Origin of the sequence: Trinickia caryophylli, assembly GCF_034424545.1 — a bacterium.
Classification (GTDB): domain Bacteria; phylum Pseudomonadota; class Gammaproteobacteria; order Burkholderiales; family Burkholderiaceae; genus Trinickia; species Trinickia caryophylli.
The window spans coordinates 1431081-1661766 of record NZ_CP139970.1; the positions used below are offsets into that span (position 1 = coordinate 1431081).

Sequence of the window (230686 nt, forward strand, 5' to 3'; positions counted from 1 at the left end):
GCCTCTGAACGGCGGTATCGCTCTGCTCGTGTTCCTCTACCTCGCCTTCGGCCTCGGCAACGGCTCGACCTTCCAGCTCGTGCCGCATCGCTGGAAAGGCAAGACGGGCCTGCTCTCCGGCGTCGTGGGCGCCGCCGGCGGCATCGGCGGGTTCTACCTGCCGGTCGTGATGGGCATCGCGAAGGAAAGCACGGGCAGCTATCAGATGGGTTTCGCCACGTTCGGCGCGCTTGCCGCGTGCGCCTGCGCCGCGCTCTTCGCGCTGCGCTCGCAGTGGCTCGTCTGGGCCGCGCCCGGCGCGCTCGCGCCGACATCGGCCCCCAACGCCTCGGCCATCGGCCGCACGGCACCCGCCGGCGACTGAACGCCCGCCGTCCCCCGCTCGGCGGGGGCGCGCTCGAGCGAATGAAAGGCATGCGCTGCGGCGCATGCTTTTTTTTGTTCGGCGCGCGGCGGTTCACGGCATGCTTTTCGCGCCGCGCGGCCGCCCCGCGCACCGGTGGTAAAATTCGCGATTCCCTTGCCGCTTACTACCGGGCCATCCCTCGCCCGAACGTCCCATCATGTCCGATACCCGCGCCGACACGCTTTTCGCTCTCACCGCCCTTTCCCCCCTCGACGGCCGCTACGCCGCCAAGACTGAAGCCCTGCGCGACTGGCTTTCCGAAGCCGCGTTCATGCGCCATCGCGTGACCGTGGAAGTGCATTGGCTCATTGCGCTGTCACACGCCGGCTTCACGGAAATTCCGCGCTTTTCGGGAGAATCCGAACGCTTCCTGCTTCAACTCGTCGAGCGTTTTTCGACGCACGACGCGGCCCGCATCAAGGAAATCGAGCGCGTCACCAATCACGACGTGAAAGCCGTCGAATATTGGCTCAAGGAATCGGTCAAGGGGCAGCCCGAGCTCGAGCGCGCAAGCGAGTTCATCCACTTCGCCTGCACCTCGGAAGACATCAACAACACATCGCACGGCCTCATGCTGGCCGGCGCGCGCGAACACGTGATCGTGCCAGCGCTGCGCTCGGTGCATAGCCGCCTCGTTGCGCTCGCGCGGGCGCAAGCCGAGCAACCGATGCTCTCGCGCACGCATGGCCAGCCGGCAAGCCCGACGACGCTCGGCAAGGAGATCGCCAACGTCGCCGCACGCCTCGCGCGCGCCATCGAGCGTATCGAAGCGGTGCCGATCCTGGCGAAGATGAACGGGGCGGTCGGCAACTACAACGCGCACCTGTCGGCTTACCCCGAGTTCGATTGGGAGGCGTTCTCGCGCGACGTCGTCGAAAAGCGTCTGAAGCTCACGTTCAACCCGTACACGATCCAGATCGAGCCGCACGACTACATGGCCGAGCTCTTCGATGCCGTGTCCCGCGCCAACACGATCCTGCTCGATCTCGACCGCGACGTCTGGGGCTACATCTCGCTCGGCTACTTCAAGCAGAAGACGAGAGCCGGCGAGATCGGTTCGTCGACGATGCCGCACAAGGTCAACCCGATCGACTTCGAAAATTCGGAAGGCAACCTCGGCCTCGCAAACGCCACGCTGCGCCACCTTGCCGACAAACTGCCCGTCTCGCGCTGGCAGCGCGACCTCACCGATTCGACGGTACTGCGCAACATGGGTGTGGCACTCGGCTATTCGCTGCTCGCCTACGATGCCCTGATTCGTGGCATCGACAAACTCGAGGTGAATCCGCAGCGTCTCGCCGAAGACCTCGACGCATGCTGGGAAGTGCTGGCCGAGCCCGTGCAGACGGTCATGCGCCGCTACGGCATCGAGAACCCGTACGAGCAGTTGAAGGAGCTCACGCGCGGCAAGGGCATCACGCGTGAAGCGATCCAGCAGTTCATTTCGCAGTTGGCCATTCCCGAAGATGCCAAGGCACGCCTGCTCGCGATGACCCCCGCCTCCTATACGGGCAAAGCCATCGAACTCGCCAAGCGGATCGCCTGAAGCGGAACGCGGGCGGCACCCGAGCGCGGCCGCGCGGTGCCGCGCACGGCCTGCCGCCGATCTATGCCGCCGATTCTCAAATAATAAAAACTACGGTGGCAATCCCGTTATTCCCGCCGGCGGTACGCTCGCTTCGACTTGTATCGAAGCCCCCCTGCTGCTAGGTTTTGCGGTGTAGTGCCTGCACCGCTTCCTGGAGCACCACATGTTGGATCCGCCACGCTCCGCGTACGGGGAACGCCTCAGACGCGCCCGCTCGCTCGATCGGCTGCAGTTGCCCGATCGGCCGAGAGTGGCCGAGCGGGCGCGCTCCGCCGATGCGCCGCCGCCCTCGGCATCGCGAATGATCGACCTGACCTATTCGCCCTACATTTGGCCGCCGGCAAACCGCGAACAGCCGTCATACGACTATCGAACCGCGACTGGTCTGTCGTTTCAACCGCCGCGAGATGCGATGACGCAGGCGCTGTCGCTGATGAGGGACATAGGTGCCCACGCCCCTGAAGCGCACGCGCTGCTCCAGGAAGGCAAGCAATTGTGGCTGCGGCGCGACTTGGCAGACAGATCCGCTCTCGTCGATTACTACAAGAAACTGTGGAGTGCCGAATACGGATTGGCCGGGAAAGACAGCGACCCCGACGAATACGAGAATGATCCCCGCGACCAATCGCTCGCCAGGCAGTTCATCCATGACTACGTCAGGTTCAAGAGTTCGTACCCGACCGCGGGCCGATCGAGCGCGCCGCACTGGTTGAAGCTCAACGACAACATTTATGGACGGAAATTCGAATCCGATGTCGCAAGGCAGCTCGTTCAAAGGCCGCTGCCCGACATGCTCATTGCCGCCAGGATGATGGGTCAGGCGTTCGTCAGAGAACTCGATGCCAAGCTGTATGCCGACCCCTTCCTGAAAAAAAGAAACCTCTTTCTGGCCATCTTGCAGTACCGGCTGAGCGAGGACCGACGCCCTTGGTTCGGCCGGACTCAATACATCACGGCGCTCATGAAGGCGCCGTCGATCGATTTGTTGAAGAAGGCGCTCATGGACGTCAACAACGGCTTCGACATGATCGGCGTTCCCTACCTCATCGTCAAAGCCGGCAATTCGCTGCAGACGATCGATCTCGCGCCGGAGTACCTCGAAATGTCGACCCTCACTTACGCCCGGAACATCCTTGGTCTGCGATCGACCCTGGGCGAGCGGGACGCCATGAAAAGGCCAACGAGTTCGTACGGAATCGGCTTGCCCCCGCACCCGCGATACGAGAGCGCGGGGCCGCTCGCCGAGGCCCCGGTGAACTGGACGATCGTGAAGCCGTTCCTCTCGCAACTGCGTCCGTTCGCCAAACGAGCCCTCGCCGCCGGCTACCCCGTTGTCTGCGGCTTGTCGGGCAGTACATACATCTTGACGTTCCTCATGCATTATCTGCGCCACCAGGAGCCCGATTTCAACGGGGGCGCCGGCATGCTCGCCGTACTCGCGTTTCTGAGTTTCGATGGCGGACACGCTTTCAACGAAGCGATGCCGGTCTATCACGCCTCGACCCGCCTGCCCAAAGGACCCCTTAAGCACGACGAATCCACGTGGTCGGCCTGGCGTGCAGTAGCGGGCAACTATTCGTTCCACTACAAGCAGTTAAGCGCGCTGCCGTCGTCGGAGGCAAGCCAAAAAGCGATCGATGCGGTGCTCGAACGCGCGTTGGACAGCACGCTCGATTACTTCAAGCAGCACGACGTCATGCAAAGGGCAAACAGGGAAGCGGCAGCGATCGCCCGGGCGGGCGGCAAGCAATTGCCGCCGGCGCATACCCTCGCCTTCGAATCCGACGACGACTTTTGACGTCGTCAGCCCGTTGCCCCCATTGACGCGAACCGGGGCCGGGCCGGCCGATATCCGGCGCGAGCCCGCCCGGCACCAGGGGCGCGGCGACAGCGCCTGTCGCCTCAACACCCGTTGTTCAATGCGCGACGGCCCGGGCGATGACTTCGTCGACGATCGCCTGGGGGGTCATGTCGATGCTGACGGTGACGGCCTCGTCGTCTCCGGGTTCTTCGAGCGTGTCGAGCTGACTGCGCAGCAGCGACGGGTCGAAAAAGTGGCCCGTGCGGTGCCCCAGCCGCTCTTGCAGACGCTCGTACGTTCCTTTCAGATAAACGAACCGCACGTTGCCGTCGGGCGTGCCCCCCCCTCGCAGCACATCCCGATATACGCGCTTGAGCGACGAGCAGCCAAATACGGCCGTCTCGCCCGTGTGCTCCTTTTCCTCAATCGCTTCGCGGATGGCCGCGAGCCACGGCCAGCGATCGTCGTCGGTCAGCGCGATGCCATGCGCCATCTTCTCCTTGTTGGCGGCGCTGTGAAACTGGTCGCCATCGAGAAAACCGCAGCCGAGACGCTCCGCGAGCAACTCGCCGATCCGCGTCTTTCCGGCTCCCGACACACCCATCACGATCAAAATCATGTTTCCTCCGGCCCCATGCATGTGGCCCGTCAAACGATCGCACCGAGTGCGAAGGTCAGCGCCAGGCCCAGCAGCGAGATGATCGTTTCGCAGAGCGACCAGGTCTTGAACGTCTGCCCGACCGTCATCCCGAAATACTCTTTGATCAGCCAGAAGCCACCATCGTTCACGTGCGAGAAGATCAGCGAACCGGAGCCCGTGGCGAGCACGAGCAGCTCCGGCTGCGCATGGACGCCGCCCGCGGCGGCGACCGGCGCGACGATACCGCATGCGGTCGTCATGGCAACCGTGGCCGAGCCCGTTGCCAGGCGAATCAGTGCGGCGACGAACCACCCGAAAAGCAGCGGCGAGAGCTGCGCCTGCGAGGCCACCGCGACGATCTGCTGCGAGATGCCGCTGTCGCGCAGTACACCGCCGAAGCCTCCGCCCGCGCCGACTATCAGCGTAATGCCCGCGATCGGAGCGAGACAGTCGCCGCAGAATTTCTGAATCTGCTCGCGCGTGAAGCCGCGCTTCGCGCCGAACGTCCAAAAACTCACCAGTAACGCTATGAGCAGCGCCACATCGGCATTGCCGACGAAACGCAGCAGGTCGTTCGGTACCGTCTTCGGAGCGAAAAAGAGATCCGCCCAACTGCCGACGAGCATCAGCAGCACGGGCAACAAGATCGTGAACAGCGTAATGCCGAAGCTCGGCAATTCGCGCCGCCCAGCCGCTTGGCTGCCTTGCGCACCCTCCGTCCGGTCGGTTTCGACGAACTGAGCGGCAAGCGGGTTCACCTCCGGCAGCCTGATATGGCGATGCACGAGCAGCGCAAAGAGCGGGCCGGCCACCATCGCCGTGGGCACACCGACGATGAGCCCGTACGCCACTGTCTTGCCGATGTCGGCACCGTAGGCCTGCACGGCGAGCAGCGCGGCGGGGTGCGGCGGAATGAGGCCATGCACGACCGACAGGCCCGCCACCATCGGCAAGCCGATCAGCAATAGCGACTTGCCCGTGCGCCGCGCCACGTTGAAGGCGATCGGGATCAACAGCACGAAGCCCACTTCGAAGAACACCGGCAAACCCACGATGACGGCGACGAACATCATCGCCCAGTGAATATTCTTCTCGCCGAACCATCGGATCAACGTCGTGGCGATGCGCTCCGCGCCGCCAGACTCCGCCATCATCTTGCCGAGCATCGTGCCGAGGCCCACCACCACGGCGATGTGGCCGAGCGTATTGCCGTTGCCGGTCTCGAACGATTTCACGATCTTGTCCATCGGCATGCCGGCCGCGATACCCAGTGCCAGCGAGACGATGATCAGCACCAGAAACGGATACATCTTATAGCGCGTGATCAGAAGGATGAGAACTGCGATTGCGATCACCGCATAGACCAGCAAGAGGCTGCCGTGGACCGATCCCATTGAAACCCTCCTTGTCTTTTGTCGTGCAACGAAGGCGAAGATGCGGCGGGCGGTGCGGCGCCCGGCCGTCGCTGCATTGTAGGCGGTGACTGGGAGCGGCGATAGAACCGGTTCCAAAGGAAAAACCCTCATCGGCAACGAGTCGCTGCCGATGAGGGTTGGGCGGAGAAAAGCCGCGGCGCGCCGAAGCCGCGAACAACTGGCGGCCCGGCAGCGTTTCGCGAGCGTCTCAGTGCTGGTGTGCCGCGAGTTCCGAGGCGGCTCGGGCGAGCCGCGTGACTTCGTCCCAGTTGCCGGCGGCGAGCGCCGCCTTCGGCGTAAGCCAGGAGCCGCCCACGCACACGACGTTGGGCAGCGCGAGGAACGTAGGCGCGGATTCGGGGGTGATTCCGCCGGTCGGGCAAAACTTGAGCGTCGGGAATGGGCCGTGGAAAGCCTGCAGCATCCCCACCCCGCCCGCCTGCTGCGCGGGGAAGAACTTGACGATCTCGTAGCCAAGCTCCAACGCGACGAGAATATCGGTGGGCGTCATGACGCCGGGCAACAACGGCAAACCCGCATCCTGCGCAGCCTGATGCATATCCTTCGTGAGGCCGGGGGAGACGCCGAATTGCGCGCCGGCCTTCTTCGCGAGCGCACAGTGCTCGGGCTTCGTGATCGTACCCACGCCCACGACGATGTCGGGCGAGAGCTGGCTGGCGCGTTCGATGGCCTGCAGCCCCGCGGGCGTGCGCAGCGTGATTTCGAGGACCTTCACGCCGCCTGCCAGCAACGCACGCGATACCTGCTCGCCCTGCTCGGCTGTCTCGAATGCCAGTACCGGGATGACCGGGCCGAGGCGGACGATGTCTTCGATCTTCTTCATCTTCACACTCCTTATTGCTGATTCGCGTGAACGGGCTGTTCGGACGGCTCGCCGACGAGTGGGCCGAACACCGAGGCACCCAGTTCGGCGGGCAGTGCGGCCGCCCGGAACACGCCGAACAATTCGCGGCCGAAGCCGACTTCGTTTTGCGCTTGGTGCTTCGGCGCTTCGACGGGGCGAGCCGCCCATTGAGCCTCGTCGACTTCAACGTCGAGCAGGCCGCGCTCGGCGTCGATGACGATCATGTCGCCCGTGCGAACCTTCCCGAGCGGGCCGGCAAGCAACGCTTCAGGCGACACATGAATGACGGCGGGGACTTTGCCCGATGCGCCCGACATGCGCCCATCGGTAACGAGCGCCACATGGAACCCCTGGTCCTGCAGCACCCCCAAAAGCGGCGTCAGCCGGTGCAGTTCCGGCATGCCGTTGGCGCGCGCCCCCTGAAAGCGCACGACGGCGACGAAATCGCGCTTGAGTTCGCCGTTGTCGAATGCTTCCTGCACGGCTTCCTGCGAATCGAATACGATCGCACCCGCCCGCACCGCACGATGCTCGGGTGCCACCGCCGAAATCTTGATGACGCCGCGGCCAAGCTTGCCTTGCATCAGCCGCAGGCCGCCATCGGGCTGGAACGGCTCGCCGATCGGCCGCAGCACTTTCGTGTCCGCGCTCGCTACCGGGCCGTCGACCCAGGCGAGTGCGCCATCGATGAGCCGCGGCTCCTGCGTGTAATGGGCAAGCCCCTTGCCGGCAACGGTCGTGACGTCCTCGTGCAGCAAGCCGCCCTCGAGCAGGTTGCGCACCAGGAATGCCATGCCACCGGCCGCATGGTAATGGTTCACGTCCGCCTTGCCGTTCGGGTAGATCTTGGCAAGCAGCGGTACGACGGCCGAAAGCGCGTCGAAGTCATTCCAGTCGATAAGAATACCGGCCGCGCGAGCGATCGCGACGAGGTGCAGCGTGTGGTTGGTGGAGCCGCCCGTCGCCAGCAGCGCGACGATTCCGTTGACGATCGCCTTTTCGTCGATCACATGGCCGATTGGCGTGTAGTTCCCGCGCTCGACCGTCAAATCGAGCACCCGGCGCGCCGCGGCGGCCGTCAGCGCGTCGCGCAGCGGCGTATGGGGGTGCACGAACGCCGACCCGGGCAGATGCAGCCCCATCACTTCCATCAGCAGTTGGTTGCTGTTCGCCGTGCCGTAAAACGTGCAGGTGCCGTGCCCGTGATACGCGGCCGATTCGGCTTCGAGCAGCGCCTCGCGCCCGACCTGGCCAGTGGCGAACTGCTGGCGAATCTTGGCTTTGTCATCGTTCGAAAGGCCGCTCGTCATCGGCCCCGCCGGCACGAAGATCGTCGGCAGATGACCGAACTGCAGTGCGCCGATCAAGAGGCCCGGCACGATCTTGTCGCAGATGCCAAGGCAAAGCGCCGCGTCGAACATGTTGTGCGTGAGCGCCACGGCCGTGGCCATCGCGATCACCTCGCGCGAAAAGAGCGACAGCTCCATGCCCGGATTGCCCTGCGTGATGCCATCGCACATCGCAGGCACGCCACCCGCGAACTGCGCGACGCCCCCGTTCTCGCGCGCGGCGCGCTTGATGATGTCGGGGAAATCCTTGTAGGGCGCATGTGCCGAAAGCATCTCGTTGTATGACGAGACGATCCCGATATTCGGCACGCGCTGGGCCTTGATGGCAAGTTTGTCATTGCCCTCGAGACCGGCGAAGCCATGGGCAAGGTTCGCGCACGAAAGCGCGCCCCGGGCCGGGAACCGTCCTTGCGCAGCATCGATGCGCGCGAGGTAGGCCGCGCGCGTCGGCCCGCTGCGCTCGACGATGCGCTTCGTCACTTCGATCAGCGTGGAATGCGGCGACACCATGGGGAAATGCTCCTTAGCGGAAGATGGCGCATCGCGGCGCCATGCATGTGGGGTAATCCGGCGAATCGCAAAGACGTTGCCGACATGAAAGCGGCGGTCGCGGGAATTTTAGTAGAAATACTACAAGCCCACAATGTGCAGTGCGGCAAAGATCCCGCCGCAAAGCCATTATGCTTTAGGGGCGCAATCGTCCTGCGCAGGCACCGCCATGTAGATTTTCTACACACAAAGCGCGATACTAGGTCCCGACGCCGACAACCGCCGCGCCGACGCGGCTTTTCGCCATGCTTGCCCGAATCGAAGCCATGCGCATGCATTTGCGCCCCTCCGAACGCAAACTCGCCGACTACGTGCTCGACACGCCGCGAGAGGTTCTGGACCTCGCGATGACCGAGTTGGCCGAGCGCGTGGGCGTAAGTCAACCGACGATCGCGCGCTTTTGCCATGCCCTCGGCTGCGGCGGCTTTCGCGAGTTCAAGATACGCCTTGCGCAAAGTATCGCGCAAAGCGTGCCCGCCGTTTACCGCGACGTGCGCCCCGATGAGCCGGCCCCGGGTATCGTATCGAAGGTGTTCGACCGCACGATCGGCGCGCTGATCGAGGTGCGCAACAGCCTGTCGGCGGCAAGCGTCGCCAAAGCGGTCGAGTTGCTCGCGAAAGCCTCGCGCATCGAGTTCTACGGTGCCGGCGGCTCCGGCATTGCTGCGGCCGACATCCAACACAAGTTCTTTCGGCTCGGCATTCCGAGCGTCGCGTACGCCGATCCCCACACGTACACGATGTCCGCGGCGCTGCTGGGCGCCGGTGACATCGTGGTGGCGATTTCGAATACGGGCCGCACGCGGGACATCGTCGAGGCGGCGAAATCGGCCCTCGGCTGCGGCGCAAAAGTGATCGCGATCACGCACAGCCACTCGCCGCTCGCGCGGATCGCGTCGGTGAGCCTGTCGGCGAACGTCGCCGAGGAGACCGATATTTTTTCGCCGATGACCTCGCGCATGTCGCATCTGGCGATCGGAGACATCCTGGCGGTGGGCGTGGCGCTCACGCGCGATCACGCGCGCGTGGAGCAGCTCGGGCGCGCGAAAGCCGCGCTTGCGCGCCGGCGCATCGAGTCGGAAGATTGACGCCCGGTTAAACCGCGGGAGCCGCGGGAGCCGCGGTCATGGCGATCGAAGCGCGCGAGCCGCTTGATTCGGGCCAGCCGCAGGGGCGGGCCCTCGAAGCCTGAAAGAGCCTCAAAACGGCTTGATGACGACGAGGGCGACAGCCGCCAGCATGCCGAGAACCGGCAGTTCGTTGAAGAAGCGATACCAACGATGCGAGCGGCGATTCTGCCCGCGCTCGAACGTGGCGAGCAACCGCCCGCAGTAGACGTGGTAAGCAACGAGCAACACGACCACGCCGAGCTTCGCATGCATCCACCCTTGCCCGTGGCCGATGCCGACGACGAGCCACAGCCACAGGCCGCAGACAAGCGCCGGCACGGCGATGAAAGTCATGAAGCGAAAGAGCTTGCGAGCCATGACGAGCAGCCGCCGCTGCGCGGCCGGCTCCGTCTCCATGGCGAGGTTCACGAAGATGCGCGGCAGATAGAACAGGCCCGCGAACCACGAGGCGATGAGGACGATATGAAAGGTCTTGATCCAGAGCATCGGTTCTTGTTCGTTCGGTTCATGCCTGCAAGGCGGTCCTGCGCCGGCGCAAGCGATGGATGATGGCGGCGCCGAGACGTGCGGCCAGCACGTCCAGCCGGCACTCCGCTTGCGTTACTGCCGCACTTCGCCGTGCCCGAGCACGACGTACTTGAGCGACGTCAGCCCCTCGAGGCCGACGGGCCCGCGTGCATGCAACTTGTCGTTGGAAATACCGATTTCCGCGCCGAGCCCATATTCGAAGCCGTCGGCGAAGCGCGTCGACGCGTTGACCATGACGCTCGCCGAATCGACCTCGCGCAAAAAGCGCATCGCGCGGTCGTGGTCCTCGGTGAGAATTGCGTCCGTGTGTGCCGACCCGTAGGTGTTGATGTGATCGATGGCGGCATCGATACCGTCGACAGTCTTGATGGCCAGCACCGGGGCCAGATACTCCGTGCGCCAGTCCTCCTCCGTCGCATCGACGAGCGCGAGCGCGGCCGCATCGGCGCCGCAGGCACCCTCGAGCACGGCACGAGCGGCGGCGTCGACGCGCAGCTCGACCCCCTTCTCGCGATAGAGCTTGGCGAGCGGCGGCAACACCGCGCGGGCGATACCGCGCGCGACGAGCAGCGTCTCCATCGTGTTGCATGTGCCGTAACGATGCGTCTTCGCGTTGTCGCACACCGCAAGCGCCCGGGCGACGTCCGCGCGATCGTCCACATAGACGTGGCAGATGCCGTCGAGATGCTTGATCATCGGCACGCGCGCTTCTTCGATGAGACGGGCGATGAGGCTCTTGCCGCCGCGCGGCACGATCACGTCCACGAACTCGGTCATCGTGATCAGTTTGCCGACGGCCGCGCGATCGGCCGTCTCGACCACCTGCACGGCCTCACGCGGCAGCCCTGCTGCGGCGAGCCCCTCGGCGATCAGCGCAGCCAGCGCGGTGTTCGATGCGAGCGCCTCGGAGCCGCCGCGCAGGATGGTCGCGTTGCCGGACTTCAGGCAGAGCGCCGCCGCGTCGATCGTCACGTTGGGGCGGGACTCGTAGATGATGCCGATCACGCCCAACGGCACTCGCATACGCCCGACCTGGATTCCGCTCGGACGGTACTTGAGACCATCGATTTCCCCGATCGGATCGGGCAGCGCCGCAACCTGCCGCAACCCTTCGATCATCGTCGCAATGGCCTTGTCGGATAACGTCAACCGATCGACGAAGGCGGCGTCGAGCCCTTTTTCACGGGCGCGTGCGACGTCGCCGGCATTGGCTTCCTTGAGCGACGCGGCGTCCCGCTCGATCGCCCGGGCAATCGCATGAAGCGCGTCATTCTTCGCCGCGCTGGACGCGCGCGCCATGGCGCGCGAGGCCTGCCGCGCGCGGCGGCCGATACCGATCATGTACTCGTCGATGTTCATGGTGACTCTCGTCGGCCCCACGCGCCAGGCTTGCGGGGCTTCAAATCGGATGCGGAAGATCCGAGGGGATACGAATAAAGAAAGCGTTGTGCCGATTGTAAAGGCAACGGCCCCGACCCGGCGCACGCGCGCCCGGGCAGGCGAGCGTACTCGAGCTCGCCTAAGCCGGGACAGGTCGCCTGGCCCCCGCACGCTTGCCGGGCTCGGCCACGAGCGCCGCAAGCTCGAAAAGGCCGGCCCACGGGTCGGGCGGCAGCGCGCCGCGCCGCTTTCCTGGGGGCACGCCGGCCGTCAAGCCTTTCACCTGTCGATCGAGCCCGGCCGCGAGCGCGAGCCCCTCTTCGAGCACCGGCTCGGTAAGCCGTGCAAGAGCCGGCCCGACGAGCCGCTCGCGCGGCCCCCAGACGCGGTTTTCGCGCAACAGCATGGCGAGCGGCTTGCCGGCCGCGGTGCCCCGCTTGATTCGCAACAGCGTGCGCAGTTCTTCGGTCAGCGCCCATAGCACGAGCACGGCCGCCTCGCCTTCGCCCTTCAAACCTTCGAGCATGCGCGCGAGCCGCCCGACGTCGCCTGCGAGCATCGCCTCGTTGAGCTTGAAGACGTCATAGCGGGCCACGTTCAAAACGGCGTCGTGCACCTGCTCGAACGTGAGGGCACCTTGCGGATAAAGCAGCCCGAGCTTCTGGATTTCCTGATGCGCCGCAAGCAGATTGCCCTCGACACGCTCGACGATGAACTGCAGCGAGCGCCGGCCCTCTTCGCCGGCAGTGACGCGCTGGCCCTGCTGAGCGAGGCGTTGCGCCACCCAGTTCGCCAATTGCGCACGCTCCACGGCGTCGATACGCAGCGCAGCGCCGGCCTCGGCCAGCGCCGCGAACCATGCAGCCTTTTGCATAGCCGCATCGAGGCGCGGCAGCGTGACGAGCAGCAGGACATCGGGATTGCCGGCCGACGCGAGCATCTTCAAGGCCTCGGCACCTTCCTTGCCGGGTTTGCCCGACGGAATGCGCAGCTCGATCAGTTGCCGATCGCCGAACAGCGACATCGACTGGCTCGCGCCGACGAGCGCGCTCCAGTCGAAGCTGCGCTCGACCGTGAAGACCGAGCGCTCGGTGAATCCGGCCCCGCGCGCCGCCACGCGAATGCGGTCGCAGGCCTCCTGTACGAGCAGATGCTCGTCTCCGAAGACGACGTAAAGGGCGGCTAGCCCTTTCGCCAGATGCGGTTCGAGTGCGTCGAGTCGCAGTTGCATGCGGATCGGTCGGTAAGCGAAAGCGGGCCGATCAAAGCGGCGGCGGCGGCAGCGGCGCGCGCGGTGCGACGGCCGGGGCTTGCTCGCCCGGTGCCGGGTGCAGCGAGCGCACGGCGCCGAGCCGGCGCACGAGCTGATCGACGGCGTCGTTCTGCATATCGGCATAAAGCAGATCGGCTTCCTGCTGTTTCGCGAGCGTGTACTTGCTGCTGTACGTCATCGCGCGGTTCAACGCGATGACGCTCGGCGGAATCAGCACGGCGCCGTCTGCGCCGACGAGCGAATAGGTGAGCGCGTAGTTGAGCTGATACTCCTCGGCCACGCCGAGCGAATTCAACGTGAGCGTGGACTGCCCGCGCGATTCGCGCAGCGTGAGAATGGCATCGGCGTTCGGCTGCGTGGTGACGACCACGGTGTCGCTGCCGCCTTGCACCATCCTCGTGAGACGCGCCGCGACGGGCGCCGTCGCGCCGGCGATCGCGAGGCGCTTGAAGACGTAGTCCTGCTGCCCGCGCAGCTGAAAGCCGCACGCGGCGAGCATCATGGTCCCGGCGACGAGCGCAAGAAACGATCGGCGAATCACATTGGCTCCTGATTGACCTGCTGCGGGCAGCATGGGCTGCCGTCAGACGACGACATTGACGAGGCGGCCAGGCACGACGATAACCTTCTTCGCCGGCTTGCCCTCGCTGAATCGCGCGAACATCTCATGCGCGAGCGCCGCGCTTTCGATGGCTTCGCGCGGCGCATCCTTCGCGATCGTCAGCGCCCCACGAACCTTGCCGTTGACCTGCAGCACGAGTTCGATCTCGGCCTGCTCGAGCGCGCGTTCGTCGACCTTCGGCCATGGCGCGTCGAGCAGCGTACCGAACTCGTCCACATAGCCGAGCACCTGCCATAGCGCATGCGTTGCGTGGGGCACGACCGGATACAGCACACGCAGCAGGATACCGTAGCATTCGCGCGCCACCGGCGCCTGCGCGCCCTTGGCACTCTCGAGCGCATTGAGCATCTTCATCGCGGCGGAGACGACCGTGTTGTACTGCAGCCGCTGATAGTCGAAATCCGCCTGCTTGAGCACGCCGTGGATCTCGCGGCGCAGGCTCTTGTCCGCTTCGGCGAGCGCTGCGGCGTCGAATGTGCCGCGCTGCGCGAGCGTGGCACGATGCGCATGCCCGAACGCCCACAGGCGGCGCAGGAAGCGGCTCGCGCCTTCCACGCCCGAGCCCGACCATTCGAGCTGCTGCTCCGGCGGCGCGGCAAACATCGTGAAAAGGCGTGCCGTGTCCGCGCCGTATTGATCGATGAGCAGCTGCGGGTCGACGCCGTTGTTCTTCGACTTCGACATTTTCTCGACGCCGCCGAGCACGACCGGCTGCCCATCGGCATTGAGCGTGGCGCCCACGGGGCGGCCCTTGTCGTCGTGCGCGACGGTCACGTCGGCGGGGTTGTACCAGGTCTTCTTGCCGCTTGCATCCTCGCGATAGAACGTCTCGTTGAGCACCATGCCTTGCGTGAGCAGATTCTTGGCCGGCTCGCCGAACTTCACGAGGCCCATGTCGCGCATCACCTTCGTCCAGAAGCGCGAGTAGAGCAGGTGCAGGATCGCGTGCTCGATGCCGCCGATGTACTGGTCCATCGGCATCCAGTAGTCGGTGCGTTCATCGACCATCGTCGATGCGTCAGGGCACGTGTAGCGCGAGAAATACCACGACGAATCGACGAACGTGTCCATCGTATCGGTCTCGCGCCGAGCCGCCGCACCGCACTTCGGGCACGTGCAATCGACGAAGGCCGCCGATTTGGCGAGCGGATTGCCCGTACCGTCCGGCACGAGATCCTCGGGCAGCACGACCGGCAGATCCTGCTCGGGCACGGGCACGTCGCCGCAAGCCGCGCAGTGGATGATCGGAATCGGAGTGCCCCAGTAGCGCTGGCGCGAAATACCCCAGTCGCGCAGGCGCCACGTGACCTGCTTGTCGCCGAGGCCGAGCGCCTTCAGATCGGCCGCGATGGCATCGACGGCGGCTTCGTGCGACAGCCCGTCGTACTTGCCGCTCGCGATGCAGCCGCTGCCCTCCTTTTCGCCATACCAGGGCTGCCACGCATCGGTCGAGAAATCGCAGCCGGCCTTTGCAATGACCTGCTTGATCGGCAAGCCGTACTTCTTCGCGAAAGCGAAATCGCGCTCGTCGTGCGCCGGCACGCCCATCACCGCGCCTTCGCCGTAGCTCATCAGCACGTAGTTGCCGACCCACACCTCCACGCGCTCCTGCGTGAGTGGGTGCGTGACGAAAAATCCCGTGGGCATGCCCTTCTTTTCCATCGTTGCGATGTCGGCCTCGGCCACGCCGCCGTGCCGGCACTCGTCGATGAACGCCTGCAGCGGCGCATTGCCCTCGGCGAGACGCGCGGCGAGCGGATGCTCGGCCGCGATCGCGACGAACGTCACGCCCATGACGGTATCCACGCGCGTCGTGAAAACGCGCAGCAGCTTCTGCTCGCCATCGAGCATGTAGGGGAACCCGAAGTTCACGCCGAAGCTCTTGCCGATCCAGTTCTGCTGCATGACCTTGACGCGCTCGGGCCAGCCGAGGCCGTCGAGATCGGTGAGCAGTTCGTCGGCATACTGCGTGATGCGCATGTAGTACATCGGGATCTCGCGCTTTTCGACGGGCGCGCCCGACCGCCAGCCACGGCCGTCGATCACTTGCTCGTTGGCGAGCACGGTCTGATCGATCGGATCCCAGTTCACCGTGCCGGTCTTCTTGTAGACGATGCCCTTCTCGAGCATCTTGAGGAAGAGCCACTGGTTCCACTTGTAGTACTCGGGGCTGCACGTGGCGACCTCGCGCGACCAGTCGATCGCGAGCCCCATCGACTGCATTTGCCCCTTCATGTACGCGATGTTGTCGTACGTCCACTTGGCCGGCGGCACGCCGTTGGCCATCGCCGCGTTCTCGGCGGGCATGCCGAAGGCGTCCCAGCCCATCGGCATCAGCACGTTGTAGCCGTTCATCCGCAAGTAGCGGTACATCACGTCGTTGATCGTGTAGTTGCGCACGTGGCCCATGTGCAGCTTGCCCGACGGATACGGCAGCATCGAAACGCAATAGAACTTCGGCTTGGCCGGATCTTCGACGCTCCGGTAAGCATTGGACGCGCGCCAATCTGCCTGGGCAGTGGCTTCGATGTCGGCGGGTAAGTATTTTTCTTGCATGGCGTGGTTGGGGCTTGCTGTATTCGGCCCGGGCGGCGCCGGCGAAACCGGCTCGTCGCCCGTGACGAGCGGCTCTCCCTCGCGGGCGGGGAAAAGATCGATTATACCGTCGCGCGCGCCGCCTTTACGGCTTTGCGGCTGCCGCCGATGACGGCGCGGCGCCGCTGCCCGGCAGGTCCGTGACGAAGCCGATGCGCTCGAGCCCCGCCTGCTGGGCCGCGCCCATCACCTGCGCAATGATGTCGTAGCGCGTCGCGCGCGACGCGCGCAGATGGATCTCGGGCGGCTCGGGCGATTTGCCGGCCGCGGCGAGCGCCGCGCGCACGGCCTCGAGCGTCGACGGCTGGCCGTTCCAGTACACCCGGCCGGCATCGTCGATCGAGAGCGTGATCGTCTGCGGGGTCTGGCGCGCGGGCGCGGACGATACCTTCGGCAAGTCGAGCCGGATCGCGTGCGTGAAGAGCGGCGCCGTAATGATGAAGATGACGAGCAGTACCAGCATGACATCGATGAGCGGCGTCATGTTGATGTCCGCCATCGGTGCGCCCTTGTCCTTGCCGTCGAATCCGCCAAATGCCATGTCGCGCCTCCCGTCGGACCGTCCGCCTCAAGCCTCGAGCCGCTCGTCGCGCGTGCGCCGCTCGTCCTTTCCGGGCGGGCAGACGCAGGCGTGCAAATCGCGTGCGAAGCCGTCGAGTTCTTCCGAGATCTGCCGCTGCAAACGCCCAAGGATGTTGTAGGCCAGCACGGCGGGGATAGCGACGACGAGGCCGAAGGCCGTCATGATCAGCGCCTCGCCCACGGGTCCGGCCACGTTTTCGATCATCGCCTGACCGCTCGCGGCAATGCTGCCCAGAGCGTGATAGATGCCCCACACGGTGCCGAGCAGGCCGATGAACGGCGACGTGCTGCCGATGGACGCAAGCAGCACGTGACCGAACTCGAGCCGGCGCTGCGAGGCGATGAGCGCTTGACGCAACGCACGCACGACGCGCTCGCTGCGCTCCACGCGCGCGAGCAGCGCATTGGGCGCCTGCGGATGCGCCTCGCCCGCGGCGAGCGCGGCTTCGGCAAGCGGCGCGAATACGTGCTCGCGGTCGATACGGCGCATCGCCATCACGCCATCGGAGAGCGTCGTGGCCTGCCAGAACGCCGACATTGCGCGCGGCCCCTGGCGCTTGGCCCGCACGAGCATCCAGGCCTTGGCGAGCAGAAAGCACCAACTGGCCACCGACATCGCCAGGAGAATGTATGCGACTCCGTGCGTGACGGCGTCCCCCGTTTGCAGGTAATGGAGCATGCCCGTGTTGGCCATCGATTCGCACTCCTCAAACGTCCGACGCTTGGGCGCCGGTTCAGCGCATGGCGCCGGCTACTTCAGCCCCAGCACGTCGCGCATGTCGAAAAGACCCGCGCCGCGGCCGGCCAGAAAGCGTGCCGCACGCAGCGCCCCTTGCGCATACGAAACGCGGCTCGCCGACTTGTGCGTGATCTCGATGCGCTCGCCGGTACCCGCGAAGAGCACCGTGTGATCGCCGACGATGTCGCCGCCGCGGATGGCGGAGAACCCGATCGTCGACGGATCGCGCTCGCCGGTCACGCCGTGGCGCCCATACACCGCGCAATCCTCGAGCTTGCGGCCGAGCGCGCCCGCCACGGCCTCGCCCATCATCAGCGCCGTGCCCGACGGCGCATCGACCTTATGGCGGTGATGAGCTTCGATGATCTCGATATCGTAGCCTTGTGCAAAATGGCTTGCCGCAAACTCGAGCAGCTTGAGCGTCACGTTCACGCCCACGCTCATATTCGCCGCGAACACGATGCCGAGCGTCTCGCTCGCCTTTACGAGCACCTGCTTTTGCGCCTCTTCGAAGCCGGTCGTGCCGATCACGAGCTTCACGTCGTGACGCAGCGCGGCCTCGATGTGAGCGATCGTGCCCTCGGGGCGCGTGAAATCGATCAGGCAGTCGGATGCGGCGAGCACGGCGTCGATGTCGTCGCTGAGCGCGACGCCCGTGGCCTTGCCGAGAAACGCGCCCGCGTCGTCGCCAAGCGCCGGGCTGCCCGCGCGATCGAGCGCACCTGCGAGTGTGGCGTCGGGGTCGTTCAGGACCGCTTCGATCAGCATCCGGCCCATGCGGCCCGATGCGCCTGCAACGGCGATTTTCATCGGAACAATGTCCTTATTTCATGACGATAGGTTCGCGCAGCGAACTACGCCCGGGAAAACAAAACAGCAACGCATAAAAGAAAAGCGGGCTTTCGCGCTACGCTCGGCCCGCTCGTGCGAAGGACGCCGGCGCTTTTCAGCCCCTGCTCGCCTCTTTCGCCGGCACTGACGTCAAGGGCTGGTTGCGCTGCATCGAACCATCGCTGCTTTGCGGCGAAGTCGGCCCCACGGGCTGGCTTTGATCCTGCTGCGCGGGCTGCGGCTGACGGCGCCACTGCAACTGCGGCACGGCTCCGGCCGGCGTGCCCGTGGCCGACGGAGCGCCCGAGCGCGCCGAGGAGGTCGATGGCGCCGTCGCGGGCGTCTGGTTCACGGCCCGGTTCGCGGCCTGCGCGGCTTGTGCGTTCGCATCGGCACCCTGCTCGGCAGGCTCGGGCGCAGGCGCGGACGCGGCGGCCGGTGCGCTCGCCGCGGCGACGCTTTGCTTGACCTTCGCTTTCTTGCCGCGCTTGTCGCCATCGATATCGGCGAGCAGCTCGAGCTCCGACGGCAGGTCGTCCCCGCCCTCCCAGCTCGCTACGCGATCGCCTTCGAAGTGGACGATGAAGTCACGCTGTTGCACGACGTCCGTGAAGCCGCGCTTGAAATAGAACAGATAGTCCCAACGATCGGCATGGAACATGTCCGCCAGCAGCGGCGTGCCCAACGCGCTCTTCACATCGGCGCGGGTCATGCCCACCTGCATTTTCGCGGCAGCCTCCTTGGAGACGAAATTGCCTTGCACGACGGTGATCCGATACGGCGTGATGCTCCGCGCGATACGCTGCGTGACGCTGTCGTAAGTCGAACATCCGCCGAGGAGCGTGACCGCCATGGTGGCGATCGCGACGCACTGCGCACCGCTCCCCCGACACTTCAAAAGAAAATTTGGACTCATTTCACCCACCGTGCGGGCCCCTTTTTGCATGCGACGAGACCGCGCGAGTTTCACCGAAGATGACCGGAACCGCAAAAACCCATTACTATTGGAGCCCTGCATTGTACTCTAGGGATGCCCGGCCATGACCAATCCGACAGATCTCAAAAATATCGGGCTCAAGGCGACCCTACCGCGCCTCAAGATTCTCGAAATCTTCCAACGCAGCCCGGTACGCCATCTGACCGCCGAAGACGTTTATCGCAATCTGCTGACCGATCAGCTCGACATCGGCCTGGCCACGGTTTACCGCGTGCTGACGCAATTCGAGCAAGCCGGCCTGCTGTCGCGCAGCAACTTCGAATCGGGCAAAGCTGTCTTCGAGCTCAACGAAGGCACGCACCACGACCACCTCGTGTGTATCGACTGCGGCCGCGTCGAGGAGTTCTTCGATCCCGAGATCGAAAAGCGGCAACAGACGATCGCGCAGGAGCGCGGCTTCAAGCTGCAAGAGCATGCGCTCGCGCTCTACGGTGCATGCACGAAGGAAAACTGCCCCCACCGCAAGCATTGAGACCGGCCTCGATCCGGCAGACTAAAAAGTCCTTTCCGCGTCTTTCCCTTAGCGTCTCGATCGCTTTACGCCACGCGCCCCATTGGCGCGCCCGGCACCATGAGATCGACAAGATGGGTTCGTGCATCTTCGCCACCGGCACGTCGGGATGCCGGACGGCGTATGGACGCAGCGGCAGGTCTTTCGACCGTCCGAGCGCCGTTTCCCGACGTCCGCATGGAGCTTGAGGAGTCTGCCGCGTTCCTCGGCACCCCGGGGGGCGTGGAGGATAGGCGACGATCGAAGCGATTTTCCTGCCGGAGCCCAATCGCGGCGGCGAAAAACCGAAGTTACCGAAGTCGCGAGTCGGGCTGCGCCGCTGACCGGCACGCAAGCGCCGCGCGCGGGTGGTCGCGCGGAGTCCGGGCACCCGTTGCGGGCGCCCGGAGCACTTTCTTACTTTGCCGTGGCGAGTGCAACCGCCGTATCGAGCATGCGGTTCGAGAAGCCCCACTCGTTGTCGTACCAGCTCGAGACCTTCACGAGGCGGCCCGCCACTTTCGTCAGCGTTGCGTCGAACGTCGACGATGCGGGGTTGTGGTTGAAGTCGACCGACACGAGCGGTGCCTCGTTGTAGCCGAGGATGCCCTTCAGTTCACCTTCCGACGCAGCCTTCATGATCGCGTTGATCTCTTCGACCGTGGTGTCGCGCTTGGCGATGAACGACAGGTCGACGATCGAGACGTTGATCGTCGGGACGCGAATGGCGTACCCGTCGAGCTTGCCGGCCAGCTCGGGCAGCACGAGGCCGATCGCGGCGGCCGCACCCGTCTTCGTCGGGATCTGGCTGTGCGTCGCCGAACGCGCGCGGCGCAGGTCTTCGTGATAAACGTCGGTCAGGACCTGGTCGTTCGTGTAGGCGTGCACCGTCGTCATGAGCCCCGTCTCGAGGCCGATCTTGTCGTTGAGCGGCTTGACGAGCGGAGCTAGGCAGTTCGTCGTGCACGAGGCGTTCGAGACGACCGTGTGCTCCGCCTTCAGGGCCTGGTGGTTCACGCCGTAGACGACCGTCGCGTCGACGTCCTTGCCGCCGGGCGCCGAGATCAGGACCTTCCGGGCACCGCCCTGAAGGTGCGCGCTCGCCTTGGCCTTCGACGTGAAAAAGCCCGTGCACTCCATGACCACGTCCACGCCCAGGTCGCCCCACGGCAGCTCGGCCGGGTTGCGGTTGGCCAGCACGCGGATCTTGTCGCCGTTCACGACGAGGTAGTCGCCGTCCACTGCGACTTCGGCATTGAACCGCCCGTGCGCCGTGTCGTACTGCGTCAGGTGCGCGTTCGTCTTCGCATCGCCGAGATCGTTGATCGCGACGATTTCGAGGTCGTGCTTCTTCCCACTCTCGTAGAACGCCCGCAGCGTGTTGCGGCCGATACGGCCATAGCCGTTGATTGCAACGCGAATCGTCATGCTGTTTCTCCTGATCCTCTGAAAAAAGTCCTGCGATTCCAAAAGCCCGCCGACGCAGCTGGGCGAGACCACGCCGCCGGGGGGCCGTCGGGCCTCGCGCACGAAGCGCGTGGCCCTGGGTCTGTTACGCGTCGAGCGCCGCCTTCGCCGCCGCGACGACATGCTCGACAGTGAAGCCGAAGTGCTTGAACAGCACGCCAGCCGGGGCCGATTCGCCATACGTGTCGATACCGACCACGCCGCCCTCGAGCCCCACGTACTTGCGCCAGTAATCGGTCACGCCTGCCTCGATCGCCACGCGGCGCACGCCGTGCGGAAGCACGCGCTCGCGATACTGCGCGTCCTGGCGGTCGAACACGGTAGTCGCGGGCATGGACACGACACGCGCCCCGATGCCCTCGCGCGCGAGCGGCTCCACTGCCTTGAGCGCCAGTTCCACTTCGGAGCCGGTCGCGATAAGGATGATCTTGCGCGCAACGATTTCGTCGTTCCAGTCACGCAGCACGTAGCCGCCCTTGGCCACGTCCTGGATCTGCATGTCGGTACGCTCCGAGAACGGCAGGTTCTGCCGGCTGAACACGAGGCACGACGGGCCACGATGCTCGACGGCCTGGGTCCAGGCAACAGCCGTTTCCACCGTGTCGGCCGGGCGCCACACCTGCAGATTCGGAATCAGCCGCAGGCTCGCCAGGTGCTCCACCGACTGGTGCGTCGGGCCGTCTTCGCCAAGACCGATCGAGTCGTGCGTGAACACGAAGATCGACGGCGCCTTCATCAGCGCGGCCACGCGCAACGCGTTGCGGCTGTAGTCGGAGAACGTCAGGAACGTGCCGCCGAACGCCTTGTGGCCGCCATGCAGCGCGATGCCGTTGATGATGGCGCTCATGCCGAATTCGCGCACACCGTAATTGATGTGGTTGCCCCAGTCGATGCCGTTTTCGCCGGCGCGCACGGGCTTGCTCGCCTTCCAGTTCGTCAGGTTGGATCCGGTCAGGTCAGCCGAGCCGCCAAGCAGTTCGGGCAGCACGGCCGCGAGCCCTTCGATGGCCTGTTGCGAGGCCTTGCGCGTGGCAATCGTCTCGGCGCGCTCGTTCGCGCCGGCGACGATCGCCTGCGCCTTCGCCGCCCAGTCGGCCGGCAGTTTGCCTGCCATGCGGCGCTCGAACTCGGCGGCCTCGGCCGGGTACTTCGCGCGATACTGCGCAAATGCGTCGCTCCACAGCGCTTCGCTGCGTGCACCGAGTTCCTTTGCGTCCCACGCCGCGTAGACTTCCTGCGGAATGACGAACGGCTCCCACTTCCAGCCGAGCGCTTCGCGCGTCGCGGCGATTTCCTGGGCGCCCAGCGCCGCGCCGTGCACGTCGTGCGTGCCCGCCTTCGTCGGCGCCCCCTTGCCGATCACCGTCTTGCAGCAGATCAGCGTCGGCTTGCCCGCACGCTTGGCCGCGGCAATCGCGGCGTCCACGGCATCGACGTCGTGCCCCGCCACGTCGCGAATCACGTTCCAGCCGTATGCTTCGAAACGCTTCGGCGTGTCATCGTGGAACCAGTGCTCGACGTGCCCGTCGATGGAAATGCCGTTGTCGTCGTAAAGCGCAATCAGCTTGCCGAGCTTGAGCGTGCCCGCGAGCGAGCAGACCTCGTGCGAGATGCCTTCCATCAGGCAGCCGTCGCCGAGGAAAACGTAGGTGTAATGATCGACGATCGCCGCATCGGCCTTGTTGAATTCCGCCGCGAGCAGCGCCTCGGCCAGCGCCATGCCGACGGCATTGGCAAGCCCTTGGCCGAGCGGGCCCGTCGTCGTCTCGACACCGGGCGTGATGCCGTATTCCGGATGCCCCGGCGTTTTCGAGTGCAGCTGACGGAAGTTCTTGAGCTCGGCCATCGGCAGGTCGTAGCCCGTCAGGTGCAGCAGCGCGTAAAGCAGCATCGAGCCGTGGCCGTTCGAGAGCACGAAGCGGTCGCGGTCGGCCCAGTGCGGGTTGGCCGGGTTGTGCTTCAGATGGCGCGACCAAAGGGCGACGGCGATCTCGGCCATGCCCATCGGCATGCCGGGATGGCCGGAATTCGCTTGTTGCACGGCGTCCATCGCGAGCGCGCGGATCGCGTTCGCCATCAGGGCGGTGGGAGCGGAAGACGAGGTCGTCATGTCGTGTCCGGAGAACGAGTCGAGAAAGCGGGGCCGCCGCGCGGTGGACCGTCGCGGCTGCCGGTGCCGCCGCGCTTCGCGGCGCCGCGGCAAGGCAGCAAAATAGAGCGAACGGACGAGGCTGCAAAGCTCGTCATTCTAACAGATGCCACCCCCTTGCCAGCCGTGCCGCTCGCTCGCGAGGCGCGCCGCGACGGGGCTCCGGCACCTATAATCGGATCGTGTGCCGCCCCGGCCCACTGCCCGGCGCGCCAACGTTTTTCCCGCGACCGCGACTTGCCGCCGCGGTACCGCAGCTCGCCGTTCGCTGCCCGTTGCCCGTTGCCGCTCCTTTGCTGCCCGCGACCGCCCTCATGTCCGCAATCGTCCTCAATCGTCCTCAATCTCCCCGATCGCTCCTGACCGTCCAGTGAACGCCCGCGCCCACGCTCCGCTTCTCTTCCGTCCGACCGCGGATGCCGTCTACGGTTTTCCCCATGCCCGTCGCATTGCCAGCGTCGTTTCGCCGCATCAGCGTATCGACGTGTGGGAAACAGGTCGGCTCGGCACGCTGTTTACGCTCGACGGCCGCCCGATGACTTCCACCGGCGACGAGTTCATCTATCACGAATGTATGGTCCATCCGGCGGCACTCGTACATCCCGAGCCGAAAAAAGCGCTCGTACTCGGCGGCGGAGACGGCGGCGCGGCGCGGCAACTGCTGAAGCATCCCAGTATCGAGCGCATCGTCGTCGCCGAACTCGACGAGGCGGTGGTGCAGATGGCCCGCCGCCACTTGAACGCGGTGCATCGCGGCGCGCTCGACGATCGACGCGTCGAACTCGTCATCGGGAACGCGGCGCGCTTCGTCGAGGCGACACGCGAGCAGTTCGACCTCGTCGTGTTCGATCTCACCCCGCCCGATTCGCCGGCCGCCGAGCTCTACACGGAGCACTTCTACGCCCGGCTCAAGGCGGTCATGACGCCACGCGCGGCGCTCTCGATGCATCTGGGCTCGGCCCAGTTCCATCTGCAACGGGCCGTAGCGTTGCTGCACGGGCTGCGGGCCAACTTCGCGATCGTTCACGCCATGTCGGCCTGCGTGCCGCTTTACGGCTCGTTGTGGCTGATGGCAATTGCGAGCGACACACTCGACGCCGCGGCGCTCTTCAAGAACGACATCGAAGGCCGTCTCGCGGCGCGCCGTATCGCCGAGCTGCAGTACTATGGCGCGGGGCTGCACCCCGCACTGTTCGCACTGCCGCAAGCCCTCGGCGATGCGCTCGCCGGCCGCCGCACGGCTTGACGCAGCGGTACGCGCCGTTCGCCACTCCATACTTTGAACGAAGTCGTCCCATGCCCCGCTTTTTTGTCGACATGCCCTTGCTCGTGGGCGACGTCCTCACACTGCCTGATGAAGTCGCGCGCCACGTCCAGGTGCTGCGCCTGGCTCCAGGCGATTCGCTCGTGCTCTTCAACGGCCGCGGTGGTCAGCACGCGGCGCGCCTCGTCGAGATCGGCCGACGCCACGCGCTCGCGGAGGTCGGCGAATTCTCGCCGATCGATGCCGAGCCGCCGTACGAGATTGCGCTCGCCCAGGGCATTGCCGGCGGCGACAAAATGGACTGGCTGATCGAAAAGTCCGTCGAGCTCGGCGCCGCGCGCGTCGTCCCACTTTCGGCTGCCCGCAGCGTCGTGCGGCTCGCGGCCGAGCGCGCGCAGCGCCGGCAAAGTCACTGGCAGGCGCTCGTGCGCGCCGCCTGCGAGCAATGCGGGCGTAATCGCATTCCCGAAGTGGAGGCGCCGCAGGAGTTCGGCCGCTGGCTCGACACGTTGTCCGCCGAAGCGTCCGAAGGCGAACTCCGGCTCATGCTCTCACCGCGCGGGGCACGTTCGCTGCACAGCCTGCCCGAATCGCCGCCCACCGGCCGCGTGACCCTGCTCGTGGGGCCCGAGGGCGGACTCGCACCGGAAGAGGAAGCGGCGGCGGGCCAACGCGGATTCGTCGCGCTAGCGCTCGGACCACGCGTGCTGCGCACGGAAACGGCTGGCATGGCCGTGCTCGCGGCGCTGGCCGCGCGCTGGGGGGGCTGGTAGACGCCGCGGCAACCCACGGCGGAGGGAGCCGGCGCGCCCGCCGCCGACGTCATGGGGAAAGCAACAAAGACAAAGCCCGCTCACCGGCGGGCTCTGACGGAACCAATGCAACAGCACCCACGGTGCCGTGCGCGCCTGAGAACCCTCAGGCAAACGAGTAAAACACGCGGAACGCGACCTTGCGCTCGGCCCAGAATTCGGCGGCTTCGCGGAACACGTCGAGCAGCGTCTCGCGCCCTTCCTTGTCGAACTTCTGAGCGATCGGCAGGCCCTCGAGCACGATGACAAAGCCGGGCTGAGCACCCGCCTTGTGCACGAGATCGGTCAGGCAATCGTAAAGCGCGTCATAGTTCTTGCCGAAGTGCTTCGGGAACAGAAATGAAGTGGCGATGGTTTCGAGAACTTCTTGCTTCGAAGCCGCGCATGCGCAGTACGCATAGAGAAAATGCTGGCCAAGCCGGCTTGCCTCGTCGGCGAGATCCTGCACGCGGAACGCCCGGATCGACTGCACGATATTCGGCCGCACCGTCGCGAATAGGCTCATAGGCTCCTCGTTCGATGAATGCCCGGGCTGCCCTTCGCACCGCAGGCTCTGACCGTTCTCGGCCGCCCGCATCTGCATGACGCGCTGAAAAAGATTGCCGTCGCCGGCCGCGAACAGATCCGGTGCGACCGAAGCGTCGTGCGCGTAGATGTTGTCGCTCATGCCGCTCATCCCGATGTCATTCAACAATACGTTTAAAACTGTTGTAGTGGTCACCCGTGTAATAGCAGTTGTCGGCGCGCTGCGGCGGACCGCCGCAGACGATGCGCCGGGCGCCGCGGTTTCTCGCACGCTGCGTGGGGACCGTGTACTCGTGGTAATAGCCTCGTTCGCGGGGCGGCAACCGCTTCTCGAAGTTGCCGAACACCGTGCCGTCTTTCGCATACGGATAAGGCCCGCCGGACGCGATCAAGTTCAATGTGTCCCGCGCTTCGCGAGGCAACCGGGAACGTGCGACCGTGCCCGGAGCCTGCGCCCCGAAGACCGGGGCGCCCGGCTCGCGCGCCGATGCAACGCCCGCCTGCTGCGCCGCGAACGGCAGCGCAAGAGGCCCGACGTTGCCGAAAAAGACCGTGAACGCGAGCGCGCCGGCCTTCCACCAGCGAGCCCGCGCCTGCGCCGTGCCCCTGGTCGCGCCCTGTTGCGCGCTCATCGTCTGACCCGTTTTCCCTTCGTTTCGATTCTTGACGTGTGACAGCCACGAAAGGTGAAAGGTTATCTCTAACGAGGCGCAGAAGCAATCTTTGTCTGGAAAATGAAAGGTTTGCGTAAAAGGGCCATATCACTCCCGGTCCGTCCGTCGGCCACTTTTTACGTTCGCCCCATTAAAGAGATAAGACAAATTTAGCCTGATCAGGATAAGATCGCAAATGACGTAACCCGGTGGCGGCGAGTTTTGCCTCCTCGCCGTATGGGCTGTACCGGGGACGTTGTTTCACGCTTTTGGGCGGTATTTCTCTCTGTTTTTTCGCCCTCGGCGTGCCCATTGCGGGCACGCCGTTTTTTTTTGCAGCGTCAGATCAACGCGCGGCGCTGACGTCCGCCACGAGCAATGCCGTCATGTTGACGATCCGGCGCACCGTTGCCGAAGCCGTCAGCACGTGAACGGGCTTGGCGGCGCCGAGCAGGATCGGCCCGATCGCCACGTTGTTGCCGGCCGCTGTCTTGAGCAGGTTGTAGGCGATGTTGGCCGCGTCGATATTGGGCAACACGAGCAGGTTGGCATCGCCCTCGAGCGTGGACTCGGGCAGTACCTCGCGGCGCAGGTTCGCGTCGAGCGCCACGTCGCCGTGCATCTCGCCATCCACCTGCAGATCGGGCGCCCGTACCTGCAGAATCGCGAGCGTGTCGCGCATCTTCTGCGCCGACGGCGCGTTGCTCGTGCCGAAGTTCGAATGGGAGACGAGTGCGACCTTCGGCTCGATGCCGAAGCGGCGCACCTCTTCGGCCGCCATGATCGCGATCTCGGCCAGTTGCTCCGGGGTCGGATCGACGTTCACGTGCGTGTCGACGAGAAAGATCTGCCGGCCCGGCAGAACGAGCGCATTCATCGCCGCATAAACGCTGCACCCTTGCCGCTTGCCGATCACCTGGTCGATGAAGTGCAGGTGGCGATGCGTCGTGCTGATCGTGCCGCAGATCATGCCGTCCGCCTCTCCCTTCGCGAGCAGCATCGAGCCGATGAGCGTCGTGCGCCGGCGCATCTCGAGCTTTGCCATCTGATGGCTGATGCCCTTGCGCGCCATCATGTGCGCGTAGGTCTGCCAGAAGTCGCGGTAACGCTCGTCGTGCTCGGTATTGACGACGGTAAAGTCCACCCCGGGCGTGAGCCGCAGGCCGTAGCGCTCGATCCGGCTTTCGATCACCGACGGGCGCCCGATCAGCACGGGAGTGGCAATTTTCTCGTCGACGACGATCTGCACGGCGCGCAGCACGCGCTCCTCCTCGCCCTCCGCGAACACCACGCGCTTTCTCTCGGCCGGCAGCGAACGCGCCTGCTGAAAGATCGGTTTCATCGTCGTGCCGCTGTGATAGACGAATTGCTGCAGATGCTGCTTGTACGCCTCCATATCCTCGATGGGGCGCGTGGCGACACCGCTGTCCATCGCGGCCTGGGCAACGGCCGGCGCGATCTTGACGATGAGGCGTGGATCGAACGGCTTCGGAATCAGGTACTCGGGGCCGAACGAAAGATCCTGAATGCCGTAAGCCGTTGCCACGACATCGCTTTGCTCCTGGCGGGCCAGCCCGGCAATCGCGTTGACCGCCGCGATTTCCATCTCGCGCGTGACGGTCGTCGCACCCGCATCGAGCGCGCCCCGGAAGATGAACGGAAAGCAGAGGACGTTGTTGACCTGATTCGGATAGTCGGTGCGGCCCGTGGCCAGCACCGCGTCGGGGCGCACTTCGAGTGCGACTTCCGGCAGTATTTCGGGCGTCGGATTCGCCAGCGCGAGAATCAGCGGCCGTGTTCCCATCGTCTTCACCATCTCGGGCTTGAGCACGCCCCCGGCCGACAGCCCGAGGAAGATGTCGGCGCCCTCGATCACCTCGGCCAGCGTGCGCGCGTTCGTCTCGCGTGCGAAGCGCTCCTTGTCCGGATCCATCAGCTCGGTGCGTCCCTGATACACGACGCCAGCCAGATCGGTCACGAAGATGTTTTCGAGTTGCAGGCCGAGATCGACGAGCAAATCGAGGCAGGCAAGCGCTGCGGCGCCGGCACCCGATGCGACGAGCTTCACCTTCGAGATGTCCTTGCCGACGACCTTCAAACCGTTGGTGACCGCGGCCGCCACGACGATGGCGGTACCGTGCTGGTCGTCGTGGAACACCGGAATCTTCATGCGCTTGCGGCACTCGCGCTCCACGATGAAGCAGTCGGGTGCCTTGATGTCTTCCAGGTTGATCCCGCCGAAGGTCGGCTCGAGCGCTGCGATCACGTCCACGAGTTTGTGCGGGTCGTTCTCGTTGAGCTCGATGTCGAAAACGTCGATACCGGCGAACTTCTTGAAGAGCACGGCCTTGCCTTCCATGACCGGCTTGGAGGCCAGCGGGCCGATGTTGCCGAGGCCGAGCACGGCCGTGCCGTTCGTCACGACGCCGACGAGATTGCTGCGCGCGGTGAAGCGGGCCGCGTTGAGCGGATTTTCGACGATCTCCTCACAGGCGAACGCCACGCCCGGCGAATACGCCAGCGCGAGGTCGCGCTGGTTGATCATTTGCTTCGTAGGAGCGACCGCGATCTTCCCGGGGGTGGGGAACTCGTGATAGTCGAGCGCGGCTTCGCGTAGTTTCGTCTTGGCGGGATTGGTAGACATGAGGGAAAAGTCCGGGCTTCGGTGCAGATTAGAATAGGAATTCGAACGCATTGTAGCGCCAAACCCCAGGGCGACCTTGAGCGCACCGGGGCCGACCCCGGCGCCCGTCGTCCCGAAAACTGCCCGAGAAGCCACCGCCCCGGCGTCTTTTCGCGCCCTTTTGCCGCTTGATCGATGCCGATTTCAGAGTTTTCCCTCATCGAACGCTTCTTCGGAAGCCGCGCCCGCCGCGCGCTCTCGTCCTCGGTGCTCGGCATCGGCGACGATTGCGCGCTGATCGCACCCACGAGCGGCCAGTTGCTGGCGATTTCGACCGATATGCTCGTGGCGGGCCGCCATTTCCTGCCCGACGTCGACCCATGCGCGCTCGGCCACAAGGCGCTTGCCGTCAACCTGTCCGATCTGGCTGCGATGGGTGCCGCCCCGCGCGCGTTCACACTCGCCATGGCGCTCGAAACACCCGACGAAACATGGCTCGCGGCCTTCGCCGACGGGCTTTTCGCCCTCGCCGAGCGCTTCGGCTGCGAACTCGTCGGCGGCGATACGACGCGCGGGCCGCTGAACCTCTGCCTCACGGTGTTCGGCGACGTGCCGGCAGCCGACGCCCTGCGCCGCGACGCGGCGCGCCCCGGCGACGACATCTGGGTATCCGGCACGCTCGGCGACGCCCGCGCCGGGCTCGCGCTCGCGCGCGGCGAATGGTCTTCCGGTGCGCTCGACGAAGCCGATGCGCGGCAGTTGCTCGACGCGCTCGAGCGCCCCGAGCCTCGCGTCGCCCTGGGTCTTGCGCTGCGCGGGGTCGCGCATGCGGCGCTCGACATCTCCGACGGTCTGGCAGGCGACCTGGCTCACATTCTCGAGCGCTCGGGCGTGGCGGCCCGCGTCGACGTCGACGCCGTGCCACGCTCGCGCGCATTGGCGAAGTTCGCTCCCGAAACCCAGTTGCACTGCGCGCTGGCGGGCGGAGACGACTACGAGTTGTGCTTCACGGCGCCGGCCTCGGCGCGCGCCGCGGTGGCGGCAGCCGGAGCGGCCTCCGGCATCGCGGTCACCCGCATCGGTACAATAGTCGCTTTAGGCAACGTTTCGGACGAGCCCGCTATTGCATGGCACGACGCCTCGCAAGCGCCGCTCTCGCTGAAGCTGCACGGTTTCGATCACTTCGATGCAAACTGACCTCCCCGAGCCGCCGCTTGGCGATGGCGCGGCTGACCGCCCGTCGGCCGCCAAACCGCGGCGCGCGAATGCGCGCTTCATGCTCTCGCATCCACTGCACTGGATTTCGCTCGGCTTCGGCAGCGGACTCTCCCCGATCGTGCCCGGTACCATCGGCACGCTCTTTGCCTGGGTATCGTTCGCCGCGCTGGCCGGCCACCTGACCGTAGCCGAATGGGGCACCCTCATCGTTGCCGGCTTCGTGGCGGGCATCCCGATCACCGATTTCACCGCGAGGAAGCTCGGCATCGACGATCCGTCTCCGATCGTCTGGGACGAGATCGTCGCGTTCTGGCTCGTGCTGCTCTTCGTGACGCCCGTGACATTCGTCGGGCAGCTTTGGGCTTTCGTGGTATTCCGCTTCTTCGACATGGTCAAACCGCCACCAATCCGATATTTCGATCGGCGGTTTTCGGGCGGTTTCGGCATCATGATCGACGATATCGTCGCGGCGTTTCTGACGCTGCTCGTCATCGCGCTCTGGCGCATGACGATCTGACCCACTCACGCCTGCCGGATGACCGCATATGCCCACCGATTCAGTCGTTCACCAACTGGCCGTGCGCGCAGGCAATAAGCTGCGCGAAACCCGTCTGATGCTCACCACCGCGGAGTCGTGCACAGGCGGCATGGTCGCCACCGCGATCACCGACATCTCCGGCAGCAGCGGCTGGTTCGAGCGCGGCTTCGTCACCTATTCGAATCAGGCCAAGACCGAGATGATCGGCGTTCCCGCCGAACTCATCGACAAGCACGGTGCCGTGAGCGAGCCCGTTGCGCGCGCAATGGCCGAAGGCGCGCTGCGCAACAGCCGCGCGCAAGTCTCGCTCGCGATCACAGGCGTGGCCGGACCCGGCGGAGGAACCGAAACGAAGCCGGTGGGGATGGTGTCGTTCGCCTGGAGCAACCGGCTCCATACGTCGGTGGAAACGCTCGTCTTCAAGGGCGACCGCGAGCAGATCCGCGTGCAGGCGGCCGCGCATGCGCTGCGCGGCCTGCTTGCATTGCTCGAGGAAAACGAGCGCTGAGCCCCCTTGGGGCGCTCGAATCGCGGCGCCGTCCGGCCCGCCGCGATCCTCGGCTCAGCGGCCAATTCAGCGATAAAGATTGATCTTGTCGCGCGTTTGCCGGGCGGCAAGGGCGGCGGCCTCGGCGAAATCTTCGCCGAGGCCGGCGTAGAGGATTGCGCGCGACGAGTTGATCATCATGCCCGTGCCGTTTGCCGTGCGGCCGGCTTTCACCGTCGCCTCGACATCCCCGCCCTGCGCGCCGATGCCCGGTATCAGGAGCGGCATGTCGCCGACGATGCCGCGCACCACCTCGATTTCCTTCGGAAACGTCGCGCCGACGACGAGCGCGAGTTCACCGCTCGCGTTCCACTTCCGTGCGGCCAGCTCCGCGACGACCTGATAGAGCGGCCGGCCGCCCGTATCGAGGAACTGCAGGTCCGAGCCGCCCGCGTTCGACGTGCGGCACAGCACGATCACGCCCTTGCCCTCGTGCGCGAGATACGGCTCGATCGAATCGAAACCCATGTACGGATTGACGGTTACCGCGTCGGCGCGATAGCGCTCGAACGCTTCGCGCGCATACTGCTCGGCCGTACTGCCGATATCGCCCCGCTTCGCGTCGAGAATCACGGGCAGCCCCGGGTGTTTCTCGTGGATGTGCGCAATCAGCGCCTCGAGCTGATCTTCCGCGCGGTGCGCGGCGAAATAGGCGATCTGCGGCTTGAACGCGCTCGCGAAAGGCGCCGTCGCATCGACGATCGCGCTGCAAAAAGCGAAGATCGCATCGCTGCGGCCCTCGAACGCGGCCGGAAAGCGCGACGGCTCGGGATCGAGCCCCACGCACAGCAGAGAATCGGTGCGCCGCCAGGCTTCGTTGAGTGTGCGGACGAAAGAGGAAGTGGAAGACATGACTGACGCTCGAGCAAGCCGGTAATCGAAAGAGGCGCCTATTCTACCCGGCCGCCCGGCCGCGCCGTCCGCTCGCGGCCCCGCGCGGACGCGTTGCCGAAAAAACTACGGCGCCCGGACACTCACACGCCGACGCGCGAAACCGTGAAGCGAAATTCGCGTGTGAGCCCCTCCCCCGGCGCCAGCACCGTCATGCCGTGCGCGTCGGCGCCGCCCGGCAGATTCACGGCGTTGATCGGATGATCGACAGGCTCGAAGCAGAAGAAGTCCTCGCCCGGTGGCGTGTAGAGCACGTAGTAGTCGGCATTCGCCGCGATCGTGAGCGAGAGCCGCTTCTCCGGCCAAACGACGGCCGCATGGCCGCTCCAGCCCGTGAACGCATGATTCACGAGCGCACCCGGCAGCGGGTAGGCCACGCCGAACTGCCAGGCCGGCGGCACGGGCACGTGTCTCACCGGCAGCCAGTCGTCTCCCGACAGCCAGAGTCCACCCGCCGCCGCCGACAGATGTGTCTCGCCATGGCGCGGCAGGAATGGATGCAGGCCGAGGCCGAACGGCAGCGCCTCCCGGCCGGCGTTTTCGGCGGACAGCGTGACGACGAGCGTCGCGCCGTCGAGCTCATAAGCGAGCGTCGCACGATAAGCGTACGGCTTGCCGCGACTGCGATCGAGCGCGAGGGTCGCGTTCGCCGGCCCGCTTTCGACGAGTTCCCATGGCTGCAGCCAGCCGTCGCCGTGGATGGGCAGCGGCTCGGCATCGCGATTGCGCGGCACCGAGACGTGTCGCCCGCCGAACCTGAACGACGCGCCGCCGATCCGGTTGGAGTACGGCACGAGCGGATAGCAGGCGAGTGCGTTCGGATCGGTATCGCCCTCGATCGACACGGCTCGCCGGAAAATCGGCGTGGTGACATCGCCGTTGCCGCGCCAGTCGAAGCGGGTGACGGCGCCGCCGAGCGAGGGAGCGATGTCGAGCCTCAGCTTCGAGTTCGACAACGACAGCGTCGCGCTTTGCGGTGCGCCGCCGAGGCCACGCGCCAGCACGGCGGTGCTCGGGCCGGGGCGCACCGGTTGAGTCAGTGCGGCCAGCTTGGCGCGGCGCGCCGCCGAGGGCGTGGTGGCCCGTGCGGCAGGGGCGTCGGAGTTCGCTGCGGTCATGGTCTGCTCCTCGAGAGGCTACCGGTCGGACGGCTAAAGACGATCGATCACGCTTGCCGCCTTTGTCTGTCGATGCGGGGAGTCGGTTCCTCAGCCGAGTACCGCCCCTCCGCTTTTACGTATCAGGCGCTTACGCCCAGAAACACCGGCTCGGGCAAGCCGCGGCGCGCGCTCGTGGCCGCGAACACGCCGCCCGTGCCGCGCTCGGCGGCGAGCGTGGCCGCATCGAGGCCAACACGCGCCGTCGTCACGAACACGGTGCCAAGGCGCGGCCCGCCGAATGCGACACAGCTCGGTTGCCGCGCCGGTACCGCGATGCGCTCCGTCTCGCGACCGCCGGCGTCATAGCGCACGACGCAGCCGGCGCCCCAGTGCGCGTTCCAGAGCCCGCCCTGCGCGTCGACGGCCGAGCCATCGGGCTCCCCGAGCGCGCCGTCGAGCCGCGCGAAAAGCCGTTGCTCGCCCGTGCGCCCATCGGCGCCATACTCGCAGGCGTGAATCTCGCGCGTGGGCGAATCGCAGAAATACATCGTCCGCCCGTCGGGGCTGAACGCCACGCTGTTCGAAATCGCGGGCGCCGGCAAGGGCAGCCTTTCCACAGACAAATCGTGGTTGAGCCGGTAGAACCCGCCGATCGGCTGCGGGCTGGCAGCCTCGTCCTTCGTGCCGAACACAAAGCGTCCCTCGCGATCGCAGCGCCCATCGTTCAGGCGCGTGTCGAGCCCGGGCTCGATCGCGGCGATCGTCGACACATCGCGCGTGACCAGATCGAAGAACGCGAGCCGGCTTGCGAGGCCGATGAGCAGCACGTGCGGATCCGCGGTCAACGCGAACGTGGCAAGCCGCTCGGGCATGCGCCATGACTGGCGCTCGCCCGTGGCCGGATCATGACGCCAGAGTCGGGCGCCCTCGATGTCGGTCCAGTAAAGCCGGCTCGAGCGCGCGCACCAGAGCACGCCCTCTCCGAGCGCGCATTTCGTGTCGATGGCAAGAGCGGCGCGAGCCGCAGGCCGATGCGCGTCATCCGTCATGCCCAGCCTCCGTCGACGATGAAGTCCTGCGCCGTGATCATGCGGCTGTCATCGGCCGCGAGAAAAAGCGCCATGCGGGCAAGGTCTTCGGGCAACAGTTCGCCGTCGAGACACTGGCCGGCCTTCAGTGCGCGCAGGCCCGCTTCGTCGAGCCACAGCTGCCGCTGCTTCTCGGTCATCACCCAGCCCGGCACGAGCGTGTTCACGCGAATGCCGAACGGGCCCAAATCGCGCGCGAGCCCGCGCGTCAAGCCGGCAATCGCCGCCTTGGCCGTCACGTACACGGGGTAGCCGCCGTTTTTGAGCATCCAACTGATCGAACCCAGATTGATGATCGAACCGCCGCCAGCGAGTTTCATGTCATCGACGACAGCCTGCGCCGCGAAAAACTGGTGGCGAAGATTGACGGCGATGCCCGCATCGAACGATTCGGGCGTGACCTCGGCAATCGCGTGACGCTTGTCGTTCGCCGCGTTGTTGACGAGCACGGCGATCGGGCCGAAGGCGCTTCGCGCATCGGCGATCGCGCTTCGCAACGCATCGACGTCGGTGATGTCGCAGGCAAGAAAAAGCGGCTTGGCGCGCGCGTCGCCGAGCGCATCGGCCAGAGATTCTCCCGCGCTCGCGTCGATGTCGCAAAACGCCACGCGCGCGCCTTGCGCGGCGAAGTGGGCGACGAACGCGGCGCCTATGCCCGTCGCGCCCCCGGTAATGAAGACCGTGCGGTCGACAAGGCTCGGGTAGCGCGCGAAGGGTCCCTCTTCCGGGTGATCGGGAAGCGCCATCTTGATTGATCTCCGTCGGTATCGAAGGCCGCGTCAGTCGCGCGAGCCGCGGTTCTTCAACTGGTCGAGCAGCACGGCTGCGAGCAGAATGGCACCGCGCACGAGATATTGATAGAACGCATCGATATTGAGCAGGTTCATGACGTTCTCGACCGTACCCATGATGAGCACGCCGATCACGACGCCGGAAATCGTCGCCCGGCCGCCCAGCAGCGAGACGCCGCCGAGCACGCACGCCGAGATCACGTTGAGCTCGAAGCCCTGCGCGGCATTCGGCTGGCCCGACGTGATGCGCGACGCGAGAATCACACCGGCGAGCGCCGTCACGGCGCCTTGCACGAGGAAGATGATGACGCGCGTACGTTCGACGTTGATGCCGGCGAGACGCGAGGCTTCGGGGTTGCCGCCGATCGCGAGCGTGTTGCGGCCATACACCGTCTGATTGAGCAACACGCCGAAGACGATGAAACAAACGAGCGTGACCCAGATGGGCAGCGACACGCCCGCGAGCGTGAAGCCGCCGAGGGCAATGAACGTATCCGACGACACGCCCACCGCCTGACCATGCGAGACGATGAAGCCGAGGCCGCGCACGATCTCCATCGTGGCAAGCGTCGTGATCAGTGCGTTGATGCGCAGATAGGCGATGACGGCACCATTGACGAAGCCGATCACGGCACCGGCCGCCACCGCGGCAAGAATCGCGAGGAACGTGTTGTCGGTGGCATTGAGCACCATCGCGCAAAGCACACCGGCAAACGCGACGGTCGAGCCGATCGAGAGATCGAAGTCGCGCGAGGCCAGACAGAACATCATCGTGCACGCGACCATGCCGATCTGCGAGATCGACAGTGCGAGGCCCAGCATGTTGTCGATCGAGAAGAAGTGATCGACCGTCAGCGACGTCGTGATGAACATCACGGCGAAGATGAGAATGAGGCTGTACTCGGTGATCTGCTGCCACCACTTCTGCCGATCGTTCGGCTGCGGAATCAGAGCTTCGGCCGCATGCTTGGCTGCCGAGCTCGCGAGGTTTTCTCTTGCTTGCATTTCGTCACTCCTTCGCCCGTTCGCAACGGGTTTCACGTTCTGCCGTGCCGGAAGCGGCGTGGTGCCGGCCGGCTCGCCCGCACGCGGGCGCTTCCCCTGTTCATGCCGCTTGCGCGGCGTCCTCCGACGGCGCTCCCGCGCCCTGCGGCAGCGCGAGGTTCAAGAGCGCGGCCTCGGTCGCTTCCGCGCGGAGCAGTTCGCCCGAGACGCGGCCTTCGCGCATCGCGACGATGCGATCGGACACGCCCAGTACTTCCGGCAATTCGGAAGACACCATGACCACCGCGCAGCCGCGTTCCGCCAGCTCGTAGATCACGTTGTAGATCTCGTGCTTGGCGCCGACGTCGATGCCGCGCGTCGGCTCGTCGAGGATCACGACCTTCAGATCGGGTTCCGCGAGCCAGCGCGAAAGAATCGCCTTTTGCTGATTGCCGCCCGAGAGCAGCCGGATCTTCTGACGCCGGTTGGGCGTCTTGATCTTGAGGAGCTTGATGAAGCGCTCCGCCGTCTCCGCTTCTTTCGCGCGGTCGAGAAAAAGCCCGGCGCGCAGATCGTGGCGGCGGCAGCTGATATTGATGTTTTCGGCCACCGAGGCCATCGCGACGATGCCTTCTTCCTTGCGGTCTTCAGGGCACAGCACGATGCCGTTGCGAATCGCATGCTGAGGGCTTTTGACGTCGACCGGCCGGCCGTCGAGTTCGATGCGCCCGCCGCGCCGCTTTTCGGCACCGTAGACGAGCCGCATCAGCTCGCTTCGGCCCGCGCCGACGAGACCGAAAAAGCCGACGATTTCACCGGCCCGCACGTTGAAGCTCGCGGGTGCCGAGAGTCCATGGCCCTCGACGTCGGTCACGGTGAGCCGAACGTCGCCGAGCGCGCGCGGCCGATAGTCGTAGATGTCCGTGATCTCGCGGCCCACCATCTCGGCGACGAGCGTCTCGCGCTTGACCTCGCTCATCGCGCTGTGCGACGCGACCTTGCGGCCGTCCCGGAAAATCGTGCACGAATCGCAAAGCGCATAGATCTCGTCCATGCGGTGCGAAATATAGATGAGCGCCCGGCCTTCGGCCTTCAGGTCGCGCACGAGCTTGAAAAGCACCTCGGTCTCGCGGTGCGAGAGCGAGCTCGTCGGCTCGTCGAGCGCGATGACGCGCGCATTGCGCAAAAGCGCCTTGCAGATCTCGACCATCTGACGCTGCGCGATCGAGAGCCGGCCCAGCCGTGCGTTCGGGTCCAGATCGACGCCCATCGCGGCGAGCCGCTCGCGCACGAAGCGCTGGGCGCCGCGCTTGTCGACGAAACCGAGCGCGTTCGGCAGGCGGCCGAGCAGCAGGTTTTCCGTGACCGTGAGGTCGGGCACGTATTGCAGTTCCTGATGGATCACGGCGACGCCGGCCGCAATCGACGCCGCGGCGCTCGAAAAACGTACCTCGTTGCCGTCGATCATGAGGCGCCCGGAATCGGGTTGATACTCGCCGCCGAGCACTTTCAAAAGCGTCGACTTGCCGGCGCCGTTCTCGCCCATGAGGCCGTGCACCTCGCCCGCGTTCACCTCGAAGGAGACGCCGTCGAGCGCACGCACGCCCGGAAAGACCTTGCCGATGTTGTCAAAACGCAGCGTTGCTGACATATCGCTTCACCTTGCACTGAATGAATCGTCTCGCCGGCCGAGGTCGGAGCCGGAGCGACCGCACGCGCGACCGCACCCCGCCCTTGGCCGGCGAGCACCGCCATGCTTACTTGGCGGCGAGGCCCATCTGCTCGCGGACCTGGCCGACGTTCTCACGCGTGGCAAGCATGCCCTGCGTCAGCGTGAGCTTGGGCGGCTCCTTGCCGGTGGTGATCCACGTGTACATCAGCTCCGACGTTTCCTCGCCATGACGCTTCGGGCTGATGATGACCGTGCCGTAGAAACCCGTCGGGTTCGGCTTCTTGAACTCGCTCAGCGCCGAGTCCGAACCGCCGATGCCGATGCCGATCATGTTGTCGGCCTTGAAGCCGCGACCTTCGGCTGCGCGCACGGCGCCGAGCACGGCCTCGTCGTTCAGGCCGTACGCCACCCAGTGCTTGAACTGCGGGTTCTTCGTGAGCGCGATGTTGGCCGCGTTGAACGCGTTTTCCGTGTCGGTCTTCGCCTGCGGCGCCGAAATGATGTTCGCCTTCGGGAAGCCCGCCTTCAGAAGCACGTCGGTCGCGCCTTGCACGCGATCGTGCGCGGTGGGCAGTTGCTCGTACGTGATCGCGATCGCACCCACTTCCTTCATGTCCCAGCCGCGCTTCTTGATCTCGTCGGTAATGCCCTTGCCGACTTGCTGGCCGATGTTGTAAGCCGAAATACCCATGTGCGGCACGGAGTCGATGGGCTTGCCCGAGCCGTCGACGAGACGGTCGTCCACCGTCATCATCTTCAGGTTGTGCGCCTTTGCCTTCGCGACGATGCCGGGCCCGAGCTTGACGTCAGGCGTGCAGATGATGAAACCCTGCGCCTTTTGCGCGGCGAGGTTGTCGATCGCGCTCATGACCTTCTCCCCGGACGGCGCGCCGATCTTCACGAGCGTGAAACCCTTGGCCTTCGCAGCCATCTCCGCAAATTTCCATTCGTCCTGGAACCACGGTTCCTCGGGCTGCTTGACGAGAAAGCCGATCTTCACCGGGTCGGCCGCTTGAGCCATCGGTGCACCGGCGAGCATCGAGCCTGTGGCGACGGCTGCCAGCGTGAGGAACAGTCTGCGCTTCATTTGCTTGTCTCCTGTCTAATGAAGGTGTGGGCCGCATTGTTGGCATCGGATGGCTCACGCGGCCGGTGCGTCATCCGAGTGACGGCCTTTTTAGGCCTGGAAGCCGGCGCGCCTGCCGAGCCGGCTTCTTCGTTCTTCTGTGCTGCTGCGTAGTCTTCCTGCCGCTGCGTCATGCCATCACGGCTGCGTTCTCCGCGGCATCAATCGTGATAAAGCGCCGAGCGGCCTCCGTCTATCGTGATACAGCTCGCGTTGATGAACGGTGCCTCGTCCGATGCGAGGAACACCGCCGTCATCGCCACCTCGTCCGGCTGCCCGATGCGCTTCATCGGCTGCAGCTCCAGCGTCGCGCGCCGCGCCGCTTCGGCGTCGGGCTGCGCGCCCCACCAGTCCCGTGTGAGCTGCGTCTCGATGTAGCCGGGCGCGATCGCGTTGACGCGGATCTGCTTGCCCGCGTATTCGATGCCGAGCGCACGCGTGAGGCCGAGCACGCCATGCTTGGCCACCGGGTAGGGAAAACAGCCCGGAATGATCTTGAACGCGTGCGTCGACGCGATGTTGACGATGCTGCCGCGGCCGCGCTCGACCATGCCCGGCAAAACGGCGCGGCAGCCATTCCATACGCCGTCGAGATCGACCGCGAAGCAGCGCCGCCAATCGGCGTCGGTCATCGTCAACGGATCGCAAAACACGTTGATGCCAGCGTTGTTCACGAGCACGTCGAGCGGGCCAAAGCTGCGCTCGGTGCTCGCAACCGCCTCGCGCACCGAGGCCGCATCGGTCACATCGGTGCGCACCGCGGCCACACGAGCACCGGGCGTGGCCGCCTCGATCGCACGGCAGGTGGCCTGCGCCGTCTCGACATCGAGCTCCGCCAGCGCCACGGCAGCCCCCTCGCGCGCGAAGGCCTGCGCGATCGCGGCACCGATCCCCCGGCCCGCGCCCGTCACGAGCGTCACCTTGCCCGCGAGCCGGCTCATTACCGCGCTTCCTCGCGCGCCGCGCGCAGGCCGTCGACGAAGGCACGCGCGGCGCTTGCCGTCGCCGCGGCGCTCTGGCCTGGGCGGTAAAGGGCCGAGCCAAGGCCGAAGCCGTCCGCGCCGGCCGCGAGAAACGGGCCCATGTTGTCGGGTGCGACGCCGCCCACGGGCACGATCGGTATCCGCTTGGCGACCACGGCGCGCCAGGCCTTCACCACGTGCGCGCCCAGTTGCTCGGCCGGGAACATCTTGAGCGCATCGGCACCGTCGGCAAGCGCGGCGAACGCCTCGGTCGGCGTCGCGACGCCAGGTGTGCAAGCGAGCCCTTTCGCCTTGGCGGCACGAATGACGGCACCATCGGCGTGCGGCATGACGATCAGTTCGCCACCCGCGGCCGCCACGGCTTCGACGAGATCCGCGCGCAGGACGGTGCCGGCGCCGACGACGGCATCGGCGGGCAGCGCGGCGCGCAGCGCGGCGATGCTCTCGAACGGCTGCGGCGAGTTGAGCGGTACTTCGAGCAGGCGGAAGCCCGCCTCGTAGAGTGCCCGGCCATGCTCGGCGGCTTCGGGCGGCGTGATGCCACGCAGGATCGCGATCAGCGGGCAAGCCGAGAAAGCGGCGGCGAAGCGCGCATGCGGCCGGTACGGCGCGGGGAGATCGAGATCGGTCAACAAATCGTTCGTAGCCATGGCAGCGAAATCCATTGATGTGTCGTTTGCGTCGGTGCCGCGATCAGGCGCCCGGCCCGGCATCGCGCATCGCCGCGGGCGCGGCAACGAGCCCGGCCGCATTGGCGATGCGCCATAAGCCGCGCTCGGCAGCCGCCTCCACGATGCTCGCGCCCGCACAGCCGAACTCCGTCAACGCGAGCCGATACCGCTCGCAAAGCGACGGCTCGCCGATCAGCTTGAGCGTCTCGTGCTCGAGCGATGCGCCACGGGCCGCCAGCACGGCCTTCAATCCGCACAACTCGTGGCCGATGAGCAGGCCGGACAAATAGTCCGGCTGCTCGTCCGCCTGCAACTGCGCCGTGAGTCCGAGCGTGCGCGTGCTGAAAATCGTTGCGAGCAGCCCCGCGTGGTCGGCGTTCTGAGCGACGGTCACCCCACGCAGAAACGCCGCCTTGTCGGGCGCGGCGGGCTGAGTCATGGTGCGCCCGAGAATCGTGTGATCGCGCAGCGCCGCAAAGAGCTCGCCCGTCATGAACGTATGGAACGCCTCGATGCGCTCGCCCCGCACCACGGCCCATTTGGCGTGCGTGCCGGGCAGTCCGACGAGCACCGCGGCCCCGCCGAGCGCGCCGTCACCGGCCAGCGCGCCGACGATCTGCGTTTCCTCGCCGCGCATCACGTTGGGCAGATCGCCGCGTTCGATCACGCCGGGCACGATGTTCAGCTCGACGCCGCGCGCCGTCTTCACCCGGACGATGCCGGCAACGAGCTCGTCGGCCGTGGCGGGCGTATCCACGTACGGCGCCTCGCACCAGCCTTGCGCGCTGCCGACCATGCCCGCGGCGATCGCGGGCAACTCCGGAGTGCGGTCGAGCCACTCTCCGCAAGCCGCCTCGAACGCGGCATCGAATCCGCCGGGCCGAGGCAGATTCATGATGCCGGCCGCCGACGCCCGCGTGGCGATCACCTTGCCGGTGGCATCGAAGAGATAAGCGCGCAACGACGTCGTGCCCCAGTCGAGCCCGATCAGCACGGGCTCGGCAAACTGCAGTGCTTCGCTCATCGTTTGATCCGCCGTGCGCTCTGGGATCCACGCCAGCCGAGTTCCTCGGAAATACCGCGCGCCTCGCGCTGCACGAGCGGAACGAGTTCGTCCATGCGCTCGAGCGGCATGTAGGGAATCGTGCTCGCGACCGAGATCGCCGCGACGATCGCGCCGGACGCGTCGCGCACCGGTGCGGCCACGCAGCGAATCGTCAGTTCGTTCTCTTCGAGGTCGAACGAGAATCCGCCAGCGGCATAGCGCACCATGCGATGGAGAAAGACTGCCTTGTCCGGCCGCTTTTCGAACGCTGCCGTACCCTCGGCGGCGCGCCACGACGCGTCGAAGAACGCTTCCCACTCTTCAGGCTTCATGTCGAGCATCAATGCCTTGCCGATGCCGGTGCGCACCATGGCCATCCGGTGGCCGACACGCGAGCGCATTTCGAGGCCGCGCTGGCTCGAGATCTTGTCGATATAAAGAACATCGTCGCCATCGCGCACACCAAGGTGAACGGTATCGTGCGTGGCTTCGGCAAGGCGCTCCAGGTGCGCGCGCGCCACGGCCGTGAGCGGCATCTGTTCGAGCGCGATGGTGCCGAGTTCGATCAGCTTCGGGCCGAGCAGATAGCCCGCCGACGTCTGCCGCAGGTAGCGCGCCTGGACGAGACTGCTCACGAGCCGGTGCGTCGTGCTGCGCGGCGTGCCGAGCACGGCGGCGAATGCCCGCATGTCGTGGGCGCCGGATGCGGCCGCCTCGAGAATCGCCAATCCGCGCAGCAGCGTCTGGGTGCCGGCCACCTGCGAGGCAAGGTCGAGCGGCGTGCCCGAGACGTTGATGTCGTCGGCGCTTGCGGCGTTCGACAACGCGGCGGCGAGCGTCGCATCGAGCGCCGCGTCGGGTGACTGAGTACTGTCGGAAGCTGGATCGGGGGCAGCCATGAGCGTCTCCTTTGTATGCGAGGCTCGTTGGCTTCGCACAGATGGTGGCGGCTACTGCAACGCCGTCTATCGTTTCGCTCGGATTGTAGGCGCTGATTTTGAAGCGTTCAACATATGAGTGGCATGTCCATATATTGAGACAAAATATGCCCAGAGCGGGCGGCGGTGCCGGCAGCGGGGGCACCTCGGCGCATGGCGAGAAGCGGTCGTGTATCTTGCCCGGGGGCTCGACCATTCGAGCCTCGCATCAGAAAAAATCGGGATGGCGCGTTTCCGCCTGCAAGGATGGATCGTCGTCCTGCCCGGTCGGCGGCGCGGCGGGCGTCCGCCCGAGCGCATGTCCTCCACTTTCCCGAATTCCCCGTTCGAGGTGTTGCCGGAGCCAATGATGAAACCTGTCGTAAACATCGCCGATATCGAGCTTTCGCCCCGCCCCGCGGCCTACGCGCCCCCCGAGTCGATGAACGAGCGCTATGGCGGCGTGCGCATGGGCATGATCGGCCGCGCCATCGGCGCCCGAAAGCTCGGCTGCAACGTCACGGCCGTGCCCCCTGGCCGCCGCGCGTTCCCATTCCACAATCACCGTGTGAACGAAGAAATGTTCTTCGTGCTGGAGGGCACCGGCGAGGTGCGCATCGGCAGCGAGACCCACCCGATCCGCGCGGGCGATATCGTCGCGTGCCCGCCGGGCGGGCCCGAAACCGCACATCAGATCGTCAATACGGGCGAATCGGAGCTGAAGTATCTGGCGGTCAGCACGATGGTGACGCCCGAAATCGCCGAGTATCCCGATTCGGGCAAGTTCGGAGTGCTGGCCGAGTTCGCGGGGGAAGGGGGCGCGCCGCCGACGTTCTTCCGCTTCGTGTCGCGCGCGGATGCCGGGCTCGGCTACTGGGAAGACAACTGAGCCGCGGGGCAGTCGAAACAAGCGGCAAGCGGGGCTGTGGGCGGCACACGCTCGCGCTGCTTTATGTGGCGCCTTATGTGATGCTGTATGTGACGCCTCGTGTGACCCCTCATGCGAGGTCTCAGCGCGGCACTTCCGCCGCGCCCATGCGACGCGCGATGACGCTGGCGCGTTGCGCGAGGTAGCCGGACGAGCGATGCTCGTCGAAATACTTGGGCCGCGGCAGCATGACGGCGAGCCGCGCCGCCTGCCAGGCCGAAAGCTGACTGGCCGATGTGCGGTAGTAATAGCGGGCAGCGGCCTGCGCGCCATACACGCCGTTGCCCCATTCGACCGAGTTCAGATAGATCTCGAAAATGCGCTGCTTGTCCATCGCCATCTCGATCATCCACGTGATGATGAGTTCCTGCCCCTTGCGCAGGTAACTTTTCTGGCGCGACAGGAAGAGATTGCGCGCGAGTTGCTGCGTGATCGTCGAGCCGCCGGCGACGATCTTGCCACGTGCCTTGTTGCGCTCCCAGGCCTGGAGGATGGCGTCGGTTTCGTAGCCGTTGTTGTTGACGAAGTTGGCATCTTCGGACGCGATGATCGCGCGCTTCAGGTTGCGCGAGATCCGGTCGTACGGCACCCATTCGTGCTGGATCGAGAGATCGGGCCGATCCTGCGCGAGCCGCCAGGCATCGGAGCGCATGAATGCGGTCGAGCCCGGATCGACCACGGTCCAAACCGCAATCTGCGCGAGGTAATACGCCTGCGTGGCGATCCATGCGACCACGCCGACCGAGACTGCATAGAGGAACCAGCGGGCCGCGCCGTGCCCACCGCGCCCGCCCCTTTTCGTCATGATCGGGTCAGGATACGGCGCAACTCGGCCAGCACCGGCGCGCTGGCCGGACGTACCGCACGCCAGACGAAGAACGATTCGGCCGCCTGTTCGACCAGCATGCCAAGCCCGTCGGCCGCGCGCGCGCCGAGCGATTCGGCATGCCGCATGAACACGGTCGGCTCCGCCCCGTACATCATGTCATAGGCCAGGGTGTGTGCGCCGAACGCGCGCGAATCGCATTCCGGCAGTGCCGCATCGAGGCTGCCCGCGGTGGCATTGACGACGATGTCGTACGCGCGCGGCTCGACGACGTTCGGCCCGCCCCCCGTCAGCGCACAGCCGGCCCGCTGCGCGGCGCCGGCGAACTGCGCGACGAGTTCGTCCGCCTTCGATGCCGTGCGGTTGACGATGGCGAGCGCTGCCGGGCTGCGCTCGAGCATCGGCAAGACGACGCCGCGCGCCGCGCCGCCCGCGCCGAGCACGAGAATGCGCGCCCCGGCGAGCGGCACACCGAGGTTCGATTCGATGTCGCGCACGAGCCCCACACCATCGGTGTTCTCGCCGTAGATCGAATCGCCGTCGAAACGCAGCGTATTGACGGCGCCCGCGGCGGCCGCTCGCGCCGAATGCTTGTCGGCCAACGCATGCGCCTCGAGTTTGAACGGCACCGTGACGTTGAGTCCGCGCCCGCCGGCGGCGATGAACGCGCGCACCGTCTCCTCGAAACGTCCGAGCGGCCCGAGCAGGTGCCGATATTCGACCGGCTCGCCGGTCTGCTCGGCGAACCTCGCGTGGATGAACGGCGACTTGCTGTGCGCGACGGGGTTGCCGATGACGGCATAAAGCTCGCGCCCCGGAGCCGGCGGCACGATGGTACCGAGCTGATCCATGGCGCCGCCCGTCATTGATGCGAATGGGCGGCGCGGCTCGCCGCGTCGGACGCCCGGGAAGCCTCGGACGAACCGTCTTGTGGCGCCGCGCCGTCGGCGTCCGCGGCCTCTTGCGCGTCGGAGCCGCCGTCCCCTTCGCCCCCTTCGCCCCCTTCGCCCCCTTCGTCCCCTTCGCCCCCTTCCGAGCCCGCCTCGGCCCGCGCCTCCTCTTCGCTTTCGGCCGAGGCATCGCCGGCGTCGACGAGCGCGTCGTCCTCGTCCTCCTCGCCGCCCTCGCCCGCAAGCGCGCCCGCGAGCCCCGGGGCATCGAACACGCGCACCGGGCGCACCGACGCCTCGATCGTCAATTCGTCGATCGCGAGCACTTCGAGCAGCACCCGCGTGCCGCGGGCGTGAACGCCCAGCCCGAGCACGTGCAGCAGCAGCGGCACGTCCTCGAGGCGGACGAGATCGCCCTTGATGACGGCGGCGACCACCTCTTTGCGGTTTTCCTGCGTGATCCAGCGCAGGCACCAGAAATACTCCATGCGCCGCTGGTGATCGGCGTAAGCCGCGTAGGTATCGTCGAAGCCCTGAACGACGGCGTAGAGATCCGCATCCTTCGGCTTGAACGGCGCGACGAGCTTCGCCGCCACGCCGTGCTGCACGCATGCGAGCAATTGCCACTGGTTCACGAGGTCGACGTAGCGCCGCAGCGGCGAGGTGCTCCACGCGTATTGGGCCACACCGAGCCCTTCGTGCGGTGCGGCCGTCGTCTGCATCCGCGTGCGCTTCGGGCCCGCGGCCGCGAAGGTGCGCTGCGTCCGGTAGATGCCCGGCACGCCATGGTCGTGCAGCAGCGCTCCCCAGGTGGAGTTGGCAAGAATCGCGAGCTCGGCGACGATCAGATCGAGCGGCGAGCCTCGCCGGCGCGGCGTGATCGTGACGTGCTCGCCGTCCACGTAGAAGTTGTAGTCGGTGTTGCCCGGCACCTCGCGCCGCAGCCCGTAGCCCGCGCGCGCCGTCTGGCGTTTTTCGAACAGCGCCTGCGCGAACGGCCACAGCACGGCAATCTCGTCCTTGTGCGGATATTCGCCGCTGCCTTGCGCGAGCGCCTCCTCCGTCACCCACTCGTCGAGCGTGTTGTGCCGCAGGTTGCTCTTGACGAAGACGAGTTCGGCGCGCGTTTCGGTCGCGACGATTTCCTGCGTGTCGCGATTGACGATGACGTAGAGCGAAAGCGCCGGACGCAGGCCGCCCTCCTTCAGCGTGAAGGCATCGACGACCTCGTCGGGCAGCATCGTGATCTTGTCGCCCGGCATGTACACGGTCGACAGCCGCCCGCGCGCGATCGCATCGATCGCGTCGCCGCGCTCGATGCCGAGCGCCGGCGCCGCGATGTGCACACCGATGCGAACACGCGAGTCAGCCAGCAGTTCGACCGAAAACGCGTCGTCGATTTCGGTCGTCGTGATGTCGTCGATCGAGAAAGCCTCGGCGTGAGCGGTCGGCAGATCGTCGGGCACCGGGTGCGGCGTCACGCTCGGAAAGCCCGTACCGTGCGGGAAATACTCCGACAGGAAGCGGGCCTCGTGCAGCGCGCGCGCCGAGGCAATTCCTCCGCATTCGAGCATGAGGCGGGCGGCGGAGATACCGCGCGCCGCGGCGGCGGCTTCGAGCGCCTTGTATTCGATAGCGTTCTTGTCGGGCTTCGTCAGCAGCGCGATCGCTTTGCCCTTGAACGCGTCGGGCAGGCGCCCCGCCTTGAGCTCCTCTTCGTATCCCGCCTGCACGAGCGCCTGCTGGCGCTTGCGTTCGAGCGCGGCGAGCGCCATTTTCAGTTGCTCTTCGGGCGCGCGCTGATACATGCCGCGCCCCTTGCGCCTGAAGTAGACGGGCGCGCCTTGCATGCGCAGGATCAGCGCGGCCCGCTCGACCGGCCCCGCCGATGCGCCGAAGTATTCGCCGGCGAGCGCGGCGAACGGAAATTCGTCCGCCGGCGCGCATTCCCACAGAAAATCGAGATCGATCTGCTCCGCTGCCTGATCGGCTTGCTCGAGCAACTCGGCCGCCGACGGCGCAGCGAACTCGATCAGCACATCCTTCGCCCGCACCTTCGCGCGCCGGCCGCCCGGCAGTTCCACTTGCAGCGCCTCGCCCTGGCGCGACAGCACGCTGCCCACCTTCAGGCCGCCCGATTCCTCAAAAAAAACGTTCACTCGCTGTTCTCGCTCAACCTGTTGCGGCAGCATGCCGGTATCTCGCGCAATCGGCGCGCCTGCTGCCGGTGTTCATTCGTATCCGGAATTCGCGCTTTACGCGCGCCCGCGCGGCTTGACTGCATCAACGCCGCAAAAGGCCAGTACTTCGTCGACGTGTTCGGCGAAATCGCTGATCGCATGGTCACCGCCTTCGATCAACGTCGTTGCCGCGCCCGGGTAGTGCTCGAGCATTTCACGGTAGTCCAGCACTTCATCGCCCGTCGCGGCGATCAGATAATAGCGTTGCGGCCGCGTGACCGACTCCACGCCGAGCATTCTCAGCTCTTCGAGATGCCGGGGCGTGACGACGATGCTGCCCCCGCCGTGCCAGAGCGGTTGCTCGCCCAGATAAGCCGAGAGATCGCGCTGCGGCAGAACGGCCGGATTGAGCAGCACGGCGCGCCAGCCGTGCCGCTCGGCCAGGCAGGTCGCGTAGTAGCCGCCGAGCGAGCTGCCGATCACCGTGACGTCGGCGGCGCCTTGCACCGCCTGCTCCGCGAGCGCAATCGCCTCGAGCGGCGACACCGGCAGCGCCGGGCAGCGCCACAGATCTGCGCAGCCGAGTTCGGCGAGCCGGGCGGCCAGCACGCGCGCCTTGAACGAATTCGGCGACGATCGGAAACCGTGCAGATAAAGAATCACGCGGCGCCCCGCTCGTGCGCGGCCGGGCGCACCCCGAGCGCATCGAGCAGCTTCTGGTGTACACCGCCGAACCCGCCGTTGCTCATGACGAGCACGTGGTCGCCGGGACGCGCAGCGGCCGCGACGGCCGCGACGAGCGCGCCGAGATCGTCGAATGCGCGCGCCTTCGAACCGAGCGGCGCCAGCGCTTCACCGAGATCCCAGCCAAGCGCATCGCGCCCGCTCGGCGCGCCATAGCCGAATACGAGGTCCGCATCGGCGAGGCTGCCCGGCAGTTGCGCCTTCATGACGCCGAGCTTCATCGTGTTCGAACGCGGCTCGAGCACCGCAAGAATGCGCGCCTGCCCTCCGATGCGCGTGCGCAAACCTGCGATCGTCGTCTCGATCGCGGTGGGATGATGCGCGAAGTCGTCATACACCGTGACGCCATCCACGCTGCCGCGCACCTCCATGCGTCGCTTCACATTGCGAAACGCGGCGAGCGAGCGTGCCCCCTGTGCGGGCGGCACGCCGACGTGGCGCGCCGCCGCGATGGCGGCCAGCGCATTCAGGCGGTTGTGCTCGCCCTGCACCTGCCAGTCGACCACGCCCGCGCGCTCGCCCTGCCAGTAGACGGCAAAGCGCTCGTCCGCGGTTTCGCCGTCGGAAGCGGGCAACGCGCGCCACCCGCCCTCGACGCCGAACCGCTCGACCTCGCTCCAGACACCGCGCGCGAGGACGCGCTCGAGCGCCGGCTCCCGCCCGTTCACCACGAGCCGGCCCACGCGCGGCACTGTGCGCACGAGATGATGGAACTGCGTCTCGATAGCGGCGAGATCGGCAAAGATATCGGCGTGGTCGTACTCGAGGTTGTTCAGAATCGCCGTGCGCGGACGGTAGTGCACGAACTTCGAACGCTTGTCGAAAAACGCCGTGTCGTACTCGTCGGCCTCGATCACGAAAAAGCTCGAATCGGTGAGCCTCGCCGACACGCCGAAATTGAGCGGCACGCCGCCGATCAGGAAGCCCGGGTTCAGGCCCGCGTCTTCGAGCAGCCAGGCCAGCATCGAACTCGTCGTCGTCTTGCCGTGAGTGCCGGCCACGGCAAGCACCCATTTCCCGGCCAGTACGTGCTCGCCGAGCCACTGCGGCCCCGAGACATAGGGCAGCCCGCTATCGAGGATGGCCTCCATGAGCGGATTGCCGCGCGTCACCACATTGCCGACGACGAAAAGGTCGGGTTTCAGTTCGAGCTGTTCGGCGCCGTACCCTTCCACGAGCGAAATGCCCTGCGCCTGAAGCTGGGTGCTCATCGGCGGATAGACGCCCGCGTCGCAGCCCGTTACCGTGTGCCCCGCCGCGCGCGCGAGCACCGCAAGACCGCCCATGAACGTGCCGCAGATGCCGAGGATATGGATGTGCATATGAATACCGTGCCGTGCGGCCGCGGCGCGCGCGGTGGGTACGGGCGAAACCGCCGGCCCGTCCACGCCCGGGGGCGCCATCTCTAAAAGGCGGTTATTGTACCCGACGTACCCGACGCATTTAGCCGCACGGCCGCTCGCGGGGGCCCGCGCGACGATCGAGTATGATTGCCGCATGACTCGCAGATCTCATGTCGACCCGCAGCGGGTGCGGGAGGAAATCGCGATGGCCGCGGCGCGGCTGATCGCGGAGGAAGGGCTCGACTACTCGAGCGCGAAGCGCAAGGCGGCGCGCCAGGTCGTCGGGCAGGCACGCGTGGCAGGCGAATGGCTGCCCGACAACGACGAAATCGAGGAGGAGATCCGCGAATACCAATCGCTTTTCCAGGCAGAGAGCCAGCCGGTCGTGCTGCGCCGCCTGCGCGAAATCGCGCTCGACTGGATGAAGCGGCTCGCGGCCTTCAATCCTTACTTGACGGGTGCGGTACTCAACGGCACGGCGGGCGAGCATTCCGACATTTACCTGCAGGTATTTTGCGACAACCCGAAAGAAGTCGCGATCCATCTGTTGAACGCGAACGTGCAATATGAAGTGTCCGAGACGCGGCACTTCGCGGGGCGCGGCACGGTCGAGACGCTGAGCTTCCTCGCCCGTGAGAGCCGGGACGACGCGCCGATCGGCATGCACATCGCCCTTTACGACGCCGACGACCTGCGTGGCGCCGTACGGGCCGACGCCCGGGGCCGCACTCAGCGGGCTGGCACGGAGGCGGTCGAAGCGCTGCTCGCCGAAGGCTGCGAAGGCTGCGATGCGCCGCCCACCCCCAACGACTGACCGATGCCCATGAGCAGAACGAGACTTCTTGCCGCCGGACTCACCGTTGCCGTTCTCGCCGTGGCCGGCATCGGGCTTACGCACTGGCAGGCGAACCGCGGCGAAGCGCCGGCGGGAGCCCCGTCGCGCGCGGGCGCGCCTGAACTTGGCGCGGCCCAGCCCGGTGCAGTCGGCCAGTTGATGAATACACCGCTCACCGGCACCGACGGCAAGCCGTATCAGCTCGCCACTTATCGCGGCCAGGTGCTCGTGGTCAACTTCTGGGCGTCCTGGTGCGCACCCTGCGTGCGCGAGATGCCGACTCTCGCGGGCCTCGCGCACCGATATGCGGGCAAGGGCGTGCGGTTCATCGGCATCGGTGTCGATTCGGAGAAAAACGTGCAGGCCTTCCTGCAAAAAACGCCCGTGGACTATCCGATTTTCGTCAGCGGATTCGGCGGGGCGGATCTCGCCCGAAGTTTCGGCAACACCGTCGGCGCGTTACCGTTTACGGTCGTAATTGACGCGAACGGCGCCGTACGGTCGACAAAACTAGGGGAAGTGGTGCCGAAGGAGCTTGAGCGCACCCTTGATGCAATTTAGTGTAAGCAGACGAATTGCGGATACCTTACCGGCCGTTACGAGTCATTAGGGAGCAAGTTAGAGGAAGTTAGGAAAAATCCTCCTCCAAACCCGGTACGCACGGCCGCGCCGGCGCGGCAGTTTTTCACGCACTGCTGGACAACTTTCTTTAATCGGCGCTAAAGTGCGCGCAATTCTGCGGAAAGACAAGCGACCATGACACGACTGCTGGTACTGCACGGCCCCAACCTGAATCTGCTCGGCACGCGCGAGCCGGGGGTGTACGGCAGCGTCACGCTCGAGCAGATCGACAAGGCACTCGTCGAGCGCGCGCAGCAGGCCGGCGTCGAACTCGCCACGTTCCAGAGCAACCACGAAGGCGCGCTCGTCGACCGCATTCATGCGGCGCGGGCCGAGAACGTCGAATTCGTGATCATCAACCCGGCGGCCTACACCCATACGAGCGTTGCGATCCGCGATGCACTGAAGGGGGTCGACCTGCCGTTCGTCGAAATTCATCTGTCGAACGTGCATCGCCGGGAGCCGTTCCGGCACCACTCCTACTTTTCCGATGTAGCCGAAGGCGTCATCTGCGGCTTCGGTTGGAAAGGCTATCTCTACGCGCTCGACTTCGCACTCGAAAGGCTCGCTTCCGAGCCGCGCGGCTGATTCAAGAAAACCAATTCGGCGCCGGTGGCATGCGAAACCGGTGCCTCACGCAACAAGAAGGGGATTCCCTATGGATCTACGTAAGCTGAAAACTTTGATCGACCTCGTCTCCGAATCGGGCATCTCCGAGCTGGAAGTCACCGAAGGCGAAGGCAAAGTCCGCATCGTCAAGAATGCGCCGCCGGTTTACGTCCAGCCCTCCACCTCGTATGCACCGCAGCTGAGCGCCGCGCCCCCCGTTGCCGCCGCGCCCGCTGACGTCGCGACCGCCGCCGCACCGGCCGCTGCCGCCGCTCCGCAGGGCCATGTCGTCACCTCGCCGATGGTCGGCACGTTCTATCGCGCACCGTCGCCGGGCGCCGAGCCGTTCGCGCAGGTCGGCGACGCCGTCAAGGAAGGCCAGACGCTTTGCATCATCGAAGCAATGAAGCTGCTCAACGAAATCGAAAGCGACAAGGCCGGCGTCATCAAGGAAATCCTCGTCGAGAACGGTCAGGCCGTCGAGTACGGTCAGCCGCTTTTCGTCATCGGCTGACGCGCCGGCGCGCAGCGCGACTGCGCGCAACGTCCGGGCTGCCTCCCCGTGCGCCTCGACCGCCCCCGGCCCCTTTCTCGCGTGGGTTGCGCACGGCAACCCACTGAAGAGTCGAATCATCGCCATGTTTGAAAAGATCCTCATTGCCAACCGCGGCGAAATCGCCCTGCGCATTCAGCGCGCGTGCCGCGAGTTGGGCATCAAGACCGTCGTCGTTTATTCCGAAGCGGACAAGGAAGCGAAGTACGTCAAACTTGCCGACGAAGCCGTCTGCATTGGCGCCGCCCCCTCGCCGCAAAGCTACCTCAACATGGTTGCGCTCATCAGCGCGGCCGAGGTGACCGATGCCGAAGCAATCCACCCCGGCTACGGCTTTCTCTCGGAGAACGCCGATTTCGCCGAACGCGTCGAACAGTCGGGCTTTACGTTCATCGGCCCGCGCCCCGAGACGATTCGCCTGATGGGCGACAAGGTCACGGCGAAGCAAACCATGATCAAAACCGGCGTACCCTGCGTACCCGGCTCCGAGGGGGCCTTGCCGGAAGACCCGAAGGAAGTCATCAAGATCGCGCGGTCGATCGGCTACCCCGTCATCATCAAGGCGGCCGGCGGCGGCGGCGGACGCGGCATGCGGGTGGTCCACACCGAGGCGGCACTCGTGAACGCCGTCAACATGACGCGTGAAGAAGCGGGCCGCGCATTCGGCAACCCGCAGGTGTACATGGAAAAGTTCCTGGAGAATCCGCGCCACATCGAAATCCAGGTGCTAGCAGATTCGTTCAAGAACGCCGTGTGGCTCGGCGAGCGCGACTGCTCGATGCAGCGTCGCCATCAGAAGGTGATCGAAGAGGCGCCGGCGCCGAACATCCCACGCCGCCTCATCGATCGCATCGGCGACCGATGCGCCGACGCCTGCAAGAAAATGGGTTACCTCGGCGCGGGCACTTTCGAGTTCCTGTTCGAGAACGGCGAGTTCTACTTCATCGAGATGAACACGCGCGTGCAGGTGGAGCACCCGGTGACAGAACTCATCACGGGCGTCGACATCGTCCAGGAGCAGATCCGCATCGCCGCCGGCGAAAAGCTCAGCGTACGTCAGCGTGACGTCGTTTTTCGCGGGCATGCAATCGAGTGCCGGATCAACGCCGAGGACCCATTCAAGTTCACGCCGTCGCCGGGGCGCATCACCTCCTGGCACATGCCGGGCGGCCCCGGCATCCGCGTCGATTCGCACGCGTACAATGGCTATTTCGTTCCGCCGAACTACGATTCGATGATCGGCAAGCTGATCGCCTACGGTGCGACGCGCGAGCAGGCAATCCGCCGCATGCGCATCGCGCTCTCGGAAATGGTAGTGGAAGGAATCCAGACGAACGTGCCGCTGCACCGCGAGCTCATGCTCGATCGCAACTTTGTCGAAGGCGGCACGAGTATTCATTACCTCGAGCACCGACTTGCCGAAAAGCAGCAAGCGGCGCCGGAAGAAGCGTAACGCAATGAGCTACAGGGAACTGATCGTCGAACTCGACCGCGGGCACGCCGAAGCGCTTTCGGATGCGCTCATCGAATTGGGCGCGCTTTCGGTTTCGGTCGAAGACGCCGATGCCGACACCCCCGACGAGCAGCCCCTGTTCGGCGAGCCGGGCCTCACGCCGGAACGCACGGCGTGGCAACGTTCACGCGTGATCGCGCTGATCGCGCCCGAACACGATCCGGCCGTACTGGCAGCCGCCGCGGCCAATACGCTCGGCTTGCCCGTCGTACCCGCTTTCTCGCTGCGGGAGGTCGAGGAGCAGGACTGGGTGAGGCTCACGCAATCGCAGTTCGAGCCGATCGCGATCGGCGAGCGCATCTGGGTCGTGCCGTCGTGGCACGATGCCCCCGACCCGGGCGCGCTCGTGCTGGAACTCGATCCGGGCCTCGCGTTCGGCACCGGCAGCCATCCCACCACGCGTCTTTGCATGGAATGGCTCGAGCAATCGGTGCAGGCGGGGCAGTCGGTACTCGACTACGGCTGCGGCTCGGGCATCCTCGCGATATTGGCCCGCAAATGCGGTGCCCAGCCGGTTTTCGGGATCGATATCGATCCGCAGGCCGTCGAATCCGCGCGAGAGAACAGCGCGCGCAATCGCGTCGATGTGACCTACGGCTTGCCCGATGCCTGCCCGAGCGACGAATTCGATATCGTCGTCGCGAACATACTGTCGAACCCGCTGAAGCTGATGGCGTCGATGCTCTCGTCGAAAGTGAAGGCCGGCGGGCGCCTCGCGCTCTCGGGTGTACTCGCGAGGCAGGCGGACGAAGTCGCCGCGGCCTATGCGCCATGGATCGAGCTCGGCGTATGGCGCGAACTCGACGGCTGGGTTTGCCTCGCCGGCACCAAAGGCACCAAAGAGACAAAAGAGACGACAGGGACCAAACCGGGCGTGCCGGGGAGCGCGTAAGGAAAGTCTTTAGAATAGCGTATCGATCCACGCATCGGCCCTGCCGGCCGGCCCCGATCCCATGGTTCTTGCCACCCGCTGTCCCCATTGCGAAACGGTCTTCCGCCTACAGGACGCACAGCTTGCGCGCTCGCGCTCACGCGTGCGCTGCGGCAACTGCCACGAGGTGTTCGACGCGTCGCAGAATCTGCTCGATCCAGGCGCGGCCCACCCGGTTGACGAAGAGCAGCCGCACAAGCAGCCGGCCTGGCATGCGCCGGAGCCGGTCGGCGCCGAGCCGCCAGCGCCCCCTGCGTTCGAGGCGCCGCCGGCTGCCGCCCAAGCGTTCGGTTCGCCCACCCCGGACGAGCAGCCTGCGGCCGCGCGCGAGCGCGAGATGCCGGCGTTCGCAAGGCCACCCGTCGACGATCTTCGCGAGCCCACGCTGTCAGCGCCGATCGCCCCCGAAGCCGGGCCGGCGCCCACGCGGGCGGCCGAGCACCCTGGCTCCGTCGACGTCGAGCGAAATGCGCCCGCTCCCCACATTGCACCCGGCACCCATGCAGGCGGCGGCGAACCCGCCGCCACGCCGCTTCACGAAGAACCGACGCTCGCACCGGAACTCGCGCCGGCTTCCGTATCTCGCCCGGACCCCGAGCCGAGGTTTCGCGAACGGCCGGAGGAACCTGCCCCCTTCAGCGCGCAGCCAGCGACGTTCGACGCCTCGGCCACGGCGCCTGCCGACGACCGCGTGCACTTCGCCGTCACGCGCGAGCGGCGCGCGCGCACGCCGCGTCACGCTATCTGGCGTTTCCTCGGTGTACTCGCGACCCTCGTTCTCCTGATACTGCTCGCCGCTCAGCTTGCCTGGTGGCAGCGCGAAGCCGTGATGGTCTACTGGCCCGACTCGCAGCCGATTTTTGCGAAGGCCTGCTCCCAGCTCGGATGCCGGCTATCCGTCCCGCGCGACATCGAGGGGCTTCAGGTCGAGGCATCGGATCTGCGCCAGATCGACGGGCCGCACCGGCTCGAATTGCGCGTGCCGTTACGCAACCGCTACAACGTTGCGCTCGCCTACCCGGCCATCGAGCTCACGCTCTTCGACGCGCGCAACGAAGTGGCGATCAGGCGGGTGCTCTGGCCGCAGGACTACGTATCGCCGGGTACGCCGATCGCCGCCGGCCTGCCGCCGCGCACGACGCAGACGATGATCGTGCACCTCGATAGCGGCAATGCGGTGGCAACCAATTTTCGCGTGCAGATTTTTTACCCTTAGCCGGTCTGGCTAGTAATATGCGGGCGGACGCCGCGACGGCGCACCCGCTCGCGCTCTTCGCATCCCGCGACAACCCCGAGACGAATTTCCGGAGCACAACATGAGTCAAGTAACGCTGGGTGGCAACCCGATCGACGTCGGCGGCACGTTCGTGTCCGCAGGAGAGAAGGCACCTGAGTTCTCGCTCGTCGGCAAGGATCTGAAGCCGGTAACGCTCGCCGATTTCGCCGGCAAGCGCAAGGTACTGAACATCGTGCCGAGCCTCGACACGCCGACTTGCGCCACGTCGACGCGCAAATTCAACGAAGCGGCAGCCAAGCTGGCGAACACTGCTGTGATCGTGATCTCGGGTGATCTGCCCTTCGCCGCCTCGCGCTTTTGCACGACGGAAGGCATCGAAAACGTGGTGACGGCGTCGACATTCCGCGGCCGCGATTTCGCCAAGGCTTACGGCGTCGATATCACGAGCGGGCCGCTCACGGGCCTCACCGCGCGTGCTGTCGTCGTGCTTGATGAAAACGACAAGGTGCTGCACGCGGAGCGCGTGAGCGAAATCAAGAACGAGCCGAACTACGACGCGGCGCTCAACGCTTTGAAGTAAACAGCTCGCACATTGCCCCAAGCGCCGCGCCTCTCGCGCGGCGCTTTCGCATGGTGCGACCATACCCGATTGATTCGACCACGAGGAACATCCGCCTTGGCTACGTTGATTTGCGGCTCGCTCGCCTACGACAACATCATGACCTTCCAAGGGCGATTTCGCGACCACATCCTGCCCGAGCAGGTTCACATTCTGAACGTGAGCTTCCTCGTGCCGACGATGCGCCGCGAGTTCGGCGGTTGCGCCGGAAACATCGCCTACTCGCTGAACCTGTTGGGCGGCGACGCGCGCATCATGGCAACGCTCGGCGCAATCGACGCGCAGCCGTATCTCGAGCGCTTCGACAGCCTGGGCCTCAGCAAGGACCATGTACTCGTCGTGCAGGATTCATACACGGCACAGGCGATGATCACAACCGATCTCGACAACAACCAGATCGCCGCATTTCACCCTGGCGCAATGATGCAATCGCACTTGAACCGGGCCGACGAGGCGCCTGGAATTGCGCTCGCGATCGTCGCACCCGATGGCTACGAAGGCATGGTGCAGCATACGGAAAAACTGGCCGCCCGCGGCGTGCCGTTCATTTTCGACCCAGGCCAGGGGCTGCCGCTTTTCAGCGGCGAAGCGCTGCGCCGCGCGATTGAACTCGCCACGTACGTGACAGTCAATGACTACGAGGCGAAGCTCGTGAGCAACAAGACCGGCTGGTCGCTCGAAGACATCGCGAGCCGTGTCAAGGCGCTCATCGTCACCTACGGCGAGAACGGCGCGCAAATCCACCATTCGGGTACGTGCGAGGCCATCCCGGCAGTCACCCCCGAGCGCATCGTGGACCCGACCGGCTGCGGCGATGCCTTCCGCGGTGGCCTGCTCTACGGCATAGAGAACGGCATGGATTGGGCCACATCGGGCCGGCTGGCCAGTCTCATGGGCGCCCTCAAGATCGAGCAGGCGGGCCCGCAAACCTATGCACCGTCGCACGATAGAATCGAAGAGCGGTTCGAGCAGGTGTTCGGTTATCGCCTGCGGTAATTCCTATTGGAGCAAGACAATGAAAATATCGGCTCGTGTGGCAATGGCCACCATGGTCGTCGGTGCACTGGCGATGACGGGGTGCGCGTATAACAGCAGTTCCGCCGACGTCTATACGGCGAACCAGGCTCAACGCGAGCAGACGGTTCGCATGGGCACGGTCGAAAGCGTGCGCGCGGTGACGATCAGCTCAAACGACGGGCAGCCGAGCGGGCTCGGCGCGGTCGGCGGCGGTGCGCTCGGCGCCGTGGCCGGCAGCGCGATCGGCGGTGGCAAAGGCTCGATTCTGACGGCTATCGCGGGCGGCATCGCCGGCGCCGTGGCCGGCAATGCCGTCGAAAACGGGGTGGCGAAGCGCTCGGGCGTGGAAATCACGGTGCGGCTCGACAACGGCGATCTGCGCGCGATCACGCAATCGGCCACCGGCGAAGTGTTCCGCGCCGGCGAGCGCGTGCGGCTTCTGTCGAGCGGTGGCGTAACACGCGTCACGCACTGAGTGCTCGAGCGCTCGAGCGCTGCCGTCGGCCGGCGACGCAGGCCGCCGAGCGAGCGACAGCGTGCCGTTGCCGTCACGGCAGGCAGGCAGTTGAGCGCACCAAACGAAAAAACCCGCCACCGGTGACTTGGTGACGGGTTTTTAATTGCAGGGAGCGGCACGAACGCCGCCCCTCGCAAGCGGCCTCGATTACGGACGCGGGCCGGTCGGGAACGGCCAGGCGGCAGCCGGGTTGAGTGCCGTCTTCACTGCCGGCGCCGCGGGCGCCGCCGCGGGAGCTGCAGGGGCAGCAGGCGCGGCAGGAGCCGCCTTCTTGGCAGCGGCCTTCTTCGCCGAAGCCTTCTTGGCAGGCGCAGCCTTCTTCGCAGGGGCAGCCTTCTTTGCAGCCGTCTTCTTGGCAGCAGCCTTCTTCGCAGGGGCAGCCTTCTTCGCAGGCGCGGCCTTCTTCGCGGCGGGCTTCTTCGCTGCAGCCTTCTTCGCCGGCGCAGCCTTCTTGGCGACAGCCTTCTTCGCTACGGCCTTCTTCGCGACAGCCTTCTTGGCCGGTGCAGCCTTCTTGGCGACGGTCTTCTTCGCAGCGACCTTCTTGGCCGGTGCGGCCTTCTTCGCGACGGTCTTCTTCGCTGCAACCTTCTTGGCTACAACTTTCTTCGCCGCGACCTTCTTGGCCGGTGCGGCCTTCTTCGCCGGAGCTGCCTTCTTCGCTGCAACCTTCTTCACGGCGACTTTCTTCGCGGCGGCCTTCTTGGCGGGAGCAGCAGCTTTCTTTGCAGCAGGTTTCTTCTTGGCGATTGCCATTGTTTTCTCCTTCAGGTTTTGAAAGTCAGTTTGAACTACACCCTTCTTCAAAACCCGCTTCCCGCTGCGCGCCGGTCAGGGCGCGCGCTGCGAAGCGGGCTATTCATCGGCGTACGCGAGTACGACGCGCTTACGCTAATGAATACGGCAAGGCGTGCGGTGCCACGCGGCACAGCACGCCAAATCGAGTCGGCGCGCGGGCACATCGGGCCCGCGCCGGCCGCCAATCGCTTGAGTCGAGCCGGTGGCGCACACGCCTCCGGCTTTTTCGGGGGGTAGTTCGCCCATCCCACTGAAGGGTTCGCAAAGTGCCTGTCATGTTTATGGGCGGACTTGCCGCCGGGCACGACTTGCATCAGGCGTTCTTGCTCCTAACCATATCCGCCGCGGTTCGCCCGCGGCTACCCCAACAATCCATCTCGCTCGGCGAGCGCCGCGGTTACTCCCACGACAACGCTCCGCCCGTCTGATATTCAATGACCCGCGTCTCGAAGAAGTTACGTTCCTTCTTCAGGTCGATCATCTCGCTCATCCACGGGAACGGGTTCTCCTCGTTCGGAAACAGCGGATCAAGACCGATCTGCTGACAACGCCGGTTGCAGATGAAGCGCAGGTAGCTCTTGAACATCGATGCGTTCAACCCCAGCACCCCCCGCGGCATCGTGTCTTCGGCGTAGCGATACTCCAGATCGACGGCATGACGGAAGAGTTCGCGGATCTCGTCGCGGAATGCCGGGGTCCACAGATGCGGGTTCTCGAGCTTGATCTGGTTGATCAGATCGATGCCGAAGTTACAGTGCATCGACTCGTCGCGCAGGATGTACTGATACTGTTCCGCGGCACCCGTCATCTTGTTCTGCCGGCCGAGCGCCAGGATCTGCGTGAACCCCACATAGAAGAACAGCCCTTCCATGATGCAGGCGAACACGATCAGCGACTTCAGCAACTTCTGGTCAGCATCGAGCGTGCCCGTCGTGAACGCGGGGTCGGTCAGCGTGTGAATGAACGGAAGCAGGAACTCGTCCTTGTCGCGGATCGACTGGACCTCGTGGTAGGCGTTGAAGATCTCGCCCTCGTCGAGCCCGAGCGACTCGACGATGTACTGGTAAGCGTGCGTGTGGATCGCTTCCTCGAACGCCTGGCGCAGCAGGAACTGGCGGCATTCGGGGGCGGTGATGTGCCGGTAGGTGCCGAGCACGATATTGTTCGCGGCCAGCGAGTCGGCGGTCACGAAGAAGCCAAGGTTACGCTTGACGATGCGTCGCTCGTCTTCGGTCAGCCCGTTCGGGTCCTTCCACAGCGCGATGTCGCGGGACATGTTGATTTCCTGCGGCATCCAGTGATTCGCACAGCCGGCCAGGTACTTCTCCCAGGCCCACTTGTACTTGAACGGCACGAGCTGGTTGACGTCGGTCTTGCCGTTGATGATGCGCTTGTCGGCGACGTTCACTCGCGCGTCCGACTGAGCGGCCGTTGCGGCGGGCTCCGTCGCATAGGGGGCGACCGCGAAGTCGCCCGCGAAGATGTCTTGCACCAACGGAGCTTGCGTCGCGCCAGGCGCCGCAGTCTTCGTTCCGACAGCCGAGCCAGCGGGGTTACGCAACACATTCGATTGCGAACCGCTCGAGGGCGTTACGGCAGTCGTCTCGTCGTCCCAGTTGAGCATAAATTCTCACCATCAATTTAGTTCGGTTTGTACCATCTTTTCACGAGCGATAAAAGGGTTCGCTCATGAAAATTCCTCTTTTCGATTCACGCTGCGACCTGCATACAACACTTTGATCGCTGCATCGTTCGATCGATGACGCTCGCGCGAGTCGACATCCTTGGTTCGCATCGTCGACGAGTGTGGCTCAGCGCCCCTTCGAGCACTCGCGGCGCGTTGCCACAGCATCGTCCGCATACTCGATCGAGGCATCGTCGATTCGACCGAGCATGTTCGCGCTTCGCTCTTGTCTTTCTTGCGCTCGCGCTCGTCGCGGTGCCTTCGTCGGACTGCGCTGCCTTCATCGGGCTGCGCTGCTTTCACCGGACTGCGCTGCCTTCATCGGACTGCGCTGCTTTCACCGGACTGCGCTGCGCGGTGCGCGCAGCGCTTCCTGCCTCGACGACCCGCCTTACTGACAGGCCTCGCATTCCTCGAAGCCCGGATCGCCGGGGCGCAGCATGCACGCGGGACCGTCCGGCTCCACCTCGGCTGCCGCAGCGTTGAAGCCGCCGCCGCTCGCCGCACCGCCGCCGGCACCGAGCGCGCCGCCCGACGCACCGAACCCGCCGGCCGCGCCGCCAGCGCCACCCTCGTTCGACGGCACCGCATTGAGCGCGCCGTGCGCAACGGTCGATTTCTCGACGTGCGTGGCGGCCATCGTGCGCAGGTAGTAGGTCGTCTTCAAGCCACGCAGCCACGCCAGCTTGTACACCTCGTCGAGCTTCTTGCCCGACGCACCCGCCATATAGATATTGAGCGACTGCGCCTGGTCGATCCACTTCTGGCGGCGCGAGGCGGCCTCGACGAGCCACTTGGGATCCACTTCGAAAGCGGTCGCATAGATCGCGCGGAGGTCGGCCGGCACCCGATCGATGCGCGAAAGCGAGCCGTCGAAGTACTTCAGGTCCGCAACCATAACCTCGTCCCAGAGCCCACGCGCCTTCAGGTCGCGCACGAGGTAGTCGTTGACGACCGTGAACTCGCCCGACAGGTTCGACTTCACATACAGGTTCTGATAGGTCGGCTCGATACAGGCCGACACGCCGATGATGTTCGAAATCGTCGCAGTCGGCGCGATGGCGATGCAGTTCGAGTTGCGCATCCCGTGGGTGGCGATGCGCGCACGCAGCGTCGCCCAGTCCATCGACTCGCTCGAGTCGACCTCGACGTACCCGCCGCGCGCCTCGGCCAGCAGCTTCAGCGTGTCTTGCGGGAGGATGCCGCGGTCCCAGAGCGAGCCACGGTAGGTCGAGTAACGGCCCCGCTCCTCGGCCAGCTCGGTCGATGCGTAATAGGCGTAGTAGCAAACCGCTTCCATCGACCGGTCGGCGAACTCGACGGCCGACTCGGACGCGTACGGCGTGCGAAGCAGGTGCAGGCAGTCCTGGAAGCCCATGATGCCCATGCCCACCGGGCGGTGCTTCAGGTTCGAGTTACGAGCCTTCGACACCGCGTAGTAGTTGATGTCGATGACGTTGTCGAGCATGCGCATCGCCACGCTGATCGTGCGCTTGAGCTTGTCGTGGTCGAGCGCGTAGCTGCCGTCGGCCTGCTGGACCATGTGCGCGACGAGGTTCACCGAGCCGAGGTTGCACACGGCGATTTCGGTGTCGCTCGTGTTCAGCGTGATTTCGGTGCACAGGTTCGACGAATGGACCACGCCCACGTGCTGCTGCGGCGAGCGGATGTTGCAGGGGTCCTTGAACGTGATCCAGGGGTGACCCGTCTCGAACAGCATGCCCAGCATCTTGCGCCAGAGCTGCTGCGCCGGAATCTTCTTGAAGAGCTTGATCTCGCCGCGGGCGGCCTTGTCCTCGTAAGCCGTGTAGGCGGCCTCGAACTCGCCGCCGAACTTGTCGTGCAGGTCCGGGCAGGTGGACGGCGAGAAGAGCGTCCAGTCGCTCCCCTCCATCACGCGCTTCATGAAGAGATCGGGAATCCAGTTCGCCGTATTCATGTCGTGCGTGCGGCGGCGGTCGTCACCGGTGTTCTTGCGCAGCTCGAGGAATTCCTCGATATCGAGGTGCCAGCTTTCCAGATAAGCGCAGACGGCGCCCTTGCGCTTGCCGCCCTGATTCACCGCGACGGCCGTATCGTTGACCACTTTCAGGAACGGCACGACGCCCTGCGACTTGCCGTTGGTGCCCTTGATATGCGAGCCCAGCGCGCGCACCCGGGTCCAGTCGTTGCCGAGGCCGCCGGCGAACTTCGAAAGCAGCGCGTTATCCTTGAGCGCCTCGTAGATGCCGTCCAGATCGTCCGCCACCGTCGTCAGGTAGCACGACGAAAGCTGCGAGCGGCGCGTGCCCGAGTTGAAGAGCGTCGGCGTCGAGCTCATGAAGTCGAACGTCGAAAGCACGTTGTAGAACTCGATCGCCCGCGCTTCCCGATCGATCTCGTTGAGCGACAGCCCCATCGCCACACGCATGAAGAATGCCTGAGGCATTTCGATGCGATTGCCCTCGACGTGCAGGAAGTAGCGGTCATAGAGCGTTTGCAGGCCCAGGTACCCGAATTGCAGGTCGCGGTTCGCGTCGAGCGCGGCGCCCAGGCGCTTCAGGTCGAACTGCAGCAGCTTCTCGTCGAGCAGCTCGGCTTCCACGCCGCGCTTCACGAATTGGGGAAAGTACTCGGCATAGCGTTCGCTCATCTCGCGCTGGGTCACCTCCTCGCCGAGGATCTCGCGACGAATCGTATGCAGCAGAATGCGCGCGGTGACCTGGCTGTATGCCGGGTCCTTTTCGATCATGGTGCGCGCCGCGAGAATCGCCGAGTCGTAGACCTGGCTCATCGGCACGCCGTCATACAGATTCTTGACCGTCTCGGCGACGATCGGCTGCGCGCTGACTGCATCGCCCAGATGCTCGCAGGCCGACTCGATCACGCCCGTGAGGGCGCTCATGTCGAGCGGGCGGGCGATGCCGTTATCGACGACGTTCAGGCCCGAGGTGCCGGCGGCCTGCTCCGGGGCATGCGCGCGTTCCTGCGTGCGCTTCTCGCGATAAAGCACGTAGGCGCGGGCGACGTTGTGCTCGCCGCCGCGCATCAGCGCAAGTTCGACTTGATCCTGGATGTCCTCGATATGGAACGTGCCGCCGTTCGGGCGGCTGCGCAGCAATGCGCGCACGACGCTTTGCGTGAGCTGCTCGACGAGCTCGCGCACGCGCGCCGACGCGGCGCCCTGGCCGCCGTTCACGGCGAGGAACGCCTTCGTCATGGCGATTGCGATTTTGGACGGCTCGAACGACACGACACTGCCATTGCGGCGGATCACCTTGTAGTCGGCGAATGTGGCCTGCGGCGCGAGCGCCTGCGCATAGGCTGCCTCGTGGGCCACGGCGCGAGCGCCCTGTGCCCCCTCCTGCTGGCTCGTCATGTTGTCGGTCGTTTGCATGTGCAAAGCTCCTGATCTTCGATGTGCGGACATACCGCGGATTGGAACAACCGCCGCGCCACCCCTAGCGCGAGCGATGAGGTGCGGGAAGAAGAAAGAGACGCAAATTGGCTGCCAGGTCGCACGGCATCGGATCATGTTTTGTGATCTTCATGACGATGGCCGGCCTCGGCGTCCCCTCCCCCCCAAGAACGAAGGCGCCGGATCGTTCGTCCGGCGCCTTCGCCCGCTATTTTTTGCGACGCCTTTGCGGTTGCGACGCTTTGTCCCGACACAAAGCACAACCTAGCGCCTCGACACAAGATCTAGTGCGATCTCACACCGACAACACCAAGTATAGTAGACGAAAACGTCATCTCAAACAGGTTTATTTGGCACCAGGCGCTTGACTTTTACTTAATCGAGACGAGACAAGGAGTTAGCGCAAACGCAAACAGCGCACGGGCTCGCGGGCCGCGGCGCGAGCGCATCCTTGCTCGCTTACGGGCGCCTGTAGGGGAAATACCGATGAGCGAGCGCGGTGTCGCGCGCAAGACGGGACCAGTCGAAAGCGGGGCCCGGATCGGTCTTGCGGCCCGGGGCGATATCGGCGTGCCCCGCGAGCGCATCGATCGGATAGCGGGCGACGAGCGCGGTGACGAGCGCGGCAAGGGTCGCATACTGCGCTGCTTCGAAAGGAAGATCGTCGGTCCCTTCCAGTTCGATGCCGATCGAGAAGTCGTTGCAGCGCTCCCGCCCGAAGAAGTTCGATGCGCCGGCGTGCCACGCACGCGCGTCGCACGACACGAACTGCTCGAGCGCGCCATCGCGCCGGACGAGGAAATGCGACGACACGCGCAGGCCGCGCAGGTGCGCGTCGAAGTACGGGTGGGCGGAACAGTCGAGACGATTCTGAAAAAGCGCGGCGATGGCCTCGCTGCCGAACTCGCCGGGCGGCAGGCTGATGTTGTGGATGACGACGAGCGTCGGCACGGTGCCCTCGGGACGCGCCTCGAAATTCGGCGATGCGATCGCGCGCGCGCCGGCGACCCAGCCGTCGGTGCCGACGACGAAAGGCTCAGCAGCGTCCATCGCCCCTCACCGCGAACCGGCCGCGCGCGCCGCATGGCGCGAAGCGTGTTCCGCGCAGCAGAAATACTGCCCGCCGGCAAAGACCGACTCGCTCTTCGGCGCGTGTACCCCGCACGCGGCGCAGCGTACCACCGGCTCGGCCAAGGAGCCCGGCTTCGCGCGGCTCCCGGCGGAGGACGAACGCGCGGTGCGCCGCGCGCCCTGCGCTTCGGACGCGCGGACGGCCTTGACGAGCCAGCGGCCGGCAAAGAAGAGAAGGACCAGCAGGAAAAGTTGTCGCATCGGTCAGACCACGGGGCGGTGCAGCAGCACCTCGAAGACGAATCGGCTGCCGACATAGGCGAGCAGCAAGGCGGCGAACGACACCAGCACCCAGCGCAGCGCCGCACGCCCACGCCAGCCCGACACGCGGCGCGCAGTGAGCAGCGCACCGAACATCAGCCACGAGAGCAGCGCGAAGACCGTCTTGTGATCGAGCGTGAGCGCGCGGTCGACCAATTGCTCGCTGAAAAGAATGCCGGACAAGAGCGTGAGCGTCAGCAATACGAAGCCCGCGCCGATCAGGCGGAAGAGCAGCGTCTCGAGCGTCAGCAGCGGCGGCAGCGTATCGAGCCAGCTCACGAGCCAACCACTCGCCGCCGGCCGCGCGAGCGAACCGCGCAGCGCGTGCAGGCGCCGCTCGGCGAAGAGCATCATCACCGCATGCAGCGCGGCGATCGCAAAGAGGCCATAGGCGATGTTCGCGATGACGAAATGCAGCTTGAAGAGCGGCGCCGCCGCATAGGGCAGCACGCGCACGCCGCCGAAAACGAGCGGCATCAGCGAGGCCAGGCAGGCGAGCGGCAGCACGAGCAGCCGCAGGCCGTCCAGCGGAAAGAAAAGGCTCTCGATCCAGTAGATGCCAGCGCCGAGCCAGAACATCGCCGAGAGCGCGAACGCGAAGCCGAAGACCATCGAGTCGCTCGGAAAGATCGTGGTATGCAGCAGCACGCCATGAGCGACGAGCGCGGCGAAGAGCAGTACGCGGCCCGGGGTGCCCATGCCCGAGGCGACGCCAGGCGGTGGCTCGCCGCCGAGGGGCGGCACGCTCGAAAGCAGCGCGGGCGCTCCCACCGCCCCGACGCGATAGGCGCGCCAGCCCGCCACGGCAAGGCCGCCGTACAGGAGTGCGGTGAGGGCATACAGTACAATGTCCATGTTCACAAGTTTACACTAGGCGACTGCGTGCGCACGGGCTCGTCCGCGCGCGCTTCGCCACTGCCTACCTTTCCCATGCTCGACACTCTCACTCAACGGATGGCGCGCGTCGTCAAGACGCTGCGCGGCGAAGCCCGCCTGACCGAGGCGAACACGCAGGAGATGCTGCGGGAAGTGCGCCTCGCCCTGCTCGAAGCCGACGTCGCTTTGCCCGTCGTGCGCGATTTCGTCGCAAAGGTCAAGGAAAAGGCGCTGGGCGAGGAAGTCGTCGGCAGCCTCTCGCCGGGCCAGGCGCTCGTCGGGGTCGTGCAGCGCGAGCTGACCGCCGTGATCGGCGGCGACTACGAAGGGCGAGCCGCCGAGCTCGATCTCGCCGTCACGCCGCCCGCCATCATTCTGATGGCCGGCCTGCAAGGCGCCGGCAAAACGACGACGGTCGGCAAGCTCGCCAAGCTGCTGCGCGAGAAGTACAAGAAGAAGGTGCTGACCGTCTCCTGCGACGTCTACCGGCCGGCGGCCATCGCTCAGTTGAAGACTGTGACGGAGCAGGTCGGCGCCGATTTCTTTCCGTCGGAGCCCGACCAGAAGCCCGTCGATATCGCGCTCGCCGCGCTCGACTGGGCCAAGCGCCATTTCCACGATGTGCTCATCGTCGACACCGCGGGTCGGCTCGGCATCGATGAAGCAATGATGCAGGAAATCTCGGCACTGCATGCCACGCTCAAGCCGGCCGAAACGCTCTTCGTCGTGGACGCCATGCTGGGTCAGGACGCCGTCAACACGGCGAAGGCGTTCAATGACGCCCTGCCACTCACGGGCGTCGTCCTCACGAAGCTCGACGGCGATTCGCGTGGGGGCGCGGCGCTTTCGGTGCGTCACGTCACGGGCAAGCCGATCAAATTCGTGGGGGTGGCCGAGAAGCTCGACGGGCTCGAAATTTTCTATCCGGATCGCATGGCGAACCGGATTCTCGGCATGGGCGACATCGTGGCGCTCGTCGAGGAGGCGCAGCGCAACGTCGACGTCAAGGCCGCCCAAAAGCTCGCCGACAAGGTCAAGAAGGGCGGCGATTTCGACCTCAACGATTTCCGCGCGCAGCTTTCGCAGATGAAGAAGATGGGCGGGCTCTCGACGCTGATGGACAAGCTGCCGGCGCAGTTTCAGCAGGCAGCGCAAGGCGCGGACATGAGCCAGGCAGAAAAGCAGATGCGCCGCATGGAGGGCATCATCAATTCGATGACGCCGCTCGAGCGCGCGAAACCGGAGCTCATCAAGGCCACCCGCAAGCGCCGGATCGCAGCCGGCGCCGGCGTGCAAGTGCAGGAGGTCAACCGCATGCTCAATCAGTACGAACAGATGCGCACGATGATGAAAAAGCTCAAGGGCGGCAATATGCAAAAGCTCATGCGCGGCATGAAGGGGATGATGCCGGGTTTGCGCTGATGCACGGGGGCGGCACGACGCGTGCGGCATGAGCCGCCGCACTCCTCCACACTATGTATACAGTTATCGCCGGACCGACGCCATGAACCGCGAAGAAGCCCTCCACATCTTTCAACACTCGGAAGAAATCGTCTCAGCCAGCGAGGTCGATGCTTCCATCACGCGCATGGCGCAGGAAATCCGCGCCGACATCAGCGACGCCTTTCCGCTCATCCTCTCGGTGATGGGCGGCGCGGCCGTGTTTACGGGACTGCTGCTGCCGCGCCTCGATTTCCCGCTCGAATTCGACTACATCCATCTCACGCGCTACCGCAATACGACCAAGGGCAGCGCCGAAATGCAGTGGCGCGTCGCGCCGGCCGAATCGGTAAAGGACCGCATCGTGCTCGTGCTCGACGACATCCTCGATGAAGGGGAGACGATGGCCGCGATCCGCAATCGAATCCTGGCGATGGGTGCCAAACGCTTCATGAGCGCCGTACTGTGCGAAAAGACTCTCGCGAAGACGAAGCCGCTCTATCCCGACTTCTGCGGTTTCAAGGTGCCCGACCGGTACGTATTCGGCTGCGGCATGGATGCCAAGGGCTACTGGCGCAACCTGCCGACGATCCGCGCGCTGACTGACGGCGCGTGAAATAGCTGGGCGCGGGACGCGGCCGGGCGCGCGCCCGCTCTTGTCTCAGAGCTGCTTCGCGAACACGCGGATGCCGGCCAGGATCATTTCGATCGAAATGGCCACGAGCACGAGCCCCATCAAGCGCTCGAGCGCAGTGACCGTCCGCTCGCCGAGCCAGCGCTGAATGCGCTCGGCCAGCACGAGCACCACCGCGCAGACGATCATCGTGACGGTGAGCGCCCCGATCCATTCCAACGTGCGATTCGGCGCCTGAGACGCGAGCAGCAATACCGTCGCCAGCGCGGAGGGGCCGGCCAGCGCCGGGATCGCGAGCGGCACGATCAGCGGCTCGCCGTGCGGGTCGGCACCGAGCGGGCCGTCCGGATGAGGAAAAATCATCCGCAGCGCGATCAGGAACAGCACGATGCCGCCGCCGATGCGCAGCGACAGGTCCGTGAGATTCATCATCCGCAAAAAGCGATCGCCCGTCAGCATGAAGACGAGCAAGATCGCGAAGGCGATGGCGACTTCCCGCAAAATGACGACGACCCGCCGATCCGGGCGGACACCGCGCAGGCTATTCACGAAAAGCGGAATGTTGCCGAGCGGGTCGGTGATCAGGATCAGCAGAACCGTCGCCGAAAGGAAGTCGTACTGCACGGACGCTCCCCGCTCAGCCGGCAAGTGCCTGGTCTGACGCCTGGCCGCCCGCGAGCGCCGCGCGCACGCGCGCGGTGGCGAACGCGGCGGCCTCGCCGACGGGAATCAGCGTCGCCTCGCTGTCGCGGCGCCCCTGGTACTCGATCTTCCCATCCTTGAGCCCTCGATCGCCGATCACGAGCCGGTGCGGCACGCCGATCAGCTCCCAGTCGGCGAACATGACGCCGGGCCGCTCGCCGCGGTCGTCGAGAATGACGTCGACGCCGGCTGCCGTGAGCTCGGCATAGAGCCTGTCGGCCGCTTCACGCACGGCCTCGCTGCGATCGTACCCCATCGGACAGAGCACGACCTCGAACGGCGCGATCGCCTCGGGCCAGATGATGCCGCGCTCGTCGTTGTTCTGCTCGATCGCGGCGCCGAGAATGCGCGTGATACCGATGCCGTAGCAGCCCATCACCATCGCCTGCGGCTTGCCGGTTTCATCGAGAAAGGTAGCGCCCATCACCTCGGAATACTTGGTACCGAGCTGAAACACGTGACCCACCTCGATGCCGCGGCAGATTTCAAGCGCGCCGCGGCCGTCCGGCGAGGGATCGCCCGCGCGCACGTTACGGATGTCGGCGACCTCGGGCTCCGGCAGATCGCGCCCCCAGTTCACGCCCGTCGTGTGATAGTCGGCCTCGTTCGAACCGACGACGAAGTCGCTCATATTTGCTACGGTGCGATCGGCAATGACCTTGACCGGCTTTTTCGTGGCGACCGGGCCCAGATAGCCGGGCGGCGTGCCGAACCAGGCGACGATCTCGTCCTCGGTGGCAAACCGGAAATCGGCCAGGCCGGGCAGCTTGCGCGTCTTGACCTCGTTGAGGTCGTGATCGCCGCGCAGCATCAGCAGCCAGATCGTGGGCTCGGCGCCCTCGTTGTCGGTGGCGAGCACGATCGACTTGATAGTCCGTTCGAGCGCAATGCCAAGATGCTCGGCCACGGCTTCGCACTTGGCCTTGCCGGGAGTGGCCGTCTTCGTCATGACCTCTTGCGGCGCGGCGCGTTCGGTAACGAGCGGCAACGCCTCGGCAGCCTCCACGTTCGCCGCGAAATCCGAGTCCGGGCAATAGGCGATGTCGTCCTCGCCCGTGGCGGCGATCACATGGAACTCCTGCGAACGATTGCCGCCGATCGCACCGCTGTCGGCCGTTACCGCTCGGAATTCGAGCCCGATGCGCGTGAAGATCCGCACGTAGGCGTCGAACATCTTGCGATATGACTCTTCGAGGCCCGCCTGATCCTTGTCGAACGAGTAGGCGTCTTTCATCGTGAACTCGCGCCCGCGCATAACGCCGAAGCGCGGCCGGATTTCGTCGCGGAACTTGTTCTGGATCTGATAGAAGTTCACCGGCAGTTGCCGGTAGCTCTTGATCTGGTTGCGCGCGATGTCGGTCACGACCTCCTCGTGGGTCGGGCCGAGCACGAAGTCGGTTTCCTTGCGATCCTTGAAGCGCAGCAGCTCAGGGCCGTATTGCTCCCAGCGCCCCGATTCCTGCCAGAGCTCGGCCGGCTGCACCGACGGCATCAGGAGCTCGAGCGCACCGGCGCGGTTCATCTCCTCGCGCACGATCGCCTCGACTTTGCGGATCGAGCGCAGACCGATCGGCAGGTAGTTGTAGATGCCGCCGGCCACGCGCCGGATCATGCCGGCGCGCACCATCAGTTTGTGGCTGACGACTTCCGCGTCGGCCGGAGCTTCCTTCAAAGTGCCGATAAAAAAACGGGACGCTTTCATTCAGGTTTTCCAAAAGCGGCGGCCCACGGCGGGCTGCCCAAATAGGGAACGAGTGAAATCGGGTATCGGCTTGCGAGCCGCCATGCGAAGCGCCGGCTCGACCCCGCTCGCCGCCGGCATTGCTTCGACGAAACGGCTCGCGCGTGCAAGGGTGTGCCTTGCCGAGCGCGAACCGCCGTGGTGCATGCCCATGCGGAAGACTCGTTATCTGTTTATAATCAAAGCAATTTTAAAGGATTCGAAGGTGGTTGTATGCTGGATCGCGAAGGCTTTCGCCCGAACGTCGGCATCATCCTCTTGAACGCGCACAACGAGGTGTTTTGGGGCAAGCGTCTACGTGAACATTCCTGGCAGTTTCCGCAAGGGGGCATCAAGTATGGTGAGACCCCCCTGCAAGCAATGTATCGGGAGTTACACGAGGAAACCGGCTTGCGTCCGGAGCACGTCAAGATCATCGGTCGCACGCGCGACTGGTTGCGTTATGAGGTGCCGGACAAGTTCATCAAGCGCGAAGTACGTGGGCACTATCGCGGCCAGAAGCAGATTTGGTTCTTGCTGCGCATGGTCGGTCGCGATTGCGACATCTGCTTGCGCGCAACCGACCATCCGGAGTTCGATGCGTGGCGCTGGAACGAGTACTGGGTGCCGCTCGATGCCGTTATCGAGTTCAAGCGGGATGTCTATCAGTTGGCTCTGACCGAGCTGTCGCGCTTTTTGCGGCGGCCCGCGCCGCGCAATGACAAGCCGCGCGGCAACGGTGGCCCGCGGTATCCGCGCGCGGCGGGGCAGGCCAAAACGCCGGCCGCGATGCCCGTGGCCGGCGTCGCCAGCGTCGTGCTCATCGAAACGAGCGCCACGCCTGCCGACGCACCGTGCAACGGCTCCGCTTCCGGTACCGTGCTGATCCTGCCCGAATAGCGCACAAATCGGGATCAAGTCGGGTCAAGTCCGCGCGGTAGCCCCGAACGGGCGCTATTATTCGGTTCTGCGAATATTGCGCCCGTTTTTCGAGGAACCCATATTGAAAGTCATCGCTCTCGCGCTTGCCTGTCTGACAGGCGGCGCAGTCCTGGCTGGCTGCTCCCATAGCCCGACCACGCCCAAGACCTCGAACCAGGACAACAGCACGTTCACTTACCTGCTCGACCGCCAGGGCAAATGGACCGAAAACAAGGTCGAGGCGCTGCCGCCATTGCCGAATCAGGCCGACCTGCTGTCGTTCGACGTTTCGCAGAACACGCCGCTGAAGTTCGCCGTCGACGCAAAGTCGATCGACATCGGCTCGGACGGCGTGGTGCGCTACACCGTGGTGGCCACGAGTCCTTCGGGCGCCCGCAACGTCAACTACGAAGGGATCCGGTGCGACACGTACGAGTGGCGGCAATATGCCGCCCTCAACGCGGACCACGACGGCTGGGATACGACGGCCGCCACCCGGTGGCACCGGATCGAAAACGGAGCGCTGAATGCCTACCAGGCCGCGCTTTATCAGGACTACTTCTGCGCCAACAAGATGCCGGCCGCTCCGTCGGCCAAGGTGATCGTCAACAACATCCGCTACGGCCGCACGGCCGCCTCGCTGATTCACTGACGGGCCGGGCGCGCCGGCAAACCGGCGCGCCTCGGTCAAACGACTACCAGGTTGTCGCGGTGAATGAGTTCGGGCTCGAGCATGTAGCCGAGAATTGCCTCGATTTCCGAACTCGCCCGGCGGTGAATCAGCTTCGTCTCCGCGCTGCTGTAGTTCGTAATGCCGCGCGCGACCTCTCGGCCAGCCGCATTCAGACATGCAATGACTTCGCCACGTGCGAATGCGCCATGCACGTCCACCACCCCGATCGGCAGCAGGCTCTTGCCGCCCGCGGTCAGTTTTTCGACCGCGCCATCGTCGATGACGACGTGACCGCGAACCTGCAGATGGTCCGCCATCCACTGCTTGCGCGCCGCCACGCGGGCCGTTCTCGCCACGAGCTGAGTGCCGATGAACTCGCCGCCGGCCAGCCGGATCAGAACCTCGGGCTCGCGGCCGCTGGCAATGACGGTGTTCGCTCCGCTCCCGGCAGCACGCTTGGCCGCAAGTATTTTCGTCAGCATGCCGCCCCTGCCGATGCTCGAGCCGGCGCCACCTGCCATGGCTTCGAGTTCGGGGGCCCCGGCATCGGCTTCGCGCACGAGTTCCGCGCTCGGATTCTTGCGCGGATCAGCGGTGAAGAGGCCTGTCTGATCGGTCAGGATGACGAGCGCATCGCCCTCGATCAGGTTGGCGACGAGCGCACCGAGCGTATCGTTGTCGCCGAATTTGATTTCGTCGGTGACTACGGTGTCGTTCTCGTTGATGATCGGCACGACACCGAGCCGCAGCAGCGTGAGCAGCGTCGAGCGCGCATTGAGGTAGCGCTCGCGGTCAGCGAGGTCGGCGTGCGTCAGAAGGATCTGCGCGGTGCGGATACCATGCTCGCCGAAACGGCTTTCATAGACTTGCGCGAGCCCCATCTGGCCAACGGCCGCGGCAGCTTGCAGCTCATCGATCTCGCGCGGCCGCCTGGTCCAGCCGAGCCGCTGCATGCCCTCCGCGATCGCCCCCGAGCTCACGAGCACGACCTCCTTGCCTCGCGCGCGCAATTCGGCGATCTGCGCCGCCCAACGACCGATCGCGGCCTCATCGAGCCCGCGCCCATCGTTCGTGACGAGACTCGACCCCACTTTCACTACCAGGCGTTTCGAATCGGCGATGACAGAGCGCATCGTACGAAAGTCTCCATTCGGTGAGGCATGCACTGCGTCACGGTGACACAGGCGGCAGACCCGTTCGACGGCTTCCGGCGAACGGACAAAAGGCATTGCCCGTCAGGGCTGCGACCCGGTAGGGCCGGTGGGCCGCCCCGGCTCCTGGGCATCGCGAAAACGCACGTCTGCCGCAAGATCCTCGGCTTGCTCGGCGCGATGCGCGTCCGAATGCGCAGCCAGATAGTCGTAGATGGCATAACACAGGCCTTCGCAGCCCAATCCCGTCAGCGCCGAGATTTCGAAAACGGGCCCCTTCCACGCAAAGCGCTCGAGAAAATCGGCCACACGCGCCTCGCGCTCGCCTTCCGGCACCATGTCGAGTTTGTTGAGCACGAGCCAGCGCGGTTTGTTGAAGAGCGCCTCGTCGTACTTGCGCAGTTCGTTCACGATGGCCTTCGCCTCGGCGACCGGATCGACGCTTTCGTCGAAAGGCGCAAGATCGACGAGATGCAGGAGCAAGCCCGTGCGCTGCAAGTGCCGCAGGAACTGGTGCCCAAGGCCCGCGCCCTCCGCTGCCCCCTCGATGAGCCCGGGGATATCGGCGATGACGAAGCTCTTGCTCGGGCCGACGCGCACGACACCGAGATTCGGCGCAAGCGTGGTGAAGGGGTAGTCGGCGATCTTCGGCTTCGCATTCGACACCGACGAGATGAACGTCGACTTGCCCGCGTTCGGCATGCCAAGCAGCCCGACATCGGCGAGCACCTTCAACTCGAGGCGCAGGTTGCGCCGTTCGCCCGGCTTGCCATCGGTTTTTTGCCGCGGCGCGCGGTTCGTGCTCGACTTGAAATGCAGGTTCCCAAGGCCGCCCGCCCCGCCTTTCGCAACGAGCACCGTCTGCTCGTGCTCGGTCAGATCGGCGATGAGTTCGCCGGTGTCGAGATCGGCGATGACCGTACCAACGGGCATGCGCAGCACGATGTCGTCGCCGCCTTTGCCATAGCAATCGGAGCCGCGGCCGTTTTCGCCGTTGCGCGCCTGGTGCTTCTTGGCATAGCGGTAGTCGATGAGCGTGTTGATGTTCCGATCGGCAACGGCATAGACGCTGCCGCCGCGGCCGCCGTCCCCGCCGTCGGGGCCGCCGAACGGGACGAATTTCTCACGGCGCATCGACGCGCTTCCGTCGCCGCCGTCGCCGGCGATCACCTCGATCCGCGCTTCGTCAATGAACTTCATTTATTGCTCCGTCCCGTGTTTCCGTTATTGTGCCGCGCGGGCCCGCGATGACCAAGCGGCCGAACGGCCAGGGGCCGCGCGCCCTTGCGCCGCCGACACCCATAAGCAAAAAGGCCCCGCTGACTTCGCGGGGCCTTTCTCGGTTTATCGCACCCGTGTCTGATCGACTCAGGCCGCGGCCGGGACGACGTTGACAGTATGCTTCTTGTCTACGCCTTTCGTCGTGAACTTGACGTGGCCGTCGACCAGCGCGAAGAGCGTGTGGTCCTTGCCCATGCCGACGTTGTCGCCGGCGTGCATGCGCGTGCCGCGCTGACGTACGATGATGCCGCCCGCGTTGATTGCCTGGCCGCCGTACACCTTCACGCCGAGACGTTTCGACTCGGAGTCGCGGCCGTTGCGAGAAGAGCCGCCTGCTTTTTTGTGTGCCATCTGATTGCTCCTTGACCGTTGCGCCTACTTACGCGGTGATAGCGTCGATGCGCAGTTCGGTGTAGTTCTGGCGGTGGCCAGCGTGCTTCTGGTAGTGCTTCCGGCGACGCATCTTGAAGATGGTCACTTTACGGTGCCGACCGTGGGAGACGACGGTAGCCTTGACGGAAGCCCCACTGACCAGCGGCGTACCGAACTTAATCGATTCGCCTTCGCCCACTGCGAGAACCTGGTCGAGCGTGATTTCAGCGTCAATGTCTGCCGGTATCTGTTCTACTTTCAATTTTTCGCCGACGGCAACCTTATACTGCTTGCCACCGGTTTTTATGACCGCGTACATTGAGAACCTCACTCTGTGTTCGCCACATCTTTCGTGGCCTTTCCACGCACCGCGCGTGAAAACGCGTGATTATACATAGAGTTAGCTCCTCCGTCAAAACCCTTCCCATGCCCGGTTCCGGCGCGCCGCAGGCCGCGCCGCACGGGCTGCCGCGTCCCGGTGGTACCGGTCCGCGCTCGCGGCAGCCCTCGGAGCGGCCGATAACCCTTTATAATCCGCGGCACTACCCATTTTTCTCATCATGTCGTCCACCGCCACCTCTTCCCCCAGCGCCGCCAGCCTGCTTGCCCCGATCGCCGAAGACATGGAGCAGGTCAATCGCGTCATCCGGCAACGTTTGGCCTCGGAGGTGATGCTGATCAACCAGATCTCCGAGTACATCATCGGCGCGGGCGGCAAGCGGCTGCGCCCGGCGCTGCTGCTGCTCGTCGCGCGCGCGCTCGGCGATACCACCGGCTATCGGCACGAACTGGCGGCCGTCGTCGAATTCATTCACACGGCTACGCTGCTGCACGACGACGTCGTCGACGAATCGGACCTGCGGCGCGGACGCAAGACGGCCAACGCGCTCTTCGGCAACGCGGCGAGTGTGCTCGTGGGCGATTTTCTCTATTCGCGCTCGTTCCAGATGATGGTCGGCGTCGGCCGGATGCGCGTCATGGAGATCCTGGCCGAGGCGACCAACATCATCTCCGAAGGGGAAGTGCTTCAACTGCTGAACATGCACGACGCCGACGTGGACGAGGGCCGCTACATGCAGGTGATCCGCTACAAGACGGCGAAGCTTTTCGAGGCGGCGGCACAGCTCGGTGCCGTGCTCTCGGGCGCCGACGAGCAGACGGAGGCCGCGGCGGCCGAATTCGGGCGGCGCATCGGTACCGCGTTTCAGATCATGGACGACTGGCTCGACTATACGGGCACGGCCGAATCGATGGGCAAGAACGCAGGCGACGATCTGCGCGAAGGCAAGCCGACGCTGCCGCTCATCTATCTGATCGAGCGCGGCACGCAGGAGCAGTCCGCGCTCGCGCGCCAGGCGATCGAGCAAGGCGGCACGGATCGCTTCAACACGATCTTCGAGGCGATCACGACGTCGGGCGCGCTCGACCACACGCTCGAGTGCGCGAAGCGCGAGGCTCGCGCAGCCGCAGCAGCAATTTCTTCGTTCCCGGATTCCATTTACAAAGAAAGCCTGCTAGAATTATGTTTTTACTCGACGGCTAGACAGTCTTGAAACAGACTTTCTGACCGCCGCAGTCCAAATCGGGGTGTAGCTTAGCCTGGTAGAGCGCTACGTTCGGGACGTAGAGGCCGGAGGTTCGAATCCTCTCACCCCGACCAGAATTTCCTTGTATTCCAAGGCAGAAACCGTCCACATCCTGGGCGGTTTTTTGTTTTTGGGCACGGATGCGCCACTGGGCGATCATGCGCGCGCGGCCCACGCCTCCTCCGTCTGCTAGGCCATGCCGCCGACTGGGCATGCCGGACCCTCTGCTATATTCTCTCCATCCCTCTTTCCGCCTGACTGCACAACGCGTGGAACAAATTCCTTTATGGGCGCAAATCGGCGCCGTCTTCCTGCTTCTCTTCGTCTCCGGTTTCTTCTCGATATCGGAAACGGCCATGATGGCGCTCAATCGCCATCGCCTTAAATATCTCGTCAGCAAAGGCGCGTTCGGCGCCAAATCCACGCAGGGCCTGCTCGCACGCACCGATGAATTGCTGGGCGTCGTCCTCATCGGCAACAACCTGCTCAACACGATCATCCCCGTCCTCACGACGTCCATCGCACTGCGCACGTTCGGCAGCAACAATCTCGTGCTGTCGATCGCCACCGGCATCGTTGCCTTTCTCATCATCGTCTTCGCCGAGATCACGCCCAAGATCGTCGGCGCCACCTATCCCGAAAAGATCGCGCTGCCCGCAAGTCTCGTCCTCGCTCCGCTCATGCGCGTGCTCAAGCCGGTGATCTGGTTCGTGAATCTCTTCTCGAACACGATCCTGCTCGTGCTGCACATCAACACCAAAGGCAGCCGGGAGCAGCGCCTGTCCACCGAGGAGCTGCGCACGATCGTCCTCGAGTCCGGCAGCTTCATGCCGACCAAGCACCGCAGCATCCTGCTCAATCTGTTCGATCTCGAAAACATTTCGGTGGACGACGTGATGATCCCGCGGCGGCGCATCGAATCGCTGGACTTCGATGCGCCGTTCGACGACATCCTGCACCAGCTCGAAACCTGCTATCACAACAAGTTGATCGTCTATCAAGGCGATATCGACCAGGTGCTCGGCGTGCTTCACGTGCGCAAGACGCTGGCGGCTCTGCACAACCAGGAACTCGAGCGCGAAACATTGCGCGAGCTCCTGGCGGAGCCCTATTTCGTACCGTCCGGCACCCCCGTCTTCCAACAGTTGCAGTTCTTCCAGGAAACGCGCCATCGCACGGCCCTGGTCGTGAACGAATACGGTGAAGTACAGGGGCTCGTCACGCCCGAGGACATTCTCGAGGAGCTCATCGGGGAGTTCACCACGTCGATTCCGCGCAGCGCCGCCTCGCGGCGCGGATGGAATGAGGAAGGCGACTGCATCGTCGCCGGCAGTATGCCGTTGCGCGAACTCAATCGCTGGCTGCAGTTGAGCTTGCCGACCGATGGTCCCAAGACGCTCAATGGCCTCATCCTCGAAACGCTCGAGGAGATTCCCGAAGGCGACGTGTGCGTGCGCATTGGCGATGTCCAACTCGAGGTGTTGCAAAGCGACGATCAAACGATCCGCACCGTCAAGGTCTTCAGGCCGAAGGCCAAGACAGTCGCAAAATCGCTTCGCGATTAGGGCCACTCGCGGCAATCGCAGACTTGCGCTGGCCAATCGGCCGACTATGCGGCACCGGCCGGGCGCGCGACCATTGGAACATCGCGTTTCCAGGACGGCGCAGTGCCGGCTTCGATGTCCCGCTCTCTTTCCTCTCCGATCGCCACGTTGCCTCCGGCAGATCCGGACGACGTCCCGGCCGTGCGCCTGCTTGCCGATACGCTCGCGCGCGCATCCGCCCTGCGCGCGTCCGATATTCACGTCGAGCCTGGCGAAGGCAACTGGCGCATCCGGTTGCGCATCGACGGCGTGCTTCACGAAACCGCGCATCCGCCGGCCCACCTTCGGGACGGCTTCGTGACCCGCGTGAAAGTCCTGGCCCGGCTCGACATCGCGGAGCGCCGGGTGCCACAGGACGGGCGGCTGCGCCTCGCCGTCGGACCGGGCAGCGTGGAAGACTATCGCGTGAGCTCGCTGCCCACGCTGCATGGTGAAAAGCTCGTCTTGCGGCGGCTCGATGCCATGCCCGCCGACCTCTCGCTCGCGGGACTCGGCTTCGATCCACCTCAACGTCTGCTCGTCGAGGCAGCGATCGCCGCGCCGCACGGCCTCGTCATCGTCACGGGGCCTACCGGCAGCGGCAAGACGCTCTCGCTCTACAGCTTCCTGCAGGCGCTGAACGCCCATTCACGCAACTTGTGCACCGTCGAGGACCCGGCGGAAATCCAGTTGCCCGGCATCAATCAGGTCAACGTCCGCGAGAAAGCCGGCCTCACCTTCGCTGTGGCGCTCCGGGCGCTGCTGCGTCAGGACCCCGACGTCATCATGGTCGGCGAAATCCGCGACGGCGAGACAGCCGACGTGGCGCTCAAGGCGGCCCAGACCGGACACCTCGTGCTTTCGACGCTGCACACGAACGACGCCCCCGGCGCGATCGCACGTTTGATCGACATCGGCGTGGCGCCCTACAACCTCGCCGCGGCGCTGCGCCTCGTCACCGCCCAGAGGCTCGTGAGGCGCCTTTGTCCGCATTGCCGCGCGCGCGGCGCCTATTGCAGCACGCCCCTGCGCGCGGCCGGCTTCGCCGACCATGAACTCGACGGCTGGATGCCGTTCGTCGCGGCGGGCTGCGCGGCCTGTCATGAAATCGGCTACCGCGGGCGTATCGGTCTGCACCAGGTGATGCCCGTGTCCGCAAGAATGCGCGAGTTGATCGCCAAGCGCGCGAACACCGAAGCCATCGGACGGCAGGCCCGAGCGGAAGGCATGCAAACGCTGCGCCAAGCGGCGCTGGCGCGCGTGCGCGACGGGTCGACGACGCTCGAAGAAGCGCTCGGCGCAACGGAGCCGACATGAACCCGACACACTTCGTCTACCCATCGCGCGGGACGGACTGCGTGTGTGCCGGGCAACGGCGCTTCATCTGGCGCGGCGTCGAACTCGATGGCCGGCGCCGCCGCGGCCGGCTCGTCGCCCACAACGCGGCGACGGCCCGCGCAAGACTCAAGCGCGAGGGCGTCGTCGTGCTCGCGATGCGCGACGGCGGCCCGGTAAAAGCGCCGCGAACGAAGGCCAGACAAATTACCGCATTCACTCGTCAGTTGGCCGGCCTGCTGCGCGCAGGCCTGCCGCTCGCGCAGGCGCTCGAAGCGATCGCGCAAATACCATCCAAGTCTGCCGTGCCGCAGATCGCGGATGCATTGGCGCGCGCGCTCGCCGCCGGCGAGCGCTTCGCCGAAGCCCTCACACGCTTTCCGGCCCAGTTCGACGCACCATACCGGCACATGGTGGCCGTAGGCGAAGCGTCCGGGGCACTGGCGGGCGTGCTTGCCCGCGTCGCGCACGAACGCGAAGCCGCCGCCGCATTACGGGCAAAGCTGCGCGCCGCGCTGATCTACCCCGCCGCCGTCCTGCTTTTCGCGTTGGCGATCACGAGCGCCCTGCTCGTCTGGGTGGTGCCGACTTTCCGGCAAGTGTTCGAGAGCTTCGGCGGCGTGCTGCCTGGGCCCACGCGCGCCGTCCTCGCGGTTTCCGGACTTGTGACCGATCTCGGTGCGCCGGTCGCGGCATCGCTCGGTGCCTCATATCTGGTGGCGGCCCGCGCCGTTCGCGGCCATTGCGCGGCTCGCCATGCGCTGGCTCGCATGCTGCTCGCCACTCCGGTCATCGGCGGGCTCCTTTCGGTGCTCGCGGCTGTGCGATGGAGCCGCGCCCTCGGCACGCTGCTCAGTGCCGGCGTACCGCTCGCCGACGCGCTTGCCTCGCTGCGCGACGTTACAGGCAACGCCGTTTTCGATGCGGCCAGTGCCAACATCGGGTCACGCCTTGGTCAGGGCGAGCGGCTCGCTGCCGCGATGCGCGCCACGTGCCGCTTTCCCGCCGCCTTCGTCGCCCCGATCGCGCTCGCCGAAGAGGCAGGCACGCTCGATTCGACCCTGCTCGACGTGGCTGCGCTCGCCGAGCAAGAGTTGAACGAGGCCGTCGCCATGCTGGCGAGCCTGGCAGAGCCGCTCGTCGTGATCGTGTTGGGCGCGCTTGTCGGCGCGCTCGTCGTCGCGCTTTACCTGCCGGTCATCGAACTCGGCAACGTGGTGTAGCATCCAGGCCATCGCACTCCGTCCACCAACGCCCTTTTCCGTGTACGCCCTCGTTCTCAGCGATCCGCTCTCGCGCGGCGCGACCACCTTCGGTTCCGCCTTCTCGGGCTTGCCCGCCGCCTGGCAGTATCTCTTTGCGCTCGCATTGGGTTTGGCGATCGGCAGCTTTCTCAATGTAGTCATCCACCGGCTGCCGATCATGCTCGATCGGGCATGGCGTGCCGAGATCAGCGAGGTCACCGGCGAGCCGCCCGCGGACGATGAACTGCCTGAGCGCTACAACCTCAGCGTTCCGCGCAGCGCGTGCCCACACTGCGGACACGTGCTGCGAATCCGGGAAAACATCCCCGTGCTCAGCTACCTTTGGCTACGGGGCCGGTGCTCGGCCTGCCATGCCCGCATCTGCGTACGCTATCCGCTCGTCGAACTCGCCGGCGGCGCGCTGGCGGCCCTCGCATTGGCCACGTTCGGCCCGACAGGCACCGCGCTCGCCGCATTCGGCCTTTGCGCCGCGCTACTCGCGATGAGCGCCATCGATATCGATACACGCCTGCTGCCCGACTCGCTGACTCTCCCGCTGCTGTGGGCCGGGCTTATCGTCAACTTCGGCGACACCTTCGCGAGCCTGCGCGCGGCCGTCGCGGGCGCGATCGCGGGCTACGTATTCCTCTGGAGCGTGTACTGGCTGTTCCGGTTCGTGCGGGGCATCGAGGGGATGGGCTATGGCGACTTCAAGCTGCTCGCCGCGCTCGGCGCATGGCTCGGCTGGGGAGCCTTGCCGCAGATCGTTCTCGTCTCTGCGGTCTCCGGGGCGCTGGTAGGGCTGCTTGCAATGTGGTCCGGCAAGATGCGGTTCGAAGAGCCGTTGCCGTTCGGCCCTTTCCTTGCGCTGGGTGGGGCAGTCACGCTGTTCGCGGGCACACCGCTCTTCAATCTGTTCGGAGGCTGAGTCATGTTCGTCGTCGGCCTGACGGGCGGCATCGGCAGCGGTAAGAGCTTTGTCGCCGATCGGTTCGCCGCGTACGGTATCGCCATCGTCGATACCGACGTCATCGCCCACCGCATCACAGCCCCGCAAGGCGCCGCCATGCCGCTCATCGTGCGCGAATTCGGCGCCCGATATGTCGCGCCGGACGGCTCGCTCGACCGCGCAGCCATGCGTGCACGCGTCTTCACCGACGATGCCGCGCGTGCTCGCCTCGAAGCGATCACGCACCCGATCATCCGGGCCGAAGCGGACCGCGAGACACGCGAGGCGCGCAGCCCCTACGTCATCGTCGTCGTGCCGCTGCTCGTGGAGTCGGGCAGTTGGCGCACGCGCGTGGACCGCGTACTCGTGGTCGACTGCGCCGTCGAGACTCAGATCGCGCGGGTCATGCAACGCAACGGGTTCTCGCGCGAGCAGGTGCTGGCCATCGTCGCCCGCCAGGCCACACGCGAGGCCCGCCTCGCCGCAGCCGACGACGTCGTGGACAACGACCGCTCGCCGGCGGAAAGCCTCGACAGCCGCGTCCGCGAATTGCACGCGCTGTATCTGCGCCTGGCTGCAACGCACGACACAGAGGCTGGCCGTTCGTAAGGCACGAGTCGCCAAGAGCCAACCGACGCACAACAGCATGGGCCGTCATGGGCCATAGCATGGGCAAAGATTCCCGGACGTGACAAAAAAGCCGTAAATAGTGCTCAATTCCGTGATTGCGAGGGGGCATTTGCAGCATTAGAATGTCCTGCAGTCGCAGTCCATTCACCCACGACGCCAGAGGCGAGCGCGCTTGATTCTTTACGAGTATCCGTTCAACGAGCGAATTCGCACGCTGCTGCGTCTCGAAGACCTGTTCGAGCGCTTCACGTTCTTCCTGAATCAGGACGACGCGAGGGAACACCACGTCGCCCTCACGACCTTGTTCGAAATTGCCGAAGTCACGGGCCGGGCGGATCTGAAGTCCGACCTCATGAAGGAACTCGAGCGCCAGCGGCAAACGCTCGCGCCCTTTCGCGGCAACCCGGGTATCGAACAGAATGCGCTGGAGGTGGTGCTCGGCGAGATCGAGCAGACGCTCAACGGGCTATCGCAGATGCAAGGCAAGACAGGCCAGCATCTCGTCGACAACGAGTGGCTTTCGAGTATTCGCAGCCGCGCCATCATCCCCGGCGGCACCTGCAAATTCGATCTGCCCTCGTATTACGCCTGGCAACAGATCCATCCCGACCAGCGCCGGCAGGATATCGCCAAATGGATCACGCCGCTGCTGCCGCTGCGCGACGCAGCTGCGATCGTGCTGCGGCTTGCCCGCGAATCGGGACAGGCCTCCAAGGTCATGGCGATGCAAGGCAGCTACCAGCAGATGCTCTCGGGGCGCACCTATCAGTTGATGCAGGTACGCGTATCATCGGAGCTGCGGGTCATCCCCGAAGCCAGCGCCAACAAGTACATGCTGTGGGTGCGCTTCACGGTGCAAGATGGCGACATGCGCCCGCGCCCCGTCGACGTGGACGTACCGTTTCAACTGACGCTCTGCAGTCTTTAGCGTCGCTTGTCCATCCGCCGGCTATCCGCTTTGCCCGTCGTTTCGTCGCGCTGGCTGTCTCCGGGCAGCCATGCATTGACCACCATTGCTCGCTCGACTCATGATTACCGTCGTCAAATGTCCAACCTGCGGCAAGGACGTCCGCTGGACGCCGGAAAACCGCTTTCGCCCGTTTTGCTCCGAACGCTGCAAGCAGATCGACCTCGGTGCGTGGGCCAACGAGAAGTACAAGATCGGCGGGAGTGACGAAACTCCGCCGGATGACGAACCACCGGAGAGCGGCCGCTCGAATTGACGTCTGGCGCGTGGCCACGGCGGCGCTGACGCCGACGCGCACGATCCGTCAGTCGGCAGCCAGGAGTTCGAGCACTGGAATCGCGGCAGGCAGCAGCGGCGAGACCTCCACCGGCAAGCGCTGCCAGCTGAACGCCTGGCCTTCACGGCCATGCGGCTCGCCGTTCCAGAGCGTCACCTTGCAAAAGTAAAGCCGCACGTAGGCATGCGGATAGTCATGCTCGAGCGTATGCCAGAGATGGCAGGCGAGCACGTCGATCCCGAGCTCCTCGTGCAGCTCGCGCGCGAGCGCGGCCTCGACCGATTCTCCCGGCTCGAGCTTACCGCCCGGGAACTCCCAGTATCCTTCGTACGGCTTGCCTGGGGGCCGTTGAGCCAGCAAGTACCGGCCGTCCGGCTGAACCAGCACGCCGACGGCAACTTCGGTCACGGGTCTTGCCGGCTTGGCACCGGCAGGCGCGGCGGGCAATGCGTCTCTGTTCGTCATCGCTGCGCCTTCTTGCCCGACCAGTCGCGAGCGAACTGCCAAGCCACCCGCCCCGATCGCGATCCTCGTTCCAGCGCCCAGACGAGTGCGTCGCCGCGCGCTGCGGCGATTTCGGCGTCGTCGCAGCCGAAGTGCCGCAGCCAGTGCCCGACGATCGTCAGGTAATCGTCCTGCTTGAAGGGGTAAAAACTGACCCAGAGGCCGAACCGTTCGGACAACGAAATTTTCTCTTCGACGACCTCACCCGGGTGGATCTCCCCGTCCGCGGTGTGCTTGTAGGTCTCGTTGTCGCTCATATACTCGGGCAGCAGATGGCGGCGGTTCGACGTGGCATAGATGAGCACATTGTCGGACTGCGCCGAGATCGACCCGTCGAGCGCGACCTTGAGCGCTTTGTAGCCTGACTCACCGTCCTCGAACGACAGGTCGTCGCAAAAAACGATGAAGCGCTCCGGCCGGCCCGCGATGAGATCGGTAATGTCGCCGAGGTCGTGCAAATCGTCCTTGTCGACTTCGATCAGGCGCAACCCCTGGGACGCGTAGGCATTCAGGCACGCCTTGATCAGCGACGACTTGCCGGTTCCGCGTGCACCCGTCAGCAACACGTTGTTCGCCGGCTGCGCGTTCACGAATTGACGCGTGTTCTGTTCGATCAGCGCCTTTTGTCGATCGATGTTCTGGAGATCGGCGAGCGAGATCGATGAAACGGCCGTGACCGGCTGGAGGTAGCCGCGCCCCTGGCGCCTGCGCCAGCGAAACGCCACCGAGGCGGACCAGTCCACCTCGGGCGCCGCGGGCGGCAGCATCGCCTCGAGTCGGCCAAGCAGTGTTTCGGCGCGGGTAAGGAATTGTTCGAGCTTGTCCATGACGCAATGAATGAAGCCGGTCCGGTCTGGCGCCCCCCGGTCGCGAGCGGGGCACGGCCGGACGGCGTTACGAGCGGTAATCGGCGTTGATGCTCACGTAGTCGTGCGACAGATCGCAGGTCCAGATCGTCGCCTCTGCGTCGCCGCGGCCCAGCACGACGCGAATGGCGATCTCGCTTTGCTTCATGACGCGCTGGCCGTCCTCCTCCCGATAATCGGGATGACGGCCGCCCGCCTTCGCGACGTGAACGTCGTCGAGGTAGAGGTCGATCTTGGCCACGTCGAGGTCGGTCACGCCGGCATAGCCGATTGCGGCCAGAATGCGCCCGAGGTTCGGATCCGACGCGTAGAACGCCGTCTTCACGAGCGGGGAATGGCCGATCGCATAGGCGATCTGACGGCATTCGGACACGCTGGTGCCGCCCTCGACGCGCACGGTCATGAACTTCGTCGCCCCCTCGCCGTCGCGCACGATCAGTTGCGCGAGGGTCTGCGCGACTTCCGTCACGGCGTCGCGAAGTGCGCGATAAGCCGGCGTATCGGTGGACACGATGGGCGCGAGCCCCGCCTTGCCGGTCGCCACGAGGATGAACGAATCGTTCGTCGAGGTATCGCCGTCGATCGTGATGCAGTTGAACGAACGATCGGCCACCTCCTTCACGAGCGTGTCGAGCACCGGCTGCGCCACGGCGGCGTCGAACGCGAGAAAGCCGAGCATCGTTGCCATGTTCGGCTTGATCATGCCCGCCCCTTTGCTGATGCCCGTGAGCGTGATGGCGTGGCCGTCGATGACGATCTGCCTCGAAGCGGCCTTCGGGAGCGTATCGGTCGTCATGATCGCCTGCGCCGCCTCGTACCAGTGCGCTGCGCCGAGGTTGGCAAGTGCCGCCGGCAGCCCGGCGACGAGACGCTCGACCGGCAGGGGCTCGAGGATGACGCCCGTCGAAAACGGCAGCACCTGCTCCGGCGCGACGCCGGCAAGCCGCGCCAATTCGGCACAAGTCTGGCGGGCATGCAAAAGGCCGGGCTCGCCTGTTCCGGCGTTGGCGTTGCCGGTATTGACGACGAGTGCGCGGACACCCTTGCCGAGTGCGAGGTGCTCACGACAGATCGTGACGGGTGCGGCGCAAAAACGGTTGGACGTGAACACACCGGCCACGCTCGCGCCCGCCTCGATCGACATCACGAGGACGTCCTTGCGGTTCGGCTTGCGAATGTTGGCTTCGGCCCAGCCGAGCGTCACGCCGGCGACGGGATGCAGTTGCGCGGGGTCGATCGCGGGAAAATTGACAGCCATCGTCTGAAGACCTTTCGTAAAACGTGAAAGATTGAGCTTGGCGGCGGGCCTGCCCGCTCATGAGCGCGCCGCCCCGAAGGTCACGGCGCTCGCACGGTGTCCGCCGGCAGCGCGTACCGCGGCAAAGGATACGTCATGTCCGGCACGAGTGTCGCGAGCCAAACAAAACGGCGCGCATCAAGCGCGCCGCGTTCTCTGTCAAGCAAGCCTGCCGTGGCATTGCTTGTACTTCTTACCGCTGCCGCACGGGCAGGGATCGTTGCGGCCGACCTTCGGCACGCCGCCAGCAGCCTGCCCAGTTGCGACGGGTGTATGCGCGCCGTGGCTCATCGCCTGATCGACCATTTCGGCGGCGGCTGCATCGGCTGCGGCTTCGGCGAACTCGGCGTGACGGAATTCGACGTTCTCGAGATGGCCGCCTTGCTCTTCATACTGCTCGGCGGCCTCCTCGAGTTGTTCCGGCGACTGGATCCGCACGTTCATCACGGCTCGCGTCACGTCGGTCTTGATCACATTCAGCAGCGCCTCGAAAAGCTCGAATGCCTCGCGCTTGTATTCCTGCTTCGGGTTCTTTTGCGCATAGCCGCGCAGGTGGATGCCCTGGCGCAGGTGATCCAGCGCGGCAAGGTGCTCGCGCCAGCAGCGATCGAGCGTCTGCAACATGACCGAGCGTTCGAACGAACTGAACGCCTCGCGCCCGACGAGCGCCACCTTCGCTTCGTAGGATTCGTCGGCCGCGCCCAGTACCGCATCGAGAATATCGTCGGCATCGAGCGACTGCGACTCGTTGATCATCTCCTGAATGGCGAGATCGAGCTGCCAGTCGCCGCGCAGCGCCTCCTCGAGTTCGGGCGCCTGCCACTGCTCCTCGATGCTGCCGGCGGGCACGAACTGGTGCACGACGTCCGTAATGACGGCATGCCGCATCGCCGTGATGGTCTCGGTGATGTCGTGCGCCTCGAGCAGTTCGTTGCGCTGCTGGTAAATGACCTTGCGCTGATCGTTGGCGACGTCGTCGTACTCGAGCAGCTGCTTGCGGATATCGAAGTTGCGCGCCTCGACCTTGCGCTGCGCGGATTCGATCGAGCGCGTGACGATGCCGGCCTCGATGGCCTCGCCCTCGGGCATGCGCAGGCGTTCCATGATCGCACGCACGCGGTCGCCCGCGAAGATGCGCAGGAGCGGATCTTCGAGAGAGAGGTAAAACCGCGAGGAGCCCGGGTCGCCCTGCCGGCCTGCCCGGCCGCGAAGCTGGTTGTCGATACGGCGCGATTCGTGACGCTCGGTTCCGATGATGTGCAGGCCGCCGGCCGCCTTCACCTGATCGTGCAGTGTCTGCCACTCGTCGTGCAGTGCCTGGATGCGCCGGGCCTTCTCCTCCGCCGGCACCGATTCGTCGACCTCGATCAGCGCGGCCTGCTTTTCCGCATTGCCGCCGAGCACGATGTCGGTACCGCGGCCCGCCATGTTCGTCGCGATCGTGATGCGCTTCGGACGGCCCGCTTCGGCGACGATCGCCGCTTCGCGCTCGTGCTGCTTCGCGTTGAGCACCTCGTGCGGCAGCCCCGCCTTCGTCAGCAGGTTGGCGAGCAGTTCGGAGTTTTCGATCGACGTGGTGCCGACCAGAACGGGCTGCCCGCGCTCGTAGCACTCGCGGATGTCGCGAATGACGGCATCGTAGCGCTCGCGCGCGGTCTTGTAGATCTGATCCTGCCGGTCGATCCGCTTCGGCGGCCGGTTCGTCGGGATGACAACCGTCTCGAGCCCGTAGATTTCGTTGAACTCGTACGCTTCGGTATCGGCCGTCCCCGTCATGCCGGAGAGCTTCGCGTACATCCGGAAGTAGTTCTGGAACGTGATCGAAGCGAGCGTCTGGTTTTCGCTTTGGATCTTGACGTGCTCCTTGGCCTCGACCGCCTGATGCAGGCCATCGGACCAGCGGCGGCCCGGCATGAGGCGCCCCGTGAATTCGTCGACGATGATGACCTCGCCGTTTTGCACCACGTAGTGCTGATCGCGGTAAAACAGCGTATGCGCGCGCAGTGCGGCATAGACGTGGTGCATCAGCGTGATGTTCTGCGGCGCGTAGAGGCTCTCGCCCTCGCCGATGAGCCCCCACTCGGCGAGCATGCGCTCGGCCTTCTCGTGGCCCGACTCGGTCAGGAACACCTGCCGCGCTTTTTCGTCGAGCGTGTAGTCGCCCGGCTTTTCGACGCCCGTGCCGTCAGCGCGCTCTTCGCCGATCTGCCGCTCGAGCAGCGGCGGCAACGCGTTCATGCGAACGTACAAATCGGTATGGTCCTCGGCCTGGCCCGAGATGATGAGCGGGGTGCGGGCTTCGTCGATCAGGATCGAGTCGACTTCGTCGACGACGGCGAAATTCAGCGAGCGCTGAACACGCGCGTCGGTCTCGTAGACCATGTTGTCGCGCAGGTAATCGAAGCCGAATTCGTTGTTGGTGCCGTAGGTGATATCGGACGCGTAGGCTGCCTGCTTCGACTCGTGGTCCATCTGCGACAGGTTCACGCCAACGGAAAGCCCGAGGAAGTTGTACAGCTTGCCCATCCACTCGGCATCGCGCTGGGCGAGGTAGTCGTTGACGGTCACGACGTGCACGCCTCGCCCCGAAAGGGCATTCAGATAGGCCGCGAGCGTCGCCACGAGCGTTTTGCCTTCGCCCGTGCGCATTTCGGCGATCTTGCCGTAATGCAGCACCATGCCGCCGATCATCTGCACGTCGAAGTGGCGCATCTTCAGCACACGGCGGCTCGCCTCGCGGCAGACCGCGAACGCCTCGGGCAACAGCTTGTCGAGCGACTCGCCGCTCGCCACGCGCTGGCGAAACTCCTCTGTTTTGGCCCGCAGCTGGTCGTCGGTCAATTGCTCGATTTGCGGCTCGAGCGAATTGATCACCGCGACGGTCTTTTGATACTGCTTGATCAGACGCTGGTTGCGGCTGCCAAAGATCTTCTGGAGAAAACCGTTGCTCATCGGGTCGGTTGTGCGTCGCGGCTTCGTCGGGCTCGCGCGCGGCTGCGCGGGCGTGCCGAATCGGGGGGCCTCGGCGGCTTATTCCATGAGTGAATTCGAATCGCGCATTTTAGCACGCGAGCCTTAATGTACCGTGTCGGCGGCGAGGTCGAGGGCTCCCGCGCAACCGGGCCGCGATACAATGACAAATGAGTCCGCGCACGCCGCGCCGGAGCCGTCCGCCGAACCCATGAGCCGCTTCTCGCCTTTCTCGAAACCCTCTGCCCGTCGCCCTCAGGCTGTCGCCGAGGTATTGGGCCGCACGGATGCGTTTGCCGCCCTGCGCGCGGGCGTCGAGCAGATTGCCGCGCTGGAGCGGGATTTGTCCACGCTGTTGCCCGATTATCTCGCGGCGAGCGTCGAACCGGGGTTCGTCAAGGACGGCACGCTCACGCTCTTCGCCGCGCACAGCGCACTGGCGGCGCGCCTGCGGCACCTGGAGCCGCGCCTGCTCGCCGATCTTCAGCAGCGCGGCTGGAACGTTCGAGCGCTGGCCGTGAAAGTGCGCCCGCGTGAGGCCGCCGAGGCGCCCGCCGAGAAGCAGGCCCGCATGACGCCTGCCGGCGCGCAAGCACTGCACTCGCTGAGCGAGACACTGGCGCCATCGCCGTTGCAGGCGGCGCTCGCGCGCATGGCTGCGCGCCACCTGCCTAGCGGCGCGAGCGGCACAAGCGGTGAAAGGGGAACAAAAAAATAAGCGGCCCGAAGGCCGCTTATTTTTTGCAGCTACGCGGGCTGCGTTCCTTGGGCGCGAGGAGGCTCAGGCGAATGCCGTCTGCGCATCGTAGCCGAAGCCGCGCGGCGCACGCTGCGCATCGTCGAACGTCACGATCTCGTAGGCATCCTCGTGGGCGAGCAATTCGCGCAGCAACGCGTTGTTCAAGCCATGACCCGACTTGTAGGCCGTGTACGAGGCGAGCAGCGGATGGCCCACCACGTACAGATCGCCAATCGCATCGAGCATCTTGTGCTTGACGAACTCGTCGTCGTACCGAAGCCCGTCGTTGTTGAGAATCCGATACTCGTCGAGCACGATCGCGTTGTCCATGCTGCCGCCGCGCGCGAGGCCGAGCTCGCGCATCATTTCGACTTCGTGCGCGAACCCGAACGTCCGTGCACGGGCGATTTCCCGCACATACGACGTCGTCGCAAAATCGACCTCCAGAGCCTGCCCAGTCTTGTCGACGGCGGGATGCTGGAAATCGATCGTGAACTTGAGCTTGAAACCGAAATACGGATCGAGCCGTGCGGCCTTGTCGCCGTCGCGCACCTCGACCGGCTTGGTGACCTGGATAAACTTCTTCGCCGCGTTTTGCTCCAGGATCCCCGCCGACTGCATCAAGAAGACGAACGATGCCGCGCTGCCGTCCATGATCGGGATTTCCTCGGCCGTGACGTCGACGTACAGATTGTCGATGCCCAGACCCGCGCACGCCGACATCAGATGCTCGACCGTCGAGACCCGCGCGCCATCCTTTTGCAAGACCGAAGCCAGGCGCGTGTCGCCAATCGACATGGCTGACGCCGGGATATCGACAGGCGTGGGCAGGTCGATACGCGAGAACACGATACCGGTGTTCTCGGCGGCGGGGCGAAGCGTCAACTCGACTTTGCGCCCCGAGTGCAGGCCAATGCCGATGGTCTTGACGATCGACTTGATGGTGCGTTGCTTCAACATGGTCGTCGGCCGATTGGTTTAGCCAATCGACATTTCAAAATTCATAGGTCGGATTATAACTCATCCGGCTGCGGCTGTCGTTGCAGCCAGCGTTGCAGTCTGTTTCCCGACGTTACTCGGGATTAGACGAGCAAGGCCGGCGCCTGGAATGGAGGCATTTCCAGACGCCGGCCTGTCGCCGACCGTTACGGACCGTCACAAACGCGACGCGGGGGGCGTTGCCGCGGCGCAACACACTCGTGTCGCCCGGCCCCGCGGCGGGGGCTGGCCGCCTGCGGTCCTTCGTCGGCTGAAGACGGCTTGCCCGCCCGAGGTCCGGCGCCTTGACCACGCCGTTGCTCGGGTGTCTTTCGCACAGCGCACGGCGACCCACCGCCGCGCAACGCGCCGTCCTTCTCCTGCTTTGGCTGCTCGAGCCGCGACGAGCTCGCGATGGCCCGCGCACCTTGCCCGCGATGCGCCGGTATCGCCCGGCAAGCGAACGTTCAGCGCATTGCGCCGAACGTCGAACTCACCGGCCTGCCCGCTGCCATGCCCGCTTGTCGCAGATCGACTCGCACACCCGCGTGCGTCGCTGAGCGCCGCCGCGTCTCGCGGCGGTTGCCCGCATGGGTGCCGATAGCCGATCGACCCGTCTGGCCAGCGCGCCGCGCGCGCCTATGCCGGCCGGGCGCGCGAGCGAACGCAGCCGCCTTGCGCCATTGCCGTTCCACATGAGAAGCCCTTCCCGCACTCGGGCGCGCGACGCTCGTGGCGTCGCACGCCTTCAGTCCGCCTGCTTGCGCAGGAACGCCGGAATGTCGTACGTGTCGACGCCCTTTTCTTGCAGCGCCTGCACGTGCGAAGCCGCCGTTTCGCGAGAGTTGCGCCATACCGCCGGCTTGTCGAACGCGCCGTAATCGGCCGCCGATTGCGGCGTTGCATAGGCTTGCGCCGTGCTCACCGGCTGATTGTCGGTGCCCGTACGCAAAAGCGTCATCGGCGCCGATTGCTGCTTCTTCGCCGCGCCCGCGGTACGGCCAAGCCCCGTTGCGACAACGGTCACGCGCAGCGCATCGCCCATCGCGTCGTCGTACACGGCGCCGAAAATCACCGTCGCATCTTCCGCGGCATAGCTCTTGATCGTGTTCATCACCTCGCGCGTCTCGGACAACCGCAGCGAACGGCTCGACGTGATGTTCACGAGCACACCGCGCGCGCCCGAGAGATCGACACCTTCGAGCAGCGGGCTCGCGACGGCCTGCTCGGCTGCCAGCCGCGCGCGGTCGACGCCGGCCACCGTGGCCGTGCCCATCATCGCCTTGCCCTGCTCGCCCATCACGGTCTTCACGTCTTCGAAGTCGACGTTCACGAGGCCGTCCACGTTGATGATCTCGGCAATGCCGGCCACCGCGTTGTTGAGCACATCGTCCGCGCACTGGAAGCACTTGTCCATCTCGGCGTCATCGCCCATCACCTCGAACAGCTTGTCGTTCAGAACGACGATCAGCGAGTCGACGTGATCCTCCAGTTGCTGCGAGCCAGCTTCCGCCACACGCATACGCTTGCCGCCCTCGAACTCGAAAGGCTTGCTCACGACGCCGACGGTCAGAATGCCCATCTCCTTCGCGATTTGCGCCACCACGGGAGCGGCACCGGTACCCGTACCGCCGCCCATGCCGGCCGTGATGAAGACCATGTGCGCGCCGCGCAGCGCATCGGAAATCCGCTCGCGTGCCTCTTCGGCCGCGGCACGCCCCATCTCGGGCTTGGCACCGGCGCCCAGACCCGTGTTGCCGAGCTGAATCACGTTCGACGCGCGCGAGCGCGAGAGCGCCTGTGCGTCGGTGTTCATGACGACGAAATCGACGCCTTGCACCCCTTTGTTGATCATGTGCTGCACGGCGTTGCCGCCGGCACCGCCAACACCCACCACCTTGATGATGGTGCCGTTGGTTTCTGTTTCCAACATCTGGAATTCCATATTGCCTCCGTCAAGAAAAATCCTGCTCTTCCGCCGTTATTCGGCAAGGAGTCGGGCAACTCCCTGTCGCGCGCAAGCCGCCGGCACCCGCGCGAATTCGAACGTTCAAAAATTGCCCAGAAACCAGTCCTTCATGCGGGAAAACACCTGCCCCATCGAGCCCGACTGCACGGCGACCTTGCGGCCGCGCATGCGCTGCGACGAGCCTTCGACGAGCAGGCCCATCGCCGTCGAGTAGCGCGGGTTGCGCACCACGTCGGCAAGACCGCCCGCATACTCCGGCACGCCAATGCGCACCGGTTTCAAGAAGATGTCCTCGCCGAGCTCGACCATGCCCGGCATCATCGAGGCGCCGCCTGTAAGAACGACGCCCGAGCTCAGCAGTTCCTCGTAGCCCGACTCGCGCACGACCTGGTGCACGAGCGAGAACAGTTCCTCCACGCGCGGCTCGACCACGGCGGCGAGCGCCTGGCGCGACAGCGTGCGCGGGCCGCGCTCGCCGAGGCCGGGCACCTCGATCATCTCGTCGGGGTCGGCTAGCGCCTGCTTCGCAATGCCATAGCTGACCTTGATGTCCTCCGCGTCCGGGGTCGGCGTGCGCAGCGCCATTGCGATGTCGCTCGTGATCTGATCGCCCGCGATCGGAATAACGGCCGTGTGGCGGATCGCGCCCTCGCTGAAGATGGCGATGTCGGTCGTGCCGCCGCCGATGTCGACGAGCACGACGCCGAGCTCCTTCTCGTCCTCGGTCAGCACGGCCAGCGACGACGCGAGCGGCTGGAGGATCAGATCGTTGACCTCGAGCCCGCAGCGGCGCACGCACTTCACGATGTTCTGCGCAGCGGACACCGCCCCCGTCACGATGTGCACCTTCACCTCGAGCCGGATTCCGCTCATGCCGATGGGCTCGCGTACGTCCTCCTGCCCGTCGATGATGAATTCCTGCGTGAGGATGTGCAGCACCTGCTGATCCGTCGGAATGTTGATGGCCTTCGCCGTCTCGATCACGCGCGCGACGTCGGCCTGCGTCACTTCCTTGTCCTTGATCGCCACCATCCCGCTCGAATTGAAGCTGCGAATGTGACTGCCGGCGATGCCCGTGAACACGTTAGTGATCTTGCAATCGGCCATCAGTTCCGCTTCTTCGAGCGCGCGCTGAATCGACTGCACCGTGGCCTCGATGTTCACCACGACGCCTTTCTTGAGCCCCTTCGATTCGCTCTGCCCGAGGCCGATGACTTCATAGTGGCCCTCGCCCCTCAGCTCGGCCACGACCGCCACGACCTTGGCCGTGCCGATGTCGAGGGCAACCAGCAGATCCTTGTAGTCTTTACTCATAGCGTGCTCATGCGTGTGATGTCTTTTTTCGCGTCATGCGTCATCGTCATTTCCTGACCTTGCCCTTCGCGTTGCCGTCGTCGAGGAACCGCATCCCCGCCGCACGAATCGCAAAGCCGTTCGGATAACGCAGATCGGCATACTCGATCTCGTTCCCCCAGCGTGCCGTCACCGCCTTCCATGCCGCCGCCAACCGGTGCGAGCGTTCGCCAAGCGTCGACGGATTGCGTTCACGACCGTATTCGATCTGCGTACCGTTCGACAGTTTCACCTTCCATGCGTAGCGCGGCGAAAGCGACACTTCGTCGGGCGCGGCACCGAGCGGCGCGAGCCACTTCTTGAAATCCGCGTAGCGCGCGACGACTTCCTGCGCCGTTCCCGGCGGCCCATCGAAGGCCGGCAGGTCTTCTTCGAGCTCGCCCTGGTTCGCCGTGAAAAGCTCGCCATCCACGCTCACGAGCTGATCGCTGCCCCACGTGCCAAGCGGTTTGTACTCCTCGAGCGTGACGGCCAACGCGTTCGGCCATACGCGGCGCACGCTCGCGCGACGCACCCACGGCATCTGCTCGAACGCCTGCCGCGCGGCATCGAGATCGACCGTAAAGAAGTTGCCCTTCAGATGGCCCACGACGCTCGCCCGCACCGTCGGGCGGTTGATATGCTCGGTGTCGCCGTCGATGCGAATCGCTGCGAGCGCGAACGACGGACGTTGCGCGAGCCAGATCCCCCCCGCCGCGACGAGCGCGGCGAGGGCCAGTGCGACGAGCGCGCTGGCGGCGAGATTGAGCTGGCGAACGTTGTTCCACATGGTGTCGTATCAGTCCTCGAGCGTGAGCGCCAGCACGGAGACGACGAGGTCGCGGTAGCTGATGCCGACGGCGCGCGCCGCCTTGGGCGGCAGCGAGTGATCCGTCATGCCCGGCGCCGTGTTGACTTCGAGGAAGTACGGGTTGCCCGCCGCATCGAGCATGAAATCGGCGCGGCCCCAGTCAGTGCAGCCGAGCACGTCGAACGCGCGGCGCGACAGGGCCTTCAGTTGCGCCTCCTTTTCGGCGGGCAGTCCGCAGGGAATCAGATACTGCGTGTCTTCCGCGACGTACTTGGCGTGATAGTCGTAAAACTCGCCGGCCGGCACGATACGGATGATCGGCAAATCGAGCGCACCCGCGATGCAGCTCGTGTACTCGCCGCCACCGTCGATGCTCTGTTCGACCACGACGATCTTGTCGAATTTGGCCGCTTCCTCGAGCGCACCTGGCAGCGCGTCAGCCGCCTTGACCTTCGTGACCGCGACGCTCGAGCCTTCGCTCGCCGGCTTCACGAAGAGCGGCAGCCCGAGCTTCGCCACGATCTGCTGCGCGCGCGCCGCGTAGTCGTCGCCGCGCATGACGGTCTCGAACGGCGGCGTCGGCACGCCGGTCTGCTGCCAGATCAGCTTCGTACGGAACTTGTCGAGACCGAGCGCCGAGCCCAGCACGCCGCTGCCCGTGTAACGGATGCCGTAGAAGTCGAGTGCGCCCTGGATCTGGCCGTTCTCGCCGTAGCCGCCGTGCAGCGCGATGAATGCGCGCGCGAACCCCTCGTCCCTCAGCGCCGAGAGCGGGCGCTCGGCCGGATCGAACGGATGGGCGTCGATGCCCGCGTCGCGCAGGCCCTGCAACACGAGCCGCCCCGAATTGAGCGACACCTCACGCTCCGCCGACACACCGCCGAGGAGCACCGCCACCTTGCCGAATCGTTTCGGATCGATACTGCTCATATTCATACCTTCTCGCCTTCTTGTGCGAGCCGCCCCGGCACTGTGCCGATCGATCCCGCACCCATCGTGATCACCACATCGCCGTCGCGCACGAGCGCCGCGAGCGCGCCGGGCACCTCGTCGATCGAATCGACGAACACCGGCTCGACCTTGCCCGCAACGCGGATCGCACGCGCGAGCGCGCGACCGTCCGCTGCGACGATCGGCGCCTCGCCTGCCGCATAGACGTCGGTCAGCACGAGCGCGTCCACGCTCGAGAGCACGTTGACGAAGTCCTCGAAGCAATCGCGCGTGCGCGTGTAGCGGTGAGGCTGAAACGCCAACACGAGCCGTTTGTCGGGGAAGGCACCGCGCGCCGCGGCGATCGTCGCCGCCATTTCGACCGGATGGTGGCCGTAGTCGTCGACGAGCTGATAACTGCCGCCCGCCTGAGCCGGCAGTTCGCCGTAGCGCTGAAACCGGCGGCCAACGCCCGTGAACTCCGCCAGGGCGCGCTGGATGTCGGCGTCGGCAACCTCGAGCTCGGTGGCGATCGCGATCGCCGCCAGCGCGTTTTGCACGTTATGCGTGCCGGGCATGTTGAGCACGATGTCGAGTGGCGGCGCATTCTCGCGCATGGCCGTGAAGAGCATCTTGCCGTCGCGTGCGAACACGTTGACGGCGCGCACCTGCGCGTCGGCAGCAAAACCGTAGCGGATCACCGGCTTCGAAACGAACGGCAGGATTTCGCGCACGTTCGGATCGTCGACGCACAGCACGGCGATGCCGTAAAACGGCAAGCGGTGCGTGAACTCGATGAACGCCTGCTTGAGCCGTGCGAAATCATGGCCGTAGGTGTCCATGTGATCGGCGTCGATGTTGGTCACGACCTCGATCACGGGCAGCAGGTTGAGGAACGAGGCGTCGGACTCGTCGGCCTCGGCGACGATGAAATCCCCCGTGCCGAGCCGGGCGTTCGCACCCGCGCTCGTGAGGCGCCCGCCGATTACGAAGGTCGGATCTAGCCCGCCCGCGGCGAGCACGCTCGCAACGAGGCTCGTGGTGGTCGTCTTGCCATGCGTGCCGGCAATCGCGATACCTTGCTTGAGGCGCATCAGCTCGGCGAGCATCACGGCGCGCGGCACGATCGGCACGCGCAGCCGGCGCGCAGCAAGCACTTCGGGGTTGTCGCTGCGCACGGCGCTGGAAACGACCACGGCATCGGCGCCCGCGATGTTGTCCGCATCGTGGCCGATCGCGATCCGGGCGCCGAGCGCGGCGAGCCGTTCCGTGCTCGCGCTGCGGGCGAGATCCGAGCCACTGACGACATAGCCGAGATTGACGAGCACCTCCGCGATTCCGCTCATGCCGGCACCGCCGATGCCGACGAAGTGAATGTGTTTGACGATATGTTTCATTGCTTTCCTTCCTGGCGCGTAAGCGCCACGGCCGCGCACACCTGCGCGACCCGATCGGTGGCCTCCGGCTTCGCGAGGGCGCGGGCGCGCCCCGCGATCTCCTCGAGCGTTTCGCGCGTTTGCGCGCGCAGCCAGTCGGCCAGTACTTCGGGCGACAAATCGCGCTGCTGCACCAGTACCGCGGCGCCCTGCTCGGACAGAAACCGGGCGTTGGTGGTCTGGTGGTCGTCCACCGCGTAGGGAAACGGTACGAAGAGCGCCGCCACGCCCACGGCCGCGATCTCGGCAACCGTCATGGCGCCCGAGCGGCACACGACGAGATCGGCGTCGGCATAGGCCGCCGCCATGTCGTCGATGAACGGGACGAGTTCGAGCCCGTCGCCCGGCTCGAAACCCGCCGCCGCGTAATTCGCACGCAGCGCTTCGATGTGCTTGGCGCCAGCCTGATGCACGACGTGCGGACGCGCCTCGGGCGCAAGCAACGCGAGCGCACGCGGCACGACTTCGTTGAGCGCGGCGGCGCCCAGGCTGCCGCCGACCACGAGCATGCGAAGGGGTCCCTTGCGGCCCTCGTAGCGCGCCTTCGGCTCGGCCGATTGCGTGAGCGCATCGCGCAGTGGATTGCCCGTCCATTCGGCATTCGGCAAGGCACCGGGAAAGGCGACGAGCACGCGCTTCGCCAGCCTCGCGAGGACTTTGTTGGCCAGGCCGGCGACCGAATTCTGCTCATGCAGCACGAGCGGGCAGCGCGCGAGCGCCGTCATCAGCCCCGCCGGGAATGTGATGTAGCCGCCCATGCCGAGCACGACGTCGGGCCGCACGCGCGAAAGCGCGCGGCGGCTCTCGAGGCACGCGCGCAGCAGGTTGAGCGGCAGCAGAAACTTGGTTTTGAGTCCCTTGCCGCGCAGGCCACCGAAGCGAACGTATTCCATCGGAATGCCTTGCTTCGGCACGAGCGTCGCTTCCATGCCGGCGGGATTGCCGAGCCAGACCACGCGCCACCCCCACGCGCGCATGCGGTGCGCGACCGCAAGCCCGGGAAAGACGTGCCCTCCCGTGCCCCCGGCCATGACCATCAGCGTGCGCTGCGGCGTGGCGCTCATACCTTGCCCCCCCGCATGAGCACCCGGTTCTCGTAATCGACGCGCATGAGCACGGCGATGGCGAGGCAGTTGAGCACGATGCCCGATCCGCCATAGCTCACGAGCGGCAGCGTGAGGCCCTTCGTCGGCAAGATGCCGAGGTTCACGCCGATGTTGATGAACGTCTGGACCCCGAACCAGAGGCCGACGCCTTTAGCGACGAGCCCCGCGAACGTGCGGTCTAGCGCAAGCGCCTGACGGCCGATGTCGAATGCGCGGCGCACGATCCAGTAAAAGAGCAGGAGGACGACGAGCACGCCGATGAAGCCGAGCTCTTCTCCGATCACGGCGAGGATGAAGTCGGTGTGCGCCTCGGGCAGATAGTTGAGCTTCTCTACGCTGCCGCCGAGGCCGACGCCGAACCACTCGCCGCGGCCGAATGCGATGAGCGAATGCGTGAGCTGATAAGCCTTGCCCTGAGCGTAGCGGTCGTCCCACGGATCGAGATAGGCGAAGATCCGCTCGCGCCGCCAGGGCGATGCCCAGACGAGCAGTGCGAACGTGCCGACGGCCGTGGCGACGAGGCCGCCGAAGAGCTTGCCGTTCACGCCGCCGAGAAAGAGAACGCCCATCGCGATGGCCGCGATGACCATGAACGCGCCCATGTCGGGCTCGAGCAGCAGCAGCGCGCCGACCACGCCCACCGCCAGCGCCATCGGCAAAAAGCCTTTGGCGAAGCTGTGCATGTAGTCCTGCTTGCGCACCGTGTAGTTCGCCGCATAGATCGTGACGGCCAGCTTCATGATTTCGGACGGCTGCATGTTCATCAGCCCGAGCGGCAGCCATCGCCTGGCGCCGTTCACGCCTTTGCCCACGTGCGGAATCAGCACGATCACGAGCGCGACGAGCGCAAGCAGGAAGAACTTCGGCGCGTACTTGTCCCAGACCGAGATCGGGATGCGAAACGCCACGATTGCCGCGATCGATGCCACGGCAATCGATATGGCGTGCCGCAGAAGGAACGCGTAGTCGTGGTAGGCGGCGTACTTCGGCGAATCGGGCATCGCGATCGACGCGGAGTACACCATTACGACACCCAGGCCCAGAAGCGCGATCACGGCCCAGAGCAGCGACTCGTCGTAGTCGAGCATGCGCGAACGCGTCGGGCGCATGCTGTTGACCGCGCTCGCGAGCCCGCCGACGCTCGCGGCGGGTCCCGTAGCCGTGCGGCTGCGTCCGGCGGCGTTGCGCTCGGTGAAGAACCGTTGACCGAACCGATCGGACCAGCTCATAGCATCGTCCCTCGTTGTGCCGCGATTTCTTCGACCGCGCTGCGAAACACGTCGGCGCGATGCGCGTAGTTCTTGAACATGTCGAAGCTCGCACACGCCGGCGACAGCAGCACCGCCTCGCCGGGCTCGGCCAGTTCGGCGGCAGCGTGCACGGCCGCTTCGAGGGTCGCGTGATCGGCCAGCGCAACGCCGGTTTCGGCCAGCGCGGCGCGAATCGCCGGCGCGTCGCGGCCGATCAGCATCACGGCTCGGCACCAGCGTGCGACGGGCCGCGCGAGCGGGGAAAAGTCCTGCCCCTTGCCGTCGCCGCCCAGAATCACCACGGCGCGCTGGGCGAGTCCGTCGAGCGCCGCCACCGTCGCGCCGACGTTCGTCCCCTTGCTGTCGTCGACATAGTCGACGCCGTCGATCGACGCGATCAGTTCTACCCGATGCGGTTCGCCGCGGTACTCGCGCAAGCCGTGCAGAAGCGGCGCCGCGGCCAGGCCGACCGCGCGCGCGAGCGCGAAGGCCGCGAGCGCGTTGGCAGCGTTGTGCAGCCCACGGATACGCAACGCATCGGCCGGCATCAGGCGCTTCATCGTCAATTCGACAGCCGCGGCCGCCTCCTGCTTGCGGCGGCGCGAGCTCGCCGTCTCGTCGGCCGGCTCGCGCTGCGCCGCCTCGACGAGCCAGTTGATACCGTTTTCTCGCTGCAGCCCGAAATCGCCCGCCCGCTGCGGCTCGTTCAACCCAAAGGTGACGACGCGCACGTCGCTTTCGCCGCCAGGAGCGAAAGCCATCGTCTGGGCATCGTCGCGGTTGAGCACCCGCACCGTGTGCGGCCCGAAGATCCGCCCTTTGGCCGCGGCATAGGCTTCGAAGGTGCCGTGCCAGTCGAGGTGATCCTGCGTCACGTTGAGCACAGCCGCCGCGTCGGGGGCGAACGTGTGCGCCGTTTCGAGTTGGAAGCTCGAGAGTTCGAGCACCCAGACGTCCGGAAGCTCGGTGCGATCGATCGCCTCGGCGAGCGTGTCGAGCATCGTCGGGCCGATGTTGCCGGCCACGGCCACCGACTTGCCCGCGCGACGGCAGAGCAGCCCCGTGAGGCTCGTCGTGGTCGTCTTGCCGTTCGTGCCGGTAATGGCGATGAGCTTGGGCGCATAGCCGCTTTCGCCCAAATGCCGAAGCGCCCGCGCGAAGAGCTCGAGTTCGCCCCACACGGGGATCCCCTGTTCGCGCGCCGCATCCACGAGCGGCGCGAGTTCCGGCGAAAGCGGCGAGAGCCCGGGGCTCACGACAACGAGCTCGACGCCGCGCTCGACGAGCGCAGGCGAGAACGGTCCGCCGACGAACTCGGCGTCGATGCGCTCGGCCTCGAGCATGGGCAGATTCGGAGGCGCCACGCGCGTATCGGCCACGCGCAGCCGGCACCCGTGGCGTGCGCACCAACGCGCCATCGCGAGGCCCGATTCACCGAGCCCCAGCACGAGCACCATCGGCGGCTGCCGATCCCGAAACGTCTCGCCGAACATCGTTTGCTTACCTTTTCCTTAACGCAGTTTGAGAGTCGAAAGGCCGAAGAGGCACAACATCAGCGTAATGATCCAGAAACGCACGACGACTTGCGTCTCCTTCCAGCCAGACAGCTCGAAGTGGTGATGCAGCGGCGCCATTTTGAAAATGCGCCGGCCCTCCCCGTAGCGCCGCTTCGTATACTTGAACCAGACGACTTGCAGCATCACGGACAACGTCTCGGCCACGAAAATCCCGCCCATGATGAAAAGCACGATCTCCTGCCGCACGATGACGGCGATCGTCCCGAGCGCGCCGCCGAGCGCGAGCGCGCCGACGTCGCCCATGAAGACCTGGGCCGGGTGCGTGTTGTACCAGAGGAAGGCCAGCCCGGCGCCGCCCATCGCGGAGCAGAAGATCATCAGTTCGCCCGCGCCGGGAATGTGCGGAAACAGCAGGTATTTGGAGTAGACGGAACTGCCCATGACATAAGCGAACACGCCGAGCGAGCCGCCCACGAGCACGACGGGCATGATGACGAGCCCGTCCAGGCCGTCGGTCAGGTTCACGGCGTTGCTTGCACCGACGATCACGAAGTAGGTCAACGCAATGAAGCCCCAGACGCCGAGCGGATACGTGATCGACTTCAGAAACGGCAGCATGAGGTCGGCGCGCGCGGGCAAACCCATTGACAGGCCGCTTCGCACCCAGGCCATGAAAAGGTCGAAGACGCGGACGTTGTTGGCCTCCGACACGCTGAAGGCCAGGTAGACAGCCGCGAAGAGGCCGATCACCGACTGCCAGAAGTACTTTTCGCGCGACGACATTCCGCGCGGGTCCTTGTAGACCACCTTGCGGTAGTCGTCGACCCAGCCGATCACTCCGTAACCGAACGTGACGAGCATCACGATCCAGATGAAGCGATTCGTGAGGTCGGCCCAGAGCAGTGTCGAAACGGCGATACCGATGAGGATCAGCACGCCGCCCATCGTCGGCGTACCCGACTTCACGAGGTGCGTTTGCGGACCGTCGGTGCGCACCGCCTGCCCGACCTTGAGCGCCGTGAGCTTACGGATCACCCAAGGGCCGCAAACGAGCCCGATCGACAGCGCGGTGATGCTCGCCATCACCGCACGGAATGTCAAATAACTGAATACGCGCAAAAAGCTTGCGTCGTTCTGCAGCCATTGCGCCAGTACCAGGAGCATGCCTGTCCTTCTCTTTCAATGCGCGCCGGGCGCTGTGCCCGACGCTTGAGGTTGCGGTTGAGTCAGCGCGTCGACCACGCGCTCCATGCGCATGAAGCGCGAGCCCTTCACGAGCAGCGTCGCCGCGCTGCCAAAGCCGGCTTGCAGCAGTTGTGCGACGAGTGCCTGGGCGTCGGCGAAATGATGGGCGCCCGTATCGAGCCCCTGCTGCGCGCCAGCGCCGGCACGCGCGGCATCCGCGCGGAACGCCACGCAGGCGTCGCGCGCGGCATCGCCGATCGCGTAGAGCGCATCGATGCCGCGTTCGCGCGCGTAGGCACCGATCTCGCGATGAAAGTCCGCCCCGTGATCGCCCACCTCGCCCATGTCTCCGATGACGAGCACGCGCGGCTGCGGCATGGCCGCCAGCACATCGATGGCGGCGCGCATCGAATCCGGATTGGCGTTGTAGGTGTCGTCGATGACGGTGGCGCCGGCAAGGGGGCCCGCCACAGCCCGCTTCGCCTGCAGCCGCCCCTTGACCGGCACGAACGCCTCGAGTCCGCGGCGAATGGCCTCGAGCGGCACATTCGCGCCGAGCGCGGCAGCGGTCGCAGCAAGCGCGTTGCGGGCGTTATGCTCGCCGAGCACCGCGAGCGCCGCTTCGAACGAACCCTCCGGCGTACTCACGCGCAAACGGTTGCCCGAGAATTCGCCGGTGACCGCGGCGCGCGATGTGGCACTGGCGCTCGGAGCAACCAGCGCGAAATCGAGGATGCGGTTGCCCGTCGCGGCCACGCGCCAGATACCGGCATACGGATCGTCCGACGGAAACACGGCGATACCGTGCGGCCCGAGCGCATGAATCACGCTGGCATGCTCGAGCGCGACGGCCTCGACTGTCTCCATGAATTCCTGGTGTTCGCGCTGCGCGTTGTTGACGACTGCGATCGTCGGCTCGGCCAGCCGGGCGAGCACGGCCGTCTCGCCGGGATGGTTCATGCCGAGTTCCACGACGGCGAGCCGATGCGCCGCGTTCAGACGCAGCAACGTAAGCGGCAAGCCGACGTCGTTGTTGAAATTGCCGGCGGTGGCGAGCCGCGCGTCCTCGCCGCAAGCGGCAGCGAAGATCGAAGCGATCATTTCCTTCACCGTCGTTTTGCCGTTGCTGCCAGTGACCGCCACGAGCGGCAACGAGAAGCGGCGGCGCCATCCCTGCGCGAGCGCGCCGATCCCGGCGCGCGTATCGGCACAGACGATGGCGGGCACGGCGAGCGGCGACGCGAGCCGTGAAACGAGCACACCAGCCACGCCGCGCGCGGCGACGTCGGTTAAAAAGTCGTGTGCGTCGAACCGCTCGCCCCTCAGGGCGACGAAGAGATCGCCCGGTCCCGCCGTCCGGCTATCGGTGCTGATACGCTCGAACGCGATCTCGCCATCGCCGTGCACGACGGCACCGGCTATCAGCGAAGCGGCTTGCGCAAGCGAGAGCATCGTCATTCGCCGCCCCCGCGCTGGTGAGTAGCCCGCGACGCCAGCGCAAGGCGTGCATGGTCCTGGTCGGAGAAAACGCGCTTCTTGCCCATGATTTCCTGTGTCGCTTCGTGCCCCTTGCCGGCAAGCACGACTACGTCCTCGCGCGACGCCCCGCGCACTGTCTGCAAGATCGCGTTTGCGCGGTCTTCGATGGCGCGCGCCCGAGCGGGCTGCGTCATGCCGGCGAAGATCTGGTCGATGATCGATTGGGGGTTTTCGCTGCGCGGATTGTCGCTCGTCACGACGACGAGATCCGCAAGCCGCTCGGCGATGGCACCCATGAGCGGGCGCTTCGTGGCGTCGCGGTCGCCGCCGCAGCCGAACATGCATACGAGCTTGCCGTGGCGGGCCTCCGCAATGGGACGCAGCGCATCGAGCGTCTTTTCCAGTGCATCGGGCGTGTGGGCGTAATCGACCACGACGAGCGGCTCGTCGCTGGCCAGCCGGCCTCCCAGCCGCTGCATGCGCCCGTTGACGGGCTCGAGCCGGGCGAGTTGCGTCAACACCGAGGCGAGCGGGACGTCGGCGGCCAGCAGCGCGCCGGCCACCGCAAGCAAATTGCTGACGTTGAAGGTGCCGAGCGTGCCGACTTCGACCTCGGCGTTGCCCCAATCCGAGAGCAGATGAAACGCCGTGCCCGTTGCGGTCGCACGCACGTCGTCCGCGACTAGCCGTGCTTGGGCGCCCGACGCATCGCCGCGGGCGCCAATGCCATAAGCGATCGTACGCACGTCGCCGCGCGTGCTTGCAATGAAGCGCCGGCCGGCGGCATCGTCCTGGTTGATCACGGCCGCGCGCAACATCGGCCACGCGAAAAGCCGCGCCTTGGCAGCTTCGTACGCTTCGAACGTGCGGTGATAGTCGAGATGGTCCTGCGTCAGATTCGTGAACACGGCGATGTCGAAAGCCGTTCCGTTCACGCGCCCCTGATGCAGTGCATGCGAGGACACCTCCATCGCCACGGCCTTCGCTCCGCCCGCCGCCAGTTGCGCAAGGCTGCGCTGCAGTTGCGGCGCATCGGGCGTCGTGAACCCGGTGTGCACGAGATGCCCAGGCATGCCGCTGCCGAGCGTACCGATCACGGCGCAGGGCTGTCCGAGCGCCGTCAATGCGGTTGCGATCCACTGCGAGCACGACGTCTTGCCGTTCGTACCCGTCACGCCGATCGCGAGCATCGCTTCGCTCGGCGCGCCGTACCATTGGCTCGCAATACCGCCGGCCAGTTCGTTCAACGCGGGCACCGCGTGCATGCGCGCGGCGTCGACTGCCCCCGTGAAGCCTTCCGGCTGGTAGAGCGCGACGGCGGCACCGTCCAGGAACGCGCGATCGATGTGCGGCCGGTTATCCGCGCCATCCACGGCGTAGGCCAGGAACACGTCGCCGGATGCGAGCGTGCGCGTGTCGGCGTGCAGATGCGCGCCAGCCGCGACATGCGCGCGCAGCCAGCTCAGCGCCTCGGCGATCGCGAGATCTTGGCCCGCGCTCATCGCACGACTCCTGCCTGATTGCGCGCATCGGCCGAAATGGCTACTGCCCGGCCAGGGGCCTTTGCCGTATCGTCGGAAACGACGAGCTGCTTCACCGGCATGTCGGGCGGCACATTAAGCGTGCGCAGCGTGTCGCCGACGATCGAGGAAAAGACCGGGCCGGAAACGTATCCGCCGAAGTGAGAGCCGGCGGTCGGTTCGTCGATCGACACCGCAACGACGATGCGCGGGTTTGGCATCGGCGCCATGCCGACGAACGACGCGCGATACTTCGAATGGTCGTAGCCGCGCCCGAAGTGCTTGTAGGCGGTACCGCTCTTGCCGCCGACGCGGTAACCGGGCACGGCTGCCTCGGGAGACGTGCCCTGCGAGGTGACGACGGACTCGAGCATCGAGCGTACTTCACGCGCCGTGGTGGGCGAGAAGATCTGCGTGCCCGTGATCGGCTGCGACGCGTCGGTCCTGAAAATGGAGACGGGCATGAGCAGACCGTCGTGCGCGATGGCGGTGTAGGCGCGAGCAAGTTGAAAGAGCGAAGCGGAAAGCCCGTAACCATACGACATCGTGGCCTGCTCGATGCGGCGCCAACTTTTCCAGGGGCGCAGACGACCCGCGACCGCGCCCGGAAAACCAACCTTCGGCGCTTGCCCGAGACCGATGCTCGTATACATGTTCCACATTTCCTCGGGCTTGAGCGTCATGGCAATCTTGGTCGCGCCGATGTTGCTCGACTTCTGAATGACGCCGCTGACGGTCAGCACGCCGAAACCGCTGTCGTCGGTGATCGCAGCGCCATCGAGCGTGAAGCGGCCATTACCCGTATCGACAAGCGTATTCGGCGTCACGCGATGCAGATCGAGCGCGAGCGCCACCGTGAAAGGCTTCATGATCGAACCCGGCTCGAAGACGTCGGTGAGCACGCGGTTGCGCAACTGCTCGCCCGTGAGCCGCGAGCGGTCGTTCGGGTTGTAGGTCGGATAGTTGACGAGCGCGAGCACGTCGCCCGTGCGCACGTCGATAACCACGGCCGCGCCCGCCTTGGCCTTCGATTTCTCGACGGCCGCTTTCAGATCGGCGTACGCGATGTACTGGATCTTGCTGTCGATGGAAAGGTCGACGTCCTTGCCGTTGCGCGGCGGCACCTGCTGGTCCACGTCTTCGACGATATGGCCAAGGCGGTCCTTGATTACGTGACGGATGCCGGGCGTACCCGAGAGCAGTTTCTGATCGGCGAGCTCGACGCCCTCCTGCCCCTCGTCCTCGACGTTCGTGAAACCGACGAGGTGGGCCGTGATTTCGCCTTCCGGGTAAAAACGTTTGTACTCTTCGCGCTGATAGACGCCGGGCACGCCGAGTGCCATGACCTTCTCGGCGATGTCGAGCGGCACCTGCCGCTTGAGGTAGACGAACGATTTGTCGCCGGACAGCTTCGTGCGCACTTCTTTCTTCGACAGGCCCAACAATGTGCCAAGCGCCGCGAGCTTGTTCTGGTCGACATCCTCCGGCACCGATTCGGGAATGGCCCAGATCGCGCGCACGGGCAGGCTCGTGGCGAGCACGAGCCCGTTGCGATCGAGAATCTTGCCGCGCGTGGCATCGAGCTCGAGCGTGCGCCGGTAGCGGCTGTCGCCTTGCTTCTGATAGAAGCCGTTGCCCGGCCCCTGAATCCAGAACGCACGCGAGACGAGCGCGACGAACGCGAGAAAGAGCAAAAAGACGACGAGCTTCGAACGCCACATCGGCAGGCGCACGCTGAGCACGGGGCTCGCCGAGAACGTGACGCTCTTGCGCTTCACTCCTGGCTTCATCGCGCGCCTCCACGATTGCCCGACGCGGCGCGCGGCTTCGCCACACGCGGCGCGCTCGCGGCCACCGGCGCCGCCGTGGGAATGGCGACTTCCCTCGCCTCGGCCGCCCCCGGCGCGAGCGTCAGATACTGCGTGCCGCCGGTTACGATCGGCCGCATCTTCAAGGCGTCGGTGGCGAGTTGCTCGATACGGGAAGTCTTCGACAGCGCGCTTTGCTCATACTGGAGCTGCGCGTAATCCTGCTGCAGTTGGCGGTCTTCGGCTTGCGCCCGCTCGAGCTGTACGAAAAGCCGGCGCTGCTGATTCGTCGCATTGACGACGGACAACGCGCAACCGAGAACGAGGATCAGCAAAAAGATGTTGAGGCGGCTCATGGCGCGATGCGCTCCGCGACGCGCATGACCGCCGAACGGGCGCGCGGATTGGCCTCTATTTCGGCAGCGCTCGCGAATACACGGCCAATGATTTTTAGCGGCGGGCTGGGCAGGTCGACTGCGCGAATCGGCAGGCGGCGATCAACCGCAGGCGCACTCGCGTGCGCCTGCATGAATCGCTTGACGATCCGATCCTCGAGCGAATGAAAGCTGATGACCACCAGCCGCCCCCCTTGCTCCAACAACGACAATGCAGCCTCTAAAACGACTTGCAGGTCCGCAAGCTCTTGATTGACGTGAATCCGTATAGCCTGAAAGGTGCGGGTTGCCGGGTCCTTACCCTTCTCACGTGTCTTGACGGCGTTAGCCACGATTTGGGCAAGCTCGCCCGTGCTGTCGAGAGGCCCGAGACGGTCGGACTCTGCCCGGCGAGCAACAATCGCCTTTGCAATCTGAACAGCAAACCGTTCTTCCCCATAATCCCGAATGACCTCCGTCAGTTCCTGCTGCGTTGCCCGCGCCAGCCATTCGGCCGCCGATTCGCCGCGCGTCGTGTCCATTCTCATGTCGAGCGGACCGTCCGCGCGGAAACTGAAACCCCGCTCGGGATCGTCCAACTGCGGGGACGACACACCCAGATCCAGCAACACACCCGAGAGCTTCGCAATGCCACGCGAAGCCATCGCCGGCGCGAGCGCGGCAAAACTATCGTGGACGACCTCGAACCGCGCATCGCCAAGGGCTCGAGCCGTCTCGATCGCTCGCGGATCCTTGTCGAAGGCGATCAGGCGGCCGGCCGGCCCGAGTTTCGCCAACACCGCGCGGCTGTGCCCGCCGCGGCCGAACGTGCCGTCCACATACAGGCCGTCCGCACGCGTCACGAGCGCATTCACCGCTTCTTCGAGCAACACCGTCCGGTGTTGCAGTTCGTTTCCCATCGCAGCGCCTTATCCTTGAACCGCGATCAGAACGTGAAATTCTTCAAGGCTTCCGGCATGCCTTGAGCCATTGCCGCCTGCTCCTTGGCCGCATAGGTCTGCGCATCCCAGACCTCGAAATGGCTTCCCATGCCCAGCAGCATCACTTCCTTTTCCAAACCTGCGGCCATCCGCAGCTCCGGCGAGACGAGAATGCGGCCCGCGCTGTCGAGGTCGATGTCCGACGCATTGCCGAGGAAAATGCGGCGCCACCAGTGCGCATCCATCGGCAACGCAGCGATCTTGGCGCGAAAGACTTCCCACTCCGGGCGAGGAAACAGCAAAAGGCATCCGTCCGGGTGCTTCGTCAGCGTCACCCGTCCTTGTGCCTCGCCTTGCAGCGCTTCGCGATAGCGAGCGGGCACCGACATCCGGCCCTTCGCATCGAGCGTCAGCGCCGACGCCCCTTGGAACACGTCCTCTTCCCCTCGGGGCGCCCCGCCCCACAAGCTCACACTCGAAATCGAGCCGAAATGGTCCGATCAATCCACAAAAAAACACTTTTTCACACTGTCTCCCACTTTAGTGTAAGGCTGTGGACCGGTCAAGGGCGCCGATCGCTTTTTTATTCGATAGAACAAGGACTTACGTGCCGTTCCTCACGCACACCTTAAAACAGAAAAACGTTATAAAAGAATGGGCTACTGCATGTTGTGAAGGTGATACCTGAGAATCTCGCGACAAGCGAAGGGCAGAAGGGGACTGGACGTTGGCCAAAAGGCAGGGGCCGTGCGGATGCGGAGGAGGTCGAGAGCGGCGGCGCGTGCAAGCGCCGCACGGAGACGTCAGATGTAATAGGCAGTGCGCGTCATCACTTTCGACGCCGCGCGCATAAGCGCGCGAATGGGAAACGGCAATTCCGCACCGCCGGCGTCGGTTGCGGCCTTTGCATGCGCCATCTCGTCGACCCGCATCTGTTCGACGATCGCGCGCGACTGCGCGTCGGCCGGCGGCAGAGATTGAAGGTGGCCATCGAGATGCCGCTCCACCTGCCGTTCGGTTTCCGCCATGAAGCCAAGGCTCGCCTTGTCGCCGAAGCGGCCGGCAGCAAGACCAATCGCGATCGAACCCGCGTACCAGAGCGGGTTCAGCAGGCTCGGACGCGAATCGAGGTCCTTGAGCCGTTGTGCCGTCCATGCGAGGTGGTCCTCCTCCTCGCGCGCGGCCTGCTCGAAAGCGGCTTTCACCGAGGGAGAGCGGCTGGCGAGCTTTTGAGCCTGATAGAGTGCCTGAGCACAGATCTCGCCGACGTGATTCACGCGCATCAGGCCTGCCGCATGCGTGCGCTCCGCAGGCGTCATTTCGTCTGTGGCAGCGGTGTCTTGCGCCGATGCGCCCGGAATCGGCCGGCTCATGCGGCTCACTCCGGCAATCGAACGCAATCCTCGGTCAAATTCGGTGACCAGTTCGTCAATCGTCATCCCGTTCTCCAATGCGCGGCCGGCGCGACGGCGGATGCGGCGGAAGCAGCGCGCGTGCGCAGGCTCCCGGCAATTCGCCGCACCGCTCACCGTCCACGGCTAACCGCCCATTTTAGACGATCCAGTCCGCCTTCGACGATGCGAAATGGAATGCCCCCGGCGACGGGCGCCGCCGGGGCGGTACGCTCAGACGTTGCGCTCGACCGCCACCGGCGTGGCGGGCGAACTCGCAGGGGACGCGACGCGAGTCTCGCGCAGTTCGCGACGCAGGATCTTGCCGACGTTGGTCTTCGGCAATTCCGTTCGAAACTCGATGAGCTTGGGCCGCTTGTAGCCCGTGAGCTGCAGCTTGCAAAACGCCTGGATGTCGGCTTCGGTCAACGAGGGATCGCGCTTGACGATGACGAGCTTCACCGCCTCGCCCGAATGCTCATCGGGCACGCCGACTGCGGCAACCTCGAACACACCCGGATGCTTCGCGACCACATCCTCGATTTCGTTCGGATAAACATTGAAGCCCGACACGAGAATCATGTCCTTCTTGCGATCGATGATCTTGAAGAAACCGCGCTCGTCCATCACGCCGATGTCACCCGACTTGAAGAAGCCGTCCGCCGTCATGACCTTGGCCGTTTCGTCGGGGCGATTCCAGTAGCCGGCCATCACTTGCGGGCCACGAATGCAGATCTCGCCGGGCTGGCCCGTCGGTACGGGGTTGCCGTCGTCGTCGCGGATCGACACTTCCGTGGACGGCAACGGAATGCCGATCGTGCCGTTGTATTCGGTGGCGGTAACCGGATTGCAGACGGCGGACGGTGACGTTTCGGACAAGCCATACCCCTCGACGATCGGCACGTGCGTGCGGTCGAACCAGCGCTTTGCCACCGCTTCTTGCACGGCCATGCCACCGGCGTTCGCGACCAGCAGTTTCGAGAAATCGAGCTTGCCGAAGTCGGGATGGTTGAGCATTGCGTTATAAAGCGTGTTGACCGCCGGAAACGTATTGATCGCGTAGCCGTGCAACTGCTTGATCATCCCGGCGATATCGCGCGGGTTCGGAATCAGCACGCCGAGGCCGCCAGTGCGGATCGTCAGCATGCAGCAAACCGTCAGCGCATAGATGTGATAGAGCGGAAGCGCGATCACGTTGACGATCTGATCGACGTCCGAGCGCTTCGTGTGCGCCGGTTCATGCCATGCGGCCGATTGCAGCACGTTGGCCACGATATTGCCGTGCGTGAGCGTGGCGCCCTTCGCCACCCCTGTCGTACCGCCCGTGTATTGCAGGAAGGCGATGTCCGCGGCAGTCAGCCGCGCCGGCTCGAACGTCCGCTGCGCGCCGGCGGCCAAGGCATCGTTGAACTTGACGTGCCCGGGCAGCGTCCACGCCGGCACCATCTTCTTCACGCGCCTGACGACGAAGTTGACGATGGGCCCCTTCAGCCCCATGAGGTCGCCCATGGATGCCACGACGATGTGTTCGATCGCCGTGTTTCGCACCACGGCCTGCAAGGTCGCGGCGAAGTTCTCCAGCAAGACGATCGCTTGCGCACCGCTGTCCTTGAGTTGATGCTCGAGTTCGCGCGGCGTGTAAAGCGGGTTGACGTTCACCACCACGTAGCCGGCTCGCAGGATCGCGGCCATCGCAACCGGATATTGCAGGATATTCGGCATCATGATCGCGACGCGGGCGCCGCGAGCAAGTCCTTTCGATTGCAGCCACGCACCGAACTTGCGCGATAGCGCATCGAGCTCGCCGTAGGTGATCGCCTTGCCCATGCAGACGAATGCACGTTTATCGCGGTATTCGCGAAAGCTGTCATCCAGCAACTCGCTCACCGACGCATAACGCGCCGGATCGATCTCAGCTGGAACGCCTGGCGGATACGACTTGAGCCAGATTTTGTCCATACGGCGCCTCCCCCAAATATTTTTCGAATGGTCGTGCGAAAAATGCATGCTAGCCGGTCGCTCCATTTCGAACAACCGAATTAGAGATCGAGTTCCAACTCCGGCACGCGCCCGCCTCCACGGCTTACGCGCGCTCGACCTCCACAAGGCAATCGTAGAAGGTTGCGGAGCCCCCAAGGTCCGTCAGTGCCTGACTCGTCAGTTCATTGGCATTCCGGCCGTCCGGCGCCAGCTTTTTCCACCAGATCGACAGCCCGACGACGACGCCCGAGCGTGCCCGGTCAGTCACGCGTGCGCGCGCCTGCATCGCGCCCCTGCCGTTGTATACACGCACGATATCGCCATCGTCGATGCCGCGCGGTGCCGCATCGCACGGATGAATATCCAGATGTGGCTCGACTTCCGACGCGCGAAGGCTATCGATGTTGACGAACGTTGAGTTGAGGAAATGACGCGCCGGTGGCGAAATCATTGCCAGTGGATAGCGCGCGGCGAGCTCGGGGGCGCCGTCATGAGATTCGTGGGGAGGCAGGTAGTCGGGCAACGGGTCGAGCCCTTCTTTTTCCAGCAGCGCGCTCGAAAACTCGCACTTGCCGCTCGGTGTATGGAAGCCACCTTCGGCGAACGGCGCATCGGCCACGTCGAGCTTGATCCAGCCTTGCTCTTCGAGCATTTGCCAGTTCGCGCCTCGCAGCGACGGATCGTCCCAGCGCAAGGCCGCACGGGCAATCGTTTCGTCGCTTTCATAGATGGCCGGCTCGGCGATGCCCATTTTTCGCGCAATGCTCCGGAATATTTCGGTATTGGGCTTGGCCTCGCCCACTGGCTCGATGGCCGGACGGTTCAGCATCACGTAGGTGTGGCCATACGACTTATGGATGTCGAGGTGCTCGAGCTGCGTGGTGGCCGGCAGCAGCAGGTCTGCATAATCGGCCGTATCGGTGCGGAAGTGCTCGAGCACGATGGTGAACAGATCCTCGCGCGCGAACCCGGCGGCCACCCGCGCCGAGTCGGGTGCGACCGCGACCGGGTTCGAGTTGTAGACGATCAACGCTTCGATCTTCGGACCGAACGTTTCGTCGCCGGGGTGCAGCAACGCATCGCCGATTGCATTCATATTGACCGCACGCGGCAGCGATGTCGGCCATCCAGGCATCAGGTCGGGGCGCTCGAGCGCGGCCTGGTCGACCGGTGCCCAATGCGACGACGAAAGCAGTAATCCCCCCGCTCGGTCGCGCCAGGCGCCCGTCAGCGAGGGCAGACACGCAATGGCCCGCGTGGCGTTGCCGCCGCCGCGCACGCGTTGCGCGCCATAGTTGAGCCGAATAGCCGCTTTGCGCGTACGGCCGTAAAGACGCGCGAGCTCGACGATTTCGCTCTCGTCGATACCGCAGATCGCTGCCGCCCGAGACGGCGGGTACGCCAGCGCGCGCGCCTTGAGGGCTTCGAAACCCAGCGTGTGCGCATCGATGTAGGCCCGGTCGAGCAGATCCTCGGTAATCAGGACATGCATCATGCCGAGCGCCAACGCTGCGTCGGTACCCGGGCGCAGCGCGATGTGCTGATGACACTTTTCCGCCGTCAGCGAGCGATAGGGATCGATTGCGACAAGCCGGGCGCCCCGGCGCTTCGCCTCTTGCGCACGGGTCCAGAAATGCAGGCTGGAGGCAATTGGATTCGCGCCCCAAATCAGGATCAGCTCGCTTTCCTCGAAGAACTGGACATGCATGCCGAGGCTGCCGCCATAGGTATGGCGCAGGCCGGCCGCGCCGGCTGCGGAGCAGATCGTCCGCTCGAGGCGGGATGCCCCGAGCTTGTGAAAGAACCTTTGTGCCACGCTTTCGCTCTGCACGAGCCCCATTGTGCCGGCGTAGCTATAGGGAACGAGCGCTTGCGGCTCCCGGTGGACGACCTCGCCGAGCCGCTCCGCCGCGATCGATATCGCCTCGTCCCAGCTGATTGGCGCGAATCGACCCTCGCCTTTTCGCCCGACGCGCTTCATCGGCACGGTCAGGCGGTCGGGGTGATGGACCCGCTCGGGGTAGCGAGTGACTTTCGTGCAGAGCACGCCCTGCGTGGGAGGATGGTCGGGGTCCCCCGCGACCTTGACTGCTTTACCGTTCTCTACCGTCACGCGCATCGCACACGTATCGGGGCAGTCGTGTGGGCAGACGGCACGGGCAAACTCAGTAGGAGCATTCATCGTTGACGTTCAAAGCGGAAGCGATCGGAACTCAGCCGATTTTATTACGTCTTGCGCCGCAGCCCGCACCGGAATCGGTGAGATGGCCGTTGGGCGTAGAATGAGTTGATCGATTCGCACTCCATTGATCCCGTCTACTAGCCGAACGCATCATGAAACTCATTCCGGAAGTACTGGCCGCACGAGACGAAATTCAATCGCTCCGACGAACGATTCATGCCCACCCCGAACTGCGCTATGAGGAAGTCCGCACTGCCGAACTCGTTGCCCGGCAGTTGGAGCAATGGGGCATCGAAGTCCATCGCGGGCTCGGTAAAACGGGCGTCGTCGGTGTTCTGAAGCGAGGCAGCAGTCCGCGCATGATCGGCCTGCGGGCAGATATGGACGCATTGCCGATTCAGGAACTCAACAGCTTCGAGCATCGCTCGCAAAACGAGGGCCGCATGCATGCATGCGGGCACGACGGACATACGGCGATGCTGCTCGGCGCCGCACAATATCTGGCGAGAGATGGTGAATTCGACGGCACGATCGTCTTCATTTTCCAACCCGCCGAGGAGGGCGGCGCCGGAGCACGAGCGATGATGGACGACGGCCTCTTTACCCGGTTCCCCGTCGATGCGGTATTTGGGATTCACAACTGGCCGGGCCTGCCGGAGGGCACGTTCGGGGTGACCGAAGGGCCGATCATGGCCTCGAGCAACGAATTTCGTATCGATATTCGAGGTGTCGGCGCGCATGCCGCGATGCCACATAACGGCCGCGACCCGGTTTTTGCGACGGTACAGATCGCCAACGCACTTCAAAGCATCATCACTCGCAGCAAAAAACCGCTGGATACGGCGGTGCTGTCGATCACTCAGATCCATGCGGGAGACGCAGTCAATGTGATCCCTGACGACGCTTGGCTCGCGGGAACGGTGAGGACCTTCACGACCGAGACACTCGATCTCATCGAATCGAAGATGGAACAAATCGCAGTCGCCACGGCGTCTGCATACGAATGCACCGCCGTCGTCACGTTCCATCGCAACTACCCGCCGACGGTCAACAGCCGCGAGGAAACGCGATTTGCCGCCGAAGTCATGCGCGAGCTGGTGGGCGCCGAAAACGTGGACGCTTCCGTTGAGCCGACCATGGGCGCCGAAGACTTTTCGTTCATGCTGCAGGCGAAACCCGGCTGCTACGCATTTCTCGGCAACGGGAGCGGCGGCCATCGCGACGCGGGCCACGGCGCGGGTCCTTGCATGCTGCACAACGCGAGCTACGACTTCAACGACGCGCTACTGCCGATCGGGTCGAGTTACTGGGTGCAGCTCGCGCAGCGGTTTCTGAAAGGGGGTTGAGGCAGGCAGCGTAGCGCGCTCGAAGGGGAGCGCGCGGCGCAAAGCAAAAACCCCCGCGAGCTTGGAGCTGGCGGGGGTTTTCAGAAGAAGGGAGCCTGACGATTACCTACTTTCACACGGGCAATCCGCACTATCATCGGCGTGGAGTCGTTTCACGGTCCTGTTCGGGATGGGAAGGGGTGGTACCAACTCGCTATGGTCATCAGGCATGACTTGTTGCTGCGCAGCGGTGTGGGCTGCGAAGCCAATCTGGGAAGAAGTATGGCGTAATGTGGTAGTGCTTGTACGGCACTGAATCGCGAGTCAACCTGAGCGCGCCTGTCACACACTGAACGCGGTGCGGGGCACGCGCGATCAGAGCGAAGACGCTCCGGTTATAGGATCAAGCCTTACGGGCAATTAGTATCGGTTAGCTGAGTGCATTACTGCACGTACACACCCGACCTATCAACGTCCTGGTCTTGAACGACCCTTCAAGGGGATCGAGTCCCCAGGGAAGTCTCATCTTGAGGCGAGTTTCCCGCTTAGATGCTTTCAGCGGTTATCTCTTCCGAACATAGCTACCCGGCGATGCCACTGGCGTGACAACCGGTACACCAGAGGTTCGTCCACTCCGGTCCTCTCGTACTAGGAGCAGCCCCCCTCAAACTTCCAACGCCCACGGCAGATAGGGACCAAACTGTCTCACGACGTTTTAAACCCAGCTCACGTACCTCTTTAAATGGCGAACAGCCATACCCTTGGGACCGGCTACAGCCCCAGGATGAGATGAGCCGACATCGAGGTGCCAAACACCGCCGTCGATATGAACTCTTGGGCGGTATCAGCCTGTTATCCCCAGAGTACCTTTTATCCGTTGAGCGATGGCCCTTCCATACAGAACCACCGGATCACTATGACCTGCTTTCGCACCTGCTCGACTTGTCGGTCTCGCAGTTAAGCACGCTTATGCCATTGCACTATCAGCACGATTTCCGACCGTACCTAGCGTACCTTCGTACTCCTCCGTTACACTTTGGGAGGAGACCGCCCCAGTCAAACTGCCTACCATGCACTGTCCCCGACCCGGATCACGGGCCAAGGTTAGAACCTCAAACAAACCAGGGTGGTATTTCAAGGACGGCTCCACCGAAACTAGCGTTCCGGTTTCATAGCCTCCCACCTATCCTACACAGATCGGTTCAAAGTCCAATGCAAAGCTACAGTAAAGGTTCATGGGGTCTTTCCGTCTAGCCGCGGGGAGATTGCATCATCACAAACACTTCAACTTCGCTGAGTCTCGGGAGGAGACAGTGTGGCCATCGTTACGCCATTCGTGCAGGTCGGAACTTACCCGACAAGGAATTTCGCTACCTTAGGACCGTTATAGTTACGGCCGCCGTTTACCGGGACTTCAATCAAGAGCTTGCACCCCATCATTTAATCTTCCGGCACCGGGCAGGCGTCACACCCTATACGTCCACTTTCGTGTTTGCAGAGTGCTGTGTTTTTATTAAACAGTCGCAGCCACCAGTTTATTGCAACCCCTTCACCCTCCTGGCGCGAGCCAGTCAAGCTACAAGGGCGTACCTTATCCCGAAGTTACGGTACCAATTTGCCGAGTTCCTTCTCCCGAGTTCTCTCAAGCGCCTTAGAATACTCATCTCGCCCACCTGTGTCGGTTTGCGGTACGGTCATCGTGAGACTGAAGCTTAGAGGCTTTTCTTGGGACCCCTTCCGATTGCTTCGCGGCTTATAGCCACTCGCGCCACACCCTTGAATTACGCGCCCGGATTTGCCTAAGCGCCTTCTCCAATGCAGCGACCGGGACTTCCAACACCCGGACAACCTTCCGCGATCCGTCCCCCCATCGCATCTCACGACGGTGCAGGAATATTGACCTGCTTCCCATCAGCTACGCATTTCTGCCTCGCCTTAGGGGCCGACTCACCCTACGCCGATGAACGTTGCGTAGGAAACCTTGGGCTTACGGCGAGGGGGCCTTTCACCCCCTTTATCGCTACTCATGTCAGCATTCGCACTTCCGATACCTCCAGCATCCTTTACAAGACACCTTCGCAGGCTTACGGAACGCTCTCCTACCACACGTACTTACGTACGCATCCGCAGCTTCGGTATATGGCTTAGCCCCGTTACATCTTCCGCGCAGGACGACTCGATCAGTGAGCTATTACGCTTTCTTTAAAGGGTGGCTGCTTCTAAGCCAACCTCCTGACTGTTTTAGCCTTCCCACTTCGTTTCCCACTTAGCCATATTTGGGGACCTTAGCTGGCGGTCTGGGTTGTTTCCCTCTTGACACCGGACGTTAGCACCCGATGTCTGTCTCCCGTGATTACACTCTTCGGTATTCGGAGTTTGCTATGGCGAAGTAATCCGCAATGGACCCTTCAACCATGACAGTGCTCTACCCCCGAAGGTGACACACGAGGCACTACCTAAATAGTTTTCGGAGAGAACCAGCTATTTCCAAGTTTGTTTAGCCTTTCACCCCTATCCACAGCTCATCCCCTAACTTTTCAACGTTAGTGGGTTCGGTCCTCCAGTACGTGTTACCGCACCTTCAACCTGGCCATGGATAGATCACTTGGTTTCGGGTCTACGCCCAGCAACTGAACGCCCTATTCGGACTCGCTTTCGCTACGCCTGCCCTAATCGGTTAAGCTTGCTACTGAACGTAAGTCGCTGACCCATTATACAAAAGGTACGCCGTCACCTCTTACGAGGCTCCGACTGTTTGTATGCATGCGGTTTCAGGATCTATTTCACTCCCCTCCCGGGGTTCTTTTCGCCTTTCCCTCACGGTACTGGTTCACTATCGGTCGATCACGAGTATTTAGCCTTGGAGGATGGTCCCCCCATCTTCAGACAGGATTTCACGTGTCCCGCCCTACTTGTCGTACACCTAGTTCTTCCTCGCTGTTTTCGCCTACAGGGCTATCACCTGCTATGGCCGCACTTTCCAGAGCGTTCGGCTAACAACAAAGATAAAGAGTACAAGGCTCATCCCATTTCGCTCGCCACTACTTTGGGAATCTCGGTTGATTTCTGTTCCTGCGGTTACTTAGATGTTTCAGTTCACCGCGTTCGCTTCGCATGGCCTATGTATTCAGCCATGGATGACCCATACGGGCCGGGTTTCCCCATTCGGACATCTCCGGATCAAAGCTTGTTTGCCAGCTCCCCGGAGCTTTTCGCAGGCTACCGCGTCCTTCATCGCCTGTGATCGCCAAGGCATCCACCACATGCACTTGTTCGCTTGACCCTATAACGAGAGCGTCTCTCTTCGAGCCGCTTGCGCTACAGGTTGAGTTCTCGCGCTTGTGCCGTATTCCAAGGGCATCTTTCGATTCCCTTTTCATACTTCGATACAATCACTACCCATTGATATCTTCCACGTCCATCTCATCAGACGCTTCCAATATCCATTACTACTTCTTCCAGATTGTTAAAGATCGACAGCCGACTTGTTCAGTCGCTCTGACTGGCTCTATCGCCAATGACAAAGGCTCGAGCGGATGCGCTCACGCACTTGTCATTGGGGACCCCCCTTCGGCGATCGCACCCACGTACGCGCTAAAGCGCCAACGTGGGCGGGGATGGTGGAGGCAGACGGGATCGAACCGACGACCCCCTGCTTGCAAAGCAGGTGCTCTCCCAGCTGAGCTATGCCCCCAGGCACAACCAATTTGACACTCAGATAACTCCGTCGCTTATCACCACCGCTTAACTCCCTTCGGGAGTGAGATGCTCGTAAGTGCTAAAGCACTAACGATCATCGCAATTGGTGGGTCTGGTTGGATTCGAACCAACGACCCCCGCCTTATCAAGACGGTGCTCTAACCGACTGAGCTACAGACCCCTGAGTCTGTCAATCTTCACAGCCGATAAGCGTGAGTACTTAATCTTGAGCGCGCAAGCTCTGGAAAGGAGGTGATCCAGCCGCACCTTCCGATACGGCTACCTTGTTACGACTTCACCCCAGTCATGAATCCTACCGTGGTGACCGTCCTCCTTGCGGTTAGACTAGCCACTTCTGGTAAAACCCACTCCCATGGTGTGACGGGCGGTGTGTACAAGACCCGGGAACGTATTCACCGCGGCATGCTGATCCGCGATTACTAGCGATTCCAGCTTCATGCACTCGAGTTGCAGAGTGCAATCCGGACTACGATCGGTTTTCTGGGATTGGCTCCCCCTCGCGGGTTGGCGACCCTCTGTTCCGACCATTGTATGACGTGTGAAGCCCTACCCATAAGGGCCATGAGGACTTGACGTCATCCCCACCTTCCTCCGGTTTGTCACCGGCAGTCTCCTTAGAGTGCTCTTGCGTAGCAACTAAGGACAAGGGTTGCGCTCGTTGCGGGACTTAACCCAACATCTCACGACACGAGCTGACGACAGCCATGCAGCACCTGTGCGACGGTTCTCTTTCGAGCACTCCCACCTCTCAGCGGGATTCCGTCCATGTCAAGGGTAGGTAAGGTTTTTCGCGTTGCATCGAATTAATCCACATCATCCACCGCTTGTGCGGGTCCCCGTCAATTCCTTTGAGTTTTAATCTTGCGACCGTACTCCCCAGGCGGTCAACTTCACGCGTTAGCTTCGTTACTAAGGAAATGAATCCCCAACAACTAGTTGACATCGTTTAGGGCGTGGACTACCAGGGTATCTAATCCTGTTTGCTCCCCACGCTTTCGTGCATGAGCGTCAGTATTGGCCCAGGGGGCTGCCTTCGCCATCGGTATTCCTCCACATCTCTACGCATTTCACTGCTACACGTGGAATTCTACCCCCCTCTGCCATACTCTAGCCCGCCAGTCACCAATGCAGTTCCCAGGTTAAGCCCGGGGATTTCACATCGGTCTTAGCGAACCGCCTGCGCACGCTTTACGCCCAGTAATTCCGATTAACGCTCGCACCCTACGTATTACCGCGGCTGCTGGCACGTAGTTAGCCGGTGCTTATTCTTCCGGTACCGTCATCCCCGCCCGGTATTATCAGGCAGGATTTCTTTCCGGACAAAAGTGCTTTACAACCCGAAGGCCTTCTTCGCACACGCGGCATTGCTGGATCAGGGTTGCCCCCATTGTCCAAAATTCCCCACTGCTGCCTCCCGTAGGAGTCTGGGCCGTGTCTCAGTCCCAGTGTGGCTGGTCGTCCTCTCAGACCAGCTACGGATCGTCGCCTTGGTAGGCCTTTACCCCACCAACTAGCTAATCCGCCATCGGCCGCCCCTTGAGCGCGAGGCCCGAAGGTCCCCCGCTTTCCTCTCCCGAGCGTATGCGGTATTAATCCGGCTTTCGCCGGGCTATCCCCCACTCCAGGACACGTTCCGATGTATTACTCACCCGTTCGCCACTCGCCACCAGGGTTGCCCCCGTGCTGCCGTTCGACTTGCATGTGTAAAGCATGCCGCCAGCGTTCAATCTGAGCCAGGATCAAACTCTTCAGTTCAATACCTGTTACTGTTTTCGACTCTCTCGAGTCGGTCGCTCACTCAACGTACTGACAGGATTCATCCATCTCTCGACGGACAAACCTTACTCTCAATACAGCGTGAGACTTGATACTTTCGCTTCATCGAACCCCGAAGGATTCGACTGCGCTCGCCATCAAGTACCCACACTTATCGGCTGTGAATTGTTAAAGATCACGTCGCTCAACACCGCAGTACCTACCTTCCGTACCGCCCGTCTTGCGTTGCTGCATCAGCAGCAGAGAAACGAGATTATGCAGAGCGTTTCGCTTTTCGTCAACAGGTTTTTTGCATCGCTGCTTGCTTCACCCATCGACTCGGCCGTTGCGTTGCGCCCTTCCACTTACCGCGCACAAACCTCGCACAACGCCTCGCCACTCCATCGCTACAACCCTTCGCTTCCCCCGCGCCGCCGCTTTCGGTAGCGCGGAAAGGGCGTGATTCTAGGCGCCTTCCTCGAAGAGCGCAAGAGGGTATCGAACGATGCGGTTACCGGTGCTTGAACACCGGTTTGCGCTTCTCGACGAACGCCGCCATCCCTTCCTTCTGATCCTCAGTGGCGAAGAGCGAATGGAAAAGCCGCCGCTCGAAATGCACGCCCTCGGCGAGGGTAGTCTCGTAGGCGCGGTTGACCGATTCCTTCACCATCATCACCGCAGGCAAGGGAAATTCGGCGATCGTCGTCGCAGCAGCAATCGCCTCGTCGAGCAACGACGCAGCGGGCACGATGCGCGACACCAGCCCCGCGCGCTCGGCTTCCTCCGCATCCATGAAGCGCGCCGTCAGACACATATCCATCGCTTTCGCCTTCGACACCGCACGAGGCAGGCGCTGCGTACCGCCCGCGCCCGGCATCACGCCGAGCTTGATCTCAGGCTGACCGAACTTCGCCGTGTCGGCCGCGAGGATGATGTCGCACATCATTGCGAGCTCGCAGCCGCCGCCGAGCGCAAAGCCCGACACTGCGGCGATGATGGGCTTGCGGATCGAGCGTACCGTTTCCCAATTGCGCGTGATGTAGTCGCCCTTGTACACGTCCATGAACGAATACTTGGCCATCATCGAAATATCGGCCCCCGCCGCAAACGCTTTCTCGCTGCCCGCCAAGACAATCGCACCAATGGATTCGTCGGCATCGAACGCCCTGAGCGCCGCCCCGAGTTCGTCCATCAGCGCGTCATTGAGCGCATTCAGCGCCTTCGGCCGGTTCAACGTAACAAGGCCCACCCGCCCTCGCGTCTCGACCAAAATGTTTTCGTACTCCATCTGCATGCACCTCCTATGGTTTCTATGTAGGAACCGGGAAAACGCCTCAAAGCCCGCCGGGAACGATGGTAACATTCACCAACCAACCGGTCGGTCAATAAATGGTCGGCTCTCTCCCCTAACGCAAGGCCTTCTCCGTCTCCGCCATGACACATCCCCTATTTGCCAAGCACGAAGACACGCTCAGGAACGCCCTCGCAGCCATCGAGACACGCGGCTATTGGAGCCCGTTCGCCGAAATGCCCAGCCCCAAAGTGTACGGGGAAAGCAGCAACGCCGAGGGGGAGGCCGCCTTCAAAGCCCACCTCCATCAAACGTTCGAACTCGACCAGCCGGGCTCGGGCCAGACAGTCGGCGCGGAAAGGTCTCCATACGGCTTTGCGTTGGACGTCCGCTACTCCAAGGCCGATCCGGATTCGCTCATAGCCGCGGCGCGGACCGCCGAAGACAGCTGGCGCCGCGCGGGACGAGAAGCATGGGTCGGCGTGAGCCTGGAGATACTGTCGCGTCTCAATCGCGCCAGCTTCGAGATCGCCTACAGCGTCATGCACACGACCGGGCAAGCCTTCATGATGGCTTTCCAGGCGGGTGGCCCACATGCCCAAGACCGCGCGCTCGAAGCCATCGCCTACGCGTGGGCCGAGTTGCGCCGTGTACCGCCCGATGCGCATTGGGAAAAGCCACAGGGCAAAAATCCGCCGCTCGCCATGAGCAAGCGCTACATGATCGCCCCGCGCGGCATCGGACTCGTACTCGGATGCTGCACATTTCCCACCTGGAACGGCTACCCAGGCCTCTTCGCCGACCTTGCCACAGGCAACGCCGTCATCGTGAAGCCGCATCCGGGTGCCATTCTGCCGCTCGCCATCACCGTCCGTATTGCGCGCGAGGTGCTGCGCGAGGCGGGTTTCGATCCTAACGTCGTCACGCTGCTCGCCACCGAGGGCGACGACGGGCCGCTCGTCCGGCAACTCGCCGTTCGCTCCGAAATCAAACTCATCGACTTCACAGGCAGCACCGCAAACGGCAACTGGCTCGAACAGCATGCGCATCAGGCACAGGTCTACACAGAAAAGGCCGGCGTCAATCAGATCGTCATCGATTCCGCCGACGATCTGAAGGCCGTCGTCCGCAACATCGCCTTCTCGCTCGCGCTCTACTCGGGGCAGATGTGCACCGCTCCCCAGAACATCTACGTGCCGCGCGCGGGCATACGAACCGCCGAAGGGCACATTGCATTCGACGACGTTGCAGCCGCCATTGCGGGCGCGGTGCAAAAACTCGTCGCCGATCCCGCTCGCGCCGTGGAAATACTCGGCGCCATCCAGAACGACGGCGTCGTGCGACGCATCGGCGAAGCACGCACGCTCGGCCGCGTGCTGCTCGAAAGCACGCCGCTCGAGCACCCCGCTTTCAGCGAAGCCCGCGTGCGCACGCCGCTCATCGTCGGACTCGACGCGCGCAGCGACGCCGCGAAGTTCACCACCGAATGGTTCGGGCCGATCGCGTTCGTCGTTGCCACCGATTCCACGCAACACTCCCTCGAGCTCGCCGGCTCGATCGCCGAGCAGCACGGCGCATTGACGCTTTCGGTTTACAGCACGGACGAAGCGACGATCGAAGCTGCGCACGAGGCCGCGATTCGGGGCGGCGTTGCGCTGTCGATCAACCTGACCGGCGGCGTTTTCGTCAATCAGTCGGCCGCCTTCTCGGATTTCCATGCTACCGGCGCGAATCCCGCAGCAAACGCCGCGCTGACCGATCCTGCGTTCGTGGCAAACCGCTTTCGCATCGTTCAGAGCCGTATGCATGTTGCGCCGCTCGGTGAAGCGGCACAACCTGGCCAAACGGCATAGGCCGAATGACCGAATGGCGGCGCAAACGCCGCCCCCCTACGATGTCTCCATCCCCCGTCCGCGTGGCGGCCTTCGAGCAGGAACACCGATGAACGATGCTTTTGTCTGCGACGCCATTCGTACGCCTTTCGGCCGCTATGGCGGTGCACTGAAGGACGTGCGGGCCGACGACCTCGCCGCCGTGCCCATCAAGGCACTTGTAAAGCGCAATCCAGGCGTCGACTGGGAGGCACTCGACGACATCATCTACGGCTGCGCGAATCAAGCCGGCGAAGACAACCGCAACGTCGCGCGCATGGCCGCGCTGCTGGCCGGCCTGCCGATCACAGCCGCGGGCGTGACCATCAATCGCTTGTGCGGCTCGGGGATGGATGCAATCGGCAGTGCTGCACGCGCGTTGAAAGCAGGCGAAGCGCAACTGATGATCGCCGGTGGAGCGGAAAGCATGACGCGCGCTCCGTTCGTCCTGGCCAAAGCAGCAAGCGCCTTCTCGCGTCAAACCGAAATCCACGATACGACCATCGGCTGGCGCTTCGTGAATGCGAGGCTGAAGGCGCAATATGGCATCGACTCCATGCCCGAGACAGCGGAGAACGTCGCGGCCCGCTTCGACGTCAGCCGAGCGGATCAGGATGCCTTTGCGTTGCGCAGCCAGCAAAAAGCCATTCGGGCGCAGCGCGATGGATTATTCGACGGCGAGATAGTCAGCGTCGCCATCGCACAAAAGAAGAGCGAGCCCATTGACGTCTCGCAAGACGAGCATCCCCGCGAGACGTCGCTCGATGCACTCGCGAAGCTGAAAGGGATAGTGCGCCCCGACGGCACCGTTACGGCCGGCAATGCATCAGGTGTCAACGACGGCGCATGCGCGCTGTTGCTCGCCAACGCAGCAGCCGCGGACCGCTTCGACCTGAGGCCACGCGCACGTATCCTCGGCATGGCGACCGCCGGCGTCGAGCCATCGATCATGGGCATCGGGCCCGCGCCCGCCACCGAGAAACTGCTTGCGCGCCTCGGGCTGCCACTCGCACGGTTCGATGTAATCGAGCTCAACGAAGCCTTCGCATCGCAAAGCCTGGCGGTACTGCGACTGCTCGGAATCGCCGATGACGATCCGCGCGTCAATCCGAATGGCGGAGCCATTGCACTCGGTCACCCGCTCGGCGCCTCCGGCGCCCGTCTCGTCACGACGGCGCTCGGCCAACTCGAGCGGACCGGCGGCAAACTCGCGCTGTGCACGATGTGCATAGGTGTCGGCCAAGGTATCGCGCTCGCTCTGGAGCGCGTTTGAGTTGCGTCGGTGGATTGATCGCCGCGCATTCAAAAGTCAAACGGTAACAATCAAGGAGACGATCGATGCAATACGACGCAATCCACGTCGCGCACGACCCTTCCTCGCACGTGTTTACGATCACGCTTGATCGTCCGGACAAGCTCAACAGCTTCAGTCGGGCCATGCACGCGCAATTGCTCTCGGCGCTCGACGAAGCCGAGGGCGCGGGCGCCCGGGCGTTGGTACTGACCGGAGCCGGCCGCGGGTTTTGTGCTGGACAGGACCTCGCCGACCTCAACCTCGAGCCGGATGCCCTCACCGATCTTGGCGCGCATCTGGAAGAGACTTTCAATCCGCTGATTCGGCGGCTTCAAGCGTTGCCGCTGCCTGTCATTGCCGCCGTCAACGGCATTGCAGCGGGCGCGGGCGCCAATTTGGCACTCGCCTGCGATATCGCCATTGCGGCGCGCTCAAGCAGTTTCGTGCAATCGTTCGTGAAGATTGGCCTCGTGCCCGACTCGGGAGGAACCGCATTCCTGCCGCAGCGCATCGGCATGGCTCGCGCGCTCGGGCTGGCGCTAACGGGAGACAAGCTGACCGCCGAAGATGCCCATCGCTGGGGACTCATCTGGCAGGTCGTGGACGACGAGCAACTGCCGGTAGCAAGTGCGAAACTGGCCGCCTCGCTGGCCCAACAGCCCACTCGCGCAATAGCCGCCATCAAGCGGGCCATGCGCGCAAGCTCGACACAATCGCTCGATCGGCAACTCGATCTCGAACGCGACTTGCAGCGCGAGCTCGGCCGGTCGCGCGACTATGTGGAAGGCGTCACCGCGTTCATCGAAAAACGCGCACCACACTTCGAAGGAAAATAAAATGGCGGCTTGCGATCATCACCCGCACTCGGACAGCGCTGCATCCGATCCGGATGCGCTGGCCCGCGCCGTGGCCGACGCCATGTTCCGCGTCGACGCCTGCAGCCGCGCACTCGGCTTCGAATTGCTGGAAGTCAAAGCCGGCTACGCCCGATTGCGCGCCACCGTACGCCCCGACTTTCTGAACGGCCACGATATCTGCCATGGCGGGATGATTTTCACGCTGGCGGATTCCGCCTTCGCCTTCGCCTGCAACTCCCACAACGTCAACACGGTCGCGTCCGGCTGCTCTATCGAGTTCCTCCGGCCGGCGCACAAGGGAGACGTGTTGACGGCCGAGGCTTCGGAGCAGACATTGATGGGGCGGACCGGCATCTACGATATTCGTGTGACGAACGATGCTGGCGAAACAGTGGCGATGTTCCGCGGGAAGTCGTCTCATATCAAAGGCAGCGTGATTCCACAGTCCTGACGGCTCGCGCCTTCGCCCGCCTCTGCTAATAGAAAACCAGACGCAGCCGCCATGGCCAGCGGCCGCGCGCCTCTTGCTTCGTATCGCTGCATCAGGCCAACCAAGGAGACAATCGATGGACACCGCGCTTGCCCTCGAACCGATCGAGACTGCCAGCCGCGACGAGCTCGCCGCCATGCAACTCGAACGGCTGAAATGGTCGCTCCGGCACGCCTACGAGAACTCGCCAGTCTACCGGCGCAAGTTCGATCGAGCCGGCGTGCATCCTGACGACTTGCGCACGCTTTCCGACTTGTCTCGCTTTCCGTTCACGACGAAAGCCGACCTGCGGGACAACTACCCCTTCGGGATGTTCGCCGTGCCCCAGGAGCGGATCGCGCGCATTCACGCCTCGTCCGGTACGACCGGCAAGCCCACCGTCGTCGGCTATACCGCGCGCGACATAGACACGTGGGCGAATCTCGTGGCCCGATCAATTCGCGCGGCGGGCGCCCAGCGAGGCGACAAGGTGCACGTGAGCTACGGCTACGGGCTATTCACAGGCGGTCTGGGCGCACACTATGGAGCAGAGCGGGCCGGCTTGACCGTTATTCCATTCGGCGGCGGGCAAACCGAAAAGCAAGTTCAGTTGATCCAGGATTTCCGCCCCGACATCATCATGGTGACCCCCAGCTACATGCTCGCGATCGCCGATGAGTTCGAGCGCCAGGGACTGGATCCGGCGCAATCTTCGTTGCGGATCGGCATTTTCGGCGCCGAGCCCTGGACCAACGACATGCGGCTCGTCATCGAAGAGCGCATGGATATCGACGCGGTCGACATCTATGGCCTGTCGGAGGTCATTGGGCCCGGCGTTGCATCCGAATGCGCCGAAACGAAAGACGGCCCGACAATCTGGGAAGATCATTTCTATCCCGAAATCATCGACCCTGAAACCGGCACCGTTTTGCCCGACGGCGAATTCGGCGAACTCGTCTTCACGTCGCTCACGAAAGAGGCCCTGCCGATCGTGCGCTACCGTACGCGCGATCTGACACGCCTGCTGCCCGGCACGGCACGCACGATGCGGCGGATGGACAAAATCACTGGCCGCTCGGACGACATGATGATCGTGCGCGGCGTGAACGTGTTCCCCACGCAAATCGAGGAGCTGTTGTTACGTCAGCGGGCGCTCGCCCCCCATTATCAGATCGTGCTGACGAAGGAGGGCCCGCTCGACGTCATGACGCTCAATGTGGAGCCCTCGTCCGAAGCCAGCACCGACGCCCGCGCGCTCGAAGCCGCGCGAACCGCGCTCGCGCATGACATCAAGGCACTGGTCGGGGTAAGCGCCGTTGTCCGGGTGCTGCCGGTCAACGGTATCGAACGCTCAGTCGGCAAAGCCAGGCGTGTCGTAGACAAGCGCCGGTTAGACCGCTGACGCCTCCGAGACCAGCGACTCCGAGACCAGCGACTCCGAGGCCGGCGACTCCGAGACCAGCGACTCCGAGACCAGCGACTCCGAGACCAGCGACTCCGAGGCCGGCAACTCGGAGGCCGGACTCGAAGGCCGGACTCGAAGGCCGGCAACTCGAAGGCTGATAACCGTGCACCCGCGAGTGCACGGCGGGCGGCTCGGGACGGATGGCTTCATGGCCGGCGGCTCGAAAACCATGCAGCGGGTTCGCACGCGGAAGCTGCGCCCGCCTCAGGCTCCGCGCATGCGCGAGTTCGGCAAAGCCCACCCCGATAGCCGCCGCCCCGGCAAGACTGCTCTCAAGAATTCGGCAGGAGCAGCCACATGCGGCCCGTCTGCTTCATTTTGCCGGCCAGGTCGCCCGCATCGTCGCCCAGCCCCCAGAAGTAGTCAGCTCGCACGCCACCTTTGATCGCCGTACCCGTGTCCTGCGCGAAGACGAGACGGTTCAGAGGCGCGTTCGTCATCGGCCGCGTTGTCTGCAGAAACACCGGCGTGCCGAGCGGAATCGAGGCGGGATCGACGGCAATCGAACGCTGCGGCGTCAGCGGCACGCCCAGCGCGCCGATCGGCCCCTTCTCCGAGCCTGCCCACGCGCTGCCCGCCGCCGGCATCTCGCGGAAAAAGACGAAGCGCGGATTCGTGTCGAGCAACGCATCGACGCGCCCTGGATTGGCGCGCGCCCAGGCTTTGATGCCCTGCATCGTTGCCTGCGCGGGGGTGAGTTCGCCATGATCGAGCAACCACCGGCCGATCGATTTGTACGGCTGATTGTTGCTGCCGCCGTAGCCTACGCGCATGACGCTCCCGTCATCGAGCACGATGCGGCCCGAGCCCTGCACCTGCAAAAAGAAGCCCTCGATCGGGTCGTCCACCCAGACGAGTTCGTTACCCGCCAGCACGCCGGCGCGCTCGAGCTGCGCGCGCGCCGGCAGTGCCGTGCCCGCGCGATACCCGGCCGGCCAGCGGTACAAGGGGTACTGATAGGCGCCGTGCCGGGTACGCGACCCATGCAGAAGCGGCTCGTAGTAGCCCGTGACGAGGCCGTCGAGCGTGCCGTCGCCGTTGGCGAATTGAAACGGTGTGAAATACGCTTCGAAAAACGACCGCGTGCCAGCAACGTCGAGATCGTCGAGCTGGGCGGCCGCGGCGCACGCGCGCTGCCAGTTGCGCTCGCGCGCAAGGCGCGAGCAGTTCTCGCGCAGCGCGGCGGCCGCGCCGATCAGCGAATCATCTTCCCAGCCCGGCACCTGCTGCCACGCAACAGGTGTGAGCCGCCCCGGCACGACCGCACCCGCGACGGCAGCGGCTTCGACTGGCCCGGAAACGGGAGGACGCACGGCAGGACGCCCGCCGCAAGCAGCGAGCACGGTCGCCAACACAAGGGCCGCGAGGCGGCCGATCGTCCCCAGATCAATGCGCATACGTTTGCTCTTTCTTCGATGACACTTCGTGCCCGCCGCAGCGGGCCATTCCGATCTCGCGCGCCATACCCGCGGCGGTCAATGCAACGTGCGCGGCATTTGCAGCGTGAACTCGGGCACAGGCGCCTCGAAGCGCTCGCCGTCCTCCGCCACGCAGAAATACTCACCCCGCATCGTACCGACGGGCGTGGCGATAACGGCCCAGCTCGTGTACTCGAACTGCTCGCCGGGCTGCAGCAGCGGTTGATGCCCCACCACGCCGAGCCCCTTCACTTCCTGGACCGAGGCTTCGCTGTCGGTAATCACCCAATGACGCGCGATCAATTGCGCCGGCACCTGGCCGGTGTTGCGAATCGTCAGCGTGTAAGCGAATGCGTACTGCCGCCGGTCGGGATCGGACTGCTCCGGCAGGTAGCGCGTTTTCGCGGACACGCTGAATTGATACTGGCTCATCGTGACTCTGCTTTTCGCTATTTGACAAGAATCCGAAAGGCGGCCGCAACGCCGGTCTCACGCCCGGAGCCTTTCGGATTGGCATTCTGCGGGATGGCGCCCTCGCCCGCAACCGCGCGTTTGCCCGCCCGGCCACAGTCGGGGCGCTGTAAAATACCGGCTGCTTTCCCGCTGCCGCCCGCCGACACTCGAGGATTTACGCGCCATGACGCAATTTCGTATCGCCCCCAGCATCCTCTCGGCCGATTTCGCCCGGCTCGGTGAAGAAGTCCGCAACGTCGTCGCCGCCGGCGCCGATTGGATCCATTTTGACGTAATGGACAACCATTACGTTCCGAACCTCACGATCGGGCCGCTCGTATGCGAAGCCATTCGCCCGCACGTGCAAGTGCCGATCGACGTCCATCTGATGGTGCGTCCCGTCGATCGCATCGTGCCCGACTTCGCGAAGGCCGGCGCCAATCTGATCAGTTTTCACCCCGAGGCGTCGGAGCACATCGATCGCACGTTGTCGCTGATCCGCGATCACGGCTGCAAGGCGGGCCTCGTCTTCAATCCCGCCACGCCGCTCAATTATCTCGACCATGTGATGGACCGCGTCGACCTCGTGCTCATCATGTCCGTGAACCCGGGTTTCGGCGGCCAATCGTTCATTCCCGAGGCCCTCAATAAGCTCCGGGCCGCGCGTGCGCGCATCGACGCCTATCGCGAAAAGACGGGCCGCGAAATTCACCTCGAAGTCGATGGCGGCGTGAAGACCGACAACATCGCGGAGATCGCGCGCGCAGGTGCCGATACGTTCGTGGCCGGCTCGGCCATCTTCGGCAAGCCGGACTATGCCGACGTGATCGGCGAAATGCGCCGTCGGCTCGCCGCCGCAGGGGAGGCCTGAGATGAACGGAGCAGCCCTGCCCGATAATGACGAGACGCCACGCTTTGCTGCGCTGCGCCTGAAGGCCGCCATCGTCGATCTCGACGGCACGATGGTCGATACGGCCGACGACTTCACCGCCTGCATCAACGGCATGCTGACCGAAACCGGCGCGGCTCCGCCCGTCACGCGAGACGAGGTCGTCGGCTATGTCGGCAAGGGTTCCGAGCACCTGATTCGGAGCGTGCTGGCCGCCCGCTTTTCCGCCGACGAAACCGAGGCGCGATTCGAGGCCGCACTCGCCTGCTATCAGGCGCATTACGCGAAGATCAACGGAAGCCACACGCGGCTTTACCCGGACGTCGAGCACGGCCTGGCCGCGCTTCGCGACGCCGGCCTGACGCTCGCCTGCGTGACGAACAAGCCGCGGCGCTTCGCCGTCGCGCTGCTCGAGCAGTATGGGCTCGCGCGCTACTTCTCGGCGATCTTCGGCGGCGACAGTCTGCCGCGCAAGAAACCGGACCCCGAGCCGATGCTCGCGGCCTGCGCGGCGCTTGGCGTGGCGCCGGGCGAGGCCGTGGCGATCGGCGACTCGGAAAACGACGCCCTTGCGGGCCGCGCGGCCGGCATGGCGACGCTCACGGTGCCCTACGGCTACAACCATGGCAACGCTATACAAACAATAAATTCGGATGGTATAGTCGCCACGTTGCTGGCTGCGGCACGGGTCATTGCGAACCATCACGCGAGCCTCGAAGCAACACCTCAATCGCCGACAATTTAGTCTTCACCTCATGTTTCTGAGCAAAAAACGGAGTCTGAGCAGCATCGACCGGGGAGCCTGGCCCTGGCGCCGCTCGACGCACTGACCTCTCTCGAGGCCTGCTGGACCTGACGGCCAGCACCGTTTTTTGCTTGTCGCGCACCTGCGCTACCTTCGCCGCCGCCCCTGGATCGCCCCGGACATGTCCGGCCGAAGCGACTTTCGAGTCGCCGCTCGGGCACGCGGCCCAACGGTTTGCCGCGCGCTCCGCATCCCCTTTGCGCGATGTCCGAGCGCCGGTCATATGAACAGGATCGGAACATGACCGAACTCGAATTCAAATCCCTCGCGAACGAGGGCTATAACCGTATCCCGCTGATCGCCGAGGCGCTCGCCGACCTCGAAACGCCGCTTTCGCTCTATTTGAAGCTCGCCCAGGCCGAGCGCAATGGGACGAACTCGTTCCTGCTCGAATCGGTGGTCGGCGGTGAGCGGTTCGGCCGCTACTCGTTCATCGGCCTGCCCGCACGCACGCTCGTGCGCACGCGCAACGGCGTGACCGAAGTGGTACGCGACGGCCAAGTGGTCGAGCAGCACGAAGGCGATCCGCTCGAGTTCGTGGCCGCGTTCCAGGCGCGCTTCAAAGTGGCCCGAACAAGCGGATTGCCGCGCTTTTGCGGCGGGCTGGCGGGCTACTTCGGCTACGACGCCGTCCGCTATATCGAGAAGAAGCTGGCGCATACCGCGCCGCCCGACGATCTGGGTCTGCCAGACATCCAATTGCTGCTCACCGAGGAACTTGCCGTCATCGACAATCTGACCGGCAAGCTCTATTTGATCGTCTATGCCGATCCGGCCGTGCCGGAAGCGTATGCCCGCGGCAAGCAGCGCCTGCGCGAGCTGCGTCAGCGGCTGCGCGCGACCGTCGAGCCGCCCGTCACGTCCTCGAGCGTACGCACGGAGATCTATCGCGAATTCGCGCGCGACGATTACCTCGCCGCGGTGCGCCGCGCGAAGGAGTACATCGCCGCCGGCGAACTCATGCAGGTGCAGGTGGGGCAGCGCCTTACGAAGCCGTATCGCGACAATCCGCTCTCGCTTTACCGCGCGCTGCGGTCGCTGAACCCGTCGCCCTATATGTACTTCTATAACTTCGGCGATTTCCAGGTCGTGGGCGCCTCGCCCGAGATCCTCGTGCGTCAGGAAAAACGCGGCGGCGATGCGATCGTCACGATCCGTCCGCTTGCCGGCACCCGCCCGCGCGGCAACACGCCCGAGCGCGACGCCGAACTTGCCACCGAATTGCTCAACGACCCGAAGGAAATCGCCGAGCACGTGATGCTGATCGATCTGGCCCGCAACGACGTCGGCCGCATCGCGCAAACAGGTTCGGTCGCCGTGACCGACAAGATGGTCATCGAAAAGTACTCGCACGTGCAGCACATCGTGAGTTCGGTCGAAGGCAAGCTCAAGCCCGGCATGACGAATTTCGACGTCCTGCGCGCCACCTTCCCCGCCGGCACGCTCTCGGGCGCGCCGAAGGTGCGTGCGATGGAGCTCATCGACGAGCTCGAGCCCGTCAAGCGCGGCCTATACGGCGGCGCGGTCGGCTATCTTTCTTTCACCGGCGAGATGGATCTTGCCATTACGATCCGTACCGGCATCATCCGTAATGGCAATCTCTACGTTCAGGCGGCGGCGGGCGTCGTCGCCGATTCCGTTCCCGAATCGGAATGGCAGGAAACGGAGAACAAGGCGCGCGCCGTGCTGCGCGCCGCCGAGCAGGTGCAAGACGGCCTCGACAGCGACTTCTGACCGGGAGAAAGACCATGTTGCTGATGATCGACAATTACGACTCGTTCACCTACAACCTCGTCCAGTACTTCGGCGAGCTGGGCGAGGACGTGCGTACCTACCGTAACGACGAGATCTCGCTCGACGAGATCGCGGCGCTCAACCCCGATAGCATTTGCCTCTCGCCGGGCCCGAGCAACCCGCAGCATGCAGGCATCACGCTCGACGTCCTGCGCCAGTTTTCGGGCAAGAAGCCGATTCTCGGCGTCTGCCTGGGGCATCAGGCAATCGGCGAGGCGTTCGGCGGTCGGGTCGTGCGCGCGAAAACGATCATGCACGGCAAGGTGAGCCAGATCGAAACCGACTGCAAAGGCGTCTTCGCCGACCTACCCAAGCACTTCACGGTGACGCGCTACCATTCGCTCGCGATCGAACGCGACACGCTGCCCGAATGCCTGGAAATCTCGGCCTGGACCGAGGACGGCGAAATCATGGGTGTGCGGCACAAGGAGCTGCTCGTCGAGGGCGTGCAGTTCCACCCCGAGTCGATTCTCTCGGAGCATGGGCACGCGTTGCTCGAGAACTTCCTCAAGATGGCGAAGATGCACCAAGGCGCTCCCGCCTGAGGCTTATGGTCAACCGTCGGCGGCGCTACTGGCGCGCCGCATAAAGGGCAAGGTCATGACGATCACTCCCCAGGCAGCGCTGCAGCGCACGATCGAACATCGAGAAATCTTTCACGACGAGATGCTGCATCTGATGCGGCTGATTATGCGCGGAGAGCTGTCCCCGGTCATGTCGGCGGCCATCATCACGGGGCTGCGCGTGAAGAAGGAGACGATCGGCGAGATCGCCGCCGCGGCCACCGTCATGCGCGAGTTCGCCAACCGCGTCCACGTGCCAGACAACGCCAACTTCGTCGACATCGTCGGCACTGGCGGCGACGGCTCGAATACGTTCAACATCTCCACGGCCACGATGTTCGTTACGGCCGCGGCCGGTGCGAAAGTCGCCAAGCACGGCGGCCGCGGCGTATCGAGCAAATCGGGGAGTGCCGACGTCCTCGAGGCGCTCGGCGTGAACATCGATCTGCAGCCGGATCAGGTTGCCGCCTCTATCGCGGAAACGGGCGTGGGCTTCATGTTCGCGCCGAACCACCACCCGGCCATGAAGAACATCGCGCCTGTGCGGCGCGAACTCGGCGTGCGCACGATCTTCAACATTCTCGGGCCCCTCACGAATCCGGCCGGCGCACCGAATCAGTTGATGGGCGTCTTCCACCCGGACCTCGTCGGGATCCAGGTGCGCGTCATGCAAAGGCTCGGCGCCAATCATGTGCTCGTCGTCTACGGCAAGGACGGCATGGACGAGGTCGCGCTCGGCGCGGCCACGCTCGTCGGAGAATTGCGCAACGGCGAAATCCACGAGTACGAGATCCATCCCGAAGACTTCGGCATGCAGATGGTGTCGAACCGCACGTTGCGCGTGAACGACGCCGAGGAGTCGAAACAGCTGTTGCTCGAAGCGCTCGAGAATCGGCCGGGCGTCGCCCGTGAAATCGTCGTGCTGAACGCCGGCACGGCACTTTATGCCGCCAATGTTGCCGAATCGATTGCCGACGGTATCCAGATAGCTCGCGAGGCCGTCGCCACGGGCCGCGCCCGCGAGAAGGTGGAAGAACTCGCGCGCTTCACGCAGCAGTTCAAGCGCTGACGTCGCGTTGCGTCGGCATTGGACCCGCAAGACAACAAGAGATCAAGAAACTATGAGCGATATCCTCAGACGCATCATCGAGGTCAAGCGCGAAGAAGTCCGCGCCGCGCAGCTGAGCGCACCGCTGGAAGAGCTGCGCCTCGAAGCTTCGGCGCGCGAGCTGCGCGATTTCATCGGCGCCTTGCGCGCCAGGCACGCGGCCGGCAAGCCCGCCGTCATCGCCGAAGTAAAGAAGGCCAGCCCCTCCAAGGGCGTCCTGCGCGAGCACTTCGTGCCGGCCGATATCGCGCGCTCCTACGAGCGCGGCGGCGCCGCCTGCCTTTCGGTACTCACCGACGTCCAGTTCTTCCAGGGCAGCGCCGCCTATCTCGAGGAGGCGCGGGCCGCCTGTTCGCTGCCGGTGCTGCGCAAGGACTTCATCGTCGATCCTTATCAGATCGTCGAAGCACGCGCGATGGGCGCCGACGCGATCCTGCTGATCGCGGCCGCGCTTTCCACGCCGGAGATGCGCGATCTCGAAGCGCTCGCCCATTCCCTGGATATGGCCGTGCTCGTCGAAGTTCACGATGCCGCCGAGCTCGAAGAGGCGCTTACGCTGCGAACGCCGCTCATCGGCATCAACAACCGCAATCTGCGCACATTCGAGACCTCGATCGAAACGACGCTCGGCATGCTCGAACAGGTGCCGGCCGATCGCATCGTCGTGACGGAGTCGGGCATTCTTTCGCGCACCGATGTCGAGCGTATGCGTGAGCGGTCGGTCCACACGTTCCTCGTTGGCGAAGCGTTCATGCGCGCCGACGACCCGGGCGCCGAACTCGCCCGCATGTTCTTCTGAGCCGTCATGGGCATCGAACGCGAAATCAAGCTCGCACTGCCGCCCGGGCAGGCCGACGCGGCCGCGCAGTACTTCTGCTCGTGCACGGGCACGCAAGGGCGCGACGTGCCGCTCGACAACGTCTACTTCGATACGCCGTCGCTCGCGCTCACACACGCCAAGATGGCGCTGCGTCTGCGCAAAACGCCCGACGGCTGGCTGCAAACGCTGAAAGCCGCCGGTACCGCGACGGGGGGACTGCACAGCCGTCATGAGTGGGAAACCCCCGTGACCGGTCCGGCGCTCGAACTCGATGTGCTCGCGGCTGCCTGCGACGACGAAGCAGCGTGCGCGACACTGCGCGGCGTGGCGTCCGAGCTGACCGCGCTTTTTCGAACGACGTTCGTGCGACGCCTCTGGCGCGTAAGCGCGGGGGACGCGACGATCGAAGCGGCGATCGATCGCGGCGAAGTCACCGCCGAAGTCAACGGCGAGACCCGGCGCTCGCCCATCAGCGAGGTCGAGCTCGAACTCGTGGACGGCAGCGAATCCGCGCTCGGCGCACTCGCAGCCGATCTGAGCGCGAACGTGCCGGGGCTCGCACCCGATGACGTCAACAAAGCCCAGCGCGGCTATGCGCTGCGAATGGGCTGATACCCGATGGCACGTTCACGAGAATCGGCGTCCGCCCAGGCTCAACCGTCACTCTTCGACGCACCTTGCGGCGAGCAAACCGGCGAAACCAGCAAAACCAGCCAGAGCGGGTTTCGCGCGCCGCTCGAAGCGCAGTTCGACGCATTGCCGCCGGCATGGCGCGAGCACCTTCGCCCATTTCTGCAAAGCGATGCCTACGCTCCGCTGTGTCGATTCGTCGATGCGCAATACGCCGCCGGCAAGACTGTTTATCCAGCCGACGTCTTCAGGGCGCTGCGCCTGACGAGCCCCGACGACGTCAAAGTCGTCATCGTCGGCCAGGACCCCTATCACGGCGACGACAAAGGCCACCCGCAAGCACACGGTCTCGCCTTCTCGGTGCCGGCGGCCGTGCGGCCACCGCCGTCGCTGCGCAACATCTTCAAGGAGATCGCGGCCAGCTTCGGCTACGACATTCCGCGCCACGGCTGCCTCGATGCCTGGGCGAAACAGGGCGTGCTGCTGCTCAACACGGTGTTGACGGTCGAGCAAGGCAAGGCCGCGAGCCATGCCAAGCGCGGCTGGGAACAATGCACCGATACGCTTATTCGCGAACTCGCGCATCGGCACGAGGGCCTCGTCTTCATGCTCTGGGGCGCGCATGCGCAAGCTAAGCGCGCCCTGCTCGACGCGAGGCCGCATTGCGTGCTCGAGGCGCCTCACCCGTCGCCGCTCTCCGCGCATCGCGGCTTTCTGGGCTGCCGGCATTTCGCGCTTGCCAACGAGTATCTCGTCCAGCACGGGCGCGAACCCATCGACTGGCGGCTGCCCGATACGGCCGCTTAGGCCCGCTTAGGCCCGCTTAGGCCCGCTTCGGCAGGCACGCACAAACGCCAAGCCCCGCCTCAGCAGACGGCCGGGGCAAACCGCGCAAGCCACCTGCATCCACTCTGCGTGGCAAAGTCCTACCCTCGAGACGTGAGCAAGAAGAGCCTGCCGCGCGACGACAAAAAAGGGGCGCAGGATGCCCCTTTTTTTTCATCCGGCACGGTAGCCGGCACCAGGATCAGGCCGCGGCGGCAATGGCCTCGCGTGCGGTTGCGAAACCCGCGCTGGCAGCTTCCGGCCCCATGTTCAAGCCTTCGGCGTAGATGAAGTTGACGTCGGTGATGCCGATGAAGCCGAGGAACGTCTGCAGATACGGGGACTGGCTGTCGGCCGGCGTGCCCGCATACTTGCCGCCGCGTGCCGAAACGACATACACCTTCTTGCCCTTGACGAGACCTTCCGGACCGTTCGCCGTATAGCGGAACGTCACGCCCGCACGGGCGATCCAGTCGAAGTACGCCTTCAACTGCGAAGACACACCGAAGTTGTACATCGGCGCGCCGATGACGATGATGTCCGCAGCCTGCAACTCGGCGACCAGCGCATCGCTACGCGCCGCGATCGCCGCCTGCTCGGGCGTGCGCTGCTCGGCCGGAGTAAAGAATGCGCCGAGCACGCTGTCGTCGAGGTGAGGCAGCGCATCGGCCAACAGGTCGCGCACGACGACTTTCGCGCCGGGATTCGCGTTTTGCAGCTTGGCCGTCAGTTCGCTCGCAAGCAGCGTCGAGTTCGCGCCTTGCGAACGTGCTGCCGAGTTCAGTTGCAGGATCGTGGTCATAGCAGGCTCCGGGTATTCTGTGGTGAGCGCATTGGTTGCGCGAGTGGAGCCATTGTCTGGCCTTCGATTTATCTCACAAAGTAGCCTGGCGGCGAAGCATCGTTGCAGTAGTGGAACAATCGCCACCACGGTACGCCGGGCGCGGCCCCGCCGCCCCTGGCCCGTGGCATCGGGCGAGCCGCTTGCTCCAGCACTGAGGCGATACCGTCGATACTTGCGGCCGGCCCCTCCAGGTGTGCAGCTCAGCCTTGCAACCAGCGCTCGCGGGCCTGACGGACGGTACGGCCCGCCTTGTCCGCCACCGCCAGTTTGTAGCGCGTGACCTCCGGGCCATCGAGCTTCAGGCGCGCGACGCGCAGTTCGTCGCGGCGAAACGCATGCACGTCCACGGTCTCGCCCGGCAAATAACGGCCAAGCACGGCCTCGAGATTCGAACCAGTCACGCGCAGCCCGCCGATCGCAACGAGGATGTCCCCGGCCGACAGCCCGGCCTTTTGCGCCGCGCTGCCGTCGTGAACCGCCGACAGCGTGCAATCGGCACCGCCGCGCACGCGCACGCCGAGCGACGGCTTGCCCGGCCGGCCAGCCCCGCCGTTGGCCGGATCGGGCGCGAGCGTCACGCCGAGCGGGGCCAGGAGCGTCTCCAGCGGCAAATCGCGTGTGCCGTGGACGGCATCGTCGAAGAGCGCGCCGAGGTCCACGCCCGTCGCCTCGGCAATGAGCGCCTTCACCTCATCCTCGCCAACGCCGCGTGCCGCGCCCCCGCGGCGATAGAAGTCGCGCCCGTAGCGCTGCCAAAGCAGGCGCATGACATCGTCGAGCGACTTGCGGTGGTTCGTCTGCGCGCGGATGGCCAGATCGAAGGCGAGCGCGACGAGCGAGCCTTTTTGGTAGTAGCTGACGATCGCGTTCGGCGCATTCTCGTCCTGGCGGTAGTACTTGATCCAGGAGTCGAACGAGCTTTCGGCCACGCTTTGCTTGAGCCGGCCGCTGCCGCGCAGAACGCTGCCCACCGTCTTGCCGAGCAGGCCAAAGTAATCGCTCTGCCCGATCGCACCGCTGCGCACGAGCATCAGGTCGTCGTAATAGGAAGTGAAGCCTTCGAACAGCCAGAGCAGCGAAGTGTAATTCTCGCGCGAGAGGTCGTACGGCACGAACGCGGCCGGCTTGATGCGCTTGACGTTCCACGTATGGAAATATTCGTGGCTGCACAGGCCCAGGAAGGTTCGATAACCCTCCGTCGTCTCGTCACGGCCGAGCACCGGCAGGTCGGTTCGATTGCAGATGAGCGCCGTCGATGCCCGGTGCTCGAGGCCGCCATAGCCATCGCTCACGGCGAGCGTCATGAAGACGTAGCGATCCACCGGCGCCTTTTTCGTCCTCGGCTCGAAAAGCGCGATTTGCGCTTCGCAGATCCGGCGCAGATCGGCCACGAGCCGATCCAGGTCGATGCGTACGGTGCGCCCGGCGATGACGAGGTCGTGCGGCACGCCATGCGCCTTGAACGTCGCCAGCGCGAACTCCCCGAGCGTGACCGGGTGGTCGACGAGTTCGTCGTAGTTGGACGCTTCGTATTCCCCAAAGCCGTAGCGCTTCGTGCCGCGCGCCTCGGCGAGCGCCGTGGCCACGCGCCAGCCGCGATAGGCCGGGCCGGCCGGCTTGCGGATATCGACGATGCAAGGCGCTTCTTCACGACCGGCCACGGCGAGAAAAACGCTCGTGCCGTTGAAAAAGCCGGTCGTATCGTCGAGATGCGCCGCGCGCACCGACAAATCCCACGCGTACACCTCATAACGCAGCGTCAGCGGCCCGCCGCGCTTGAGGGGCGCGGCCCGCCACGTCTGCTTGTCGATTTTCTCGATCCGCACACGGCGCCCCGCTTCGTTGAACGCCACGAGCGTCACGATGTTGCGCGCGAACTCGCGCACCATGTAGCTGCCCGGAATCCACGTAGGCAGCATGAACCGCTGGCCTTCCGGGTCCGGATCGACGACGGTCAGGGTGACTTCGAACAGGTGGGCTGCGGGGTGCTTCGGAACGATGGCGTAGCGGATCGGGTTCATCGGCGGCAAGGTCGATCGGAACAGGAGAAAAGCGGAGCCGGCGGCACGGCTTGCGCGAGCGCATGTCGCGCGGTACAGCGGGCGCCGCGGCGTTCGTGCATCAGCGCGTCTTGTCGAGCGCCTTGGCGAGGGCGTCGGCGGAGACAGCGCCGGGCAGGCGCCGGCCGTCAGCGAGGATGATGGTCGGCGTGCCCGTCACGTTCATGCTCCGGCCGAGCGCCAGGTTCTTGTCGATGGCGCTCGTGTCGCAGGTGCCTGCGCCCGATGGCGCCCGGTGGTCGAGCATCCAGGCTTCCCAGGTCTTCGCGCGATCGTCGGCGCACCAGATCGCCTTGGCCTTGCGCGTCGAATCGTCTGAAAGAACGGGGTAGAGGAACGTGTAGACAGTGACGTTGTCGACGGACTTCAGCGACGTTTCGAGTTGCTTGCAGTACGGGCAGTTCGGGTCCGAGAAGATGGCGATCTTGCGACTGCCGTTGCCTTTGACGACCTTCACGGCATTGCCGAGCGGCAGGCTTGCGAAGTCGACCTTGTTGAGTTCGGCGAGGCGCGCCTCGCTCAGGTTCGTGCGCGATTTCGTGTCGATCAGATCGCCGGCGATGACGTGGTCTCCACTTGCATCGCTGTAGACCATTTGGGTACCGAGATTCACCTCGTAAAGCCCTGCGACGGGCGACTTCGAAATGCTCTTGATCGGCAGATCGGGCAGGCGCGACTGAAGCGTCGCCTTCAGCTTGTCGGTGACGGGATCGGCATGCGCGGAGCCGGCGAGCGCCATGACGGCGGCGAGTGCCGCTACAGCGGCGTGACGCGGAAAAGTGAACATGGTCTGGAAATCCTTCCGTTCGTATCTGCCGCGTGGCGAGCCGGGCCGCGCGGCGTATGGAATCCGATGCTCAGCCAAGCGCCGCCGAAACCAGCAGGCGCTTCACGAGCGGCTGCGCGCCCACGAGCGACATGCCCGCGTTGCGGACCGTGCGCGCGAGCGAGCCGGGCAGGGAAAAGAGACGCTGGAGGCCGTCGGTGGCCAACGTGAGCGCGCCGATGTCTTCGCGGCGCGAGCGCTCGTAGCGGCGCAGCAGCACCGGGTCGCCCAGGTCGCGGAACGGCTCCTTGGCGGCCAGCACCTCGACGAGCGACGCGACGTCGCGCAAGCCGAGATTCATACCCTGCCCCGCGAGCGGGTGGATCAGGTGGGCCGCATCGCCGACGAGCGCCACCCGCGGTGCGATGAGCCGCTCGACGCGTTGCAGCGCGAGCGGAAAGCCGTGCGCGGGGCCAACGCACTCGAGCGCGCCGAGCCGCCCGTGTGTGGCGCGCTCGACGGCCGCCTCCAGTTGCGCCGGCTCGAGTGCGAGGAGTTCGCGCGCGTGGTCCGTTTGGGCGGACCATACGAGCGAGACATGGCCGCGCGGCAAGGGCAGCAGCGCGACGATCTCGCGCTCGGTGAACCACTGGTAAGCCGTTTCGCCGTGAGGCTGCGCCGCCTTGAAATTGGCGACCACGCCGGTCTGGCGATAGTCGCGCCGCTCGACTTCGCCGCCCGTTTGCGCGCGCACCCACGAGTGGGCGCCATCGGCGCCGACGATCAAGTCGGCCTCGATCACCTGCCCGCTGGCCAGCGCGAGCGTGGCGACGTCGGGTTTCACATCGAGGCCGCGTGCGCGGCTGTCGAACCATGCCACCTGCGGCTGGAAGCGCAAGGCCGCATCGAGCGCGTGCTCGATCAGCGAGGATTCGACGATCCAGGCAAGTTGCGGCACGGCGGCTTGAAAGGCCGAGAAATGCAGTTCGGCCAGGGCGTCGCCATAAACGCGCATGTCGTACACAGGCGCGAGCCGGTCGTGGTCGAGCGCCTGCCAGATGCGCAGGCGTTCGAGCAGAGACTGGGAACTGGCAGAAAGCGCATAGATGCGCGCATCGAAAGGTACGTCCGCGGGACGCGGCGCGGCCGGCTGCGCAATCAGCGCGACGCGCAGGCCTTGCTGGGCGAGCGCGAGTGCGGCACTTTTGCCGATGAGCCCGCCGCCGACGACGGCGACGTGAAACGTCTGATGAAGGGCGGTCATCAGGGCATTATAGCCGCGGCGGGTGGCGGCTTGACGCGGGCTGGGCGTCGCGGGCAGGTCCGGCGTGCGGGGTGACGCACGCAGCGCAGCGGGCTGAACGGTCTTTACTTCGACTTATAGATCGCCTCCTCGACCGTGCCGCGCCGGCCCCGGCGACGACCACTTCACACCGGCGTCGCGGGGCCGCCCGCCTACCCGAACACCTCGTGGCCACGCCATCTTCGCCAAAGCCGCCCTTCGGACGCGTTACAATTACGACCTTTCGAGCAGCACGAGCGTGCCCCGAACGCTGGCGGTCGGCCTTGCACCCTTATTGTCTCGTCCCCGAATTTCGTCCCGCGGCTGTGCCGTCCGACTCACCATCGAACGCGGCGCCCCGCCAGTCAACAGTAAACCGTTGATCTAAAAAGGTTTCCAATGAGCCTCAAATGCGGCATCGTCGGCTTGCCCAACGTCGGCAAGTCCACCCTCTTCAATGCGCTCACGAAGGCGGGCATCGCCGCCGAGAACTATCCGTTCTGCACGATCGAGCCGAACGTCGGCGTGGTCGAGGTGCCCGATCCGCGCCTCGCCGCGCTTTCCGAGATCGTGAAGCCCGAGCGCGTCGTGCCGGCCGTGGTCGAGTTCGTCGACATTGCCGGCCTCGTCGCCGGCGCAAGCAAGGGCGAAGGCCTGGGCAACCAGTTCCTCGCCAACATCCGCGAAACCGACGCGATCACGCACGTGGTGCGCTGCTTCGAGGACGAAAACGTCATCCACGTCGCGGGCAAGGTCGATCCGATCTCCGATATCGAAGTGATCAACACGGAACTCGCGCTCGCCGATCTCGGCACCGTCGAAAAGGCGCTCGCCCGCTATTCGAAGGCGGCCAAATCGGGCAACGACAAGGAAGCCGTGAAGCTCGCGGCCGTGCTCGAAAAAGCACGCGTGCAGCTCGACGCGGCCAAGGCGATTCGCGGACTCGATCTCACGGAAGAAGAAGAGGCGCTGCTCAAGCCGTTCTGCCTGATCACGGCCAAGCCGACGATGTACGTCGCCAACGTGAAGGACGACGGCTTCGAAAACAATCCGCACCTCGACGCCGTTCGCAAATACGCCGAAGCGGAAAAGGCACCGGTCGTTGCGGTGTGTGCCGCCATCGAAGCCGAAATCGCCGACCTTTCCGAGGAAGACAAAACCGTCTTCCTCGCCGACATGGGCATGGAAGAGCCGGGCCTGGACCGCGTGATCCGCGCGGGCTTCAAGCTGCTCGGTCTGCAGACCTACTTCACGGCAGGCGTGAAGGAGGTCCGCGCCTGGACGATCCATGTCGGCGATACCGCGCCGAAAGCGGCCGGCGTCATCCACACCGATTTCGAGCGCGGCTTCATTCGCGCACAGACGATCTCGTTCGACGACTTCATCGCCTTCAAGGGCGAGCAAGGCGCGAAGGAAGCAGGCAAGATGCGCGCCGAAGGCAAGGAATACGTCGTTCACGACGGGGACGTCATGAACTTCCTGTTCAACGTCTGAACCCGCGTAAGCCGACAGCAAAACCCGTTGTGAAAAATGGAGGCGCGTCGTATGGAGGCGCGTCGTTGCCACGAGTCCAACGACGCGGATGATAAGCGCGCAGGCGAGAAACAGCCCCATTTCATATCGTTCCTTGACGCTGGGAGAAAAAGTTGCCCAAGCCCAAGCTTCCTCGGTTGACCATCAACCGATTTGGCCCAATCACCAAAGCTGACGTCGCATTTGGCGACCTGTCGATAATCGTCGGCCCTCAGGCAACGGGGAAAAGCCTCTTCCTGCAGACCCTGAAGCTACTCGTCGACCGCGATCAAATTCATGACATGTTCATGCGTCACAACATGTCGTTCAGCGGCCGGGAGGAAGCTTTTTTGGATGCCTACTTCGGCGGGGGCATCGCCAACGGGTGGGGGCGACGGTCCTCAATGAGCTTTAACGGAGCATCCAAAACGCTCGCTGAGCTGGCACGGCCCAGCCGAGGCAAAAAGCGGTACGAGCGCTTGTTCTACATCCCGGCTCAGCGCGTCATGAGCCTACCCAGCGGGGTATCTCAAAATTTTGGGACGTTTAATTTTGGCGATCCGTACGCGCTACGTGCGTTCAGCGACGCGGTTCACGATCTCATTCAAAACGAATTTGCAGCCAAAGGTGAGCTTTTCCCCGCGCCTAATCGATTGAATGCGATCTTACGTCAGCCGATCAGCGAACAGCTGTTTGGACGGACGAGCCTGATCGTCGATGAAAGCGAATTCACCAAGCGACTCGCCTTGCGCGTCCCGCGTCAAAAGAAGCCCCTCAGTTTCCTCTCTTGGTCTGCGGGACAACGCGAATTTACGCCCATGCTAATGGGCCTCTACTGGCTCTGCACTGTAACGCAAAAGCGCAAGTCAGGGTCAAACGCTAGAGAAACGATCGATTGGGTAGTTATCGAAGAGCCTGAGATGGGACTTCACCCCAATGGCATCCAAGCCGTATTGTTGCTGATGCTCGAATTGTTGAGGCGAGGCTATCGAGTCGTAGTTTCCACTCACTCGCCTGTCGTATTGGAGATGGTATGGGCGCTGCAAGAGTTCAAGAAGCTGCGCGCGGATGAAATCCACGTAAGAAAGCTGTTCGACTTGCCTGCCGCACCGTACGCGAAGGAGCTTGCCGTCACCGCGCTGAACAAAGACTACCGAGTCTACTTTTTCGACCGAAATGGTCACTCGCACGATATTTCACGGCTCGACCCTGCCGCGGAGCAAATTGACGAATCGGAATGGGGCGAGCTCGTAGGCTTTACGTCCAAAGTAAACGCGGAAATTGCACACGCCGTTAACGAGACGAGTATCAAGAAGCCGCGCGGCAGGCGGCACTGCGAGCAGGCTCGCGCCCTCTTTTGAAACATGCGGGGTACACACCCGTTTAAATGGTGCATTCTGCTCCCCGGACTGACCGCAGCCTCTGCCAGTATCGCCGGCGCCCGCTTTGCGCGCCGGCCCGCTAACGTGTCAGACTAGCGCTTTCCCGTTCAATCGTTTCCCAGTCACATGGCCCAATACGTCTTCACCATGAACCGGGTCGGCAAGATCGTGCCGCCCAAGCGCCAGATTCTCAAAGACATCTCGCTATCGTTCTTTCCTGGCGCGAAGATCGGTGTGCTCGGCCTGAACGGCTCGGGCAAATCCACGCTCATCCGCATCATGGCGGGCGTCGATCGCGACATCGAGGGCGAAGCGACCCCGATGCCGAACCTCAACATCGGCTACCTCCCGCAAGAGCCCCAGCTCGATCCCGAAAAGACGGTGCGCGAAGCCGTGGAAGAAGGGCTCGGCGATGTTTTCGGCGCACAAAAGAAGCTCGACGAGATCTACGCCGCCTATGCGGAGCCGGACGCGGACTTCGACGCGCTTGCGGCCGAGCAGGCCAAATACGAAGCGATTCTCGCGGCCAGCGACGGCGGCAGTCCCGAGCAGCAGCTCGAGGTCGCGGCCGACGCGCTGCGCCTGCCCCCGTGGGATGCCAAGGTCGCGAACCTGTCCGGCGGCGAGAAGCGCCGCGTCGCACTCTGCAAGCTGCTGCTCGAAAAACCCGACATGCTGCTGCTCGACGAGCCGACGAACCACCTCGACGCCGAATCGGTCGAGTGGCTCGAGCAGTTCCTCACGCGCTTTCCGGGCACCGTCGTCGCCGTGACGCACGATCGCTACTTCCTCGACAACGCCGCCGAATGGATTCTCGAACTCGATCGCGGCCATGGCATTCCCTGGAAGGGCAATTACAGCAGTTGGCTCGACCAGAAGGAAACGCGCCTCGAGCAGGAAGAAGCCTCAGAATCGGCGCGTCAAAAAGCGATCAAGAAAGAACTCGAATGGGTTCGGCAGAACCCGAAAGGCCGTCAGGCGAAGTCGAAAGCCCGTATCGCACGCTTCGAAGAACTTTCGAGCCAGGATTATCAGAAGCGCAACGAGACGCAGGAGATTTTCATCCCCGTCGGCGAGCGTCTCGGCAACGAAGTCATCGAGTTCAAGAACGTCAGCAAAGCCTACGGCGATCGTCTGCTCATCGATAATTTGAGCTTCAAGGTACCGGCCGGCGCGATCGTCGGCATCATTGGCCCGAACGGCGCCGGCAAGTCCACGCTCTTTCGCATGCTGACGGGCCGCGAGCAGCCCGATTCGGGTGAGATCGTGCGCGGGCCGACGGTCAAGCTGGCCTATGTCGACCAGAGCCGCGACGCGCTCGACGGCTCGAAGACGGTGTTCGAGGAGATCTCGGGCGGCGCCGATGTCCTCACGGTCGGCAAGTACGAAACGCCGTCGCGGGCCTACATCGGCCGCTTCAACTTCAAGGGCGCCGATCAGCAGAAGATCGTCGGCAACCTCTCGGGCGGCGAGCGCGGCCGGCTGCACCTCGCGAAGACGCTCATCGCGGGCGGCAACGTCCTGCTGCTCGACGAACCGTCGAACGACCTCGACGTGGAAACGCTGCGCGCGCTCGAAGATGCGCTGCTCGAATTCGCAGGTTCGGTCATGGTGATCTCGCACGACCGCTGGTTCCTCGACCGTATCGCCACGCACATCCTCGCCTTCGAGGGCGATTCGCAAGTAGTCTTCTTCGACGGTAATTATCAGGAGTACGAAGCCGACAAGCGCAAGCGCCTCGGCGAAGAAGCGGCCAAGCCCAAACGCATCCGCTACAAGCCGATCACGCGCTGAGCCGCGAGCGGCAACCGCCGCGCTCCGTTTCGAACGAACCCCGCCGCCGGCGGGGTTTTTCGTTGGCGAGCCGCGTTCGTCGCGCGGCCGCGGCAGCGGATCACGCCCCGACGGCGAGCCCCAATTCGCGCAGTCGTGCCGCCGTGGACGCGGCGCTCGTGTGATGCACGCCGTGCCAGCCGAGCGCCGTGGCCGCATGGGCGTTCTTGATGTTGTCGTCGATGAAGACGATCTCGTTGGCCGCCACGCCCGGTACATGCTGCTCGATACGCGCGAACATTTCCGCGTAAATGGCGGGGTCCGGCTTGACGAGCTTGACCCGCCCCGAAACCACGACGTCGCGGAAACGACGCAGCACGTCGAAGCGCTCCCACGCATAGGGGAACGTCTCGGCCGACCAGTTGGTGAGCCCGAAGAGCGGCACGCCGGCCGCTTCGAGTCGATCGACGAGCGCGACACCCTCCTCGATCGCCCCGCCGATCATTTCATGCCAGCGAGCATAGAACGCGCGAATCAGCGGTTCGTGCTCGGGAAAGCGCGCAACGAGCTCGGCAGTCCCGTGCTCGATCGTCTGCCCGCCGTCTTGCTGCACGACCCAATCCATCGAGCAGACCTCGGTGAGAAACCGCTGACGCGCCGATTCGTCGGGTATCAGCTTGCGGTACAGGTAATGCGGGTTCCAATCGATCAACACCCCGCCAAAATCGAATACGACGATTTTTGCAGCCATCTTCGCTCTCATCTCCGCTCTATTCACCGCGCCCCGCCCGCGCTTTGCCACTTCTTCGCGGTTGCACGCTCAGATAGCGCGCGTGCGCGTTTCGAGCCACGCCCTGGCATCGCCCGATACATGCGGCCCCACGCGCGCGAGCACGGTTTCATGATACGCGTTGAGCCACGCGCGCTCGTCGTCGCGCAGCAACTCGAGCGCGATGCAGCGCGTATCGATCGGACACAGCGTCAGCGTCTCGAACTCGAGGAACGCCCCGAACTCGGTCTCGCCCGCCGCGCGACTCAGCACGAGGTTCTCGATGCGCACGCCCCATTGGCCCGGACGATAAAGACCGGGCTCGACCGAGGTGATCATCCCCTCTTCCATCGCCGTATAGGGCTCGGCCGGCGCGTAATGCGAAATGACCTGCGGCCCCTCGTGTACGTTCAGGAAATAGCCGACGCCGTGGCCCGTGCCGTGCCCGTAATCCCCGCCCGCCTCCCAAATCGGCGCGCGGGCGATTGCATCGAGCATCGGCGAGCGAATGCCGCGCGGAAAACGCGCGCGAGAGAGCGCGATCGTGCCTTTGAGCACGACCGTGAAATCGCGCTTTTGCGCATCCGACACCGAGCCCACCGGTACGACGCGCGTGATGTCGGTCGTGCCGCCCCAATACTGTCCGCCCGAATCGATCAGCAGCAAACCGTCGCCCGCAATGCGCGCATGCGCGGATTCGGTCGCGCGATAGTGCGGCATCGCGCCGTTCGCATTGAAGCCCGCAATCGTGGCGAAGCTCGGCGAAACGAAGCCCTCGCGCCGCGCCCGTGCCTGCGTGAGACGCTCGTCGATCGTGAGCTCGGTGATCGTCTCGCGGCCGAGTGCCGACTCGAACCAGGCAAAGAATTCGGCCAGCGCGGCCCCGTCCGCCTCCATCGTCGCGCGCACGTAGGCCGCTTCGGCCGCCGTCTTGCGCGACTTTGCAAACGTGGAGGGATTGACCGCCTCCACCACCTTGACCGCTTCCGGCACGGCCTGCCGCGAGCCGAACGAGATCCGGCGCGGATCGACGAGCAACGTCGCGCCGGCCGGCAGCGCGGCAAGCGCTTCGCCCGCCCGCGCATATGGCGCGAGCGCGATGCCGTCGCGCCCGAGCGCGGCGGCGAGCTCGGCCGGCACCTTGCCTTCGGCCACGAAGAGCGTGGCGGATTCGAGCCCGATCAGCAGGTGGCCGACGAATACCGGGTTGAAGCTCACATCGGCGCCGCGCAGATTCGTGAGCCAGGCCAGATCGTCGAGGGTCGAGACGAAGTGCCATTGCGCGCCTTTTTCGCGCATTGCAGCCCGAATGGCGGCCAACTTCTCCGCCCGGCTCAGGCATGCATAGGGCATGGCGTGTTCGTAGACGGGCGCGGCAGGCAAACCGGGCCGGTCGGGCCAGACGGCCCCCACGAGGTCGAGATCCGTGCGCAGCGCAATATCGCTCGCCGTCAGGGCGGCGGCCAGCGCACGCGCCGCGGCAAGCCCGAGCACGGCACCGTCGGCCCCGACGGTCGCGCCGGCCGGCAGGTTCTGCGCCAGCCAGTCGACATGCGGCTGCGATTGCTGCCCGCTCGTCATCTTCATGAGCGCGACACCGCTGCCGGCCAGCTCTGCACCGGCCTGAACCCAGTAGCGGCTGTCGGTCCAGACGCCAGCGAAGTCGGCCGTCACGACGAGCGTACCCGCCGAGCCGGTGAAGCCCGAAAGCCATTGCCTCGCCTGCCAGCGTGCCGGCAGGTATTCCGAGAGATGAGGATCCGAAGACGGAATGACGTAGGCGGCGAGGCCCTCGCGCGCCATGGCGGCGCGCAGCCGGGCAAGACGTGCGCCAACGGCCTCGTCGAGCGCGGCGGGATCGGAATGTCGGTCGTTCATCGAGTCACCTGGATATTATCGACGGCGAGCAAGGCTCACCGTCACAGCGACGGCGACGAGCGCCACGGCCGCACATACGGGCCACTCGAGCACGTCGCCATCATAGAAGAGCCCCGTCACGCTGCCCGCCATTCTTGCGGCGCCGGCCGCAACGATCCCGACGGGCACCACGAGGAACCAGCGCGCCCGGCTCGCGCGATAAAACGGGTGAAATCGCCAGCCGGCCAAGCCGATCGCCGCGCCGAGGACGACGATGCCTGCCCATCCCATCAGCCGCCCGCCGGCGGCAGCCGCTTCGACAGCGCAAGGGCATCCACGGAAAGCAGGCCGTTCGATTGCATGTTTGATCTCGGTCGAGGTTGGATGGAGGCAAGGGCGAGATGGCCGCCCCGCCGGCTTGGCTCGCCGGCGGCCGCGCACCGCGTCGCAACCCGTGCCAAATGCATGGAACCGTTATAATAACCGGCTGAAATACCCGTGCCGTCCTGTCGACCGGAACGGCTATACAAGTCCCCCGCATATGCAACTGCTTACGATCGGAATCAATCACCACACGGCGCCCGTCGCGTTGCGCGAGCGTGTGGCGTTTCCGCTCGAGCAGGTGAAGCCGGCGCTCGATGCCTTCAAGGCGCTCTGGTCCGGCCGCAGTTCGGTTTCGGCGCCCGAGGCGGCCATTCTCTCGACCTGCAACCGGACCGAGCTCTACTGCGCCACGGAAGACCGGGCCGCGCGCGACGCGGCCATCGCCTGGATGTCGACGTACCACGGGATGGAGGCTTCGGATCTGGCGCCCCATGTCTATGCGCTGCCGCAATCGGAAGCCGTGCGCCACGCCTTTCGCGTCGCGTCGGGCCTCGATTCGATGGTGCTCGGCGAAACGCAAATCCTCGGACAAATGAAAAATGCCGTGCGAACCGCCTCGGAGGCAGGCGCGCTCGGCACCTATCTGAACCAGCTTTTCCAGCGTACGTTCTCCGTCGCCAAGGAAGTGCGCGGCACGACGGCGGTGGGCGCGCAATCCGTCTCGATGGCCGCCGCCGCCGTCCGGCTGGCGCAGCGCATCTTCGACAAAGTCTCGAACCAGCGCGTGCTCTTCATCGGCGCGGGCGAAATGATCGAGCTGTGCGCAACCCACTTCGCGGCGCAGGAACCGCGCGAGCTCGTGGTGGCGAACCGCACGGCCGAGCGCGGCGCCCGGCTCGCGGAGCGCTTCGGCGGCCACTCGATGCCGCTCGCGGAACTGCCCACGCGCATGCACGAGTTCGACATCATCGTGTCGTGCACGGCTTCGACGCTGCCGATCATCGGGCTTGGCGCCGTCGAGCGTGCGGTCAAGGCGCGCCGGCATCGGCCGATCTTCATGGTCGATCTGGCCGTGCCGCGCGACATCGAGCCGGAAGTGGCCGAGTTGCGGGACGTGTTTCTCTATACGGTCGACGATCTCGGCGCGATCGTGCGCGAAGGGAATGCCTCGCGCCAGGCCGCCGTGGCACAGGCCGAGGCCATCATCGAGACGCGCGTGCAGAATTTCATGCAATGGCTCGATGCGCGCAGCGTCGTTCCCGTGATTCGCCACATGCACATGCAAGCCGATGCGCTGCGCCGCGCGGAGCTGGACCGCGCGCTGAAGATGCTCGCGCGCGGCGACGATCCGGCCGCCGTGCTCGAAGCCATGTCGCAGTCGCTCACCAACAAGCTGGTCCACGGCCCCACGCACGCCCTGAACCGCGCGAACAGCGAAGACCGCTCGACGCTCGTCGACCTGCTCGGCGGCGTCTATCGGCACGCCAAGCCGGCCGCCCCGTCCGAATCCTCCGAATCCTCCGATCCCTCCGATCATTAGCGCCGCCCCAGCGCGGCGAAACGCCGCATGCCGCTGCGAAGGCGGCTTCGTCAGACCTCTGTTTCCATCTTCTTCCGGGAGCCTCGCTCCGCACCATGAAAACGAGCATGCAACAAAAGCTCGACCAGCTGACGACACGGCTGGCCGAACTCAACGACCTGCTGAGCCGAGGCGACGTCACGGCCAACATCGATCAATACCGCAAGCTCACGCGCGAACACGCCGAAATCGGCCCCGTGGTCGAGCACTACGCGCAATGGCGCCAGGCGCGCTCCGATGCCGCGACGGCGCAGGAACTGCTGTCGGATCCCTCGATGCGCGAATTCGCGGATGAGGAAGTGCGTGCCTCGCGTGATCGGATGACCCGGCTCGAATCGGAACTGCGGATGATGCTGCTGCCCAAGGACCCGAACGACGAACGCAACATCTTCCTCGAAATCCGCGCCGGCACCGGCGGCGACGAATCGGCGCTCTTCGCGGGCGACCTGCTGCGTATGTATTTGCGTTACGCCGAACGGCAACGGTGGCAAGTCGAGATGATTTCGGAGAGCGCCTCCGATCTCGGGGGCTACAAGGAAGTCATCGTGCGCATCGCGGGCCAGGGCGCCTACTCCAAGCTCAAGTTCGAATCGGGCGGGCATCGCGTGCAGCGCGTGCCGGCCACCGAGACGCAGGGCCGTATCCACACCTCCGCCTGCACCGTGGCCGTCATGCCCGAAGCCGATGAAATCGGCGAAGTCGAGATCAATCCGGCGGATCTGCGGATCGACACGTTTCGGGCCTCGGGCGCCGGCGGGCAGCACATCAACAAGACCGACTCGGCCGTGCGCGTCACGCACCTGCCCACGGGCATAGTCGTCGAATGCCAGGACGACCGTTCGCAGCACAAGAACAAGGATCGCGCCCTGAAGGTGCTCGCGGCGCGCATCAAGGACAAGCAGTATCACGAGCAGCACGCCAAAGAGGCGGCCACGCGCAAGAGCCTCATCGGCTCGGGCGACCGGTCCGAGCGGATCCGGACCTACAATTTCCCGCAGGGGCGACTGACCGACCACCGGATCAATCTCACGCTCTACAAGCTCGAAACGATCATGGACGGCGAGCTCGACGAGCTCATCGCCGCGCTCGTGAGCGAGCATCAGGCCGAGCAGCTTGCCTCGCTCGGCGATGCGGACTGAGCGGAGCGCCGCACCGGGCGCACATAGCGGAAACCCATCCGAATCATGAGCCGTGAATCCTCACCACAGCGCCCGGGCACAGCGGGCGCGGGCGGCGCACCGGCCTGCACGTGCGCGACGTTGTTGCGCGCCTCGCCGCTGCCCGCGCTCGAAACGCGCATCCTGCTCGCCCATGCGCTCGGCTGGCGGCGCACCGAACTGATCACCCGTGCCGACGAGCCGCTCGACCCCGGCGCCCTCGCCCGCTATCGCGCGCTCGAGGCGCGCCGCGCCGCAGGCGTGCCGATCGCGCAGATCGTGGGTACGCGCGAATTCTTCGGGCTCGCGTTCGAAGTCGATGCAAACGTGCTGATTCCGCGGCCCGAGACGGAGCTGCTCGTCGAAACGGCACTGGCGGCGCTCGAAGGGCGCGCAGGGCCCCAGGTACTCGATCTCGGAACCGGCAGCGGCGCCATTGCGGTCGCCATCGCCGCGGCACGCCCCGATGCGCGCGTGACAGCGGCGGACCGCTCCCCGGAAGCGCTCGCGGTGGCCGCGCGCAATGCGCAGCGGCTGCTCGATCCGGCCCGGCCCGGCGGCCCCGTGCGGTTCCTGCAAAGCGACTGGTACACGGCGCTCGACCCCGCCTCGCGCTTCGATCTCATCGTCAGCAATCCGCCCTATATTGCGTCGGGGGATCCGCATCTCGACACGGGCGACCTGCGCTTCGAGCCGCGCGGCGCCCTGACGGACGAAGCGGACGGTCTGTCGGCAATCCGCACGATCCTAGGTCAGGCGCGCGCCTTTGTCGCGCCCGGCGGCAGCGTCTGGATCGAGCACGGCTACGATCAGGCCGAGGCTGTCCGCGCCCTCTTCAGGGCGCAGGGCTTCGCGGGCGTGCACTCGCTCGCCGATCTTGCCGGCATCGAACGGGCAACGGGCGGCGCGGCGTAAAAACGCCGTCGACACGCGGCGGACAACCCCTCCCGCGCCAGGGCGGCGAGCGCCGTCTGGCCGGGAAATCCGCTATTATTTCGCTCTGTCTTCCCCACATTCCGTGCCTGTCACGGATTCAAGGCCAGTCATGGATACTCAACAACGCATCAAGCAAATCGTCGACGAAAACACCATCGTCCTGTTCATGAAGGGCAACGCGCAGTTTCCGATGTGCGGCTTCTCGGGGCGCGCCATCCAGATTCTGAACGCATGCGGCGTCAAGGAATTCAAGACCGTCAACGTCCTCGAAGACGACGAAATCCGCCAGGGCATCAAGGAATTCTCCAACTGGCCGACGATCCCGCAGCTTTACGTGAAAGGCGAATTCATCGGCGGCTCGGACATCATGATGGAGATGTACCAGTCGGGCGAGCTGCAACCCATCGTCACGGCAGCTGCCTGACGCCGCCTCGGCCCACACGCCGCACCAGCTCATGCAAGACCCACCCGCGCGGCCGCGCCGGCTCGTGGTCGCGATCACCGGAGCAACCGGTGCGATCTACGGCGTGCGGCTGCTGGAGACGCTCAGGCGCGTCGGCGGCGTGCAAACGCATCTGCTGATTTCGAGCGCTGGCTGGCTCAATGTCCAGCACGAGCTGCAACTGACGAAAGACGAGATTCACCCGCTCGCCGATGTGGTGCACTCGGTTCGTGACGTCGGCGCGAGCATCGCCTCGGGCTCGTTCGTGACCGACGGCATGATCGTCGCGCCGTGTTCGATGAAAACGCTTGCGAGCATTGCGCACGGTTTTGCCGACAATCTCATCGCGCGCGCGGCCGACGTCACGCTCAAGGAACGGCGCCGCCTCGTGCTGCTCGTGCGCGAAACGCCGTTCAACCTCGCGCATCTGCGCAACATGACGGCCGTCACAGAGATGGGCGGCATCGTCTTCCCACCGCTGCCGGCGTTCTACCATCGCCCCGCCTCGATCGACGAACTCGTCGACGACACCGTAGCCCGCGTGCTCGATCTTTTTTCGCTCGGTCCCGCGCTGGCGCCGTCGTGGCCCGGGTTGCGCGGCCCGGACGCCTGACCCCCCTCACCCACCGCCCGGGCGCATACTCGCGGCAAACGTAAAAAAACCCGCCCCGGATTGCAGAGAATCCGCCCGGGCGGGCTTTGGGTCGCTGCGGGCCAGCGTGCTTGCCAGCTGGCCCGAAGGGAATGGAAACGGTGAAGCGCTGGCTTAGACGCCGACTCCCTCGAGGATGTCGTGTTCGGGCTCGCGCTCGTCGAGGTAACGCGTGCGATAGCCGGTGTTGACACCCCAGTAGTAGAAGATCAGCGAAACGGCGGCCACGATGCCCATGTCCCAGCCGTACGGCAGAACGCCCATGCCCCCGAACTGCTTGCTGCCGATCAGCGACAGCACGGCCATCGTCGGCAGATAGGCAACGAGCCACCATGCCGCCTTCAGGTCGCGGCCCCAGCCGCTCCAGCCCGATTTGCCCTGAAAGTAGAAGTAGACGGGCAGCGCGACGACCATCAGCAGGATGATCTCGCCCGTGAGCGGCCACTTCGCCCAATAAAGCACCATCGATGCGCAGACGAACGCGAACGGCGCGATCACCCCCATCAACGGCAGGCGCAGCGGGCGCTCGATGTCGGTCGCCGCGCGGCGCAGCGCCATGAGGCTGATCGGGCCGGTCAGATACGAGATGACGGTCGCGACCGAGATCACGGCAGCCAGCGAGCCCCATCCGCGGAAGAAGAAAAGGAAGACGAACGACACAAGCAGGTTGAACCACATCGCGTTACGCGGCACGCCATAGAACGGGTGCACGTTGCCGAACATCTTCGGCATCGTGTTGTTGCGCTCCATCGCGTAGATCATGCGCGTCGTGGTGGCCATATAGGTCGTACCGGTTCCGCTCGGGCTCACGAACGCATCGACGTAGAGCATGATCGCAAGCCAGTTCAGATTCAGCGCAATGGCCAGCTCGGCGAACGGTGAGGCGAAATCGAAGTGGCTCCAGCCGCGCGCGACATCGGCGGGGTTCACCGCGCCGATATAGGCGATTTGCAGGAGCACGTAGATCACGAGCGCCACCAGGATCGAGCCGATCACGGCGAAAGGCACGCTGCGCGCGGGATTGCGCGCTTCACCGGCAAGGTTCACCGGGCTTTGGAAGCCGTTGAAGCTGAATACGATGCCGCTCGTGGCGACGGCCGTGAACACCGCCGACCAGCCATAAGGCGCGAACTCGCCCGTCTTGCCGAGGTTCTCGGAATGAAAGCCGGAGAACAAGCCGATGATCGTCAGTGCCGGAATCAGGAACTTGAAGACAGTAATCGCCGTATTGGCGCGCGCGAAGACCTTCACGCCCCAGTAATTGAGCATGAAGTAGATGATCACGAGCACAGCCGATAGACCGACGCCCGTTGGTGTCAATGAGTCTCCCACGTAAAGCGCGTGCGCCCAGGCATAGGGCCAGGTGCTCATGTACTGGATCGATGCTTCGGCCTCGATCGGGATCACCGATACGATGGCGATCCAGTTCGCCCACGCGCTGATGAAGCCCACGAGCGCGCCGTGCGAATAGCGGGCATAGCGCACCATGCCGCCCGACTCCGGGAACATGGCGCCGAGCTCGGCGTAGGTGAGTGCGATGGCGAGAATGACGACAGCACCGATGATCCAGGCGCAGATTGCCGCAGGGCCCGCGATTTTGGCTGCTTTCCATGCGCCGAAGAGCCAGCCCGACCCAATGATGGAGCCAAGCCCGGTCAACATCAGCGCAAATGGCCCGATGTTCCGTTGAATAGAACTTTTCACAACCTCTCCTTAGGGATTTGGAACCGCGCGAGGGCACTTGCCAACCTCTTATGGGGGCTCGCAACCGGCGCCGCGCCGCGGCATAAACCACCGCAACCGGGCGCAACCCTGCCACGCGGCGCGTAGTTTACCGGTTGCGCCCCATGACGGGGCACAAATCCGTTCTGGCACTCTCAAAAATCCGCTAATTCCGTAGGACGAGGCGAAAGGGTTGAAAGCAATGCGCAGACCTGAATGGGGGATATCCCTGCTGCAACGCGGAATTTGTTGACCCCGCAGCGTTTTAGCCGTATAAGGAGCAGGCAGGATTTCAAGCGGCGAGTGTCAATTGGTCTTTTCGTGGTTCGCCCCTCAGGTACACCGGTTGGTCCCATTACCCTTCCTTGATTTTCCGCACCCCTGGCTTCGGCCTCGTTTCACTTTCTTTAGGAACACGTAATATGGAAACCGGTACCGTCAAGTGGTTCAACGACGCGAAGGGCTTTGGCTTCATCACGCCCGACGGCGGCGGCGAGGATCTCTTCGCCCACTTCTCGGAAGTCAAAGTAGACGGCTTCAAGACCCTTCAGGAAAACCAGAAGGTGTCGTTCGAAGTGCGCACCGGCCCGAAGGGCAAGCAAGCGGCTAACATCAAGCCGATCTGAGCCGTGCCGGTTACGACCGGACCTCAGTAGAAAACCCCGCCTCGCGCGGGGTTTTTCATTTTCTGGCGCGGCGCGGCCCAAGGGCCGGTACGGCTCGCATGGCCCCTCTCAGGCGAACACCCGCTGCGCGTGAATGCCGAGGCCCGTGGCCACGCTCGCGAGCCGATCGCCGAACACCGCTCGCGCCGTGGGAAACGCACCCGCCAATTCGCGCGTGAGAAACGCCAGCCCCGTCGAACCGCCGGTGAAGTAGAGCGCGTCGAGTTCGCGCGGGGCGACGCCGGCGAGCCGCAGCGTCTCTCGCGCGGCATCGACGATCTGTCGTGTCTCTTCCTGCCCGGCCTCGATCAGTTGTGCATCGTCGAAGGGCAGCCGCAAGTCGGTTTCGACATCGTTCAGGTCGATGGATGTCTGCCCGCCCGCCGCCACGCCGATCTTCGCTTCTTCGGCCAGCGCCGCCAGCGCATGGCCGAGCCGCTGCTCGACCACGCGCATGAGACGATCGTGATGGCGCAGATCCTGGTAAAGATGGCGCATGAGTTTCAGTTCGCCCAGCCGCTTGCCCGTGTAGACGGTATTGATCAGGTGCCAGGTGGACAGATCGAAATAGATGCGGCTCGGTACCTCGCGGCCTTCGGGGTCGAGCGTTTTGAAGCCGAGCTCGCGCATGATCGTCGCGAGTTCGACACGACGGTCGAAGTCGGTGCCCGCCACATGCACGCCGTGATGCGCGAGCACGTCGTCCTTGCGTTCGATGCGCGTCATGCGCTCCGGCCCCACGCGCACGAGCGAAAAGTCGGACGTGCCGCCGCCAATATCGGCCACGAGCACGAGCGCCTCGGCCGCCAGCCGCGACTCGTAGTCGAATGCGGCCGCGATCGGTTCGTACTGGAAATGCAGCTCGCGCAACCCCGCCTGTCGGGCGGCGGCCTCCAATTGCTGCTGCGCGAGACGATCGGCCTGCGGGTCGTCGTCGACGAAGAACACGGGCCGGCCGAGCACCGCGCGCTCGATCGGCGCCTTCGCGCAAGCCTCGGCCCTCGCCTTCAGGTAGGCAACGAAGGTCGATACCACGTCGGTGTACTTGACGGCGCTGCCATCGCCGAGCTCGGTCATGCCCTCGGCAAGCGGGGAGCCGAGAATACTCTTGAGCGAACGCATGAGTCGGCCGTCGAAGCCGTCGATGTAGGCCGCCAGCGCCGCACGCCCGTACTCGAGCGTATTTTCGTCCGTATTGAAAAAAATGGCGGTCGGCAGTGTCGAATGCTCGCCCTCCACCGGAGCCAGCCGCACCGCGTCGCCCTGCGGCAATGCGACCGCCGAATTCGACGTGCCGAAGTCTATCGCGCAATAGGTCAATGCTTTCATGGCAAACGCTCAACGCGCACGGATCGAGGACGGGCTTTTTATCACGAACGCATGCCGGGCGGCAACCGCCAATGTGGCGAACCGGGAACGCGGCTTGCTCGCGCGGCAAGGTCAGCCCTGCCTGCCGCGGCGGCGCGGCTTGCCTCAGGAGAAACCGCCCGTGATACCGACTGCCGCCCCGCCCGTCTCCGCGACACGGCCCGCCGTGCTCGAAACCGACCTGCCGTCGCGGCTCGACCGCCTGCCGTGGGGGCGCTTCCATACGCTGATCGTGGTCGCTCTCGGCGTGACCTGGCTTCTCGACGGGCTCGAGGTCACGCTCGCCGGCGCCGTCGCCGGTGCTTTACGAGCAAGCCCCGTGCTGCACTTCTCGAATGCCGACATCGGGCTCGCGAGCAGTGCCTATATCGCGGGCGCGGTGCTCGGTGCGCTCGGCTTCGGCTGGCTGACCGACCGCCTGGGCCGGCGCCGGCTCTTCTTTCTCACGCTGAGCCTCTATCTCGCCGCCACCGCCGCCACGGCGTTCTCGTGGAATCTCGCGAGCTTCGCCCTCTTTCGCTTTCTGACGGGCGCCGGCATCGGCGGCGAGTACGCGGCCATCAATTCGACGATTCAGGAGTTCACGCCCGCGCGCGTGCGCGGATGGACAGACCTCGGCATCAACGGTACGTTCTGGGTCGGCGCGGCGCTCGGCGCCGGCGGCTCGCTCGTGCTGCTCGACCCGCGCCTTTTTCCCGGTGATCTGGGCTGGCGCGCCTGCTTCTTCATCGGTGCCGCACTTGCATTCGTGATCGTATTCATGCGCATGTGGATACCCGAAAGCCCGCGCTGGCTGCTTACGCACGATCGCGCGCACACGGCCCGCGCGATCGTCGAGGCGATCGAAGCACGCTTTCGCCGCGAAGGCCGCTCGCCGACCGCCGAACCAGTGCGAACGCTGCGGCTCGCTCGGCGCGAGCACACGCCCCTGCGCGAAGTTTTCCACGCGCTCTTCGTGCTGCATCGGCGGCGCTCGCTCGTCGGCCTCGCTCTGATGACCGCGCAAGCGTTTTTCTACAATGCGATCTTCTTCACCTACGCGCTCGTGCTGACCGAGTTCTACGGCGTACCCGGCAACCACGTGGGCTGGTATCTGCTGCCGTTTGCGGCCGGCAACTTTCTGGGCCCGATCGTGCTCGGGCATGCGTTCGATGCGATCGGCCGACGCGTCATGATCGCCTTCACCTACGCCATATCGGGGGTGCTGCTCGCGGGCAGCGGCTACCTGTTCGAGCAGGGCTGGCTCAGCGTCAGCGCGCAGACAGCCGCGTGGATGGTGATTTTCTTCTTCGCTTCGGCAGCGGCGAGTTCGGCCTATCTGACGGTGAGCGAGTCGTTTCCGCTCGAAGTGCGCGCGCTCGCGATCGCCGTGTTCTATGCGTTCGGCACCGCCGCGGGCGGTATCGCCGGGCCGGCGCTCTTCGGCCGGCTCATCGACACGCACTCGCGCAGCGCCGTCTTCGACGGCTATCTCGTTGGCGCGGCGCTGATGCTGATTGCAGCCGCGGTTGCGGCGATCTGGGGCGTCGACGCGGAGCGGCGCCCGCTCGAGCACGTCGCCGCCCCCCTCTCCGCGCTGGCCGACGACGATTGAGGGCTACTCGCGGCGCTCCCCGCGCGCTGACGCCGCGCGACCGATGCCGTCCCGGTGCCGCGGGGTCCGCCGCCGTCCGTGCGTTGCCTCAGGCCGCAGGACTCAGCGCGCGCACGTCGCGCCGGCGCCCGATGCGCAGCACGACGAGCGCCGCGACGAGGCACAGCCCGCCCGAAATCGTCGAAGCCACCGTATAGCTGCCGAGATCGGCGCGCAGCAAGCCGGCGCCGAATGCCGCAAACGCCGCGCCGAGTTGATGGCCAGCCACGATCCAGCCGAAGACGACCGGTGCCGCGTCCTTGCCGAACGCATCGGTGGTGAGGCGCACGGTGGGAGGCACCGTGGCGATCCAGTCGAGCCCGTAGAACATCGCGAAAAGCGGCAGGCCGAAGACCTGGATGCCGAACGCGTGCGGCAGATAGATCAACGACAATCCCCGCATCCCGTAGTACCAGAACAGCAGCACGCGGCTGCTGAAGCGATCGGACAGCCAACCCGAAAGCGTCGTGCCGATCAGATCGAAGATGCCCATCACGGCCAGCAGCGACGCCCCTTGCACCTCGCTCATTCCGTAATCGCCGCACATGGCGATCAGATGCGTGCCGATATAGCCGTTCGTGCTGGCCCCGCAGACGAAGAAGCTGAAAAAAAGCAGCCAGAAATCGCGCGACCGGCTTGCCCGGGCGAGCGTGCCGAATGCGATCGCAAGCGGGTTTTGCATGGCGCCCGCCGGTGCCGGCGGGGTGTCGGGCGCTTCGCCGTAGGGGCGCAGCGATACGTCGGCCGGACGCTCCGGCACGAAAAGCGCCACGAGCGGCAACACGACCGCTGCCGCGGCCGCCACGATCAGCACGACCGGACGCCAGCCATAGTGCTGCGCCACCGACGCGAGCATCGGCAGAAAAACGAGCTGGCCCGTAGCCGAACTCGCGGTCAGCACGCCCATCACAAGCCCGCGGCGCTTGACGAACCACCGGTTCACGACGGTCGCGCCGAGCGTGAGCGCGGCCACGCCCGTCGCGCCGCCCACCATCACGCCCCAGATCAACACCATCTGCCACGGCGCCGTCATCGTCGACGAAAGCGCCACCCCGGCCGCCATCGTCACCAGCGCCGTCAGCACGGTCGGGCGGATCCCGAAGCGCTGCATCGCGGCTGCCGCAAACGGCCCCGTGAGTCCATAGAGCGCGATGTTCACCGAGATCGCCAGCGAGATGGTGGCGCGGCTCCAGCCGAATTCATGCTCGAGCGGCAGCATCATCACGCTCGGCGTCGCGCGCGTGCCCGCGGACGCGAGCAATACGAGAAAAACGATGGCCGCCACGAGCCATCCATAGTGAAACCGCGTACGCACTGCTTTCGCTGCCCAGTTCATCAGGACTCCTCTTCGAGCGCCGCATCTGGCAGCCAGACGCGGGATGGGACGATCGTGGCGTCGGCCATGTTACCGACCTGTCACAAATGGAGTTGCCATCCTAGTGACCGATCGGTAACATGTCAAGCGACATACCGCAGTGGGGTCGCTCGTCGCGACCGGCCTGCGTCACAGTACGAACCGAAAGATGGAACGCAAAGCAATGATGGGACGGACCACGCCGGGCACGGATAACGCGGCTTCGCGAGCGCGCCAGCACACCGCGGGTCCGCAAGCGCAGCAGGCACTGCTGCGCGCGGCGGACGAGCTTTTCTACCGCGAAGGCGTGCGCGCCGTGGGCGTGGACGCGGTCGTGGAGCGAGCGGGCGTGAACAAGATGAGTCTGTACCGGCAGTTTTCGTCGAAGGACGAGCTGGTGGTTGCCTATCTCGAACGCGCGAGCGAGCGCTTTTTCGAGCGCTTCGAAACCAGTCTCGCCAAACACCCGGGAGACCCGGTCCGCCAGATTGCCCAGTATTTCGAAGATCTGAGCGCGCGCGCGTCGGTCGAGGGATATCGAGGCTGCCCGTTCGTCAACGTATCGGCCGAATTCCCCGATGCGCAGCATCCGGCCCGGCAGTGTGTGGCGCGCAACAAGGCCGAGCTGATGTCGCGCCTCATCGCGCTTGCCAATGCCGCAGGCGCCGACGATCCGCTTTATCTCGCCAATGCGTTCGCGCTGATGATCGAAGGGATCTATGCGGCGAGCCAGACGTATGGGGCCGGCTGTGGGCCCATCAAGTCCGCGCCGCGCCTCGCCGCGCAACTGCTCGCGGCCTCGTGCCCGGGCAGCGGCGGCAGCCCGCTTGGCGCGACGCCCGGCGGCGCGGCACACCGCTGATACGGCAAACCCTCGTCACTGCGCGCTCGAAGCAGCAGCCCACTGACGGCGTAGTTCCGGAAACAGTGCGCGCCGCTGACGAAGTAGCGGGCAAACGGGCAAACCGCCAGGGTCGTCGAACCCCCGCGCGCGTAAAATGCGGCGTCCGCCTCACACCCGATTGTTCAACGCCATGCCGAGCAGCTCCGATCCGAACGATGTCGTCATTGCCGCCACGCGCCATTGGCTCGAGCGCGCCGTCATCGGACTCAACCTTTGTCCGTTCGCGAAAGCCGTGCACGTCAAGGGCCAGATCCGGTATGCCGTCAGCGCCGCGTGCGATCTCGAAGGCGTACTGACCGACCTCGAAAGCGAGCTGCGCCGGCTCGACGAGGCCGACCCACAGCACATCGACACGACGCTGCTGATCCTGCCGCATGCGTTGCACGACTTCCTGGCCTTCAACGATTGCACGTTTTTCGCCGAGCGACTCGTCGTGCAGCTCGGGCTGCAGGGAACGCTGCAGGTAGCAAGCTTTCACCCGCAATATCGGTTCGAAGGCAGCGAGCCGGACGACATCGAGAACTACACGAACCGTGCGCCGTACCCGGTCCTTCACCTGCTGCGCGAGGCAAGCCTGACACGCGCCGTGGACGCGTTCCCCGATGCGGCCGACATCTACGAGCGCAACATGGAGACGCTGCGCCGCCTCGGCCACGACGGCTGGCGCAGATGGATGAGCGAAGACTGACGAACGCCGCGCTTACGCAGGCGTGAAGAAGCGCTCGCGCAGCTCGGCGAGCCCCAGCGTGTCGAGCACTTCGGCGAGCCGCTCGGCTGGTTTGCGGCGCGGGAGGTTCTTGTATTGCGCGATGATGAGCTCGTTCTTCATGGAGTGCTCCCACCCGACGAGCTCGGTCACGCTCACCTGATAGCCATGCGCTTCGAGCTGCAGGCAACGCATGACGTTCGTGATCTGCGAGCCGAACTCGCGCGTATGCAGCGGATGGCGCCAGATTTCGGCCAGCGCGTTCGCGAGCGATTTTCCCTTGTTGCGCCTCAGCACACCGGCCACTTCGGCCTGGCAGCAAGGCACGAGCACGATGTGCCGGGCGTGTTTGGCGAGCGCGAAGCGAATCGCGTCATCGGTGGCCGTATCGCAGGCATGCAGCGCCGTAACGATGTCCACCGATGGCGGCAGACTCGGCGAGTCGATCGATTCAGCCACGGACAAGTTCAGGAACGACATTCGCTCGAAACCGAGCCGCGCGGCGAGCGCCGTCGATTTGGCAACGAGTTCGGCGCGCGTTTCGATCCCGTAGATATGCGACTGGTCGCCCGGCGGCAAGCTTTTGAAGAAAAGATCGTACAGAATGAACCCAAGATACGACTTGCCCGCGCCATGATCGACGAGAGAGATCGAGCCCTGTTGGCGATGCACGTCCTCGAGCAGCGGCTCGATGAATTGATAAAGGTGATAGACCTGCTTGAGCTTGCGTCGACTATCCTGATTGAGCTTGCCGTCGCGAGTCAGGATATGCAGCTCCTTGAGCAGCTCGATCGATTGCTCGGGGCGAATGTCGTAGTTTTTTGCGGACATCTGGAAGACGCTCTGGGAGCCAAGTCGCGGCCAGCGTGCGACAGCCTACAGAACAACAAGGACAATCGCGTCAGTTTACCGAAAACGACGGGCTTCGGCCGCAAGTACCCTTCGCAGGAACGTTTCGTGCTCCTACGCGTCCTACCGCGAATCGGCGCGATCGCTCCCACGGGGCGTGGCACGCGGCGCATCGCACACCGCGCCCGCCTCGCAAGCCGGGGGCGCAGTATGACACCCCGTGACGGGGCGGGCGGCATGAAGGCCCGCGGGGAATCGACGAATCCGGCGTAACCGCGTTACGTGACCGACGTAACGCGGGGCGCACCGGAGCGGATTGACGGGATCGTCGCATGCGACGGACCGCCTTGAAGAAAGGAGGACGGCATGGCTACGGTACCCAACGGAGATGCGGAGCAAAAGTTCCAGGCGATGCTCGCTTCGCTGCTGGCCTCGCCGACCGGCTGGTCGGAAAAGCAGCAGCTCGAACTCGAAATGGCACGCGACATCTCGGTCGAGATGTTGCGGCTCGCCGAGGCGATGCGCGATTCGCAGGACGCGAGCCTCGAAACACTGCTCACGCTGCTCAAGTACGCAAAAGTGGTGGACTTCATCCTGACGACACTGGCCTCCCGGCGAGACATCCGCCCTCAGACGCTGCGCGTCATCTTCAAGCTCGCGGGCCTGAAAGTCGATGAAGCCTACCCGGGCTGATGCGTCCGTCTCGGCCGTCGTTCACCGGGACCGCCACCGCCTGCCTCATTTCGGGCGTCAAGCGGAGCCTGATCCCCCACGCACGCCGAGCCGCCACAGCGAGGTGAGCTCGGCCGAGCGCGCCCGATAAAGCGGATCGCCCGCATCGGTCGCCTTCGGATGCTGCGGCCGGATATCGTCGCGCCCCAACACTTCAAGTCCCGCCTCCGAGATCATCGCCAGGAGCGCTTCGCGCGTACGCAGACCCAGGTGCTCCGCGAAATCCGACAAGATCAGCCAGCCCTCCCCGCCGGGTTCGAGATGCTCCGCGAGCCCCGCGAGGAACCCGCGCAGCATGCGGCTGTCGGGATCGTACACTGCCCGCTCCACCGGCGAGCTCGGCCGCGCGGGCAGCCACGGCGGATTGCAGACGATGAGCGGCGCGCGCCCCGCTGGGAAGAGATCCGCGCTCACCACCTCGATGCGCGACCCGTAGCCGAGGCGCGTGACGTTGTCGCGCGCGCATGCAAGCGCGCGCTCGTCGCTGTCGGTCGCCACGATGCGCGCCACGCCACGGCGGGCCAGCACGGCCGCGAGCACGCCCGTACCCGTGCCAATATCGAATGCGAGCGACGTCGAAGGCAGCGGCGCACGCGCAACGAGTTCGACGTACTCTCCGCGCACGGGTGAAAACACCCCGTAGTAAGGATGAATCGCGGCCCCGCCGAGGGCGGCGATCGGCACGCCCTTCTTGCGCCATTCGTGCGCGCCGATCAGCCCCTGCAGTTCCCTCAGCGATACGACGGATGGCCCGTCGCTCGGCCCATACGCCTCGAGGCACGCCTCGCGCACATCGGGCGCGCGGCGTAATGCGATCGAATAGTCGGCCTCGAGCGGAATCAGCAGCATCCCGAGCGTGCGCGCGCGCTGCGACTGCGCCTGCCGGTGCAGGTTGAATGCGTCCACCGGTGTTTGCGCCTGCTTGCGCGGCTTGCGGCCGATACGGCGCACCATCGCCTGCAGCAACTGGCGCGCATTTTGAAAATCGCCGCGCCACAGCAGCGCCACGCCTTCGCAGGCTTGGCCGTAGGCGATATCGGCCGGCGTACGATCGTCGGCAATCGCGACTCGCCGGGGGGGCGGCACACCCGCTTCCGAGCGCCAGCGGGCGGTGTGCGGTGTGCCGGATTCGGTCCAGGCGATTTCAGGAGGATTCGGTTCGTTGGTCACGTCTTCCCATCGGGCAACAGCCCGGCAAATCCAGTTTCAAAGATCATTTCGAGATTCTGTTCGCTGCACGAGCGCCTTGCGCGAGACGACACAATACGCCGCTTTCGGCCTGGGGCAACGCATTCCCGCTGATCAGATCGCTCGAAATAGTCGTTCGACTGAAATTTTGAGAAAAGCAGGAGCACCCTCGGAAGTTGCTGCGTAATGCCGGACAGCGCACTCGGAATGCCAGGTGCGCCACGCTGGCAACGGCCGTTGCGGGCGCCAATCGTAACGTCCCGAACCGAGACATACCATACCAAGGAGCATCTTGAAAATGGATTGCTATCCCTGCGTACTGCCCATCTCCGCGCCGCCCGAAATAGGCGAATACTGGCCCGGGCAAGGCGGCATTTATGCCGGCATCATGCCCGATTGGAGCGGTGGCACGAGCCCCCAGCACTTGATCTTCTCTGTCCATGAGGGTACCGATCTGCAATGGGGCGGCTACCTTGCATCGGAACCGCACGCACGCAGCCCCTACGATGGCGCCTTGAATACGAACGCGCTCGTGCGCTCCACGTACGCTCACCCGGCCGCCACGTGGGCAGACAAATACCAGAAAGACGGACACGCCGATTTCCATCTGCCGTCGCGGCGCGAGCTGGACGTCGGTTACGCCACCATCGAGGAGCAATTTTCGGCGAGCCATTGGTACTGGTCCAGCACCGAGGAGTCGGCCACGGCGGCGCAGGGGCGCAACGCGACCCAGACCGGTCTCGATTCGCTCTTCAAGACCTTCCCAGGCCGCGTACGCGCGGTCCGCACCGTTCCGGCCGGCGCAACGGACCATTGACGCATGCATCCGGCACGCGGCACTGCGTCCTAAGTCGTGTGCCGTTCGTGCCGTAGCCCTCTCCGCACAGGTTCAATGATGCGTCTTTCGCCCGTAGCCGGGTGAAGGGCTTTCTGAACCTGCAACGAGGAAGGAGCATCCGATGACCGTAACCGAAGCGCCGCAAGGCGCGACTTTGCAACCGCCGGCAATCGGCGCGTACTGGCCCGGCCAGGGCGGCTACTACGTCGGCGTGATTCCCGATTACGCCGGCTCGCAGCCGAAACACCTGATCATCTCGGAAGACGAGGCAGTCGATGTCGCCTGGGGCGGGTTCGGCGCAAACGAACCGAACGCGCGCAGCGTGCACGACGGCGCCGCCAACACGCGTGCGCTCATGGAATCGACGCGCCCGCACCCTGCTGCGAAGTGGGCCGACGACTACGAAAAGGATGGTCACACCGACTTCTATCTGCCTTCGCGCGCGGAACTGGAAGCGGCCTGCACGACTATGCCCGAGCGGTTCGAGCCGAACGATCTGTACTGGTCCAGCACCGAGCGCTCGTACGACATGGCCTACACACAAGTCTTCGGCGAGTTCGACCTCGACCGGCTTTTCAAGCACATGCCGGCGAGAGTTCGCGCGGTGCGCACGATCCCGTACTGATCATGCGTTGAGCTGCCGGCCCACGGCGCGCGGTCTGGCCGGCGGCTCAGGCAGCAGTTCGCCATTCAGCAGCAGTTGCGTCATGTCCTCGGCATCGAGCGGCCGGCTGTACAGATAACCCTGCGCATCGACACAGCCGATCGACAGCAGGAACTCGCGCTGGGCCGCCGTCTCCACGCCCTCGGCAATGACGGCGAGCCCGAGCGCTTTCGCGAGCGTGACGACGGCCGACGCTATCGCGCCCGTATCGCCCCGTCCGATCCCATGAACGAACGCACGGTCGATCTTGATGCGATCGACGGGCAACGCGCGCAGTTGCCCCAGGCTCGAATATCCCATGCCGAAATCGTCGATGGCCACGCGGATGCCGGCACGCCGGCATTCGTGCAGGCGGCGCACAGCAGTCTCCGGCTGACGCATCAACGCCGTCTCGGTCACTTCGAGCTCGACGAGCGTCGGGTCGAGGCCGGTTTCCCGCAGCACCTGCTCGAAGGTCTCGACAATATCGGCGCGCTGCAGTTGCAGGGGCGACACGTTGACCGACAGGCGGATCGGCTTGAGCCCCATCTGCTGCCACCGCATCGCCTGCCTGCACGCCTGCTCCAGCACCCAGCGGCCAAGCGGCGAGATGAGGCCGGACGCCTCCGCGGCGGCAATGAAGTCGGGCGGGCGCACGTCGCCGTACGCTTCGTCGCTCCATCGCACGAGCGCTTCCACGCCGCAGATCTCGCCCGTGCGCATATCGACCTGCGGCTGGTAGTGCAGGTGCAGCAGGCCGCCTTCGATCGCCTTGCGCAGGCGGGCCGACAGCTTGAGCCGCGCATCGGCGGCCGAGCGCATGGTGGCGCGATAGAACTCCCAGCAGTTTCGGCCCCGGTTCTTCGCGGCGTACATCGCGATGTCCGCCGCACGTATCAGTGCCGCGGCATCGCGGCCATCGCTCGGAAACACGCTGATGCCGATACTGCCGCCGATCATCAGCTCGTGCGCGCCTACCTTGATCGGGTCCGCCAGCGCCTCGAGCACCGCATCGGGCAGATCGACGCGCGTGTCGCCCACCGTACCTCGCGCCACGATGAGGAATTCGTCGCCGCCATAACGGGCGACGATGTCGCCGGGCCGCGTACACGCCGCCAGCCGCCCCGCCACCGCAACGAGCAAATCGTCGCCGACGTTGTGCCCGAGCGCATCGTTGATCGTCTTGAAGCCGTCCAGATCGATGAACAGCACCGCGATGCGGTCATGCGCCGCGTCGGCGGCAGCGATCATCGCATGCATCGCCGCACCCGCCGTGGCGCGATTCGACAGCTCGGTGAGGCTGTCGCGCTCGCTCAGATGGCGCAGCTTGCGTGTGCGCTCGATGAGCTTCGCCGAGACGTCGTGCGTCGTCTTGGCCAGCACGAGCGGGTAGATGATCGCGACGGGCAGCCAAGCCAGCGAAATCAGGGAATCGGTCTCGAACGAGGGCACGACGCCGACCGCCGCGACGCCGCCGACGGCACCGAGCACGCTCGAGGCGAGCCCCTGAAGGAAAAGCCGCCAGCCGCCCACGGCCATCGCGTCGAGCGCGAACATGAGCAAAATGACGACCGTGCCGATCGGCGAGAAGCGGATCGCGGCCACCAGCCAGCCGCCGCACGCCGAATCGATGAGCAGGTTCAGCCGCTCGCGCCGGACTGGCTCGGCCGCGCGGCGCGCCAGCAAATAGGCGAGATGGGGCCAGACGAAACAAACGAGCAGCACAGATGCGACGAGCCACGCAGGCGCGTGCTGCGAATACAGAAGCATCAGGATCGGCCATGCTCCCATCGCATAGCCCAGCCAACGAATCAGGTAGATGCGGCGCACGAAACCCGCGCCCCGGCCCTTCTCGCCCGCTTCGGACGTTCGCACAGCGCCCCCAATATCGTTCTCGTATCACGAGATAGTCGACGCATCCGGCACGCAGGTGCATTGCCGCGCACGGATCGTCCGGCCCGCTGCCGGATTATCGTCGTGCGCACGGGGAATGTTTAGGGTTGCGAATCTTCCGCTCGGCAAGCGCACGTCGACCGTCTACGCGTAGCAAGCCGCATACCCGAGCGGGCCGCCGAATGCACGAACGCGAGCGGTGCCGGACCGGGTTTGCACGGTGCGGCACGGCGCGCCACCGCCTGCCCATCACTGAGCCGACTGAGCCTCCCACCCGAGGCCGAGGCTCTTGTGCAGGAGCACGAAGTCCTTCAACAACTCGGCCCGGCCCGCCACGACGTCCTGTTGCGCGGAGAACTGCGTGCGCTGCGTGTCGAGCAGATCGATCAGCGTCGATACGCCCGCCCGGTATCGCTGCTGCTCGAGCGTCGAGGCGCGGTCCGCCGAGCGTTCGACCGCCTCCAGCCGCACGAGGTGCTCGCGCTGATGGCCATACTGCGAAAGCGCCGAATTCGCATCTTGCAGCGCGGCGAGCACGGTATGAGCATAGCGTGCCCGGGCTTCGTCGCGCGACGCCTCGGCGCCGCGCACGTTGGCCGCCGTGCGCCCGAAATCGAGCACGTTCCACTGCAAATAGGGCACGCCAAGCCACGAGAAGTTGGTCTTGCGGAACAAATGCGCGGGCTGCGCGGCCGTGAAGCCGAGATCGCCGAAGAGCGTCAGCTTCGGAAAGTAGTCCGCCACATGCTCGCCGATCTGCGCATTGCTCGACGCAAGCCGGCGCTCGGCCGCGCGAATGTCGGGGCGCCGGCGCAGCATCGCGGCCGGATCGCCCACAGCCACCGTGGCCGGTACCGCCGGCAGCGGCTTCGGCGCGGACAGCTCGCCATCGAGCGCGCCCGGCGCACGCCCCGTCAAGACGGCCAGGCGGTCGAGTGCATCCGCAATCCCGGCTTCGAGGGGCACGATCGTCGCGCGCGTCGTCTCGACTTGCCCGCGCAGGCGCTCGACGTCGACATCGGCCGCCGTTCCATGCGCGCGCCGGTCTTCGGTGAGTTCGAGCATGCGTTGCTGCAATGCCGCGGTATCGGTGGCGAGCCCGAGCCGCGCCTGCCGGTCGCGCAGATCGACGTAGGCTTGCGCGACCTCGGCGGCCAGCGACACCTGCGTATCGGCCAGATCGGCATCGACCGCGTCGGCGTCAGCCGATGCCGCCTCGATTGCCCGGCGCGTACCGCCGAAGAGATCGAGCTCCCAGGAAGCATCGAGCGACGCCGCGTAAAGCTGGATCGGGCCGCCGCCGCTCGAGCCGGAGCGCGAGCCCGTCAGCGCCGAGAGATTCGGCTCGCGCGTGCGCAGCGCGGCAACGGTGGCCGACGACTTCGGCAGGAGGTCCGCTTCGCTGCGGTTCAACTGCGCACGAGCCTGTCGCAGCCGGGCCTTTGCGGCATCCACATCGGGGTTGTGCGCAAACGCGGCTTCGATCAACGTATCGAGCTCGGCATCGCCAAGCGCGCGCCACCACGTGCTCGCGGCCGGCGTGTGGGAAACGCCCGAGGCCGGCGTGCGGACGAAAGCAGATGCATTCCCGGCATCGCTCGCGACCGACGGCGCGCCGCGGTAGTCCGGGCCGACCGTACAGCCGGGCAGCGACGCGAGGAGCGCCAGCGCGATCGCGACGGAAACGCCGGCAGCACGGGAAGGGGCCGGCGGTGAGGTGAAGCAAACGTAGCGGCGGATGGACATCGTCATGAAGGATGAGGCGTACGGGGCATCAGTGCGCCGAGGACGACGGCGCGCCACCCGGCTGTTGTTTGGGCGTTCGCAACAGCAACGCGAGCGGGATGCAGGCGCCAAGCGCGATCGCGAGCAGGTAATAGGTTTCGGAGTAGGTCATCACGGTGGCTTGCGCGCTGATCTGCTGGGCGATCTGCCCAAGCGCCTGCACTTTGGCGAACGCCAGATCGCCCGTGCGCGCGAACCATGCGGCCGCATTCCCGGCGATGCGCTCCTGGCCGAGCAGCGAGTTGGCCGTCAGCGATTCGCGGATCGCCGCGGTGTGGAACGCTTCGCGCCGGTCGATGACCACGCCGATGATGGCGAGGCCAACCGAGCCCCCGAGGTTGCGCGCCATGTTGTAGAGGCCCGCCGCATCGCCCGACTCCTCGCGCGAAACCGCCGCCATGGAGGCCTGATTGAGCGGCATCATCGCGAGCATCTGACCGACGCCGCGCAGCAGTTGCGACCATACGAAGTCGCGGCCATCGCTTTGCACGGTCAGGCTCGTGTCGAAGAGACAGCTCACCGTGAAGCAGAGAAGGCCCGCGATCACGAGAACGCGGAAATCGACCTTGCCGAGCAATCGCGGCAGCACCGGCATGATCAGGAAGGCCGGCACCCCGGCGAGCAGCACGATGAAGCCCGACTGCTCGGCGTTGTAGCCCGCGATGATTGCGAGAAACTGCGGCACCAGATAGGCCACGCCATATAGGCCCGCGCCAACGGCAAACACGATGACGATGACGCTCGCATAGCGCAGGTTGCCGAGCAGCGAAAGTCTCACGATGGGCCGTTTCGCGAACATCTGCGACAGCGCTATCAGCAAAAAGCCGAAGGCCGTCGCACAGGAGAGCATGACGATCTCGTCCGACTCGAACCACTGATGGCGCTGCCCCTCCTCGAGCACGACCGTGAGCGAGCTGAGGCCGATCGACAGCCCCGCGATGCCGATCCAGTCCGCGTGGATGAACTCGCGCCAGTGCGGCGCATCGGACGCGAGGCCGGCGATCAGAAGGCCTGCGAGTGCAAGGCAAACGGGCAGATTGATGAAAAAGCACCACCGCCACGTGATGTTTTCGGCGAGCCAGCCACCGAGGATCGGCCCCACGAGCGGACCGAGCAGCACGATGAGGCCGAAGATCGTCATGCCCACGGGCATCTGCGCGCGCGGCAGCCGCGTGCGGATGATGGTCTGCGCCGTCGGGATCATCGCGCCGCCCGTGAAGCCCTGGCCGATGCGCCCGGCGATCATGACCGCGAGCGAGGACGACCAGCCGCACATCATCGAGAACACCGTGAACAGCAGCGCATTGGCGAGCAGAAAGTTGCGCAGCCCGAAGACGCGCGTGAGCCAGGCCGCGAGCGGAATCATCACGATTTCCGACATCAGGTAGCCCGTGGAGATCCACGTGCCCTCCGTGCCGGTGGCACCCACGGCACCCTGTATCTGCGGCAGCGCCGAGTTCGTGATCGAGATGTCGAGTGTCGCCATCAGCGCGCCGAGCGCGCCCGCGGACACGGCGATCCAATCTGTCGCGCTTGCACGCTCGGGATAGTCGGCTGCGCCGCGCGCGGCCGCCGCGGGCATCGACTCAGCCATGCCGGTTCTCTTCGGCGATGCGTTTCTGATCGGCGCTCGCCGAACGCGTATCGATATCGACGTTGACCGACAGGCCCGGCAGCAGGACATTGCGCGTTTCCTGGCCAGTATCGATGCGAATGCGCACAGGTACGCGCTGCACGATCTTCGTGAAGTTGCCGGTGGCGTTCTCGGGCGGCAGCAGCGCGAACTGCGCGCCCGTACCCGGCGCGAAGCTGTCGACCACCCCATGCAGTTCGATGCCGTGCAAGGCGTCGACGTGCAGCGTGGCGGGCTGACCCACACGCATCCGGCCAACCTGTGTCTCCTTGAAATTCGCTTCGAGATAGACGCTGTGAACGGGCACGATCGTCATGAGCCGCGTGCCGGGCTGCACGTATTGGCCGACGCGCACCGTGCGGTCGCCCACACGGCCGGCGAGCGGGCTGTAAAGCGTCGTATCGTCGAGATCGAGCTGCGACTGCCGCAGGCTCGCACGCGCGGCTTCGAGCTGGGCGCGTGCCTGCGCGATCTGCGCCGAGGTGGCCGCGATCTGCGCCTCGGCCGAGCGTACGGCAGCCTGATCGGCGGCGAGCGTGGCGCGCGCCTGATCGCGCGTGCTGACGAGATTGGCGAGACGCTCGGCCGTCTCGGCGCCCGACTTCACGAGCGGCTCGTAGCGGTGCACGTCGTCCTCGCCATGCTGCAGCGAGACGCTCGCCACGCGCACCTGTGCCTGCGCTTGCGCAACCTTGGCCCGCTGCTGCTCGATATCGGCCTGGGCGCGAGCGAGATCGGCCTCGCGTGCGTCGACGGTGGCCCGCGCCTGATCGGCGGCGGCCTGATACTGGCGCACGTCGAGGCGGGCGAGCGGCGCGCCGGCGGCAACCGTTTGGTTGTCGCCGACGAAAACCTCGGCCACATAGCCGCCGATCTTCGGCGCGACCGTCACGCTGTCGGCCTGCAGATAGGCATCGTCGGTGCTTTCGATGAAGCGCCCGACCGTCCACCAGTGCACGAACCAGATCGCGCCGGCCACGGCCAGCACGGCCAGGACAGCGAGCAGAAACACACGCGATTTGGGGCGACCCGCTTTGGGGCGACCCGCTTCGGGGCGACCCGCGCCGACCTGCTCTTCTTGCGCCGTCTGCGCGCGTGACGGCGCCTCGGTTGTTGCCGACATGATTCCGGTTCCTTAGACGATAAGCCGCACAATTATTCCAGTTGGAAAAATTGTGTCAAGTGTTATATTTGTGGCCGTCGGCACGTGCGGAGCCGACATCAGCAGCAAGCAAGGAGAACGAACGAATGAGCGAGGCGAAACGTCTTCGCCGTCCCGCCGAGGGCGGTTATGCCCGCGGCGACGAAACGCGGCTGCGCATCGTGGCGGCAGCCATCGACGTGTTCGGCGAGCGCGGGTTCGCGGCGGCATCGACGCGCGAAATCGCGGCACGCGCGGGCGTGAACGCGCCGGCGCTGCAGTACTACTTCGACAACAAGGAAGGGGTCTATCGCGCCTGCGCCGAAGAGATCGCCGAGCACGTGCGCGCGCGTTTCGAACCCGTCCTGCAACGCGTGAGGGACGTGCTGGCCGACGAAGACGCGGACGACGAGCGCCTCATCGGCGCCTATCTTGCGCTGCTCGAAGCGGTGGCGGACAAAGTGTTTCTGACGCCCCATACGCCCGGCACGCGCCTTTTCTTCGTGCGCGAGCAGATGGGCCAGGAGCCGGTAATTGCTTCACAGATATTGCACGAGCGGCTGCGCGAGCCACTCAATCAGATCGGCTCGGCGCTCGCGTCGAGAATCGGCGGCACCGCCCCCGACGACCCGGTGACGCGCATCCGCATGATGGGCCTCCATGGACAGCTGGCGATCTTCCAGATGGCGCCGCGCACGACGCTGACCATGCTGGGATGGGATCAGTTCGACGCCGATCGCATCGCATTGGTCAAATCGACGCTGCTCGGACAAACACGCACGTTGCTGACGATGTGGGCCCGCGAGCGCGATGCGCGGGTCGGCGACACCCAACCTGCGGCGCGAGCGAAACGGGCGACCGGCGCCACGCGCGCCCGCAAGCGCTGAGCCGCCGGCCCATGGCGGCACCGGTGCGCCGAGCCGGGCGCCGGCCGATGCATCAAACCTGCGCCGCGACCACGCGCCGCTCGACCTTGGAAGCGGCCACCATCGCACCGAAGCTGAGAACGGCCAAACAAACGATCGGCACGATCATCGGGCCGAAGGCCGTGCCTGTCGCCTTGCCGGCATAGGGCATCAGATTCTGACTGAAAAAGCCGCCGAGATTGCCGATCGAATTGATCGCCGCGACGCTCGCGGCTGCCCGCGCGCCGGTGAAATAGCGCGGCGGCATCGACCAGAAACACGGATAGAGCAGCGGAATACAGGCGCCGCCGGCCACGAGCGCGACGAAACGCAACGGCGTGGTGGGAAGCAGCAGGCTCAGCGCAAACCCGATCGCGCCGATGAACGCAACCGCGGCCATGGTCTTGACGATGCCGCGCGCGCGGCGCAGCCTGCTCGGCAGCCAAAGCAGCAGCAAGGCCGCAATGGCCCACGGCAGCATGCTCAGCAGCCCGTTCGTCGTGCTCGATACCCCGAACGTCTTCACGAGCGTGGGCAGCCAGTACGTCACGCCGTAAAGCGAAGTCGACATCAGCATGTAGGTGGCGGCGAACAGCATCACGCGTGGATCCAGCAGCGCTTTCCAGGGATGCGTGTGCTCGGCGTGGGCCGGCTTCTCGCGCTCGTGCGCCGCGAGCACCACGCGCTTTTCGTGCTCGCTCAGGAACCGGGCCTCGGCGATCGATGCGGGCAGCAAGCGGAATACCGTCAGGGCGACGAGCACCGCGGGTATGCCCGTGGCGATGAAAACCCACTGCCAGCCGGCCAGACCGAATGCGCCGTCGAGGCTCAGCAGCCAGCCGCCGACGAGCGAGCCGAGCATGTTGGCGAGCGCGCTGCCGAGTGTGAAGACGCCCAGCACACGGGCGCGATAACTCTGCGGGAACCACAGCGTGAGGTAGTAGATGACGCCGGGATAGAAGCCCGCTTCGGCTACGCCGAGCATGAAGCGCAGCGCGCAGAAGTACCCCATCGACTTCGTGAAGCCCATCAGCACGGTAATGAGGCCCCAGGTCAGCATGATGCGCGCGAGCCACAGGCGCGCCCCGAAACGATGCAACGCCAGCGTGCTCGGCACCTCGAAGAGCAGATAGCCGATGAAAAAGAGCGACGAGGCCAGCCCGAACGCGGCCTCCGTCATACCGAGGCTGTGCACCATCTGCAGCTTCGCGAAGCCGACGTTCTGCCGGTCGATGAACGAGATCAGGAACATGACGACGAGAATCGGCATGAGGCGCCGCGCCATCTTCGCCATGACGTGCCGCTCCTCGACGGACGGCATATGGGGGGTATCGCTGAGAGTCACTGCCTGCTCCTCCTGCATCTCGATTGGAATGGATTCGAACGCCGCGCGGCCGGCACGCGAATGCCGCACTGCCCGGCCCTGGCCGTTCGCTCACGCGCGATAGCGCGCAAGCTGCGGCACGAACATTTCCTCCCAGCGGCGCGGCTTCGCCTTGATGGTGCCCGCTGCGAAGAGAAAATCGACGTACTGCATCAATTGATCGGGCACGACGGAAAAACCCGTCTCCGGATTCGACAGCATCTGGACGACCGCATCCACCGAGACCCGTACGCCCGACGCCGATACGTAAAGCCTGGCGGCAGCGTGCCGCTCGGCGGCGATGAAGCGCTGCGCTTCGTCGAGCGCGTCGAGAAAGACGTCGACGAGCACGGGTTCGCCGTCGACGAGCTTCTTCGGCGCGAACACCACGTCGAGCGTGAGCGCGCCGAGCACGTCCCGCGAACTCGACACGCGGTGAATGCCGGGGGCGCGCAGCTCGAGCCATGAAAACGGCGGCGACGTGAAATGCGCGCTCACGCCCTTGTCGCGGCCGATCAATGCCCGCATCGCTTCGGGATGCGGCAGATTGACCGTGATCGCATCGAGCCGTGCGAATTGCTTCGGGCCGAGCAGTTTCGCCACCACCATCTGCAGCACGACCGCCGACAGCGACGTGCGTATTCCGGGCACGGCGATCCGGTCCGCCGGCGAAAAATCGGCGATCGTCCGGATCGACGCGCGATTGACGTTGAGCGAGAGCGAGGTCGTGCTAAGGCCGCTCACACCGATCACCTCGACGTTCGGTATGCCGCGCGCACGCGCCCATAGTTCGATGAATCCCGGCGCACCGACTCCTGCGAAGTCGAGCGTGCCGGCCATCATGGCGTCGTTGACCGCATTACCGCCGTCGAGCAGCACCCAGCTCGCCGAGGCACTCAGGCCGCGCCGAGCCGCATGCTTATCGAAAAGCCGCTGCTGTTCCATGACGAGCAGCGGCAGATAGAGAATGCCGTAGCCTTTCGAGATCCGGACTTCGCGCACGCGCGGCAGTGCGACGGCCGGTGCCAACGCGCCGGCCACCACCGCCATCGTCAGCGCGCGGCGGGTCCTGTCAGGCATCATCGGTCTCCTCTCGTTCATGCGTGCATCGCTGGCCGCAGATTAGCGCCCGACTCTGAGAAAATGCTGACAGTCCGGCTCGGGAAAACCCGCATTCGCCCGGAATACAGGGCCGTGCAACGGAAAGACAAGATCATGCGCATTCTCGTCGTCGAAGACGATGCCCCCATCGGGGCGGCCATTCGAAGCAGACTTACGCGGCTCGGTCATGCCGTCGACCTCGAGACGGACGGCGCGACCGCCAGCAGCCTCATCGGCGTCGAGCACTTCGACCTCGTCGTGCTCGACGTCATGCTGCCATCGCTGGACGGCTTTACGATACTGCGCCGCATGCGCGGCGCGGGGAGCACGACACCGGTGCTGCTGCTCACCGCCCGCTCGACGATCGATGACCGCGTGAGCGGTCTCGGACTCGGCGCCGACGATTACCTCGTGAAACCGTTCGATTACCGCGAACTCGAGGCGCGCGTGCAAGCCCTGCTGCGCCGCCAAAGCGGGCATGCGAACGACGTCGTGCGCATCGCCGGGCTCATGGTCGATCGCAGCAGCCGGCTGGCCGAACTGGACGGCACATCGCTCGCGCTCTCGCGCCGCGAGTTCGCGCTCCTCGAAATTCTCGCAAGCCGGCCTCAGCGCGTGTTTTCGAAGGAGGAATTGCTGAGCCAGTTGTTCAGCTACGACAGGGAACCCACGCCCAACGCCGTCGAGCAGTACGTCACGCGGCTGCGCAGAAAGCTCGCGCAAAGCTCGGTCGAAATCCGCACCGTGCGCGGCATGGGGTATCAGATTGCGGCGCTCTGACTGGTTTCCGAAGACCCTCTTCGGACGCACGCTCGCGTTCATCGCGCTCGTCGTGGCTTCGGGCGCCGTGGCGCTTGCTGCGATCGCGCGTCACTATGCGGGCGTGGCGGCCGAGCGCGCCTACGATCAACTGCTGTCGGGCGCCGCGATCCAGGTCGCCGAAAATCTTTATGTGCAAGGCGGCGTGCTGGCGCTCAATCCGCCCGTTGCCGCGTTCTCGACGCTTTCTCGATACGACGTCGTCTACTACAAGGTGGTCGACTCGCGCGGCATGGTCGTGGCGGGGTATGCCGATCTCTCGAGTGCGGCGCCGCTCGCAGCGGCCCAGCAAGGCCCCACGTTCGAAGACGGCCGGTATCAGCATCAGCGCGTGCGCATCGCCACCGTCGCGCGTTACATGCCGGAGGAGACCGTGCCTGGCTGGGCCGTCATTACCGTCGCTCAGACCACGCATGCGCGTCAGCAGCTCACGAACGACATGAGCGTCAAGGTATGGACGCTCATTGCCCTCATGAGCGTTCTGGCGGTGGGCGCCAGCGGCCTCGCGATCAAACGCGGGCTTCGCCCGCTCGCCCAGGTGGAGACGATCATCGTGGCGCGCGATCCGGCCGATCTGCGGCCCGTGTCTGTCGACACCCCGAGCGAAATCAACGCGCTCATCGGCGCCATCAACGTGTTGATGCAGCGGCTCGCGCGGCGCATTGCGTCGATGCAGCGCTTCATCGCCGATGCCGCGCATCAGATGCGCACGCCGCTCGCGCGGCTCGATGCGCAAATCGAGCTGCTCAGCGCTGAAACGGACGCGGCCCGCTACCGCGAACGCCTCGCATCGTTGCGCGACACCTGCGCCGACGTCGGGCGCTTGACGGGGCAGTTGCTCAATCACGCGATGGTCATTCATCGCTCGGAGATCGTGGCGCTGCAGCCGGTCGAGCTGGATGCGCTCGTGAAGGAAGTGCTCGGCCGCACGATTCCGCTCGCGGACGAGCGCGATATCGCCGTCGCATTCGAGAATCGGGCCGGCGCCGTGGCGATCCTCGGCGACGGCATCAGCCTGCGCGAGGCGCTCTCCAATCTGCTCGACAACGCGATATCCCGTGGCGACGTCGACGAGATCGTCGTCTCGCTGTGCCTGTCCGAGCGGTCGGTGCAACTGACCGCGAAGGACAACGGCCGCGGTATCGCCCGCGAGCACTGGGATGCGGTGCTGCTGCCGTTCGTCAGCATGCCGTCCGACGGAGCCCGCAAGACCGGCTCGGGGCTCGGCCTCGCGATCGTCAACGAAGTGATGAAGGCGCACGGCGGCAGCGTGACCTTCGGCTTCCCGCCCGAAGGCGGGTTCGCGGTCACGCTTCGGTTTCCGGCCCCGTAGCAAGAGGCAGCACGAGGCGGCACGAGGCAGCGAGGCGGCGCGCGTCGCGGCGCTCAGCGGGCCGCCTTCATCGCCTGCGCCAGCACTTCGGCAAACGCCTGCGCCACGCGCGGCAGCGTTCTGCCGCGCTTTTTCACGAGCGCGATGCGCCGCGTGAAACGCCGATCGTCGATCGCCTTTGCCACGAGGCTGCGCTCCGCGCGAATCTCGCGCGCCGACATCGGCAGGATCGTCACGCCGAGGCGCGCTTTCACCATCGCCACCGCGCTCATCATGTAGGTGGGCTCGCAGGCGAGCGTCGGCACGCAGCCGGCATCGTCGAAAGCTGCGTCCACGACGGCACGCACGCTCGTGCCGGGCGCCGTCAACACGAGCGAATGCGCGAGCAGATCGGCGATGCCGATCCGCCGCTTCGACGCCAGCGGATGCCCGCTCGGGCAGACCACGCAAAGGCGGTCCGACGCGGCATGCAGCACCTCGAGCGTCGGGTCCGCGGCGTCCCCGCCCGTTACGCCGAGATCGACATCCTCGTCGCGCACGAGCCGGTCGACCGCGCTCGCCACGGCGTCCCGCACGTCGAACGTGACGCCCGGCATCGCCTGCGCGAACGAGCGGATGCAGTCGGGCAGCGCACTCGACGCAAACGACGGCAGGCACGCGAGCCGCAGCCGCCCGTGCGCGCCCGCACTCAGCGCGCGGGCGTCGTACAGCACGTTCTCCATGTCGTTGAGCGTCTTTTGCAGGAGCGGCAAGAGCTCGCGCCCCAGCGCGGTCAGGGCGACGCTGCGGCTGTTGCGGTCGAAAAGCCGGGCGCCGAGCGCCTCCTCGAGCCGCCGGATCTGCACGGTCAGCGCGGGCTGGGAAAGATGCAGCCGCGCCGCCGCGCGCGTGAAGCTGCCCGTATCGGCAACGGCGACGAAAGCCCGGATGTCCCGCAAGCTCAGATCCATAAAAGTCCGTGATTGCTGCAATCAAATCATTTCAATTGTTTTATCGGTCCGCCAAAACTACGCTAGTGCCCACTAAAAGACAATATTGGAGACATACGCGTGTTGCCATTGCCCTTGCTCGGACTTTTGACGATCGCCGTACTGCTCGCGGCGATTCTGACGAAGCGGATGACGCCGCTCGTGGCGCTGATCGTCGTGCCCTTCGCCGCCGCCCTGATCGGCGGCTTCGGCCTGCATACCGGCAAATTCGTGGTGGACGGCCTCAAGAGCCTGGCCCCCGTCGTCGGCATGTTCGTCTTCGCAATCCTCTATTTCGGCACGATCACCGATGCCGGCACGCTCGATCCGATCATCGATCGAATCCTGCGCACGGTCGGCACGCGGCCGACGCGCATCGTGATGGGCACGACGCTGCTCGCGCTGCTGATCCACCTCGACGGCTCCGGCGCCGTCTGCTTCCTCGTGACGATTCCCGCGATGCTGCCGCTCTACGATCGCCTCGGGATGGACCGGCGTGTGCTCGCCGCGGCGGTATCGATGGCCGCGGGCGTCAACTTTCTGCCCTGGACCGGCCCGATGATCCGCGCCTCGGCCTCGCTGCACCTGCCGGTGCCCGCGCTCTTCAATCCGCTGATACCGGCGCAGCTCGTCGGGCTCGCGTTCGTCTTCGGGGCCGCCTACTGGCTCGGGCGGCGCGAGGAAAAGCGCCTCGGCATCCAGGCTGCCGCCTCGGGCGGCGCGTTCGCGATGCCCGAGCGCGTGCTGACCGACGAGGAGAAAGCGCTGCGGCGCCCGCGCAACTTCTGGTTCAACGTCGTGCTCACGCTCGTGGTGCTCGGCTCGATGGTGGTCATGGGAGAGAAGGTCCCACCCGCGCTGATGTTCATGGTCGGGCTTTGCATCGCGCTCATCGTCAATTATCCGAACGTCGACGAGCAGCGGCGGCGCATCGATGCGCATGCCCGCGCGGCGCTGATGATGGCCGGCATCCTGCTCGCGGCCGGCGCGTTTACGGGCATCATGCAAGGCAGCGGCATGCTGAAGGCCATGGCTCAGGTGGCCGTGGGTTTCGTGCCGGCCGATATGGCCTCGCATATTCCCGTCGTGCTCGGGGTGCTCTCGATGCCGCTCAGCCTGCTCTTCGATCCGGATTCGTTCTATTTCGGCGTGCTGCCCGTCGTAGCCGAAGTGGCCGGCTCGCTCGGCGTGCCGGCCGTAAAGATCGGACAGGCCGCGCTCCTCGGCCAGATGACCACGGGCTTTCCGGTCAGCCCGCTCACGCCCGCAACGTTCCTCGTATGCGGCCTTACGCGCGTCGATCTGGCCGATCACCAGAAATTCACCTTTCCCTTGCTCTTCGGCGCGTCGCTCGTCATGACGGCGGCATGCGTCGCGCTCGGAATCTTCTCGCTTTGAACGATTTGCTCGAACCACATTGACGATGACAGCACGACGACCGAAAACACTCGTCCGCCTGGGCGCCGGCGCCGGCTATTCGGGCGACCGGATCGAGCCGGCCGTCGAGCTCGCCGAGCACGGCGCGCTCGACTACCTCGTGTTCGAATGCCTGGCCGAACGCACGATCGCGCTTGCGCAGCAGGCGCGGCGCGGCGATCCGTCGAAGGGATACGACCCGCTGCTCGAAGCCCGCATGCGCGCGGTCTTGCCTGCCTCGCGGCGAAACCGCGTGCGGATCATCTCGAACATGGGCGCGGCCAATCCGCTCGCCGCCGCGCAAGCAAGCGCCGCCATCGCTGCGTCGTTGGGCTTGCGCGGCCTGAAGATCGCGGCGGTGCTCGGCGACGACGTGCTCGACGCGGTCTTGCACGGCGGCTGCCGCTTCGAGGAAACGGGGCAGCCCGTGGAGCCGCTCGTCTCGCGGATCGTCTCGGCCAACGCCTATCTCGGCGCAGCGCCGCTCGTGGCCGCGCTGGAGGCTGGCGCCGACATCGTGCTGACGGGGCGCGTATCCGATCCCTCGCTCTTTCTCGCGCCGCTCGTGCACGAGTTCGGCTGGGCCTTCGACGATTGGCAGCGGCTCGGTCAGGGTACCGTCGTCGGCCATCTGCTCGAATGCGCAGGCCAGGTCACCGGCGGCTACTTCGCCGACCCCGGCTGCAAGGACGTCCCGGCGCTGGCGCGGCTCGGCTTTCCGATCGGAGAGGTGTCGCCCGACGGCAGCGTCGTCGTCACCAAAGTCCCGTCGGCCGGCGGCCTCGTGACGGCGGCAACCTGCAAGGAGCAACTGCTCTACGAGATCCACGACCCGGCCCGCTATCTGCAGCCCGATGTCGTTGCCGATTTCACGGGCGTGCGCATCGTCGAGCAATCGCGCGACCGTGTGCACGTGAGCGGCGGGCAAGGCCACGCGCCCACGGGGACGTTGAAGGTCTCGGTCGGTTATATCGACGGCTTCATCGGCGAAGGCCAGATCTCCTATGGCGGCCCGGGCGCCGTCGCACGCGGGCGGCTTGCGCTCGACATCGTCCGCGAGCGGCTCGCGGCGACCGGCGTTGCCGTCGACGAACTGCGCGGCGAACTGATCGGCGTCGATTCGCTCTACGGCTCGTCGCCCGCGGCACATGCCCCGAACCGCGACGAACCCTATGAGGTACGCGTACGCGTGGCCGGGCGCACGCGCACGCGCGAAGAAGCCCTGCGCCTCGCGAACGAGGTCGAAACGCTCTATACGAACGGTCCGGCAGGCGGCGGCGGCGCGACGAAGAGCGTGCGCGAGGTCTTGGCGGTGCAATCGGTCCTGCTGCCGCGCGACGCGGTGCGTCCGCGCATCGAAATGGTGGAGGTCTGAATGAAGCTGCGCATGCTGGCGCATTCGCGCACGGGCGACAAGGGCGATACGCTGAACGTCTCCGTCATCTGCCGCGATCCGCGCGATTACCCCCATCTGCTCGCCCATGTCACGCCGGCGCGTGTGAAAGCGCACTTGAGCGGCATCGTACTGGGCGATGTCGTTCGCTACGAATTGCCCCTGCTCGCGGCGATGAACTTCGTCATGCGGCGAGCGCTCGGCGGCGGCGTGACGCGCTCGCTGGCACTCGACGCACATGGCAAATCGGTGAGCAGCGCCCTGCTCGACCTCGAGGTGCCCGCCCCGCCGCCGGCCGCGAACAATACCCCAGCCGATTGACCGGGGTCGTGCGGCCGACGAAGAAATGGGGGTTCGGACCGGCCCACGGCACCGGCTCGAGCCGCGCCGCACCCTGGCCGGCGACATGCAAAAAGGCGGGCGCAGTCACGTCCGGTGTCGTATGATCTGCCCGCCTCCGTTATAACGGAGTGTGCCCGCCGCAAAGCGCGGGCGCCACCCGCTCGCTCTCATTCGCCCCTTGCCGATGAGCTCACCCGTATCGCCGATGCGGCGCCGGCTGTTGCAGGCCTGCGCGGCCATTCCTCTTTTGCCGCTGGCCGGCTGCAAGCATTCGCCGGTAACGGGCGGCAGCTTCATCCAGCTGTGGCTCGCGCATCTGGCGTGGCCTCGGGAGAAGTGGCAAAGCCGGCTCGCGGCCACCCGCGCGCTCGGATGCGACGAAATCTTCGTGCAGTGGGTCGGCGTCGAAGGCGAGCGAGACGCCGCATGGGCGGCACCTGACACCCTGCTTCGGCTGATCCTCGACGAGAGCGACGCGCTCGGCATGGGCGTGCATCTGGGCCTGACCTACGACGAGCGCTGGTGGACCGCCATCGCCGCGGCCGACGACGCTACGGTCGCGGGCTTCCTGAACGAAACCGGCGCGCGGGCGCGCACCGGCATGTCGAACGCGCCGTGGGTTTCGCACAGTGCGTTCCGCGGCTGGTATATCCCCTATGAGCTCGAGCAGTACAGTTGGGCCTCGCCCGTGCGCCTCGACATGCTTTCGAACTGGCTGAGCGGGCTGTCGACGGCGGCCATCGGGTCATGCGGGCACGAGCCCACGATCTCGACCTATCGAAGCGCGCTGCCCTCGAACAATACGCTCGCCGACATGTGGAGCACGCTGCTCGATCGCGTCGACATCCATCCGATGATCCAGGACGGTGCCGGCGTTGCCGGCCTCGAGAATTATCGCGGACTGCAGCCGCTGCACGACATGCTCGTCGAGCGTCGGGCCCGGTTCGATCTGATTCTCGAATTGTTCGAGCAGTTGCCGCCCGCTCGAAGCGGCACCGGGTTCAGCGCGAAAACGGCGCCGTACTCGCGCGTCGAGGCGCAATGGGACATCGCGCGCGACTACGGCGCACAACGTGTCGTCGCTTTCGCCATCGATCCCTGGGTGCTCGACGATACGCCGGAAGCCGAGGCGCTGAGGCAGCGGTGGCTGAGCGCACTCGGCGACGGCAGCCGGCGTGCCGAGCCGTCTACAGGCACTTCCCGATGATCTCGCGCAGAATCTCGCTCGTCCCGCCGAAGATGCGCAGCGCGCGCGCATCGGCCCATGCACGACCGATGCCGTACTCGGCCATGTAGCCGTAGCCTCCGTGGAGCTGCAGGAGATCGTCGAGCACGGTGCCTTGCAGCTCCGTCGCATTGAGCTTCGCCATCGCGGCCGTCACCGCATCGAGCTCGCCCGCCATATGGCGGTCCAGGCATTGATCGAGGAAGGCCCGCAGCATCGTGCTTTTCGCGAGCGCATCGGCCAACTTGAAGCGCGTGTTCTGATAATCGAGCACGCGGCGCCCGAACGTCTTGCGTTGTCCCGCATACGAGATCGCGGCCTCGAGCATGCCCTCGAGCGAGGCCGCCGCGCGCAATGCGATGGCCAGCCGCTCCTGGGGCAACTCTCGCATGACGTATTCGAACGCGGCATTCTCCTCGCCGAGAAGACAATCGGCGGGCAGGCGGACGTCGTCGAAGAAAAGCTCGCACGTGTCCTGACAATGCTGCCCGATCTTCGCAAGCGCCGGTCCCTTCGAAAAGCCGGGGGTGCGGGCCTCGACGACGAAGAGCGACATGCCGCGCGCGCCAAGCTCCGGCGCGGTGCTGGCGAGCACCACGACCAGATCCGCGTTGACGCCGTTCGTAATGAACGTCTTCTGGCCGTTGAGCCGGTATTCGCCGCCATCCCGGCGCGCGTGCGTGCGGATGGCCTTCAGGTCGCTGCCGGCCCCCGGCTCGGTCATCGCCACCGCGCCGATCGCCTCGCCGCAAGCCATCGCGGGCAGCCACCTCGCCCGTTGCGCGGCGGTGCCTAAATGCCAGATGTACGGCGCCACCATGTCGGAATGAATCGAAAAGCCGATGCCGAGACAATTCGCCCTGGCCAACGCCTCGATGACGACGGCTGCATGGATGAAGTCGCCGCCCTGCCCATAGGGCTCGGGCAGCGCGCAATTGAGCAGACCGCTCGCCCCCGCCCTGCGCCATAGCGACTTGGGCGTAATGCCGTCGCGCTCCCAGCTCCCGTAAGCGGGCAGTATCTCCTTGTCGACGAATCGCGCCACCTGATCGCGAAACTGGAGGTGATCGTCCCGGAATATCGTACGCATGCGTGGTTCTCGTTGATGGCGGTCATCCGCCGCCGGGCTATGACCGAATCCGTTCATTGCCGGTAAGGATCGACCTCGCTCAGTTGGCCACGCAGCACCGGCGCGGCGGCGGACCCTGTCAGGAAGAGGCTGTAGTGATCGCCCGGCTGAAGCGCCGGGAGTTTGTAAGTTGCCGATTGCGACGCACCGCACGACGCCGACAACGCCGCGGCGACGGGACGGATGCCGCGCCCGGCCGCACTGTATGCCGCAACGCTCGGAAAAAGCGTCGGGCCGCCGGCACCGGCCACGTCAAGCCGTCCTTCGCACCCTTGCACGAGGCTGTAAAAGCGCAAGTCCGCCTTCAGCGCATCCTGGGCGGCGCCGGTGTCGTCGATGGCCTGCAGCGACCGATGATCGCCTTCGCGCTTCGCCACGAGCGTGGTGAATGTATCCGGCGCCACTTGCCGCTTGAACACCTTGCCATCGAGCACCACGCTGAAGGGCAAATTTGCGCGGACGATGGCATAGGTGCTCGCCATTCTTTCGCCGGCCAGCGTCTGCGCCGGGCCGTCGGCAATCCGCACGCGCAGCGGGGCATCGCCGGGATTGACGACGCGCACGAACGAAGACCCGGCCGGCGGACGGGCCGCGTAGAGTTGAGCGAACGCCCCTTCGGCGCGCGCCGCGCTCATGCTCGCCGTCAGCGCGATGCCGACGGCCCAGGCGACGAATCGCACAACAGAACGACGACGCAATACGCGAATCATTGGACGGGCTCCGAAGAAGAACGCAGGCGGGCGGCCAGATACATCCGCGCCAGTTGCGGACGGTCGGCCTTGTCGGTTTGGGTGAGCGGAAAGCCGTGGCAGACGATCAGCTCGGATGGAACCATGTACGACGGCAGCCGGCGCCCAAGCTCGGCGCGCCAGCCCGCAAGCGACGGCGGCGGCGGCAAAAGCCCGGGCGGGCCGGGCTCGTCGGGATCGACGAAACCGACGATACGTACGGCCTGCCCATCGGCTCGCCGCAGCGCAACGGCCGCACCGGCGCGCACGCCGGGCAACGCCGCGAGCGCGACATCGATTTCCGCCAGCTCGATCCGGTATCCGTGCAATTTGATCTGATCGTCGCGACGCCCTCTGAACGTGACGAGCCCGTTTTCGTCAATGTGCCCCAGATCGCCGGTGCGGTAGCCGCGCTTGCCGCCGCGCACGAACATGCGCGTGTCGTTCAGATCGGCCCGGTTCAAGTACCCGCGCATGACATGGTTGCCCGCGATACATATTTCGCCGTCGTCGATGAAGACGTCGGCATAGGGCTTCGCCCTGCCGATCGGAAACGGCGAAGGCGCGGCCGCCCGCAGCGCCGGATCGATCTCGACCCACGTGGTGGAACACGTTGCCTCGGTCGGACCGTACGAATTGACGATGCGGGCATCGGGAAACCGGGCCCAGAGCGCTTCGGCCACAGCGGGCGTCAACGATTCGGCACCGAACACGAATACGCGCAAATCGGGCAGATGCGCGCGGTCGAATGCCGGATCGAGCAATTGCTGACGCACGAACGACGGCGTGCAGGCCCAGATACTCACCTTCGCACGGGCGAGATAGTCGGCGAAGGCCGCGCGGTCCGCGATCGCCTCACGCGGGCACAGCGCACAGACACCACCCGTTGCCAACGCACCGACCCAATTGAAGAGCGAGAAGTCGAAGCTGAACAGCATCTGGTCCATGAAGACGGGCGCATCGCCCAATGCGAGGCAATCGCGAATCCATGCGGCAAAGAGGGTGAGACTCTCGCGCCCGATCTGCACGCCTTTCGGATCTCCCGTGCTGCCCGACGTGAACATGACGTAGGCAACGTCCTTCTCCGCAAGCGGTGCGGCCCTCACCCCGGTGTCGACGAAGGCTCGGGCCTGCGCGTCGTAGCGCAGTCCCGCGCGCACGAGCTCGGTAATGCGCGCCACGCGCTCGGCCGGATTGATGACGTCGACAGGCACGAACGGCACACCGCTCGCGAGGCAGCCCAACATGGCCACGAGAAAAGCGGGCTCCTTGTGCCCCGTGATGACGAGGGGGACATCGCGCCGCACGCCCGCACGTTGCGCGTCGTCGGCCCACTGCCGCACAGCCGTGCGCAGCGAGGACCAGCGCATGGACGCCGACGGGCCGACGACCGCGACGCGCTCCTGCGCCGTCTGCGAATCGACGAATTCGAAGCGCTCGAAATCGAAATGCATGAATCACTCCGCACAATGATCGGCCGCTCGCGCGGCATCCGGCATCCGGCCCGCGGCCCGCACTCAACGGCTCGACGCGATGTATTGCGCGAGCGTACGAACCGACTCGAGATGCACGTCGATTTCGGTGGGCGGAATCTTGACGCCGAATTCGCGCTCGACCGCAAGCGTCACGTCGACGGCCGAAAGCGAGTCGATCAATCCCGAGTCGATGAGCATCGTATCGGCATCGACGCCGGTCAAAACGATCTCTTCGATCAATTGCGCAACGCGCGTTTCGATTTCGTTCACAGGCATGGCAATACTCCGTTGCAATCAAAACTGGAAATAGAGGAAGCGCGCTTCCTTGTGCAGGTTGGCGATGCACAGGAGCAGCAGCGCGAGCGTGGCCATCAGCCACGGTGTATTGGCCCGCCACCGCATGAACGGCGGCGATGCCTCCTGCGCCTTGAAAAGTGCGGGCGAGTGCGCACCCAATATCTGATGCGCGTTCGGCGCGAACCATGCGATACCGAGCAACACGGCGATCCGCAGCGCCTCGAGGTGATGGCCTATCAGCAAGCGCCAGGCATCGCCCGGTTGCAGCCCGCTCAGGGATGGAAACACCGCAGCGGTTTCGACGCCATGCAGTCCGAGCATCCCCTCGATCAGCCGCCAGGCGTCGTGCACGCCATTCGCACGGAAAAAGGCCTGTGCCACGAGCACGGCCGCGAACGTCAGCGCGACGGACAGTACATGCATGGCCATGCCGCGCGCAGGCGCGCTCGCAGGCGGCCTGCGGCCGGCATGCGGCCGGCGGCTCGCCACGAAAATGCGCCAGAAATGATTGACCGAAAGATAACCCGCGTGCAGCAGGCCGAATACCAGGTATTGAACGCCGGCTCCATGCCAGATGCCCGCGAGGCTCATCGTGAAGACGGTCGGCACGACGATCGTCGCCGCGAATCCGCCCGGCGAGCGCGCCGCGCCCGAGCCCGCGGGCAGGCCGCGGCGCTCCCTCGCACGGGAAATGACCATCGCGAGCGGGTAATACAGATACGCGGTGAGATAACGCGTCAGCGTGATGTGCCAGCGCGCCCAGAAATCAATGATGCTGCCGGCCTTGTACGGCGAATTGAAGTTCAGCGGGAAGCGCACGCCGAACATCTTCGCGAGCCCCAGCGCCATATCCGAATAGCCGGAGAAATCGAAGTACAACTGCAGCGCATAGGCCACGCTCGTGCCCCACGCGGCCCACAAACCCAACTGTCCCGGGTCGGCGAACCCCGCATCGGCGTAGGACGCGACGCCATCCGCGAGCAGCACTTTTTTCGCGAGACCGATCGCGAAAAGCGCGCAGCCTACCGAGAGGTTCTCCGCGCGGAAGCGGTAGGTCTCGCACTGTGCGAACTGCGGCATCATCTCCCGATGGTGCAGAATCGGACCGGCGACGAGATGCGGGAAGAACGTGACGAACAGGACGTAGCTGAGCAGGCTGCGCTCTTTCACGATGCCCGAGCGGCAATCGAGCAGATAGCCGATCTGCGTAAACGTGAAAAAGGAAATCCCGAGCGGGAGAATCGGTGTGTCGGGTGCCGCGTGCGCGAAGCCGAGGCCGGCGAGAAAGTTGAAAAGCGCCGCGACATACTTGTAGTGGAGCAGCACGGCCAGATCGGCGGCAATGCTCGCGCCGACAACGAAACCTTGCCATCGAGGGTGGCCCTCGCACCGCATGACGATCCGGCTCGCGGCGAAGTTGAACGCGATCGATGCGGCGAGCAGCGCCACGAACTGCGGATTCCACCAGCCATAGAACGCGAACGACATCAGGCAGAGCCAGAGTGCCGCAAGCCGCCGGTCGAGCCTGGCTGCGGCATAGTGCCCGGCCAGCGCAACCGGCAAGAAGAGAAACAGGAAGAGATAGGAGTTGAACAACATGGGCAAGGATCCGTTCAGGCCGGGTGGCCGTCGTGCGCGATGGCGCGCAATGCGGCTTTCTCGTCGTCGGTGAGCGGCAGCGACAACGCGTACTCCGAGAACTCCCAGATGACGAGCCGCACCGTCGACGGCCACGTCGCACGCGCGTTCATGGCTGCGATCAGCGCTTTACCGAACTGCCCGCCGTCGATGCTCACATTCCAGACTTCGCGCCCGAGCCCCATGCCGAGCCGTTCGGCGAAGCTGCTGCGGCGCCCGTTCGAGCTGCCGGCAAGGAGCACTTCGACGGGCGGCCCGTCGTCGAGCAGCCCCCCGCCGCGCACCGGCTCGATTCGCAGCGGCGCCACACGTTCGAGCTCCGGCCGCCAGCCAGGGCGCGCCCGCGCGAGGCCCGACAGCTCGATCAGATCGCCCATGCGCGGCTGGGGCTGGCCGGAGCCTTCGACGTGGAACGACTGCGCGCCCTTCGCTCCGCCGAGCAGCGGCAACGCCGCACTCGCGACGGCTTGCGCCGCGAGCGCCGCGCCGTAGGCGTTCATATGCACGTCGGTGCGGAAGAACACCGGCTGCGCGCGGCCCGCCAGCGTCCCCCGCAAATCGACGAACGGCACCCCCTCCTCGCTCAGCGCCTGCTGCCAGACGTCGAGGCGTTCGCGCATGGGCCTCGCTACCGGCTGCCCGCATAGATGGGCCGCCTCGATGCGCGACTTGTCCGGCACCGCGACGACGAGCACCGCGATCTGTCGGGCACGCAACTGCCGCGTCCAATAGCGCATGAGCCGCAAGCGCTCGCCGAGCACGTCGGCGCCCACGCCCGGCTGCGGACGAAAGCCGTCGCGGTAGAACATCCACTGCGGGCAGCCGAGCGCCACCTGCTCGCCCGCGTCGCCGAGCAGCCGGTAGCGAAGCGCTGCACCGACCGTGTCCACCGCGCCTTGTGCCGGCAGCTTCAGCAATGCGCCGAGCGCCCGGCCGGCCGAGCCGTCGAGCCAGGCCGCGCGCCGGGCAGGCAGCGCATCGGACCCGGCTCGGCACAGTTGCCAGCCGCCCCACGCAAAACCGGCCGCGAGCAGGATCGTCCAGACCGCCGCGCTCGTTCGATGGCGCCGCATCGCGGCGCGTTCCGCGCGGTCCGTCATGGGCGGTGCCCGAGCGCGGTCTGCAGGCGTGCGAGCCACGCGTCGGCGGACATGATCGATGCGTTGTCCCACAGGCCCGACGCATCGGGCCCTTGCTCGTAGGTCGGCTCGAACATCTGCCAGACGAGGACTTGCGGCGGTTGTTGCTTGAAGGCGGAAGACTCCACGTATTCGAGCAGCACGATCCAGGGGCCGACGTTGCCGGGTTTCCAGTTGACCGACACGGGTCGGTCGATGAGATTCGAGAGCTTCTGGGGAAACCCGAAATACGGCTGCACCATGCTGTGCCCCGTCACGTGCACGGGGGCGGGCGCATCGTCGAGCAGCCCGGCGTCGTCGGCTTGCCGGCGCACCGTATAGACCTCCCGGCCGACCTGCCTTTGCTCGTCGGGCGTCAGAAAGAGCTGTGCGAGATCGCCATAGCGCCGCTCGTTGAAGACAGCGCCAAGCTTCATTCCCGAGCCCACCTGCCCGCCGAGCTTCGGCACGTCGCGCGCAATCATTTGCGCCGTGGCCTGCGCGGCCGCGTCGGCGGCGGCCTGGGTCCAATGCTGATCCGTGCGGTAGAACACCTCCTGCCCCGACGTCTTGAGCTGCTGCATGATCGCCGCATCGTCGAAGGTCGGAATGCCGGCGCGCTCGAGCTTGCTCACGATGAGCCGATAGCGCTGCCTGACAGCGGGGCTCAACGCCCGGCCTTCGGGCAGCTTGTCCTCGTAAAAGAGCGTCTTGTCGGGCAGCAGCAGGACTTCGAGCTTGACGCCGCGCGCCGCGAGCAATTCGTGCGCCTTCGCGACGAGCCGCGTGGTGTCGTCGATACCGCGCTCGTCGACCTGCGTCAGGCTGCCCCAGCCGGGAAAGAGCCACCCGTCCCTGCCTTTCACGACCATCGCCGAGGTCTGCTGCGCAAGCGCGCCGGCCGCGCCGAGCGCGCTCAATGCGCCGAATGCGAGCGCGCTGACGGCGGCGCCGCGCGCGAGGCGGCGCAGCGAGCCGATGGCCGCCTGTAGCGGTGCTGAAACGCCCTGATTCATACAGCCCATTCCTCCTCGTATGGCAACGCGGGTGGCCCGCGCATCGCACTGCGCGAACACGCGGCCCCGCCGGTCAATAAGAAAACGTCACCGTCATGAACAGACCCTTGCTCCGGTCCGCCTGCCCGCCGCCGACGTTGAAGCGGTACTGCGTCGACCAATCGACACGGGAACGCGGCCCGTCGTAGTGGCCTTCGCGGAACCAGTAGCGAAAATTCAAACCGAGCCCCGCGCCCATCGACCATGTCTTGCCGTTGCCTTGAAGCGCGATCGATCCATCGCCGGCGCCGGGCACATCCACACGATCGTTCTCGTCGACGATGTCGCCACCCACGACGACGTAAGGAAAGATCACGAGCCGATCGCTGACGGCATCGATGCGATAACTGCGGCCAAGCCGGACTTCATAGGCGGCGAAGAGTTGCTGGCGCTTGTAGCGGCCCGAGGTGCGATAGCGCGTTTCGCCCGTCGCGGTATCGGTCAGCCAGAACGCCGTCGGCATGTCCTGCCAGGAGTAGCCTCCTTGCATATAGGCTTCGGTCGTGAACCAGCTCGGCTGGTCCAGGCGCAGGCCCGTGCCCGTGTAATAGCCGTAGGTCACGTAGGCAAGCCAGCCGCCATTGCCGGCGCGCGAGCTGTAGTGCGCGGTCATCGGCGCGCTCGTCGCCGCCGCCGCGGGGTTGGCCGGATCGCGCCCGCTCAGCCGGCATCGCAGCGCGGGCGACTCCGGCGTGAGCGTGCCCGAGCGCGTGGCCGAGCCGAGCATGAACTGGCGCTCGAGGCCGAACGTCAGCCCGAGCTCCGTCGACGGCGTGAAGCGCAGGCCAAGTGCGCCCGTCGTCGTCGGCACGCCAGCGAGCCCGCTGTTGGTACTGCCGCCGATGTTCGTCAGCGCCCCCGTGCACGGATCGGCGATGCGCTGATCGGGCGTCGCGCCGTCGCTGTTGGCGAGCGTGTCCGAGAGGCGGCCGTAAAGCTCGAACACGCGCGTGGCCGTATTGAGAACGTTGGACGGGCGCCAGAACACCTCGGCCGTGCCGAACACGGCATCGCCGGGCACCGTGATGGGCGCGCCGCCCAACCCGGCGCCGGCCGGGCGCGCGCCGCGGTATCCCACCGATACTGTCGCGCCCCACTCGCGAGACAACCCGGTGGCCGTGCTGCGCGTGTCGAAGCGCTGCTGCGGCGTCATGGGCAGCGCACCCTCGTCGTTGAGATCGATTGCGCGCCTGAAAGCGTCCACGGCGCCGCGCCGGTCGCCCGCACCGGCCAGCGCATAGGCCTCGTCGAGGATCACCGCCGCAGGCGCATGGCCGCTCGCGCGCGCCGCGGCGAAGTCGTCCGCGGCCTCCCTGAAACGGCCGCGCCGCTGGTTCAGATAGCCGCGCTGCCTCAAGAGCAGCGCATCGCCGGGATGGGCGGCCACGTCCGCGTCGAGCCGCTGCGCAGCCTCCGCTTGCTGCGCTGGCGTGCCGGACGAGAGCGTCGTCGTCAGCAAGCGCTGCATCGCCGGGTTCGAGGGGTCGCGCTGCACGGCTTTGCGCGCCTCCTGCACGGCTTGCGGGTAATCCTTGCGGGAATACGCGGCGATCGCGCGCGCCGCCGGCGCTGTCAGGTCCGACGAGTCGTACGGCAGCAGTTCGCACGAGGTGCCGTAGGGCGTATCGCGGCAATCCTGGATCGGCGCCGGGTAGTCATCGAGCGCGAGCGACTCGGGCACCCGGCCGCCTTCCTTCGCGCGACGCATGCGCACGGCCACCGCCGGATCCTTCGCGTCGAGCGGTTGCAGCAGCGCCTGCGCGCGCCCGATGTCGCCGGCCGCCAGCGCCGCGTCCGCCGCGATCAGGCGTGCGTGGCGCTTTTGCGCGTCGTCGAGCCAATCCTGCCGAAGCACGGCGTCGAAGTCCTCGTTCGCGAGCGCGGTCTTCATCTGACGCTGGCGCAAGTAGCCGCGCATGACACGCGCAACCGTATTGCCGTCGTCCTGGTGCAAGGCATCGGTCGCCGCGTCCTCCGCCTCGGCCAGCTGTTCGTCGAGCATCAGCGAGGTGACGAGCAGCAACCGGTAACTTTCGACGTCCGCGGCGAGCGCCACCGCCTCGCGCGCGAACGGCACGGCGGTGGAAGCGTCGGGCGCCTGGTAGCTCTTGGCGGCCGGGTCCTGCGCCATCCGGCGGCGAAGCGCCTGCTCGCGTGCGACGAGATCGCTCCGGTTGGGCGCGCCGAGTGCGAGCGCCGCATGGGCCGCCTGCACGGCGGCGTCGAGCTTGCCTTGCGCTTCGAGCGCCGCCACCCACAGCAACGCCCACGCTCCGCGCGACGGGTCCGTTCGAAACGCGGTTTCCGCATCGCTCGCCGCCGCCCCGTACTCGCTGCGGTTGTACTCGGCATAGGCCTGCGTCGCGATCGGAAACGCCTTGCGGTAGGCCTCGCTGTTCGCATCGCCGCCCGCACCCAGCGTTCCCGTCAGATTGGCTTTCGCGGCCGTCAATTCCGGCGCGCGCATCCCGGCGGCAAGCGCCGCATCGACGGCACGATCGGCATCGGCGATGCGCCCAGCCTTTTGCAGCGCATAGATGAGCAGCAGCCGCAAGCGCAGCGAGTCGGGACGCAGCCGGATAGCCGCTTGCGCCTGGTCGGCCGCCGACGCATAGCGCCCGGCGTTGTAGCTTGCATAGGCGAGGTGGGCGAGACGCCATGCCGGCCCGGTGAGCGGGGCCTCGCCCCTCACCGGCGCCGGCGGCGCCGATGCGGCCGGCGTGGAGGAAGCGGCGGAGCCGGCGTCGGCCGCTGCCGCGAGCGGCGTGACGGCGAGCGCGAGCGAAGCGCCGCAGGCGATCGCGCTCAGCCGCATGCGGCGGAACGACACCGCGCACATGCGCAAAGAGGGATCGCGCTGGCGCGAAAGGAGATGGCGCCGGCTCATATCGCGGCAGGCAGGCCGCTCAGACGGCGCTGCTCCTGGATGACATGGGAGAGGGCCTCGCGCGAGATCACGCCGCGCGCCACCATGTACTCGCCGATGCGACCATGCCGGTCGGGGCGGTAATCGGTCAACGCGGCGTCGAACGCATGCCGTTTCACGTATCCGTGTTCGATCAACATATCGCCGATGAGCGGAACGCCGCGGCCGCCGGCTCCGGCCTCGGGTGCGCCGCTGCCGTGGGCGTCCGACGTGCGCACCGCCACGCCGCCGCGCAGATGGCGCAGGCCTGCGGCAATCTCGCCCTCGCGCACGACGTGCAGCGCGACCGGCTGGCCCAACTGCGTTTCCAACGAGGCGATCGCGGCATCGCCAACCGGGCTCGCGGCGAGCACGATCGCATGGCCGGCCGGGCCCTCGCCGCCGGGCAGCACGCGGTAGCGAACGACCGTGTCGAGCGGCAGCCGTGCGGCGTGACGATCGAGCGCGCTCAGATCGAGCGCGCCGCGCGGAAGATCGGCCTGGAACGCGATCGCCTCGGCCAGCGTTTCTTCGTCGAGCCATCCCTTCGCCATCAGCACCCGGCCAAGCGGCGCCTCGCGCGCATACCCCTCGTTCAGGGCGCTCTCGAGCTGGCTGGCATCGATCGCCTGCCAGGAGAGCAGCAGCTCGCCAAGGCGTTGGCGGCGCTCGGTCAGGCCGTCGGCCGAGGGAAAATCGTGCATCGTCTTGTCCCACGCGAGCCGCTTGCCGGTCACGAGGTGCACGGCGAAGAGCCGCCACGCGCGCGCGACGGCCATGAAGTTCACGAAGTTGGCGATGATCATGCGCGGCAGGCACAACAGACCGTGCTCCCAGCCGTAGAGCCGCGTGACGAAATAGACGCGCTGAGCGGCGCGCAGTGCGAGCGCGCAGCCGTTGGCCCACAGCAGCCACTGGAACCAGTGCGCATCCGCGAGCGGAGACGCCGGAAACGCTGGGGTGAGACCGAGCGCCTGCGCGAGTTCGAATGCAACGAACTGGATGACGAGCAGGTACGCGAGCATGCCGATGAACGACGTCACCACGCCCTTGCGATCGCGCATCAGCAAGTAGCGATTCGCGAGCGACCCCGAAAACCCTGTCTGCCGCCACCCCTGCATGCCGATGCCGAGCGTCCAGCGCGCACGCTGGCGATACGCCGTGCGCAGCGTGTCGGGGAAGAATTCGCGCACGCAAAGCGGCATCGTCAGCGTGAATTCGCGCTCGGGACCGAGGCCAAACCACGACTTGCGACGGGTCGAAAAGGTCACGGGAAAGCGCGCGAAAATCGACTGCATTCCCATCGTTCCGAGGCGGTTGCCGACGTCGTAATCCTCGGTGAGGCTTTCGGTATTGAACGGCTGATTGCCGGTTTCGCCGATGAGCGCGGCGAGCGCGCGACGCGAGAAGCAGGTGCCGACGCCGGCCGACGGCACCGTCCCCGCGAGGCTCTCGCGCACTACGAGATCCTTCGCATGCCACTCGGCGAACTCGTCCATGTACGTGCCGGCCACGAGTTCGAACCAATGGCGTTCGAGCGAGGCGACGGGAAGCTGGATCATGTCCTTGCGCGGCAGCAGGTAGTTGAAGAACTTGAGCTCGAGCGGATGGAGCACGTCCTCGCTGTCGTGCAGCACCACGCCCGCGAACTCGATCTCGCTTTCGCGCTCGTATTTCAGAATGCCCTGAACGACCCAGTTCAGGCAGTCGGCCTTGCAGGTCGGTCCATCGTGCGGCACCTCGATGCGGCACAGCTGCCGGTAGCGCCGGCGCATGCGCTCGACCTCGGCGATCGTCCGCGCATCGTTGCGGTAAGTGCCCACGAAAACGACGTAGTTGCGATAGTCCAGCACGCGCACGAGGTCTTCGAGCATCGCCGCAATCACATCGTGCTCGAGCCACGCGGGCACCATGATGGCGATCGGCTGCTCGGCACGCACGTGCAATTGCTCCGCCGTAAGCGGCTTGTGTCGCCGCTTTACGGTGAAACGCCGGTACGCCTCGCGCGACCAGAACCAGAGATCGATGAACAGATCGTCGAGGCTCGAGACGAAGATGAGCACGGCCACGACGCCGGCCATCGTCTCGAGGCCCGAGTAATAGCGGCTCATCGCGTAGCCGCCGTACCACTGCAGCGCGGCAAGATCCATCACGCCCGGTCCTTCGACTGATGGCGACGGCGAACGAAGTGCGAGGCGAGCAGCAGCACGATCAGGCCCACGATCCCGCCCGCGACCATCCAAGGCCACCCAGCCCAGTCTCGATCGTCCGCGGCGGTGGCTGCCGTCGCGGGTTCGCCCGGGTGACGCGAATCGAAGAACTGCGCCGGAGCGTTCGCGGAGACGAGCGCCACGTCGCCGTGCACGAGTTGGAGCGCCGCCGGCAGTTGCGGCGCCTTCGCACCGAGCGTGCGATAGGCGATGCCTGCCGCGCCGTTCGCTTGCGCCACCTCGATGACGGCGAGGTTCGTCAGGCCGGATACGTCGGCGTAGGCGCGGCCCGAAGCATCGGTCAGCGTCAAACGGTCGGCCGACAGGCGTGCGCCCGACGTCTGGCCCGCAAGCGCAACGTCGGCTGCGAGGAACGGGCCTGCCGGCGTGACCGGATCGGCGCCCGCTGCCACGGTCAACGTGGCGCGGGTGAGCGGCGCGCCCGCCACGCTCGCCAGCCGCGCCAGGCGCCGCAGTCCGGCCGGCGCATCGTCGAGATACGCCTGCGGCACGATCACGTTTGCTTGCCGCGCAAGGCGCGCGATGGTGCCGGTGAAGTCGTCGCCATCGGCGTTCACGCGCTCGAGCGTGAGATGGCTCGTGGGCAGTACCGCCACCGGGTACCCTTGGCCGCGCGGCTCGCAGCCGCCCTCCAGGCGCCGCTGGAAGACGACCCGCAGCGCGTTCACCGGTGCGAGCGCATAGCGGGGAACGTGCGCCGTGATGCGCTCGGGTTTGCCGTTTTCGGCGAGCATCCTGGAGGCGATCAGCACGTCGTTGAAGTAGACCGAGGCGATCTGGCCCGCGCCACGAGGCGTCGGCGCCGCCATCACGTCGAGCACCACGTCCCCGGGCAAGCGGCCGCCGGCCGCGACGGCGGCAAGATCGAAGCTGGCCTCCCACACCGCGCGGGCGAGCACGTCGAGCGTGCGCGGCACGCCGCCGAGCGCCGACAACGAGACGCGTTCGCCGTGCGCATAAGGGGCTTCGTCGAGACGATGAACGACGTACCGGTCCGCGGCGCCGATCGGCCGCCACGCGCGCGAGAGCGCCTCGACCGAGACCGGATCGCCGACGACGATCGCTGTTTGCCCCGGCAGCCGTGCGAGCCGCACCTCGCCGGGCGCGAGCGGGTTCACGATCGGCGCCAGCGAGCGAGCCCGCCATGAGTCGAACGCCGCGGCCGCATCGGAGGATACGGCCGCGATCTGCGCGCGCAGCGCATCGAGTGCCTGCACCGTGGCGCGGCGCATGGCGTCGTCGGCAACGATCACGTCGGGTGCAAAGCCGCGCGGGGCGAGCGCGATCAGCGCGCCGACCTGCGCCGCATCGGCGAGGGTGGCCGAGCCGCCGTGCGCCAGTGCCGCGAATGCCGGTACCGCACGCAATGCGGCGGGCACGTCGATGCCGCTCACGTCAACGGCGTCGCCCACCGCCGGCCACGCGATCGTGGCCGGGGCGCGCCCTTCCCGTTCCATGAGCGCTTCGACGCGCCACGCGGTATCGAACGCCGGTGCCTGGACGCGCCGGCCCGAAACGGCGACCACGGGCGTGATCGGCAAGGTGCTCCAGGCGGTGCGCACATCGGCAATCGTCGCCGGATCGTAGCGATAGGTGAGTCGCGAGCCAGGTGCGACGCGCAGTACGTTGCCGACCGCCGTCTGATCGGTACAGAGCCGGTCGTCAATGACGGAAGACCATTGCAGCCCGACACGTACGAAACCGCTCGGCCGCGGCACCCCGGCAACGCCGATCGTGGCTGCGGCGTCGCCCTGCGGCTGCGTGAAGCCGCGCGACATTACGGGTACGCCGTCGAGCGAAACCAGCATGGTCGTGCGTCCGCCGTCGGCGCGCAGGTAGCTCCCATCCAGTTGGAGGCTTGCATCAGCGATCGATACGCCGGCCGGCACAGGCAGATAGAGTTCGCTGCGCGTATCGGGCGCGGAGAATACGATCGGCTCGCGAATGCCGAGATCGGCGAGCGACACCGTTCGCGAGACCAGGCGCCCCTCGCCCAGGCGGGCAAACGCATCGGTCACACCGTCCTGTGCCGCCGCGGCCTGGCCGGTCGTGAAAAGAAATAGAGCCGGCGCCGTCAAGGCCGCCAGACGAAGAGGCGCCGCGAGGCGCGAAGCGATATCGAAAATCACGGCCGATCCTTGATCGAATACGCGAAAACTGAGTCGATGAACAACGGGAATCGAAAGCGCGGCCCGGCGCGTCGCATACCACGCCCCACTTGTGCGATCCCACTGCGGGAGCCCGCCCGCGAATGGCGCAGGCGCAATGTCGAACGCGATGCGCGCTAAGCGAGCGCCCCGACCGCGTCCGGCAGGCAGGACAGCTGCCGCGAGGCAGCGCTGCCCATGAACTCGCTGAACGGCATGCCCGCGATCGCGGCAGCAATGCGCTCGGACGCGCGTCCGTCGCCGTACGGGCTGATCGGCGCGCGTGGGGTGACGCCGGCGCGGATTTCCTCGAGCAGGACGCGCGCGGCGTAGACGATCGTTTCCCGGCGCGTGCCGACCAACTGCACCGCGCCCGCCGCGAGCGCCTCCGGACGCTCGGTGACTTCGCGCATGACGAGCACCGGCTTGCCGAGCGCGGGTGCCTCCTCCTGCACGCCGCCCGAATCCGTGAGCACGATCGACGCGCGCTGCATGAGCCGCACGAAGGGCAGATAGCCGAGCGGCTCGATCAAATGCACGTTGGGCGAATTGCCGACGAGCGCATGCACCGGCCCGCGAACGTTCGGGTTCAGATGGACCGGATAGACGATCTGTACGCCGTCGCGCCGGGCGAGTTCGTCGAGCGCCTCGCAGATCGATGCGAGCCCCTCGCCGAAGCTCTCGCGCCGGTGCCCGGTCACGAGTACGACAGGCTTCGTGTCGTCGATTTCGGGCAAAGCATTGTCGAGCGAGGCCCGCAAAGCGGCATCCGCGTCGATGCGCGCGACCGTTTGATAGAGCGCGTCGATGACCGTGTTGCCCGTCACGACGATACGCCCCTGAAGCGCTTCGGCCCGCAGGTTGGCTCTCGCACTGGCGGTCGGCGCGAACATCAGATCGCTCACGGCATCGACTACGCGCCGGTTCATCTCCTCGGGCCACGGCCTGGCCATGTCGCCGGTGCGCAGCCCCGCCTCGACATGGCCGACGGGAATCCGGCGATGAAACGCGGCAAGCGCTGCGGCACAAGCGGTGGTGGTATCGCCGTGCACGAGCACACGGTCCGGCTCCTCTTGCGCGAGCACGGCGTCGAACGCCGCAATGAGGCGCGAGGCCAGCTCGTTGAGCGACTGATTGCCCGTCATGAGGGCAAGGTCGTATCGCGGGACGATATCGAAGATATCGAGCGCCTGAGCCAGCATCGAGCGATGCTGGCCGCTTACGCAGACAACGGATTCGAGTTCCGGCGTCTGCGTGAGCGCCTTTACGACGGGAGCCATTTTGATCGCCTCCGGCCGAGTGCCGAAGACGGATAAAATCTTTTGTGCCATCACATCCGTGCCCGTATCGATTTTATTGAATGCCCTGCGTCGGGCACTGACGGTTTCATCCGGCCGAAAATCATGCGAAACCGCTGAAGCACCCCGTATTCCGGCTATTTACCGGCCATCGCCCGTTCGATTAATACCCATGCAGAAGTGGACCGCGCAAGGTCGCACGGGCGCCCCACGCGGCCGGCGGACAATGAAGCCTGCAATGCGCGCGCGTCCCGCACGCACGGCCTCTGGACTGCACCGGTGGGCAGATATTCGCCCAGCCGCATGCGGCAGATGGTCTGCCTGCCGCATGCGCCGGGGATGAACCGCGCTGAAAGGCACTGCGGCTAATCCCGGCAGAACGCGATTATCCGAATTTTTTTAAATTGAATTGCAAACAATCGTTAAAGTCTCGACGCAATGCGAGCGCAAACGTTTGCAGTTCTTAAAAATATTTACCGACGCCGGATCGAACCGCGCGCACCCGCCTTTTTACGACGAAACCATGACAGATATCGAAGACGTTATACGAGGGAGTTGCCGGAAAAATGGAGCGCGCGAGCATGAATGCCGGCGAGAGCAGGCAAGATACGCGATATCGAGCTCTCGATACCGCAAACAATCTCTAGTCGAGGAGCCGAAGCGCGCTTTCAACCAAGCCCGCCACCTCGTCACGCGAGCGGCCGGTCTTGCCGAGCACGCGCATTCCCTGGAGGACCGATAGCAACGTCAGGGCGGTTGCCGCGACATCGATAGCCGGCGAGATCGACCCGTCTTCCTGGCCTTGGCGAATGAACGAGGCGAGACGCTTTTCGTGCGCGCCGAGCGCAGCGGCAACGCGCTTGGCCATCTCCGGATCGGAACTGGCCAGGTCGACAGCACTGCCCACCACAAGGCACCCCCGTCTGCCGCTCTTGCCCTGGCTGTATTCGGCGTAGACCTCGAGCATCGCCCGTACGCACTCACGCCCTGTCTGCGCCGATTCGAGCGCCTGCGCAAGACGCTCCCCGCGCAGCGAGACGTAGCGTTCGAATGCGGCGATAAACACCGCCCGCTTGTCGCTGAACGCCTTGTAGAGGCTGCCTTCGGTGATTTGCACCGCAGCCGTGAGCCTGCTCAGCGACGTGGCGTGATAGCCATATTCGCTGAACACGCCGATCGCCTTGTCGAGCACGGCATCGAGGTCGAATTCGCGCGGGCGGCCGGGGCCGCGGGAGGCCCCGCCGGGAATGGAAGATTGGCTCATGCACCGATATTAGAGAGTACACGCTTCCGAATCAAGTCGAACGCCGATGCCCGGCCGCGCTCACAAGAGCGCAACGACCAGTTCGATGGCTTGCCGATACCACGCCACGCCTTTACCCGTCACGGACAGCAGTGCGATGGCGATGAACAGCAACTGCTTGATCAACGCACTGGCGGGACGGAAGCGGTAGGTCAACGCGAAAATCCGCACCGCTGCGGTGGGCGCCCGCTTCGCGAGCACTTCGTCGCTCATCGTATGCAGGCTCATCATGAAATTGATGCCGACGCCGAGCGCGACAAAAAAGAGCGCGACGATGTTCTGCATCAACGCCTGACGCTGCGGCTCCGACAATGTCAGCCAAAAGCGCAGCATATTGCGATCGTTGACGAGCGCGAACAGTTCGCGCGGAAACGCCCCGGCGACGTAATCGAGCAGCGTCAGCAGCGCGACGGCAACCGCAGGCCCGAGCGCCACCGTCCCCGCTTCGCGGGCCGTGCACGAATCCGAGCGCGACCGGAGTACGAACAACACGAGCGCCAATAACGCGGGCAATGCCGAAGCCACCGCACCGTAGCGCAGGCAACTGGCCGTCGCATCGAAGTGCTTGACATAGAGCCACGACGTGAAAGCAGTCATGACGATGCCGCTCCAGAACGCCGATTGGTTCTGCGTTTCGCCGCGCGAAGCGGGATTCGAAAAGTACTGCCGGATCTCGGTGCGAGGCTGAACGATGTAGGTATCGTGCGTGCTCACCTCGACCTGATTGTGGTCGCCCAGCACCTTGGTTCCGAAGTTCGTCCCCTGGTCGATGAAGTTGTGGCTTCCGCTGACGTTCGCTTGATTGCTCATGGTGTCGGCCCCTGACAGTTCGATTGAGGGATGGCGCGCGGCATGCGGTGCCATCGCCGAAGACGCGCGGACGACGATCGTCGTTTACCGTCGCAGCCGATGCATCGCGCGGTTCACGGAAGTTCGCTCCGTAGACACAAGGTTACGCGCGCATCAGGACATTTTTTGTCCCGATGACCGCACGAGCAGGCGGGGAAGAGAAGTCGAGCCGGAGGCCGCGTGCGCATGCCTCGCGGCAAGGGCAGGCGCAATGGGATGCATTCGGCGCCGGCGCGGCTCGGGCGGCGACGGACGTTCGGCGTCCCAAGCCAGGTAGCCGAGATCGTCGCGCTCATGGCCGGGCATGGCGGCCATCATGGACTGTCCGTTCCGGGGCTGGGTACTTAACCGCTACGCAGATCAGATGCACCGTTCATAGCGGTTGGCACATTGGAGAATTAGATCGCCGACGTTGTCGAGCCGGCTGACAGCGCGTTGCGAGGCGCTGCGGCGTCGGTTGTCGACGCCGCAGCCCAGGGGCGCTTCAAAGTTGACGTGGGACTCGAAGCCGGCGATCACGCTTGCCTGCTTCAGGGATTGCGTCGGATGACGCCTCGGCCCACCCATGTCGCGGGTTCAGGAATGCGCGTAGATCGGGCCCAGGCCGGGGATGTCGTCCTGCGTCGAGGGCGCGAACGCGCGGCCCGTTACACGCGGCGCGCCCGAGTTCGAGGCACCGCTCGCGACACCGCCGTACTCGGTCGTGGCGGGACCGGCCGCGACGTTCGACGAAGCACCGTCGTGCGCATGCAAACGCGCGCTTGCCGCTTCGATGGCCTCCGGGTAGTGCGCGTGATCGCCTGCGGGGTTGTAGCCGGCCTTCTCGAGTTCGATGAGTTCGGCGCGGACCTGGGCACGCGTGAGGCCCTGGCTCGCCTGAGCGAACGAGAGCGCGGGAGCGGCGATGAGTGCGGCAACGGCGACGAGTTTGATGGCTTTCATGATGTTCTCCACAAGACGGATTGAATGAAGGATCGGTTGGCGATCGGTTCTGCGTACCGCAGGTCGGTGATCGACCTTGCGTATCGATATTTGACCGCCGCGACGTATCCGGCTTGTTTCCGTTTGGAGCGTCATCTGCAAGCGTGTGTTTCCTGGCAGCGCGTAGATACGATGGGGTACAAACTCGCCATTAATGCCAGCCGCGTCGATTTTCCGATTCAATGAGCGGCGAACTCACTTCACCATGGAGGCACCATGAAATGGCTAGCTTTTTTGGGGACTATGATTTTCGCGCAGGCGGCGTTCGCTCAATGCGCTCCCGGTATTCCCTCTGCTGGCAACTCTGGCTGTATTCCGCCTGATCGATCAAACTCGCCTTACTACCAAGGCGGTCAGCAAACAGCACCTCCGCCGGCGGTTTGGGCCGATCGGTGGGGTGCTGTTGTGGTCGATGGAAAGACAGGACAGGCCGGCTTGGTAACGGGCCGCGCGAGCAGGCAAGACGCGATCGATGCCGCTACACATGACTGCGAAAAATTTGGCAGCGCGCACTGCAAATTGCAGCTCGCTTATCACAACCAATGTGTTGCCATTGGCTGGGGGCAAGACCGCTTTAACACTTCGAGCGCCCCGAGCCTTCAAGAGGCGGAAAGCGACGCGATGAACGGGTGCAATCGCATCGCAACAGGCTGCAAGATCGCCTATAGCGCATGCAGCTTTGCCGAAAGGGTTCGCTAGTCTTGCCTCACAGCCTACCTGCCCGAGCGCTTCGGATGCCGGTTGTTGGCGCCACGGACCTTCAATTCGGTTGCCACGACATCCTGATTGCGGTGGTTGACGGCCTGAAGGGGCTGGCCGACGCAATCGGCACCGCTTACCCCCGCACGGCCGTGCAGACCTGCATCGTGCACCTGATCCGCAACAGTCTGGATTACGCCAGCTACAAGGTCTGCAAGGCCCTTGACGCGGCACTGCGACCGGTCTCTGCGCAGCAGGCGCTGCAGGCGGTCGCTGAGGGTCCCGGGGGCATCGGATGCCCGATGATCGTGCAGTCATGGCAGCGCGCGTGGGAGCACGTCACGCCGTTCTTGGCGTTTCCTTGCGGCCATATGCCAAGCGGGGTCGCTTACCCCGAAGCCGTGCGCGGCCGACGAATGTAGCGGCTGCACGTGGGCACATGAGCTGTGACGCTTTGTTTTCCGGACGGATAGAGGGCAAGCGACAAGACCACGCACGGCTGTCGCGATAGGCGAAGCGGGCACTTTCGCGTCACGTGCGCGCAATCTGGATCGACAAAAGTTGGGCGTCCCGCGGGCCTCCCCCGCTTCCACGACGTACGCAACCAGGACTTCCCATGCCCGACATGATCCAATCCCACCTGCCCCCCGCCGACTTCACCTCGCCCGCAGAGACGGACGCTCCCCCGTCCGCCGCCGCGATTGCGCGGCCGCTGCGTCGCAGCGCATCGGAGGGCGCGCTTGCCGGCCTCGCGCCACCGGCGCGGCGTTCGGCAGCGGCCCCCCCCGCAGGCAGGCTGATCCAGCGCCGCAACAGCCTGCCTGCGGTACAGAGCACGCGCGCCCGCGCGTCGATCGACGCCGCGCCGGCCGCCCCCGCAGCAGCCCCCGCAGCCCTGCCCACGGACGACGATCGGCGTGCGCAGCCGTCCCCCGCTGCGCCGTCCGCCGCCGTCACGCACGCAGACGAGCAACCCACATCGGCCTCGGAGAGTCTCGGGTCGACGACAGCACCGCGGCGCGCAGGCCTGCCGCTGTATATGGCGATGCAAGCCGCTCGCCATCTGGTGCCGGTGGCTGGCGTACGCACGGCCGTACAGGGACTCGCGGCGCCTGCCGTGGCGAGGATGATCGAAACGCATCCCGACGGTGCACTCGCCTCGCAAATCGCGCTGACGACGTGGTCGCTTGTGCGTCAGTTGGGCTCGACCTGGCACAGCGAAGCCCGCGCGGACGCCGCCACGCGTGCGTTTCTCGGGGAAACGACCGACTCGCCGGACCATACGTCGCGCCGCGTATGGCAGGGCATTCAGCGCACGGGCGCATTGGCCTGCGATATCGCTTCGTTGATCCTGACCGCTCTCGCGCGCACGCACCCCGACTATGTGCCGATCGCGCAGGCAATGCTCGCTATTCAAGTACGCGGCCACCTTCTGTCCAGCGGCCGCGAGCTGCTTCATCCTACGATCAATACGGTTCGCGTCGGCCATCCCGACGCGCCCCTCCCAGCCAACGGCGGCAAGCTGCGCCCGTCCGACCTCACGGCGTCAAGCCACCTGGTTTACGGAGGTGCTGTAGCAACGATCGAATTCGTCTCGCAGATGCTGATGCAGGTCGTGCTCGGGGGCCGCGCCGCATGGGATGCGGGACTCGGTCTTGCGACGGCCGCGGGGGCCATTGCGGGGCTCGCCAATGCGGCCACATCGTCGGTCGAGGACACGTTGATCGACAATGCCGTCGAGCGCAATCTCCAAACCGCCGACGAGCGGCATGTGCGCAGCGTTCATTGGAGCTCGCATAACCCGTTCAGCAACAAGGAACTCGCGCGGCAACTCGAACGCGTCGACGTACGCACCTTCAATCAATTCGTCCCGGCGATGATCGCAGCCGGCGTGCTGCACGCGATTAGTCTTGATTCGGAATGGCGCGAGCGAGCCGCCACGGCGGGGATCAACGCGCTGCTGAACGGCGTCATCCTCGGCGGGCTCATGTCGGTCACGGCGCGCAGCTATCAGACGAGCGACGCGCTGCGCTAGCACGTGCCGCCGGCAGGCGGCCAACGGTTCCTCGACGCTGGACGCTAACGAATCATGTGTCGAGGAATTGCATGATCTGGTGCGCGACGGAACGCGGCGCTTACTCGGGCATGTCGTGCCCGCAGCGCTCGAACGCGCCGTCGCGCACGCCCGCGCGCCGTCGCCATCGTTCTTCACTCACGTTGCGATGACCAGCGCACGGGTATTTGTCGAAGCAGCAACGGCGACAAGTTTGATGGCGCTCATGATGTTCTCCACAAGACGGATTGAATAGCGGATCGGTTCGAAGTACCGCAGGTGAGTGATCAACCTTGCGTATCGATATTTGATCGCCGCGACGTATCCGGCTTGTTTCCGGTTCGAGCGTCATCTGCAAGCGCGTGTTTCCCGACGGGGCGTAGATACAATGCGCTACACATTACCCGGCGACGGCGGCTGCACGGCCGCTCGACGGTTCGCCATCCCTCGCACGGGCGACACGCCGGTATGCGCGGCGTGCGCACTGCTTGGGCAGTTGCGTTTAGAAAGCAGCGATAGTCGCGCTCGAACGGGAAGAACGCGCCAACGATTACCAGCGTACGCACTAAACGGTCCGTTCAAGGGCCGTGAGCCGGCCGTGGATGCGGTCGATGTTGCCGTTGCGGTAGACGAGGCGCTCGAGCGTCAAGCACGCAACAGATCGAGGCGACGCACGATCAGCTGCTTCATGTTTTCGTCGGGATTGAACACCAGGCACTTTTCCAGATCGGCAATAGCGGCTTTGTCATCGCCCAATTCGTGCAGCACGTTTGATCTGTTGTAGTAGGCGAATGGGTAGCTTGCATCCAGCTCGATCGCCTTGTTGAAGTACTCGAGCGACTTCTGCGGCTGTTTCAGTTGGAAGAAGATATTTCCGATGGTGCAATACGCCGTCACGTCGGCGTAGCCGAGCGCAAAAGCCCGCTCCAGGTCGCCGAGCGCCAAATCGAACTTCTTGAGCATCGCGTAGACCGTGCCACGATCGGCCAGTGCCAGCGCATTGTCCGGATCGACTTGCAGCACGTCGCCATACAGGGCGAGCGCATCGTCGATGCGCTGCTGTTCCAGGAAGCCTCGCGCCCTCATGCAAAAGGGCGACAGGTCAATTTTGTTTTCACTCATTCGATCACTCATGCTCCCGGCGAGCCGCTACGGCAAGCGCGCCATCCAATGCGATTCGTAAGACATCGATATTTATGCCGCGCCACGGTCCGTTTGCGCTATGAGCGCTTGCAGGTAGGCCTCGACTGCGTCCAGGCGTACCGCGGAAGCGTTGGGCCGCTTGGGGTCTTGACGCGCGCAATCGCGCAGCGAAGCCGGCACATCCGTGCTCGACCATAACTCGCGCTGCTGGAAGATCGCGTACGTCGTACCGTCGATGGGCTCCACGAACAGGTGACCGTGCCACGCTTCCTCATACAGTTTGCCAGACACGGACTTCAAAAAAACGAGCGCCGTATTGCCCACTGCCAGCGGCGACTGCCCCCAGTGCGCGGGACTGCCGACGAACTCGATCTCCGATCCAAGCGATGCGGCATCGACCCCTTTGCGCGCGGCATATATTCGCGTGACTCGCGCTCTGAAGCATTGGGGACGCGGCGCCCCCAAGATTTCGACCATTACCGGATCGCAATTCGATACCTTGTCCGACAGGAAATGCTTCGTGCCGCTCATTTCGGTACCCAGGGTTGTCCCACTTTCTCGAGCTCGGGAAAGTAGAGTCGCATGTTGCCGGACGCTTCGGGAATCGGTATGCCAAGACTGCTCGGGAAAGTCGCGCAGTTATAGGTGTTGGCATTTTTGCCGGGGAAGCCATAGAACACGTTGTCCATGGGATTATCGACCCCGATCGCCTCGTGAGCGGCCTTGATCGCGTCGAAATCGGCTTGCGAAAGAGGAATCTTCTGCTCGATCACCGTTTGGGGCACGCCATCGCGGCCTATCGCGGGATTCTTCGCAACCGACGCGAAGACACCCGTATCGTCAGTAATGATGCCGGGATAGCTCTCGCCGTGACGAAGGGATTGAACGGCATCGTAAGCGGGCATACCCTCCGGCACCTTGGGACCGAACCCGAAGATTTGCTGCCCACCGTCGAAAGAGTATCCAACGTGGCCCGTTACGACGTAAGGATGTGGAGCGTCCGCCGCCAACAGATCTTGCGTGGAGCCGGCCCCGCGGAATCCATAGAGCGAAATGGTGGGCTGCTCCGTCGAACCGGCGGCAGCTTGCGCGGCTTCGATCTGCGCCGCCTCGCCAGCAACCGACGTGGCACTTTTTGCGCCTGCAGCAAGCCCTGCACCTTTCGCTCCGGCGTACCCTCCGAGCAGGCTTCCGCCAAGCATCGACCACTTTTGCCCGTCGGAGCCTTCTCCGAAGACTTTGCCGCCGATCCACGCACCCGCCTCGCCACCGACGAAGCCGCCTGCCGCCCCCAGGACAGCTAACACAGGCCCCGCAAGCACCGCGGCAGCAGCAACGCCGACCGCGGTCAGGGTCCAGTTGACCCAGGCGGGGACCTCGGAGTCCGCCTCGCCGACAGTCGCGCCGCCGATAAAAACGTTGGGCGACCCATCGTTGATCAGCGCGCCGCACTTGAGCCGATCCTCTTTGCGGCTCGCCGGCTGCGAATTGATAAAGACCGTGGAGGAGCCTTGGGCGACGATTTGCGGCGGACCGGAGTGATCGCTGCACACGCCCTGGCTCAGGTTTGCGCGCATCGCCGCTCGGCTGTTGACAAATACGTTGGGCGAGCCCCTTATCAGACTTCCCGTGACATGCCGCGGCGCCCACGACATCGTGCCCAGGATTTCACCGAGGCCGCCGCCGGCAGCCGCTCCAGCCGCAACGGCCGCTATGACGGTCAACGCCGCGCCCCCGGTCACGATGACGGCGGCGGCTCCAATCACTGCGCCGGCAATCAACCCGGCGATCATCCACCCTTTGGACGCGGTATGCGCGACTGGATCGCCAAGTCGCGCGGCGGCGAGCAATGTTCCCACGCGTTCTCCCTCTTAACTGGCGCCGGCAACTATCATCAGATAGCCCGGCACGGCTGGGGCGGCTGGGACGTTCTGTATCCCAACAATCCCTTTCACCGGTTTCGCTTCGTCGAGTCGCTCATGCAAAGGCGCAAGTGTCCCGCGACCTACCAGACTCACCGCAGCAGTGCTCACCCCGTGCCGCCGATTTTGGGCGCGATAGATTCGATTGCTGGAGACTAGGCGCTTCCGCCCCATCTGGGACGGTTGAGACGGCGCTTCGAGTGTAGCCAGTCGGTGTCATGAATTGACCTCATTCGACGCTCCAACGAGCGAGCGGCAACAAGAGACGGCGCACCACCGCACTCGCCGGTGCACCCGAACTGTACTTTTAAGCGCGCAGAAAGCACAAGGGGTTACATGAAAACTCGTGTAACCCCTCGATCGTATTGGCCGCAGGAATGGTATTGACGTCTTAATGGACTGATTCCAATAGGAATCCCCGCAAACAAAGATCCAATACACCCCCAAACGTACCCCCATACACCGAGAGACCTGCTAGAGCGACCTCACGGAGCATATGTGTATGCTACAGGCACCAACGTCATGGACACGCCGACAGTGGAAAAATCAAGAACGATGGTCAGTTTGACTCCGGACAAGATCGCCAAGATCAAGACGACGGCAGTGCGCGGACGGCCATACGCGCCGCGCATCAGTATCGCCCTCGCAGTCCGGCTTCTGGATAAGCGCGATCGGTACTTCGACCCGTTCGCCGTGTTGCACGAAATCGACTATCTCGAAGGCATCCGCCCGACATCCAAAACAAAGCGTGAATCGCCATTCAAGGGATCTCACCTTCAACCCTTTTGGCATAAGCACTTCAGCTCGGCCCGGCACCTTGTCCGAAATATCGGAATCCGCTGGAATCTCGCCGATGGCGGGAACAGAGATCTAGATCGGATGCTGCGCGAAGTCGCTGAGACATACGGCGAAGATCCCGAACTGTGGCAAGCCTACCTCGTGCACCGCCTCGTAGTCGGCGGATTCGAGGAACGAGCCCAAAGGGGGCTAACTGGCGATTGGATCATCTACGCGAAACACGATGGCGTGAATTATTACTTGGATCTCGCCACGCACGAAGAGGGTGAGCCGGGGCACGCTGAAGAGCTATCGAAAAAATTGCGCGATGGCTGCTTCGCGGAATTTCCCTTCGCCTTTCCGTGACACACCACCAAGGAAACATGCGTCCCGTACACCGCAGGGGCGAATTTTTGTTGGAGATTTGGAGACAAGCGTTCATTTCGGTCGGTGTGACCTGCCTGGATTTCTTCGGGCCATTTCAATCTTGGAGAACGGCGCCGGTCGAAGTGCTTAACGATATCAACGGCGAGCTGGTGAATCTATACCGTGTGATGCAGCACCACGTCGAAGAGTTCGTGCCCCAGTTCAAGTCGGCAATTTCGAGCCGGCAGGTCTTCAAGTGGCATCAGCAGAGCCGCCCCGAGACGCTCACCGATATTCAGCGCGCCGCGCGCTTCTACTACCTGCAACAGCACGCGTTCGGCGGCAAGGTCGACGGGCAGACGTTCGATACGGCGACGACTGCACCGTCGATCAACCTCGTGCGCATCGAAGAGGTGCTGTCAGCCGCGCATTTGCGGCTTGCCGGTGCCAAGTCGAAAATCTGCCGTGGCACGAGTGCATAAACCGGTATGACCGGCCGCATCGCTTCTTCTATTGCGATCCGCCGTACTGGCAGACCGAGGGATACGGCGTGCCGTTTCCGTTCGAGGAGTATGAGCGGATGGCGGCTGCGATGCGCGCCTGCAAGGGCAAGGTGATGGTCAGCATCAACGACCACCCGGACATTCGGCGCGCATTCGACAGTTTCCCAATGCTCGGCCTCTCGATCAAATACAGCGTCAACAACACGTCGGGTAGCGGTGCGTCGACGAACCGTGAGCTGGTGATTACGAACTGGGAGCCCGGCACGGAAACAGGTGGGCTGTTCTAGGTCGGCGACACAATTGTCTGTTGTATCCTTCGAGAGAGGGTAGTCAAACAACAATCCGAGGGCTTTTATGGTCGCAAAGTGCACTTACGCGCTAAACACAGACAGATCAGCATGATCACGTGCGACGGCGGGGCATTTGCCGCATTTTCGGGAGACAAGGGCCACGAAAACAAAGTATCTGACGTTGCACTGAAAGACCTTGGTCCCATTCCGAGGGGCATCTACTACATCATCGACCGCCAGAGCGGTGGCCGTATGGGCTGGCTTTGGGATCCGATCATGGACATGTACAGCCACTCGAAGCACAATGAATGGTTCGCCCTGCGGCCGGCCCAGCATCCCAACGACGATTGGACCGTTGTGGACGGCGTTAAGCGGACGAGCCTTCGTTTGCACCCTGTCGGAAGCCATGGGCGAAGCGAGGGGTGCATTACCCTCGTATCGCCGCCGCAGTTCCAGCAATTGAGGCAATACCTCAAGTCGCAGTCGACGATGTACATTCCTGGTACTTTCACCAAGTACTATGGGACGGTGGTGGTGAAATGAAAATCGTCTTGCGTGTTGTTGCCGTCCTGGTCCTGACGCACCTCTACACGTTACTTATCTATCGGTGGCCACCACTTGCTCACATCGCCGACCGTGTTATAGACGGCGAATTGGGGCAGAGGGCATATGTCTGGCTAATGAGCCTCTTTGGCTGGGAGGGCGCGGAGAACGGGGAAACGCTTCTTCTGATCTTTTTTGTCTTAATCGCGCTTGCGGCTGCCTGCCTCACGGTGCTTATCGCGTCCCGCTTGATCTTGGCGCCACTGTGTCGCCGACACGTGCAGGGGCAAGCGAACAGGTAAGCGGCGTCGGTAAGCTCGTGGGTTCACGGCACAGACATCTGAAGGCAGTCGCAAATCCTGCTTGAGCCACTACAATCGGGATGCCCATTTGTGCAAAAAATTTCGCGATGTGCCGGTCGGGCCGGGCGTCCGACCGGCACGTCTCTTCTTGGGGCCTCCGTATGAATTTGCTTAGAACGCTGATAGTGGGGAATTCGGGTTCGGGAAAGAGCTGGCTTGCCGAACGAATTGCAAATCACATGGGATCACCCTGTATAGATTTGGATTCGATTCATTGGCTTCCAGGCGGGTACAACGTTGCTCGCGAGCGCAACGAGGCCGTACAGCTGCTGCGAGATGCCGCGAAAGCTGAGCGCTGGGTGATTGAAGGAATTTACGGCTCGCTCGTCAGTGAGGTCCGTACCGACTCTACGGCACTGATCTGGCTGTGTCTCGACGAAGCGGAATGCATTGAGAACATTCGCCGGCGCGGTATCCGCCGTGAAGGAAACGCGGCTTCATTCGCAGCATTGTTGGATTGGGCTTCGACGTATCGAAGCCGCCAGGGACCGAGTTCATACATTGGCCACCAGAGACTGTTTGACGACTACGGGGCAGATAAGCGGGTTCTTCGATCACGCGATGCTGTAATGGCCTTCTTGGATCGTTTGGAAGCATAGCGTGTCGTCGTGGCTCAGCTGTGCGCAGACGCCGCCTATATCGACACGGCAGTGTCAATACGGCGTTCGTTAGACGCTTACGTCGTGTGCGGAGCTCCGAAGTCTTATTCTTGGATGCAGCCCTACGCCGACGTGAGCGCCGATGATTTGATCGCGTACATCGAGAGCGTTATCGGGAAGACACCGGATGCATTGACGGACGCCCCGACCACGCCTCTCGGGGATGCGCAACCATTCGAGTATGAGGGCAGCGCGCCGCTCGCCGATCTGCAACAACAGGCGGGCGTCTTTCTTACGCCAGCGGAGGAGGCTGAGTGCGAAATGCAATTCGCTGATCAGGTGGAAGGTTTGCGCGACTGGTTTATCGAGATGGGGATCAAGCCATGACCAATGCCATGAACTACAAGGGGTATTTCGCTCGCATCGATTTCGACGGGCGAGACAACATTTTTGTTGGCCACGTACTCGGCGTGGACGATAGGATCAGCTTTCACGGGGAGACGGTCACTGAGTTGACCGATGATTTCCACGCGGCCGTGGATCACTATCTGAGCGACTGCGAACAGGCTGGACGCAAGCCTCAAAAACCGCGTCAGGAAAGCTGATGTTGCGCATCGATCCAGATGTTCACGCACAAGTCGGAATCGCCGCCGCGGTGTCCGGGGAAAGCACCAATCAGTGGTCAGAAGAAGTGTTGGGGCGCGCCGCCCGCGAAGTGCTGGAACACGCGACTCACGCGTGACGATCGTTCAGCATTGCTTGCAAACATTGGAAACGTCAAGGGGCTACGCAAACTTCGCGTAACCCCTTGTCAGATATGGTGCCGGCTGCAGGACTCGAACCCGCCACCTGATGATTACAAATTTTCAATTAAATCAATAAGTTACTGATACTTAAGGGAAAGTAACCGTAACGTAGCACAACAGAAAGTATTTTATATCCAGTAACTTAGCGTAAATGAGCGGAAGCTGAAAAAATCTAGCTGTGTACCGCTAGCGTACCGGGAACGCCGTCAAAGTCACTACTCTCGGACGGGCGGCCATTGGCGAGACGTATGGACCACGTTCAACACTCGCACCAAGTCGCCGGCCACGTCATAGATCAGTAAGTAGCTCTGGTGCGCGACCAGCTCGCGCGTGCCGGCTACGCGGCCAACCCGGCCTAGGCTCGGATGATCGACCAGCAGCGCGGCTTTTTCCTCGAACAGCTCATCGAGGTCCAGCGCGGCAACCGGGTTGTCAGCCTCAATGTAATCGTAAATATCGTCGCGATCTTGTATCGCCTCTGGCGTCCAGAACAACTCCATCACTTCGACGCTTCAAGCCGGCGACGCGTCTCAGCTCGACGCGCTGCGAATTTGGCTTCGACCTCTGCGGCCGGCACCAGATTACCGGCGTTGGCCGAGGCCCTTGAGCGCTCGACCTTGGCGCGCAGCCATGCGTCGTATTCTGCCGCTTCCTGTTGCTGCTTCACGTAGTCGCGCATGAAGTCTCGTAGGAGTTGCGCGCCCGTGCGGTCGTGGGCCTTCGCGGCCGTGGAGAACTCGCTTTTCAGGGCCTCATCGACCCGGAACGTAAAGGTTGCCTCGCTCATGGCGTTTGCTCCATGTGTTACCCAACAAGTGCATTGTAACACATGGAGCAAACGCCAGCGCCCTCGCCTGAATCAGCGAACCAACCAGCACGCGCCAATGGCGTCACTGCAAGCCATCCCGGCGCGGCCTCGCGCCGGACTCCGACGACAACGCCGGTGCATCGTCAAAGGCCCTTGTCATCTGACGAAGCGCGATTTGTAGCTCACCTTGGGCTCCGTCTTCAAGTATGCTGTTCAGCAAATCGATCGCATATGCCGGGTCTTCGCGGAAGACCGCAGCCATCGCGTCATCGTGGGCTCTATCGTTCATCATTCCGTCTCGCACCCTGCACCTGCTTTGCCCTCAAAATCGCTTCGGCCTGGATGTTGATCTGTTCTTCGCGCTCAGCGTCGTAAGCGGCAAGCCGTTCACGCTTGGTTGCCCGTAAACCACGATAGGCAAGATACGAGAAACCGATCACATACAGCGTTCCCAACATCGCGCCGACCCATCGGTCAGTCTGTCCGGTTTGCATCGCGCCCCGCGCCTGCATAAACGCGAAGAACCCAAAAAAGGCGATGACCAGGTAGACAAATTTCTGCGAACGAGCGCCCCTCTTGCGAAGAAGCATGTACAGAGCGGCATACAGCAATGGTAGAAGCACAACGTTCGCGGCAACGGCGGCGGCAGGCTGCGTGGCGGACGGCGCCTGCTGGCCGACCCACGTTGCAGCCGACGCCGGCAACATCAGTAGGGCCAAGTAGAGCACTGCCCTACCGCCCCAGACCATCCATAGTGGGTACAGCGTTATCGTAGTCCGCTCTGCCGACGCCATAAAAATCTCCTTTCACGTTGGGCGTCTTGAGTTTAGAACACGATTCACTCACACACGACAGGGTTTGCCTTTCGCGACCCAATTGCGGGCGACGCGGCGGCCCCTACTCGAGGAACTAGCTTCGCCCCTTCGCCGTCTCTCGATGGCGGTACGTCTCAGCGACAAAGTCAATAAAAGCCACTGCGGATGCAACCGCCAACCTAGCATGGCGTGGCTGTAGTCCTCGGTATTGGCCGTCGCGACCGTGACCAGTTCCATACAGTCCACGTAACTGCGCCAGGTTATTGGTCAACTGCGTGAGATTGCGAAGAATAAGGCGAATATTGTCCGCGCCCTTCGTTTCGTCGTTGATCCCCTCGGGCACAAGTTGCAATTCCTTGGCAACCATTTTTGTGAGGTCGCCCAAGTCCTCAGACCTTGTGAACGCCACGCCGCGCTTCGTCAAAATGGTCTTGCAGCAAGTTTCAATCAGCTCCTTGGCAGTCCCGATCGCTAGTGCTGGGTCACGGTCAACAGCGTTTTCCAAACGCTCGATTTCCTTTGCCATCCAACCGGCGTCTAACGCATCGGCGACAGTTCGAGCACGGGACACGGACCGGAAGCCGCTATGACTGACTTGACGATACGCAAAGCGAGGGCGCCCAGCGATACGTTCCTCTTCGTACAGCTCCCATCCGCCTTGACGCAACTGATCGTTGAAATGCGAAACCAGCTTAATGGCCTCCTCGCGATCGGGTCGCACGACAGGGTGTACCACTTCACATAAAAAGCGTAAGAAGCCCTCGACAGGTCCGTCAACAAGATTGAATCGATCGTCGGAGAAAACCCAGTCGCGATCCCAGTCATTGTTGTTAATGCAATGCTGCCAAATGTCGCCGGCGGCATCCTTGAAGCGACTATCGGTGGACGGCAACCGCTGCAGATCAAACAACCTGCTCAAGAACTCAACGTCATCCAGCTTGCCGCACCAAACCACATCTTCCAGTCGCATGGCATCGAAGATGTTGATGCGGATCTGGCGCGGCAAGCCTAAGTCTCCCGCTCGCCAATCCTGTCGCGTCACCTTCGCCGGGACAATGCGGGCGGAATACCAGTCCTGCGTGTCGTGTTCGAGAATTGTCTTAAGCCGTGCTGTGATTTGCTCTTCTAGCTGGCCTCGCCTGGCCCCCAAGCGTGCGAACTCTTGCGTCGGTACCTCAAACTGAACCTCCCAGATTTCCGTGCCGCCGTTCCAATTGTCATAACCTGTCTGTTCCGCGCGTGCTGGGTGCTCGCGCACCAAACTGGCGGCTTCATTCATGCCCTCCGCTTGAAGCAGCCCATGAACCGTCGCTAGCGTCTCCTCCAACAATTTCTTGTCCATCCCACACCCATTTTTACAGAAAGGTTTGCTCAGTCGTCACTAGCCTCCAAAGGCTGCCGCCGTTTTACTAGCAATGCGAACCGTGCCGCACCGAAGGTGCTGCACCTTGCCGACGCCAGTCTATCCTGCTCAAGCCGGCCTCAACAAGCCGGCTCACGGCTTCATGGCGCAGATCATGGAAATGCAGATCGGCCAAACCCAGATCCTTTACCATGCTGGCCCAAAGCTTCTGAAATACGTAGGGCTTGCGCTTCCCGTCCCGCCCTGGCTCCCCGAAAAAGACGAGATCGGTGTCGAGCGGCCTTATAGGATTGTCCAAGGCTGAACGCAGTATTTCGACCGCCGCGCGGGTCAACGGCACCAACCGCGCGGAGCCGTTCTTCGTGTCCTTGAGAGCAACCACGCGGCGGTTCAGATCGACTTGCGATCGGCATAGGCTCGTGATCTCCGATGACCGCATGCCCGTTTCGACGGCCAGCCGCACGATCCATCCGAGCATCGGATTGCTATGAGCATCAGCGGCCGCGAAAAGCCGTTGCTGTTCCTCCGGCGTCAAGCGCCGGTCACGTCCCGCGCCGGGGCTTGGTTTCCGGACGTTCGCAACTGGATTGAACGTCAAGCCGATCCCCCACTCCTGAATCGCAACCCGGAATAGATGGCCGAGCATCGCCAGCTCGATGCGCACGGTATTGTTTGATTTGCCGGCCGCCAATCGTTCATCGCGGTACTTGGCGACGAGTTCGGCACTAACGGCCGCCATCGAATATTTCCCGAAGAATGCGGTTAAGTGTTGCGAGGTAAAGCGCTCGCTGCGTTGAGTGGTCGGCTTCTTGGTAGCCGACACCTCGTCCATGTAACGCTTCAATCCCGCCGAGACCGTCAATTTCTCGGATGGCGCACGCGACAGATAGACGCCTCGCACCATCTCGTCCTCCGTGCGACGCGCCCAGTCGTCCGCATCGCGCTTCGTGCGGAAAGTCTTCGAGGTGGTAGGCCAGCCGATTTTGCGAATGACGGCCTTCCAAGTCCCAGACGGAGTCTTGACGATCGTCGCCATATCGATCCTATTTGCAGGCTTTGGCCAAATCGGACAACGGGCGCGATGGCGACTCAGGCAAGCTGAATGGCGCATCGCCGAATGATCGGATCACGGACCCTTTCTCGCCGAGCAATACGAAAGTGCTACCAAAGCCCTGCAAGAGATAGAACGGTTCCCTTCTCGATCCCGGAGCGTCGGGATCGGCTAGCGTCACCGAGCGATATTGCGACAGCATTGAGCGACCTTCGCACGCCCACGTTTGTAGCGTTGTGCTAGCAACCTTCGCCGGAATGTACTGGTAGGGAATGTGCCCGGTAACGGCCGCATACGTCTTGACGAAAGCTCGCGCGCCATCCGCCTTCGCCGGGCTAAGCAGCACGAGTTGCAACAAGAGGTAGATGCCCGTTGCGAAGAGCGTGACCGAGACCGTGAGTATCAGCGTTAGCGTGATAGGACGCAGCCGCTTGGCTGTCCCCGCAGAGCTCGTTTTGCGCGCCGTACGACGCAAGCGACGGCGTCCAATGAGTTTCCGTTTGATGCGTTCGATAACTGCCGCGCGCTGCTCGCGTGGAACCCGTTTGCCCGCAGCGCGCAGTGCATATGTCAATCGGAGGCGCAACGCTAACTCGGCGCATCTGTCTTGCCACCGGCCGCGGCGCTTTACCTTCGACCGTCGCCCAGCCCACCACTCCGGGACCACGACGTTTGCCCAAAGGTACAAGGTAGAAAGCACAACGACGAACGCCGCTGTGCGCCACACGCTCTGGAGCTGAACACCCGCGAGAATGGTGTCGTATAGGTCCGGCCGAAACATCATGCCGGGCACGCCGGCCATCTCGGCCCAGCCATCCAGGTGAGAACGACCGACTGCGTAACTGAGTGCGGCCGTCACCGAGAAAACTAGCGCAACGCCCTCGAATACGTGTTCGGTAAGGTATGCCCACATGCGTGAGCCAAGGCTCGGCCGCGGAAGCGGCGCGCTTTCGGAAGTGCTCGTCGTCACAGGTTATTTTTCCAGTTCGATCGCCTGCGGCGGGCATGACGAACGACCCGTCTGCACCCACCGGTGTACCGAAACTGTACTTTTTGACGCCGCAAAAGCACAAGGGGTTACGTGAATCTCACGTAACCCCTTGATTCTACTGGTGCCGGCTGCAGGACTCGAACCCGCCACCTGATGATTACAAATCAACTGCTCTACCAGATGAGCTAAGCCGGCGTTGAGCCCGAGATTCTACTTCATTTCACGATCTTGAGGTGACCTTTGCCGCCGCCTTTCGAACCGTCGTCACCGGGGGAAGGCGCGGGCGCATCGGGTGACGGCGAAGAGGCGGCCTCGGCCGGCGCGGCGTCGCCTTCGGTATCCGCGTCGCCCAGAGCAGAGTCCGCGGCGACGGGCCCCGGTGCACCCGCCGCGGTAACCGCCGGCTCCACCGGAAACGCCATGCCCTGCCCGTTCTCGCGCGCGTAAATCGCGAGCACGTTCGCCACCTGCACCTCGATCTTGTGCGCCTTGCCCGAAAAACGCGCGCTGAACTCGATCCACTCGTTGCCCATCTGCAGCTGGCTCGTGGCCTCGAAGCTGATGTTCAGCACGATCTCGTCGTTGTGCACGAACTGGCGCGGCACCCGCGTCTGGTTGTCCACGCGCACCGCGATATGCGGGGTATAGCCGTTATCCGTGCACCACTCGTAAAGCGCGCGCAGCAGATACGGCTTCGTCGGAATTTCTTGCATCGATTGTCCTCACTTGGAAGCAGTGCCGCCCGCCGAAGCAGGCCACACCGCGCCCCAAAGCGCCCTCAACGACGCATGACTTTTTCAGACGGCGTCAGTGCTTCGATATAAGCCGGCCGGCTGAAAATGCGCTCGGCGTACTTCATGAGCGGCGCGGCGTTCTTCGAGAGCTCGATGCCATAGTGGTCCAGGCGCCACAGCAACGGAGCAATCGCCACATCGAGCATCGAGAACTCTTCGCCGAGCATGTACTTGTTCTTCACGAAGATCGGCGCGAGCTGCGTCAGCCGGTCGCGAATCGCGAGGCGCGCCTTCTCGTGGTTCTTCTCGGCCGCCTTGCCCTTCTCGTTCTCGAGCGTGCTCACGTGCACGAACAGTTCCTTCTCGAAGTTCAGCAGGAACAGGCGCGCGCGGGCACGCTGCACCGGGTCGGCCGGCATCAGCTGCGGGTGCGGGAAACGCTCGTCGATGTACTCGTTGATGATGTTCGATTCGTACAGGATCAGGTCGCGCTCGACCAGAATCGGCACTTGACCGTACGGGTTCATCACCGCGATGTCTTCCGGCTTGTTGAAGAGGTCGACGTCGCGGATCTCGAAGTCCATCCCCTTTTCGAACAGAACCAGCCGGCAACGCTGGGAAAACGGGCAAGTAGTGCCGGAATACAGAACCATCATGTCTAAAGTTTCCTCAAAAAGCTCAAGGGCCGGCACGCCGAAAAGCCCGCCGAAGCGGGCTCTTCGTTGCGCCGGCCCTCACACCGGTCTAGCGGCGTGATTATTTAACGTCCTTCCAGTACGCCGCGTTCAGCCTCCAGGCGAAAAACGTCAGCACGCCCAGGAACAACAGCACCCATACCCCAAGCTGTCTGCGCGTATGTTGCGTCGGCTCGGACATCCAGGTCATGTAGGCGACGAGGTCGGCCACGGCAGAATCATAATCTACTCGGGACATCGTTCCCGGTTTTACCTGCTCGAAGCTGACAAATCGATGCGACTTCTCGCCCGTTTCCGGATCGGTATCGTCTTCGTACTTCGCCGTCTGCTCGCCCTGCAACTGCCACAGCACATGCGGCATCCCGACGTTCGGGAACACCAGATTGTTCCATCCCGTCGGCCGCGTATCGTCACGGTAGAAGCTGCGCAAATAGGTGTAAAGCCAATCGCTGCTGCGCGCCCGCGCCTCAACCGACAAATCGGGCGGCGCCACGCCGAACCAGACCTTCGCGTCCTCGGGCCGCATCGCCACGTTCATGGTGTTGCCGACCTTGTCCGTCGTGAACAGCAGGTTCTGCTCGATCTCCTTTTGCGAAATGCCGAGCTGAGTCAGCGCGCTGTACCGCACGAGGCTCGCACTGTGGCAGCTCAGGCAATAGTTTACAAACAATTGGGCGCCGTGCTGCAACGATGCAAGGTTACGTGTGTTGTCGGGCGCATGGTCGAGCCTGACACCCTCTTCGGCAAACGCCGGCGCACCAGCCGCGCCAAGCGCCAGCGCCGCGGCAGCCAGCGCCATCCGCACGAGCTTCGAAAGCAATGTTTTCATGTGTTGTCGTCCTCGCGCGCAATTAATGGGGCTTGAACCGCACACGCTCCGGCGGCTCCTTGAACGTGCCGAGCCGGGTCCAGAACGGCATGCCGAGGAAAAAACCAAAGTAAATCAGCGTGCACACCTGCGCGATCAGCGTCGCGGTGGGCGACGGCGGCCGCGTACCCAGGAACGCGAGCGTGAGGAACGTCAGCACGAACACCCCGTAAAACACCTTGTGAAACAGCGGGCGGTAGCGGATCGACTTCACAGGGCTGCGGTCGAGCCAGGGCAGGAAGGCAAGCGAAATCACCGCGGCGCCCATGACCACCACGCCCCAGAACTTCGATTGCGTCAGGAGCATCGCCACGATCACGAGGACGGCGAGCACCGGCAGGCCGATGCGCCACTTTCCGCGCGCCCGCACGAGCGCCAGCAGGCCAAGCAGACCGATCACGATCATCAGCGTGAGCTTGAACGGGTCCGTCGTCGCACGAAGCATCGCGTAGAAGGCCGTGAAGTACCAGACCGGAGCGATTTCGGGCGGAGTCTGCAGCGGGTTCGCAGAGATGAAGTTGTTCTGCTCCAGGAAGTACCCGCCCATCTCCGGCGCGAAGAAAATGATCGCGGCGAACACCATCAGGAACACGCACACGCCGAGGAAGTCGTGCACGGAGTAGTACGGATGGAACGGAATGCCGTCGAGCGGCCGTCCATCCGGTCCCTTTTTCGCCTTGATCTCGATGCCGTCGGGATTGTTCGAGCCGACTTCGTGGAGCGCGACGATGTGCACGAACACAAGCCCGATCAGCACGAGCGGAATCGCAATCACGTGGAACGCGAAGAAGCGGTTCAGCGTCACATCGGAGACGACGTAGTCGCCCCGGATCCAGAGCGACAGGTCCGGGCCGACGAACGGGATCGCCGAGAAGAGATTCACGATCACCTGCGCGCCCCAGTACGACATCTGGCCCCACGGCAGCAGGTAGCCGAAGAAGGCTTCGGCCATCAGGCACAGGAAGATCGCGCAGCCGAAGATCCAGACGAGTTCCCGCGGCTTACGGTACGAGCCGTACAACAGCCCCCGGAACATGTGCAGATAGACCACCACGAAGAACATCGACGCGCCCGTGGAGTGCATATAGCGGATCAGCCAGCCCCACGGCACCTCGCGCATGATGTACTCGACCGACGCGAATGCGAGCACCGCGTCGGGTTTGTAGTTCATCGTCAGGAAAATGCCCGTCACGATCTGATTGACGAGCACGAGCAACGCCAGCGAGCCGAAGAAGTACCAGAAGTTGAAGTTCTTCGGCGCGTAATACTCGGACAGGTGCGCTTTCCACGTCGACGTCATCGGGAACCGCCGGTCGATCCAGCCGGCCAGGCCCGTCGTCTCGATCTCTTTTTCCGTCGTCGCCATTTACGCTTCTCCTTGTTCGTCCTTGCCGATCACGATCGTGGTCGCCGACGTGAACATGTAGCGGGGAACATCCAGGTTCTGCGGTGCAGGCTTGTTCTTGAACACGCGGCCGGCCAGGTCGTACGTCGAACCATGGCACGGGCAAAGAAAGCCGCCGGGCCAGTCGTTCGGCAGGCTCGGCTGCGGCCCCGGCGTGAAGCGCGCCGTCGGCGAGCACCCGAGGTGCGAGCACACGGCCACGACCACCAGAATGTTCTTGTGATCGGTACGCGAGCGGTACTCGTTCTTGCAGTAAGACGGATCCGGCATGGTGAACGGGTTTTCCGTATGGGGATCGGCCACTTCGTTGTCCGCTTTCGTGACGTCCTTCAGCATGTCGTCACTGCGGTTGATGACCCAGACGGGTTTGCCGCGCCAGGCAACCGTCTTCATCTCGCCCGGCTTCAGGTCGCCGATGTCGACCTCGACCGGCGCGCCGGCGGCCTTGGCTTTCTCGGATGGCTCCAAAGAGCTGGCAAACGGTACGACGGCGGCTACCCCTCCAATGCCGCCTACTACGGATGTCGCGATCAGCCACGTACGGCGGCTGCTGTCGACGCGTTCCTCTTCTTTATCTCGCATTACACGCCCCACTTCTGAGTTGGATTTCCGTCACGCTTTTTGCCACCGCCGCTAGTTTGCGGGAATGGAGTCGGCATTTACAAGAGCCGGCTACCAAAATCCGTGCGAACCACTTGATCCGTAAGGGTTTTCCCGAAAATCATCACGATTTCGCCACCTTCTTCGATTTCTCTTTAAGCATTTCGTGTATTACCGGGTTACTGCACCGCAATGCGAATGGGGTGAATCAGACCGGATTATCGATGTCGATGAAGAGATGCTCGAGGTCGAATCGCTCGGACAGATGGACTCCGAGCGCCTGCACGCCGTAGCGCTCGGTCGCATGGTGCCCCGCCGCAAGAAACGCAACGCCGCTTTCGGCCGCGATGTGCGTGGTCGGCTCCGACACCTCCCCCGTGAGGAAAACGTCGGCGCCGGCATCGACGGCAGCCTCGAAGTAGCTCTGTGCGGCGCCCGTGCACCACGCCACGCGGCGCAGTTCGCGCTCGGGATCGCCGAGCACGAGCGGCGTGCGGCCGAGCGTTTGCTCGACCTGCGCCGCGAAGTGCGCAAGCGTGATCGGCATCGGCAGCGTGGCCATCCAGCCGAGATCGTCGGCACCGAAGCGGGCGTCGCCGATCAGACCCATGCGTGCGCCGATCTGCGCGTTGTTGCCGTACTCGGGATGGGCGTCGAGCGGCAGGTGGTAGGCAAAAAGATTCATTTCGTTGGCGATAATAAGCTTCAACCGACGATATTTGCGTCCCGTGATCTGCGACATTTCGTTACGCCAGAAGTACCCGTGGTGCACCAGCACCGCATCCGCCCCCCATTCCAGGGCAGCCTTGAGGAACGCAAGTGACGCCGTGACGCCTGTCGCGATCTTGTCGATGCGCCGGCGGCCCTCGACTTGCAGCCCATTAGGGCAGTAGTCCTTGAAGCGTGCCGTATCGAGGGTGTCGTTCAAGTACAATTCAAGTTCGATCCGATCCATAGAAACCTCGATTCTTCAAATGCTTAGACGCTTTTGGCTGTTTTTTGCCCAAGCGGTGACGGTGCTGCTGGCACTGATGTTCATCGTGGTAACGCTCAAGCCCCAGTGGCTGCAGCGCCAGGGGCAATTCGGCAAGCAGCTCGCCTCACCGATCGTCGCCCTGCGTGAGGTCGCGCCGGGTACGGGTGCCGCCCCGATGGTCGCCTCCTATGCCGACGCGGCCCAGCGCGCCATGCCGGCGGTCGTCAATGTGTTCTCGGGCAAAGGTGGATCCGTGCCGCCGAATCCGCAAGCCAACGATCCGTTGTTCCGGTACTTCTTCGGCAATCCGAAGGGTGGCCGCGATCAGCAGCCGGACGATTCGGCCACGAACCTCGGTTCGGGCGTCATCGTCAGCTCGGAAGGGTACATTCTAACGAACCAGCATGTCGTGGACGGGGCCGATCAGATCGAGGTGGCACTGGCCGATGGCCGCAGGACGACCGCGAAGGTCGTCGGCGTGGACCCGGAAACGGACCTCGCCGTGCTCAAGATCAACGTGACGAACCTGCCGACCATCACGCTCGGGCGCGTCGACGAAGCACGCGTCGGCGACGTCGTGCTCGCGATCGGCAACCCGTTCGGCGTCGGGCAAACTGTGACGATGGGCATCGTCAGCGCGCTCGGCCGCAACCATCTCGGCATCAACACGTTCGAGAATTTCATTCAGACCGACGCACCGATCAATCCCGGCAATTCGGGCGGCGCGCTCGTGGATGCCCACGGCAATCTGCTCGGCATCAACACGGCCATCTATTCGCGTTCGGGCGGCTCGCTCGGTATCGGCTTCGCGATCCCCGTCTCCACGGCCAAGAGCGTGCTGGAGAGCATCATTACGACCGGCACTGTCACGCGCGGGTGGATCGGCGTCGAACCGCAGGACGTCACGCCGGCCATCGCAGAGTCGTTCGGCCTCGAACAAAAGGGCACGATCGTTGCGGGCGTGCTGCAAGGCGGGCCGGCGGACAAAGCTGGAATCAAGCCCGGCGACGTCCTGCTCGACGTCAACGGCCAGGAAATCACCGATACCACGCGGCTTCTGAACGTTATTGCGCAGATCAAGCCTGGCACCGATGCCAAGATCCGGCTGATGCGCAAGAGCAAGGAAATGGAAGTCGATGTGCTGATCGGCAAGCGCCCGCCACCGCCGAAACAGGCGGCGGAAGACAGTGACCAGCAGCAAGACGAGTAAGGGCGGCGGCCCCTAAGGCCCCTAAGGCAACTAGGGCAACTAAGGCAAGCCGCGGCGACGCCGGGCGGCACGCTCGAGGAGCGAGCGCGCAACCGACCGCGCCAACCGACCACCCAATCGACCGCCCGGATGCGCCGGCGCGCGACTCAGCTTGCGGCGCTCTCTCCATCCGCGACCGGCGCGTCCTTGCCGACCAGAATGCGCGCCGCGATGATGCCGAGTTCGTAGAGCACGATCAGCGGCACGGCGAGAATCAGCTGCGAAAAGACATCGGGCGGCGTCACCACGGCCGCGATGACGAACGCTCCGACCGCCACATAAGGGCGGATCTCCTTGAGCTTCTTGATCGTCAGGATGCCCATGCGCACGAGCAGCACGACGACGATCGGCACCTCGAATGTCACGCCGAACGCCAGAAACATCGTCAGCACGAAGCTCAGGTAGTTGTCGATATCGGTCGTCATCTCCGCGCCGAGCGGCGCGTTGTAATGCGCCATGACGCGAAACAGCGTGGGGAACACGACGAAGTAGGCGAACGCCATGCCGCACAGAAATAGCAGGTAGCTGCTGCCGACGAGCGGCGTCACGAGCCGCTTCTCGTGCTGGTAGAGCCCGGGCGCCACGAAGGCCCAGATCTGGTAAAGCACGAACGGCAACGCGATCACCAACGCCACGATCATCGTGACTTTCATCGGCACGAAAAACGAGCCCGTCACGTCGGTAACGATCATCTTGCCGCCGGCCGGCAGATTCTGCATCAACGGGCGAGCGAGCAGCCGGAAGATGTCGGGCGCCCAGTAGACGAGCGACGCGAACACGACGATCACCGAAATCCCGGCACGGATGATCCGGTCGCGCAACTCCACGAGATGCGAGATGAACGTCTCTTCTTTGCCTTCGTCGCGGTTCTGGTTTTGATTGGGGTCGCTCACGCCGGCCCTCGTTCGAAAATCGACAACGGCCGCGTTCGCGGCCGAATCATGGAGTCAGTCAACGGAAACGCCCACGGCTCAGAGAAAGCGCCGCGGCTTGCGCAGGCTCATGGGCGTATGGCGGGCCACCCGCGCCGCCCCCGATTGCACCTGGGTACGCCGCCCCGTGGCTCGCTTATACCAGACGGGCGTGGTGAGCCGCTTCGCACGCCAGTTGCGGCGCTTGGCGGGCGATGCAGCTCCGCCCGACAGCCACGAGCGGGAGCCCGCACCACCCGAAAAATCGTCCGTGCCGCCCCCGGTGCCATCGTCCGCCGCACCGCCGGCAATGCTCGGCGAAACGCGCGTGCCGGCCTGCCAGGCCTCGTTGAGTTCCGCTTCCTGCCGGCGCACGCCGTCGTGGATCGAATTCTCGACGTTGCGCGCCGCGGATTCGAAATCGGTCTTCATGCGGCGAAGCTCTTCGAGCTCGATTTCCCGCGTGACTTCGGCTTTGACGTCGTTGATATAGCGCTGCGCGCGCCCGAAGAGCGCGCCGGCCGTGCGCGCGACGCGCGGCAGCCGTTCAGGGCCGAGCACGACCAGCGCAACCACGCCGATCAGCGCCATCTTGGTAAGACCGAGGTCGAGCATGGGCGTCGTTCGTCAAATACGTCGGAGGCGAAAAAGCACGCGCCGATCAGCGGAAGTCGCTCGAACGCACTTTTTCCTTGGCGTCGACGTCGACGGTGCCTGCCGGCAGTTCACGCCGCTGCTCGGCCGCGCCCGGCTGCGCGGACGTCTCGCTCTCTTTCATTCCTTCCTTGAATCCCTTCACGGCCCCTCCGAGATCACTGCCGATATTGCGCAGCTTCTTCGTGCCGAAGACGAGCGCGACGATCAACAGGACGATCAGCCAGTGCCAAATGCTCAACGAACCCATGAAAACTCTCCAATTGCCTGCCGCCTGGATAGCATGCATCGGCAAGCGATATTGACCTTGCGGCCCGATCGGGGCGTACGCGCCCCGGCTGTGCGGCACCCGGTGCCGGCATGCGCCGCCGGGTGCGGGTGCTCACGCGCCCCACCCCCGCTGCGCCGTACTCAGCCCATCCGCTGCCAGGGCCGCGGCCCCGCAAGCAGATGAGCGTGCAGATGGTAGACCTCCTGCCCGCCTCCCGGCCCCGTGTTGATCACGGTGCGAAAACCTGTTTCGCCACCGGTATAAGCGCAGCCGAGCTGATCGGCCAGACGCGAAACCAGAACCATCATTCTACCAAGCAGCGGCGCATCGCTTTCGGTGCAATCCGACAGTGTGGCAATGTGCCGGCGCGGAATCACGAGGATGTGCGTTTCGGCCGCAGGCCGGATGTCTTTGAAAGCGAGGAATTCGTCGTCCTCATGGACCTTCGTACTCGGAATCTCACCTGCGGCGATCTTGCAAAACAGACAGTTTTCGTGGCTCATGGTCTTCCCGGTTGCATGACGTGCGAGCGCTTGCGTGATCCTTCCCTCAGAACCATGCCTGCGGCTCGAGCGGCTTATTGTCGTAAAGATACAACCAGCCTTTGACAATACGGTAAAGCATCCAGATGGAAACTGCCGCGATCACGATAAAGCCGATCGCGACGAATACGAGCGCGCCGCCCACGAGGTAGCCGAGCACACCGAACCAGAACGTGCGGATCTGCCACTGGATGTGCGCCGCGTAGGGCGTACCCTCGGCGTCGGTCCGCTTCAGATAGTCGATGATGATGGCGACGAGCCCGGAGATGCCGCCCGTAAACCAGTGCAGCGCATAAAGCGCATAGAGTACGTGCGTGAGCGTGCGCATGCTGCGTTCGCGTTCGCCGTCGGACGGGCGGTCGTACGAAACCGGCTCCCGTGTGCGCTGCGGGTCTTCGTTCATGGCTGTCCTCGCTGGATCGTACCGGCTCTATGGGGGTTCCGGCGCGCGTGCGGCGTCAGCCGCCTTCGCTTTCGCGCTCGCGACGCTTTCTGAGCGCCTTTTCCTCGATGCCCGACAAGCCCTCGCGCCGCTCCAGCTCGGCTACGACGTCCGCCGGACTCAGATCGAAGTGCGAGAGCATGACGAGGCAGTGAAACCAGAGATCCGCCACTTCGCCGACGAGTGCCTGCCGCGCGCCGCCTTGCCGGACGTCTTTCGCGGCCAGTACGACTTCGGTGGCTTCTTCGCCGATTTTCTTCAGCACGGCGTCGTCGCCGCGGTGAAAGAGCCGCGCGACGTAGGAGCTTTCAGGGTCGCCGCCCTTGCGGCTGTCGATTACGGCAGCAAGCCGCAAAAGCGTATCTTCGGTGGAATGCATCGGTTCAGTGCGTCGGTGGCGTTCTAACAGCGTGCTAACAGCGTTCGGAGGCGTTCGTTGCGTCCAGCCTCAACGATAGATCTGCTCGGGGTCTTTGAGCACCGGGTCCACGGCCACCCAATCGCCCTCGTCGGCCGTACCCTCGAATTTCTGGAAAAAACAGGAGTGCCGTCCGGTATGGCAAGCGATTCCGGACACCTGCTCGACCTTCAGCAGCACGACGTCCTCGTCGCAGTCGAGCCGGACTTCATGCACGCGCTGCACGTGGCCCGACTCCTCGCCCTTGAACCAAAGACGCTGCCGCGAGCGCGAAAAATAGACAGCCCGCCCCGTCTCGATCGTCTTCGCGAGGGCGTCGCGGTTCATCCACGCGAACATGAGGACATCGTTGGTCGACACCTCCTGTGCGATCACGGGCACGAGCCCGTTCGCGTCCCACTGGACCTTGTCCAGCCACGGCTTGTCGGGTGCGCTCATCTCAGTGCCTCAGTCTCACTCAGTCTCACAGTCTTACCGAAATGCCCCGGTCGGCCATGAAGCGCTTCGCTTCGCCCACCGTATGCTCGCCATAGTGAAAAATGCTCGCGGCCAGGACCGCATCGGCATGGCCCTCGACGATGCCGTCGGCCAGATCGCGCAGCGATCCCACACCGCCCGAGGCAATCACGGGTACGGGCACGGCGTCGGACACGGCGCGCGTGAGCGCGAGATCGAAGCCGCTTTTCGTGCCGTCCCGGTCCATGCTCGTGAGCAGGATTTCGCCGGCGCCGTAATCCGCCATCTTGCGCGCCCATTCCACGGCATCGAGCCCCGTGGCCTTGCGGCCGCCATGCGTGAAGACTTCCCAGCGCGGCGCCTCGCCTTCGGCCGAGGTCCGCTTCGCGTCGATTGCCACCACGATGCACTGCGAACCGTACTTCCGGGCGGCGTCGCGCACGAGTTCGGGGTTCGCGACTGCCGAGGAATTCATGCTGACCTTGTCGGCGCCCGCGTTGAGCAGGCGCCGCACGTCTTCGACGGCGCGCACGCCGCCGCCCACCGTCAGCGGAATGAAGACCTGCGAGGCCACGGCCTCGATGATCGGCAGGATCAGATCGCGGCCATCCGAGGTTGCCGTGATATCGAGGAACGTCAGTTCGTCAGCGCCCTGATCGTCATAACGGCGGGCGATTTCGACAGGGTCGCCCGCATCGCGCAGTTCGACGAAGTTGACGCCCTTCACGACGCGCCCGGCGGTCACGTCGAGGCAGGGGATGATGCGTTTTGCTAGAGCCATGTTGGTGCCAGTACCGCTGATAGGGCCGCTCGCCGGCGGCGAACGGCGTCGAACCGCCTGTGGCGCCGTGAGGCGCCCGCGCGACGCGGCGCGCTTGCGGCGGCGGCTGAAAGCGCCGTCACGCGTCGTCCGATTCGCGCAACGTGTCGGCCCGTGTTTGCGCTGCGGTGAAATCGAGGTCGCCCGAGTAGATAGCACGGCCGCAAATGACGCCTTCGATGCCCTCGTCCTCGACCTCGCACAGCGCGTCGATATCGGCGAGGTTGGACAGGCCGCCGCTTGCGATCACCGGAATCTTCACGGCGCGCGCGAGACGAACCGTCGCCTCGATATTGATGCCCTGCAGCATACCGTCGCGGCCGATATCGGTATAGATGATCGACTCGCAGCCGTAATCCTCGAACTTCTGCGCAAGATCGACGACCTCGTGCCCCGTCAGCTTGCTCCAG

209 protein-coding genes, 4 tRNA genes, 3 rRNA genes and 4 pseudogenes (2 of these 220 only partly in view) are annotated in these 230686 nt (G+C 64.8%); 83 read left to right on the plus strand and 137 right to left on the minus strand.

All coding sequences use genetic code 11. From position 1 onward, the window contains the following. The 3 genes from U0034_RS06490 to U0034_RS06500 all read left to right on the plus strand — a co-directional run. Positions 1–364 carry the end of an MFS transporter gene (locus U0034_RS06490; RefSeq protein WP_085223268.1) on the plus strand. It extends 1040 nt beyond the left edge of the window, so 364 of the gene's 1404 nt are visible here — the last part of the coding sequence; the start codon falls outside the window, past its left edge; the stop codon is at positions 362–364. A gap of 199 nt (positions 365–563) precedes the next feature. Next, positions 564–1952, plus strand: coding sequence for an adenylosuccinate lyase (purB, locus tag U0034_RS06495; RefSeq protein WP_085223266.1), 1389 nt, complete (start codon positions 564–566; stop codon positions 1950–1952). A 205-nt stretch (positions 1953–2157) separates the two neighbouring features. Continuing rightward, positions 2158–3792 (plus strand): hypothetical protein, encoded by a 1635-nt coding sequence (locus U0034_RS06500; RefSeq protein WP_085223264.1) that lies wholly within the window; start codon positions 2158–2160, stop codon positions 3790–3792. A 118-nt stretch (positions 3793–3910) separates the two neighbouring features. On the opposite strand, the gene U0034_RS06505 is transcribed toward U0034_RS06500, so the two are convergent. From U0034_RS06505 to edd, 4 genes are all read right to left on the minus strand, one after another. Beyond that, positions 3911–4414, minus strand: a complete 504-nt coding sequence (locus U0034_RS06505; RefSeq protein ID WP_085223262.1) for a gluconokinase — start codon at positions 4412–4414, stop codon at positions 3911–3913. A gap of 29 nt (positions 4415–4443) precedes the next feature. Further along, positions 4444–5829 (minus strand): GntP family permease, encoded by a 1386-nt coding sequence (locus U0034_RS06510; protein ID WP_085223260.1) that lies wholly within the window; start codon positions 5827–5829, stop codon positions 4444–4446. A gap of 229 nt (positions 5830–6058) precedes the next feature. Further along, on the minus strand, positions 6059–6694 hold the full coding sequence (gene eda / locus U0034_RS06515) for a bifunctional 4-hydroxy-2-oxoglutarate aldolase/2-dehydro-3-deoxy-phosphogluconate aldolase (protein ID WP_085223257.1): 636 nt from the start codon (positions 6692–6694) through the stop codon (positions 6059–6061). An 11-nt stretch (positions 6695–6705) separates the two neighbouring features. Beyond that, positions 6706–8574 carry a phosphogluconate dehydratase gene (edd, locus tag U0034_RS06520; protein ID WP_085223254.1) on the minus strand — a complete coding sequence of 623 codons (1869 nt, stop codon included), beginning with the start codon at positions 8572–8574 and terminating at the stop codon, positions 6706–6708. A 284-nt stretch (positions 8575–8858) separates the two neighbouring features. Between edd and U0034_RS06525 the strand changes: the two genes are divergently transcribed. Further along, positions 8859–9701 (plus strand): MurR/RpiR family transcriptional regulator, encoded by an 843-nt coding sequence (locus U0034_RS06525; RefSeq protein WP_085223252.1) that lies wholly within the window; start codon positions 8859–8861, stop codon positions 9699–9701. Between the two features lie 111 nt (positions 9702–9812). On the opposite strand, the gene U0034_RS06530 is transcribed toward U0034_RS06525, so the two are convergent. From U0034_RS06530 to U0034_RS06570, 9 genes are all read right to left on the minus strand, one after another. Then, positions 9813–10229, minus strand: coding sequence for a CopD family protein (locus U0034_RS06530; RefSeq protein WP_085223250.1), 417 nt, complete (start codon positions 10227–10229; stop codon positions 9813–9815). Positions 10230–10343: 114 nt separating this feature from the next. Then, complete coding sequence (locus U0034_RS06535; RefSeq protein ID WP_085224357.1) at positions 10344–11630, minus strand: glutamate-5-semialdehyde dehydrogenase; 1287 nt, start codon at positions 11628–11630, stop codon at positions 10344–10346. A 160-nt stretch (positions 11631–11790) separates the two neighbouring features. Next, positions 11791–12882, minus strand: coding sequence for a DNA polymerase III subunit delta (gene holA / locus U0034_RS06540; RefSeq protein WP_085223247.1), 1092 nt, complete (start codon positions 12880–12882; stop codon positions 11791–11793). A 31-nt stretch (positions 12883–12913) separates the two neighbouring features. Continuing rightward, complete coding sequence (locus tag U0034_RS06545) at positions 12914–13465, minus strand: LPS-assembly lipoprotein LptE (RefSeq protein WP_085223245.1); 552 nt, start codon at positions 13463–13465, stop codon at positions 12914–12916. A 42-nt stretch (positions 13466–13507) separates the two neighbouring features. Continuing rightward, on the minus strand, positions 13508–16102 hold the full coding sequence (gene leuS, locus U0034_RS06550) for a leucine--tRNA ligase (protein WP_085223243.1): 2595 nt from the start codon (positions 16100–16102) through the stop codon (positions 13508–13510). 124 nt (positions 16103–16226) lie between these two features. Next, complete coding sequence (locus U0034_RS06555; RefSeq protein WP_085223241.1) at positions 16227–16682, minus strand: ExbD/TolR family protein; 456 nt, start codon at positions 16680–16682, stop codon at positions 16227–16229. A gap of 27 nt (positions 16683–16709) precedes the next feature. After that, positions 16710–17417, minus strand: a complete 708-nt coding sequence (locus U0034_RS06560) for a MotA/TolQ/ExbB proton channel family protein (protein ID WP_085223239.1) — start codon at positions 17415–17417, stop codon at positions 16710–16712. A gap of 57 nt (positions 17418–17474) precedes the next feature. Further along, a complete protein-coding gene (dapB, locus tag U0034_RS06565; protein WP_085223237.1) occupies positions 17475–18272 on the minus strand; it encodes a 4-hydroxy-tetrahydrodipicolinate reductase in 798 nt (265 codons plus the stop codon). 136 nt (positions 18273–18408) lie between these two features. Continuing rightward, positions 18409–19209, minus strand: coding sequence for an outer membrane protein assembly factor BamE (locus tag U0034_RS06570; RefSeq protein WP_085224355.1), 801 nt, complete (start codon positions 19207–19209; stop codon positions 18409–18411). A 124-nt stretch (positions 19210–19333) separates the two neighbouring features. On the opposite strand from U0034_RS06570, the gene fur reads away from it, so the two are divergent. Further along, the gene (gene fur, locus U0034_RS06575; protein ID WP_085223235.1) at positions 19334–19762 is read left to right on the plus strand and encodes a ferric iron uptake transcriptional regulator; all 429 of its coding nucleotides are present in this window, start codon (positions 19334–19336) and stop codon (positions 19760–19762) included. A gap of 435 nt (positions 19763–20197) precedes the next feature. On the opposite strand, the gene gap is transcribed toward fur, so the two are convergent. Together gap and tkt are read right to left on the minus strand one after the other, a co-directional pair. Then, complete coding sequence (gene gap, locus U0034_RS06580) at positions 20198–21208, minus strand: type I glyceraldehyde-3-phosphate dehydrogenase (RefSeq protein WP_085223233.1); 1011 nt, start codon at positions 21206–21208, stop codon at positions 20198–20200. Between the two features lie 124 nt (positions 21209–21332). Next, positions 21333–23357, minus strand: a complete 2025-nt coding sequence (tkt, locus tag U0034_RS06585) for a transketolase (protein ID WP_085223231.1) — start codon at positions 23355–23357, stop codon at positions 21333–21335. A gap of 409 nt (positions 23358–23766) precedes the next feature. Here tkt and speE point away from each other — a divergent pair, with 409 nt between their 5' ends. Next, entirely contained in the window at positions 23767–24642 is an 876-nt protein-coding gene (speE, locus tag U0034_RS06590) for a polyamine aminopropyltransferase (RefSeq protein ID WP_085223229.1), read from the plus strand. Positions 24643–24692: 50 nt separating this feature from the next. Beyond that, positions 24693–25433 carry a 16S rRNA (uracil(1498)-N(3))-methyltransferase gene (locus U0034_RS06595; RefSeq protein ID WP_085223227.1) on the plus strand — a complete coding sequence of 247 codons (741 nt, stop codon included), beginning with the start codon at positions 24693–24695 and terminating at the stop codon, positions 25431–25433. Between the two features lie 145 nt (positions 25434–25578). Here U0034_RS06595 and U0034_RS06600 read toward each other — a convergent pair whose 3' ends face one another. The 3 genes from U0034_RS06600 to U0034_RS06610 form a co-directional block, all read right to left on the minus strand. Then, positions 25579–26139: a barstar family protein gene (locus tag U0034_RS06600; RefSeq protein WP_085224353.1), complete on the minus strand. Its 561-nt coding sequence runs from the start codon at positions 26137–26139 to the stop codon at positions 25579–25581. A 16-nt stretch (positions 26140–26155) separates the two neighbouring features. Next, positions 26156–26629 carry a ribonuclease gene (locus tag U0034_RS06605; RefSeq protein WP_085223224.1) on the minus strand — a complete coding sequence of 158 codons (474 nt, stop codon included), beginning with the start codon at positions 26627–26629 and terminating at the stop codon, positions 26156–26158. A 367-nt stretch (positions 26630–26996) separates the two neighbouring features. Then, a complete protein-coding gene (locus U0034_RS06610) occupies positions 26997–29294 on the minus strand; it encodes an NADP-dependent malic enzyme (protein WP_114717888.1) in 2298 nt (765 codons plus the stop codon). Positions 29295–29468: 174 nt separating this feature from the next. Here U0034_RS06610 and thiL point away from each other — a divergent pair, with 174 nt between their 5' ends. Genes thiL through U0034_RS06625 form a run of 3 tightly spaced genes read left to right on the plus strand, consistent with a single transcriptional unit; the run spans position 29469 to position 31537 of the window. Next, positions 29469–30470 carry a thiamine-phosphate kinase gene (thiL, locus tag U0034_RS06615; RefSeq protein ID WP_085223220.1) on the plus strand — a complete coding sequence of 334 codons (1002 nt, stop codon included), beginning with the start codon at positions 29469–29471 and terminating at the stop codon, positions 30468–30470. Beyond that, positions 30460–31008: a phosphatidylglycerophosphatase A family protein gene (locus tag U0034_RS06620; RefSeq protein WP_085223218.1), complete on the plus strand. Its 549-nt coding sequence runs from the start codon at positions 30460–30462 to the stop codon at positions 31006–31008. The genes thiL and U0034_RS06620 overlap by 11 nt, the downstream gene beginning before the upstream one ends. Before the next feature lie 28 nt (positions 31009–31036). Continuing rightward, complete coding sequence (locus U0034_RS06625) at positions 31037–31537, plus strand: CinA family protein (RefSeq protein WP_085223216.1); 501 nt, start codon at positions 31037–31039, stop codon at positions 31535–31537. Between the two features lie 66 nt (positions 31538–31603). On the opposite strand, the gene pyrF is transcribed toward U0034_RS06625, so the two are convergent. The 11 genes from pyrF to U0034_RS06680 form a co-directional block, all read right to left on the minus strand. Then, positions 31604–32428, minus strand: a complete 825-nt coding sequence (gene pyrF / locus U0034_RS06630) for an orotidine-5'-phosphate decarboxylase (protein ID WP_085223214.1) — start codon at positions 32426–32428, stop codon at positions 31604–31606. 122 nt (positions 32429–32550) lie between these two features. Further along, the gene (locus tag U0034_RS06635; RefSeq protein WP_085223213.1) at positions 32551–33585 is read right to left on the minus strand and encodes an aldose 1-epimerase; all 1035 of its coding nucleotides are present in this window, start codon (positions 33583–33585) and stop codon (positions 32551–32553) included. Between the two features lie 122 nt (positions 33586–33707). Next, positions 33708–34616, minus strand: coding sequence for an SMP-30/gluconolactonase/LRE family protein (locus tag U0034_RS06640; protein WP_085223211.1), 909 nt, complete (start codon positions 34614–34616; stop codon positions 33708–33710). After that, positions 34613–35401: an SDR family NAD(P)-dependent oxidoreductase gene (locus U0034_RS06645; protein WP_085223209.1), complete on the minus strand. Its 789-nt coding sequence runs from the start codon at positions 35399–35401 to the stop codon at positions 34613–34615. The genes U0034_RS06640 and U0034_RS06645 overlap by 4 nt, the downstream gene beginning before the upstream one ends. A gap of 33 nt (positions 35402–35434) precedes the next feature. Then, positions 35435–36451, minus strand: coding sequence for an L-arabinose ABC transporter permease AraH (gene araH / locus U0034_RS06650; RefSeq protein ID WP_085223207.1), 1017 nt, complete (start codon positions 36449–36451; stop codon positions 35435–35437). Between the two features lie 100 nt (positions 36452–36551). Next, on the minus strand, positions 36552–38081 hold the full coding sequence (araG, locus tag U0034_RS06655; protein ID WP_085223205.1) for an L-arabinose ABC transporter ATP-binding protein AraG: 1530 nt from the start codon (positions 38079–38081) through the stop codon (positions 36552–36554). A gap of 106 nt (positions 38082–38187) precedes the next feature. After that, a complete protein-coding gene (locus tag U0034_RS06660) occupies positions 38188–39189 on the minus strand; it encodes an arabinose ABC transporter substrate-binding protein (protein ID WP_085223202.1) in 1002 nt (333 codons plus the stop codon). A 200-nt stretch (positions 39190–39389) separates the two neighbouring features. After that, positions 39390–40169 carry an SDR family oxidoreductase gene (locus U0034_RS06665; RefSeq protein ID WP_085223200.1) on the minus strand — a complete coding sequence of 260 codons (780 nt, stop codon included), beginning with the start codon at positions 40167–40169 and terminating at the stop codon, positions 39390–39392. Then, positions 40169–40861, minus strand: a complete 693-nt coding sequence (locus tag U0034_RS06670) for a 2-dehydro-3-deoxy-6-phosphogalactonate aldolase (protein ID WP_386091965.1) — start codon at positions 40859–40861, stop codon at positions 40169–40171. Before U0034_RS06670 ends, U0034_RS06665 begins: the two co-directional genes overlap by 1 nt. A gap of 43 nt (positions 40862–40904) precedes the next feature. After that, positions 40905–41906: a 2-dehydro-3-deoxygalactonokinase gene (locus U0034_RS06675; RefSeq protein WP_085223197.1), complete on the minus strand. Its 1002-nt coding sequence runs from the start codon at positions 41904–41906 to the stop codon at positions 40905–40907. Next, on the minus strand, positions 41903–42826 hold the full coding sequence (locus tag U0034_RS06680) for an IclR family transcriptional regulator (protein WP_085223194.1): 924 nt from the start codon (positions 42824–42826) through the stop codon (positions 41903–41905). Before U0034_RS06680 ends, U0034_RS06675 begins: the two co-directional genes overlap by 4 nt. A 388-nt stretch (positions 42827–43214) precedes the next feature. Between U0034_RS06680 and U0034_RS06685 the strand changes: the two genes are divergently transcribed. After that, positions 43215–43733 (plus strand): cupin domain-containing protein, encoded by a 519-nt coding sequence (locus tag U0034_RS06685; protein WP_085224349.1) that lies wholly within the window; start codon positions 43215–43217, stop codon positions 43731–43733. A gap of 121 nt (positions 43734–43854) precedes the next feature. Here the strand turns inward: U0034_RS06685 and mtgA are convergent, their stop codons facing one another. The 5 genes from mtgA to mpl form a co-directional block, all read right to left on the minus strand. After that, entirely contained in the window at positions 43855–44577 is a 723-nt protein-coding gene (gene mtgA, locus U0034_RS06690) for a monofunctional biosynthetic peptidoglycan transglycosylase (protein WP_085223192.1), read from the minus strand. Continuing rightward, positions 44574–45449 carry a shikimate dehydrogenase gene (gene aroE / locus U0034_RS06695; protein WP_085224347.1) on the minus strand — a complete coding sequence of 292 codons (876 nt, stop codon included), beginning with the start codon at positions 45447–45449 and terminating at the stop codon, positions 44574–44576. The genes mtgA and aroE overlap by 4 nt, the downstream gene beginning before the upstream one ends. An 11-nt stretch (positions 45450–45460) precedes the next feature. Beyond that, a complete protein-coding gene (locus tag U0034_RS06700) occupies positions 45461–47647 on the minus strand; it encodes a ribonuclease catalytic domain-containing protein (RefSeq protein WP_085224345.1) in 2187 nt (728 codons plus the stop codon). Positions 47648–47743: 96 nt separating this feature from the next. Further along, positions 47744–48331, minus strand: coding sequence for a YqiA/YcfP family alpha/beta fold hydrolase (locus U0034_RS06705; protein WP_085223189.1), 588 nt, complete (start codon positions 48329–48331; stop codon positions 47744–47746). Beyond that, complete coding sequence (mpl, locus tag U0034_RS06710) at positions 48328–49815, minus strand: UDP-N-acetylmuramate:L-alanyl-gamma-D-glutamyl-meso-diaminopimelate ligase (RefSeq protein ID WP_386091962.1); 1488 nt, start codon at positions 49813–49815, stop codon at positions 48328–48330. The genes U0034_RS06705 and mpl overlap by 4 nt, the downstream gene beginning before the upstream one ends. 94 nt (positions 49816–49909) lie before the next feature. Between mpl and U0034_RS06715 the strand changes: the two genes are divergently transcribed. The 10 genes from U0034_RS06715 to U0034_RS06760 all read left to right on the plus strand — a co-directional run bounded on the left by U0034_RS06715 (position 49910) and on the right by U0034_RS06760 (position 58165). Further along, positions 49910–50569: a UDP-N-acetylmuramate--alanine ligase gene (locus U0034_RS06715; RefSeq protein ID WP_085223186.1), complete on the plus strand. Its 660-nt coding sequence runs from the start codon at positions 49910–49912 to the stop codon at positions 50567–50569. Positions 50570–50578: 9 nt separating this feature from the next. Next, complete coding sequence (locus U0034_RS06720) at positions 50579–51151, plus strand: TlpA family protein disulfide reductase (protein WP_085223183.1); 573 nt, start codon at positions 50579–50581, stop codon at positions 51149–51151. A gap of 195 nt (positions 51152–51346) precedes the next feature. Then, positions 51347–51799: a type II 3-dehydroquinate dehydratase gene (gene aroQ / locus U0034_RS06725; RefSeq protein WP_085223180.1), complete on the plus strand. Its 453-nt coding sequence runs from the start codon at positions 51347–51349 to the stop codon at positions 51797–51799. A 70-nt stretch (positions 51800–51869) separates the two neighbouring features. Next, positions 51870–52334, plus strand: coding sequence for an acetyl-CoA carboxylase biotin carboxyl carrier protein (accB, locus tag U0034_RS06730; RefSeq protein ID WP_085223177.1), 465 nt, complete (start codon positions 51870–51872; stop codon positions 52332–52334). Between the two features lie 124 nt (positions 52335–52458). Further along, positions 52459–53826, plus strand: a complete 1368-nt coding sequence (gene accC / locus U0034_RS06735; protein ID WP_085223174.1) for an acetyl-CoA carboxylase biotin carboxylase subunit — start codon at positions 52459–52461, stop codon at positions 53824–53826. 4 nt (positions 53827–53830) lie between these two features. Then, positions 53831–54778, plus strand: a complete 948-nt coding sequence (gene prmA / locus U0034_RS06740) for a 50S ribosomal protein L11 methyltransferase (protein WP_085223171.1) — start codon at positions 53831–53833, stop codon at positions 54776–54778. 61 nt (positions 54779–54839) lie between these two features. Further along, the gene (locus U0034_RS06745; RefSeq protein WP_085223169.1) at positions 54840–56033 is read left to right on the plus strand and encodes a DUF3426 domain-containing protein; all 1194 of its coding nucleotides are present in this window, start codon (positions 54840–54842) and stop codon (positions 56031–56033) included. Positions 56034–56133: 100 nt separating this feature from the next. Continuing rightward, complete coding sequence (tpx, locus tag U0034_RS06750) at positions 56134–56634, plus strand: thiol peroxidase (protein ID WP_085223167.1); 501 nt, start codon at positions 56134–56136, stop codon at positions 56632–56634. A 96-nt stretch (positions 56635–56730) separates the two neighbouring features. Continuing rightward, positions 56731–57669, plus strand: a complete 939-nt coding sequence (locus U0034_RS06755) for a carbohydrate kinase family protein (protein ID WP_085223165.1) — start codon at positions 56731–56733, stop codon at positions 57667–57669. 19 nt (positions 57670–57688) lie between these two features. Continuing rightward, entirely contained in the window at positions 57689–58165 is a 477-nt protein-coding gene (locus U0034_RS06760) for an outer membrane lipoprotein (RefSeq protein WP_085223163.1), read from the plus strand. A 189-nt stretch (positions 58166–58354) separates the two neighbouring features. Here U0034_RS06760 and U0034_RS06765 read toward each other — a convergent pair whose 3' ends face one another. From U0034_RS06765 to U0034_RS06795, 7 genes and pseudogenes are all read right to left on the minus strand, one after another. After that, a complete protein-coding gene (locus U0034_RS06765) occupies positions 58355–58963 on the minus strand; it encodes a histone H1-like repetitive region-containing protein (RefSeq protein ID WP_085223161.1) in 609 nt (202 codons plus the stop codon). 25 nt (positions 58964–58988) lie between these two features. Next, positions 58989–59319 (minus strand): annotated as a pseudogene (locus U0034_RS06770) (hypothetical protein). Positions 59320–59402: 83 nt separating this feature from the next. Next, a complete protein-coding gene (locus U0034_RS06775) occupies positions 59403–60629 on the minus strand; it encodes a ribonucleotide-diphosphate reductase subunit beta (RefSeq protein WP_085223158.1) in 1227 nt (408 codons plus the stop codon). Between the two features lie 451 nt (positions 60630–61080). Beyond that, complete coding sequence (locus U0034_RS06780; RefSeq protein ID WP_085223156.1) at positions 61081–64065, minus strand: ribonucleoside-diphosphate reductase subunit alpha; 2985 nt, start codon at positions 64063–64065, stop codon at positions 61081–61083. Positions 64066–64545: 480 nt separating this feature from the next. Next, on the minus strand, positions 64546–65136 hold the full coding sequence (gene ampD / locus U0034_RS06785; RefSeq protein WP_085223154.1) for a 1,6-anhydro-N-acetylmuramyl-L-alanine amidase AmpD: 591 nt from the start codon (positions 65134–65136) through the stop codon (positions 64546–64548). A gap of 6 nt (positions 65137–65142) precedes the next feature. Beyond that, positions 65143–65418, minus strand: coding sequence for a PP0621 family protein (locus U0034_RS06790; protein ID WP_085223151.1), 276 nt, complete (start codon positions 65416–65418; stop codon positions 65143–65145). 3 nt (positions 65419–65421) lie between these two features. Then, positions 65422–66333 (minus strand): cytochrome C assembly family protein, encoded by a 912-nt coding sequence (locus U0034_RS06795; protein WP_085223149.1) that lies wholly within the window; start codon positions 66331–66333, stop codon positions 65422–65424. 75 nt (positions 66334–66408) lie between these two features. Between U0034_RS06795 and ffh the strand changes: the two genes are divergently transcribed. Continuing rightward, positions 66409–67776: a signal recognition particle protein gene (gene ffh / locus U0034_RS06800; protein WP_085223147.1), complete on the plus strand. Its 1368-nt coding sequence runs from the start codon at positions 66409–66411 to the stop codon at positions 67774–67776. Between the two features lie 82 nt (positions 67777–67858). Beyond that, positions 67859–68410 (plus strand): hypoxanthine-guanine phosphoribosyltransferase, encoded by a 552-nt coding sequence (locus tag U0034_RS06805; RefSeq protein ID WP_085223145.1) that lies wholly within the window; start codon positions 67859–67861, stop codon positions 68408–68410. Between the two features lie 45 nt (positions 68411–68455). On the opposite strand, the gene U0034_RS06810 is transcribed toward U0034_RS06805, so the two are convergent. Continuing rightward, complete coding sequence (locus U0034_RS06810) at positions 68456–69052, minus strand: MarC family protein (protein ID WP_085223142.1); 597 nt, start codon at positions 69050–69052, stop codon at positions 68456–68458. Between the two features lie 13 nt (positions 69053–69065). After that, entirely contained in the window at positions 69066–70832 is a 1767-nt protein-coding gene (locus U0034_RS06815; protein ID WP_085223140.1) for a proline--tRNA ligase, read from the minus strand. A gap of 252 nt (positions 70833–71084) precedes the next feature. Between U0034_RS06815 and U0034_RS06820 the strand changes: the two genes are divergently transcribed. After that, a complete protein-coding gene (locus U0034_RS06820) occupies positions 71085–71750 on the plus strand; it encodes an RNA pyrophosphohydrolase (protein WP_085223136.1) in 666 nt (221 codons plus the stop codon). 103 nt (positions 71751–71853) lie between these two features. Further along, positions 71854–72423: a CNP1-like family protein gene (locus U0034_RS06825; RefSeq protein WP_085224341.1), complete on the plus strand. Its 570-nt coding sequence runs from the start codon at positions 71854–71856 to the stop codon at positions 72421–72423. 35 nt (positions 72424–72458) lie between these two features. Here U0034_RS06825 and proB read toward each other — a convergent pair whose 3' ends face one another. From proB to rplU, 4 genes are all read right to left on the minus strand, one after another. Continuing rightward, positions 72459–73577 carry a glutamate 5-kinase gene (gene proB / locus U0034_RS06830; RefSeq protein ID WP_085223134.1) on the minus strand — a complete coding sequence of 373 codons (1119 nt, stop codon included), beginning with the start codon at positions 73575–73577 and terminating at the stop codon, positions 72459–72461. Between the two features lie 102 nt (positions 73578–73679). Next, positions 73680–74795 carry an Obg family GTPase CgtA gene (cgtA, locus tag U0034_RS06835; protein ID WP_085223131.1) on the minus strand — a complete coding sequence of 372 codons (1116 nt, stop codon included), beginning with the start codon at positions 74793–74795 and terminating at the stop codon, positions 73680–73682. A 168-nt stretch (positions 74796–74963) separates the two neighbouring features. Beyond that, positions 74964–75227: a 50S ribosomal protein L27 gene (rpmA, locus tag U0034_RS06840; RefSeq protein ID WP_085223129.1), complete on the minus strand. Its 264-nt coding sequence runs from the start codon at positions 75225–75227 to the stop codon at positions 74964–74966. Between the two features lie 28 nt (positions 75228–75255). Next, on the minus strand, positions 75256–75567 hold the full coding sequence (gene rplU / locus U0034_RS06845; protein WP_085223127.1) for a 50S ribosomal protein L21: 312 nt from the start codon (positions 75565–75567) through the stop codon (positions 75256–75258). 241 nt (positions 75568–75808) lie between these two features. On the opposite strand from rplU, the gene U0034_RS06850 reads away from it, so the two are divergent. The 9 genes from U0034_RS06850 to yacG all read left to right on the plus strand — a co-directional run bounded on the left by U0034_RS06850 (position 75809) and on the right by yacG (position 83798). Then, on the plus strand, positions 75809–76801 hold the full coding sequence (locus U0034_RS06850) for a polyprenyl synthetase family protein (protein ID WP_085223125.1): 993 nt from the start codon (positions 75809–75811) through the stop codon (positions 76799–76801). A gap of 30 nt (positions 76802–76831) precedes the next feature. Then, a tRNA-Pro gene (locus tag U0034_RS06855) sits at positions 76832–76908 on the plus strand. Positions 76909–77103: 195 nt separating this feature from the next. Then, positions 77104–78399, plus strand: a complete 1296-nt coding sequence (locus U0034_RS06860) for an HlyC/CorC family transporter (RefSeq protein ID WP_176072574.1) — start codon at positions 77104–77106, stop codon at positions 78397–78399. 114 nt (positions 78400–78513) lie between these two features. After that, the gene (locus U0034_RS06865; protein WP_085223120.1) at positions 78514–79734 is read left to right on the plus strand and encodes a GspE/PulE family protein; all 1221 of its coding nucleotides are present in this window, start codon (positions 78514–78516) and stop codon (positions 79732–79734) included. After that, complete coding sequence (locus U0034_RS06870; RefSeq protein WP_085223118.1) at positions 79731–80975, plus strand: type II secretion system F family protein; 1245 nt, start codon at positions 79731–79733, stop codon at positions 80973–80975. Before U0034_RS06865 ends, U0034_RS06870 begins: the two co-directional genes overlap by 4 nt. A gap of 40 nt (positions 80976–81015) precedes the next feature. Beyond that, complete coding sequence (locus U0034_RS06875) at positions 81016–81924, plus strand: prepilin peptidase (RefSeq protein ID WP_269149713.1); 909 nt, start codon at positions 81016–81018, stop codon at positions 81922–81924. Between the two features lie 3 nt (positions 81925–81927). Beyond that, positions 81928–82554, plus strand: a complete 627-nt coding sequence (gene coaE, locus U0034_RS06880) for a dephospho-CoA kinase (RefSeq protein WP_085223116.1) — start codon at positions 81928–81930, stop codon at positions 82552–82554. A gap of 193 nt (positions 82555–82747) precedes the next feature. Beyond that, positions 82748–83503: a cell division protein ZapD gene (gene zapD, locus U0034_RS06885; RefSeq protein ID WP_085223114.1), complete on the plus strand. Its 756-nt coding sequence runs from the start codon at positions 82748–82750 to the stop codon at positions 83501–83503. A gap of 100 nt (positions 83504–83603) precedes the next feature. Next, positions 83604–83798: a DNA gyrase inhibitor YacG gene (gene yacG, locus U0034_RS06890; protein ID WP_085223112.1), complete on the plus strand. Its 195-nt coding sequence runs from the start codon at positions 83604–83606 to the stop codon at positions 83796–83798. Positions 83799–83846: 48 nt separating this feature from the next. Here the strand turns inward: yacG and U0034_RS06895 are convergent, their stop codons facing one another. The 4 genes from U0034_RS06895 to secA all read right to left on the minus strand — a co-directional run bounded on the left by U0034_RS06895 (position 83847) and on the right by secA (position 89438). After that, a complete protein-coding gene (locus U0034_RS06895) occupies positions 83847–84284 on the minus strand; it encodes an NUDIX domain-containing protein (RefSeq protein ID WP_085223110.1) in 438 nt (145 codons plus the stop codon). After that, positions 84281–85150, minus strand: a complete 870-nt coding sequence (locus U0034_RS06900; RefSeq protein ID WP_085223108.1) for an ATP-binding protein — start codon at positions 85148–85150, stop codon at positions 84281–84283. Before U0034_RS06900 ends, U0034_RS06895 begins: the two co-directional genes overlap by 4 nt. Positions 85151–85217: 67 nt before the next feature. Next, entirely contained in the window at positions 85218–86447 is a 1230-nt protein-coding gene (gene argJ, locus U0034_RS06905; RefSeq protein WP_085223106.1) for a bifunctional glutamate N-acetyltransferase/amino-acid acetyltransferase ArgJ, read from the minus strand. Between the two features lie 198 nt (positions 86448–86645). Beyond that, complete coding sequence (secA, locus tag U0034_RS06910) at positions 86646–89438, minus strand: preprotein translocase subunit SecA (protein WP_085223104.1); 2793 nt, start codon at positions 89436–89438, stop codon at positions 86646–86648. Between the two features lie 229 nt (positions 89439–89667). Between secA and U0034_RS06915 the strand changes: the two genes are divergently transcribed. Next, complete coding sequence (locus U0034_RS06915; protein ID WP_085224334.1) at positions 89668–90174, plus strand: DUF721 domain-containing protein; 507 nt, start codon at positions 89668–89670, stop codon at positions 90172–90174. A gap of 63 nt (positions 90175–90237) precedes the next feature. Here the strand turns inward: U0034_RS06915 and lpxC are convergent, their stop codons facing one another. The 19 genes from lpxC to U0034_RS07010 all read right to left on the minus strand — a co-directional run bounded on the left by lpxC (position 90238) and on the right by U0034_RS07010 (position 114384). Further along, positions 90238–91155 (minus strand): UDP-3-O-acyl-N-acetylglucosamine deacetylase, encoded by a 918-nt coding sequence (lpxC, locus tag U0034_RS06920; protein ID WP_085223102.1) that lies wholly within the window; start codon positions 91153–91155, stop codon positions 90238–90240. A 766-nt stretch (positions 91156–91921) separates the two neighbouring features. Next, the gene (gene ftsZ / locus U0034_RS06925) at positions 91922–93118 is read right to left on the minus strand and encodes a cell division protein FtsZ (protein ID WP_085223100.1); all 1197 of its coding nucleotides are present in this window, start codon (positions 93116–93118) and stop codon (positions 91922–91924) included. 105 nt (positions 93119–93223) lie between these two features. Then, complete coding sequence (ftsA, locus tag U0034_RS06930; RefSeq protein ID WP_085223098.1) at positions 93224–94456, minus strand: cell division protein FtsA; 1233 nt, start codon at positions 94454–94456, stop codon at positions 93224–93226. A 46-nt stretch (positions 94457–94502) separates the two neighbouring features. Further along, positions 94503–95264 (minus strand): cell division protein FtsQ/DivIB, encoded by a 762-nt coding sequence (locus tag U0034_RS06935; RefSeq protein ID WP_085223096.1) that lies wholly within the window; start codon positions 95262–95264, stop codon positions 94503–94505. Between the two features lie 9 nt (positions 95265–95273). Continuing rightward, positions 95274–96215 carry a D-alanine--D-alanine ligase gene (locus tag U0034_RS06940; RefSeq protein ID WP_085223094.1) on the minus strand — a complete coding sequence of 314 codons (942 nt, stop codon included), beginning with the start codon at positions 96213–96215 and terminating at the stop codon, positions 95274–95276. Between the two features lie 2 nt (positions 96216–96217). Next, on the minus strand, positions 96218–97612 hold the full coding sequence (murC, locus tag U0034_RS06945) for a UDP-N-acetylmuramate--L-alanine ligase (RefSeq protein WP_085223091.1): 1395 nt from the start codon (positions 97610–97612) through the stop codon (positions 96218–96220). Then, complete coding sequence (murG, locus tag U0034_RS06950) at positions 97609–98715, minus strand: undecaprenyldiphospho-muramoylpentapeptide beta-N-acetylglucosaminyltransferase (RefSeq protein ID WP_085223089.1); 1107 nt, start codon at positions 98713–98715, stop codon at positions 97609–97611. The genes murC and murG overlap by 4 nt, the downstream gene beginning before the upstream one ends. Continuing rightward, positions 98712–99986, minus strand: a complete 1275-nt coding sequence (gene ftsW, locus U0034_RS06955; protein WP_085223087.1) for a putative lipid II flippase FtsW — start codon at positions 99984–99986, stop codon at positions 98712–98714. Before ftsW ends, murG begins: the two co-directional genes overlap by 4 nt. Beyond that, complete coding sequence (gene murD, locus U0034_RS06960; protein WP_085223085.1) at positions 99983–101500, minus strand: UDP-N-acetylmuramoyl-L-alanine--D-glutamate ligase; 1518 nt, start codon at positions 101498–101500, stop codon at positions 99983–99985. Before murD ends, ftsW begins: the two co-directional genes overlap by 4 nt. Positions 101501–101518: 18 nt before the next feature. Continuing rightward, a complete protein-coding gene (gene mraY / locus U0034_RS06965; protein WP_085223083.1) occupies positions 101519–102688 on the minus strand; it encodes a phospho-N-acetylmuramoyl-pentapeptide-transferase in 1170 nt (389 codons plus the stop codon). 15 nt (positions 102689–102703) lie between these two features. Next, the gene (locus U0034_RS06970) at positions 102704–104167 is read right to left on the minus strand and encodes a UDP-N-acetylmuramoyl-tripeptide--D-alanyl-D-alanine ligase (RefSeq protein ID WP_085223081.1); all 1464 of its coding nucleotides are present in this window, start codon (positions 104165–104167) and stop codon (positions 102704–102706) included. After that, positions 104164–105690, minus strand: coding sequence for a UDP-N-acetylmuramoyl-L-alanyl-D-glutamate--2,6-diaminopimelate ligase (locus U0034_RS06975; RefSeq protein ID WP_085223079.1), 1527 nt, complete (start codon positions 105688–105690; stop codon positions 104164–104166). Before U0034_RS06975 ends, U0034_RS06970 begins: the two co-directional genes overlap by 4 nt. Continuing rightward, positions 105687–107498, minus strand: coding sequence for a peptidoglycan D,D-transpeptidase FtsI family protein (locus tag U0034_RS06980; RefSeq protein ID WP_085223077.1), 1812 nt, complete (start codon positions 107496–107498; stop codon positions 105687–105689). The genes U0034_RS06975 and U0034_RS06980 overlap by 4 nt, the downstream gene beginning before the upstream one ends. Beyond that, entirely contained in the window at positions 107495–107872 is a 378-nt protein-coding gene (ftsL, locus tag U0034_RS06985; protein ID WP_085223075.1) for a cell division protein FtsL, read from the minus strand. The genes U0034_RS06980 and ftsL overlap by 4 nt, the downstream gene beginning before the upstream one ends. Next, positions 107869–108810: a 16S rRNA (cytosine(1402)-N(4))-methyltransferase RsmH gene (rsmH, locus tag U0034_RS06990; RefSeq protein ID WP_085223073.1), complete on the minus strand. Its 942-nt coding sequence runs from the start codon at positions 108808–108810 to the stop codon at positions 107869–107871. Before rsmH ends, ftsL begins: the two co-directional genes overlap by 4 nt. A 26-nt stretch (positions 108811–108836) precedes the next feature. Continuing rightward, a complete protein-coding gene (gene mraZ / locus U0034_RS06995) occupies positions 108837–109265 on the minus strand; it encodes a division/cell wall cluster transcriptional repressor MraZ (protein ID WP_085224332.1) in 429 nt (142 codons plus the stop codon). A 369-nt stretch (positions 109266–109634) separates the two neighbouring features. Beyond that, positions 109635–110270 carry a 2-polyprenyl-3-methyl-6-methoxy-1,4-benzoquinone monooxygenase gene (gene coq7 / locus U0034_RS07000; protein WP_085223071.1) on the minus strand — a complete coding sequence of 212 codons (636 nt, stop codon included), beginning with the start codon at positions 110268–110270 and terminating at the stop codon, positions 109635–109637. Between the two features lie 186 nt (positions 110271–110456). After that, a complete protein-coding gene (locus tag U0034_RS07005; protein WP_085223069.1) occupies positions 110457–112181 on the minus strand; it encodes a long-chain fatty acid--CoA ligase in 1725 nt (574 codons plus the stop codon). A gap of 124 nt (positions 112182–112305) precedes the next feature. Continuing rightward, entirely contained in the window at positions 112306–114384 is a 2079-nt protein-coding gene (locus U0034_RS07010; RefSeq protein ID WP_085223067.1) for a molybdopterin-containing oxidoreductase family protein, read from the minus strand. 152 nt (positions 114385–114536) lie between these two features. On the opposite strand from U0034_RS07010, the gene U0034_RS07015 reads away from it, so the two are divergent. Continuing rightward, positions 114537–115730 (plus strand): M20 aminoacylase family protein, encoded by a 1194-nt coding sequence (locus U0034_RS07015; protein WP_085223065.1) that lies wholly within the window; start codon positions 114537–114539, stop codon positions 115728–115730. A 93-nt stretch (positions 115731–115823) separates the two neighbouring features. On the opposite strand, the gene rrf is transcribed toward U0034_RS07015, so the two are convergent. From rrf to U0034_RS07045, 6 genes are all read right to left on the minus strand, one after another. Further along, positions 115824–115937, minus strand: a 5S ribosomal RNA gene (rrf, locus tag U0034_RS07020). A 171-nt stretch (positions 115938–116108) separates the two neighbouring features. After that, positions 116109–118992 (minus strand): 23S ribosomal RNA (locus U0034_RS07025). 335 nt (positions 118993–119327) lie between these two features. Next, positions 119328–119403, minus strand: a tRNA-Ala gene (locus U0034_RS07030). A gap of 109 nt (positions 119404–119512) precedes the next feature. Further along, positions 119513–119589, minus strand: a tRNA-Ile gene (locus U0034_RS07035). Positions 119590–119653: 64 nt separating this feature from the next. Continuing rightward, positions 119654–121184: ribosomal RNA gene (locus U0034_RS07040) — 16S ribosomal RNA — on the minus strand. Together the 16S, 23S and 5S rRNA genes with 2 tRNA genes alongside form the textbook arrangement of a ribosomal RNA operon. Positions 121185–121695: 511 nt before the next feature. Beyond that, the gene (locus tag U0034_RS07045; RefSeq protein ID WP_085228341.1) at positions 121696–122472 is read right to left on the minus strand and encodes an enoyl-CoA hydratase; all 777 of its coding nucleotides are present in this window, start codon (positions 122470–122472) and stop codon (positions 121696–121698) included. 146 nt (positions 122473–122618) lie between these two features. On the opposite strand from U0034_RS07045, the gene paaN reads away from it, so the two are divergent. From paaN to paaK, 5 genes are all read left to right on the plus strand, one after another. Then, the gene (gene paaN, locus U0034_RS07050; RefSeq protein ID WP_085228143.1) at positions 122619–124328 is read left to right on the plus strand and encodes a phenylacetic acid degradation protein PaaN; all 1710 of its coding nucleotides are present in this window, start codon (positions 122619–122621) and stop codon (positions 124326–124328) included. Between the two features lie 88 nt (positions 124329–124416). Next, positions 124417–125619 carry a 3-oxoadipyl-CoA thiolase gene (pcaF, locus tag U0034_RS07055; RefSeq protein WP_085228144.1) on the plus strand — a complete coding sequence of 401 codons (1203 nt, stop codon included), beginning with the start codon at positions 124417–124419 and terminating at the stop codon, positions 125617–125619. A 65-nt stretch (positions 125620–125684) separates the two neighbouring features. Next, positions 125685–126476 (plus strand): 2-(1,2-epoxy-1,2-dihydrophenyl)acetyl-CoA isomerase PaaG, encoded by a 792-nt coding sequence (gene paaG, locus U0034_RS07060; RefSeq protein ID WP_085228145.1) that lies wholly within the window; start codon positions 125685–125687, stop codon positions 126474–126476. Position 126477: 1 nt separating this feature from the next. Further along, positions 126478–126948, plus strand: coding sequence for a hydroxyphenylacetyl-CoA thioesterase PaaI (paaI, locus tag U0034_RS07065; protein WP_085228146.1), 471 nt, complete (start codon positions 126478–126480; stop codon positions 126946–126948). A gap of 115 nt (positions 126949–127063) precedes the next feature. Further along, positions 127064–128368: a phenylacetate--CoA ligase PaaK gene (gene paaK / locus U0034_RS07070; protein ID WP_085228147.1), complete on the plus strand. Its 1305-nt coding sequence runs from the start codon at positions 127064–127066 to the stop codon at positions 128366–128368. Positions 128369–128703: 335 nt separating this feature from the next. Here the strand turns inward: paaK and mltA are convergent, their stop codons facing one another. Continuing rightward, complete coding sequence (gene mltA / locus U0034_RS07075) at positions 128704–129828, minus strand: murein transglycosylase A (protein WP_085228148.1); 1125 nt, start codon at positions 129826–129828, stop codon at positions 128704–128706. A gap of 78 nt (positions 129829–129906) precedes the next feature. Further along, a complete protein-coding gene (gene apaG, locus U0034_RS07080) occupies positions 129907–130281 on the minus strand; it encodes a Co2+/Mg2+ efflux protein ApaG (RefSeq protein WP_085228149.1) in 375 nt (124 codons plus the stop codon). A gap of 205 nt (positions 130282–130486) precedes the next feature. On the opposite strand from apaG, the gene rpe reads away from it, so the two are divergent. From rpe to U0034_RS07120, 8 genes are all read left to right on the plus strand, one after another. Beyond that, positions 130487–131173, plus strand: a complete 687-nt coding sequence (gene rpe / locus U0034_RS07085; RefSeq protein WP_085228150.1) for a ribulose-phosphate 3-epimerase — start codon at positions 130487–130489, stop codon at positions 131171–131173. A 1-nt stretch (position 131174) separates the two neighbouring features. Beyond that, the gene (locus U0034_RS07090) at positions 131175–131936 is read left to right on the plus strand and encodes a phosphoglycolate phosphatase (RefSeq protein WP_085228151.1); all 762 of its coding nucleotides are present in this window, start codon (positions 131175–131177) and stop codon (positions 131934–131936) included. Between the two features lie 300 nt (positions 131937–132236). Then, positions 132237–133730: an anthranilate synthase component I gene (trpE, locus tag U0034_RS07095; protein WP_085228152.1), complete on the plus strand. Its 1494-nt coding sequence runs from the start codon at positions 132237–132239 to the stop codon at positions 133728–133730. 14 nt (positions 133731–133744) lie between these two features. Continuing rightward, positions 133745–134335, plus strand: coding sequence for an aminodeoxychorismate/anthranilate synthase component II (locus U0034_RS07100; RefSeq protein WP_085228153.1), 591 nt, complete (start codon positions 133745–133747; stop codon positions 134333–134335). Between the two features lie 55 nt (positions 134336–134390). Continuing rightward, complete coding sequence (gene trpD, locus U0034_RS07105; protein WP_085228154.1) at positions 134391–135422, plus strand: anthranilate phosphoribosyltransferase; 1032 nt, start codon at positions 134391–134393, stop codon at positions 135420–135422. 52 nt (positions 135423–135474) lie between these two features. Beyond that, entirely contained in the window at positions 135475–136260 is a 786-nt protein-coding gene (gene trpC / locus U0034_RS07110) for an indole-3-glycerol phosphate synthase TrpC (RefSeq protein ID WP_085228155.1), read from the plus strand. 6 nt (positions 136261–136266) lie between these two features. Further along, the gene (locus tag U0034_RS07115) at positions 136267–136893 is read left to right on the plus strand and encodes a CYTH domain-containing protein (RefSeq protein WP_085228156.1); all 627 of its coding nucleotides are present in this window, start codon (positions 136267–136269) and stop codon (positions 136891–136893) included. Between the two features lie 6 nt (positions 136894–136899). Next, the gene (locus U0034_RS07120; protein WP_085228157.1) at positions 136900–137718 is read left to right on the plus strand and encodes a uracil-DNA glycosylase; all 819 of its coding nucleotides are present in this window, start codon (positions 136900–136902) and stop codon (positions 137716–137718) included. Positions 137719–137938: 220 nt separating this feature from the next. Here the strand turns inward: U0034_RS07120 and U0034_RS07125 are convergent, their stop codons facing one another. The 4 genes from U0034_RS07125 to U0034_RS07140 all read right to left on the minus strand — a co-directional run bounded on the left by U0034_RS07125 (position 137939) and on the right by U0034_RS07140 (position 142670). After that, positions 137939–138538, minus strand: coding sequence for an FMN-dependent NADH-azoreductase (locus U0034_RS07125; protein ID WP_085228158.1), 600 nt, complete (start codon positions 138536–138538; stop codon positions 137939–137941). A 242-nt stretch (positions 138539–138780) separates the two neighbouring features. After that, on the minus strand, positions 138781–140601 hold the full coding sequence (locus tag U0034_RS07130; protein WP_085228159.1) for a M61 family metallopeptidase: 1821 nt from the start codon (positions 140599–140601) through the stop codon (positions 138781–138783). A gap of 100 nt (positions 140602–140701) precedes the next feature. Continuing rightward, entirely contained in the window at positions 140702–141427 is a 726-nt protein-coding gene (locus U0034_RS07135; RefSeq protein WP_085228160.1) for a DsbC family protein, read from the minus strand. A gap of 70 nt (positions 141428–141497) precedes the next feature. Then, on the minus strand, positions 141498–142670 hold the full coding sequence (locus tag U0034_RS07140) for a UbiH/UbiF family hydroxylase (RefSeq protein ID WP_085228161.1): 1173 nt from the start codon (positions 142668–142670) through the stop codon (positions 141498–141500). A gap of 417 nt (positions 142671–143087) precedes the next feature. Here U0034_RS07140 and ychF point away from each other — a divergent pair, with 417 nt between their 5' ends. The 3 genes from ychF to ettA all read left to right on the plus strand — a co-directional run bounded on the left by ychF (position 143088) and on the right by ettA (position 147376). After that, positions 143088–144182 (plus strand): redox-regulated ATPase YchF, encoded by a 1095-nt coding sequence (gene ychF / locus U0034_RS07145; protein WP_085228162.1) that lies wholly within the window; start codon positions 143088–143090, stop codon positions 144180–144182. Between the two features lie 152 nt (positions 144183–144334). Next, positions 144335–145561: an AAA family ATPase gene (locus tag U0034_RS07150; protein ID WP_085228163.1), complete on the plus strand. Its 1227-nt coding sequence runs from the start codon at positions 144335–144337 to the stop codon at positions 145559–145561. Positions 145562–145708: 147 nt separating this feature from the next. Next, positions 145709–147376, plus strand: a complete 1668-nt coding sequence (gene ettA / locus U0034_RS07155) for an energy-dependent translational throttle protein EttA (protein WP_085228164.1) — start codon at positions 145709–145711, stop codon at positions 147374–147376. Between the two features lie 100 nt (positions 147377–147476). Here ettA and U0034_RS07160 read toward each other — a convergent pair whose 3' ends face one another. From U0034_RS07160 to U0034_RS07170, 3 genes are all read right to left on the minus strand, one after another. Further along, positions 147477–148106, minus strand: coding sequence for an HAD family hydrolase (locus U0034_RS07160; RefSeq protein WP_085228165.1), 630 nt, complete (start codon positions 148104–148106; stop codon positions 147477–147479). 69 nt (positions 148107–148175) lie between these two features. Beyond that, positions 148176–150002 carry an aminopeptidase P family protein gene (locus U0034_RS07165; protein WP_085228166.1) on the minus strand — a complete coding sequence of 609 codons (1827 nt, stop codon included), beginning with the start codon at positions 150000–150002 and terminating at the stop codon, positions 148176–148178. Between the two features lie 15 nt (positions 150003–150017). Next, positions 150018–150272: a hypothetical protein gene (locus U0034_RS07170; protein ID WP_085228167.1), complete on the minus strand. Its 255-nt coding sequence runs from the start codon at positions 150270–150272 to the stop codon at positions 150018–150020. A 250-nt stretch (positions 150273–150522) separates the two neighbouring features. Between U0034_RS07170 and hemA the strand changes: the two genes are divergently transcribed. The 5 genes from hemA to U0034_RS07195 all read left to right on the plus strand — a co-directional run bounded on the left by hemA (position 150523) and on the right by U0034_RS07195 (position 155032). Continuing rightward, positions 150523–151845: a glutamyl-tRNA reductase gene (hemA, locus tag U0034_RS07175; RefSeq protein ID WP_085228168.1), complete on the plus strand. Its 1323-nt coding sequence runs from the start codon at positions 150523–150525 to the stop codon at positions 151843–151845. A gap of 95 nt (positions 151846–151940) precedes the next feature. Continuing rightward, complete coding sequence (prfA, locus tag U0034_RS07180; RefSeq protein ID WP_085228169.1) at positions 151941–153023, plus strand: peptide chain release factor 1; 1083 nt, start codon at positions 151941–151943, stop codon at positions 153021–153023. 45 nt (positions 153024–153068) lie between these two features. Further along, entirely contained in the window at positions 153069–153956 is an 888-nt protein-coding gene (gene prmC, locus U0034_RS07185) for a peptide chain release factor N(5)-glutamine methyltransferase (protein ID WP_085228170.1), read from the plus strand. Positions 153957–154086: 130 nt separating this feature from the next. Then, the gene (gene grxD, locus U0034_RS07190; RefSeq protein WP_085228171.1) at positions 154087–154401 is read left to right on the plus strand and encodes a Grx4 family monothiol glutaredoxin; all 315 of its coding nucleotides are present in this window, start codon (positions 154087–154089) and stop codon (positions 154399–154401) included. Between the two features lie 31 nt (positions 154402–154432). Next, on the plus strand, positions 154433–155032 hold the full coding sequence (locus U0034_RS07195) for a UbiX family flavin prenyltransferase (RefSeq protein ID WP_085228172.1): 600 nt from the start codon (positions 154433–154435) through the stop codon (positions 155030–155032). 153 nt (positions 155033–155185) lie between these two features. On the opposite strand, the gene U0034_RS07200 is transcribed toward U0034_RS07195, so the two are convergent. Then, on the minus strand, positions 155186–156775 hold the full coding sequence (locus tag U0034_RS07200) for an APC family permease (RefSeq protein ID WP_085228173.1): 1590 nt from the start codon (positions 156773–156775) through the stop codon (positions 155186–155188). Positions 156776–157215: 440 nt separating this feature from the next. Between U0034_RS07200 and U0034_RS07205 the strand changes: the two genes are divergently transcribed. After that, the gene (locus tag U0034_RS07205; protein ID WP_085228174.1) at positions 157216–157419 is read left to right on the plus strand and encodes a cold-shock protein; all 204 of its coding nucleotides are present in this window, start codon (positions 157216–157218) and stop codon (positions 157417–157419) included. Between the two features lie 108 nt (positions 157420–157527). On the opposite strand, the gene U0034_RS07210 is transcribed toward U0034_RS07205, so the two are convergent. Beyond that, a complete protein-coding gene (locus U0034_RS07210) occupies positions 157528–158778 on the minus strand; it encodes an Hsp70 family protein (RefSeq protein ID WP_085228342.1) in 1251 nt (416 codons plus the stop codon). 214 nt (positions 158779–158992) lie between these two features. Here U0034_RS07210 and U0034_RS07215 point away from each other — a divergent pair, with 214 nt between their 5' ends. Continuing rightward, positions 158993–160420, plus strand: coding sequence for an MFS transporter (locus tag U0034_RS07215; RefSeq protein ID WP_176072633.1), 1428 nt, complete (start codon positions 158993–158995; stop codon positions 160418–160420). 88 nt (positions 160421–160508) lie between these two features. Here the strand turns inward: U0034_RS07215 and U0034_RS07220 are convergent, their stop codons facing one another. Beyond that, positions 160509–161795 carry an MFS transporter gene (locus tag U0034_RS07220; RefSeq protein ID WP_085228176.1) on the minus strand — a complete coding sequence of 429 codons (1287 nt, stop codon included), beginning with the start codon at positions 161793–161795 and terminating at the stop codon, positions 160509–160511. A 202-nt stretch (positions 161796–161997) separates the two neighbouring features. Between U0034_RS07220 and U0034_RS07225 the strand changes: the two genes are divergently transcribed. Continuing rightward, the gene (locus U0034_RS07225) at positions 161998–162675 is read left to right on the plus strand and encodes a TetR/AcrR family transcriptional regulator (RefSeq protein WP_233212030.1); all 678 of its coding nucleotides are present in this window, start codon (positions 161998–162000) and stop codon (positions 162673–162675) included. Between the two features lie 172 nt (positions 162676–162847). Next, positions 162848–163405: a DUF1415 domain-containing protein gene (locus U0034_RS07230; protein ID WP_085228177.1), complete on the plus strand. Its 558-nt coding sequence runs from the start codon at positions 162848–162850 to the stop codon at positions 163403–163405. Between the two features lie 12 nt (positions 163406–163417). On the opposite strand, the gene U0034_RS07235 is transcribed toward U0034_RS07230, so the two are convergent. Continuing rightward, positions 163418–164254, minus strand: coding sequence for a class I SAM-dependent methyltransferase (locus tag U0034_RS07235; protein WP_085228178.1), 837 nt, complete (start codon positions 164252–164254; stop codon positions 163418–163420). A 384-nt stretch (positions 164255–164638) separates the two neighbouring features. Here U0034_RS07235 and U0034_RS07240 point away from each other — a divergent pair, with 384 nt between their 5' ends. Next, complete coding sequence (locus tag U0034_RS07240) at positions 164639–164965, plus strand: DNA-binding protein (protein ID WP_085228179.1); 327 nt, start codon at positions 164639–164641, stop codon at positions 164963–164965. A gap of 57 nt (positions 164966–165022) precedes the next feature. Here U0034_RS07240 and U0034_RS07245 read toward each other — a convergent pair whose 3' ends face one another. Next, entirely contained in the window at positions 165023–166174 is a 1152-nt protein-coding gene (locus U0034_RS07245) for a methyltransferase (protein ID WP_085228180.1), read from the minus strand. 316 nt (positions 166175–166490) lie between these two features. Here U0034_RS07245 and U0034_RS07250 point away from each other — a divergent pair, with 316 nt between their 5' ends. Together U0034_RS07250 and U0034_RS07255 are read left to right on the plus strand one after the other, a co-directional pair. Then, positions 166491–167009, plus strand: a complete 519-nt coding sequence (locus U0034_RS07250) for a hypothetical protein (RefSeq protein ID WP_085228181.1) — start codon at positions 166491–166493, stop codon at positions 167007–167009. Between the two features lie 142 nt (positions 167010–167151). Then, the gene (locus U0034_RS07255) at positions 167152–167655 is read left to right on the plus strand and encodes a DUF1566 domain-containing protein (protein WP_085228182.1); all 504 of its coding nucleotides are present in this window, start codon (positions 167152–167154) and stop codon (positions 167653–167655) included. Here the strand turns inward: U0034_RS07255 and U0034_RS07260 are convergent, their stop codons facing one another. From U0034_RS07260 to U0034_RS07275, 4 genes are all read right to left on the minus strand, one after another. Then, positions 167656–169548, minus strand: a complete 1893-nt coding sequence (locus tag U0034_RS07260; protein WP_085228183.1) for a putative bifunctional diguanylate cyclase/phosphodiesterase — start codon at positions 169546–169548, stop codon at positions 167656–167658. 267 nt (positions 169549–169815) lie between these two features. Continuing rightward, positions 169816–171318, minus strand: coding sequence for an efflux transporter outer membrane subunit (locus tag U0034_RS07265; RefSeq protein WP_085228184.1), 1503 nt, complete (start codon positions 171316–171318; stop codon positions 169816–169818). Between the two features lie 22 nt (positions 171319–171340). Continuing rightward, positions 171341–172945, minus strand: coding sequence for an MDR family MFS transporter (locus U0034_RS07270; protein ID WP_085228185.1), 1605 nt, complete (start codon positions 172943–172945; stop codon positions 171341–171343). After that, positions 172938–174107, minus strand: a complete 1170-nt coding sequence (locus tag U0034_RS07275) for an HlyD family secretion protein (RefSeq protein WP_085228186.1) — start codon at positions 174105–174107, stop codon at positions 172938–172940. Before U0034_RS07275 ends, U0034_RS07270 begins: the two co-directional genes overlap by 8 nt. Before the next feature lie 125 nt (positions 174108–174232). Here U0034_RS07275 and U0034_RS07280 point away from each other — a divergent pair, with 125 nt between their 5' ends. Next, positions 174233–175012 (plus strand): CerR family C-terminal domain-containing protein, encoded by a 780-nt coding sequence (locus tag U0034_RS07280; RefSeq protein WP_085228187.1) that lies wholly within the window; start codon positions 174233–174235, stop codon positions 175010–175012. Positions 175013–175064: 52 nt separating this feature from the next. Here U0034_RS07280 and U0034_RS07285 read toward each other — a convergent pair whose 3' ends face one another. Next, positions 175065–176351: an MFS transporter gene (locus tag U0034_RS07285; RefSeq protein WP_102623075.1), complete on the minus strand. Its 1287-nt coding sequence runs from the start codon at positions 176349–176351 to the stop codon at positions 175065–175067. A 114-nt stretch (positions 176352–176465) separates the two neighbouring features. Further along, on the minus strand, positions 176466–177473 hold the full coding sequence (locus tag U0034_RS07290; protein WP_233212020.1) for an ABC transporter substrate-binding protein: 1008 nt from the start codon (positions 177471–177473) through the stop codon (positions 176466–176468). 135 nt (positions 177474–177608) lie between these two features. Here U0034_RS07290 and U0034_RS07295 point away from each other — a divergent pair, with 135 nt between their 5' ends. Both U0034_RS07295 and U0034_RS07300 read left to right on the plus strand, forming a co-directional pair. Then, positions 177609–178274: a response regulator transcription factor gene (locus U0034_RS07295; protein ID WP_085228345.1), complete on the plus strand. Its 666-nt coding sequence runs from the start codon at positions 177609–177611 to the stop codon at positions 178272–178274. After that, entirely contained in the window at positions 178261–179646 is a 1386-nt protein-coding gene (locus U0034_RS07300; RefSeq protein WP_085228189.1) for a sensor histidine kinase, read from the plus strand. The genes U0034_RS07295 and U0034_RS07300 overlap by 14 nt, the downstream gene beginning before the upstream one ends. Positions 179647–179699: 53 nt before the next feature. Here U0034_RS07300 and U0034_RS07305 read toward each other — a convergent pair whose 3' ends face one another. Then, a complete protein-coding gene (locus U0034_RS07305) occupies positions 179700–180596 on the minus strand; it encodes a LysR family transcriptional regulator (RefSeq protein WP_085228190.1) in 897 nt (298 codons plus the stop codon). Between the two features lie 102 nt (positions 180597–180698). On the opposite strand from U0034_RS07305, the gene U0034_RS07310 reads away from it, so the two are divergent. The 4 genes from U0034_RS07310 (at position 180699) to U0034_RS07325 (ending at position 184972) form a co-directional block, all read left to right on the plus strand. Further along, positions 180699–182012: a CitMHS family transporter gene (locus tag U0034_RS07310; protein ID WP_085228346.1), complete on the plus strand. Its 1314-nt coding sequence runs from the start codon at positions 180699–180701 to the stop codon at positions 182010–182012. A 25-nt stretch (positions 182013–182037) separates the two neighbouring features. Further along, positions 182038–183405, plus strand: a complete 1368-nt coding sequence (locus U0034_RS07315) for an acyclic terpene utilization AtuA family protein (RefSeq protein WP_085228191.1) — start codon at positions 182038–182040, stop codon at positions 183403–183405. Continuing rightward, positions 183406–183744 carry an AtuA-related protein gene (locus U0034_RS07320; protein WP_085228192.1) on the plus strand — a complete coding sequence of 113 codons (339 nt, stop codon included), beginning with the start codon at positions 183406–183408 and terminating at the stop codon, positions 183742–183744. A 205-nt stretch (positions 183745–183949) separates the two neighbouring features. After that, positions 183950–184972 (plus strand): DUF4434 domain-containing protein, encoded by a 1023-nt coding sequence (locus U0034_RS07325; protein ID WP_233212021.1) that lies wholly within the window; start codon positions 183950–183952, stop codon positions 184970–184972. Here U0034_RS07325 and U0034_RS07330 read toward each other — a convergent pair. From U0034_RS07330 to U0034_RS07395, 14 genes are all read right to left on the minus strand, one after another. Beyond that, a complete protein-coding gene (locus U0034_RS07330) occupies positions 184953–186080 on the minus strand; it encodes an acyl-CoA dehydrogenase family protein (RefSeq protein ID WP_085228193.1) in 1128 nt (375 codons plus the stop codon). The genes U0034_RS07325 and U0034_RS07330 overlap by 20 nt on opposite strands. 53 nt (positions 186081–186133) lie before the next feature. Then, entirely contained in the window at positions 186134–186829 is a 696-nt protein-coding gene (locus tag U0034_RS07335) for an alginate O-acetyltransferase AlgF (RefSeq protein WP_085228194.1), read from the minus strand. Then, positions 186826–188301: an AMP-binding protein gene (locus tag U0034_RS07340; protein WP_085228195.1), complete on the minus strand. Its 1476-nt coding sequence runs from the start codon at positions 188299–188301 to the stop codon at positions 186826–186828. Before U0034_RS07340 ends, U0034_RS07335 begins: the two co-directional genes overlap by 4 nt. A gap of 63 nt (positions 188302–188364) precedes the next feature. Then, a complete protein-coding gene (locus U0034_RS07345; protein ID WP_085228196.1) occupies positions 188365–188598 on the minus strand; it encodes an acyl carrier protein in 234 nt (77 codons plus the stop codon). Between the two features lie 18 nt (positions 188599–188616). After that, the gene (locus tag U0034_RS07350; RefSeq protein ID WP_085228197.1) at positions 188617–190218 is read right to left on the minus strand and encodes an MBOAT family O-acyltransferase; all 1602 of its coding nucleotides are present in this window, start codon (positions 190216–190218) and stop codon (positions 188617–188619) included. A 14-nt stretch (positions 190219–190232) separates the two neighbouring features. Continuing rightward, complete coding sequence (locus tag U0034_RS07355) at positions 190233–191357, minus strand: alginate O-acetyltransferase AlgX-related protein (RefSeq protein ID WP_085228198.1); 1125 nt, start codon at positions 191355–191357, stop codon at positions 190233–190235. Further along, positions 191354–192391, minus strand: coding sequence for an alginate O-acetyltransferase AlgX-related protein (locus tag U0034_RS07360; RefSeq protein ID WP_085228199.1), 1038 nt, complete (start codon positions 192389–192391; stop codon positions 191354–191356). Before U0034_RS07360 ends, U0034_RS07355 begins: the two co-directional genes overlap by 4 nt. 73 nt (positions 192392–192464) lie before the next feature. Beyond that, positions 192465–195317 carry an NfrA family protein gene (locus tag U0034_RS07365; protein ID WP_233212022.1) on the minus strand — a complete coding sequence of 951 codons (2853 nt, stop codon included), beginning with the start codon at positions 195315–195317 and terminating at the stop codon, positions 192465–192467. Continuing rightward, entirely contained in the window at positions 195314–197485 is a 2172-nt protein-coding gene (locus tag U0034_RS07370; protein WP_085228200.1) for a glycosyl transferase family protein, read from the minus strand. The genes U0034_RS07365 and U0034_RS07370 overlap by 4 nt, the downstream gene beginning before the upstream one ends. Continuing rightward, positions 197485–199695, minus strand: a complete 2211-nt coding sequence (locus tag U0034_RS07375) for a cellulose synthase (RefSeq protein WP_085228201.1) — start codon at positions 199693–199695, stop codon at positions 197485–197487. The genes U0034_RS07370 and U0034_RS07375 overlap by 1 nt, the downstream gene beginning before the upstream one ends. Positions 199696–199850: 155 nt before the next feature. Further along, positions 199851–200993 carry a non-hydrolyzing UDP-N-acetylglucosamine 2-epimerase gene (gene wecB, locus U0034_RS07380; RefSeq protein ID WP_386091957.1) on the minus strand — a complete coding sequence of 381 codons (1143 nt, stop codon included), beginning with the start codon at positions 200991–200993 and terminating at the stop codon, positions 199851–199853. A 661-nt stretch (positions 200994–201654) separates the two neighbouring features. Continuing rightward, entirely contained in the window at positions 201655–202275 is a 621-nt protein-coding gene (locus tag U0034_RS07385) for a TetR/AcrR family transcriptional regulator (RefSeq protein ID WP_085228203.1), read from the minus strand. Positions 202276–202335: 60 nt separating this feature from the next. After that, entirely contained in the window at positions 202336–203124 is a 789-nt protein-coding gene (locus tag U0034_RS07390) for a hypothetical protein (RefSeq protein ID WP_085228204.1), read from the minus strand. A gap of 615 nt (positions 203125–203739) precedes the next feature. Then, positions 203740–204105 carry a DUF4148 domain-containing protein gene (locus tag U0034_RS07395; RefSeq protein WP_085228349.1) on the minus strand — a complete coding sequence of 122 codons (366 nt, stop codon included), beginning with the start codon at positions 204103–204105 and terminating at the stop codon, positions 203740–203742. A gap of 24 nt (positions 204106–204129) precedes the next feature. Between U0034_RS07395 and U0034_RS07400 the strand changes: the two genes are divergently transcribed. The 4 genes and pseudogenes from U0034_RS07400 (at position 204130) to U0034_RS07415 (ending at position 206878) form a co-directional block, all read left to right on the plus strand. Next, a complete protein-coding gene (locus tag U0034_RS07400; RefSeq protein ID WP_085228206.1) occupies positions 204130–204330 on the plus strand; it encodes a hypothetical protein in 201 nt (66 codons plus the stop codon). Positions 204331–204360: 30 nt separating this feature from the next. Next, on the plus strand, positions 204361–204843 hold the full coding sequence (locus U0034_RS07405) for a DUF4189 domain-containing protein (RefSeq protein ID WP_085228207.1): 483 nt from the start codon (positions 204361–204363) through the stop codon (positions 204841–204843). 68 nt (positions 204844–204911) lie between these two features. Continuing rightward, positions 204912–205205: pseudogene (locus U0034_RS07410) on the plus strand (transposase); the annotation flags it as partial. Positions 205206–205459: 254 nt separating this feature from the next. Then, positions 205460–206878, plus strand: coding sequence for a hypothetical protein (locus U0034_RS07415; protein WP_085228208.1), 1419 nt, complete (start codon positions 205460–205462; stop codon positions 206876–206878). A gap of 663 nt (positions 206879–207541) precedes the next feature. On the opposite strand, the gene U0034_RS07420 is transcribed toward U0034_RS07415, so the two are convergent. From U0034_RS07420 to U0034_RS07430, 3 genes are all read right to left on the minus strand, one after another. Further along, the gene (locus U0034_RS07420; RefSeq protein WP_158243563.1) at positions 207542–208018 is read right to left on the minus strand and encodes a tetratricopeptide repeat protein; all 477 of its coding nucleotides are present in this window, start codon (positions 208016–208018) and stop codon (positions 207542–207544) included. Positions 208019–208090: 72 nt separating this feature from the next. Continuing rightward, positions 208091–208570 carry a hypothetical protein gene (locus U0034_RS07425; RefSeq protein WP_085228210.1) on the minus strand — a complete coding sequence of 160 codons (480 nt, stop codon included), beginning with the start codon at positions 208568–208570 and terminating at the stop codon, positions 208091–208093. Beyond that, positions 208567–209832, minus strand: a complete 1266-nt coding sequence (locus tag U0034_RS07430) for a PAAR domain-containing protein (RefSeq protein ID WP_085228211.1) — start codon at positions 209830–209832, stop codon at positions 208567–208569. Before U0034_RS07430 ends, U0034_RS07425 begins: the two co-directional genes overlap by 4 nt. Positions 209833–209850: 18 nt before the next feature. On the opposite strand from U0034_RS07430, the gene U0034_RS07435 reads away from it, so the two are divergent. The 7 genes and pseudogenes from U0034_RS07435 to U0034_RS07465 all read left to right on the plus strand — a co-directional run bounded on the left by U0034_RS07435 (position 209851) and on the right by U0034_RS07465 (position 214143). Continuing rightward, on the plus strand, positions 209851–210120 hold the full coding sequence (locus U0034_RS07435; RefSeq protein WP_085228212.1) for a hypothetical protein: 270 nt from the start codon (positions 209851–209853) through the stop codon (positions 210118–210120). A gap of 363 nt (positions 210121–210483) precedes the next feature. Beyond that, entirely contained in the window at positions 210484–211104 is a 621-nt protein-coding gene (locus U0034_RS07440; protein ID WP_139831165.1) for a hypothetical protein, read from the plus strand. Between the two features lie 131 nt (positions 211105–211235). Continuing rightward, positions 211236–211894, plus strand: a pseudogene (locus U0034_RS07445) (DNA adenine methylase); the annotation flags it as partial. 111 nt (positions 211895–212005) lie between these two features. Further along, complete coding sequence (locus U0034_RS07450) at positions 212006–212440, plus strand: DUF2778 domain-containing protein (protein WP_233212023.1); 435 nt, start codon at positions 212006–212008, stop codon at positions 212438–212440. Between the two features lie 463 nt (positions 212441–212903). Then, positions 212904–213401 (plus strand): P-loop NTPase family protein, encoded by a 498-nt coding sequence (locus U0034_RS07455; protein WP_233212024.1) that lies wholly within the window; start codon positions 212904–212906, stop codon positions 213399–213401. A 114-nt stretch (positions 213402–213515) separates the two neighbouring features. Beyond that, the gene (locus U0034_RS07460) at positions 213516–213788 is read left to right on the plus strand and encodes a hypothetical protein (RefSeq protein WP_162801006.1); all 273 of its coding nucleotides are present in this window, start codon (positions 213516–213518) and stop codon (positions 213786–213788) included. Beyond that, positions 213785–214143, plus strand: a pseudogene (locus U0034_RS07465) (type II toxin-antitoxin system HicB family antitoxin). Before U0034_RS07460 ends, U0034_RS07465 begins: the two are co-directional and overlap by 4 nt. A gap of 279 nt (positions 214144–214422) precedes the next feature. Here U0034_RS07465 and U0034_RS07470 read toward each other — a convergent pair. The 14 genes from U0034_RS07470 to U0034_RS07535 form a co-directional block, all read right to left on the minus strand. Beyond that, positions 214423–214707, minus strand: a complete 285-nt coding sequence (locus U0034_RS07470) for a type II toxin-antitoxin system RelE/ParE family toxin (RefSeq protein ID WP_085228219.1) — start codon at positions 214705–214707, stop codon at positions 214423–214425. Continuing rightward, a complete protein-coding gene (locus tag U0034_RS07475; RefSeq protein ID WP_085228220.1) occupies positions 214707–214994 on the minus strand; it encodes a CopG family ribbon-helix-helix protein in 288 nt (95 codons plus the stop codon). The genes U0034_RS07470 and U0034_RS07475 overlap by 1 nt, the downstream gene beginning before the upstream one ends. Positions 214995–215097: 103 nt before the next feature. Then, positions 215098–215307 carry a hypothetical protein gene (locus U0034_RS07480; protein ID WP_233212025.1) on the minus strand — a complete coding sequence of 70 codons (210 nt, stop codon included), beginning with the start codon at positions 215305–215307 and terminating at the stop codon, positions 215098–215100. Then, on the minus strand, positions 215294–215809 hold the full coding sequence (locus tag U0034_RS07485) for a hypothetical protein (protein WP_102623072.1): 516 nt from the start codon (positions 215807–215809) through the stop codon (positions 215294–215296). Before U0034_RS07485 ends, U0034_RS07480 begins: the two co-directional genes overlap by 14 nt. A gap of 115 nt (positions 215810–215924) precedes the next feature. After that, positions 215925–217172, minus strand: a complete 1248-nt coding sequence (locus tag U0034_RS07490) for an abortive infection family protein (RefSeq protein ID WP_085228222.1) — start codon at positions 217170–217172, stop codon at positions 215925–215927. A 67-nt stretch (positions 217173–217239) separates the two neighbouring features. Continuing rightward, positions 217240–218229 (minus strand): tyrosine-type recombinase/integrase, encoded by a 990-nt coding sequence (locus U0034_RS07495; RefSeq protein WP_085228223.1) that lies wholly within the window; start codon positions 218227–218229, stop codon positions 217240–217242. 7 nt (positions 218230–218236) lie between these two features. Next, on the minus strand, positions 218237–219157 hold the full coding sequence (locus U0034_RS07500) for a hypothetical protein (RefSeq protein ID WP_085228224.1): 921 nt from the start codon (positions 219155–219157) through the stop codon (positions 218237–218239). Between the two features lie 197 nt (positions 219158–219354). Next, positions 219355–219430, minus strand: a tRNA-Thr gene (locus U0034_RS07505). A 20-nt stretch (positions 219431–219450) separates the two neighbouring features. Further along, a complete protein-coding gene (locus tag U0034_RS07510) occupies positions 219451–219948 on the minus strand; it encodes a ClpXP protease specificity-enhancing factor (protein ID WP_085228225.1) in 498 nt (165 codons plus the stop codon). A gap of 65 nt (positions 219949–220013) precedes the next feature. After that, entirely contained in the window at positions 220014–220625 is a 612-nt protein-coding gene (locus U0034_RS07515; RefSeq protein ID WP_012734444.1) for a glutathione S-transferase N-terminal domain-containing protein, read from the minus strand. A 100-nt stretch (positions 220626–220725) separates the two neighbouring features. Next, positions 220726–221493, minus strand: a complete 768-nt coding sequence (locus U0034_RS07520) for a cytochrome c1 (RefSeq protein ID WP_085228226.1) — start codon at positions 221491–221493, stop codon at positions 220726–220728. A gap of 22 nt (positions 221494–221515) precedes the next feature. Further along, complete coding sequence (locus U0034_RS07525) at positions 221516–222898, minus strand: cytochrome b (RefSeq protein WP_085228227.1); 1383 nt, start codon at positions 222896–222898, stop codon at positions 221516–221518. Beyond that, entirely contained in the window at positions 222899–223519 is a 621-nt protein-coding gene (gene petA / locus U0034_RS07530) for a ubiquinol-cytochrome c reductase iron-sulfur subunit (protein ID WP_085228228.1), read from the minus strand. A 226-nt stretch (positions 223520–223745) separates the two neighbouring features. Then, a complete protein-coding gene (locus U0034_RS07535; RefSeq protein WP_085228229.1) occupies positions 223746–224492 on the minus strand; it encodes a Nif3-like dinuclear metal center hexameric protein in 747 nt (248 codons plus the stop codon). Between the two features lie 19 nt (positions 224493–224511). Between U0034_RS07535 and U0034_RS07540 the strand changes: the two genes are divergently transcribed. Further along, positions 224512–225723 carry a Do family serine endopeptidase gene (locus U0034_RS07540; RefSeq protein WP_085228230.1) on the plus strand — a complete coding sequence of 404 codons (1212 nt, stop codon included), beginning with the start codon at positions 224512–224514 and terminating at the stop codon, positions 225721–225723. Between the two features lie 146 nt (positions 225724–225869). Here U0034_RS07540 and tatC read toward each other — a convergent pair whose 3' ends face one another. The 9 genes from tatC to hisA form a co-directional block, all read right to left on the minus strand. After that, a complete protein-coding gene (gene tatC, locus U0034_RS07545; protein ID WP_085228231.1) occupies positions 225870–226655 on the minus strand; it encodes a twin-arginine translocase subunit TatC in 786 nt (261 codons plus the stop codon). 78 nt (positions 226656–226733) lie between these two features. Further along, a complete protein-coding gene (gene tatB / locus U0034_RS07550) occupies positions 226734–227288 on the minus strand; it encodes a Sec-independent protein translocase protein TatB (RefSeq protein ID WP_085228232.1) in 555 nt (184 codons plus the stop codon). 46 nt (positions 227289–227334) lie between these two features. Further along, positions 227335–227577 carry a Sec-independent protein translocase subunit TatA gene (gene tatA / locus U0034_RS07555; protein ID WP_085228233.1) on the minus strand — a complete coding sequence of 81 codons (243 nt, stop codon included), beginning with the start codon at positions 227575–227577 and terminating at the stop codon, positions 227335–227337. Positions 227578–227738: 161 nt separating this feature from the next. Beyond that, positions 227739–228101, minus strand: a complete 363-nt coding sequence (locus U0034_RS07560) for a histidine triad nucleotide-binding protein (RefSeq protein ID WP_085228234.1) — start codon at positions 228099–228101, stop codon at positions 227739–227741. Positions 228102–228147: 46 nt separating this feature from the next. Further along, the gene (locus U0034_RS07565; RefSeq protein WP_085228235.1) at positions 228148–228543 is read right to left on the minus strand and encodes a DUF4870 family protein; all 396 of its coding nucleotides are present in this window, start codon (positions 228541–228543) and stop codon (positions 228148–228150) included. A gap of 55 nt (positions 228544–228598) precedes the next feature. Continuing rightward, a complete protein-coding gene (locus tag U0034_RS07570; RefSeq protein WP_085228236.1) occupies positions 228599–228961 on the minus strand; it encodes a phosphoribosyl-ATP diphosphatase in 363 nt (120 codons plus the stop codon). Positions 228962–229030: 69 nt separating this feature from the next. After that, entirely contained in the window at positions 229031–229438 is a 408-nt protein-coding gene (gene hisI, locus U0034_RS07575) for a phosphoribosyl-AMP cyclohydrolase (protein ID WP_085228237.1), read from the minus strand. Between the two features lie 25 nt (positions 229439–229463). Beyond that, the gene (gene hisF / locus U0034_RS07580) at positions 229464–230237 is read right to left on the minus strand and encodes an imidazole glycerol phosphate synthase subunit HisF (protein ID WP_085228238.1); all 774 of its coding nucleotides are present in this window, start codon (positions 230235–230237) and stop codon (positions 229464–229466) included. A gap of 118 nt (positions 230238–230355) precedes the next feature. Next, a protein-coding gene (hisA, locus tag U0034_RS07585; RefSeq protein WP_085228239.1) for a 1-(5-phosphoribosyl)-5-[(5-phosphoribosylamino)methylideneamino]imidazole-4-carboxamide isomerase crosses the window boundary here: on the minus strand, positions 230356–230686 show its 3' portion. It continues 422 nt past the right edge of the window; 331 of the gene's 753 nt are visible here — the last part of the coding sequence; its start codon lies beyond the right edge, outside the window; the stop codon is at positions 230356–230358.

Excerpts from the sequence above, each read along its gene's own strand:
- murD (WP_085223085.1), bottom strand. The coding sequence starts at position 101,500 with ATGTTCGGCGAGACGTTTCGGGATCGGCAGCCGCCGATGGTGCTCGTG.
- U0034_RS06500 (WP_085223264.1), top strand. The coding sequence starts at position 2,158 with ATGTTGGATCCGCCACGCTCCGCGTACGGGGAACGCCTCAGACGCGCC.
- U0034_RS07280 (WP_085228187.1), top strand. The coding sequence starts at position 174,233 with ATGAGCGAGGCGAAACGTCTTCGCCGTCCCGCCGAGGGCGGTTATGCC.
- U0034_RS07415 (WP_085228208.1), top strand. The coding sequence starts at position 205,460 with ATGCCCGACATGATCCAATCCCACCTGCCCCCCGCCGACTTCACCTCG.
- U0034_RS07195 (WP_085228172.1), top strand. The coding sequence starts at position 154,433 with ATGCAAGACCCACCCGCGCGGCCGCGCCGGCTCGTGGTCGCGATCACC.
- U0034_RS06870 (WP_085223118.1), top strand. The coding sequence starts at position 79,731 with ATGAACCCGACACACTTCGTCTACCCATCGCGCGGGACGGACTGCGTG.
- U0034_RS06895 (WP_085223110.1), bottom strand. The coding sequence starts at position 84,284 with ATGACGAACAGAGACGCATTGCCCGCCGCGCCTGCCGGTGCCAAGCCG.
- U0034_RS07115 (WP_085228156.1), top strand. The coding sequence starts at position 136,267 with ATGGGCATCGAACGCGAAATCAAGCTCGCACTGCCGCCCGGGCAGGCC.
- accB (WP_085223177.1), top strand. The coding sequence starts at position 51,870 with ATGGATCTACGTAAGCTGAAAACTTTGATCGACCTCGTCTCCGAATCG.
- U0034_RS06815 (WP_085223140.1), bottom strand. The coding sequence starts at position 70,832 with ATGAAAGCGTCCCGTTTTTTTATCGGCACTTTGAAGGAAGCTCCGGCC.
- ftsL (WP_085223075.1), bottom strand. The coding sequence starts at position 107,872 with ATGAGCCGCCTCAACATCTTTTTGCTGATCCTCGTTCTCGGTTGCGCG.
- U0034_RS07285 (WP_102623075.1), bottom strand. The coding sequence starts at position 176,351 with ATGCCGTCCGTCGAGGAGCGGCACGTCATGGCGAAGATGGCGCGGCGC.
- grxD (WP_085228171.1), top strand. The coding sequence starts at position 154,087 with ATGGATACTCAACAACGCATCAAGCAAATCGTCGACGAAAACACCATC.
- U0034_RS07305 (WP_085228190.1), bottom strand. The coding sequence starts at position 180,596 with ATGGATCTGAGCTTGCGGGACATCCGGGCTTTCGTCGCCGTTGCCGAT.
- U0034_RS06645 (WP_085223209.1), bottom strand. The coding sequence starts at position 35,401 with ATGGCGCTTCCCGATCACCCGGAAGAGGGACCCTTCGCGCGCTACCCG.
- U0034_RS07230 (WP_085228177.1), top strand. The coding sequence starts at position 162,848 with ATGCCGAGCAGCTCCGATCCGAACGATGTCGTCATTGCCGCCACGCGC.
- U0034_RS06780 (WP_085223156.1), bottom strand. The coding sequence starts at position 64,065 with ATGCAAACGACCGACAACATGACGAGCCAGCAGGAGGGGGCACAGGGC.
- coq7 (WP_085223071.1), bottom strand. The coding sequence starts at position 110,270 with ATGACGATTGACGAACTGGTCACCGAATTTGACCGAGGATTGCGTTCG.
- paaG (WP_085228145.1), top strand. The coding sequence starts at position 125,685 with ATGCAATACGACGCAATCCACGTCGCGCACGACCCTTCCTCGCACGTG.
- U0034_RS07340 (WP_085228195.1), bottom strand. The coding sequence starts at position 188,301 with ATGCATTTCGATTTCGAGCGCTTCGAATTCGTCGATTCGCAGACGGCG.
- U0034_RS07140 (WP_085228161.1), bottom strand. The coding sequence starts at position 142,670 with ATGACCGCCCTTCATCAGACGTTTCACGTCGCCGTCGTCGGCGGCGGG.
- U0034_RS07495 (WP_085228223.1), bottom strand. The coding sequence starts at position 218,229 with ATGGCGACGATCGTCAAGACTCCGTCTGGGACTTGGAAGGCCGTCATT.
- trpD (WP_085228154.1), top strand. The coding sequence starts at position 134,391 with ATGACGATCACTCCCCAGGCAGCGCTGCAGCGCACGATCGAACATCGA.
- U0034_RS07540 (WP_085228230.1), top strand. The coding sequence starts at position 224,512 with ATGCTTAGACGCTTTTGGCTGTTTTTTGCCCAAGCGGTGACGGTGCTG.
- prfA (WP_085228169.1), top strand. The coding sequence starts at position 151,941 with ATGAAAACGAGCATGCAACAAAAGCTCGACCAGCTGACGACACGGCTG.
- U0034_RS06685 (WP_085224349.1), top strand. The coding sequence starts at position 43,215 with ATGAAACCTGTCGTAAACATCGCCGATATCGAGCTTTCGCCCCGCCCC.
- U0034_RS07355 (WP_085228198.1), bottom strand. The coding sequence starts at position 191,357 with ATGACGGACCGCGCGGAACGCGCCGCGATGCGGCGCCATCGAACGAGC.
- petA (WP_085228228.1), bottom strand. The coding sequence starts at position 223,519 with ATGCGAGATAAAGAAGAGGAACGCGTCGACAGCAGCCGCCGTACGTGG.
- cgtA (WP_085223131.1), bottom strand. The coding sequence starts at position 74,795 with ATGAAGTTCATTGACGAAGCGCGGATCGAGGTGATCGCCGGCGACGGC.
- U0034_RS07010 (WP_085223067.1), bottom strand. The coding sequence starts at position 114,384 with ATGAATGCTCCTACTGAGTTTGCCCGTGCCGTCTGCCCACACGACTGC.
- U0034_RS07090 (WP_085228151.1), top strand. The coding sequence starts at position 131,175 with ATGAACGGAGCAGCCCTGCCCGATAATGACGAGACGCCACGCTTTGCT.
- U0034_RS06850 (WP_085223125.1), top strand. The coding sequence starts at position 75,809 with ATGTCGTCCACCGCCACCTCTTCCCCCAGCGCCGCCAGCCTGCTTGCC.
- mltA (WP_085228148.1), bottom strand. The coding sequence starts at position 129,828 with ATGCGCATTGATCTGGGGACGATCGGCCGCCTCGCGGCCCTTGTGTTG.
- U0034_RS06775 (WP_085223158.1), bottom strand. The coding sequence starts at position 60,629 with ATGCTCAACTGGGACGACGAGACGACTGCCGTAACGCCCTCGAGCGGT.
- secA (WP_085223104.1), bottom strand. The coding sequence starts at position 89,438 with ATGAGCAACGGTTTTCTCCAGAAGATCTTTGGCAGCCGCAACCAGCGT.
- ettA (WP_085228164.1), top strand. The coding sequence starts at position 145,709 with ATGGCCCAATACGTCTTCACCATGAACCGGGTCGGCAAGATCGTGCCG.
- U0034_RS06865 (WP_085223120.1), top strand. The coding sequence starts at position 78,514 with ATGTCCCGCTCTCTTTCCTCTCCGATCGCCACGTTGCCTCCGGCAGAT.
- ychF (WP_085228162.1), top strand. The coding sequence starts at position 143,088 with ATGAGCCTCAAATGCGGCATCGTCGGCTTGCCCAACGTCGGCAAGTCC.
- U0034_RS07345 (WP_085228196.1), bottom strand. The coding sequence starts at position 188,598 with ATGCCTGTGAACGAAATCGAAACGCGCGTTGCGCAATTGATCGAAGAG.
- hisF (WP_085228238.1), bottom strand. The coding sequence starts at position 230,237 with ATGGCTCTAGCAAAACGCATCATCCCCTGCCTCGACGTGACCGCCGGG.
- rpe (WP_085228150.1), top strand. The coding sequence starts at position 130,487 with ATGACGCAATTTCGTATCGCCCCCAGCATCCTCTCGGCCGATTTCGCC.
- U0034_RS07480 (WP_233212025.1), bottom strand. The coding sequence starts at position 215,307 with ATGATGAACGATAGAGCCCACGATGACGCGATGGCTGCGGTCTTCCGC.
- U0034_RS06510 (WP_085223260.1), bottom strand. The coding sequence starts at position 5,829 with ATGGGATCGGTCCACGGCAGCCTCTTGCTGGTCTATGCGGTGATCGCA.
- U0034_RS06915 (WP_085224334.1), top strand. The coding sequence starts at position 89,668 with ATGAGCCGCTTCTCGCCTTTCTCGAAACCCTCTGCCCGTCGCCCTCAG.
- rplU (WP_085223127.1), bottom strand. The coding sequence starts at position 75,567 with ATGTACGCGGTCATAAAAACCGGTGGCAAGCAGTATAAGGTTGCCGTC.
- U0034_RS06555 (WP_085223241.1), bottom strand. The coding sequence starts at position 16,682 with ATGGCATTTGGCGGATTCGACGGCAAGGACAAGGGCGCACCGATGGCG.
- U0034_RS06605 (WP_085223224.1), bottom strand. The coding sequence starts at position 26,629 with ATGAGCGCGCAACAGGGCGCGACCAGGGGCACGGCGCAGGCGCGGGCT.
- U0034_RS07100 (WP_085228153.1), top strand. The coding sequence starts at position 133,745 with ATGTTGCTGATGATCGACAATTACGACTCGTTCACCTACAACCTCGTC.
- aroE (WP_085224347.1), bottom strand. The coding sequence starts at position 45,449 with ATGGATCAGCTCGGTACCATCGTGCCGCCGGCTCCGGGGCGCGAGCTT.
- U0034_RS06610 (WP_114717888.1), bottom strand. The coding sequence starts at position 29,294 with ATGTCTACCAATCCCGCCAAGACGAAACTACGCGAAGCCGCGCTCGAC.
- purB (WP_085223266.1), top strand. The coding sequence starts at position 564 with ATGTCCGATACCCGCGCCGACACGCTTTTCGCTCTCACCGCCCTTTCC.
- U0034_RS07405 (WP_085228207.1), top strand. The coding sequence starts at position 204,361 with ATGAAATGGCTAGCTTTTTTGGGGACTATGATTTTCGCGCAGGCGGCG.
- U0034_RS06675 (WP_085223197.1), bottom strand. The coding sequence starts at position 41,906 with ATGAGCGAAGCACTGCAGTTTGCCGAGCCCGTGCTGATCGGGCTCGAC.
- murG (WP_085223089.1), bottom strand. The coding sequence starts at position 98,715 with ATGAGCGCCACGCCGCAGCGCACGCTGATGGTCATGGCCGGGGGCACG.
- U0034_RS07270 (WP_085228185.1), bottom strand. The coding sequence starts at position 172,945 with ATGGCTGAGTCGATGCCCGCGGCGGCCGCGCGCGGCGCAGCCGACTAT.
- ftsA (WP_085223098.1), bottom strand. The coding sequence starts at position 94,456 with ATGAGTAAAGACTACAAGGATCTGCTGGTTGCCCTCGACATCGGCACG.
- proB (WP_085223134.1), bottom strand. The coding sequence starts at position 73,577 with ATGCGCTCTGTCATCGCCGATTCGAAACGCCTGGTAGTGAAAGTGGGG.
- ffh (WP_085223147.1), top strand. The coding sequence starts at position 66,409 with ATGCTCGACACTCTCACTCAACGGATGGCGCGCGTCGTCAAGACGCTG.
- prmA (WP_085223171.1), top strand. The coding sequence starts at position 53,831 with ATGAGCTACAGGGAACTGATCGTCGAACTCGACCGCGGGCACGCCGAA.
- hemA (WP_085228168.1), top strand. The coding sequence starts at position 150,523 with ATGCAACTGCTTACGATCGGAATCAATCACCACACGGCGCCCGTCGCG.
- U0034_RS06530 (WP_085223250.1), bottom strand. The coding sequence starts at position 10,229 with ATGCTCTGGATCAAGACCTTTCATATCGTCCTCATCGCCTCGTGGTTC.
- araG (WP_085223205.1), bottom strand. The coding sequence starts at position 38,081 with ATGTCAGCAACGCTGCGTTTTGACAACATCGGCAAGGTCTTTCCGGGC.
- U0034_RS07485 (WP_102623072.1), bottom strand. The coding sequence starts at position 215,809 with ATGGCGTCGGCAGAGCGGACTACGATAACGCTGTACCCACTATGGATG.
- U0034_RS07510 (WP_085228225.1), bottom strand. The coding sequence starts at position 219,948 with ATGCAAGAAATTCCGACGAAGCCGTATCTGCTGCGCGCGCTTTACGAG.
- U0034_RS07430 (WP_085228211.1), bottom strand. The coding sequence starts at position 209,832 with ATGATCGCCGGGTTGATTGCCGGCGCAGTGATTGGAGCCGCCGCCGTC.
- U0034_RS07425 (WP_085228210.1), bottom strand. The coding sequence starts at position 208,570 with ATGAGCGGCACGAAGCATTTCCTGTCGGACAAGGTATCGAATTGCGAT.
- U0034_RS06900 (WP_085223108.1), bottom strand. The coding sequence starts at position 85,150 with ATGGACAAGCTCGAACAATTCCTTACCCGCGCCGAAACACTGCTTGGC.
- U0034_RS06745 (WP_085223169.1), top strand. The coding sequence starts at position 54,840 with ATGGTTCTTGCCACCCGCTGTCCCCATTGCGAAACGGTCTTCCGCCTA.
- U0034_RS07520 (WP_085228226.1), bottom strand. The coding sequence starts at position 221,493 with ATGAAAACATTGCTTTCGAAGCTCGTGCGGATGGCGCTGGCTGCCGCG.
- U0034_RS07135 (WP_085228160.1), bottom strand. The coding sequence starts at position 141,427 with ATGTTCACTTTTCCGCGTCACGCCGCTGTAGCGGCACTCGCCGCCGTC.
- coaE (WP_085223116.1), top strand. The coding sequence starts at position 81,928 with ATGTTCGTCGTCGGCCTGACGGGCGGCATCGGCAGCGGTAAGAGCTTT.
- U0034_RS07535 (WP_085228229.1), bottom strand. The coding sequence starts at position 224,492 with ATGGATCGGATCGAACTTGAATTGTACTTGAACGACACCCTCGATACG.
- paaN (WP_085228143.1), top strand. The coding sequence starts at position 122,619 with ATGACACATCCCCTATTTGCCAAGCACGAAGACACGCTCAGGAACGCC.
- U0034_RS06970 (WP_085223081.1), bottom strand. The coding sequence starts at position 104,167 with ATGACGATGCTCTCGCTTGCGCAAGCCGCTTCGCTGATAGCCGGTGCC.
- U0034_RS07395 (WP_085228349.1), bottom strand. The coding sequence starts at position 204,105 with ATGAAAGCCATCAAACTCGTCGCCGTTGCCGCACTCATCGCCGCTCCC.
- U0034_RS06665 (WP_085223200.1), bottom strand. The coding sequence starts at position 40,169 with ATGAGCCGGCTCGCGGGCAAGGTGACGCTCGTGACGGGCGCGGGCCGG.
- U0034_RS06760 (WP_085223163.1), top strand. The coding sequence starts at position 57,689 with ATGAAAATATCGGCTCGTGTGGCAATGGCCACCATGGTCGTCGGTGCA.
- U0034_RS06795 (WP_085223149.1), bottom strand. The coding sequence starts at position 66,333 with ATGGACATTGTACTGTATGCCCTCACCGCACTCCTGTACGGCGGCCTT.
- apaG (WP_085228149.1), bottom strand. The coding sequence starts at position 130,281 with ATGAGCCAGTATCAATTCAGCGTGTCCGCGAAAACGCGCTACCTGCCG.
- U0034_RS06935 (WP_085223096.1), bottom strand. The coding sequence starts at position 95,264 with ATGTGGAACAACGTTCGCCAGCTCAATCTCGCCGCCAGCGCGCTCGTC.
- U0034_RS07350 (WP_085228197.1), bottom strand. The coding sequence starts at position 190,218 with ATGTTGTTCAACTCCTATCTCTTCCTGTTTCTCTTCTTGCCGGTTGCG.
- mraY (WP_085223083.1), bottom strand. The coding sequence starts at position 102,688 with ATGCTCCTGGTACTGGCGCAATGGCTGCAGAACGACGCAAGCTTTTTG.
- dapB (WP_085223237.1), bottom strand. The coding sequence starts at position 18,272 with ATGAAAATCGCCGTTGCAGGCGCATCGGGCCGCATGGGCCGGATGCTG.
- araH (WP_085223207.1), bottom strand. The coding sequence starts at position 36,451 with ATGCAAGCAAGAGAAAACCTCGCGAGCTCGGCAGCCAAGCATGCGGCC.
- rpmA (WP_085223129.1), bottom strand. The coding sequence starts at position 75,227 with ATGGCACACAAAAAAGCAGGCGGCTCTTCTCGCAACGGCCGCGACTCC.
- U0034_RS07120 (WP_085228157.1), top strand. The coding sequence starts at position 136,900 with ATGGCACGTTCACGAGAATCGGCGTCCGCCCAGGCTCAACCGTCACTC.
- U0034_RS06560 (WP_085223239.1), bottom strand. The coding sequence starts at position 17,417 with ATGGCCAACACGGGCATGCTCCATTACCTGCAAACGGGGGACGCCGTC.
- trpE (WP_085228152.1), top strand. The coding sequence starts at position 132,237 with ATGACCGAACTCGAATTCAAATCCCTCGCGAACGAGGGCTATAACCGT.
- trpC (WP_085228155.1), top strand. The coding sequence starts at position 135,475 with ATGAGCGATATCCTCAGACGCATCATCGAGGTCAAGCGCGAAGAAGTC.
- U0034_RS07470 (WP_085228219.1), bottom strand. The coding sequence starts at position 214,707 with ATGGAGTTGTTCTGGACGCCAGAGGCGATACAAGATCGCGACGATATT.
- U0034_RS07490 (WP_085228222.1), bottom strand. The coding sequence starts at position 217,172 with ATGGACAAGAAATTGTTGGAGGAGACGCTAGCGACGGTTCATGGGCTG.
- U0034_RS06535 (WP_085224357.1), bottom strand. The coding sequence starts at position 11,630 with ATGAACATCGACGAGTACATGATCGGTATCGGCCGCCGCGCGCGGCAG.
- U0034_RS07250 (WP_085228181.1), top strand. The coding sequence starts at position 166,491 with ATGGATTGCTATCCCTGCGTACTGCCCATCTCCGCGCCGCCCGAAATA.
- U0034_RS07450 (WP_233212023.1), top strand. The coding sequence starts at position 212,006 with ATGATCACGTGCGACGGCGGGGCATTTGCCGCATTTTCGGGAGACAAG.
- leuS (WP_085223243.1), bottom strand. The coding sequence starts at position 16,102 with ATGCAAGAAAAATACTTACCCGCCGACATCGAAGCCACTGCCCAGGCA.
- U0034_RS06525 (WP_085223252.1), top strand. The coding sequence starts at position 8,859 with ATGCTTGCCCGAATCGAAGCCATGCGCATGCATTTGCGCCCCTCCGAA.
- holA (WP_085223247.1), bottom strand. The coding sequence starts at position 12,882 with ATGCAACTGCGACTCGACGCACTCGAACCGCATCTGGCGAAAGGGCTA.
- gap (WP_085223233.1), bottom strand. The coding sequence starts at position 21,208 with ATGACGATTCGCGTTGCAATCAACGGCTATGGCCGTATCGGCCGCAAC.
- U0034_RS07365 (WP_233212022.1), bottom strand. The coding sequence starts at position 195,317 with ATGAGCCGGCGCCATCTCCTTTCGCGCCAGCGCGATCCCTCTTTGCGC.
- U0034_RS06765 (WP_085223161.1), bottom strand. The coding sequence starts at position 58,963 with ATGGCAATCGCCAAGAAGAAACCTGCTGCAAAGAAAGCTGCTGCTCCC.
- lpxC (WP_085223102.1), bottom strand. The coding sequence starts at position 91,155 with ATGTTGAAGCAACGCACCATCAAGTCGATCGTCAAGACCATCGGCATT.
- U0034_RS07460 (WP_162801006.1), top strand. The coding sequence starts at position 213,516 with ATGCAGCCCTACGCCGACGTGAGCGCCGATGATTTGATCGCGTACATC.
- U0034_RS07500 (WP_085228224.1), bottom strand. The coding sequence starts at position 219,157 with ATGTGGGCATACCTTACCGAACACGTATTCGAGGGCGTTGCGCTAGTT.
- U0034_RS06940 (WP_085223094.1), bottom strand. The coding sequence starts at position 96,215 with ATGAGCAGTATCGATCCGAAACGATTCGGCAAGGTGGCGGTGCTCCTC.
- U0034_RS07370 (WP_085228200.1), bottom strand. The coding sequence starts at position 197,485 with ATGGATCTTGCCGCGCTGCAGTGGTACGGCGGCTACGCGATGAGCCGC.
- U0034_RS07045 (WP_085228341.1), bottom strand. The coding sequence starts at position 122,472 with ATGGAGTACGAAAACATTTTGGTCGAGACGCGAGGGCGGGTGGGCCTT.
- U0034_RS07205 (WP_085228174.1), top strand. The coding sequence starts at position 157,216 with ATGGAAACCGGTACCGTCAAGTGGTTCAACGACGCGAAGGGCTTTGGC.
- U0034_RS07220 (WP_085228176.1), bottom strand. The coding sequence starts at position 161,795 with ATGAACTGGGCAGCGAAAGCAGTGCGTACGCGGTTTCACTATGGATGG.
- tatB (WP_085228232.1), bottom strand. The coding sequence starts at position 227,288 with ATGCTCGACCTCGGTCTTACCAAGATGGCGCTGATCGGCGTGGTTGCG.
- U0034_RS07240 (WP_085228179.1), top strand. The coding sequence starts at position 164,639 with ATGGCTACGGTACCCAACGGAGATGCGGAGCAAAAGTTCCAGGCGATG.
- U0034_RS07420 (WP_158243563.1), bottom strand. The coding sequence starts at position 208,018 with ATGAGTGAAAACAAAATTGACCTGTCGCCCTTTTGCATGAGGGCGCGA.
- U0034_RS07290 (WP_233212020.1), bottom strand. The coding sequence starts at position 177,473 with ATGCCTGACAGGACCCGCCGCGCGCTGACGATGGCGGTGGTGGCCGGC.
- U0034_RS06820 (WP_085223136.1), top strand. The coding sequence starts at position 71,085 with ATGCTGGATCGCGAAGGCTTTCGCCCGAACGTCGGCATCATCCTCTTG.
- ampD (WP_085223154.1), bottom strand. The coding sequence starts at position 65,136 with ATGGACGCTGCTGAGCCTTTCGTCGTCGGCACCGACGGCTGGGTCGCC.
- prmC (WP_085228170.1), top strand. The coding sequence starts at position 153,069 with ATGAGCCGTGAATCCTCACCACAGCGCCCGGGCACAGCGGGCGCGGGC.
- eda (WP_085223257.1), bottom strand. The coding sequence starts at position 6,694 with ATGAAGAAGATCGAAGACATCGTCCGCCTCGGCCCGGTCATCCCGGTA.
- U0034_RS06975 (WP_085223079.1), bottom strand. The coding sequence starts at position 105,690 with ATGAGCGCGGGCCAAGATCTCGCGATCGCCGAGGCGCTGAGCTGGCTG.
- U0034_RS07255 (WP_085228182.1), top strand. The coding sequence starts at position 167,152 with ATGACCGTAACCGAAGCGCCGCAAGGCGCGACTTTGCAACCGCCGGCA.
- U0034_RS06805 (WP_085223145.1), top strand. The coding sequence starts at position 67,859 with ATGAACCGCGAAGAAGCCCTCCACATCTTTCAACACTCGGAAGAAATC.
- U0034_RS07455 (WP_233212024.1), top strand. The coding sequence starts at position 212,904 with ATGAATTTGCTTAGAACGCTGATAGTGGGGAATTCGGGTTCGGGAAAG.
- tatA (WP_085228233.1), bottom strand. The coding sequence starts at position 227,577 with ATGGGTTCGTTGAGCATTTGGCACTGGCTGATCGTCCTGTTGATCGTC.
- U0034_RS07225 (WP_233212030.1), top strand. The coding sequence starts at position 161,998 with ATGATGGGACGGACCACGCCGGGCACGGATAACGCGGCTTCGCGAGCG.
- aroQ (WP_085223180.1), top strand. The coding sequence starts at position 51,347 with ATGACACGACTGCTGGTACTGCACGGCCCCAACCTGAATCTGCTCGGC.
- U0034_RS07475 (WP_085228220.1), bottom strand. The coding sequence starts at position 214,994 with ATGAGCGAGGCAACCTTTACGTTCCGGGTCGATGAGGCCCTGAAAAGC.
- U0034_RS07400 (WP_085228206.1), top strand. The coding sequence starts at position 204,130 with ATGAAGGATCGGTTGGCGATCGGTTCTGCGTACCGCAGGTCGGTGATC.
- ftsZ (WP_085223100.1), bottom strand. The coding sequence starts at position 93,118 with ATGGAATTCCAGATGTTGGAAACAGAAACCAACGGCACCATCATCAAG.
- U0034_RS06660 (WP_085223202.1), bottom strand. The coding sequence starts at position 39,189 with ATGAAGCGCAGACTGTTCCTCACGCTGGCAGCCGTCGCCACAGGCTCG.
- U0034_RS06980 (WP_085223077.1), bottom strand. The coding sequence starts at position 107,498 with ATGAAGCCAGGAGTGAAGCGCAAGAGCGTCACGTTCTCGGCGAGCCCC.
- U0034_RS07440 (WP_139831165.1), top strand. The coding sequence starts at position 210,484 with ATGGACACGCCGACAGTGGAAAAATCAAGAACGATGGTCAGTTTGACT.
- tkt (WP_085223231.1), bottom strand. The coding sequence starts at position 23,357 with ATGACGACCTCGTCTTCCGCTCCCACCGCCCTGATGGCGAACGCGATC.
- U0034_RS06625 (WP_085223216.1), top strand. The coding sequence starts at position 31,037 with ATGCCCACCGATTCAGTCGTTCACCAACTGGCCGTGCGCGCAGGCAAT.
- rsmH (WP_085223073.1), bottom strand. The coding sequence starts at position 108,810 with ATGGGAAACGAACTGCAACACCGGACGGTGTTGCTCGAAGAAGCGGTG.
- U0034_RS07235 (WP_085228178.1), bottom strand. The coding sequence starts at position 164,254 with ATGTCCGCAAAAAACTACGACATTCGCCCCGAGCAATCGATCGAGCTG.
- U0034_RS07160 (WP_085228165.1), bottom strand. The coding sequence starts at position 148,106 with ATGGCTGCAAAAATCGTCGTATTCGATTTTGGCGGGGTGTTGATCGAT.
- U0034_RS06715 (WP_085223186.1), top strand. The coding sequence starts at position 49,910 with ATGACTCGCAGATCTCATGTCGACCCGCAGCGGGTGCGGGAGGAAATC.
- U0034_RS07315 (WP_085228191.1), top strand. The coding sequence starts at position 182,038 with ATGACAGCACGACGACCGAAAACACTCGTCCGCCTGGGCGCCGGCGCC.
- U0034_RS07515 (WP_012734444.1), bottom strand. The coding sequence starts at position 220,625 with ATGATGGTTCTGTATTCCGGCACTACTTGCCCGTTTTCCCAGCGTTGC.
- pcaF (WP_085228144.1), top strand. The coding sequence starts at position 124,417 with ATGAACGATGCTTTTGTCTGCGACGCCATTCGTACGCCTTTCGGCCGC.
- U0034_RS06595 (WP_085223227.1), top strand. The coding sequence starts at position 24,693 with ATGCCCCGCTTTTTTGTCGACATGCCCTTGCTCGTGGGCGACGTCCTC.
- yacG (WP_085223112.1), top strand. The coding sequence starts at position 83,604 with ATGATTACCGTCGTCAAATGTCCAACCTGCGGCAAGGACGTCCGCTGG.
- U0034_RS07165 (WP_085228166.1), bottom strand. The coding sequence starts at position 150,002 with ATGAACGACCGACATTCCGATCCCGCCGCGCTCGACGAGGCCGTTGGC.
- U0034_RS07295 (WP_085228345.1), top strand. The coding sequence starts at position 177,609 with ATGCGCATTCTCGTCGTCGAAGACGATGCCCCCATCGGGGCGGCCATT.
- hisI (WP_085228237.1), bottom strand. The coding sequence starts at position 229,438 with ATGAGCGCACCCGACAAGCCGTGGCTGGACAAGGTCCAGTGGGACGCG.
- paaI (WP_085228146.1), top strand. The coding sequence starts at position 126,478 with ATGGCGGCTTGCGATCATCACCCGCACTCGGACAGCGCTGCATCCGAT.
- fur (WP_085223235.1), top strand. The coding sequence starts at position 19,334 with ATGACCAATCCGACAGATCTCAAAAATATCGGGCTCAAGGCGACCCTA.
- U0034_RS07015 (WP_085223065.1), top strand. The coding sequence starts at position 114,537 with ATGAAACTCATTCCGGAAGTACTGGCCGCACGAGACGAAATTCAATCG.
- U0034_RS06790 (WP_085223151.1), bottom strand. The coding sequence starts at position 65,418 with ATGCGACAACTTTTCCTGCTGGTCCTTCTCTTCTTTGCCGGCCGCTGG.
- U0034_RS07565 (WP_085228235.1), bottom strand. The coding sequence starts at position 228,543 with ATGAACGAAGACCCGCAGCGCACACGGGAGCCGGTTTCGTACGACCGC.
- U0034_RS06600 (WP_085224353.1), bottom strand. The coding sequence starts at position 26,139 with ATGAGCGACAACATCTACGCGCACGACGCTTCGGTCGCACCGGATCTG.
- accC (WP_085223174.1), top strand. The coding sequence starts at position 52,459 with ATGTTTGAAAAGATCCTCATTGCCAACCGCGGCGAAATCGCCCTGCGC.
- U0034_RS07360 (WP_085228199.1), bottom strand. The coding sequence starts at position 192,391 with ATGAATCAGGGCGTTTCAGCACCGCTACAGGCGGCCATCGGCTCGCTG.
- U0034_RS06720 (WP_085223183.1), top strand. The coding sequence starts at position 50,579 with ATGAGCAGAACGAGACTTCTTGCCGCCGGACTCACCGTTGCCGTTCTC.
- U0034_RS07570 (WP_085228236.1), bottom strand. The coding sequence starts at position 228,961 with ATGCATTCCACCGAAGATACGCTTTTGCGGCTTGCTGCCGTAATCGAC.
- U0034_RS06570 (WP_085224355.1), bottom strand. The coding sequence starts at position 19,209 with ATGAGTCCAAATTTTCTTTTGAAGTGTCGGGGGAGCGGTGCGCAGTGC.
- U0034_RS07005 (WP_085223069.1), bottom strand. The coding sequence starts at position 112,181 with ATGGACAAAATCTGGCTCAAGTCGTATCCGCCAGGCGTTCCAGCTGAG.
- U0034_RS07560 (WP_085228234.1), bottom strand. The coding sequence starts at position 228,101 with ATGAGCCACGAAAACTGTCTGTTTTGCAAGATCGCCGCAGGTGAGATT.
- U0034_RS07525 (WP_085228227.1), bottom strand. The coding sequence starts at position 222,898 with ATGGCGACGACGGAAAAAGAGATCGAGACGACGGGCCTGGCCGGCTGG.
- U0034_RS07125 (WP_085228158.1), bottom strand. The coding sequence starts at position 138,538 with ATGACCACGATCCTGCAACTGAACTCGGCAGCACGTTCGCAAGGCGCG.
- U0034_RS06670 (WP_386091965.1), bottom strand. The coding sequence starts at position 40,861 with ATGGCTACGAACGATTTGTTGACCGATCTCGATCTCCCCGCGCCGTAC.
- U0034_RS06620 (WP_085223218.1), top strand. The coding sequence starts at position 30,460 with ATGCAAACTGACCTCCCCGAGCCGCCGCTTGGCGATGGCGCGGCTGAC.
- thiL (WP_085223220.1), top strand. The coding sequence starts at position 29,469 with ATGCCGATTTCAGAGTTTTCCCTCATCGAACGCTTCTTCGGAAGCCGC.
- U0034_RS07275 (WP_085228186.1), bottom strand. The coding sequence starts at position 174,107 with ATGTCGGCAACAACCGAGGCGCCGTCACGCGCGCAGACGGCGCAAGAA.
- U0034_RS07170 (WP_085228167.1), bottom strand. The coding sequence starts at position 150,272 with ATGGGATGGGCAGGCATCGTCGTCCTCGGCGCGGCGATCGGCTTGGCC.
- ftsW (WP_085223087.1), bottom strand. The coding sequence starts at position 99,986 with ATGAGCTGGTCCGATCGGTTCGGTCAACGGTTCTTCACCGAGCGCAAC.
- wecB (WP_386091957.1), bottom strand. The coding sequence starts at position 200,993 with ATGGCTCCCGTCGTAAAGGCGCTCACGCAGACGCCGGAACTCGAATCC.
- U0034_RS07130 (WP_085228159.1), bottom strand. The coding sequence starts at position 140,601 with ATGAACCCGATCCGCTACGCCATCGTTCCGAAGCACCCCGCAGCCCAC.
- U0034_RS07435 (WP_085228212.1), top strand. The coding sequence starts at position 209,851 with ATGCGCGACTGGATCGCCAAGTCGCGCGGCGGCGAGCAATGTTCCCAC.
- U0034_RS07390 (WP_085228204.1), bottom strand. The coding sequence starts at position 203,124 with ATGAGCAATCAAGCGAACGTCAGCGGAAGCCACAACTTCATCGACCAG.
- argJ (WP_085223106.1), bottom strand. The coding sequence starts at position 86,447 with ATGGCTGTCAATTTTCCCGCGATCGACCCCGCGCAACTGCATCCCGTC.
- U0034_RS07385 (WP_085228203.1), bottom strand. The coding sequence starts at position 202,275 with ATGAGCCAATCTTCCATTCCCGGCGGGGCCTCCCGCGGCCCCGGCCGC.
- U0034_RS06635 (WP_085223213.1), bottom strand. The coding sequence starts at position 33,585 with ATGACCGCAGCGAACTCCGACGCCCCTGCCGCACGGGCCACCACGCCC.
- U0034_RS07335 (WP_085228194.1), bottom strand. The coding sequence starts at position 186,829 with ATGATTCGCGTATTGCGTCGTCGTTCTGTTGTGCGATTCGTCGCCTGG.
- tpx (WP_085223167.1), top strand. The coding sequence starts at position 56,134 with ATGAGTCAAGTAACGCTGGGTGGCAACCCGATCGACGTCGGCGGCACG.
- U0034_RS07325 (WP_233212021.1), top strand. The coding sequence starts at position 183,950 with ATGAGCTCACCCGTATCGCCGATGCGGCGCCGGCTGTTGCAGGCCTGC.
- U0034_RS06640 (WP_085223211.1), bottom strand. The coding sequence starts at position 34,616 with ATGACGGATGACGCGCATCGGCCTGCGGCTCGCGCCGCTCTTGCCATC.
- mpl (WP_386091962.1), bottom strand. The coding sequence starts at position 49,815 with ATGGCGCCCCCGGGCGTGGACGGGCCGGCGGTTTCGCCCGTACCCACC.
- U0034_RS06505 (WP_085223262.1), bottom strand. The coding sequence starts at position 4,414 with ATGATTTTGATCGTGATGGGTGTGTCGGGAGCCGGAAAGACGCGGATC.
- mtgA (WP_085223192.1), bottom strand. The coding sequence starts at position 44,577 with ATGACGAAAAGGGGCGGGCGCGGTGGGCACGGCGCGGCCCGCTGGTTC.
- U0034_RS06680 (WP_085223194.1), bottom strand. The coding sequence starts at position 42,826 with ATGGCTGCCCCCGATCCAGCTTCCGACAGTACTCAGTCACCCGACGCG.
- paaK (WP_085228147.1), top strand. The coding sequence starts at position 127,064 with ATGGACACCGCGCTTGCCCTCGAACCGATCGAGACTGCCAGCCGCGAC.
- U0034_RS07330 (WP_085228193.1), bottom strand. The coding sequence starts at position 186,080 with ATGCGTACGATATTCCGGGACGATCACCTCCAGTTTCGCGATCAGGTG.
- pyrF (WP_085223214.1), bottom strand. The coding sequence starts at position 32,428 with ATGTCTTCCACTTCCTCTTTCGTCCGCACACTCAACGAAGCCTGGCGG.
- U0034_RS07320 (WP_085228192.1), top strand. The coding sequence starts at position 183,406 with ATGAAGCTGCGCATGCTGGCGCATTCGCGCACGGGCGACAAGGGCGAT.
- murC (WP_085223091.1), bottom strand. The coding sequence starts at position 97,612 with ATGAAACATATCGTCAAACACATTCACTTCGTCGGCATCGGCGGTGCC.
- U0034_RS07265 (WP_085228184.1), bottom strand. The coding sequence starts at position 171,318 with ATGACGATGTCCATCCGCCGCTACGTTTGCTTCACCTCACCGCCGGCC.
- edd (WP_085223254.1), bottom strand. The coding sequence starts at position 8,574 with ATGGTGTCGCCGCATTCCACGCTGATCGAAGTGACGAAGCGCATCGTC.